The 230,686-nt window shown below is 46.0% G+C and carries 211 protein-coding genes, 1 rRNA gene, 2 pseudogenes and 1 riboswitch (1 of these 215 cut by a window edge); of the genes and pseudogenes, 110 read left to right on the top strand and 104 right to left on the bottom strand.

The window, feature by feature from the left end; all coding sequences use genetic code 11:
- Nucleotides 1–1,099: the 5' portion of a sodium:solute symporter gene (locus R8N46_RS01070; protein WP_318098217.1), read on the bottom strand. 443 nt of this gene lie to the left of the window's left edge; the window shows 1,099 of its 1,542 coding nt (coding positions 1–1,099); it begins with the start codon at nt 1,097–1,099; the stop codon falls past the left edge of the window.
- Nucleotides 1,100–1,438: 339 nt separating this feature from the next.
- Between R8N46_RS01070 and R8N46_RS01065 the strand changes: the two genes are divergently transcribed.
- The 3 genes from R8N46_RS01065 to R8N46_RS01055 all read left to right on the top strand — a co-directional run bounded on the left by R8N46_RS01065 (nt 1,439) and on the right by R8N46_RS01055 (nt 5,115).
- A complete protein-coding gene (locus tag R8N46_RS01065) occupies nt 1,439–2,734 on the top strand; it encodes an MFS transporter (protein WP_005374774.1) in 1,296 nt (431 codons plus the stop codon).
- A 101-nt stretch (nt 2,735–2,835) separates the two neighbouring features.
- On the top strand, nt 2,836–3,852 hold the full coding sequence (locus R8N46_RS01060; protein WP_005374772.1) for a nuclear transport factor 2 family protein: 1,017 nt from the start codon (nt 2,836–2,838) through the stop codon (nt 3,850–3,852).
- A gap of 177 nt (nt 3,853–4,029) precedes the next feature.
- Complete coding sequence (locus R8N46_RS01055) at nt 4,030–5,115, top strand: porin (RefSeq protein ID WP_009706550.1); 1,086 nt, start codon at nt 4,030–4,032, stop codon at nt 5,113–5,115.
- A gap of 69 nt (nt 5,116–5,184) precedes the next feature.
- Here R8N46_RS01055 and R8N46_RS01050 read toward each other — a convergent pair whose 3' ends face one another.
- From R8N46_RS01050 to hisD, 4 genes are all read right to left on the bottom strand, one after another.
- Nucleotides 5,185–5,898, bottom strand: a complete 714-nt coding sequence (locus R8N46_RS01050) for an alpha/beta fold hydrolase (protein WP_206970582.1) — start codon at nt 5,896–5,898, stop codon at nt 5,185–5,187.
- A gap of 1 nt (nt 5,899) precedes the next feature.
- Nucleotides 5,900–6,904, bottom strand: coding sequence for a cupin (locus R8N46_RS01045; RefSeq protein WP_005374765.1), 1,005 nt, complete (start codon nt 6,902–6,904; stop codon nt 5,900–5,902).
- 83 nt (nt 6,905–6,987) lie between these two features.
- Nucleotides 6,988–7,722, bottom strand: coding sequence for an SDR family NAD(P)-dependent oxidoreductase (locus R8N46_RS01040; RefSeq protein WP_025768659.1), 735 nt, complete (start codon nt 7,720–7,722; stop codon nt 6,988–6,990).
- A 1-nt stretch (nt 7,723) separates the two neighbouring features.
- Nucleotides 7,724–9,016, bottom strand: coding sequence for a histidinol dehydrogenase (gene hisD / locus R8N46_RS01035; RefSeq protein WP_005374756.1), 1,293 nt, complete (start codon nt 9,014–9,016; stop codon nt 7,724–7,726).
- A 289-nt stretch (nt 9,017–9,305) separates the two neighbouring features.
- Here hisD and R8N46_RS01030 point away from each other — a divergent pair, with 289 nt between their 5' ends.
- The 12 genes and pseudogenes from R8N46_RS01030 (at nt 9,306) to R8N46_RS00975 (ending at nt 22,503) form a co-directional block, all read left to right on the top strand.
- Nucleotides 9,306–10,055: an HpcH/HpaI aldolase family protein gene (locus R8N46_RS01030; protein ID WP_005374748.1), complete on the top strand. Its 750-nt coding sequence runs from the start codon at nt 9,306–9,308 to the stop codon at nt 10,053–10,055.
- Nucleotides 10,056–10,205: 150 nt separating this feature from the next.
- Nucleotides 10,206–11,162 (top strand): LacI family DNA-binding transcriptional regulator, encoded by a 957-nt coding sequence (locus tag R8N46_RS01025; RefSeq protein WP_025768661.1) that lies wholly within the window; start codon nt 10,206–10,208, stop codon nt 11,160–11,162.
- 268 nt (nt 11,163–11,430) lie between these two features.
- Nucleotides 11,431–12,426 (top strand): TRAP transporter substrate-binding protein, encoded by a 996-nt coding sequence (locus R8N46_RS01020; RefSeq protein ID WP_137282979.1) that lies wholly within the window; start codon nt 11,431–11,433, stop codon nt 12,424–12,426.
- 58 nt (nt 12,427–12,484) lie between these two features.
- Complete coding sequence (locus R8N46_RS01015) at nt 12,485–13,048, top strand: TRAP transporter small permease (protein ID WP_025768663.1); 564 nt, start codon at nt 12,485–12,487, stop codon at nt 13,046–13,048.
- A pseudogene (locus R8N46_RS01010) lies at nt 13,045–14,325 on the top strand (TRAP transporter large permease). The gene R8N46_RS01015 and the pseudogene R8N46_RS01010 overlap by 4 nt, the downstream one beginning before the upstream one ends.
- A 513-nt stretch (nt 14,326–14,838) precedes the next feature.
- Nucleotides 14,839–15,813, top strand: a complete 975-nt coding sequence (locus R8N46_RS01005) for an ester cyclase (RefSeq protein ID WP_213972093.1) — start codon at nt 14,839–14,841, stop codon at nt 15,811–15,813.
- A gap of 49 nt (nt 15,814–15,862) precedes the next feature.
- On the top strand, nt 15,863–16,858 hold the full coding sequence (locus R8N46_RS01000) for an ester cyclase (RefSeq protein WP_213972092.1): 996 nt from the start codon (nt 15,863–15,865) through the stop codon (nt 16,856–16,858).
- A complete protein-coding gene (locus tag R8N46_RS00995; protein WP_213972091.1) occupies nt 16,851–18,584 on the top strand; it encodes a sodium:solute symporter family transporter in 1,734 nt (577 codons plus the stop codon). The genes R8N46_RS01000 and R8N46_RS00995 overlap by 8 nt, the downstream gene beginning before the upstream one ends.
- 217 nt (nt 18,585–18,801) lie before the next feature.
- The gene (locus tag R8N46_RS00990) at nt 18,802–19,809 is read left to right on the top strand and encodes a LacI family DNA-binding transcriptional regulator (RefSeq protein ID WP_033906640.1); all 1,008 of its coding nucleotides are present in this window, start codon (nt 18,802–18,804) and stop codon (nt 19,807–19,809) included.
- A 146-nt stretch (nt 19,810–19,955) separates the two neighbouring features.
- Nucleotides 19,956–20,600: a recombinase family protein gene (locus tag R8N46_RS00985; RefSeq protein ID WP_213972089.1), complete on the top strand. Its 645-nt coding sequence runs from the start codon at nt 19,956–19,958 to the stop codon at nt 20,598–20,600.
- A complete protein-coding gene (locus tag R8N46_RS00980) occupies nt 20,597–21,781 on the top strand; it encodes a multidrug effflux MFS transporter (protein ID WP_115386853.1) in 1,185 nt (394 codons plus the stop codon). The genes R8N46_RS00985 and R8N46_RS00980 overlap by 4 nt, the downstream gene beginning before the upstream one ends.
- A 77-nt stretch (nt 21,782–21,858) precedes the next feature.
- The gene (locus tag R8N46_RS00975; RefSeq protein ID WP_115386854.1) at nt 21,859–22,503 is read left to right on the top strand and encodes an START domain-containing protein; all 645 of its coding nucleotides are present in this window, start codon (nt 21,859–21,861) and stop codon (nt 22,501–22,503) included.
- Nucleotides 22,504–22,583: 80 nt separating this feature from the next.
- On the opposite strand, the gene R8N46_RS00970 is transcribed toward R8N46_RS00975, so the two are convergent.
- Complete coding sequence (locus R8N46_RS00970; protein ID WP_181881329.1) at nt 22,584–24,338, bottom strand: hypothetical protein; 1,755 nt, start codon at nt 24,336–24,338, stop codon at nt 22,584–22,586.
- A gap of 427 nt (nt 24,339–24,765) precedes the next feature.
- Between R8N46_RS00970 and R8N46_RS00965 the strand changes: the two genes are divergently transcribed.
- Together R8N46_RS00965 and R8N46_RS00960 are read left to right on the top strand one after the other, a co-directional pair.
- Nucleotides 24,766–25,719 (top strand): M23 family metallopeptidase, encoded by a 954-nt coding sequence (locus R8N46_RS00965; RefSeq protein WP_053307982.1) that lies wholly within the window; start codon nt 24,766–24,768, stop codon nt 25,717–25,719.
- Nucleotides 25,623–26,075, top strand: coding sequence for a bactofilin family protein (locus R8N46_RS00960; protein WP_080659230.1), 453 nt, complete (start codon nt 25,623–25,625; stop codon nt 26,073–26,075). The genes R8N46_RS00965 and R8N46_RS00960 overlap by 97 nt, the downstream gene beginning before the upstream one ends.
- 88 nt (nt 26,076–26,163) lie before the next feature.
- On the opposite strand, the gene R8N46_RS00955 is transcribed toward R8N46_RS00960, so the two are convergent.
- Nucleotides 26,164–28,914: a M16 family metallopeptidase gene (locus R8N46_RS00955; protein WP_213910561.1), complete on the bottom strand. Its 2,751-nt coding sequence runs from the start codon at nt 28,912–28,914 to the stop codon at nt 26,164–26,166.
- Nucleotides 28,915–29,278: 364 nt separating this feature from the next.
- On the opposite strand from R8N46_RS00955, the gene R8N46_RS00950 reads away from it, so the two are divergent.
- Nucleotides 29,279–31,165: a methyl-accepting chemotaxis protein gene (locus tag R8N46_RS00950; protein WP_042522218.1), complete on the top strand. Its 1,887-nt coding sequence runs from the start codon at nt 29,279–29,281 to the stop codon at nt 31,163–31,165.
- A gap of 117 nt (nt 31,166–31,282) precedes the next feature.
- Here the strand turns inward: R8N46_RS00950 and fecE are convergent, their stop codons facing one another.
- From fecE to R8N46_RS00920, 6 genes are all read right to left on the bottom strand, one after another.
- A complete protein-coding gene (fecE, locus tag R8N46_RS00945; protein WP_054575393.1) occupies nt 31,283–32,047 on the bottom strand; it encodes a Fe(3+) dicitrate ABC transporter ATP-binding protein FecE in 765 nt (254 codons plus the stop codon).
- Nucleotides 32,048–32,049: 2 nt separating this feature from the next.
- A complete protein-coding gene (locus tag R8N46_RS00940) occupies nt 32,050–33,021 on the bottom strand; it encodes a FecCD family ABC transporter permease (RefSeq protein ID WP_213910562.1) in 972 nt (323 codons plus the stop codon).
- Nucleotides 33,018–33,977, bottom strand: coding sequence for a FecCD family ABC transporter permease (locus tag R8N46_RS00935; protein WP_370687806.1), 960 nt, complete (start codon nt 33,975–33,977; stop codon nt 33,018–33,020). The genes R8N46_RS00940 and R8N46_RS00935 overlap by 4 nt, the downstream gene beginning before the upstream one ends.
- Nucleotides 33,978–34,051: 74 nt before the next feature.
- Nucleotides 34,052–34,975 (bottom strand): Fe(3+) dicitrate ABC transporter substrate-binding protein FecB, encoded by a 924-nt coding sequence (locus R8N46_RS00930; protein WP_042522223.1) that lies wholly within the window; start codon nt 34,973–34,975, stop codon nt 34,052–34,054.
- Between the two features lie 101 nt (nt 34,976–35,076).
- On the bottom strand, nt 35,077–37,215 hold the full coding sequence (pvuA, locus tag R8N46_RS00925; protein ID WP_115386857.1) for a TonB-dependent siderophore vibrioferrin receptor PvuA: 2,139 nt from the start codon (nt 37,213–37,215) through the stop codon (nt 35,077–35,079).
- Between the two features lie 120 nt (nt 37,216–37,335).
- Nucleotides 37,336–39,372: a TonB-dependent receptor gene (locus R8N46_RS00920; RefSeq protein ID WP_115386858.1), complete on the bottom strand. Its 2,037-nt coding sequence runs from the start codon at nt 39,370–39,372 to the stop codon at nt 37,336–37,338.
- 250 nt (nt 39,373–39,622) lie between these two features.
- Here R8N46_RS00920 and R8N46_RS00915 point away from each other — a divergent pair, with 250 nt between their 5' ends.
- Genes R8N46_RS00915 through R8N46_RS00895 form a run of 5 tightly spaced genes read left to right on the top strand, consistent with a single transcriptional unit; the run spans nt 39,623 to nt 46,871 of the window.
- The gene (locus tag R8N46_RS00915; protein ID WP_005383468.1) at nt 39,623–40,834 is read left to right on the top strand and encodes an ATP-grasp domain-containing protein; all 1,212 of its coding nucleotides are present in this window, start codon (nt 39,623–39,625) and stop codon (nt 40,832–40,834) included.
- Complete coding sequence (locus tag R8N46_RS00910) at nt 40,831–42,663, top strand: IucA/IucC family protein (protein WP_104980231.1); 1,833 nt, start codon at nt 40,831–40,833, stop codon at nt 42,661–42,663. Before R8N46_RS00915 ends, R8N46_RS00910 begins: the two co-directional genes overlap by 4 nt.
- 6 nt (nt 42,664–42,669) lie before the next feature.
- Nucleotides 42,670–43,875 carry an MFS transporter gene (locus tag R8N46_RS00905; protein ID WP_115386859.1) on the top strand — a complete coding sequence of 402 codons (1,206 nt, stop codon included), beginning with the start codon at nt 42,670–42,672 and terminating at the stop codon, nt 43,873–43,875.
- Nucleotides 43,847–45,676, top strand: coding sequence for an IucA/IucC family protein (locus R8N46_RS00900; protein WP_115386860.1), 1,830 nt, complete (start codon nt 43,847–43,849; stop codon nt 45,674–45,676). Before R8N46_RS00905 ends, R8N46_RS00900 begins: the two co-directional genes overlap by 29 nt.
- A complete protein-coding gene (locus tag R8N46_RS00895; protein WP_213972088.1) occupies nt 45,669–46,871 on the top strand; it encodes a type III PLP-dependent enzyme in 1,203 nt (400 codons plus the stop codon). Before R8N46_RS00900 ends, R8N46_RS00895 begins: the two co-directional genes overlap by 8 nt.
- Nucleotides 46,872–46,945: 74 nt before the next feature.
- Here the strand turns inward: R8N46_RS00895 and R8N46_RS00890 are convergent, their stop codons facing one another.
- The 3 genes from R8N46_RS00890 to R8N46_RS00880 are packed head-to-tail and all read right to left on the bottom strand — an operon-like array spanning nt 46,946 to nt 50,320.
- Entirely contained in the window at nt 46,946–48,190 is a 1,245-nt protein-coding gene (locus R8N46_RS00890; protein WP_086047188.1) for an ABC transporter substrate-binding protein, read from the bottom strand.
- 2 nt (nt 48,191–48,192) lie between these two features.
- On the bottom strand, nt 48,193–49,623 hold the full coding sequence (locus tag R8N46_RS00885) for an ATP-binding protein (protein ID WP_025535909.1): 1,431 nt from the start codon (nt 49,621–49,623) through the stop codon (nt 48,193–48,195).
- Nucleotides 49,613–50,320, bottom strand: a complete 708-nt coding sequence (locus R8N46_RS00880) for a response regulator (RefSeq protein ID WP_017634509.1) — start codon at nt 50,318–50,320, stop codon at nt 49,613–49,615. Before R8N46_RS00880 ends, R8N46_RS00885 begins: the two co-directional genes overlap by 11 nt.
- A 265-nt stretch (nt 50,321–50,585) precedes the next feature.
- Between R8N46_RS00880 and ptsG the strand changes: the two genes are divergently transcribed.
- Nucleotides 50,586–52,028 (top strand): glucose-specific PTS transporter subunit IIBC, encoded by a 1,443-nt coding sequence (gene ptsG, locus R8N46_RS00875; protein WP_081886422.1) that lies wholly within the window; start codon nt 50,586–50,588, stop codon nt 52,026–52,028.
- Between the two features lie 95 nt (nt 52,029–52,123).
- Here ptsG and R8N46_RS00870 read toward each other — a convergent pair whose 3' ends face one another.
- Nucleotides 52,124–52,570 (bottom strand): DUF302 domain-containing protein, encoded by a 447-nt coding sequence (locus R8N46_RS00870; RefSeq protein WP_033906624.1) that lies wholly within the window; start codon nt 52,568–52,570, stop codon nt 52,124–52,126.
- Nucleotides 52,571–52,797: 227 nt separating this feature from the next.
- Between R8N46_RS00870 and R8N46_RS00865 the strand changes: the two genes are divergently transcribed.
- The 6 genes from R8N46_RS00865 (at nt 52,798) to R8N46_RS00840 (ending at nt 60,329) form a co-directional block, all read left to right on the top strand.
- A complete protein-coding gene (locus R8N46_RS00865; protein ID WP_064369561.1) occupies nt 52,798–54,789 on the top strand; it encodes a U32 family peptidase in 1,992 nt (663 codons plus the stop codon).
- 105 nt (nt 54,790–54,894) lie between these two features.
- On the top strand, nt 54,895–55,140 hold the full coding sequence (locus R8N46_RS00860; RefSeq protein ID WP_025768686.1) for a DUF3297 family protein: 246 nt from the start codon (nt 54,895–54,897) through the stop codon (nt 55,138–55,140).
- Between the two features lie 487 nt (nt 55,141–55,627).
- Nucleotides 55,628–56,338, top strand: a complete 711-nt coding sequence (locus R8N46_RS00855; RefSeq protein WP_115386863.1) for an ABC transporter ATP-binding protein — start codon at nt 55,628–55,630, stop codon at nt 56,336–56,338.
- The gene (locus R8N46_RS00850; RefSeq protein ID WP_115386864.1) at nt 56,325–58,850 is read left to right on the top strand and encodes an ABC transporter permease; all 2,526 of its coding nucleotides are present in this window, start codon (nt 56,325–56,327) and stop codon (nt 58,848–58,850) included. Before R8N46_RS00855 ends, R8N46_RS00850 begins: the two co-directional genes overlap by 14 nt.
- The gene (locus tag R8N46_RS00845; RefSeq protein ID WP_115386865.1) at nt 58,850–59,959 is read left to right on the top strand and encodes a lipocalin-like domain-containing protein; all 1,110 of its coding nucleotides are present in this window, start codon (nt 58,850–58,852) and stop codon (nt 59,957–59,959) included. Before R8N46_RS00850 ends, R8N46_RS00845 begins: the two co-directional genes overlap by 1 nt.
- Before the next feature lie 103 nt (nt 59,960–60,062).
- Nucleotides 60,063–60,329: a DUF2999 family protein gene (locus R8N46_RS00840; RefSeq protein ID WP_004746427.1), complete on the top strand. Its 267-nt coding sequence runs from the start codon at nt 60,063–60,065 to the stop codon at nt 60,327–60,329.
- Nucleotides 60,330–60,439: 110 nt separating this feature from the next.
- On the opposite strand, the gene R8N46_RS00835 is transcribed toward R8N46_RS00840, so the two are convergent.
- Both R8N46_RS00835 and R8N46_RS00830 read right to left on the bottom strand, forming a co-directional pair.
- Nucleotides 60,440–61,027, bottom strand: a complete 588-nt coding sequence (locus R8N46_RS00835) for a GNAT family N-acetyltransferase (protein WP_115386866.1) — start codon at nt 61,025–61,027, stop codon at nt 60,440–60,442.
- Between the two features lie 91 nt (nt 61,028–61,118).
- A complete protein-coding gene (locus tag R8N46_RS00830; protein ID WP_115386867.1) occupies nt 61,119–61,982 on the bottom strand; it encodes a helix-turn-helix domain-containing protein in 864 nt (287 codons plus the stop codon).
- 184 nt (nt 61,983–62,166) lie between these two features.
- Here R8N46_RS00830 and R8N46_RS00825 point away from each other — a divergent pair, with 184 nt between their 5' ends.
- Together R8N46_RS00825 and R8N46_RS00820 are read left to right on the top strand one after the other, a co-directional pair.
- On the top strand, nt 62,167–63,066 hold the full coding sequence (locus tag R8N46_RS00825) for an AraC family transcriptional regulator (RefSeq protein ID WP_115386868.1): 900 nt from the start codon (nt 62,167–62,169) through the stop codon (nt 63,064–63,066).
- A gap of 298 nt (nt 63,067–63,364) precedes the next feature.
- Entirely contained in the window at nt 63,365–64,462 is a 1,098-nt protein-coding gene (locus R8N46_RS00820; RefSeq protein WP_042522253.1) for a YdcF family protein, read from the top strand.
- Between the two features lie 53 nt (nt 64,463–64,515).
- On the opposite strand, the gene R8N46_RS00815 is transcribed toward R8N46_RS00820, so the two are convergent.
- The 3 genes from R8N46_RS00815 to R8N46_RS00805 all read right to left on the bottom strand — a co-directional run bounded on the left by R8N46_RS00815 (nt 64,516) and on the right by R8N46_RS00805 (nt 65,794).
- Entirely contained in the window at nt 64,516–64,851 is a 336-nt protein-coding gene (locus tag R8N46_RS00815) for a type II toxin-antitoxin system RelE/ParE family toxin (RefSeq protein WP_020195558.1), read from the bottom strand.
- A 13-nt stretch (nt 64,852–64,864) separates the two neighbouring features.
- Nucleotides 64,865–65,107 carry a type II toxin-antitoxin system Phd/YefM family antitoxin gene (locus R8N46_RS00810; protein ID WP_005383516.1) on the bottom strand — a complete coding sequence of 81 codons (243 nt, stop codon included), beginning with the start codon at nt 65,105–65,107 and terminating at the stop codon, nt 64,865–64,867.
- A 264-nt stretch (nt 65,108–65,371) separates the two neighbouring features.
- Nucleotides 65,372–65,794, bottom strand: coding sequence for an organic hydroperoxide resistance protein (locus R8N46_RS00805; RefSeq protein WP_064369558.1), 423 nt, complete (start codon nt 65,792–65,794; stop codon nt 65,372–65,374).
- 137 nt (nt 65,795–65,931) lie between these two features.
- Between R8N46_RS00805 and R8N46_RS00800 the strand changes: the two genes are divergently transcribed.
- From R8N46_RS00800 to ahpF, 3 genes are all read left to right on the top strand, one after another.
- Nucleotides 65,932–66,390, top strand: a complete 459-nt coding sequence (locus tag R8N46_RS00800) for a MarR family winged helix-turn-helix transcriptional regulator (RefSeq protein ID WP_064369557.1) — start codon at nt 65,932–65,934, stop codon at nt 66,388–66,390.
- A 305-nt stretch (nt 66,391–66,695) separates the two neighbouring features.
- A complete protein-coding gene (ahpC, locus tag R8N46_RS00795; RefSeq protein ID WP_005374632.1) occupies nt 66,696–67,253 on the top strand; it encodes an alkyl hydroperoxide reductase subunit C in 558 nt (185 codons plus the stop codon).
- A gap of 334 nt (nt 67,254–67,587) precedes the next feature.
- Nucleotides 67,588–69,156 carry an alkyl hydroperoxide reductase subunit F gene (gene ahpF / locus R8N46_RS00790; protein WP_005374617.1) on the top strand — a complete coding sequence of 523 codons (1,569 nt, stop codon included), beginning with the start codon at nt 67,588–67,590 and terminating at the stop codon, nt 69,154–69,156.
- A 250-nt stretch (nt 69,157–69,406) separates the two neighbouring features.
- Here ahpF and R8N46_RS00785 read toward each other — a convergent pair whose 3' ends face one another.
- Nucleotides 69,407–69,976 (bottom strand): hypothetical protein, encoded by a 570-nt coding sequence (locus R8N46_RS00785; protein WP_064369556.1) that lies wholly within the window; start codon nt 69,974–69,976, stop codon nt 69,407–69,409.
- Between the two features lie 229 nt (nt 69,977–70,205).
- Here R8N46_RS00785 and R8N46_RS00780 point away from each other — a divergent pair, with 229 nt between their 5' ends.
- Complete coding sequence (locus R8N46_RS00780; protein WP_005374615.1) at nt 70,206–70,625, top strand: VOC family protein; 420 nt, start codon at nt 70,206–70,208, stop codon at nt 70,623–70,625.
- A 77-nt stretch (nt 70,626–70,702) separates the two neighbouring features.
- Here the strand turns inward: R8N46_RS00780 and R8N46_RS00775 are convergent, their stop codons facing one another.
- Nucleotides 70,703–71,242, bottom strand: a complete 540-nt coding sequence (locus tag R8N46_RS00775; RefSeq protein WP_017634523.1) for a CAP domain-containing protein — start codon at nt 71,240–71,242, stop codon at nt 70,703–70,705.
- A gap of 128 nt (nt 71,243–71,370) precedes the next feature.
- Complete coding sequence (locus R8N46_RS00770; protein WP_115386869.1) at nt 71,371–72,327, bottom strand: LysR family transcriptional regulator; 957 nt, start codon at nt 72,325–72,327, stop codon at nt 71,371–71,373.
- A gap of 126 nt (nt 72,328–72,453) precedes the next feature.
- Here R8N46_RS00770 and R8N46_RS00765 point away from each other — a divergent pair, with 126 nt between their 5' ends.
- From R8N46_RS00765 to R8N46_RS00755, 3 genes are all read left to right on the top strand, one after another.
- Nucleotides 72,454–73,140, top strand: coding sequence for a DJ-1/PfpI family protein (locus R8N46_RS00765; RefSeq protein ID WP_005383525.1), 687 nt, complete (start codon nt 72,454–72,456; stop codon nt 73,138–73,140).
- Between the two features lie 120 nt (nt 73,141–73,260).
- Nucleotides 73,261–73,791, top strand: a complete 531-nt coding sequence (locus R8N46_RS00760) for a sigma-70 family RNA polymerase sigma factor (protein ID WP_255209459.1) — start codon at nt 73,261–73,263, stop codon at nt 73,789–73,791.
- A gap of 166 nt (nt 73,792–73,957) precedes the next feature.
- On the top strand, nt 73,958–74,653 hold the full coding sequence (locus tag R8N46_RS00755) for a VC0807 family protein (RefSeq protein ID WP_053303949.1): 696 nt from the start codon (nt 73,958–73,960) through the stop codon (nt 74,651–74,653).
- 73 nt (nt 74,654–74,726) lie between these two features.
- Here the strand turns inward: R8N46_RS00755 and R8N46_RS00750 are convergent, their stop codons facing one another.
- Together R8N46_RS00750 and R8N46_RS00745 are read right to left on the bottom strand one after the other, a co-directional pair.
- Complete coding sequence (locus tag R8N46_RS00750; RefSeq protein ID WP_213972086.1) at nt 74,727–75,719, bottom strand: zinc-dependent alcohol dehydrogenase family protein; 993 nt, start codon at nt 75,717–75,719, stop codon at nt 74,727–74,729.
- A gap of 88 nt (nt 75,720–75,807) precedes the next feature.
- Nucleotides 75,808–76,623, bottom strand: a complete 816-nt coding sequence (locus R8N46_RS00745; protein ID WP_054575376.1) for an AraC family transcriptional regulator — start codon at nt 76,621–76,623, stop codon at nt 75,808–75,810.
- A gap of 111 nt (nt 76,624–76,734) precedes the next feature.
- On the opposite strand from R8N46_RS00745, the gene R8N46_RS00740 reads away from it, so the two are divergent.
- Complete coding sequence (locus R8N46_RS00740) at nt 76,735–77,427, top strand: MOSC domain-containing protein (protein WP_054575375.1); 693 nt, start codon at nt 76,735–76,737, stop codon at nt 77,425–77,427.
- 66 nt (nt 77,428–77,493) lie between these two features.
- Here the strand turns inward: R8N46_RS00740 and R8N46_RS00735 are convergent, their stop codons facing one another.
- Both R8N46_RS00735 and R8N46_RS00730 read right to left on the bottom strand, forming a co-directional pair.
- Complete coding sequence (locus tag R8N46_RS00735) at nt 77,494–78,732, bottom strand: DEAD/DEAH box helicase (protein ID WP_054575374.1); 1,239 nt, start codon at nt 78,730–78,732, stop codon at nt 77,494–77,496.
- Between the two features lie 264 nt (nt 78,733–78,996).
- Nucleotides 78,997–79,998 carry an arginine deiminase-related protein gene (locus R8N46_RS00730; RefSeq protein WP_115386872.1) on the bottom strand — a complete coding sequence of 334 codons (1,002 nt, stop codon included), beginning with the start codon at nt 79,996–79,998 and terminating at the stop codon, nt 78,997–78,999.
- Nucleotides 79,999–80,402: 404 nt separating this feature from the next.
- On the opposite strand from R8N46_RS00730, the gene R8N46_RS00725 reads away from it, so the two are divergent.
- Both R8N46_RS00725 and R8N46_RS00720 read left to right on the top strand, forming a co-directional pair.
- Nucleotides 80,403–82,253: an ABC transporter ATP-binding protein gene (locus tag R8N46_RS00725; RefSeq protein WP_005374597.1), complete on the top strand. Its 1,851-nt coding sequence runs from the start codon at nt 80,403–80,405 to the stop codon at nt 82,251–82,253.
- A gap of 592 nt (nt 82,254–82,845) precedes the next feature.
- Nucleotides 82,846–83,553 (top strand): DUF445 domain-containing protein, encoded by a 708-nt coding sequence (locus R8N46_RS00720; protein ID WP_005374596.1) that lies wholly within the window; start codon nt 82,846–82,848, stop codon nt 83,551–83,553.
- 102 nt (nt 83,554–83,655) lie between these two features.
- Here R8N46_RS00720 and R8N46_RS00715 read toward each other — a convergent pair whose 3' ends face one another.
- Entirely contained in the window at nt 83,656–84,132 is a 477-nt protein-coding gene (locus R8N46_RS00715; protein WP_005374595.1) for an Lrp/AsnC family transcriptional regulator, read from the bottom strand.
- A gap of 292 nt (nt 84,133–84,424) precedes the next feature.
- A complete protein-coding gene (locus tag R8N46_RS00710; protein ID WP_005374593.1) occupies nt 84,425–84,673 on the bottom strand; it encodes a hypothetical protein in 249 nt (82 codons plus the stop codon).
- 358 nt (nt 84,674–85,031) lie between these two features.
- On the opposite strand from R8N46_RS00710, the pseudogene R8N46_RS00705 reads away from it, so the two are divergent.
- A pseudogene (locus tag R8N46_RS00705) lies at nt 85,032–85,307 on the top strand (GNAT family N-acetyltransferase); the annotation flags it as partial.
- A 5-nt stretch (nt 85,308–85,312) separates the two neighbouring features.
- The gene (locus R8N46_RS00700; RefSeq protein ID WP_064355019.1) at nt 85,313–85,747 is read left to right on the top strand and encodes a hypothetical protein; all 435 of its coding nucleotides are present in this window, start codon (nt 85,313–85,315) and stop codon (nt 85,745–85,747) included.
- Between the two features lie 91 nt (nt 85,748–85,838).
- Here R8N46_RS00700 and R8N46_RS00695 read toward each other — a convergent pair whose 3' ends face one another.
- Complete coding sequence (locus tag R8N46_RS00695) at nt 85,839–86,078, bottom strand: RNA recognition motif domain-containing protein (protein WP_005374587.1); 240 nt, start codon at nt 86,076–86,078, stop codon at nt 85,839–85,841.
- Between the two features lie 148 nt (nt 86,079–86,226).
- Between R8N46_RS00695 and R8N46_RS00690 the strand changes: the two genes are divergently transcribed.
- Entirely contained in the window at nt 86,227–86,760 is a 534-nt protein-coding gene (locus R8N46_RS00690; RefSeq protein ID WP_017820066.1) for a GNAT family N-acetyltransferase, read from the top strand.
- 124 nt (nt 86,761–86,884) lie between these two features.
- On the opposite strand, the gene putP is transcribed toward R8N46_RS00690, so the two are convergent.
- The 4 genes from putP to R8N46_RS00670 form a co-directional block, all read right to left on the bottom strand.
- Entirely contained in the window at nt 86,885–88,378 is a 1,494-nt protein-coding gene (gene putP, locus R8N46_RS00685; RefSeq protein WP_005374582.1) for a sodium/proline symporter PutP, read from the bottom strand.
- A gap of 136 nt (nt 88,379–88,514) precedes the next feature.
- Complete coding sequence (locus R8N46_RS00680; RefSeq protein WP_005392153.1) at nt 88,515–89,222, bottom strand: delta-1-pyrroline-5-carboxylate dehydrogenase; 708 nt, start codon at nt 89,220–89,222, stop codon at nt 88,515–88,517.
- Nucleotides 89,223–89,233: 11 nt separating this feature from the next.
- Nucleotides 89,234–92,365 carry a bifunctional proline dehydrogenase/L-glutamate gamma-semialdehyde dehydrogenase PutA gene (gene putA / locus R8N46_RS00675; RefSeq protein WP_158173300.1) on the bottom strand — a complete coding sequence of 1,044 codons (3,132 nt, stop codon included), beginning with the start codon at nt 92,363–92,365 and terminating at the stop codon, nt 89,234–89,236.
- Between the two features lie 405 nt (nt 92,366–92,770).
- Nucleotides 92,771–93,583 carry an AraC family transcriptional regulator gene (locus R8N46_RS00670; RefSeq protein ID WP_025768702.1) on the bottom strand — a complete coding sequence of 271 codons (813 nt, stop codon included), beginning with the start codon at nt 93,581–93,583 and terminating at the stop codon, nt 92,771–92,773.
- A 971-nt stretch (nt 93,584–94,554) separates the two neighbouring features.
- On the opposite strand from R8N46_RS00670, the gene R8N46_RS00665 reads away from it, so the two are divergent.
- Complete coding sequence (locus tag R8N46_RS00665) at nt 94,555–95,274, top strand: PAS domain-containing protein (RefSeq protein ID WP_017820063.1); 720 nt, start codon at nt 94,555–94,557, stop codon at nt 95,272–95,274.
- A gap of 73 nt (nt 95,275–95,347) precedes the next feature.
- Here the strand turns inward: R8N46_RS00665 and pdxH are convergent, their stop codons facing one another.
- The gene (pdxH, locus tag R8N46_RS00660; protein WP_005374570.1) at nt 95,348–95,983 is read right to left on the bottom strand and encodes a pyridoxamine 5'-phosphate oxidase; all 636 of its coding nucleotides are present in this window, start codon (nt 95,981–95,983) and stop codon (nt 95,348–95,350) included.
- A gap of 115 nt (nt 95,984–96,098) precedes the next feature.
- Between pdxH and R8N46_RS00655 the strand changes: the two genes are divergently transcribed.
- The 7 genes from R8N46_RS00655 to R8N46_RS00625 all read left to right on the top strand — a co-directional run bounded on the left by R8N46_RS00655 (nt 96,099) and on the right by R8N46_RS00625 (nt 106,687).
- The gene (locus R8N46_RS00655) at nt 96,099–97,973 is read left to right on the top strand and encodes a sensor histidine kinase (protein ID WP_017634535.1); all 1,875 of its coding nucleotides are present in this window, start codon (nt 96,099–96,101) and stop codon (nt 97,971–97,973) included.
- Complete coding sequence (locus R8N46_RS00650; RefSeq protein WP_005383565.1) at nt 97,966–99,189, top strand: sigma-54-dependent transcriptional regulator; 1,224 nt, start codon at nt 97,966–97,968, stop codon at nt 99,187–99,189. Before R8N46_RS00655 ends, R8N46_RS00650 begins: the two co-directional genes overlap by 8 nt.
- 173 nt (nt 99,190–99,362) lie before the next feature.
- On the top strand, nt 99,363–100,754 hold the full coding sequence (locus R8N46_RS00645) for an HlyD family type I secretion periplasmic adaptor subunit (RefSeq protein ID WP_005374562.1): 1,392 nt from the start codon (nt 99,363–99,365) through the stop codon (nt 100,752–100,754).
- A 114-nt stretch (nt 100,755–100,868) separates the two neighbouring features.
- Entirely contained in the window at nt 100,869–101,552 is a 684-nt protein-coding gene (locus R8N46_RS00640) for a transglutaminase-like cysteine peptidase (RefSeq protein ID WP_005374561.1), read from the top strand.
- A 5-nt stretch (nt 101,553–101,557) separates the two neighbouring features.
- Nucleotides 101,558–103,471: an EAL domain-containing protein gene (locus R8N46_RS00635; protein ID WP_005383568.1), complete on the top strand. Its 1,914-nt coding sequence runs from the start codon at nt 101,558–101,560 to the stop codon at nt 103,469–103,471.
- A gap of 15 nt (nt 103,472–103,486) precedes the next feature.
- Entirely contained in the window at nt 103,487–105,601 is a 2,115-nt protein-coding gene (locus R8N46_RS00630; RefSeq protein WP_005374556.1) for a type I secretion system permease/ATPase, read from the top strand.
- Nucleotides 105,602–106,093: 492 nt separating this feature from the next.
- Nucleotides 106,094–106,687, top strand: a complete 594-nt coding sequence (locus R8N46_RS00625; RefSeq protein ID WP_213972084.1) for a mechanosensitive ion channel family protein — start codon at nt 106,094–106,096, stop codon at nt 106,685–106,687.
- A gap of 300 nt (nt 106,688–106,987) precedes the next feature.
- Here R8N46_RS00625 and R8N46_RS00620 read toward each other — a convergent pair whose 3' ends face one another.
- Nucleotides 106,988–107,326 (bottom strand): hypothetical protein, encoded by a 339-nt coding sequence (locus R8N46_RS00620; RefSeq protein WP_025500824.1) that lies wholly within the window; start codon nt 107,324–107,326, stop codon nt 106,988–106,990.
- Between the two features lie 231 nt (nt 107,327–107,557).
- Between R8N46_RS00620 and R8N46_RS00615 the strand changes: the two genes are divergently transcribed.
- The gene (locus R8N46_RS00615; protein ID WP_115386877.1) at nt 107,558–108,142 is read left to right on the top strand and encodes a flavodoxin family protein; all 585 of its coding nucleotides are present in this window, start codon (nt 107,558–107,560) and stop codon (nt 108,140–108,142) included.
- 63 nt (nt 108,143–108,205) lie between these two features.
- On the opposite strand, the gene R8N46_RS00610 is transcribed toward R8N46_RS00615, so the two are convergent.
- On the bottom strand, nt 108,206–109,831 hold the full coding sequence (locus R8N46_RS00610) for an ABC transporter substrate-binding protein (RefSeq protein ID WP_115386878.1): 1,626 nt from the start codon (nt 109,829–109,831) through the stop codon (nt 108,206–108,208).
- A gap of 141 nt (nt 109,832–109,972) precedes the next feature.
- Here R8N46_RS00610 and mpaA point away from each other — a divergent pair, with 141 nt between their 5' ends.
- Nucleotides 109,973–110,683, top strand: coding sequence for a murein tripeptide amidase MpaA (mpaA, locus tag R8N46_RS00605; protein ID WP_115386879.1), 711 nt, complete (start codon nt 109,973–109,975; stop codon nt 110,681–110,683).
- Between the two features lie 19 nt (nt 110,684–110,702).
- Here mpaA and R8N46_RS00600 read toward each other — a convergent pair whose 3' ends face one another.
- The gene (locus tag R8N46_RS00600) at nt 110,703–111,554 is read right to left on the bottom strand and encodes an SIS domain-containing protein (RefSeq protein ID WP_213972083.1); all 852 of its coding nucleotides are present in this window, start codon (nt 111,552–111,554) and stop codon (nt 110,703–110,705) included.
- 242 nt (nt 111,555–111,796) lie between these two features.
- Between R8N46_RS00600 and murQ the strand changes: the two genes are divergently transcribed.
- From murQ to R8N46_RS00585, 3 genes are all read left to right on the top strand, one after another.
- Complete coding sequence (murQ, locus tag R8N46_RS00595; protein WP_053303963.1) at nt 111,797–112,699, top strand: N-acetylmuramic acid 6-phosphate etherase; 903 nt, start codon at nt 111,797–111,799, stop codon at nt 112,697–112,699.
- 28 nt (nt 112,700–112,727) lie between these two features.
- Entirely contained in the window at nt 112,728–114,182 is a 1,455-nt protein-coding gene (gene murP / locus R8N46_RS00590) for a PTS N-acetylmuramic acid transporter subunit IIBC (RefSeq protein WP_062730872.1), read from the top strand.
- 148 nt (nt 114,183–114,330) lie between these two features.
- The gene (locus R8N46_RS00585) at nt 114,331–115,386 is read left to right on the top strand and encodes a porin (RefSeq protein WP_213972082.1); all 1,056 of its coding nucleotides are present in this window, start codon (nt 114,331–114,333) and stop codon (nt 115,384–115,386) included.
- An 89-nt stretch (nt 115,387–115,475) separates the two neighbouring features.
- On the opposite strand, the gene R8N46_RS00580 is transcribed toward R8N46_RS00585, so the two are convergent.
- Nucleotides 115,476–116,141 carry a peptidase E gene (locus R8N46_RS00580; protein ID WP_130545317.1) on the bottom strand — a complete coding sequence of 222 codons (666 nt, stop codon included), beginning with the start codon at nt 116,139–116,141 and terminating at the stop codon, nt 115,476–115,478.
- 37 nt (nt 116,142–116,178) lie between these two features.
- Complete coding sequence (locus tag R8N46_RS00575; RefSeq protein WP_213972081.1) at nt 116,179–117,090, bottom strand: LysR family transcriptional regulator; 912 nt, start codon at nt 117,088–117,090, stop codon at nt 116,179–116,181.
- An 88-nt stretch (nt 117,091–117,178) separates the two neighbouring features.
- On the opposite strand from R8N46_RS00575, the gene catC reads away from it, so the two are divergent.
- A complete protein-coding gene (gene catC / locus R8N46_RS00570) occupies nt 117,179–117,838 on the top strand; it encodes a type C chloramphenicol O-acetyltransferase (protein ID WP_005383592.1) in 660 nt (219 codons plus the stop codon).
- Between the two features lie 56 nt (nt 117,839–117,894).
- On the opposite strand, the gene R8N46_RS00565 is transcribed toward catC, so the two are convergent.
- From R8N46_RS00565 to R8N46_RS00550, 4 genes are all read right to left on the bottom strand, one after another.
- Nucleotides 117,895–119,574, bottom strand: coding sequence for a DUF342 domain-containing protein (locus tag R8N46_RS00565; protein WP_213972080.1), 1,680 nt, complete (start codon nt 119,572–119,574; stop codon nt 117,895–117,897).
- Between the two features lie 251 nt (nt 119,575–119,825).
- Nucleotides 119,826–121,853, bottom strand: a complete 2,028-nt coding sequence (locus R8N46_RS00560) for a tRNA(Met) cytidine acetyltransferase TmcA (protein WP_213972079.1) — start codon at nt 121,851–121,853, stop codon at nt 119,826–119,828.
- A gap of 105 nt (nt 121,854–121,958) precedes the next feature.
- On the bottom strand, nt 121,959–122,933 hold the full coding sequence (locus R8N46_RS00555; protein WP_005374504.1) for a ParB/RepB/Spo0J family partition protein: 975 nt from the start codon (nt 122,931–122,933) through the stop codon (nt 121,959–121,961).
- 7 nt (nt 122,934–122,940) lie between these two features.
- A complete protein-coding gene (locus tag R8N46_RS00550) occupies nt 122,941–124,158 on the bottom strand; it encodes an AAA family ATPase (RefSeq protein WP_005374503.1) in 1,218 nt (405 codons plus the stop codon).
- A gap of 1,237 nt (nt 124,159–125,395) precedes the next feature.
- On the opposite strand from R8N46_RS00550, the gene R8N46_RS00545 reads away from it, so the two are divergent.
- Nucleotides 125,396–127,366 carry a replication initiator protein RctB domain-containing protein gene (locus R8N46_RS00545; RefSeq protein WP_017635223.1) on the top strand — a complete coding sequence of 657 codons (1,971 nt, stop codon included), beginning with the start codon at nt 125,396–125,398 and terminating at the stop codon, nt 127,364–127,366.
- A gap of 289 nt (nt 127,367–127,655) precedes the next feature.
- Here the strand turns inward: R8N46_RS00545 and R8N46_RS00540 are convergent, their stop codons facing one another.
- From R8N46_RS00540 to R8N46_RS00530, 3 genes are read right to left on the bottom strand one after another with little or no spacing between them, the layout of a single operon-like run.
- Nucleotides 127,656–128,123 (bottom strand): hypothetical protein, encoded by a 468-nt coding sequence (locus R8N46_RS00540; protein WP_047102478.1) that lies wholly within the window; start codon nt 128,121–128,123, stop codon nt 127,656–127,658.
- Nucleotides 128,123–129,055 carry an ATP-binding cassette domain-containing protein gene (locus tag R8N46_RS00535; protein ID WP_065275568.1) on the bottom strand — a complete coding sequence of 311 codons (933 nt, stop codon included), beginning with the start codon at nt 129,053–129,055 and terminating at the stop codon, nt 128,123–128,125. The genes R8N46_RS00540 and R8N46_RS00535 overlap by 1 nt, the downstream gene beginning before the upstream one ends.
- Before the next feature lie 2 nt (nt 129,056–129,057).
- Nucleotides 129,058–129,906, bottom strand: coding sequence for an ABC transporter ATP-binding protein (locus R8N46_RS00530; RefSeq protein WP_065275569.1), 849 nt, complete (start codon nt 129,904–129,906; stop codon nt 129,058–129,060).
- 361 nt (nt 129,907–130,267) lie between these two features.
- Between R8N46_RS00530 and R8N46_RS00525 the strand changes: the two genes are divergently transcribed.
- Nucleotides 130,268–130,465 (top strand): PA3496 family putative envelope integrity protein, encoded by a 198-nt coding sequence (locus R8N46_RS00525; RefSeq protein ID WP_005374493.1) that lies wholly within the window; start codon nt 130,268–130,270, stop codon nt 130,463–130,465.
- Between the two features lie 238 nt (nt 130,466–130,703).
- Nucleotides 130,704–131,765, top strand: coding sequence for a GTP cyclohydrolase II (gene ribA / locus R8N46_RS00520; protein ID WP_005374492.1), 1,062 nt, complete (start codon nt 130,704–130,706; stop codon nt 131,763–131,765).
- A 68-nt stretch (nt 131,766–131,833) separates the two neighbouring features.
- On the opposite strand, the gene R8N46_RS00515 is transcribed toward ribA, so the two are convergent.
- Entirely contained in the window at nt 131,834–132,589 is a 756-nt protein-coding gene (locus tag R8N46_RS00515; protein WP_005374490.1) for a substrate-binding periplasmic protein, read from the bottom strand.
- 68 nt (nt 132,590–132,657) lie between these two features.
- On the opposite strand from R8N46_RS00515, the gene R8N46_RS00510 reads away from it, so the two are divergent.
- The 3 genes from R8N46_RS00510 to R8N46_RS00500 all read left to right on the top strand — a co-directional run bounded on the left by R8N46_RS00510 (nt 132,658) and on the right by R8N46_RS00500 (nt 135,718).
- Nucleotides 132,658–134,556: an ATP-binding protein gene (locus R8N46_RS00510; protein WP_171342401.1), complete on the top strand. Its 1,899-nt coding sequence runs from the start codon at nt 132,658–132,660 to the stop codon at nt 134,554–134,556.
- Between the two features lie 100 nt (nt 134,557–134,656).
- Entirely contained in the window at nt 134,657–134,866 is a 210-nt protein-coding gene (locus R8N46_RS00505; RefSeq protein ID WP_005374484.1) for a DUF3283 family protein, read from the top strand.
- Between the two features lie 135 nt (nt 134,867–135,001).
- Complete coding sequence (locus tag R8N46_RS00500) at nt 135,002–135,718, top strand: YebC/PmpR family DNA-binding transcriptional regulator (RefSeq protein ID WP_005374482.1); 717 nt, start codon at nt 135,002–135,004, stop codon at nt 135,716–135,718.
- Nucleotides 135,719–135,791: 73 nt separating this feature from the next.
- Here the strand turns inward: R8N46_RS00500 and rodA are convergent, their stop codons facing one another.
- Nucleotides 135,792–136,874 (bottom strand): rod shape-determining protein RodA, encoded by a 1,083-nt coding sequence (gene rodA, locus R8N46_RS00495; RefSeq protein ID WP_065275570.1) that lies wholly within the window; start codon nt 136,872–136,874, stop codon nt 135,792–135,794.
- Between the two features lie 393 nt (nt 136,875–137,267).
- Between rodA and R8N46_RS00490 the strand changes: the two genes are divergently transcribed.
- The 8 genes from R8N46_RS00490 (at nt 137,268) to R8N46_RS00455 (ending at nt 144,604) form a co-directional block, all read left to right on the top strand.
- A complete protein-coding gene (locus R8N46_RS00490; protein ID WP_132936203.1) occupies nt 137,268–137,936 on the top strand; it encodes a hypothetical protein in 669 nt (222 codons plus the stop codon).
- 9 nt (nt 137,937–137,945) lie between these two features.
- Nucleotides 137,946–138,644, top strand: coding sequence for an ABC transporter ATP-binding protein (locus R8N46_RS00485; protein WP_115386886.1), 699 nt, complete (start codon nt 137,946–137,948; stop codon nt 138,642–138,644).
- Nucleotides 138,632–139,900: an ABC transporter permease gene (locus R8N46_RS00480; RefSeq protein ID WP_132936202.1), complete on the top strand. Its 1,269-nt coding sequence runs from the start codon at nt 138,632–138,634 to the stop codon at nt 139,898–139,900. Before R8N46_RS00485 ends, R8N46_RS00480 begins: the two co-directional genes overlap by 13 nt.
- Nucleotides 139,893–140,678: an outer membrane lipoprotein-sorting protein gene (locus R8N46_RS00475; RefSeq protein WP_005374475.1), complete on the top strand. Its 786-nt coding sequence runs from the start codon at nt 139,893–139,895 to the stop codon at nt 140,676–140,678. The genes R8N46_RS00480 and R8N46_RS00475 overlap by 8 nt, the downstream gene beginning before the upstream one ends.
- Nucleotides 140,679–140,723: 45 nt before the next feature.
- The gene (locus R8N46_RS00470) at nt 140,724–142,070 is read left to right on the top strand and encodes a hypothetical protein (protein ID WP_213972078.1); all 1,347 of its coding nucleotides are present in this window, start codon (nt 140,724–140,726) and stop codon (nt 142,068–142,070) included.
- Nucleotides 142,071–143,093, top strand: a complete 1,023-nt coding sequence (locus tag R8N46_RS00465; RefSeq protein WP_115386889.1) for a sensor histidine kinase — start codon at nt 142,071–142,073, stop codon at nt 143,091–143,093. It abuts the gene before it with no gap.
- Nucleotides 143,094–143,108: 15 nt separating this feature from the next.
- Nucleotides 143,109–143,900, top strand: a complete 792-nt coding sequence (locus R8N46_RS00460; RefSeq protein ID WP_053303980.1) for a LytR/AlgR family response regulator transcription factor — start codon at nt 143,109–143,111, stop codon at nt 143,898–143,900.
- A 68-nt stretch (nt 143,901–143,968) separates the two neighbouring features.
- Nucleotides 143,969–144,604, top strand: a complete 636-nt coding sequence (locus R8N46_RS00455; RefSeq protein ID WP_115386890.1) for a DUF2268 domain-containing putative Zn-dependent protease — start codon at nt 143,969–143,971, stop codon at nt 144,602–144,604.
- 117 nt (nt 144,605–144,721) lie between these two features.
- Here R8N46_RS00455 and R8N46_RS00450 read toward each other — a convergent pair whose 3' ends face one another.
- From R8N46_RS00450 to R8N46_RS00435, 4 genes are all read right to left on the bottom strand, one after another.
- On the bottom strand, nt 144,722–145,216 hold the full coding sequence (locus tag R8N46_RS00450) for a peptidylprolyl isomerase (protein WP_005448882.1): 495 nt from the start codon (nt 145,214–145,216) through the stop codon (nt 144,722–144,724).
- Between the two features lie 122 nt (nt 145,217–145,338).
- Entirely contained in the window at nt 145,339–147,000 is a 1,662-nt protein-coding gene (locus R8N46_RS00445) for a methyl-accepting chemotaxis protein (protein WP_025768726.1), read from the bottom strand.
- A 175-nt stretch (nt 147,001–147,175) separates the two neighbouring features.
- Nucleotides 147,176–147,562: a thiol-disulfide oxidoreductase DCC family protein gene (locus tag R8N46_RS00440; RefSeq protein ID WP_104980301.1), complete on the bottom strand. Its 387-nt coding sequence runs from the start codon at nt 147,560–147,562 to the stop codon at nt 147,176–147,178.
- Nucleotides 147,563–147,586: 24 nt separating this feature from the next.
- Nucleotides 147,587–148,381 (bottom strand): DUF4344 domain-containing metallopeptidase, encoded by a 795-nt coding sequence (locus R8N46_RS00435; protein WP_005383215.1) that lies wholly within the window; start codon nt 148,379–148,381, stop codon nt 147,587–147,589.
- Nucleotides 148,382–149,243: 862 nt separating this feature from the next.
- Between R8N46_RS00435 and gltS (R8N46_RS00430) the strand changes: the two genes are divergently transcribed.
- On the top strand, nt 149,244–150,479 hold the full coding sequence (gene gltS / locus R8N46_RS00430; protein ID WP_005392050.1) for a sodium/glutamate symporter: 1,236 nt from the start codon (nt 149,244–149,246) through the stop codon (nt 150,477–150,479).
- A gap of 99 nt (nt 150,480–150,578) precedes the next feature.
- Here gltS (R8N46_RS00430) and R8N46_RS00425 read toward each other — a convergent pair whose 3' ends face one another.
- Genes R8N46_RS00425 through R8N46_RS00415 form a run of 3 tightly spaced genes read right to left on the bottom strand, consistent with a single transcriptional unit; the run spans nt 150,579 to nt 152,634 of the window.
- Nucleotides 150,579–151,409: a hypothetical protein gene (locus R8N46_RS00425; protein WP_171342396.1), complete on the bottom strand. Its 831-nt coding sequence runs from the start codon at nt 151,407–151,409 to the stop codon at nt 150,579–150,581.
- Nucleotides 151,409–152,266: an ABC transporter ATP-binding protein gene (locus R8N46_RS00420; protein ID WP_005383221.1), complete on the bottom strand. Its 858-nt coding sequence runs from the start codon at nt 152,264–152,266 to the stop codon at nt 151,409–151,411. The genes R8N46_RS00425 and R8N46_RS00420 overlap by 1 nt, the downstream gene beginning before the upstream one ends.
- Entirely contained in the window at nt 152,263–152,634 is a 372-nt protein-coding gene (locus R8N46_RS00415; RefSeq protein ID WP_005374444.1) for a GntR family transcriptional regulator, read from the bottom strand. The genes R8N46_RS00420 and R8N46_RS00415 overlap by 4 nt, the downstream gene beginning before the upstream one ends.
- Before the next feature lie 413 nt (nt 152,635–153,047).
- On the opposite strand from R8N46_RS00415, the gene gltS (R8N46_RS00410) reads away from it, so the two are divergent.
- Nucleotides 153,048–154,274, top strand: coding sequence for a sodium/glutamate symporter (gene gltS, locus R8N46_RS00410; RefSeq protein WP_025768732.1), 1,227 nt, complete (start codon nt 153,048–153,050; stop codon nt 154,272–154,274).
- 154 nt (nt 154,275–154,428) lie between these two features.
- The gene (locus R8N46_RS00405; RefSeq protein ID WP_025768733.1) at nt 154,429–155,295 is read left to right on the top strand and encodes a hypothetical protein; all 867 of its coding nucleotides are present in this window, start codon (nt 154,429–154,431) and stop codon (nt 155,293–155,295) included.
- Nucleotides 155,296–155,386: 91 nt separating this feature from the next.
- Here the strand turns inward: R8N46_RS00405 and nagB are convergent, their stop codons facing one another.
- Nucleotides 155,387–156,187, bottom strand: coding sequence for a glucosamine-6-phosphate deaminase (gene nagB / locus R8N46_RS00400; RefSeq protein WP_005374441.1), 801 nt, complete (start codon nt 156,185–156,187; stop codon nt 155,387–155,389).
- A 374-nt stretch (nt 156,188–156,561) separates the two neighbouring features.
- Between nagB and R8N46_RS00395 the strand changes: the two genes are divergently transcribed.
- Nucleotides 156,562–156,813, top strand: a complete 252-nt coding sequence (locus R8N46_RS00395) for a DUF3081 domain-containing protein (RefSeq protein ID WP_005374440.1) — start codon at nt 156,562–156,564, stop codon at nt 156,811–156,813.
- 147 nt (nt 156,814–156,960) lie between these two features.
- Here the strand turns inward: R8N46_RS00395 and R8N46_RS00390 are convergent, their stop codons facing one another.
- Nucleotides 156,961–157,314: a DUF413 domain-containing protein gene (locus R8N46_RS00390; protein ID WP_005374439.1), complete on the bottom strand. Its 354-nt coding sequence runs from the start codon at nt 157,312–157,314 to the stop codon at nt 156,961–156,963.
- A 149-nt stretch (nt 157,315–157,463) separates the two neighbouring features.
- On the opposite strand from R8N46_RS00390, the gene R8N46_RS00385 reads away from it, so the two are divergent.
- Nucleotides 157,464–158,357, top strand: coding sequence for a LysR family transcriptional regulator (locus R8N46_RS00385; RefSeq protein WP_005374436.1), 894 nt, complete (start codon nt 157,464–157,466; stop codon nt 158,355–158,357).
- A gap of 81 nt (nt 158,358–158,438) precedes the next feature.
- On the opposite strand, the gene R8N46_RS00380 is transcribed toward R8N46_RS00385, so the two are convergent.
- From R8N46_RS00380 to R8N46_RS00370, 3 genes are all read right to left on the bottom strand, one after another.
- Nucleotides 158,439–159,134: a pirin family protein gene (locus R8N46_RS00380; RefSeq protein WP_005383228.1), complete on the bottom strand. Its 696-nt coding sequence runs from the start codon at nt 159,132–159,134 to the stop codon at nt 158,439–158,441.
- A gap of 9 nt (nt 159,135–159,143) precedes the next feature.
- Complete coding sequence (locus R8N46_RS00375) at nt 159,144–159,587, bottom strand: DoxX family protein (protein ID WP_005374434.1); 444 nt, start codon at nt 159,585–159,587, stop codon at nt 159,144–159,146.
- A 326-nt stretch (nt 159,588–159,913) separates the two neighbouring features.
- Nucleotides 159,914–160,117, bottom strand: a complete 204-nt coding sequence (locus R8N46_RS00370) for a hypothetical protein (RefSeq protein WP_017633816.1) — start codon at nt 160,115–160,117, stop codon at nt 159,914–159,916.
- 194 nt (nt 160,118–160,311) lie between these two features.
- Here R8N46_RS00370 and R8N46_RS00365 point away from each other — a divergent pair, with 194 nt between their 5' ends.
- From R8N46_RS00365 to R8N46_RS00355, 3 genes are all read left to right on the top strand, one after another.
- The gene (locus R8N46_RS00365) at nt 160,312–161,679 is read left to right on the top strand and encodes an AlkA N-terminal domain-containing protein (RefSeq protein ID WP_213969210.1); all 1,368 of its coding nucleotides are present in this window, start codon (nt 160,312–160,314) and stop codon (nt 161,677–161,679) included.
- Nucleotides 161,676–162,158: a methylated-DNA--[protein]-cysteine S-methyltransferase gene (locus R8N46_RS00360; protein WP_005374431.1), complete on the top strand. Its 483-nt coding sequence runs from the start codon at nt 161,676–161,678 to the stop codon at nt 162,156–162,158. The genes R8N46_RS00365 and R8N46_RS00360 overlap by 4 nt, the downstream gene beginning before the upstream one ends.
- A gap of 91 nt (nt 162,159–162,249) precedes the next feature.
- Nucleotides 162,250–163,068 (top strand): hypothetical protein, encoded by an 819-nt coding sequence (locus R8N46_RS00355; RefSeq protein WP_213969209.1) that lies wholly within the window; start codon nt 162,250–162,252, stop codon nt 163,066–163,068.
- A gap of 72 nt (nt 163,069–163,140) precedes the next feature.
- On the opposite strand, the gene R8N46_RS00350 is transcribed toward R8N46_RS00355, so the two are convergent.
- Nucleotides 163,141–163,749 (bottom strand): YitT family protein, encoded by a 609-nt coding sequence (locus R8N46_RS00350; protein WP_005374427.1) that lies wholly within the window; start codon nt 163,747–163,749, stop codon nt 163,141–163,143.
- Nucleotides 163,750–163,950: 201 nt separating this feature from the next.
- Here R8N46_RS00350 and R8N46_RS00345 point away from each other — a divergent pair, with 201 nt between their 5' ends.
- Entirely contained in the window at nt 163,951–164,346 is a 396-nt protein-coding gene (locus R8N46_RS00345; RefSeq protein ID WP_017821038.1) for a GFA family protein, read from the top strand.
- Nucleotides 164,347–164,383: 37 nt separating this feature from the next.
- Here the strand turns inward: R8N46_RS00345 and nhaD are convergent, their stop codons facing one another.
- Together nhaD and R8N46_RS00335 are read right to left on the bottom strand one after the other, a co-directional pair.
- Entirely contained in the window at nt 164,384–165,814 is a 1,431-nt protein-coding gene (gene nhaD, locus R8N46_RS00340) for a sodium:proton antiporter NhaD (protein ID WP_005374422.1), read from the bottom strand.
- Nucleotides 165,815–166,234: 420 nt separating this feature from the next.
- A complete protein-coding gene (locus R8N46_RS00335; RefSeq protein WP_213969208.1) occupies nt 166,235–167,260 on the bottom strand; it encodes an acyltransferase in 1,026 nt (341 codons plus the stop codon).
- A gap of 250 nt (nt 167,261–167,510) precedes the next feature.
- Here R8N46_RS00335 and R8N46_RS00330 point away from each other — a divergent pair, with 250 nt between their 5' ends.
- Entirely contained in the window at nt 167,511–168,101 is a 591-nt protein-coding gene (locus tag R8N46_RS00330) for a TetR/AcrR family transcriptional regulator (RefSeq protein WP_047102492.1), read from the top strand.
- Between the two features lie 128 nt (nt 168,102–168,229).
- Entirely contained in the window at nt 168,230–169,087 is an 858-nt protein-coding gene (locus R8N46_RS00325; protein WP_017633823.1) for an alpha/beta hydrolase, read from the top strand.
- A gap of 168 nt (nt 169,088–169,255) precedes the next feature.
- Here the strand turns inward: R8N46_RS00325 and R8N46_RS00320 are convergent, their stop codons facing one another.
- Together R8N46_RS00320 and R8N46_RS00315 are read right to left on the bottom strand one after the other, a co-directional pair.
- A complete protein-coding gene (locus R8N46_RS00320; protein ID WP_054865887.1) occupies nt 169,256–171,802 on the bottom strand; it encodes a glycosyl hydrolase family 18 protein in 2,547 nt (848 codons plus the stop codon).
- A gap of 369 nt (nt 171,803–172,171) precedes the next feature.
- Nucleotides 172,172–172,675 (bottom strand): DUF2850 domain-containing protein, encoded by a 504-nt coding sequence (locus R8N46_RS00315; protein ID WP_005374408.1) that lies wholly within the window; start codon nt 172,673–172,675, stop codon nt 172,172–172,174.
- 328 nt (nt 172,676–173,003) lie between these two features.
- On the opposite strand from R8N46_RS00315, the gene R8N46_RS00310 reads away from it, so the two are divergent.
- Nucleotides 173,004–173,288, top strand: a complete 285-nt coding sequence (locus R8N46_RS00310) for a pyrimidine/purine nucleoside phosphorylase (protein WP_005383244.1) — start codon at nt 173,004–173,006, stop codon at nt 173,286–173,288.
- Nucleotides 173,289–173,420: 132 nt separating this feature from the next.
- Nucleotides 173,421–173,702 (top strand): hypothetical protein, encoded by a 282-nt coding sequence (locus R8N46_RS00305; protein WP_033907216.1) that lies wholly within the window; start codon nt 173,421–173,423, stop codon nt 173,700–173,702.
- A gap of 3 nt (nt 173,703–173,705) precedes the next feature.
- On the opposite strand, the gene R8N46_RS00300 is transcribed toward R8N46_RS00305, so the two are convergent.
- Nucleotides 173,706–174,854: a GGDEF domain-containing protein gene (locus tag R8N46_RS00300; protein WP_033907215.1), complete on the bottom strand. Its 1,149-nt coding sequence runs from the start codon at nt 174,852–174,854 to the stop codon at nt 173,706–173,708.
- A 507-nt stretch (nt 174,855–175,361) separates the two neighbouring features.
- On the opposite strand from R8N46_RS00300, the gene R8N46_RS00295 reads away from it, so the two are divergent.
- A complete protein-coding gene (locus R8N46_RS00295; RefSeq protein ID WP_115386895.1) occupies nt 175,362–176,702 on the top strand; it encodes an MATE family efflux transporter in 1,341 nt (446 codons plus the stop codon).
- 97 nt (nt 176,703–176,799) lie between these two features.
- Here R8N46_RS00295 and R8N46_RS00290 read toward each other — a convergent pair whose 3' ends face one another.
- The 3 genes from R8N46_RS00290 to R8N46_RS00280 all read right to left on the bottom strand — a co-directional run bounded on the left by R8N46_RS00290 (nt 176,800) and on the right by R8N46_RS00280 (nt 180,077).
- Nucleotides 176,800–178,479: an RluA family pseudouridine synthase gene (locus R8N46_RS00290; RefSeq protein WP_318098233.1), complete on the bottom strand. Its 1,680-nt coding sequence runs from the start codon at nt 178,477–178,479 to the stop codon at nt 176,800–176,802.
- A gap of 117 nt (nt 178,480–178,596) precedes the next feature.
- The gene (locus R8N46_RS00285) at nt 178,597–179,217 is read right to left on the bottom strand and encodes a DsbA family protein (RefSeq protein ID WP_115386897.1); all 621 of its coding nucleotides are present in this window, start codon (nt 179,215–179,217) and stop codon (nt 178,597–178,599) included.
- Nucleotides 179,211–180,077, bottom strand: a complete 867-nt coding sequence (locus R8N46_RS00280; RefSeq protein ID WP_213867978.1) for an MBL fold metallo-hydrolase — start codon at nt 180,075–180,077, stop codon at nt 179,211–179,213. Before R8N46_RS00280 ends, R8N46_RS00285 begins: the two co-directional genes overlap by 7 nt.
- A gap of 126 nt (nt 180,078–180,203) precedes the next feature.
- Here R8N46_RS00280 and R8N46_RS00275 point away from each other — a divergent pair, with 126 nt between their 5' ends.
- Both R8N46_RS00275 and R8N46_RS00270 read left to right on the top strand, forming a co-directional pair.
- On the top strand, nt 180,204–181,091 hold the full coding sequence (locus R8N46_RS00275; RefSeq protein WP_213880274.1) for a LysR family transcriptional regulator: 888 nt from the start codon (nt 180,204–180,206) through the stop codon (nt 181,089–181,091).
- A gap of 94 nt (nt 181,092–181,185) precedes the next feature.
- Entirely contained in the window at nt 181,186–181,989 is an 804-nt protein-coding gene (locus R8N46_RS00270; protein ID WP_042522338.1) for a Cof-type HAD-IIB family hydrolase, read from the top strand.
- Nucleotides 181,990–182,098: 109 nt separating this feature from the next.
- Here R8N46_RS00270 and R8N46_RS00265 read toward each other — a convergent pair whose 3' ends face one another.
- From R8N46_RS00265 to R8N46_RS00245, 5 genes are all read right to left on the bottom strand, one after another.
- Nucleotides 182,099–182,488: a hypothetical protein gene (locus tag R8N46_RS00265; RefSeq protein ID WP_017633832.1), complete on the bottom strand. Its 390-nt coding sequence runs from the start codon at nt 182,486–182,488 to the stop codon at nt 182,099–182,101.
- Between the two features lie 24 nt (nt 182,489–182,512).
- Nucleotides 182,513–183,610, bottom strand: coding sequence for a GGDEF domain-containing protein (locus R8N46_RS00260; protein ID WP_005383270.1), 1,098 nt, complete (start codon nt 183,608–183,610; stop codon nt 182,513–182,515).
- 5 nt (nt 183,611–183,615) lie between these two features.
- Nucleotides 183,616–184,071, bottom strand: coding sequence for a hypothetical protein (locus tag R8N46_RS00255; RefSeq protein WP_005374384.1), 456 nt, complete (start codon nt 184,069–184,071; stop codon nt 183,616–183,618).
- Nucleotides 184,072–184,515: 444 nt separating this feature from the next.
- Nucleotides 184,516–185,355 (bottom strand): S-formylglutathione hydrolase, encoded by an 840-nt coding sequence (fghA, locus tag R8N46_RS00250; protein WP_005374382.1) that lies wholly within the window; start codon nt 185,353–185,355, stop codon nt 184,516–184,518.
- Nucleotides 185,356–185,417: 62 nt separating this feature from the next.
- Nucleotides 185,418–186,566 carry an S-(hydroxymethyl)glutathione dehydrogenase/class III alcohol dehydrogenase gene (locus tag R8N46_RS00245; protein ID WP_047102498.1) on the bottom strand — a complete coding sequence of 383 codons (1,149 nt, stop codon included), beginning with the start codon at nt 186,564–186,566 and terminating at the stop codon, nt 185,418–185,420.
- Nucleotides 186,567–186,859: 293 nt separating this feature from the next.
- On the opposite strand from R8N46_RS00245, the gene R8N46_RS00240 reads away from it, so the two are divergent.
- Together R8N46_RS00240 and R8N46_RS00235 are read left to right on the top strand one after the other, a co-directional pair.
- Nucleotides 186,860–187,666 carry an arylamine N-acetyltransferase family protein gene (locus tag R8N46_RS00240; RefSeq protein WP_213972075.1) on the top strand — a complete coding sequence of 269 codons (807 nt, stop codon included), beginning with the start codon at nt 186,860–186,862 and terminating at the stop codon, nt 187,664–187,666.
- 80 nt (nt 187,667–187,746) lie between these two features.
- On the top strand, nt 187,747–188,619 hold the full coding sequence (locus R8N46_RS00235) for a LysR family transcriptional regulator (protein ID WP_017633836.1): 873 nt from the start codon (nt 187,747–187,749) through the stop codon (nt 188,617–188,619).
- Nucleotides 188,620–188,718: 99 nt separating this feature from the next.
- Here the strand turns inward: R8N46_RS00235 and R8N46_RS00230 are convergent, their stop codons facing one another.
- Nucleotides 188,719–189,492: a siderophore-interacting protein gene (locus tag R8N46_RS00230; protein ID WP_213972074.1), complete on the bottom strand. Its 774-nt coding sequence runs from the start codon at nt 189,490–189,492 to the stop codon at nt 188,719–188,721.
- A gap of 179 nt (nt 189,493–189,671) precedes the next feature.
- On the bottom strand, nt 189,672–190,256 hold the full coding sequence (locus R8N46_RS00225; protein WP_053303997.1) for a LysE family translocator: 585 nt from the start codon (nt 190,254–190,256) through the stop codon (nt 189,672–189,674).
- A gap of 114 nt (nt 190,257–190,370) precedes the next feature.
- Between R8N46_RS00225 and R8N46_RS00220 the strand changes: the two genes are divergently transcribed.
- Together R8N46_RS00220 and R8N46_RS00215 are read left to right on the top strand one after the other, a co-directional pair.
- Complete coding sequence (locus R8N46_RS00220; protein ID WP_005482841.1) at nt 190,371–190,811, top strand: Lrp/AsnC family transcriptional regulator; 441 nt, start codon at nt 190,371–190,373, stop codon at nt 190,809–190,811.
- A gap of 214 nt (nt 190,812–191,025) precedes the next feature.
- Nucleotides 191,026–192,204, top strand: coding sequence for a lytic polysaccharide monooxygenase (locus R8N46_RS00215; RefSeq protein ID WP_115386901.1), 1,179 nt, complete (start codon nt 191,026–191,028; stop codon nt 192,202–192,204).
- Nucleotides 192,205–192,319: 115 nt separating this feature from the next.
- On the opposite strand, the gene R8N46_RS00210 is transcribed toward R8N46_RS00215, so the two are convergent.
- From R8N46_RS00210 to R8N46_RS00200, 3 genes are read right to left on the bottom strand one after another with little or no spacing between them, the layout of a single operon-like run.
- Nucleotides 192,320–192,940, bottom strand: coding sequence for an HAD-IB family hydrolase (locus R8N46_RS00210; RefSeq protein ID WP_115386902.1), 621 nt, complete (start codon nt 192,938–192,940; stop codon nt 192,320–192,322).
- A 38-nt stretch (nt 192,941–192,978) separates the two neighbouring features.
- Nucleotides 192,979–193,290 carry a cupin domain-containing protein gene (locus R8N46_RS00205; protein WP_005383281.1) on the bottom strand — a complete coding sequence of 104 codons (312 nt, stop codon included), beginning with the start codon at nt 193,288–193,290 and terminating at the stop codon, nt 192,979–192,981.
- Nucleotides 193,291–193,299: 9 nt separating this feature from the next.
- On the bottom strand, nt 193,300–193,950 hold the full coding sequence (locus R8N46_RS00200; RefSeq protein ID WP_005374358.1) for a Qnr family pentapeptide repeat protein: 651 nt from the start codon (nt 193,948–193,950) through the stop codon (nt 193,300–193,302).
- A 494-nt stretch (nt 193,951–194,444) separates the two neighbouring features.
- On the opposite strand from R8N46_RS00200, the gene ompW reads away from it, so the two are divergent.
- From ompW to R8N46_RS00185, 3 genes are all read left to right on the top strand, one after another.
- Nucleotides 194,445–195,089, top strand: coding sequence for an outer membrane protein OmpW (gene ompW / locus R8N46_RS00195; protein ID WP_005391962.1), 645 nt, complete (start codon nt 194,445–194,447; stop codon nt 195,087–195,089).
- 214 nt (nt 195,090–195,303) lie between these two features.
- Nucleotides 195,304–196,329, top strand: a complete 1,026-nt coding sequence (locus R8N46_RS00190) for an HlyD family secretion protein (protein WP_053303998.1) — start codon at nt 195,304–195,306, stop codon at nt 196,327–196,329.
- Nucleotides 196,326–197,816, top strand: coding sequence for an MDR family MFS transporter (locus R8N46_RS00185; RefSeq protein WP_017634371.1), 1,491 nt, complete (start codon nt 196,326–196,328; stop codon nt 197,814–197,816). Before R8N46_RS00190 ends, R8N46_RS00185 begins: the two co-directional genes overlap by 4 nt.
- Before the next feature lie 96 nt (nt 197,817–197,912).
- Here R8N46_RS00185 and R8N46_RS00180 read toward each other — a convergent pair whose 3' ends face one another.
- Complete coding sequence (locus R8N46_RS00180; RefSeq protein WP_005460845.1) at nt 197,913–198,158, bottom strand: Rho-binding antiterminator; 246 nt, start codon at nt 198,156–198,158, stop codon at nt 197,913–197,915.
- Nucleotides 198,159–198,338: 180 nt separating this feature from the next.
- On the opposite strand from R8N46_RS00180, the gene R8N46_RS00175 reads away from it, so the two are divergent.
- Nucleotides 198,339–199,475: an MBL fold metallo-hydrolase gene (locus R8N46_RS00175; RefSeq protein ID WP_054575252.1), complete on the top strand. Its 1,137-nt coding sequence runs from the start codon at nt 198,339–198,341 to the stop codon at nt 199,473–199,475.
- A 76-nt stretch (nt 199,476–199,551) separates the two neighbouring features.
- Here R8N46_RS00175 and R8N46_RS00170 read toward each other — a convergent pair whose 3' ends face one another.
- The 5 genes from R8N46_RS00170 to R8N46_RS00150 form a co-directional block, all read right to left on the bottom strand.
- On the bottom strand, nt 199,552–199,977 hold the full coding sequence (locus R8N46_RS00170) for a VOC family protein (RefSeq protein WP_017821017.1): 426 nt from the start codon (nt 199,975–199,977) through the stop codon (nt 199,552–199,554).
- A gap of 175 nt (nt 199,978–200,152) precedes the next feature.
- Nucleotides 200,153–200,638: a VOC family protein gene (locus R8N46_RS00165; RefSeq protein ID WP_005374344.1), complete on the bottom strand. Its 486-nt coding sequence runs from the start codon at nt 200,636–200,638 to the stop codon at nt 200,153–200,155.
- A gap of 139 nt (nt 200,639–200,777) precedes the next feature.
- Nucleotides 200,778–201,107, bottom strand: a complete 330-nt coding sequence (locus tag R8N46_RS00160; protein WP_033907198.1) for a DUF4144 domain-containing protein — start codon at nt 201,105–201,107, stop codon at nt 200,778–200,780.
- A 24-nt stretch (nt 201,108–201,131) separates the two neighbouring features.
- The gene (locus tag R8N46_RS00155; protein WP_017821016.1) at nt 201,132–201,668 is read right to left on the bottom strand and encodes a DUF924 family protein; all 537 of its coding nucleotides are present in this window, start codon (nt 201,666–201,668) and stop codon (nt 201,132–201,134) included.
- A 69-nt stretch (nt 201,669–201,737) separates the two neighbouring features.
- Nucleotides 201,738–203,585, bottom strand: a complete 1,848-nt coding sequence (locus tag R8N46_RS00150) for a M3 family metallopeptidase (protein ID WP_017821015.1) — start codon at nt 203,583–203,585, stop codon at nt 201,738–201,740.
- A 276-nt stretch (nt 203,586–203,861) separates the two neighbouring features.
- Here R8N46_RS00150 and R8N46_RS00145 point away from each other — a divergent pair, with 276 nt between their 5' ends.
- Nucleotides 203,862–204,224 (top strand): hypothetical protein, encoded by a 363-nt coding sequence (locus R8N46_RS00145; protein ID WP_318098234.1) that lies wholly within the window; start codon nt 203,862–203,864, stop codon nt 204,222–204,224.
- Between the two features lie 70 nt (nt 204,225–204,294).
- Here R8N46_RS00145 and R8N46_RS00140 read toward each other — a convergent pair whose 3' ends face one another.
- Complete coding sequence (locus R8N46_RS00140) at nt 204,295–204,468, bottom strand: hypothetical protein (RefSeq protein ID WP_005374332.1); 174 nt, start codon at nt 204,466–204,468, stop codon at nt 204,295–204,297.
- 234 nt (nt 204,469–204,702) lie between these two features.
- Between R8N46_RS00140 and R8N46_RS00135 the strand changes: the two genes are divergently transcribed.
- From R8N46_RS00135 to R8N46_RS00125, 3 genes are all read left to right on the top strand, one after another.
- Nucleotides 204,703–205,845 (top strand): sugar diacid recognition domain-containing protein, encoded by a 1,143-nt coding sequence (locus R8N46_RS00135; protein WP_017634363.1) that lies wholly within the window; start codon nt 204,703–204,705, stop codon nt 205,843–205,845.
- Nucleotides 205,846–206,003: 158 nt separating this feature from the next.
- Nucleotides 206,004–207,356: a GntP family permease gene (locus R8N46_RS00130; RefSeq protein WP_017634362.1), complete on the top strand. Its 1,353-nt coding sequence runs from the start codon at nt 206,004–206,006 to the stop codon at nt 207,354–207,356.
- Between the two features lie 16 nt (nt 207,357–207,372).
- On the top strand, nt 207,373–208,509 hold the full coding sequence (locus tag R8N46_RS00125) for a glycerate kinase (protein WP_017634361.1): 1,137 nt from the start codon (nt 207,373–207,375) through the stop codon (nt 208,507–208,509).
- Between the two features lie 95 nt (nt 208,510–208,604).
- On the opposite strand, the gene R8N46_RS00120 is transcribed toward R8N46_RS00125, so the two are convergent.
- Nucleotides 208,605–210,041 (bottom strand): PLP-dependent aminotransferase family protein, encoded by a 1,437-nt coding sequence (locus R8N46_RS00120; protein ID WP_213972073.1) that lies wholly within the window; start codon nt 210,039–210,041, stop codon nt 208,605–208,607.
- A gap of 92 nt (nt 210,042–210,133) precedes the next feature.
- Here R8N46_RS00120 and R8N46_RS00115 point away from each other — a divergent pair, with 92 nt between their 5' ends.
- The 3 genes from R8N46_RS00115 to R8N46_RS00105 all read left to right on the top strand — a co-directional run bounded on the left by R8N46_RS00115 (nt 210,134) and on the right by R8N46_RS00105 (nt 212,131).
- Nucleotides 210,134–211,033: a DMT family transporter gene (locus R8N46_RS00115; protein WP_170897421.1), complete on the top strand. Its 900-nt coding sequence runs from the start codon at nt 210,134–210,136 to the stop codon at nt 211,031–211,033.
- A gap of 66 nt (nt 211,034–211,099) precedes the next feature.
- Nucleotides 211,100–211,387, top strand: a complete 288-nt coding sequence (locus tag R8N46_RS00110; RefSeq protein WP_005374318.1) for a hypothetical protein — start codon at nt 211,100–211,102, stop codon at nt 211,385–211,387.
- A gap of 153 nt (nt 211,388–211,540) precedes the next feature.
- Nucleotides 211,541–212,131 carry a type II secretion system protein gene (locus R8N46_RS00105; protein WP_254901939.1) on the top strand — a complete coding sequence of 197 codons (591 nt, stop codon included), beginning with the start codon at nt 211,541–211,543 and terminating at the stop codon, nt 212,129–212,131.
- A 37-nt stretch (nt 212,132–212,168) separates the two neighbouring features.
- Here R8N46_RS00105 and R8N46_RS00100 read toward each other — a convergent pair whose 3' ends face one another.
- From R8N46_RS00100 to R8N46_RS00080, 5 genes are all read right to left on the bottom strand, one after another.
- Nucleotides 212,169–212,696 carry a GNAT family N-acetyltransferase gene (locus R8N46_RS00100; protein WP_047102510.1) on the bottom strand — a complete coding sequence of 176 codons (528 nt, stop codon included), beginning with the start codon at nt 212,694–212,696 and terminating at the stop codon, nt 212,169–212,171.
- 33 nt (nt 212,697–212,729) lie between these two features.
- The gene (locus R8N46_RS00095) at nt 212,730–213,197 is read right to left on the bottom strand and encodes an HAD family hydrolase (RefSeq protein WP_047102511.1); all 468 of its coding nucleotides are present in this window, start codon (nt 213,195–213,197) and stop codon (nt 212,730–212,732) included.
- A 118-nt stretch (nt 213,198–213,315) separates the two neighbouring features.
- A complete protein-coding gene (locus R8N46_RS00090; RefSeq protein WP_047102512.1) occupies nt 213,316–213,786 on the bottom strand; it encodes a GNAT family N-acetyltransferase in 471 nt (156 codons plus the stop codon).
- A 1-nt stretch (nt 213,787) separates the two neighbouring features.
- The gene (locus R8N46_RS00085) at nt 213,788–214,519 is read right to left on the bottom strand and encodes a glucose 1-dehydrogenase (RefSeq protein WP_017821007.1); all 732 of its coding nucleotides are present in this window, start codon (nt 214,517–214,519) and stop codon (nt 213,788–213,790) included.
- A gap of 9 nt (nt 214,520–214,528) precedes the next feature.
- A complete protein-coding gene (locus tag R8N46_RS00080; protein WP_005374306.1) occupies nt 214,529–215,044 on the bottom strand; it encodes a GNAT family N-acetyltransferase in 516 nt (171 codons plus the stop codon).
- A gap of 270 nt (nt 215,045–215,314) precedes the next feature.
- Between R8N46_RS00080 and R8N46_RS00075 the strand changes: the two genes are divergently transcribed.
- On the top strand, nt 215,315–216,409 hold the full coding sequence (locus tag R8N46_RS00075) for a NapC/NirT family cytochrome c (protein WP_005374302.1): 1,095 nt from the start codon (nt 215,315–215,317) through the stop codon (nt 216,407–216,409).
- 22 nt (nt 216,410–216,431) lie between these two features.
- On the top strand, nt 216,432–218,879 hold the full coding sequence (locus R8N46_RS00070; RefSeq protein WP_213972072.1) for a trimethylamine-N-oxide reductase 2: 2,448 nt from the start codon (nt 216,432–216,434) through the stop codon (nt 218,877–218,879).
- Nucleotides 218,880–218,949: 70 nt separating this feature from the next.
- Here the strand turns inward: R8N46_RS00070 and R8N46_RS00065 are convergent, their stop codons facing one another.
- From R8N46_RS00065 to thiD, 8 genes are all read right to left on the bottom strand, one after another.
- Entirely contained in the window at nt 218,950–219,675 is a 726-nt protein-coding gene (locus tag R8N46_RS00065) for a phosphatase PAP2 family protein (protein WP_213972071.1), read from the bottom strand.
- Between the two features lie 210 nt (nt 219,676–219,885).
- On the bottom strand, nt 219,886–220,500 hold the full coding sequence (thiE, locus tag R8N46_RS00060) for a thiamine phosphate synthase (protein WP_017634354.1): 615 nt from the start codon (nt 220,498–220,500) through the stop codon (nt 219,886–219,888).
- Between the two features lie 61 nt (nt 220,501–220,561).
- On the bottom strand, nt 220,562–221,353 hold the full coding sequence (gene thiM / locus R8N46_RS00055) for a hydroxyethylthiazole kinase (protein ID WP_318098235.1): 792 nt from the start codon (nt 221,351–221,353) through the stop codon (nt 220,562–220,564).
- 12 nt (nt 221,354–221,365) lie between these two features.
- Entirely contained in the window at nt 221,366–222,034 is a 669-nt protein-coding gene (tenA, locus tag R8N46_RS00050) for a thiaminase II (RefSeq protein ID WP_054575242.1), read from the bottom strand.
- 54 nt (nt 222,035–222,088) lie between these two features.
- Nucleotides 222,089–223,039, bottom strand: a complete 951-nt coding sequence (locus tag R8N46_RS00045; protein ID WP_213961338.1) for an ABC transporter substrate-binding protein — start codon at nt 223,037–223,039, stop codon at nt 222,089–222,091.
- Nucleotides 223,040–223,086: 47 nt separating this feature from the next.
- On the bottom strand, nt 223,087–223,887 hold the full coding sequence (locus R8N46_RS00040; protein WP_064354466.1) for an ABC transporter permease: 801 nt from the start codon (nt 223,885–223,887) through the stop codon (nt 223,087–223,089).
- Nucleotides 223,880–224,635 (bottom strand): ABC transporter ATP-binding protein, encoded by a 756-nt coding sequence (locus R8N46_RS00035; RefSeq protein WP_064354467.1) that lies wholly within the window; start codon nt 224,633–224,635, stop codon nt 223,880–223,882. The genes R8N46_RS00040 and R8N46_RS00035 overlap by 8 nt, the downstream gene beginning before the upstream one ends.
- Entirely contained in the window at nt 224,625–225,482 is an 858-nt protein-coding gene (gene thiD, locus R8N46_RS00030; protein WP_005383329.1) for a bifunctional hydroxymethylpyrimidine kinase/phosphomethylpyrimidine kinase, read from the bottom strand. The genes R8N46_RS00035 and thiD overlap by 11 nt, the downstream gene beginning before the upstream one ends.
- 97 nt (nt 225,483–225,579) lie before the next feature.
- Nucleotides 225,580–225,687, bottom strand: a riboswitch (TPP riboswitch).
- Between the two features lie 311 nt (nt 225,688–225,998).
- On the opposite strand from thiD, the gene R8N46_RS00025 reads away from it, so the two are divergent.
- On the top strand, nt 225,999–227,384 hold the full coding sequence (locus tag R8N46_RS00025) for a TldD/PmbA family protein (RefSeq protein WP_054575238.1): 1,386 nt from the start codon (nt 225,999–226,001) through the stop codon (nt 227,382–227,384).
- Nucleotides 227,384–228,727, top strand: a complete 1,344-nt coding sequence (locus tag R8N46_RS00020) for a TldD/PmbA family protein (protein ID WP_053304013.1) — start codon at nt 227,384–227,386, stop codon at nt 228,725–228,727. The genes R8N46_RS00025 and R8N46_RS00020 overlap by 1 nt, the downstream gene beginning before the upstream one ends.
- A 78-nt stretch (nt 228,728–228,805) precedes the next feature.
- On the opposite strand, the gene trmY is transcribed toward R8N46_RS00020, so the two are convergent.
- Nucleotides 228,806–229,405 (bottom strand): tRNA (pseudouridine(54)-N(1))-methyltransferase TrmY, encoded by a 600-nt coding sequence (gene trmY / locus R8N46_RS00015; RefSeq protein WP_213972070.1) that lies wholly within the window; start codon nt 229,403–229,405, stop codon nt 228,806–228,808.
- Between the two features lie 158 nt (nt 229,406–229,563).
- Between trmY and R8N46_RS00010 the strand changes: the two genes are divergently transcribed.
- Nucleotides 229,564–230,088 (top strand): DUF3087 domain-containing protein, encoded by a 525-nt coding sequence (locus R8N46_RS00010; RefSeq protein WP_033907183.1) that lies wholly within the window; start codon nt 229,564–229,566, stop codon nt 230,086–230,088.
- Nucleotides 230,089–230,611: 523 nt separating this feature from the next.
- A 16S ribosomal RNA gene (locus tag R8N46_RS00005) occupies nt 230,612–230,686 on the top strand; the annotation flags it as partial.

The raw sequence follows: 230,686 nt of genomic DNA, 5'->3' as shown, positions 1-230,686 counted from the left end.
AACTCATCTTTCTTGCGACTTTTTCGTAGTGCTCATCATCGGCACTCTTGCGAACGAAACGCTTGTAGATATCAAACGTTGCGACGGTCGCCATTGAGTTGTAGGTCGAGTCCAAGGTCGACATTGCGGCCGCTGCCAATGCGGAAATGATCAAACCAACCACAATTGGGTTAGTGTGGTTGAAAACGAAATCCAAAATCACTTCGTTACTGTTTTCAAACGATTGATCTTGATAGAAAACACTCAGAAGAACACCGAGTACCGCGAAGAATAAGTACACAAAAAACGCACCGTAACCACACAACAGCATTGACTTCTGCGCCGTCTTTTCACATCTCGTCGCTAACGTGCGTTGGATGATCAATTGGTTGGTGCCGTACACACTCAAATGCAAAAAACTCACGGCAACCACGCCAGCCCAGAGTGTGGTATATACGCCTAAATCAAAGTCTAAGTTGATGATATTCAGGTGATTACGAGAAAGGTAATCTGCCGCATTAATCTCTGTCATTAGAATGGCAAAGATAGCGATGCTGCCTGCTACCAATACTGCAGATTGCAACATATCGGTCCAGATAACCGTGGAAATTCCGCCCGCATAGGTATAGCAAGCGGTGAAAATACTAATGTAGATAATGGCTTCAGAAATACTGATAGGCAGAACTTGCACTAAGATCAGCGCCACGGCATACAAAATCACACCCGCAGAGATACATTGAACCACAATGAACACAATCGAGTTGATGGTTCTTGCATACACCCCAAAGCGGTGCTCAAGGTATTCATAAATCGAAGTCAAGCCCAGCTTATAGAAGACAGGCACAAAGAAAATGACGGTGAAAAAGATAACGATGGGATAGTTAAGGTGAATACTCATCGCTTCCATGCCAGAGCTATAAACCCAACCAGGCATCCCTACAAACGTCATCGCACTAATGTAAGTCGCAAGTATCGAAACACCCGCCGTAAACCAGCCAAATTGCTTTCCACCCGTAGAAAAGTCGCCACCATTGCTGTAGCGCTTATTCACTAAATAGCTGATTAATATGGTGATTAACACGTATAACGCAATCACCACAAAACTTGAGTACGTAACCATTTCAGGGTTTCCATAATTCTGGGTGCTAATTATTTGTGCTTGGATATTACTTTAAAAAAGCATATCTAAACGATAATCCCGCCATAACTGTGACTATAATCACCAATATAGACGGTTATATATTCAAAAATGCCAAAAAGACCGATTTAATGAGACTCCCATCACTAAAAACCACTAATTGGGTACGCATTCATTTTAAAATTGATATTGATCACGGATCTAATGACCTTAAAAAAACTATGATTCACCACGACACGAAATCGAAGATGATCCCAATAAGATCGTGTTCTTTAAGTTTGAATAGCAACAAATCCTAAGTGAAATAGAGGTTTATCGGTCATGAATGCCAAAAGACACATGAGCGAAGTTCCTATGATTCAAAGGGTAGCTGCCTATCTAGCGATACTGGTTGGTTACTTTTTCTATTGTTATAACTTTGTAATTATTGACTACGTACGCCCATACATCGTTGAAGCGTATGATGGTATTAGCCTGTCAGACACTGCCCAGTTCTATACATGGCAGTCGGTTGGTGCACTTATCGGTGCATTGAGCTGTGCTTGGTTCGCAACAAAATTTGGTAAGAAATCCACTCTTATTACCATCACAGCCCTAAACGGTGGCGCAACGATCATCAATATGATGTTCACCGACTACACAACATGGGCAGCAATGCGTTTCATCATTGGTTTGTCACTGGGTGGTTACTTCACCGTGGCAGTAAGCCTAATGATCGGCCTATTTACGCCAACGGTACGTGGTAAGTTGACGGCATTCGCGTCTTCTATGTTCTCTGTAGCACTGATGGTAATGGGTGCGTATGCAGCATTTATTGCAAGCATCGATGCACCATGGGAAAGCCTAATGCTTGTTGGTGGTATCCCACCATTGGCAGCCGCTGTGGTCATGATCTTTGTACTACCTAGCGACAGCAAAGTGATCGCTTACGGTGAAGAAGAGCAAGCAAAAGCAGAAGAATCAGATGCACCAGCGAAAAAAGGCTCTTGGGGCGAAATGCTAAGCAAGCCTTACCGTAAGATCACATTAACGTGTCTATTACTGGCTGGCCTTAACTTCTACGGTTTCCAATTCTTTGGTGGCTTCGTAACCACATACCTACGTGATGTACGTATGTTCGACGGTGCAACCATCGGTCTCATCTTCTCTATCTCAGCATTTGGTTCACTGTTTGGTGCGTGGTTCTGGGGTTGGGTAGCTGACAAGTTCGGTCGTAAGGTGAACGCATTTGGCTTCATCCTAGCGGGCATCATGGTTTCAATCTTCTTTGTTGCACCTGGCGACATGGTGATTGGCGGCCTAAACATGCTGGCTCTACTTGGTCTGATTTACAACTTCGGTCTGTCTTCTTCAGCGGTATGGGGTGGTTACTTCTCAGAACTGTTCCCAGCACACCTACGTAGCTACGGCGCAGCGCTATTCCACGGCGGTCGTATCCTCGGTATGTGGGCACCAATGGTACTTATCTTCATCCAAGAGCGTACCGACCTACAAACCGCAATGTGGGGTTCACCAATCGTATGGATCCTTGCTGGTCTTCTATGGCTATCACTGCCAGAGACACTAAAAGGCGGCGTGTTCGATAAGAGCAAAAAAGCCGAAGCAGCAAAAGCGTAACTGAATTTCAAAAACTCCGGCTGGCTCCCCGGCCGGATGAAAAAACTTAATTTCGAGTCCTGTTCCCAAAGCCGACTCGACAGCAAATAAGAGAGTTTATTATGTCTAAATATCAAGAAGCGAAACGCGTTGTACGTGAATACTTCAGCGCAATGGAAAACGCAACTCACGAGAACGTGGCAGAAGTACTAAAAGCACACACTTCAGAAGATTACCTATGGCGTGGTGTTTACCCATTCCGTGAACAACAAGGCGCTCAAGCAGCGGCTGACGTTTTCTGGGCTCCTTTGATGAAATCAATGACTCGCATGCAGCGTCGTCAAGACATCTTCATCGGTGGTGAGAACGAAGTAACATCAGGTGAAATCTGGGTAATGAGCATGGGTCACTTCATGGGTCTATTCGACGCTGAATACCTAGGCATGCGCCCAACTGGCAAAATCATGAACATCCGTTACGCAGAATTTAACTGTGTTGAAAACGGCAAGATCACTAAGACTGGCCTATTCCTAGACCTTCTAGGCGCGATGGACCAAGCGGGTTGTTACCCACTACCACCATCAACAGGTAAGCACTTCGTATACCCTGGTCCTCGTAACCACGACGGTCTACTGTTCGAAGACGCAGCACCAGAAGAAGGCGTAGCAACACTAGCACTAGTGAACAAGATGGTTGATGACTTATCTGCACTAAACGACAGCGGCGCTATGGGTTGCCCACCAGAAGTTCTTGAGAAGAGCTGGTCTAAAGACATGATCTGGTACGGTCCATGTGGTATCGGTGCGTCTTACACAATTCCTCGTTACCAACAGCAGCACCAATTGCCGTTCCGTAACAACCTGAAAGACAAGAAGTTTAACGGCCACGTATGTCGTTTCGCAGAAGGTAACTTCTCTTGTTTCTTCGGCTGGCCAAACCTATCTAACACGCCAATCGGTGGTTTCCTAGGTATGACAGGTGGTGAAGTACGTGCAGACATGCAAGTGGTTGACGTTTACTACCGTGACGGCGACAAGCTATCTGAGAACTGGGTACTGATCGACCTTCCTTACTGGCTAAAACAGCAAGGTCTAGACGTGTTCGAGCGTACTCAACAGATCCTAAACCCTTCTCTATAAGAAGTCCTAGGGGCGGATTGTCAACCCGCCTTTATGTTGCCTGAATCCCCTCTCGGTTCAGGTGACATGCTCCCAACTCGTGCCTCAAGGATGGGGCACAACCTCAAGATAGAACCCTTATTCAAAACGGGCATGAACGCACGGTGGCTTTCTGCGCCCTGAATAATGAGATTGATGATGAAAAAGTCGACCCTTTCTGCAGTGATTTTAGCAGCGCTTACTTCTAGCTCAGCCTTTGCTGCACACACTTTTGTTAATGACGCTGGCGACAGCCTAACCATCGATGGCCGTTTCGATCTTCGTTACCAAGACCGTGGCGGTGATGACAACGGCGAATGGAACAGCGGCAGCTCACGTTTCGGTTTGAAAGGCCAAATGGGTCTGGATAACGGCTGGACTGGTTTCGGTCACGCGGAATGGGGCTACAACTCTGGCGCGAACGGCGACAACATTTACGACCGCTTGCTATACGCAGGTGTTGATCACGAAAAATACGGCAAGATTGCTGCGGGTACTAAGCAGTGGTCTACCTTCTACGACGTAGCATGGTACACCGATTTAGGTCGTGTATTCGGTACTCGTGGCTCAGGTGTTTACAACCTAGCTGACTGGGGTATCGCATCCGGTGCTGGTCGTGCAGAAAACTCAATTACGTACCGTAATTCAATCAATGAAAAAGTGAGCTACGGCTTTACTTACCAAACCACGCGTGAAGATGTTGCTCTAGCAGGCAATGCGACAGCCTCACTGAAAAACGGCATGGGTGCGTCGATCACTTACAAACCCGTTGATGGCGTAACACTGGGTGCGGCTTACCATCAAAATGAAGTTGCTGATTTAGACGCAAGCGTGGTTGGCGTAGAAAACGGCGACAACATGCGCATCATGCTATTGGGCGCAAACTACAGCAACGGTGGCTTCTACGCAGGTGCGACTTTCCACGTTGGCGAAAACTGGGAAGCAGTGAGCCAAGGCGGTACGGACGTAATGTTCGATACCCTAGGTGGCGAAATCTACACTTACTACCACTTCGATAACGGCCTACGCCCAACGTTGAACTACAACTACATGGAAGATCGCGGTGACGAGACACAAGGCTACGAGCGTAACTTGCTGATTCCTGGTCTTGAATACCACTTCCAGAAGAACAAATTCCTAGTTTGGACTGAATACCAGTTCGACCTAGGTAAAGATCAGTACGATGGCAGCAAATTCGAAAACCGTGATGATCAATTCGCGGCAGGTATTCGCTACTACTTCTGATAATACTCATCGCTCACCACCTATACCCAAGTAACCTTAAGGTGGTGAGTGATGAAGTTCTTATCAACACTAAGCAAAGTTATCTTGAAGCCAAGTAGTCATCACTTCACTAATAATTAAAGGCTGCTCAAGCGTAGATAGATGCCCACACTCAGGGATAACATGAAGCGTGACGTTTGGCATGCATCGCTCCATAAGCAGATGATTGTCTAGCGGACAAAGCTTATCTTCTTTACCTGTTATCACCAACGTAGGAGCTTGAATGTCCGCCAATAAAGGTCGAGCATCCGGGCGAGTTGCTAACGCTTTAGCATGTGCTTCAAATGCCTCCAAACCTACATTGACCGCCATGCCTTCTATACGCTCAGTTAACGCTTTGTCTTGCAAACGGCTTGGATGAATCAGCACAGGCATCAGAGTGTCAGGCGTAATGCGTTCAAACTCACCATTTAATGCCTGACTAACCAGTGCATCACGCTTTTGTGTCACCTCTGGCTTTTCATCTGCTGCATTGGTATCCATGAGGATCAAGCCTTTGACTCTGTTTGGCGCTTGACGGTACACCTCAAAGGCAAGAATCCCACCCATTGATAGGCCACCCAAGACAAACTCCTGCGGTGCGTCTTGCAACACTTTCTGCGCCAGCTGTTCCATTGACGGCAATGAGGCCAGCGTCGGGCATGAAGGCTCAACCCAACTTGGCAACGCTCGGTTGACTTCCTCAAACAATGTGCCATCACAAAGTAGTCCGGGTAGCCAAACTAACGAGGTGGGTTGCGTCATTTTATTCTCCTGCCAGCGGCTTTGGTTGATCAGACCCAAGAATGCAATACGTCAAACTATTACCACGCAAGTTCGTCAGTGAATAAGACGCACCTTCTGGAACATTCAGCACATCACCGCGCGTTAAAACAACACTCGCTTGTTCGCCTTGATGCGTGAGGACCACTTCAGTATCGCCATCAAAGTTGATAAGCACTTGTTTTTCTTCTCGGCAGTGTTGAGGAATCGAGCCACCTTCAGAAAGCTCATAAGCCATGATGCTCACTTCATCTTCACTCTTTACTTGGAAGTCATAACTCGCCAAAGGATGACCCGTTAAGGCGTATTGTTTCACGTTGCTTCCGCCGAAATCGCCTTTGATTTCACGATAATCTTTTTGCAGAGCGACAAATGGCATCATCTCTTCTGCGGTGTAGGTATCGAAGGTCGCGAGCTCTTCTTCGGTAAGCAGCGGCATCAATTCTGATTCTTGTGGCACCGGGTCGCCATTAATGGTGTCCACGAGTGTGCCATCGGCTTTGAGGTATAAACCATAACCTTGACTGTCTTTAATAACGTTTGGATGCCAAATAACGCCGCCACCTGAATCGTCGCCGCCAAGTACCGAGAACATAAAGCCGTAATCGCGGCCAACCACTTCAAATCCACGGAAGAGATTGGTTGGAATCGAGATGACGTCACCGTGAGACAACACCGCCTCATGCTCTCCATCGTTCCCCCAATAAAAACGGAACTGACCTTTGAACACCAAGAAAAGCTCAGCGGTACGATGAGAGTGCAACGAATTTTTGATGCCCGGCGGTTGGCCTGCAGCACCAATATTAAAGCCCGCCGTATCGCGAATATGAACATGCTGACGACTGCTCTCTGCCACCCCAGCACCGATAATGCAAAAGTTATCTTTGAGATCACTGCCTGGCGTGCGCGCATCAATAAACGCACTCGTACCCGGAATCAGTTCCATGTAGCGGACCAGGTTATTATTCATTTTAGATTGTAGAGTCATTGTAAATCCTTGTTGTCCTTGTTTGGACCTAGCCTTTGAATTGTTAGTTACAAACCTAAAGTTAGTTACAAACCTAAAGTGTGTTACAGACCTAAAGGTCGCCCACCATCAACCGCGATGGTATTGCCTGTCGAGAAGGTCAGAAGATCTGCAGCGGCGTACACGGCTTGAGCGACTTCTTCATCATTGGCTAAACGCTTAAGCGGTGTGGATTGTTCTTGTTGATTACGCCATGCGTCATCCAAGCCTTTGACAAACTCAGTGTCGACAAGCCCTGGAGCAACAGCCAGAACTCGAACCTCGGGAGACAGAGCGCGAGCTAAAGAACGGGTCATGTTCTCCGCGGCAGATTTACTTGCACAGTAAGCAATGTTGCTCCCCATCGCAGTCTGTGCCGCGATAGAAGTAATGTTCACCACACAACCATTGGCTTGCTTAAGCCAAGGCTCAAACGCTCGAACCATGGCAAAAGGCGCACGGACGTTCACTTGGAAAATTTGGTCAAACAGCTGGTCATCTAAACTTTGCAAATCAGAGTGCGCGACGAATTTCGTCATCCCCGCACAGTTGACCAACAAATCCAGCTTGTCGCTTATTTCACTGACTTGATGTTTAAGCTGTTCAATCGCACTAGAATCTGCCACGTTCAATTTGAATGCTAGATGCTCGTTACGTGGCAGCGAGGAAAGCACATCCTCGGCCGCTTTCTGATTACTGTTGTAAGTCAGAATTACGCGATATCCCGATTCAGCTAGCTTGCGACAAATGGCGGCACCCAGTCCGCCACTGCCGCCTGTGACTAAGGCAAGTTTCGACATATTACGCCTCTTCCACTTTGCCTTTGTAACGGCGCACACGAATATCCGCTTGCTCTTTGTGGCCAGCAAAACCTTCGAGTGCACACAAGCGAGAGCAGTACTCACCGACTTTTAGCGACGCAGCTTCCGTTACACGCTGGTAAGTACAGGTCTTGATAAATTTACCTACCCAAAGACCACCGGTGTATCGCGCCGCTTTCTTCGTTGGCAGTGTATGGTTGGTACCAATACATTTATCGCCGTAAGAAACGTTGGTTTCACGACCTAGGAACAAGGCACCGTAGTTGGTCATGTTATCTAGGAAGTATTTAGGATCTTCCGTCATCACTTGCACGTGTTCAGAAGCGATATCGTCTGCCACTTCCACCATTTCTTCGTAGCTATCACACACAATAACTTGTCCGTAATCTGCCCACGCTTTACCCGCAACTTCAGCCGTTGGGAGAATGGTTAACTGACGTTCGATCTCTTTGATGGTTTCTTGCGCAAATGTTTCGCTATTGGTCAACAATACAGCGGGAGAGTTGTAACCATGCTCAGCCTGACCAAGCAAGTCTGCCGCAGCCAATTCCGGGTCACAGCCTTTCTCATCAGCAATGACCAAGGTTTCCGTTGGCCCTGCAAACAAATCGATACCGACGCGACCAAACAACTGACGTTTTGCCTCTGCCACAAATGCGTTACCCGGCCCTACAATCATATCGACCGGTGCAATAGTCTCCGTCCCCAGAGCCATTGCACCTACCGCCTGAACACCACCGAAGCAATAGATTTCATCCGCACCCGCCATTGCCATCGCAGCGACAATCGCCACATTCGGCTGGCCATTAAACGGTGGTGCACAAGCAATAACACGTTTTACGCCCGCGACTTTCGCCGTCAGTACACTCATGTGAGCGGATGCAACCAATGGGTATTTACCGCCAGGGATGTAACAACCCACGCTGTTGACTGGAATATTTTTATGCCCCAGTACCACACCAGGCATGGTTTCTACTTCGACGTCTTTCATTGAGTCACGTTGAATTTGAGCAAAGTTTCGAACTTGTTGCTGAGCGAACTCGATATCATGACGAGTCGATTCATCAAGCGCATCCACACAGGCTTGGATTTGCTCTTCTGACAGGCGGAATTGCTCCGGCGACCAGTTATCAAACTTTTCAGACAACTCACGTACAGCGCTATCACCTTTCGATTCAATATCAGCAAGAATGTTTTCAACAATCTGACGCACTTTTGCGTCGTTTGATGCTGATGCTTCTTCAGTGATTCCGTTTTTTAAAATGCGTGCCATTGGGTTTCTCCTTGAACATTGAGGCTGACGAACGGTTATTTTTATGCGTTTGGATACGAATGCAAAATCAGATTAAACACTTAATTAACATTTGACAAGTTAAGTCAACAAACCACAAAAATAATCCTTAAGCCTTTGTATTGATTAATTTAAACAAATAAAATCAAGTAATAAGCACCTTGATTGAGTTTAATTTTTAATCAAAAATGAGTTTTAGATCACATCATTTTTACTCATCATTTATATTTCTACATGTTAGTTTTTGCATACCTTTGCAAAGGAGAGAATTATGAGCAATTTTAAGCAACGTCTGACTAAAGAAACGCTATTAGGTACATTTGTTAAAACCCCTCATCCTCACATTATCGAGGTATTGGCACTGGCAGAGTTGCCTTTTGTGGTACTGGATGCAGAGCACGCACCTTTCGATCGTTCCTCGCTTGATCTGTGCATCATGGCGGCCAGAGCGAATGACCTCGCGTGCGTGGTACGAGTACAAGACAGCGCTCCTTCAACCATTTTGAACGCGCTTGACTGTGGCGCGGCGGGTGTACAAATTCCCCATGTTTGTACTGCTGAGCAAGCGACGCAACTGGCGAAAATCTGCCATTACGGCGAAGGTGGCCGAGGGTATGCTGGTTCCAGTCGAGCAGCGCAATACGCCACTAAGCCCATGGTTGAACACTTAAAAGACAGCCGTGCGAATACGATTGTCATTGCACAAATTGAAGACCCTCAAGGGGTTGAAAATGTTGAAGCGATTGCCAATGTTGAAGGAATTGATGCGCTCTTCATTGGCCAAGTTGATCTCACTGTCGCTTATGGTGCTGATAGCGTTCATGATGAGAAAGTCGCACAAGCAAGTATGCGAGTAATCGAAGCGGCCAGAGCCGCCAATAAACCTGTTGGCATGTTTGTCGCGACGGCTCAACAAGCTCGGGAATGGCGTGAACTCGGCGTTAGCTTCTTTTGTGTTGGGTCTGAACACAAAATGATCATTGATGGCTTCAAACAAGAGAGAAATGTGATGAATTCTTGAGTTTTCTCTGATATTTACGCCTTATCAATGTAATGCTCTAGACACAGAAATCCCCTAGCCCATACACTCAGCACGTATGAGAAGGTTCAATGGCCTTAAATAAGGAGTATCACCATTAAAGCGAAAGTAACTTCGATCGACGTCGCGAAGATGCTCGGCGTCTCTCAATCGACGGTATCTAGAGCATTCAGCCCGACTGCGAGTATTAGCGAGAAGAAACGCAAAATGGTGATGGATGCCGCAGCTAAGCTCGGATACACACCGAATGCCATCGCCCGAGGTCTGATTTCGAATCGTTCAGGCTTAGTGGCGATTGCGTTAGATAGCGAATCAAACCCAATGTACGACATGCAATCTCGTGCTTTGGCTGTCGAAATTCAAAAGCGAGGCGGACAAGTTGTGCTTTGCCCTATCGACAAGGACGACCTCGATCTCGCCATTTCACGCGCCATTGAATACCAAGTGGACGGACTCGTTATCGCCACCAGCCGTTTAACCTCACGCGCGTTTGCCCAATGCGAAAAGTTTGGCGTTCATTTAAGCTTGATTAACCGCTACGCCGAGGGTATTAATGCCAATAGCTCTGGTATTGATAACCGATTGGCGGGCCAACAAGCAGCCGAGTATTTAACGCAGAAAGGCGCAAAACAGTGTGCTTATATCAGTGGCGATGCTGGCTCCATGACCAGTGAAGAGCGTTGGCTGGGTTTCTCTTCAAAATTGCAAGAACTCGGCTCCCCGTCACCAACCTTTATCCAAGCCAAGTACAGCTTTGAAGCAGGCTTAGAAGCGGCGAAAGCGATCTTGTCGCACACTAGCAAACCCGATGCAATTTTTTGTGCAAACGACATCCTCGCCATGGGTGTGATGGATGGCTTGCGACAAGCCGGAGCAAAGATCCCCCAAGACTTCTCTGTGATGGGTGTAGATAACATTCCGATGTCTGCATGGCCGAGCTATGATTTGACCACCATTGCTCAACCAGTCGACAAAATTGTTAAACGAGCGGTTGAAGACTTGATGAATCGAATCAACGGCAACCTGGATGCAACTGGCGAATACCTTTTCGAGCAAGGCACCTTGATCGAACGTAGTAGCACCATTTAATAAATCCATTTTTATTCATTCTTCATAAAACAAAATGCCTTGCTTTCGAGTAAGGCATTTTCTGTGATCACGATTAAATTTTCACCAATCGTTATTTAATACCTCATCAATTCATCAATCTTGTTATTGACTTGTTACTTTAATGTTTTATTTTGGATTCGTATGCAAAATGGATATGAATTGCTCAACTAATTTATAAAAACATAAAAAGTTGTGTGACTTGCCAACGAATGCCCATGGCATGTCATACCAGAAACAAGGAAGAACGATGAAGAAAGCAATCCTTACTTCACTTACCGCACTGGGGCTTGCATTTAGCAGTATGAATACGTTTGCAACCAGTGTTATTCGTCTTGCTCATGACAGTCAAGAAACCTCTCCCGTACACAAAGCAATGCTCTATTTCGAACAAGAAGTGGAAGCTCGCTCAAACGGTGAGATAGAAGTTGAAATCTATCCGGCAAGACAACTAGGCGATGTGCGTGAGACGACTGAACTCGTACAGCAAGGCAACTTACAAATGACGTTTGGTGCGTCAGTTTTACTCTCTCCCTACGTCCCAGAGTTTAACGTGCTCGACGTGTTCTACCTTTTTGATAGCGAAGAGCAAGCACACAAAGCGCTCGACAGTGAGAAGATCGGACAACCATTGTTGAATGCTATGGAATCAAAAGGCTTTCATGGACTTGGCTTTATGGAGGTCGGCTTTCGTAGCGTGACCAACAACAAACAGCCAGTTGATAGTATTGAGGACCTGAAAGGGCTAAAGATTCGCTCGGCATCTAACCCCACTCAAATAAGCGCGTGGAAATCTATTGGTACTGCGCCAACACCTCTGTCTTGGGGAGAAATTTTCACCTCGTTACAACAAGGCCTGATTAACGCTCAAGAAAGTGCTATCTACTCTATTTATGCCGAACGTTTTTACGAGGCACAAAAGTATCTCTCTTTAACTAACCATATATACACCAACTACGTGTTGTTCATGAACAAATCGTTTTGGGATTCACTGCCGGCCGCACAACAAGCGCTGATCAGTGAAGTAAGCAAAGAAACCATCGCAAAACAGCGTGAGCTCGCCGCGCAGCAAAACCGAGAAGTAATCAAAGAGCTCGAAGCAAAAGGCATGACGGTTAACATCGTCCCAGACGAGGTACGCAGCATCATGAAAGAGAAAATGAATGCGGCCGTGTACCAGGACTTGCGCAGTAAAACGGGTAAAGACTTGTTTGACAACGTGATGGCCGAGATAGAACGCCTATAACTCCCACTCTTTTGCACGATCTGGCAACAGGTCGTGCTTTCTCGTTTTGGAGGTGAACATGAAGTGGTTTCGCTTACTAGACAAATACCTAGAACCAACCCTTATCGTTATCGCGATCTCAACGATGACAACTTTACTGTGCTTGCAAATCGCCCTACGCCTGTTCGATGCAACGATCGCGTGGGCTGAAGAGCTGGCTCGTTATTTATTCGTATGGGCGATGTACCTGAGCATCAGCTACTGTATCCGAGATGATCGACACATCCGCATTCGTGTGTTCATCGATAAACTTCCGGGCAATTGGACGCAATTCAGTTTGATTGTCTCTGATCTTATCTACCTTGCCTTTAGTGCAACTGTCGCCTGGTTTGGATTTAAGGTTATAAACCGCAGCCTGCAACTCGGTCAGATTGCACCCGCAATGGAAATTCCTATTGCGTGTTTGTATGCCTCTGTTTTAGTTTGCGCACTATTAAGCTGCGCGCGCCTAGTGACAAGCATTTATCAACGTGTGAACGCGTGCTCCACCAGCAATGAACGAGTTCGCTTTTCTCGCCAACGCTATCGCCATATCAAAGCAAAGTATCGTACTTCTAACCGACTATTGGAGTTTAACGCATGACGTCTGCACTTTTGTTTGGCAGCTTTGGTCTGCTTCTGCTCATTGGCGTTCCGGTCGGTATTGCTCTGGCGGCAGCCAGTATGGTCGCGATATTAAGCCTGCCATTCCTTAACATCGAGTTTTTAGTACAAGGCTTGGTGACAGGGCTCGACTCCTTCCCTCTCCTCGCCGTCGTTCTTTTTACCTTAGCAGGTAACCTTATGAGCCAATGAGGGATCTCAAAACGATTATTGCATGTGGCGGAGGTCTTCTTTGGCCACTTTACTGGCGGGCTTGGTATCGTCGCCATTGTGGCGTGCATGTTCTTCGCTTCCATCTCTGGTACGGGGTCTGCCACTGTTGCCGCTATCGGCCTGACGATGATTCCCTCGATGGTGAAGAAAGGCTACGACCGCAGCTTTGCCGGTGCCTTGATAGCCTCTTCCGGCGGAATTGGCGTCATTATTCCACCCTCTGTGGTGATGATCGTCTACGCGATCACTGCTGAAGTCTCCGTCACTAAGATGTTCATGGCGGGAATCATTCCTGGCTTGGTCGTCGGTATGGTATTGATCGGCTACTGTCTAATTGTCTCAAAAATGCGGGGCTACACCGGTAACGAGCACAGAGCGACTTGGGCAGAGCGTCTTGATGCGTTAAAAGAAGCCAGTTGGGCAATGCTACTACCCGTTATCATTCTCGGTGGCATCTATTCCGGAATCTTCACGCCTACCGAATCAGCCGCCATTGGTGTGCTCTATGGCTTGTTCTTTGGCATGTTTGTTTATAAAGAGCTCAAACCAGCGCAAGTTGTGAAAATCATTCTAGAGTCGTCACTGTTAGTTGGCGCTGTGCTCGTCATTGTGGGTGCGTCCGTGACGTTTGGCCGCATATTGACCCTAGAACGTCTGCCGACTGAAATTGCTCAGTTCATTCTATCGATTACCGAAAACAAACTTCTGATACTGCTTTGCATCAATGTCCTGTTGTTGCTCGTCGGTACCTTTATGGAAACGCTGGCAGCGATTGTTATTCTCACACCAATTCTGTTACCCATTACGTCAGCACTCGGCATGGACCCCGTTCATTTTGGTATCGTGATGATCGTGAACTTAGCCATTGGCTTTGTTACGCCTCCTCTGGGTGCTAACCTGTTTATGGCAAGTCAGGTAGGAAAAGTACCGATAGAGTCGCTCTCTAAAGCCATCATGGGTTGGATTGGTGCAATGATAGTGGCCTTGATGTTGATTACCTTCATCCCTGCCATCTCGCTATCATTACCTGCGCTTTTATCCTGATCGTTGCACTCATAGAGCGCTTATGACTGTTATAGCCACTAGATAAACACCTTTCTAGTGGCTTATTCGTTATCTACTTCCGATTTAATAAAAAAGCCTTTAAGCATTCGTATGCAAAAGGAAAATTTGAAAGATATAAGGATAATTGACACCAAAATAGCTGAATATTAGCGATAAAGTCTATTTGGGTGCCTTGATCTGCATGATTATCAGTTTTGGCTTAATCATTTGTTTCCATTCAAACAGATAAAAATAAATTAAGCGATTAAAAAACAATAAGATATTAGGAAATTCATACAAAAAACTTTGACCTCCTTTCTTATTAACACGTCTCGATAAGAGATAGCTTCCATCTCTCCTGTACTTTTTTAGTTTATTTTCCGCTCAATTGTTAAAAACCTGATCATCAGCACGCTATTTAAACAATCGAAAAACAATCCGTTGACAAAATGGCAACATGATATATTTTGAATACGTAATCAAAACATAATTATTCAATTACGGAGGTGATTTATGGCCATGGTTGGCTTCGATGAAAAGTGGCGTGATTTTCCCGACTACATTCTTGGTATCACAAAAGAGATTTGGGAAGACCGAGGTTTAAACACCTTAGAACACTACTACTCTCCCGACATTGTTGTGCGTACTCCACTCTCTATCGTTCAAGGAAACGAAGGGGTGATCAGTGCAACAATGGCGACACTGGCCGAGTTTCCCGATCGCACGCTATATGGCGAAGACGTCATTTGGTCAGGCTCCCCGGAACAAGGCATGCTTTCTTCTCATCGAATCATCTCTACTGCAACACACAGTGGCAACGGCTTCTATGGGCAAGCCTCGAACCGCAAACTTCGTTTCCGTATCATCGCGGATTGCCACGCCATCAATAACCAAATCAATGACGAATGGTTGGTTCGCGATCAAGCCGATATCGCGAAACAACTGGGCATGACGTCAGAAGCATTTGCACGCCAACAAATCGAATTTGAAGGTGGCGTGGAATCAAGCCCATTTCCGTTCACACCTGAAGTCGACATTCCTGGACCTTATTTGGGCGTAGGCAACGACAACGAATATGGTCAGCGATACGAAGCAATTCTCAGAAGCCTTATGAATGCCGAGTTCTCTATAGTACCGAAAGAGTACGACCGCGCTTGTATCGGCGAATACACTGGCGGTCAAAATGCCCTATCACACTCGGAAGTCGATCATTTTTGGATGGCACTTCGTGCGTCTTTCCCAAATGCTCAATTTACCGTTCACCATCGTATTGGCCGGGATGACGACATGATGTCACCACGCGCTGCAATTCGATGGTCTTTGCACGGTAAGCATGAGGGGTATGGGATGTTTGGTAAGCCTTCTGGGAAAGAGGTTTACATCATGGGGATCAGCCACGCTGAGTTTGGTCCTTGGGGTCTTCGTCGCGAATTCACTTTGTTTGACGAGACCGCAATCTGGAAGCAAATCCTGCTACAGCAAGGCTAACGGCTGACTAAACACTATTTATTAAAATCACAGACAGTAAGGAAGCAACATGTCACTCAACATCATCGAACAGTTCTACCAGAACTACTTCAAAGCCGCAGACATCGAGCAAAAACAGGCCGCTCTGCAAACTTTGAACCCTGACGTAAAATGGTGCGTGGCGCACCCTGTGAACGATCTTAATGGCCCAGATGCAACCCACGAATCTTTCCTCTCACCACTTGTGAATGCTTTGCCTGATGCCGAGCGCCGACCAATGATCGTAATGCACGGCGAATACGAAGGCCGCACTTGGTACAACTCTACCGGCTACTTTATCGGTACATTTGAACAATCACTGTTTGGCATCCCAGCAACAGGGAAAATACTCTACTTGCGTTACACCGAAATGGTGTGTGTGGAGAACGACCAAATCACCGAATCTTACATGATCCCAGACTTCATCGACGCGATGAATCAAGCAGGCTGCAACCCTCTTCGTAAAAGCTTAGGTCACGATGGCTTGGTTCCTTCTCCTGCAACTTCTGACGGTATTCAACAATCTGTTGTGTCTTTGGAAGAAAGTGAAAAGAGCGCCCAGCTGGTTGAAGATATGCTGTCTTGCTTGGGTCGTTTTGATGGCAAAGATCTTTTCTCGATGGATTTAGAAAACTACTGGCACAATGACTTCATGTGGTACGGCCCTGCTGGTATTGGTACTACGCGCGGTATCAAAGGTTTCCGTAACCACCATCAAGCGCCATTTGTATTTGCCTTCCCTGACCGAAGTGTCGATATTGAGGTCAATTTTTTGGCCAGAAATGACTACGTATCCACAGGTGGTTGGCCACATATGCATGGTACTCACACTGGTCACAGTGGCTGGCTCGGTCTTGCCCCAACCGGAAAACACATCGAACTTCGCGTTATGGACATTTGGCGACGCGAAGGCGATTTACTGAAGGAAAACTGGGTGGCGATCGACATCGTTCATATCCTGCTGCAACTTGGCTATGACGTGTTTGCACAAATGAAAGAACAGTTAGAAGGACCTAATTATGCATGAGTTTGGCGCACTTAACTGGAGCATCCTTGGTGGATACATAGCCCTAACGCTAGTATTGGGTGCGGTGATTGGTAAGCGAGTAACTTCAGCTAGCCAATTCGCTTTGGGTGATAAGAGCATCCCTTGGTGGGCGATCGGTATTTCTGTCGTTTGTACTTACGTGAGTGCCATGTCTTTCCTTGGCGGGCCAGCTTGGTCTTACAAAGAAGGTCTGTCGGTTATCGCGATTCACCTCAATTACCCGCTCGTTATCTTCTTCATTGTGGCTGTGTTTATGCCGTTTTTCTACAACAACGGTTTAACCTCTATCTACGAGTATCAAGAACGACGCTTCGGTAAAGCTTCACGACTGACTTTGTCGTTTATCTTCCTTATCAAACAAGCATTGAGCTCGGCAGCTGTACTCTACGCGACAGCAATGATTTTAGAGTTCATTACTGGTATCGACGTGATGTACTGCATCATGATAGTCACTGCAATCGCCCTTATCTACACCGTAATGGGCGGTATCGCGGCCGTCATTTGGACCGATGTGATTCAAGCAGTGATCTTGTTTATTGGCGCGTTCATCATCATCGAAGCCGTTTGGAATGGCATGCCTGCTCCAATGACGGAGGTCATGGCAGAACTCAAAGCAAAAGGAATGACCGATGCCCTACAGACAAGTTTTAACCTAAGCCAAGTAACGACGGTATGGGCTGGCGTTATCGCAATGACGATGTTCCACACCACCGTGTATGGCGGTAACCAGATGATGGTACAACGTTGTATGGCCGCTAAAAGCATGGGCGATGCGAAAAAGGCAATGCTGATGATGGGCTACGTGGCCTTCTTTATTTACTTTGTCTTTATCTTGCTTGGCGTACTGTTCAACGCTTATTACGACGGTAAAGAGTTTGAAAACGGCAACACCATCATTCTTCATTATGCTAGTGAATATGGAATGCCAGGCTTGATGGGCATCATTGCCGCTGCGATTCTGGCGGCAAGTATGTCGAGTCTCGATTCCGCCTTTAACTCAATGGCGACCGTTTCTGTGGCTGACTTTTACAAACGCTTCTACAAGCAAAACGAGTCGGAAGAGCACTACTTAAAGGTATCGCGTTTCTTCACGGTGGCGTGGGCGATTTTGGTCATCATTCCAGCGATCATGTTTGCCACCAGCACAGGCTCGGTACTGGAAGTGCTGAGTAAGGCAGGCTCTTACTTTGTCGGTGCGAGCTTCTGTATGTTCGTCCTTGGTTTCTACTCAAAACACATTACGGAAAAAGGCTTGTTAATTGGCGTTGCTGCTAGCTTCTTGGTGATTTGGTATGTAGCCGTTGCGACCGATATTGCGTGGCCTTGGTATTGCGTGATTGGAGTCCTTGTGAATGCCGTTGTCGCTTACATTGCTAGCCTTCTCCTGACGGGTAAACAAGATGAAATGCATCTTTACACAGTGAAAGGCCAGCAAGCGGAATATGCTCGTCTAAATAAACCAATCAAGGAAGATGGTTGGTATGTCGTTCCCGGCAAAATCGATGCTCCATGTTATGGCTTACTAGTGATGTTTGTATTCTCGATCGTGATGCTTTGGGGGATAAACGCGTTTACCGACAACGCTCCTATGCTGATTAACTTTATGCGTGGCTGCTCTATTCTTGTCGCTACCGCTTGCATCGGATACATGGGGTATTCACTCATCTCCCCGAAACGTAAAGTTGCAGTCAAACAAGCAAATTAATCTTCTTTACGTAGATACTGTACGTCCAACAAACGGACAGTATCTACGCACTAGATCTAGTGCTAGCTCAAAGCAAACCAAATGGGTTAACCCACATTTTGCTTTTTAATACTCCAAAGTCATTATTCTACTTAGGATACCCCGTCAGAACATTTATGAATACGTACCTATTTATGCTAGTCTTATGACCTCAATTACTGGCAACTAAGTTTTATTCATGAAATCAATTAAACACGTAGTCACATCAAAAGATGTGGCAAAGATGGCAGGCGTCTCTCAATCTACTGTATCGCGCGTGTTTGTTCCGGGTAGCTCAGTATCCGAAAAGACCAAGCAAAAAGTCTTTGAAGCGGCTAAAGCCCTTAACTACCGCCCTAACGCCTTTGCACGTAGCCTGACCACAAACGAATCGAAATTGATAGGTTTGGTGTTTCCTGATGCGGATTACCCTATCCATATGAAAACACTGCAATTAATTTCCAGTGAGTTACAGAAAAAAGGTTATTCTGCCGTATTGATTCCATGGCAAGTGGATGAAGAAGAGGGCCACTCAATCCCAAATATCTTCCAGTATCGCGTCGATGGTGTCATTGCTGCTTCCGCAACCTTCAATAAGTCCCTTTATGAAGAATGTGAAGAGTTTAATATCCCAATTGTTCAATACGCACGAGTTGTTGAAGGTACTAGGAGTAGCTACGTTATCAGTGACAACTACGAAGCAGGCCAACAAGCTGCGCAACTTCTGCACAAAAGTGGCGTGAAGAACGCGGTTTATTTGACGGGAGAAGTGCCAACCTTTACGAATGACGAACGTCAAAGCGGCTTCTGCTCTGAATTTGAAGACCTAACCGGCAAGACGCCACGCATCATTGAAGCCAGCTATGACTACGCGAGCTCACTTGATAAAGTCCGTGCCATACTGGCAGACAAAAATCGGCCTGAAGCGGTGTTCTGTGCAACCGATAACCTTGCTATGGCGATCATGGATATCGCCCGTATAGAATGCGGGTTGAGCATTCCTCAGGACTTACAAGTCATTGGCTTTGATAATATTCCTCAGACAGAATGGTTAAGCTATCAATTAACCACATTCCGCCAGGATTTCCGTCGCCTCGCTCGCGAGTGCGTGAAGATCATTGTTGATCAAATTAATACGAAAAACGGAAGCCTAGTAAAAATGATGGTGCCAGTGAAGTTAATCGAGCGACAGACAACAAAAGCTTAAATAGCTATAGCCAGCCATTCGGTTGGCTTTTTTATGTGCCTCTGAATTCCAAACGGCTCATTTAGTGTTGTAAGCATTAATGGACCCATGTATATTTATGAGCTATTACACTATATGAACCAAAAGAAAAGAGGCTCATAATCCTTATGACCACGTATCTTTACACTCGCTATTCGCCAAAAAATCGAGCTTACCAAGAGCACCTTAATACTCTAAAAGCTTTTGCGCCCGAAGCTCAGCACTTTGAGGATAAGGTTCGTGGTTGCATGCCTCCAACCGAGAGAGAGGCATTCTTACGACTGCTCGATTCCGTCAGAGCTGGGGATACGATTGTGCTCTGGTGGCTGACCGCATTTGGTCGCGACTTTAGTCAAGCATTGAACACAATAAAAATGCTACTCGATAAAGGGGTAACATTGAAAACCGTATGTGAATCAATAACTTTTGAGCCAGATTCTGTTCAAACTCAAACACTACTCACAGTGTTATCTGGATATGGGAAAGTGCAGACTGAACATCGCCTGTTTGCCGCAGAGCAAGGGCGACAGGCCATTAAAGAGCAGCCAGAATTATGGAAACAGAAGTTTCGCGGCCGCCCCGCAAACAAAACCAAACACCAACAGATCGCAACGTTACTGCTAGAAGGCTACACATTGCAAAACGTGGCAGAGCAATGCAAAGTCAGTCTATCGACTGTGAAGCGGGTCAAAGCAAAGCTAAATGAAGTGGATGACGAAGGCGGCTTAAGATCACGACGCCAAAAAGGTTGTTTGAATGGAGACCAGTCATGAGTCGCCCAATCAACTTTCATACTATACTACTCGCCTGTCTTATTATTAGCGTTGGCCAGTTGAGCATGGGGCTAGTCATGCCCTCTTTGCCATGGATAGCAAAAGACTTTTCCATCTCCCTCGACCAAGCTCAACTACTTGTGAGTATTTATTTGCTCGGCTTTGGCCCCTCTCAATTTATCTACGGGCCAGTGTCAGATGCTTTAGGACGAAAAAGAGTATTACTTACCGGTTTACTCATCGCGATGTCTGGTCTGCTGATGATTATTTTCTTCAGTGACACGTTTACAGGGATGGTGATGGGGCGCTTTTTACAAGGGTTAGGTACAGGATGCTGCGCGGTACTCGCGAGAGCGTCGACTCGAGATAGATTTAGCGGGGATGAACTCCCAGTGGCAATGTCTTACATCGCCATGGCGGCTTCAATCACGCCACTTATTGCACCTGTAATTGGCGGCTTTATCAACTTCCACTTCGGTTGGAGTATGGTGTTTATTTCTCTGTTGGGCTATGTCTCGCTGGCCTGGGTAATCATCGCCTTTAAGTTCACAGAAACCATCGCAAAACGTTCTGTCATTCCGTCATCCCGAAAAATGTTGCTCCAATACAAGAGCTTACTTACATCTCGTTACTTTATGAGTTTCGCCAGTATCAGTTGGTTAAACTTCAGCTTAATGATTACGACAGTCTCTGTGATGCCATTTATCATGCAAGATCAAATTGGCATGACCTCCGCTCAATACGCGATGTGGGCGCTCATTCCCGCTTTGGGTATGTTATGTGGTACCACGATTTGTAACCGAGTAAGGCCAATTATTGGCAATAAAAAAATGCTGCTTTGCACCCCATTTCTTCACCTCGCTGCCGCAATATGGTTATTTTTCTGCCCTGTTGAGCCTCTATTTCTGATGCTAGGACAGCTATTAATGATCTTGGGTAATGGTATTGCCCTACCTTGTGCACAAGCGATGGTAATGCAACCTTATAAAAAGCAAGCAGGTGCCGCAGCGGCAATGTCTGGTGGTGGACAAATGGTCGTCTCCTCATTGGTCAGCTTAACTCTGGTGCAGCTTGGATTGAGTCAAGCATGGCATCTAGCGATCGTTATCGTAATATTTGCATCGCTTACCTTCACCAACATTCAACGTGGCTTCAGTGCAGAGCAACCTTCAGAACAATAACAAAAAACATACTATTGTCCTTATAGCTACAACAAATCGTATAAACTTAAATTTAGGAAAAGTTGGCGGATACTAACATGATGTTGTATTTAAGAATTGGCGCCTTAACACTCGCCACATTGATATCCGCTGGTACTGACGCGAGCGCCAACGAGAACTGGCAGTTCGAGCGTGACAAGAATGGAATCACAATTTACTCCCGAGAACATAGTGACGGTTTAGTTGAGATCCGTGCTCGGATGTTCACACCCACCAGCTATGGTGCATTTTTAACGCTACTGGAAGACAGTGACAATATCCCGAACTGGATTGACAATGCCAGTCATAGCCGGGTTTTAAATCAGATATCGGCCACCGAGAACATCGTTTACACCCAGTTTAAAGCACCATGGCCTGCCAAAAATCGGGATATGGTCACCTACTCAAAGTACTGGGTCGATGAGCTGGGATTCACGATAGAAATCAAAAGCGCACCTGACTCATATCTTGCTGAACAAAATGGTTATGTTCGAATTCGCTCGGTTGATGCGACTTGGGAGTTACAAAAACTCACAAACGATACAACACTCGTGGAATACAAGGCGTTTGCTGACCCCGGAGGTCTATTGCCAAACTGGCTGATCAACAAACTCTCAAAAGAAAGTGCATGGGCGACATTTAGTAATTTAAGAAAAGAGTTACCTGAATATCAACAATACTCTCATCCTCAAATAGATGAGTAAGCGTCGCTCTTCCCACTCGCTTTTTAATACGGTACATAATAACAAAAGGCGGCATATGCCGCCTTTTTCTACTCAATGTGTTACTGTTGTGCAACCGTTACAGGTTTAGTTGCACCACGGTAATCAAACTCAAAACCAATACCTTGGTCTGTCACGTCCATCGTCATACCACCAACAAGCTCGCCTTGTAAGCTTTTGACAACATCATCCGGAACCGGCTCCCCAGTGATTGACGACGCACTCTCTAGCACTTCCAAAATACGCTCTGAATCAAAATCAAAGCTGAACAAGCCATTTGGAGAAAGTGATTGCGCCATCACTTCTTTGCTTGCTTCCGCAGCACTATCACCACTGTAAAGAGTGAAATGGTTTTCGTTTAGACGAGCAAACACGTCCACCTTCATGCCAGTATGCATTTCTAATAGGTCACTGACATTAACAGGTTGGTTATCCGGTTGAATTTGCAATTGAGCAAGTTCAGGAACGAACATTTGCGCAGTTTGAATAAGCATCATTGGATCATTGGCAGAAAGAGACAACATACCATCTAGCTGGCTAAATACTTCACCATGCTGAGCATTAGTATCTACTTTGATATCAAACATTTGCAGGCTTAACCCTTTAAGGCCGTTAACCATGCCTGACCCCATGCTTACAGCGGCTGCTGGATTCTGGCCGCCCATCTCTTGCTGCATTTGTGTCAATAAAGAGCATTGATATTGAGGCTGGGTCAAGTCAGCCCAAATCTGACCAATCGATGGCGCTAGCGTATTAATGTCTAAACCAAGCGCCATACTAAAGAAACTCTTATCACTTTTAGACTCTGCCAATACACCACGAATCGACTTGAGCGCATCTAGAATCACTTTATTGTTGGACTCAACAACAAAAGAACCTTTAATGAACGCCTGATCGCCTTTCATCTTGTATTCTGCAAACGCGACGGACTGAGGCCAGTTTTCTGCAACTTGAGTAAGCTCAGTATGGCAGGCTGGTGAACGCATTTCCTCAATAGTTGGTTCAGGATCTATTGCATCCAACGTGCTGATTTGACGAGCAAACATATTGCCATCTTTCGTCGTCAAACCTTTAATCACTTCGCGATGATCAAAGTAACCAAAAGAGTTGTTGTTTTCACCGTATTTGGCTTGCAACGCCTCAAGGCGTCCACTGTCAGCAATATTTTGACTTGGTGCTTCAAGCCCTAATGCCATTTTAATCGGGTTTTGAACGCCCAGTTGCGGAACATCAACCGTTAACGTAAGCACGTTATCAACCACGGCTACAACCAAGCCAATACCGTCCTGCGGGTCAATTGAATCAGTCATCTCGTAACGACGATACTCGACGTCACCAAGCTTAACCAACTCATGCTTAGCGCCGCTCATCTGCTCTTCATGATCCAGTGTTTTCCATAACGCGGCAGGGTCTTCAATATCCACTTTGTACACCGGTACCATACCAATTGTGTACAACACAGGATTAATGTTTTCCCCGGTGCCCAAATAAGCTTTTAATGTTTCTGGCGACGCAGCACTCTCTAGGTATCCATCGAATAAGTTAACTGCAAACTGCTGTTGTGGAGACAGTGGTTCATCGGCAAAAAGTTCTGCAATCGAGCCTTGATTCGCCGTACCGAATGCGTTCATGTATTTATAATGGTTAAAAGGTTCTGTCTGATACGTCACCATAAGTGAATCTGCAGGAACTTGCGTTAACAGTGAGCCTGCATCACTCGCGGTAGTATTGTTTTGGTACAGGTAGCCAGCGCCCCCTGCTGCTGCGACCACTGCTGTAGCCAATAGTAGTTTTTTCACGACCAACTCCGTTGTCATAGTTATGTGTTCCTAAACGAAATGTAACGCTTAGGTTTAAAGCCAATGAATAGTGCTTTATATCAACCGCTATCATAAACAAGTTATCGATGTAATGAATGTCGGTTTGATAAATTATCCAACATTTATAAGGCAAACCGTGAAGTAAGTTGAATTGCGTGCGGATGCTATTGGCAATATTCACAATCCAATTTCTCGGATAACCGCCTTAAAAATCATAATATTCAGTTAAATGAAGCGATTTGGAGTAATTACGACCAAAATCAGCAGAATATTAAATCTTTATTGAGTCTTTTATCTAATATCTGAAAACGCCTCACGACCTGACACTTCTTTCCAATTTGCCTCTGGCGGTCCCTACTCGTTTTCCTTACATTCCTACTAACTCAGTGACGAGACGTATACCAAATACGAGCAATAGAAGACGATGAAAGACCAGTTGACGATCTCTATATCAACTATCAATGGCTCAAGACATTGGTACTTCAGTAAAAGGATGCAACGCAACATAAAAACGTTTTTCGTTTTTTTTGTTGTTGCTCTGGCCGCGACCGTAATCTTAATTCATCACTTGTACACTCGCGTTGATAATGCAGCGTTAAAACAAGCTGAATTGACAGAGCATTCACGCACCATGGGTGAAGAGCTCAGCACACTGAAAACACTTAAATCAGAGCTAGAAAATGACCTTTCAGAACGGGAAGAACGGGTACAACTTGTTTCGGAACGTTTGGGTGAATTAGAGAAAGTGCTTGGGGTTGGAGAACATACCTCGACAAATAACTTGGATGCTAGGCTCGATGCGGCGGCGATAACCTCAAACGTTCGCATGGTGTTATTAAACCAAATACCAAGTGGCTCTCCAGTCGGCAAGGTACGGCTATCTTCCGGATTCGGTAAGCGTATCCATCCGGTGACAAAAGTTGCCAAGATGCATCGTGGGCTCGATTTTGCCGTAAATATCGGCACCAAAATTTATGCCCCTGCCGATGGGGTAGTGGAAGTCACCCGCCGCAGTAATAAAGGCTCTGGTAACTTCCTCAGGCTGCAACATTCTTTCGGTTTTTCGAGTTCTTATTCGCACTTGAAAGCGTTCAAAGTAAAAAGTGGTCAGTTCGTCAAAAAAGGGCAGCTGATTGCAATTTCCGGCAACAGTGGGCTCTCTTCTGGCCCTCACCTGCATTACGAGGTGCGATTTGTTGGGCGAGCACTGAATCCGAAACCATTTGTCGATTGGAGCCTTAATGATTTCGAAGACATTTTTACTAAGGAGCGAAGAATACGATGGGAATCTTTAATCAAAACAGTGGAACAACGAGTAGCTCAGCAGCTTCAACTCTCATCGCCAAAGGCTGTTCTCTTAGCGGAGAACTCAAAGTAGAAAACGATGTCCAGATTGATGGCATCGTCGATGGTCAAATTAACGTGGAAGGCACTCTCGTTGTCGCAGAAAGCGGGCGAGTAAACGGTGAAATCTACGCTAAACAGCTGATCATTAACGGCATGATGGACGGAAACTGTCACGCAGAACACATTCAAGTGCTTGCCAAGGGACGCGTAAGCGGTAGGATCTGGAGCAATAACCTCAGCATTGAACCTGGTGGCAAATTCTTTGGTGAAGCAGCCGAATTACCTGAAAAGGAAGTGGTAACGTTAAAGGGTAAGGCTCAAGACAGTGCAAACACAAAAGAAAACAACACCAACAATGAAAAGCGACTTGCGCGTAAATCAGCATAAAACGCTCTGATTAAAGTGCTTAAAAAAGACGGCTTTCACGCCGTCTTTTTTATTACTATTGCCACGATTTTCGTCAGAAACTACGTGATTATTCGGCCGGATTTAAAACCATCACCGAGCGTTTTGCTTGTGGACCAAAAGCTGATTTTGCATGCGCTTTCACTTCATCTAACGTCACACTCTTAGCCACTTTCTCAACGTCAAGCAACACATCGACGCCGTAATCATGCACCAAATAACGAGTATATGCCCATGATCTCTGTGCTGGATTGTCATCCAATCCTTGCATCGCGACTGCCAGTTGTTTCGCGGCCGTATCCACTTCTTTTTGGGTAATATTTGACGCTAAACCATCAAACACTTTGCCCAGTTTACTCTCTAAAAGTGCCACCTCTTCGGGCTCGACTTGAGACTCCAAGAGCCAATCAGAGATGGGTTCGCGATCTTGTGTCATGGTGTAAATGCTCGGGCTGTAATCAAGGCTAGACTCTTCTCGCACAATATCCAAAACACGTGCATTACTAATACGTTGCAAAATATCTTCGATAACCGTGTCTCTTGCCGTACGTTGGTAATCGCTCGTATTAGTCAAACGCATTACATACAACGATGAAGGTTCATGCCCATCCGCAACCACAGTTCGCTCCGGTACTTCCGGGTTAAACGCAACGTGATAATCAATCGAACGACTCGGTTTCATTTCGATAGAGGCCACATACTTACGCAAAAGTGGTGTAATTTCTTCCGGCTCTACGTTTGCAACAATAACCATCTTAAAGCCATCATTGGTTTTGAAAAGTTGCTCATGCACCGCTAGTATCTGCTCGGAAGTCACTTGTTCAACATCATCACTGGACACTATACGATGACGACTCCCCGGCAAATAAGAATTGCCGTTTGCTTTTTGAATCAGTTTGCCCATCGGTGATTCAAAAAAAGCGCCGCTCTGCTGTTTAAACTCTTGCTTCGCTGCCGCCATCTGGCGCTCGTCGACTTTAATCTCCGTCGCTAGGTTGTATAGTCCATTCAAAGCATCAGTTAGGTGCGTATTTGGCGCCGTAATTTGCGCTCCGTGACTGGTCGCATCAAGCATCGCGCCAAGCGCAATGTTGTTTTTGCGTAAGTAGCTATCTAGCTCTGAACCAGAAAATGCCCCTAACCCACTGCGTATTGCCGTTGTTGCTGCGATTTCATAAGCGGCATACAACGTCGGATCAACAGCGGCTTTACCACCTTGGCTCGCATAGTAAATATACGCTCGACCACCCGCTTTAGTATCTTTTTGGAACCACACTTCGACACCGTTTGATAGCGTATAGACTTGAAAACCACCCGCTTCCTGACGCATGCTCGTGATGCTGCCTTCCTGGGTAGGCTTTAAGAATCCATCCACTTTGTCATACATCTCTAACGGTTTTTCGCCAGTTTGAAGATAGGCACTGTTTAGAGCGGCAAATACACCATTGAACTGTTCTGACGTTTCGCTTTTCCCCAAACCAATAAAAAAGCTTGGCTGCTGAGATAACAAAGCCGTCAATTGTGTGTTAATGCTCTCTAAATTCTCGTTGTTGATGAATTCTGCCAAACTCTGGGCATAATTCTCTTTTGATTGGCTGACACTGTCTTGTCCAATTTGAAAAACACGTGCTTCTGCGTAACTGTTTGGCTTACGCTGACTCCAATCTGAATCAATATTTGCAAGTTCACCTTGCCAATTTGACATAACGCTATCTAACTCGGATTGAGTCGCACCATAATCTCTCAACGACGCCAAGGTACGAATGAAAGTCTGGTGCATTTGTTCGCGGCGATCTGGTGCAAACGAAATCCCTGCCGACATCATACGCTGATAGTTAGAGTAATAGGGCTCTGCATAAGCGTATTGAAAAGGTTCAGCGGCATCACTGAGTACACGGATCAAACGCTGTTGAATGAGTTGTGTTGCGACTTCATCACGCCACACTTCATGTTGTTGCTCAATCGTCGTGCCGCCACTTAGACCACGCTCAATCACTAAATGAAGACTGGGTGATTCCATCGTGTTACTTGGCAAGATTCTGTTTTCGTTGTTCACTCGAATATCACGGCGCTTCTCTATTACCGTATCCGAGGTACTTTCCCAGTTCGAGAACTTGCTTTTGATAATCTTGGACAGTGAATCTACGTCGATATTACCAGTCACAATCAACTCGGCATTTTGTGGCTGGTACCATTTGTCGTAAAACGCCTTTAACTTACTCGAGGAAGCGTTTTGAATCGCTTCGCGAGTACCAATTGGGTCATGCTCACCATACATAGTGCCTTCAATCGAGGCTTGGTAAGCATGCATAGAAAAGGACTTATCATCCGGATTAGCACGTCGCCATTCCCCAAGAATCACCCCTTTTTCTTTCTCTACTTGCTCAGGAGCAAACTCAAGTCCGTTACCGATATCTCTCATCCACTTCAGGGCATCTTCTAGCTTCGTATTATTCGCAAGGTCAAGCTGGTAAGACGTTTGCTGATAACTGGTAAAAGCGTTGATATCAGCGCCAAAGCTACCACCAGATTGCTCGAAAAGTTTGACAACGTCGTTACCGGTAAAATGTTCACTACCATTAAACGCCATATGCTCAACAAAGTGAGCGTAACCCTTTTGAGAAGATGTTTCTTGGAATGAGCCGATATTCACCACCAAACGGACCGAGACTTCTTGGTCTTCTGTTGGATAAAGATGGTATTTCATACCGTTCGATAACTGGTCCACGTGCCAGTTGGCGTCAGGTTGAATCGGCGTCGACTGTTGTATCAGAGCACACCCTGACACTAATAACGCGGGGACTAACAATATACTGCGCATAACGATTGCCCATAACAATGATTAAGCTAATCAATATATATCCGGTGCTATAACCTTCACATTTTTAATGGATTATCAAATACGCAAATGTGATAAAGATCACCATTTGTTGAAATTAATTCTCATTTACAAAAATCGACAAATCCTTACTTTACAAATACATAAAAAATATCGTTCCAAATCCTTTTGCTTATTTGATGTAAAACTCAAATTCGCGACATGGAGTCAGTATTTATTTTGAGCAATAAAATATAATTATTGAACAGATTCGAATCTGACTTTCTGCTGCATATTCAACAGCGCAGAGAGCACTGATGAGAATAAAAACACAACAACTATTATTCAAAGATCTATTATTCGCTTTATGTTCAAAAATCTATCATTAAAAAACAAACTGGCAATCTCTGCCAGTGCCGCCATCATTCTCGGGGGAGTGCTGGTAGAGGGGCTGTCTTTTCGAGATTCATTAAACAGGCTCGATGTCGAAGTCGCACAGCGACTAGAAAGCACTAGCGCATCTTACAATCAATACGTAAAGGACTGGCTACTCTCTAAAGAGCGCGCACTGACTTCACTCTCTTCTGATTCAGAGAAACGTTCTCTGGTTACACATTTGAAACAAGTCCGAGACTCTGGCGCGTTCGATAACGTTTTCCTCGCTTACCCGGACGGGTCACAAGACAACGCTAATGGGGTGGTTTTGCCACCAGGTAATAACGATCCTCGTAAGTGGGGCTGGTACACCAATGCAATCGCCAACCCATCGAAAGTCTTTATGGATAACCCGACCGTTGCTGCTGCAACTGGTGCGAATGTGGTGTCGCTCGGTAAAGCCCTGCAATTGCATGGTCAAACCGTCGTTCTGGGTGCTGACGTAGAGATCGGTGATATCCTGAACAGTCTGAACCAAGTGATCCTACCGGGTGAAGGTTATATGTTTATTGCCAATGAACAGGGCAATATTTTCACTCATAACAACGGTAAACTGCTGAATCAACCGGTTAGCAAGCTAGGCCTCAACAACAACGACATTACGTCAGCTGCACGTTCAGGTACAGAGCGTCGCGTCTCTATTAACGGCACCGAATATGTGATTTACGCGCGCCACATAGAGGGTACCAAGCTCACAACAGTGACGGTGTTAGATCAAAACTCGTTGGTTGCCCCACTCTACGATGCTGTTTGGGATCAGATCATCGCAACCACCATCGTCGTCGTTATCTGTGTAGCTTTGTTTAATCTGCTATGTAGCATCTTGTTCCGTCCGCTCTACAACGTTTCGAATGCGCTCGCACAAATCGCAAACGGCAGCGGCGACCTAACTCAACGCATCAAAGTAGAAAACCGTGACGAAGTTGGTGAGCTGGCTGAAAACTTCAACCAGTTCGTTGAAAGTTTGCAGCAACTTATTGGTCACATTCGTCACCAAGCGGAAGAACTGAGCCAACAATCGGAGCTGAGCACGAATCGCGCGAATCAATCGGTTTCCGATCTGAACCATCAGCAACAAGAAATCACTATGGTGGCGACCGCTGTGACTGAAATGGCATCGGCAACGCAAGAGATTGCAGCACATGCAGAGCAGACGGCTAAAGCCGCTCAAGACTCTTCAGCAAGCACACAAAACGGTCATGAGTTGGTGATCAACTCCAAATCGTCCATCAATAATTTGTCTTCTGAAGTCAACCAAGCGAGCGTTGTCATCGGTGAGCTCAACCAGCACGCGCAAGACATCTCAACCGTGCTATCAACGATTCGAGACATCGCAGAGCAAACCAACTTACTGGCTCTGAATGCGGCGATTGAAGCGGCGCGTGCAGGTGAACAAGGTCGCGGTTTTGCCGTTGTTGCAGACGAGGTTCGCGTGCTATCACAACGCACACACACCTCAACCGAAGAGATTCGCTCGACGATCGAGACCTTGCAGCAAACCACACAACGCGCAGTGGCCATCATGGATACAAGCTCTCAGCTCGCGCAAGGTTCGGTGGAAGATGCTGATCGCGCAGCACTGGCTCTGGATGAAATCAACGCGGCCGTTGCGCTGATCAGCGATATGGCAACGCAAATCGCGACCGCCGCCGAAGAGCAAACGCACGTAACCAATGAAATCACGCAAAACGTCACGTCCATTAAAGATGTGACCGATCACTTGGTAGTTGGTGCCGAAGAATCGATGAATCAATCTGCTGAGCTGAAATCGCAAGCTGAGGATCTCAACTCGAAAGTAGCAACATTTAAACTGGCTTAAACGCCACATTAAGGACGCTCTTAAAAACAACAAACCCCGCTAGCGACTTTGTTACTAGCGGGGTTTGTTTTTATGGATCGACGTTTTTATTGCAGATAGCTTTCGAAAGACGTAAACCTACACCGCCACACACATCGGCGTGCCTGAGATTGGGTCGTTAAATACTCTCGCTTGTAAATCAAACACCGATGCCAACATACCCTCTGTCAGTACCTCTTGCGGTGTTCCCTGCGTGACTAACTGACCTTTTTCCAACACCACCAAATGATCGCAGTAACGGCACGCTTGGTTTAGATCGTGCAGCACTACGACCACTGTTTTGCCTTTGTCGTTCATCTGCCTCATGAGTTTCATCAGCTCAACTTGGTGAGAGAGATCCAAGTAAGTGGTTGGCTCATCAAGCATCACTACGTCGGTATCTTGCGCCATTACCATCGCAATCCACGCCCTTTGCCTTTGACCGCCAGACAGCGATTCAACTGGCTTGTCAGCAAACTCAATCACGCCAGTATCTTGCATTGCTTGCTCGACTAAGGTCTTGTCTTGTTGACTTAACCGGCCCCAATGAGAGAGATAAGGCGAGCGGCCATATTCGACCAGTTTTCTGACGGTAATACCTTCAGGACTGACAAGAATCTGCGGCAGCAAAGACAACGAACGCGCCAAGCGTTTATCACCGTAGCTGCTTAGTGGTTTGTCGTCATACAACACTTGGCCAGAAGCGGGTTTATTGATGCGTACCAAGGTTTTTAATAGTGTCGATTTACCGCAACCATTTGGACCAACTAGTGCGGTAATTTTACCTTGAGGAATCGACAAAGAGAGATCTGGAATGATGGTCTGTTTGCCGTACGCGACGGATAAGTTCTGCGTTCGTAACATGCTTACCAACCTCTATAACGATACAAAAGAAAAATGAAATATGGTGCGCCAATAACAGATGTCAGCACTCCCGCTGGTAGCTCAATTGGTGGCTGTAAGCCTCTCGCTAAACCATCGGCGCTAATCACCAACAAAGCGCCAAGGGTTGCAGCGGCTGGAATCAACAACTTGTGGTTGTGGCCAAACAGCAAACGCGCAAGATGCGGCGCAAGCAGGCCAACAAAGCTGATCGTGCCTGCCACAGACACACTGATACTCGCCAATAGCACGGCAGCAATCAACGCAAGAATTTGGATCTGTCTTGGTTTCGTGCCAAGTGTAGTGGCGCTTTCTTCTCCCAGTCCCATAACATCTAGCCGCCAAGCCAGCCAAAACGCCAATGGTAGTAGCAGCAATAGAGCACTCCAAATAAACGGCACTTGTTGCCAATTTCGTCCCCACAAACTGCCGGTTAGCCATACCATCGCCGTGTTGATTTCGATAGGGTGCACAATCAGAAGAAAATCGATACCGCTGGCTAAAAATGCGCTGACAGCAACACCAATCAGCGCCAAACGTGCTGGTGTTGGTTTCGACCAGTAAGCCAGCACAGCAATAAAGCCAGCAGCAAGCAAGCCTCCCGCCATGGCGACCATCGGCAACATTGCCACTGGCGCATTCGGATACAGCACCAAACAAGCGGTAGCGGCCAGTCCTGCTCCGGCGCTTATCCCCATTAAATCTGGTGAGGCAAGTGGATTACGGATGACGCCTTGAACTAAAACGCCTGACAGCCCCAACCCAGCGCCCACGCCAATGGCGAGCAACATTCTCGGTAATCGATATTGGTGAATCACAAAGTCCGAGTCAGAGAAAGAAAACAGTAATGCAAAAACCTGTTGAGCCGACATGTTCGCCGCACCAACAAACAGCGTGAGAGAAGACGCAATCAGCAACAATCCAACTAATGCAAACAGTTTGGTTTGATTCATCATGATGATTTCCTCATTGCAATCGCGATAAAGCATGGTGTGCCCAACAGCGCGGTAATCACGCCCACTGGCGTTTCAGCCGGAAAAGCAATCGCTCGTGATAAAGCATCTGACCACGTCACCAATGCCGCGCCACACAAGGCGGAAACCGGAATGAGAATGTGATAGTTGTGACCAACAATCGGGCGTACCAAGTGCGGCACTAACAACCCGACAAAGCCAATTGGCCCAGCAATCGCTACGCTAGTTCCTGCCAACAGCACAACCGCTAAACCACTGATAAATCGCGTAAGACGAATGTTACCACCTAGCCCAACAGCAACTTCGTCCCCCAACGCGAGTAAATTTAAGTTTCGCGCTAAGCCCATGGCGAGCACCAAACCTAAAGTCGCAAAAGGCCACAGTTGCTGCCACTGTTCAGAATCTACCGCGGAGAGTGAACCCGTTAACCAATGCAACACGCTGTAAGCCATGTCATCCGCCAAAATTACCGACGCACGAGTTAACCCTATCAGCAGTGCACTGATGGCAATGCCCGCTAGCACTAAACGCAATGGGTGAGAACGCGCGGAAAAAAAACCGCCCAACAACATGACCGCACCACCACTTAGTAGCGCGCCGAGTACTGCGTTGATGATTGGGTTCAATTGACTAAAGAATGGTACGCCGATGGACGCCAAGGCCATAAAACAAGCCGCACCAGCATTAATGCCGAGAATGGATGGCGACGCCAAAGGGTTACGAGTTAATCCTTGCATCAGCACTCCGGATACCGCAAGCGAAGCGCCAATTAATAACCCAGCATAGGCACGAGGCGCACGCAGCGTCGCGAGGATTTGATGCAGCATATTGCCCTCATCAAACGCAAACCAATAGCTTGTCAGATCATTAACGCTCAAAGAAAAGTTGGACCAGCCAATCATTGAGGCTGCATAGCCTGAGAGCGTACACAACGCCATAGCACAGACAAACAAGCTCGCTTTCCAATGCGATTTGCTAACCGAAGACGCGCTTTCCGAGCTTATCGCCGCACTCATGAGCGCTCCAATAACGCTTCAAGATTGCGGGCAATTTCTTCCGCAGCCAACATGCCGCGATTTAACGACCACAGTTCAGGAGAGACCTCAACAAGTTGCTGTTTTTTCGCAGCGGTTAGCAGCTTAAATAATGGGTTTTTGCGCCACTCATCCACAATATTTGGTTGAGAGTAAAGTCCAACTAACAACCAATCAGGGTTGGTTTTTAGTAAAAGTTCAAAACTGGTTGGGATATACGCTTTTTGCTCAGATGGAGCCAGCGGGCTTTGGATGCCCAGCGTACTCAAAACGCCCCCAGCGTAAGAAACCGGGCTATGCAGCCACATCCCTTTGTCAGAAACCACACCAAACTGAATGGTTTCTTGTGTTGCAAAATGCTGTTTGAACTCCGCCATTGTCTGTTTGTGCTGCTCAATTCGTTGTGTCATTTTCGCTTGTTTGCCAATTGCCACGCCGATTTTGTGTGCGGATTCGAGATTTTCTTGATATGTCTCACCACGGCTTTTTAACAGCAAAGTTGGCGCAATTCGCTGCAAATCTTGATAAATCGCGCGATGACGTTCTGCATCAGCAATGATCAAATCCGGCTTGAGCACCGCAATCGCCTCTAAACTCGGTTGCGAGCGCATGCCGACCGATTGCCAAGGACCAACCTTGGCACGAACAGCAGGAATGACTCGTGTGGCATCGTTGTCATCGGCGACGCCTACAGGTGAGACATCGACTGCCGCTAATGCATCGACAAACGAAAATTCTAAAACCACAATACGTTGAGGTATCGCTTCTAGCTCAAAAGTGCCTTGCTCATCTTGCACGCTGCGCGCCTGAGAAAATGCGCTAAATGACATCAAAGCTGAGCTCAACAGCATCAGCAAAACGGTTGAAAAGTGTTTGATCGTAAATTGTTTTTTATTTTTCATCTTGCTTTTTTCCAGTGCTAAGAGTTTTCCATTACCTAAGATCGGCAAAGTCGCCAAGGTAAATTGGCGACTTTTCTTTTCAAACTCGGTGAACGAAACGCTTAAAACTGATAGTTCAGATCCAGTGTGTAAGAGCGTCCCGGAGCTGGGTACCGACCAACTGGGCTTGTATCAATCCCGCGGAAGTAATACTCCTCGTCAAACAAGTTGTTCACCGCAACATTCATGCGTAACTTGCCTTTGTCGTCTTTGTATAAATCCGTCCCCAAGTTGAAATTCCACACCATGTAAGATGGTACTTTACCCGTTGCGCCAGTTGCATCTTCGGCACTGGTGTTGGCGTTATCGGTATACGAATCACTAAAGTAGAAGCCCGATAGCGTGGTGTCCATGCCGTAAAATGCGTAGGTTGCATCCCAACCAAGCTGATGCTTAGAGGTGTAAGGCAGTTGATTACCTTTATTCGTGCCTTCTTCTTCAAGCGTAGCGTCTAGATAGTTGTAGCTTGCGCCTAAACTCAGTGCAGGTAGTGCTTCAGGCACGTAACGAGCAGAAAGCTCTATGCCTTGGTGAAGTGTTTTTCCGATGTTATCGAAGGTCTGCGTTGAGCTTTGCCATTGCAATTGATCTTCAAAGTCGATGCGATAAAGTGCAGCGTTAAAGCTGGTCGCATCTTGGGTGTAACGCGCGCCGACTTCGTAGTTCCAAGCCAGTTCGCTACCTTCTTCACCCAAACCTCGGATGTAGGCAATTTGTGGCGCACGAAGTGATTTTTGCGCGTTCGCATACGTCACCCACTGGTCAGTTAAGTTGTATGCCACCGTCAAACCTGGCAACCATTCCGTCACGGTGTTGTCTGCCGTTTGTTTTTTACCACGATCGGTAAACGTCATTCGAACCGACTCAACACGCAACCCAGGCGTTACCTTCAATGTATCATTGAACAAACCAATTTCGTTGCTAACGTATCCAGCAAACGCGTCCGTATCTAGATGCCAATCACGCGGAACGCTGGTTGCACCACCGGCGATTGGAGTCTGAGTGAGTTTGTAGTCAATGTCTTCATTAACATAACGGGTACCCACGATCCAGTTTTGAGTAACGGATTTACCTTCGCCAAAGTACATCGCCATTTTTGGCTCTATACCATACACGGTAAATTCACGTGGAGAGGTACGAACGTCCGTCGCTGGCAGAGCCGGATCCGCCCAATGGCCACCCGCGCTGTTAAAGCCCCACTTGAAAAGACGCTCTGACTTATGGCCAAACGTTAGCACTTCTAGCTCGGCACTGTCGGCAAATGGCAAATCGTGAATGTACTTAACACTCCAGCGCGTCGACTTACCTTCATAATCATCGTAAGGACGTTTCGATTGGTGACGATCTTGCTCGTAATCTTGTGGCGAAAGTGCGCCCGGCATTTGCGTTTCAGCATCGTAACGTTGCAGGAATGCTTGAATCTCTTGAGTGTCACTCAGTAGCCACTGTGCTTTGGCTTGGAAGTTCTTCACGTCCGTATCGGAATGTTCACGGAAGCTTTCACCTTTTAGGAAGTTACCTTCCAACTGTAGTGCAAATGTGTCGCTTAACCAGCCGCCCGTGCGTAGGTAAAAATCATTCAGCGGCGCATCACCGCCATCAAACACGGTAAGGCGGTTACTGATTTCAGTTTGCCACGTGTGTGGAATCGGTTTGGTCACTAAGTTGATCACACCACCGACGTTGTTTGGGCCGTACTGTACTGCGGCACCACCGCGTACAATGTCAATACGATCAAGCATCGACAGTGTTGCTGGGAAGATAGACTGACCAGTGTGACCATATGGCGCAAGTGTTAGCGGTACACCATCCATCAAGAACTGAGCATGACCACTACGGCTTGCTTTCAAACCACGTACGGAAATGTTAGGCAATACGCCCGTTCCGCTTTCATCCTGAACTTTAATACCCGGCACGCGCTGTAGCGCGTTATCAATCGAGCCTGCGGCGGTTTTCTCGATTTGATCGCGGGTAATGACGGTACGAGCACCTGGGTACTCTTTGACGTCTTCAATTTCAGATTTACCAATCACGCTACCAGTGACAACGACGGTTTCCATCGTGGTAGTTTGTTCTTTTTTAGCAGGAGCAGCAACCGCGCTCATGGATGTGGCAGAAGCGATTGCAATCGCAAGCACACTGTAAGTGGTAGACAAACCAGCACGTACACGCACTTTACCATCCAAATTCTGGTAAGACATTAAGATCTCCTTTGCGAGAAATTGAGCCTCGGGCAGAATACATCCCGTAGGCTCTAGGGGCTAAACATCCTCAATATGAGGAAAAAATCGGCTAACAGGCGCTAACTACGCACAAAAAGCCTAGAACTGATATCCGTAGCTGAGCATGAACTCGGCTGGTGCGCCGTAGCCAATCTGGTTTAAGCCAGACGTGCCGTTTGTTGCGCCAAGAATGTATTTCTCATCCAAAATGTTGTAAGCGTTCGCTTGGATTTTGTGACGACCAGTGGTGTACGCCGCCATCAAATCCACCGTTGTGTAATCGCCAAGTGCGACGGCTTCGTCGTTACCTGCGTAACGGTCGCCCACGTACTTCACACCACCGCCTAAACGCCAGTTGTCATCCAATTGGTAAGTGCTCCAAAGAGAGAACAAGTGGTCTGATACATCGTTAGGCTTTTTGCCTGTGGCTTTGTCTTCCGCATCTAAGTAGCTGTAACCAACAGAGATGTCCCACTGTTTGGTGATTTGGCCGCGAGCCTCTAATTCAATGCCTTGGTGACGCACTTCAATTTTATCGATCACATCGCCGTCCACGTTAGTTTGTGGTTGCTCTTGATCAATCTGGAACAGTGCCGCATTCAACATTAATGCGTTATCCAAAAGGTACGCTTTCGCACCCACCTCTTTTAAGTCGGTGTGGAAGAATTCCGCCAATTTTGGATTGATGTAGATACCAGCGTACGGTAACTGCCAAGAGCGCGCTAAACTGGCGTATACGGATGTGTCGGAATTGATGCGGTATACCAAACCAGCACGGTAGCTGACTTTGTCATCATCCAACTTTTCCTTATCTGAGCCCGCTTTTTGTTGTTCGAGCTCCATCGAGTCGTAACGCACGTTACCGATCAAAGAAAGGTCGCCCCACGTATAGACGTCTTGCACATACAAACCTGTCGTGGTGGTGGTATTGTCACGAAATGGCTTAAAGCCCGGATCAGGCGTTGGACCAACGACTGGGTCGTATATATTTTGCGGAGGAAGCGTTTTGTCACTTGCCAACGTTAGGTCGATATCGATCTGGTTGAAATCTGCACCCACCATCAATTGATTGTCCCTGGTTTCCCAAACCAACTCAGATTGTAAAGTGGTCGTAGTACGTGGATCGTAACCAAAGTTGTTGACGGTTTGAGACACTTCATTACCCGTCACTTTGCCCTGACGCGTGCCTTTTTGCTCAAGTTCGATATGGTTGAACGCCGCTCGGTTGTTCCATACCCATTGATCATTCAGACGCCATTCGTAATCCACCGCAATACGGAGACTGTCTGACTCCTGATAGTCGTTTGTGCCGCCAAAGTAAGTGCTTACTGGCAAATCAACTGGCTTGCCATTTTTTGATGGCACACCACGATATGGCACTAATTCTTGATGGGCGTATTCCACGTCAACATCAATGGTGTGACCATCCGCTGGTAACACACGAATGGTCGGTGCAATGAAGAAATCGTTTGAATCAACATGATCAACGTACGAGTCGGCTTGACGGTATTCCAAGTTAATACGCCCGTTGACCTTATCTGTAAACGCCATTGAGCTATCGACCTGACCAACATATTGGTTGTTGCTGCCTACACTACCGTTTACGTGAGTAAAATTCTCACCGTTAGCGCGTTTCGTCACCAAGTTGATGATGCCCCCAGCCGAACCACGGCCATACAAAGCACCCGCAGGGCCTTTCACAATTTCAACGCGTTCAACGTTCGCTAAGCTGCGGTAAGACTGCAACGTACCGTCATCTCGCAAGCCATCACGGTACATATCGTTGAGTGAATCAAAACCACGGATCATGAACTGATCGCGGCTGCCTTCGCCCAAGGTGTTATTGACCCCGGCTACCCCATCTAGCGCATCCACTAAACGCACCGCGCCTCGGTCTTGCATTTCTGTTTTCGTTACTACGGATACCGCTTGTGGCACATCAAGCCATTCCACATCGGTTTTGGTGCCTGATTGAGGCATGTGTTCAGCATAACCTTCGTACTGATGACCGAAGACTTGAATCGTTTCAGTTGCTGATGGGGTTGAGTTCGTCTCTTCTGAAGCCACTGCGCTTGGTGCTACTAATGAAGAACCAATCGCGACCGCCAAGGGGGTCAGGGTCAATAATTTATTCATTCCATAATTCCGTTTAGTTGTTATAAAGCCAACGGATGGAAATAAGAACAAATATTATTTCTATTTGCAATATTAATTTTATGCTCTATATTTATTTACCCTAAAAACACAACTAACAACAAAAAAAACCAAATATCATAACAATAAATACTAAAACTTCTGCCCTCCGTCTCGAGAGAGGCACATTGGAAGACGACCGTGAGCGACTTTATCAACGTTAGAAGAAAATGTTAGAAAATTAGGAAAGCTCATGAAATCTACGATGATTATCGTAAGTCATGTCGTTAACGATGCAGTCACTCACGGCTTTGTGCCTGCAGCTAAAGCGATGGACCTTCACGTCGTTCTTATCACCGACCATAAGCTCAGCCATTTAGAGTTGGCGAGTCATGATAGTCACTTTAATCCGGATACCATTCTAGAATGTGATGTCTTCAACCCATTAGAACTCATCGAAACCATCACGGAGCATGAATTAAAGCCAGACGCTATTTTCAGCAATAGTGATCACTTACAAACTTCCACCGCCATCTGCGCGCAATTTTTTGGCCTCCCATCCAAAGATTGGTCTGTCACGTTAAAGGCCAAAAACAAACACTTAACTCGACAAGTGTTAAATGAAAAATCCTTACCCAACACACAAAGCTGTTTGCTGCATCGCCATTCGAATGTGGCATTAGGCATGGCCTTCCCTGTCGTAGCAAAACCCAAAGAAGGCGTGGCAAGTTTAGATGTACAGCGCTGTGACTCCCAAAGCGAGCTCGATGCTTACTGCGAGGCGTTTTGGCAAAAGCACCCAAACGCCGCCATTCTGGTGGAGCAGTTTCTTCAAGGACCGTTGGTTACGCTCGAAACTTTAGGAGACGGTAACCAACTTATCGCCGTGGGCGGTTTTGATGTGTCGCTCTCTGAGCCACCTTACTTTATCGAAACCGCCGCAGACTGGAACGGACCAAACGGCATTGCTCACCGAGAAGCTTGCTTGGCTCAACTGAAAGCGTTCGGCGTTGGTTTTGGAGTTTGCCACAGCGAATTTATTATTACGGAAAATGGCCCGGTTCTGGTGGAAATTAACTACCGCAGTATTGGAGATGGCCGCGAATTCTTGCTCAACAATCTCGCTCCCTTCGGTTGGTTTAGCACGATTTTGGGTCTGCATCTGGGTCGAAGATTGGACGGCGATTACCAAATTCATGGGTCAGCGCACGTGCACTACGTAGTTGCGGAACACAGTGGTGTGATTGACGGAGGTTCGACGTCGTTCATCCAACACGATGACGATATCATCACCCAGCAACAGGTACTAAAAACCGCTGGAGAACACTTCCAACAGAGTTATTCCAATAAGGATTATCTCGCCCGAATTTCGATTGTCTCACCATCAGGGCGAAACCTCGACCAAGCGCTGCAGAACGCGCTTAGCAATTTCGATCTAGCTCCGACTCGTGAGGTGGCAGCATGAATGACAACGCTTTGTATCTAACGCAACGATTGATCGACACTTGCTTACGCGAAGACATGTTTGGCATTTTGTCGAAGGCCAAGTTCAGTAGAGACGCGCCAAAAGGGGTAATTGTTCCTCAAGACGAGCAAGTCTGGCTGATATTTGCCAACTCTGATTTCACGTTGTATTTACCTGTTGCGCCAACGTATTACATGCAGCACTGGCGCTACGGTCACGCCAATGACGAAACACCACCAGGTTGGTGGGTGGAGAAAAATGGCCAAATCGAGCATCAACAGCATTACAAAGAGTGGATTGCGCTACTAACGACACTGGCGCATGAGAGCTCTCACGAGTTGCTGGCGGGATACCTTCAAGAACTGGAATGTGCAGAGAAACACAAAGCGCTGTGTGACCAAGCGTTTCATCATCACGCAGACCACATTTCTCAACCAATATCCGAGCTTGGTTCTTGGCATCAAAAACTGCTGCTAGCCGACCAGATCGCTTCTTACCTTGACCACCCGTACTATCCAACTGCGCGGGCGAAGTTTGGCCTGAGCGATGAAGACCTTGCTAAGTACGCGCCCGAGTTCGCACAAAGCTTTGCTCTGCATTGGATTGCGATTGAAAAATCACTGGTAACATTAACCAGCGGACAACCTGATTGCTGGCCAACCATGGAGCAAGTGGGGCTTCCTGCTGATTTTGCACTGAGCCACGTTCTGTTCCCTGCACACCCGCTCACCCTGCGATCTTTAGAAGCCTTACCCGAAGGTGTGATAGAAGCGCCTTTAACGTATCTAGACGTGACGCCGACGCTTTCCGTTCGTACTGTGGTCGTCAACGAGGCACCGCACATTCACATCAAGGTTCCGCTGATCATGCGATCGCTAGGCACGAAAAATATTCGCTTAATCAAGCCTTCAACACTGTATGACGGCCACTGGTTTGAACGCCTACTCAGCCACCTTGAACAAACGGACGCCGATTTAAACAGTCGCTTGTTCCATTGCAACGAAAAACACGGTGGACACGTCGGCGATGATAAAACCTTCGCGTACATCGTACGTGAGTACCCACTTACTCATTGCGAAGACAAAGCGTTAGTTCCGGTTGCAGCACTAGCAAGCCCAATGCCTGACGACCGCTTGTTCTTAGAACATTTGGCAGAACATTACTATCAACAAGATACGCTGGCGTGGTTCCAAGATTACGTCGATCTATTATGCCAAGTGCACCTCACCTTGTGGCTTCGTTATGGCATCGCATTGGAGTCCAACCAGCAAAACGCCATCATTGCATTTGATCAACAGGGCAAAATGACGCTCGCGATGAAAGACAACGACGCGGCGCGAATTTGGCCTGAACGCTTCAACTTCGCAACGGAGCATGCCGCCCAAAAACACGGAACAGGAACAACTCCCGTGGATTGTGATGAACTGCTCGACCAACGCATCAAAGTCGACAATGAATTGGCGCTCGGTCAGATGTTTACCACCATCACATTACAATTGGATATCGCAGCGATTGTAGAAGCCATGGCAGCGAAGGGCATTGCCTCTTCAGCATCGCTTTACGCCATCGTGGCCAAAAGCATTGCAGAGCAACTCAACCGATTGGAAGGCGAAGGGTTAGAGACAAAACTGGCACGCGAGTTACTGCAAGAAGCACCTGATTTGTACGCCAAATACTTGTTGAGCTCTGGCAGTTTGCTCTCGAAAGAAGCCTCCGGCGCGAGTGACATCAATAAGTTCTATGGTTTGTCGGCTCCGAACTTCTTGCTGCTTTCTAGCGAAGAAGCGCAACGCGCCTACTTAGAAGCCATCAAAAAAAGCGTACGTTAAACGATTATGACCAAACTCATCTACAGCGTGTTGTTGTGCCACTTTATCGCTGCGTTTGCCGCGTTAGGTATGCCGCTATTTCTACCCGTCGTGTTGCCAACGTTAGGCGCAAGCGTTGATGCAGACTGGGCTGGGGTATTGTTTATCCTACCCACGTTTTGTACTGCGTTGGCGGCGCGATTTTGGGGCAACTTTGCTGATCGCTACGGTCGCCGCCGCTCACTCTTGCGCGCGCAACTTGGCCTTGCAGCAGGGTTTGCGCTGTGCGGCTTTGCAGACAACCTCGCCATGTTTGTGTTTGGTCTTATTGTTCAAGGAACCTTTGGCGGCACCATGGCCGCCTCGAACAGCTACTTATCTAGTCAAATTAAAGAAGCCAAAACACTCGGCAAGTCACTCAATAAAACCCAACTATCTGCTCGTTTGGCGCTGATCGTTGCGCCCATTGGGCTCGGCTGGATCTTGTCCGAAACCAACCCACTCAACGCGTACCTGTGGTTATGCGTTTTGCCTTTAATTGCTATGGGCATCACGTTTACACTGCCAGCGGATAAACCCGCCGACCAAAACCTCGAAAAGCCAAACTCAGAACCTCAGCAAGAAAAACCGGTTGCACAGAAAAACGCAATGCATGCCATTCGTTGGATCTTCTTTGCTCAATTTGGGTTTGCGTTTTCTATGGTGATGACCTTTCCTTATTTCTCGCCGTTTGTGCAGCAATATGGCATCACTAACCACGCATGGATCGGTTTTTTGTACGCACTGCCGCATGGCGTCTATCTGTTGCTGGCAGGCAAAATCCACGTGTTGTCAGATGGGCTGAATCGCCATCAACCGCTGCGCACGTTGTGGCTCGGATTTGCATTGCTTGCCGTGAGCTCTGCTTTGCATTTGATTGCGTCCGAAACCGCACTCATTGCTGCGAGAATTATCTTTGGCATCGCGATGGTGTGTTGTTATCACGGATTGCATCAGCATCTTGCGAGCAATCTGGATCGCAAACTCAGTGGCAAAGTATTTTCTCGCTTTGATGCCATGTCCAAATGGGGTGGCGTGGCGGCGGGATTTTGCGCTTCTTTCATTTCTAGCTTGGGGCTACTTGAGGTTCCTTTCCTACTTTCTGCGATAGTCAGCGTAATCACCTTGATCGCGCTGGTTCTCCATTCAAAATTTGGAAATCAACATGTTACAAACTCAATCCTCTCAGACTAGCGAGTTGCGCGCGCATGATGTGCAGCTCAATCGGGAGAAGGCCCAACTCAACACAATAATGGGTGTTCTTAATTGTTACTTACGTGAATTTGCGCTACCGAATCAACAAGTGGAATGGCACTACCAATCGACATCGCTACCCCAAACGTTAAAACGCAACTATTCCGCCAAGCAGCGGGTAGCCGTTCATCTTTCTCAACAAAATGGCGTGCTGGTTTTGCCGATTCACTACGCGAGCAAACTGGGCAAAATCAAATTGGCAGAACTGCCGTGGGCGAAAATGCCGGGATCTGGTTGGGCGAAATTGGATGCCACGCAAACTCTTACGCTTTTGCTTAACTATCTCAAGCAGGTGTTGGCGATCCCGTTTAACCATGAGCTGATCGAACAACTAGAAAATAGCGTGCTGGTTACCGAGCAGTTTCTCAACGTCGCGCCCAAATCGCATCACAACGAGTTTATCGCTTCGGAACAGTCTCTGATTTGGGGGCATACTTTCCATCCGACCCCGAAAAGTCGTTCGGGCGTCACCATGGATGATCTCTTGGCGTTTTCTCCAGAAGTCGGCGCGCAAGTCCCGTTGTACTGGTTTGAAGTGGATACGTCCTTACTTGATGTGCTGAGTTCTGACGGAGACGCTAACCCTGCGCAGCGCATGCTACAACAGCTCGCGCCACAACACACCACCAGCAATGAGAAGACCCTCTACCCTTGCCATCCTTGGGAAAGCTACACCATTTTGAGCAACCCAAGCGTGAAGCGTGCCATTGAGCAAGGCAAGATCACGCCACTGGGTTTAGGTGGTGAACAGATGCAGCCGACCTCTTCAGTTCGTACCCTCTACCACCCAGATATGGACTGGTTTGCGAAATTCTCCATCAACGTACGATTAACCAATTGCGTGCGCAAAAACGCGTGGTACGAACTCGACAGCGCCGTGCAGCTCACGTCGATTCTCAAACCGATTCGAGAAAACGAACAGCTGCACAACCCTGTATTTAAAGTGATGACAGAGCCTTACGCCACCACATTAAATCTAGAAAGTGTCGCTGAGCGTAATTGGGATGACAACACCAAAGCGCGCGAATCGTTTGGGATTTTGTATCGCGAAAATTTCTCGCTGAGCGAAGTCGACATCTTAAAACCAACCCTCGCTGGCGCTCTGTTTGCTTACGACAAAAACGGCAACAGTTGCATTGCTCAACGCCTTAAAAACAAAGCGCGTACTACGCAAAATCGCTATTCCGACATCGCGACACTGTGGTTTGAACGCTATTTGCATTGCCTAATTCCGGGCGTGTTTAATTACTACTTCAAACACGGGGTGGCGTTTGAGCCGCATTTGCAAAACACCTTGATTGGCTTTGAGCAAGAGATGCCGTGTTGTGTTTGGATTCGTGATTTGGAAGGCACCAAGTTACTGCCGGAGTTTTGGCCAGCAGAAACATTAACTGACTTGTCTGAACGCGCGCGACAATCGGTTTACTACAGTCGCGAACAAGGCTGGAATCGCATCGGATACTGCACCTTTATCAACAATATCAGCGAAGCGATTTTCTTCATCGCAGAAGGTGACGAGCCACTAGAGCAAACGCTATGGAATGCGGTGCAAAGTGCCATTGTGCGTTGGCAATCAGTGAATGGAAAACAGCCGGAACTAGAAGCGTTGCTGAATGGCGGTCACTTCCCGAGCAAAAATAATTTCACCACGCGTTTGATGCAAAAAGCCGATAAGGAGTCGGGCTATACCCAAGTCGCCACGCCTTGGCAGCAACACGAAAAAGGAGCGCAACATGTCTAATTCCCTCTCTCTACCGACACTCGTTTGCCAACAAGTTCACACGCTCGCACAGCAGCAAAATCAACCCTTGTGCGCGTACGTGTATGACCTAAACGCCTTAGAAGAACACATCAAACAACTGCGTCACGTTTTGCCGAAAAATGTCGAGCTATTTTACGCAGCCAAAGCCAATCCATCAGGCCCTGTTCTCAAAACACTCGCGCCGTATGTCGATGGTTTTGAAGCGGCATCTGGCGGGGAGCTGGCACACCTCCACCAGCAACAACTCGATAAGCCATTGATCTTCGGTGGCCCAGGAAAAATGCAAAGTGAATTGCAACAAGCGATTGAGCTTGATGTCGATGCAATTCATGTCGAAAGCCTCACCGAGCTGCAACGCATTGGTGCGCTAACCGAGCGCCTCAACTGCCCTGCTTCGATCTTTTTGCGTATGAACATTGATATTGGCGACATCACGCTCAGCAAGTTGGCGATGGGCGGCAAGCCGACTCCTTTTGGTTTGGACGAGTCCGAACTGAGTAATGCTTTGATGTTGCTGCGCGATTTCCCGCAAGTGTCACTGAAAGGTTTCCATTTTCACTTGATGTCGCATCAGCTCGATGTTGAGCGTCACTTAGCGTTAATGCAGCGCTATTTCCAAGTCGTAAAAGCGTGGCAACAGGAGTTCGAACTCGGTGAGCTAATGATCAACTTGGGCGGCGGCATGGGCATCAACTACCAAAACCCTGAGCAACACTTTCCGTGGATGGAGTTTTGCGACAAGTTGGAATTCCTCATCGCTAAAGAGCAAGTTCAAGATTGGACACTGCGTTTTGAATGCGGACGGTTCATCACAGCGGCATGCGGTTATTACGTGATGGAAGTGCTGGATATTAAGCAAAATCTTGGCGAAAACTTTGTCATCGCACGCGGAGGAACTCACCACTTCCGCACGCCAGCAGCGCAGAGCCATGATCATCCATTCGTCATCCTGAAAAACGAGCAACACCACGAAATTTCTCACCCAATTCAGCATACACAAGCGACCTTTGTCGGCCAGCTTTGTACGCCTAAAGATGTGCTGGCACGCAATCAACACGTCGCCCACGTCGATATTGGTGATTATGTTGTGTTTACCTTAGCGGGCGCCTATGCGTGGAACATCTCCCATCAAAACTTCTTGATGCATGAACCGCCGATCTTCCACTATTTTTAAACGGCATACTTCGCTTTACTCAAGCCCCAATCATTGGGGCTTTTTTATTCCATCTCGGCACAAATTCATTGCCATTAACCGCTTTGCGAAATAGCAATAATGCGTTTTATCAGCTCGTCGGGTTCCATTTTGGGATTGCGGTAAAAACGGAAGATTTCCGAGTTTATCGCTTGCTGAGCAACCGGATTGACCGCCATCGAATCAATCATACTCGGCACAGCGAGGTTGTGTTTCACGCCGTAGTGAAAGTCTTGATATGACTGGACCTGACACGGATTAAAATCGCTGATGTTGATATCGGTGCGTACCGGAATCGAGCCTTTTACCTTATTGAACTTAGCTTGAAACTCGACGTCTGCCAGTGCGCTTGCGGTTTGCTGAGCCGCCTCGGCAGAAAACGACTTGCTCGACATAAACACCAAGCTGTCCATGTTGTAGAGGAATACACCATCGCTGTCCGGCGTTGGGTAACAGCCGACCTCTTGCGGGACTGAGACTTGATTGGCGAGCAGCTCACCTAAAATCCAATCTCCACCGATTTGAAACAGTGCTTGACCGTCGGCTAACGCTTGGGTCGCCGTATCCCACTTACTGTCAGGTAATTGGTTGTCGATCAACAAGCTCAGGCGACGAAATTGCGTCAGCGCTTGGCGCAGTTTTTCGCTGTCGATGCTGTCTCGCTCAAGCTTAACCATTGCATTGGTGTAGAACTCAACGCCGCCAGTGGAGATCACTAAGTTCTCGAAAAGTTGGGCGACTTGCCACGGCTGCTCACCGACTGCGATCGGTACAATGCCATTGTGCTTAGCAAGTTCCATGGCAGCGAACATCTCTTGCCAATTTTTCGGCGCGGAAAGATTCAGTTGTTTAAGCAGCTTGTGGTTGACCCACAACCAGTTCAAGCGGTGCAGCGTAAGTGGCAGGGCGATATAGCCGTTTTGTGTTTTATTGATTTCGATAGATAGCGGGTAGAGCACCTCGTCCCAGCGCTGCTCATCCGCTACCGCGTTGACGTTGTGCAAAATACCGATGGCATCCCACGCCTTAATACTTGGCCCTTCGATTTGCGCGAAGCTCGGTGGGTTGCCCGCCAGCGCGCGAGCTTGCAGTACCGTCATCGCGCTGTCGCCACCACCGCCTAGCACCGGGCTTTGCAGCAGCTCAATATCGTGCCGTTTTAGCTGAGCTTTGAGTGTTTGCAGCGCTTGCTGTTCGCCGTCAGAAGTCCACCAATGTAAAAACTCTACCCCTTGTGGCGACTCAGCGTGAGCGACGCAAGGGGCGAGCAACAGTGGGAACAAGAATGCCAGTTTGTTCATAGTCAGTCTCTCGGGAAAGTCAGCGTGGCGCAGAGGCCGCCAAACTGAGAATGGCTCAGCAACAAGTTGCCGCCATGAGCCTTTGCAATACTCTGTGAAATGGTTAACCCCAGCCCACTGCCTTCTTTATCGTTGCTAGCGCGGAAGTATGGCTGGCAGAGCTTTTCAAGTAATAAATCGTCAACACCGTCACCGTGGTCTTCAATTTCAATCTGGATCGACTCTGGGCTTTCACTCAGCGTAATGTCCGCTTGATGGCCGTATTTGAGCGCGTTATCGACCAGATTCTGAATGCAGCGCTTAATCGCTAACGGTTTACCAGCAAAGTGGGTGCGGATTTCGCCGTGGATGCGAATTGTGTCCGGCGCATCGGCGATATTGGAGGAAATGTGCTGAATCAGTTGGGTGAAATTGATCGGCTCGATTTCCTCGTGGATATCGGTCTCTTTAATGCATTGCAATGCGCCTTTGACCATCAAATCTAGGTCGTTACTCAGGCGGATAAAGCGTTCTCGGTCGGCGTCGTCATCCAGCATTTCCGCTCGCAGTTTTAGGCAGGCAATCGGCGTTTTCAGATCGTGGGAGATGGCGCTGAACAACATTTCACGGTCTTTAATATGGCTGTCGATGCGTCGATTCATCTTGTTAAACGCACGTACCGCCGCTTTCAGTTCGTTACTGCCGCGCTCAGAGACTTCGGGCACGTCTAATCGGCTCGACATCAGGGTTGCGGCTTTTGCCAGCTCTCGAATGGGTTGAATTTCTTTACGAACGATAAACCAGGTACACAGCAACAGCATTAGCGCGGACAGTAATAGCGTGAGCCATTGGCGCAGCTCAAAATAGTTAGTCTCTAGGTTGATGTAAGGCGCGGGTAGCACCGCCGCGAGATAAAACCATTCGTTCTGTGCGACTTCGACCTGCATCACCAGAATAGGCGGATTGAGGTCACCAAACGAAAGCGAATAATGCGCCCACAATAACGGCAGTTCGTCGATAGGTAGCTCGTTGTTGAACACTTTGAGTTTGTCGCGCTGGGTGAACTCCACCTCGATATTAGGAATGCCGCTCAGCTCGCTTTCTAATACCTCGCGAACTTGGTTGATGACCAACGTTTTGCGTTCGCTTTCTGGCAGTGGGTCGACGTCAATCTGGTGATTGTTGAGTGAGACGAAAAAGCGCGTGCCGCCCATGTTGCGCAGTTGATTGAGCACCAAGTGGCGATATTCAGAAGGGAGGGTTTGAAAGAAAGCGATGGTGGAAGAAGCGCTCAGTGCTAAGCTTTTGACTGTGGTGGTCAGGCCCTCTTTATCGCGTTCGCTGGCGTGTTGATACCAGATAATCCCGGATAATACCTGCGCCAGAATGATCACCAGCAACAGGAACACACTGGTGCGAACGACCAGTGATCCCGTCCAGCGTTTAATTCTCATAGTGCACGTCCGTGGTCAGCATGTAGCCTTTGTTACGCACCGTTAGGAGCAGCGAACGGTCTTTATCTTCAAGGTGATGACGCAAGCGGCTGATCTGCACGTCAATGCCGCGTTCAAACGGGTCGGCATCGCGTCCCCAGATCTCGCGCGCAATGTCATCGCGAGACAATATTGATTGCGCGTGGTTGACGAACAAACCGAGCAGCGACAAATCCGCGCCACTCAGTTGCTTGACCTCGCGGCTAGCAATGTGGGTCAGTTGCCGGGTTACGGTATCCAACAACCAATCGTCAAAACGCACTTTACGCGTCAGTTTGCTATTGGCGGTCGATTGGCTGCGTCTCAGAATGGTTTTGATGCGCGCGAGCAGTTCACGCGGGCTGAATGATTTGGTGATGTAGTCGTCAGCGCCCATTTCTAGCCCTGCGACTCGGTCGGCTTCTTCAGTGACGGCGGTCAGCATGATGATCGGGATATCGGAGTTTTTGCGCAGTTTCTGGCACAGGGTAAAGCCATCTTCACCGGGCATCATAATATCGAGGATGATCAAATCAGGATGGTGATCGTTGAGCAGTTGCCACATCACGCCGCCGTTTTCCGCGCAAAGCACTTCAAACCCTGCGCGGCCAAGGTAATCCGACAACGCTTCGCGAAGGTCGAGGTTGTCATCGACGACCAGTATCTGCTTGTTTTCCATCCTACTTTCCCTGTGTCCGTCCCTGTGCCTGCCCCTGAGTTTGGCGCTGGCCAATATGATGCATTCTTAAACGCCCATGCACAATCGAGCCGATTGCAATTTTCACTTCTCGGTGTAAGAGATTTGTAAGCGGCCACTTACAAACTGATTGCCTTTTGTAACCTTAGGCGCCGCCTTGCTCGCTATGATCATCCTGACCTTACGTGAAACAACATGACCTGAAGGAATCAGGTCCTACAACACTGGCATTCGTCAGGAGGAAACCATGTTTGCAAGTATATTTGGACAACTACAAAAAATAGGGCGGTCGTTGATGCTGCCTGTGGCGGTGTTACCGGTGGCTGGCTTGATGCTGGGTATTGGTAACGCGGGTTTTGCGTTTATTCCAGACGCGGTCAACAAAGTGATGCTCGCCGCCGGTGAAGGCGTGTTCGGCAACATGCAGTTGATGTTTGCGGTCGGTGTGGCGCTCGGGTTATCAAAAGGCAATGACGGTGCGGCTGCGCTCGCAGGCTTAGTTGGCCTAATTATTATGAACGCATCGCTCGGTATCGTGACTGGCCTGCGCGGCCTAGAAACTGACGCCACGATCATGGGCGTTGAGACGCTGCAAACCGGGGTGTTTGGCGGCATCTTTATCGGTGCGGTGGCGGCAATCATGTACAACCGCTTCTACAACATCAAACTGCCGGAATATTTGGGCTTCTTCGCGGGTAAGCGATTTGTGCCCATTGTCACCGGTCTATCGGCGATCGTCGTTGGTGCGATTCTCGCGTTTGCATGGCCACCTGTCGGACAACTTCTTGATGCATTCTCTCATTGGGCAGCGTACCAAAACCCTGTACTCGCGTGGGCGGTTTACGGCGCGGGCGAACGTTCACTACTCCCGGTTGGTTTGCACCACATCTGGAATGCGCCGTTCTTCTTTGAAGTCGGCAGCTATGTAGACCCAGAAACCGGCAAAGAGTTTACCGGTGAGCTCACTCGCTTCTTCGCGGGCGATAAAACCGCAGGTTATCTGTCTGGTGGCTTTATGTACTCCATGTGGGCGCTACCAGCAGCGGCATTGGCGATTTACCACTGCGCGTCTCCTGAGCGTAAGAAAATCGTCGGCGGTTTGATGATGTCTGCGGCGTTGACCTCTTGGTTAACTGGTATCACAGAGCCAATCGAATTTACCTTCCTATTCGTCGCGCCAGTGCTGTACGTGATCCATATTTTCCTAACTGGTATTGCGTTTGCGATCACCGCATTTTTGGAAATCAAACACAGTACTGACTTTGCGCACGGCGCGATCCAGTTCTTCCTTTACTACCCAATGTCGAGCAACGCGTGGATGTTCATCATCATCGGTCCAATCTGGGCGACGCTCTACTACGGCTTGTTCCGCTTCCTAATTGTGAAGTTGGATCTGAAAACGCCGGGTCGTGAAACCGACATTGCAGAAGTGAAGATTACCGGAGAGCCTGATGAAATTGCGGTGGATGTAGTAGCTGCATTGGGCGGCAAAGCCAATATTAAGTCAGTCGATGCGTGTATCACTCGTCTGCGTGTCTCGGTGAAAGACATCGCTAACGTTGATGTTGCTAAGCTAAAAGCACTTGGCGCGCGAGATGTGTTAGTGATTGGCGACAGTTTACAAGCGATTTTCGGCACGCAGTCTGACTCAATTAAGTCAAAAGTGCACAGCGTACTCGCCACCTCCTGATCTTACCTCCCCCAATCTAGGTAAGATTTGCCAACCTCCTTGTGAGGTTGGCTTTTTCGTTTTCGGAGTAAAAAAAGCGAAGCCAATAACCAGCCCTACTTCGCCGCCGCGTTGGTTAAATTGCCCAGCACGCCGCTGATTTTGTTCAATGCCTCGTCACAGCCTTCAATATGATGGCGCTGCTTTAAATAAATAGGATCGTTATAAGCTAACCACGTTTTGCCTTCATCATCTTCATACACCAACACTTTTTGGGGTAAATCGAGCGCCACTTCCTGCGCACAGATCATCAGTGGCGTGCCTACTTTAGGGTTTCCAAACACGATAACTTCGGTTGGTCGCAACGTCATATCGACTTTCGTGGCATTCTCTTGATGGTTAATGCGCGCAAAGACGTTCAACCCTTTTTCTTGCGCGATAGCGACAAATTTATCCGCCGTATTTTTTGCTGAATGCGTGCTCGCAACGGTTACCACACCCTCCCCAGCCAATGCACTCAATGACGTCAACGCCACGACCAACCCAATGATTACTTTTTTCATTTGTCGTCCCTTCCTCTCTCTGAGTCGAAAACTAGATATAGAAAAACCAAGTGTAGGAAAACTATAGAAGTCAAATTCCGCTATCGCGAATTGCACTCTACCCACTCAAGAGTCGACCGTGTAACACGGATTAATTGATTCAGATTAATAAAGCGTTAACTAGCTGAGCATCAAAAGCGTGAAATACGTAACATTTGCAGCCTATTTTAGTAAGAAAGAGAAAAGTAGTGACACGCGATCAATTTGAGTTATTAGCACCCGGTGGTGATTTAGATTCCATCAAAGCCGCCATTGCCGCTGGCGCCGATGCAATTTACTGTGGGCTCGACCGCTTCAATGCTCGTAACCGAGCGACCAACCTCACTTTAGATAACTTAAATGGCGTGTTAACGTTGGCCCATCAGCACAGCTGTAAGATTTTCCTAACGTTGAATGTGCTGATTTTAGAAAGTGAAATTCCAGCGATTGTTCGCTTGCTCAGCCAACTGAACACCACCAAAATCGATGGCGTGATCGTACAAGATCTCGGTCTGGCCTACATTCTCAAACATCACTTTCCCGATTTGGATGTGCACGCTTCAACGCAACTGAACACGCATAACGAAGGCCAAATCCTCTTTCTCAACCAGCTCACCGCAAGCCGAGTAAACTTATCTCGCGAACTTAACATCAGTGAGATAAAACATCTGGCGCAATTTGGTCGCGAGCACAACGTAATGATGGAAGTGTTTGTCCACGGCTCATACTGCATCGGATTCTCCGGAATTTGCTACATCAGTTCCGCTCGCAATGGCGCATCAGGTAACCGTGGACGCTGTAGCCAACCTTGTCGCGAACAGTACGAAACGACCAAAACAGGCAACAACTACCCACTCAATATGAAAGACAACTCCGCCTTTGGGGACTTGGAAGCGCTTGCTGATGCGGGTGTGTATTCGTTGAAAGTGGAAGGCCGCATTAAGAAATCCCACTACGTGTACACCGTGGTCGATAACTGGCGTAAACAGATTGATCGCTTGTGCGAGGGTTTGGAACTCTCTGAAGACACCACAGAGTTATACACAGTGTTCAACCGTGATTTCTCCAACGCATTTTTGCAAGGTGATTTCGGCAAGGCGATGTACATCGACAACCCGCGCGACCATGCTGTAAAGCATTTTTCGAAGGTTTACCAATGCCAGTCTGCTGATGATGTACAAGCGGTGAAAAAGAAACTCTACGATGACAAAACCGCGATCATTGAGAAAGTGGCAGAGCAAACTAAGTCGTTCGATGTCACTTCAACACAAGTATCCGGCAGCAGCTTGAAAGGGTCGATTGATGTGCCAACTCTGCCAACGTTACCTCAACCAGAACCTCGCCAAGGTGCGCCAAAATTATCGGTTCTGATCTCGTCAGCACAAGAAGCCATGCTGTGCGAATACCACGACGTTGATGTTTACTATCAATTGCCAATGGGATTGTCTGGTGAACTGAGCGCGATGATTGAATTGTTCCAAGCCAACCCAATGCTCAAACCTTGGTTCCCAGCCATTTTGATTGGCGAAGACTACCACGCCGCGCGCGTATTTTTGGAAACCATCCAACCTGAGTTGTTGATCACCAACAACTCAGGTGTCGGCATGATCGCAAAAGAGCTCGGCTTAGGCTGGGTGGCAGGCCCACAACTGAACACGGTGAACTCATACGCGTTTAAATGCCTTCAAGACGAGTTCGCGGCAAGTGGCGCGTTTGTTTCTAACGAGCTGAATATGAAGCAGGTGCGTCACATAAAGCGTCCGAAAAACATGCGCAGCTTCTACAGCATTTATCACCCGAACACTCTACTCACGAGCCGCCAATGTTTGTTTCAACAAACCGAAGGATGCCGTAAGGTGAAGGTCAACAAAAGTTGTTTGAAACGCTGTGATAAACGCACGTCTATCATCAACTTAAAAGACAATCCTTACTTGGTGCAAAAACAAAAAGGCAGCCACAATTCAATCTACAGCGAGCACAACATCTTAAACCTGCAAGTGCTGCACGATCTGCCGCAATTGTTTACCGATGTGTTGATCGATCTGTGTGATATCCAGACCGAAACAAAAGTCTCAGCAAGCAAACCTGAGTTGATTGACGCGTTCTTAGCTCTACTTGAAGATCACAGTGAACAAGCCGTCCAAACGCTGAATGCCATGATTCAACCAACAGCCAACGCGCAGTATTTAAAGGGGTTATAGGCGGTACTTGAAAGTTAAACAACGCATCCACTCTCAACATATCTTGAACACATACAGTGCACTGACTACAATAGCGCACTTTTTACGGAATTTAGGTCACACAAAATGACAGACACAGCTAAACCAGCTCTACCAGATCGCCTAGCGGGTAACCCACGTAGCCCATTCTTCATCAAAGAATGCTTCGAGCACCAAATCGGTATTCGTATCAACGGCCAAGAGCGCACAGACGTAGAAGAATACTGCGTGAGCGAAGGTTGGGTGAAAATTGCTTCTCCTAAAGCAAAAGACCGTTTCGGTAACCCAATGCTAATCAAACTTAAAGGCGAAGTTGAAGCGTACTACGTGTAAGCTGACCACGCTGAATATCTTTGAAAGCTCGAGTTTGACTCGGGCTTTTTTAATGCCTGTCATATCCCTTCCTCATTTAATCTCTTCCCTCTTATTTTCAGTACAAAGTAGGGTCTGTTTATCTTTCGAGATTAAGTTTTGTTCGAGATAAAATCGTTTTAGGCGAGGCAAGGAGTGTGTAGCCTAGCATTCTAAGTAAATACTCCTTAACAAAGCATAGAACGATTTTAGCCGAACCCTTTGGGCAGCGTTTGTTGGTCATTTCTCCTGCGTTATCAGCTTTTTCATGTAGGCTAACTACACATCAAAGCTTCTGCCTTGCACAAACACCCAACAATTCGCTGCAAAAATCAGCTCGAAAGGTCAACAGACCCTAAACTCGATGTAAATCGCTGTTTTTATCTGATTGTTGTCTAAAGTTTCTAGAGACATAACTGCAATAGTGATTGCCAAAAGAAACGACACCTTTTGAATACAGGGAGAGGAAATGGAAAGCCCACTTGTCACACTCAAACACGCCAGCAAAAGCTTTGTTGATGGCAAAGAGACACATCGCGTGTTGGAAGGCGTCGACTTTACGTTGAACACAGGAGCGAGTGTTGCGCTGACAGGCGCAAGTGGCAGCGGCAAAAGTACCTTACTCAATGTCATCGCTGGCTTTGAGCCACTTTCCGAAGGTGAGTTGTGGTTAGATGGTGATAACACGGCGGCTTGGAAAGACCCGCAATGGAGCCGATTTCGACACCAAAAACTCGGTGTTATTTTTCAGCAATTCAACCTATTAACGCCGCTCAACGTGCAGCAAAACATCGCCTTCCCTCTACATTTGAATCAACAAAAATGGAATGACTGGTGCGATTATTTGGTCGAGACTCTAGGCATCATCCAACTGCTTGATAGACATGTTTCTGCCCTTTCCGGTGGTCAACAACAACGAGTCGCTATCGCACGCGCATTGGCACACAAACCTAAGCTTCTACTCGCCGATGAACCCACAGGTAACCTCGACCAAAAAGCGGGGTTAGAAGTGATGAAGCTACTCAGTGAAATCACCACCCAAGGCAATACGGCAGTGCTGTTAGTCACCCACAGTCCTGACTGCGCGGAGTTTATGAAAACACGGCTGCGATTGGATAATAGTCAGCTACAGAACAGTCATCAAGTAAACAAACATGAGCTTCGCCATGAAGCAAGCTAAGCCATCAAATATCAGATTCACTCATACTCGACTCGCCCTGAATCTGTTTGTAGCGCACTATCGGCAGGCGCCACTGCAAGCCGCCGCGATTCTGATCGGTATCGTGCTGGCTGTGACCTTGTTTGTTGCGGTGCAAGCCATCAACCTCAATGCCAAGCGCAGTTATGCAGAATCTACCGAGCAGCTTAGCGCACAAGCTCAGAACTTAATTATTCCACCAGCAGGGCAAAACTATCTGCCCGAATCGCTCTACTTCACCCTTAGACAAAACGGACTCAGTGCAACGCTACCTGTAATCGAAGGGCGAGTGAGAGATGAACAAGGTCGACGTTGGTCAGTACAAGGTAGTGAGTTGATTGCCGCCATCTCTTCGCGTTCTCGGTATTCTGCAAACGGAAAGTCATCAGAAAACCAACAAAACGTGTCTTTGTTCGACAGTGCTTTACCTTTACCTGAGCTTTTGGCGGGTAAGCCAATCGTGATGATGAGCCAATCTCAACATCAAAACTTAGGGGAGGTACAAACCCTAGCTCTGGACGACATTCCAACCCAAGTGGTGGTGCTACCCGACGAATGGCAGTTAGGTAGCCGAATGTTGATGGACATTGGCTTTGCCCAGCAACTGCTCAATAAACAAGGACAGCTCAGTTACATTGCGGTTTTCCATTCGGGTGATAAAGGGAATAAAGACACGCAAGCAAATTGGCAAAGCATCATTGGCGAGCAAGGACAATGGATTTCCAATAACCAAAGTACAGACCTTGGCTCACTGACCGACAGCTTTCACCTCAACCTCACCGCAATGAGCTTACTCGCGTTTTTAGTCGGGCTGTTCATCGCTTACAACGGCGTAAAGTACAGCTTGCTTAAACGCAATCGGCTGTTAGTGCAAATTCAACAAGCGGGTGTTGCGCCGAGCATTGTGTTCTCTGCGCTGTTAGTTGAACTCACTATTCTCGTTACCATCGGCGCTTCCCTCGGTTTTGTATTGGGCATGCAGCTTAGTCACTGGTTACATCCGACCGTGGCACTGACTCTAGAACAACTTTATGGCGCGACACTGCTGCCCGGCACTTGGCAGTGGCAATGGTGGGCGCAAGCCCTGCTACTCACGTTAACCGCAACCCTATTGGCATGTTGGCAGCACTTTAAACAGCGAGTGCGCCAGCCGCTTTCCTCTCATGGCGGATTTTATCAAGCGCCGGAAGCCTCTAACGAAAACCAATTGTTCGTGATAGGTGCTGCGTTGACGGCTCTCGCACTCGCAGGGTTATGGCTGAGTGAGCATCACCGCTTCACCATGGCGTGGCTCGGCGTGCTTGTGGTGTCGATTCCTTTGTACCTACCCAAAACACTCAGCGTGTTAGCCAATTGGTGTGAAAAACGCACCGCTTCAGGTTTGATGCAGTATCTGTTTGCAGAGCTGCGCGAGCTGATTTCTCCGCTTTCTCTCGCCATGATGGCACTGCTACTCGCCGTTACAGCCAATATGGGCATGAATACGCTAGTTGGCAGCTTTGAATCCACCCTAAAACAGTGGTTAGAACAAAGGCTACACGCCGACATTTACGTCAGCCCTGCGCAAGGGGAAATCGCAGATGTAGAGCGTGCATTAGGACAGTTCGACAAGGTTGAGACCGTCTACAAGCAATACTACGTCGACGATAACCTACAAGGCTTACCGATTTTGCTTGGCACCAAAGACAAAGACACCTTAGAGCAAACAATGGTGTTCAAATCGCGTTTGGAGAACTTCTGGTCACGCTTTTACCAAGGTGAGTTGGTCGCTATCAGTGAACCAACCGCGGTCAAACTGGGTTTATCTCTGGGTAGCGAGCTCACGCTTGATGCCGTTCCAAATAAGAACCTGCTTGTGGGTGCGATATTCCACGATTACGGCTCACCCAATGGTGAAGTGTTATTAGCACCAAAGCTATGGCAAGAGAGCGGATTTACCGACCTGCCGACAAGCCTTGGCATAAAAGTCTCGGGGGACCCACAAATCGTCTACGAGCAACTGCGCGATCAATTGAATCTACATCCAAGTCAGCTCTACGATCAGGCGCAAATCAAATCCATCGCTTTGGATATATTCTCGCAGACCTTCGCCATTACGCGCGCGCTCAACGGCGTGACGTTGATGGTCGCGGTGATTGGTTTGTTCAGTGCTTGCTTCATGTTGCTCGACGCACGCAAAGCCGCCATTGCAAGGCTGTACGCACTTGGTGTTAGTCGTCGTAAATTAATGACCATGGTGGTCGGACAGATCGTCGCTTTGGTCAGTTTTACTCTGGTTATCGCCCTGCCCCTCGGAGCAATGGTGGGTTATGTGCTGACAGACATCGTCACCTTACGCGCTTTTGGTTGGAGCTTAAATTATCAGTGGAATTGGAGTGATGCGCTCAGTATTGCGGCGATCACCATCTTGGTGGCGGTGATTGCAACCTTGATTCCGCTGTGGCGATTGGTCAGCAAGCCTGTCGTATCCAGTTTGCAAAGCGAGGTGTTGTGATGGTTCGATTGGCAAGCAAGCTTACTCTACTCATAAGCAGTTTATTCCTGTTCGGTTGTGAAGATGCCCAACAAAAAAATATGGGCACGTTGCTGGGAAGCGGAGATACGCAAAGCGAGAGCAACCTATTCACTCCCGTAGAAAAAGGGATTGAACTCACCTTCCCGGCAGACCATCAAGCACACCCGGATTTTCGTCATGAATGGTGGTACTTAACCGCTAACTTAATTGATGAAGATGGCAACCCACTTGGCGTTCAATGGACACAATTTCGCTTTGCTGCTGCGCCACCAACGGGCGAAGATGACGTGAAGAAAACCGAATGGCAAGCTCAACAAATCTACATGGCGCACAGCGCAGTCACGACCGCGGACAAACACTACGCCGATGAAAAATGGTCACGCGCTCAAGCGTCCTTAGCCGGCGTCGATAGCTCTCCATTTCGTGTTTACCTCGATGATTGGCAGTGGACCTCTTCAACCAACGACCTCTTCCCTGCCACATTGAATGCAAACTCCAAACAGTTTGGCTATTCGCTGACGCTTACCAGCACTGCGCCTTATCAAAAGCAAGGCGAGCAAGGTTACAGTACCAAAAGTGGCGATGGTCAGGTGGCTTCGTATTACTACAGCCAACCGTTTATTGATGTCTCCGGTGAAGTCACGATCGATGGCAAAACCCATCAAGTATCCGGCAAAGGCTGGATAGATCGAGAGTGGAGCTCGCAATTCTTACTCGACTCACAACAAGGCTGGGACTGGTTTGCTCTGAGGTTGAGTGACAAAACCAGCTTGGTGGTGTTCCAGTTGCGGGATTCCAAAACCGGACAAGCTAGTTACGCCAGCGCAAAGCTGATGCAGCAAGATGGCTCTGGCATCGCCATTTCTCAAAAAGACATTCGCTTAATAGCAACCAAGCAAACAGAAATCCAAGGGCGAAAGTATCCAACCCAGTGGCAAGTGTCGATTCCAAATCAGCAAATTGAGCTTACCGTTTCTGCTCTCAACCCGAACGCGAAAATGCCGCTTTCGGTACCTTATTGGGAAGGCCCAGTACGTATTGAGGGCTCTCATTCTGGGACTGGTTACATGGAGCTAACGGGGTATTGAAATGTTGAGCGGGAGCCCCAATTATTCAGCTAGTACAAACACCGGTAACCGAGTGATACACTGCACCTCAGTGTCATCCAATGAATGATTGAAAGGAAATATGATGAACCCAATTATCGCCTTGCTGAAAGAGAACAACATCAGCGATGAGCAAATCAACGAGATTTTTCAGACTCTGACGCAAAACCCTCTAGCGGCAATGGCAACAATCAGCCAACTAGGTTTGCCACAAGACAAGCTACAAATGCTGATGGCGCAAGTGATGCAAAACCCTGCGCTAATCAAAGAAGCCGTAGACGAGTTGGGATTGGATTTCTCAAAGGTTGAAGAAGCAAAAGAGAAGCTTCAAAGCCAAAACCAAGGCAACTAAGTCTTAGCCATTTAGCGCTGAATATAGAAAAGGCCGTTAACCCGAGCATGTGGGTTAACGGCCTTTTTTGTTCGCTACGTTGTTGTTAGCTAATTTTTGTCGGTTAATGATCAGCGATTTAAAGACGCGAATTGTTCTGCGGTCATGCCGTAGTAAAGCTTGTCGTCAAAGCCTTGCTCTAGTTTGTAGTAGTTTTTCTGACGGCCTTCTTGAGTAAAACCATTTTTCTCTAACGTCTTGTAAGAGCCAGCATTAGAAGCGTAGCAATCCGCACTGACTTTATGGGCGTTTAGCTCAGTAAAGCCAATCTCGGTCATCATTTGACAAGCGCGAGTCGCAACGCCTTTGCCCCATGCGCAAGTAGGTAATTGATAACCCACTTCGTAGTTGCCAGTTAAGAACATCACCGCGGTCACTGCACACATTCCCATGTACTGGCCTTGTTGGTCGCGAATCACGAACGTTGGGCTATCTGGCCAAACACCGTCTTTGAGCGCTTGTGCCGTATTTTCAATAATAGGGCCAAAGAAACCCTCATACAGGCTGTTGTCAGCAGGTGCGAAGAACAGATACTGATTGACCTTATCGTCGTTCAACATCTCGATAATATCTTGTAGATCAGAGCCTTGAATCAGTTGGATAGTCAACGATTCGTTAAATGGGATGGCTTCGCCTTGTTTTAGTTTTTGATATGACATGTGTTACCTCGTTATCTGCTGAAAATAGTAGCCCAGCGGATAAGAGAAAAATTGGATTTTTGCGACAACTTTCGGGCTGATTAGCAATGTATTACGACTCAAAGTCGCCATAGATATCGATGGTTAAGTCACGCTTTTTCAAGTACTTGCTCGGTGTTTTCCTTAGCTGCTGTTTGAGGGTTCGAATCAAATGCGATTGGTCACTGAAACCAAATTGTTGGGAGAAGCTCGCCCAATCAATCGCCTCTTGTTGCTTGTAGAGGGTCAAAATCATCTGCTCCAGACGTGCCATTTGTTGATACTGCTTAACGCTCAGCCCCACCACTTGCTTGAAACTGCGCTCAAGTGTTCTTCGAGAACAGGCGCACTGTTTGGCTATCTCATCAATATCCATCGCTAGCTCAGGTGAGCGTAATGCTTGAGCGTCCATCACGGATACTGCTTTTTGCGATGCCAAAAACGGTTTGGTACGGCAAGGTTCGATATCTAACGCATCTAGATGTTGTTTGATGTAGTTCAGCAAACATTGCGGTGAATCTTGCAACTCTAGCAGCCATAACCCTTGTTGAAAGCGCACATCAAACGCCGTGTTGAGCCAATCAAACCATTCGCATTGGTTAATTGCGCTAACTTGGGATACATCACTAAAAAGTGACTCAATGGCATACAAACCCTCTGGACGAAAGGTGATACCAATACGCTTGATGGGAGCCGTATCTTCCAACAGCAGCAAGTGTTCGTTAGCCGTTAATAAATGGCAGCCTTTGCCAGTAAGCTTAGTGTCTCCCGTGTCGTAGCTGTAGCCTTGCTCTGGTGGCGTAAAGAGTAAATGAGCTCGCGGGTTTGGAATAAGGTGCGGCTTGGGGTCAATGACTTCACCCTCTGGTACTTCCAAGTACCACACTTGATGAATGAGCCATTCGTACTCTGGCAGAGTGTGTTTCCAAGCTATCATGATTGTCCTAGCGGTTAGTAAAGATAATAAGCGCAACGTTTTTGCTTAAACATCTGTTAGTTGAGTGTGACTGATTGACGCGCATCTCGCCACGCATTTCTCACCCTGCTCCCTTGCAAGCTTGTTGGATTGCGGTAGGCTTTGAGCAGAGAAAACAAGCTGAACAGAACAAGGAAATACCCCGATGCGCGTCGACTACCACCAACGACTGGTTCCTGTGATTCGTTATTTAGAACAAAACTTTAATGAACCACTCAACCTGCCAGAAGTGGCCGCGCTGGCAAACCTTTCTCCTTATCACTTTCATCGCACCTTCAAAGCCGTGCAAGGCGAGACATTGGCCGATTTCATTCGACGTTTACGTTTAGAAGCCGCCGCCGATGACTTATTCAAATCCAAGCAACCGGTATTAAACATTGCCCTAGAGTACGGATTTGCTAGCTCACAGAGCTTAGCCAAAGCCTTCAAACAACATTATGGCGTCACACCTACAGCCTTTCGTGACTGCGAAAACTACCAGCAATTTTCTGAATTAGCACGAAACAGCAAGATTGGACACACGTTGCGCAAGAATGGAAACGAAGTAACACCAAGCGATTCATATACTGGCTCTGAACTCACCAAATGGAGCATGACAATGGAAACGCAAAACTTTGAAAAAGCAAAACTGGCTTACATTCGCGTAAACGGCCCTTACGGCCAAGGCTATGAAGAGCCGTCAGGTCGCCTGTATCAATGGGCAGGAATGAAAGGTTTGGCAGGCAATACCTGCATCTTCATCTACCATGACAACCCAGAAATCACGCCAGACGAGAAGTGCCGTACTGACATCTGTCTAATGGTGCCAGAAGATACCGAAGTTCCGAAAGGTATTGAGCTGCAAGACTTCCCCGGCGGTCAGTATGCGGTGATGCGCCAGCACATTACTGACCCGAGCCAATACTCAAAAGCGTGGGATGATGTCATGAGCAAAGTGATTGAATCCGGTATTGAGAACGACGATCGTCCTTGCTTTGAGCTTTACCACAGCTTTGACCCACAAACGCACCATGCAGACGTTAGCTTCTGCACTGCCATCAAATAAACCAAAAGCCTGCATCGTTGCAGGCTTTTTCATTTCTTACTCTGGTTGCTTAAATCCGTTCTTCCAAACGCTGTTTATCTTTTAATCCAATTACTTAGAACACGAACGAATACCTCAGTATTTTCGTGATCCTACTTCGCGTTTTGACCACGCGCGTTCATTCGCTCGGCTGAGTTGGGATTCATTTCACAGATTATTCATGAAGCGAACCTAGACTGAAAAAATTCTATCGACCCCGTTCGACCTACAACGCTAGGCACAATAAAAACTAGGTACTACAGCACCTCTAGGACATTCCATGAAGAAGAACTTACTTGCCATTGCTCTTGGTAGCGTAATTGCGCTGACTGCTGCCCCATACTCTATCGCGGCTAACGATGCTGCTATCCAATCTTCCGCCGATTACTCACAGATCGTCACCAAACGTCAGGTTGTCGACCAACTGCTGAATGACGCGGTACAGGCATTCAAATCCCCTGCGCGTATCTCGCATGCGGGTTTTACCGCCAAAATGCCGAGCAACATGGAGATTGTTACCGACCGCTTACTAGAAGCATACAAACTTGAGCCGTACCGCACTGATCTACTGATTTCTGCAGCAAACGCGCAGATCTATAACAAGAATGCAGACCGCGCGATTGAACTGTTTGAACAAGCCCTTTCTGTCGCACCAGACGATGTGGATTTGCACGCCTACTTAGCGGTATGGCAACGCTTTGAGGGCAACCAAGCAGAATCAGCGAAACACATGGCGACACTCACTAAACTCAATGCAGGTAAAGCCGCAGACATCCAACGCATCTTCGACACCGTAGACCGCGTACTTGCAACGCCACTAAAAGAGAAAGCCGATAAAGGCAAACTGGATGACAAAGGCGCTATAGTCACGTTGGGATACGCGCTGAACCCAGATGGTTCAATGCACCAAATCTTGGTTGAGCGTCTGGAAACCACGCTAGCAATGGCGAAAGCAAACCCAGACGCGTTGATCGTGTTGACGGGGGGTGTACCGAAGAACCACAAAACCGAAGGCAAATTAATGGCAGATTGGCTGATTGAAAAAGGCATCAGCAAAGATCGCATCATTGAAGAAAACTACGCCACCAGCACGGTAGGTAACGCCCTATTCAGCAGCTACGCATTGGCACGTCATAACATCAAGCACGCGACCATCATCAGCTCAGCGAGCCATGTGCGCCGTGGTCAAACCTTGTTTGAAATCGCAAGCTGGCAAACTGGCCCGCAAGACATCACTTTTGACACAGTGAGCTATCCAGACAAGCCACTGAAAGACTTAGCCAAAGCCAGCGATGGCGAATTGCTTGGTATCTACCGCGATGCACTGCGTACCTACGGTATGTGGAGCTACCGCTCTTACCCGCTAGAGTCGCGTTAATACACTAGAGCCAGAAAGCAAAAGAGACCGCGTTAATGCGGTCTCTCATAGAATCATTTGAACATGATGCAGTGGTCAATCAATGCGTTTTGTAGGTTTTGTTTGTCACTCAGAATCACTAGAGCATAGATAGTATTTTTGTCACCAATTCGGTAAAGCAGCTTGAATCCATCAAAGCTAAATTGCCGGATGTCGTAAACACCGATTGTTGTCAGTTCATAACAAGGGGGATAGATAGACGGGTTATTCAAAACGTTGTGTTCAAACCTCTGCTGAACCGCAATTAATCTATCAATCACATCGTTGCGAGCGCTCCAGTTCGATAAATAGTTAATACTCTGAATAGCCGTATTTTCAAAGGTTTGTGTATAGAGAACTTTTGCTTCCATGCTCGTATCAAACTCAATCTTTGAGTGCTGCTAACGTGCTCTTCATATCTTCTGATGACTTTACACGTTCATTCGCAACATCATTTTGAGCAAAGCTAACAAACTTCATTAAAGCAATGGCTTCATCACGCTTCTGACGTTCTTCATAAGACTCAACGACATAAATAGGCTTACCATTTTGCGTAATCGTCATTGGCTCATCCAGTTCAAGCTTCGCAGCATTCTTTTTTAGATAACTTACCGTTTCAGTGCTCATCACATGACTCCTATCGGCAACCTCGCTGGTGTAACAACAAGCGAATCCAGCCGAACTATACTGCAGGTTTGACCGAAATATTTGAATCAATAGAAAGTGCTAATCACATTCTATTTTTCGTTTAGATTTTGACCTAATCTTGCCAACTATACCTGTGCATTTCGAACAAACCAAATTAAGTTTGAATTTAGACTCCTACTTCAAATATAGAAAAAGCCTGCGTACTTGCAGGCTTTCTTGTCTTTGTGCAGTGATAAGAACCGCTTAAATTGCTTCGCCGTTTACCGTTACTACCACATCAATGTTGCCACGAACTGCGTTTGAGTATGGGCAAACTTGGTGTGCAATGCGCGTTAGTTCTAGCGCTTGTTCTTGTGGCATGTCTAGCTCTACGGCTAGGCTCACTGTTAGTGCAAAGCCGCCGTTATCGTTCGGACCGATGCCCACTTCTGCCGTTACAGGAGCGCTTTTCAGGTTTACTTTACCTTCACGTGCTACGTGCAAAATCGCGTTAGAAAAACACGCTGAATAGCCCGCTGCAAAAAGCTGTTCTGGGTTAGTTGCTGCGCCTGTGCCGCCCATTTCCTTCGGGTATGACAGCTCTAGATCGAGAAGACCGTCATCTGTTTTTACTTGACCATTACGACCAGCCAAAGCGGTAGCTTGAGTTTTGTATAGAGTAGTCATGCGAGTGTCCTTCTCAATTTAAGTTGCGCACAATTTAATTGCTTGCAATCTTATATCGAAGTAAAGATCGTTTGCAACTATATTGTGCACAATTTATTTTATGACTCTCTTTCTCTATGAGCAGGTAGGCAGCGCCAATGAGCCAGTGTTACACCGACAACACCATGACCAACGACGATAAACTCTTACTCGAAAACCAAGTTTGCTTCCCGCTCTACAGCGCAGCAAATGCAGTGATCCGAGCGTACCGCCCGTTGTTGGACGAGCTTGATCTGACTTATTCGCAGTACTTAGTGATGATGGTGCTGTGGGAGAAAGACGGTGCCAGCGTAAAAGAATTGGGGTCACAACTGCATTTGGACTCAGGCACACTCACACCGCTGCTTAAACGCTTAGAAGCAAAAGGCTATGTAGAGCGTGGTCGCAGTGAAACCGATGAGCGCGTTCGCGTACTCAACCTAACAGAGCAAGGTCGTGCCCTTAAAGAGCAAGCTAAGTCGGTGCCAAACGCCATGATGTGTAAAATCACCTTAGAGCTAGATGAAATGATCATGCTGAAGAAGTTGTGTGGCAAAGTGCTCGACAACCTGAGCTAACAAGATAGAAGCATCCGCTTCACCACTTCCTATTAGAAAGAGCCTGCCGAGATGCAGGCTCTTTCGATCTTGTTCAGAACATCCACTTAAGGTCATCATCAGTATTCTCTATTGCTAATCCGCCTTCATCTTCAATAAAACCTATCAATGCAAACCCACTTACATCGGATATGCCTATCAAGTGAAATAGGAAATGGCTATCAATAGGATAGTTACAAGCGATTTTCCTTAAACACACTCCGATGAGAATATACTTTCCGAAAGCAACAACAGCTCAGCTTAAAACATTCAAAGGAAAGTAAATTATGATTAATACTCAAATCAAACCATTTGCAGCTACAGCGTACAAAAACGGCGAATTCGTTGAAGTAACAGAACAAGACGTCCTAGGTAAATGGGCAGTATTCTTCTTCTACCCAGCAGACTTTACGTTTGTATGTCCAACAGAACTGGGCGACCTAGCAGACCACTACGAAGAGCTACAAAAACGTGGCGTAGAAGTTTACTCAGTATCAACTGACACACACTTCACTCACAAAGCATGGCACGACAGCTCAGACACAATCGGTAAGATTCAGTACTACATGCTTGGCGACCAAACAGGCAACATCACAAACAACTTCGGTGTGATGCGTGAAGGTCAAGGTCTTGCAGACCGTGCAACGTTCCTAATCGACCCAGAAGGTACTATCCAAGCAATGGAAATCACTGCTGAAGGTATCGGTCGTGACGCAGAAGACCTACTACGCAAAGTGAAAGCAGCTCAATACGTAGCAGCGCACCCAGGCGAAGTTTGCCCAGCTAAATGGAAAGAAGGTGAAGAGACACTAGCTCCATCACTAGACCTAGTTGGCAAAATCTAAGCCACTGAAATTTAAGTTCTAATCAGTTCCGATTTCCTTTTTCTGATTAGAACTGAATTAGAGAGCACTTCAGGTTAGATACCTTGACGACCTTCTGCCTGATTTGCTCTCTCCCCCTCAGGTTTTATCTACAGTAACCACTTTTTATTACCTATCTGAATAAGTAGGTGTGCAGTAATTGCGTAGAAAAAATCGTTTAGAACCAGGCATAGATTTTCGATAGCTAGTTACTCTAACTACAAAATCTATAACGCAGTTATCAACGATTTTAGCTAGCAACAATGAACAAATACTTGTTTTGATTGGTAACTATTTAATTAAGGTAGTAACAACTATGTTAGACCAAGCGATCCAACAACAACTCAAACAATATCTGGCTAATGTAAAAGAAGAAGTTCGTTTAGTGGTTAGTCTAGATGAAAGCAAAGCATCGAATGACATTTTGTCTCTAGCGAACCAAATCGCAGAGATGAGCGACCTAATCACCGTTGAACGTGACGACAACGCAAGCGCACGTAAACCAGTGATGGCGGTAACTAACCCAGCTAAAGGCACAGCACTACGCTTTGCAGGCTTGCCAATGGGTCACGAATTTACCTCTCTAGTATTGGCACTGCTTCACTCTGGCGGTCACCCAATCAAACTAGAACCAGAAGTGATTGAGCAAATCGCAGCACTAGACAAAGATCTAGACGTAGAAATCTTCATTTCACTGTCGTGTCAAAACTGTCCGGACGTGGTTCAAGCGTTCAACATGATGGCGGCGATCAACCCGAAAGTAAAAGCAACCATGATCGACGGTGGTTTGTTCCAAGATGAAGTGAAACAACGCGACATCATGGCAGTACCAAGTGTATTCGTGAACGGTGAGCTATTCGGTCAAGGCCGTATGTCTCTGACTGAAATCCTAAACAAAGTGGATGACGGCGCGAGCGAGAAAGCGGCGAAAGCACTAAGCGAAAAAGACCCATACGACGTGCTTGTTGTCGGCGGTGGCCCTGGTGGTAGCGCAGCTGCTCTTTATGCTGCTCGTAAAGGTATTCGCACTGGTGTTGTTGCTAAACGCTTTGGTGGTCAGGTTATGGACACCATGGCAATTGAGAACTTCATTTCGGTAAAACGTACTGAAGGTCCAAAACTGGCAACTGACCTAGCAGAACACCTAAAAGAATACGATGTAGACGTCGTGACTGAGCAACAAGCTGAGAAGCTAATGGGTGCAGCACACACAGAAGATGGTTTGATTCACATCCAACTTGAAAGCGGCGCAACGCTGAAGAGTAAGAGTGTCATCTTAAGCCCAGGTGCACGCTGGCGTGAAATGAACGTTCCGGGAGAGCAAGAGTACCGCAACAAAGGTGTCGCGTACTGCCCACATTGTGACGGTCCACTGTTCAAAGGCAAGAAAACTGCGGTTATCGGCGGTGGTAACTCAGGCATCGAAGCAGCTATCGACCTTGCTGGTATCGTAGAACACGTAACGGTTCTTGAATTCGCAGACGTACTTCGCGCAGACCAAGTGCTTATCGACAAAGCGAACTCACTACCAAACGTAGACATCATCACGATGGCGCAAACAACAGAAGTGGTGGGTGACGGTACTCGCGTAACAAGCTTGAAGTACAAAGACCGCAACACAGACGAAATCAAAGAGATTGAACTGTCAGGTATCTTTGTTCAAATCGGTCTAGTACCAAACACAGAATGGCTAAAAGATTCAGAAGTAGCCCTATCTGAGCGCGGTGAGATTGAAGTCGGTAGCCGTGGCGATACTAGCCTAGAAGGTGTGTTCGCAGCGGGTGACGCAACAACCGTTCCTTACAAACAGATCATCATTGCGATGGGTGAAGGTGCAAAAGCAAGCTTAGGCGCATTTGACTACCTAATCCGTAAGCAAGGTTAATCTCCAAATTTCTTGGACACAAAGCGCACGGTGCTGTGTTTTCTTCCCCGGAAAACCAATCGGGGCACCGTGACAGCGATGAGTAACAAGAAATAAAATCAAAAAACTAGAAGCCCAAAGACTTTGCCAGCAGGTACTAACTGCTGGCTTTTTTGGTTTTTTTTTTGGGGGGGGGGGAACAAATTATTACTAGAAATAACAGAGTAAAATAAAGCTGCCGAAATACACTTAGGGTGAAACATTGCGGGCTTTAACTCGTTTCTACTGCTTCAAATATCAGACCTTTTAGCTGACAACGATGGTAAATTTCATACAAACCACCTAATTCATCATTGCAGTAAACACCGCTTCCGTTATTTTCAATCCTGAACAAGCCTCCGGATTTGATTGATTTAATACTCAACACTAATTTTTTAAACCGCTTTACACGACTTGGCTTACCATTAGCTCTTACATTTAACACAGTGCGATCCTTATCAATGGCATCGCAAGTTTTGAGTATGTTTATGGCATACCAACGCTCGCCAGCGACGCGTAATGGCAAAAACTCACAACTGGAATCAAGAGCTTCGTTTATTTGATTATATGCGGACTCAGAACAAGCAAACTCGCCTGCACGCCAGATTGCAAAATCAGGTTTTGTTGTAAGCATGTGGTTATCACTCACCCACTCCAAATCAATAATCATCCAAGTATCAGCGACACGCTCACCACATAACTCCCGCAAATCGCCATCCGAGTATTGTATAGAAATCTCTAGTTGAGTTTCTTGTAAAAAAGGGAAATTCTCAACATCATGATTAAGTGTAAAAACTTTCATCTTTTGCTTACTTAAATCAAACGGTTAACTGGAAGTCCCCATCATGTAACATCTTTCCAATCTTGCACAAGGTTTCAATGATTTCTGTGTGAGCCAACTCTTCAGTGTCAGCTGCCTGACCTTTATAAATGGCGTCTACAAATAAAATCAAAAAAGCCCTTTACCTCAACTTTACTTGAGGTTTTAGCATATTCATCGTTGGCTAGAAAATGACAAAAAGGAGCACATCATGATCCAACTAGAACATATTAACTTAGTCGTGAAAGATATCCCTGAAATGCTGAAGTTTTACCAAACTGCATTTCCACATTGGTACGTGCGTGATGAAGGTAAAGGCGAATGGAGTGGCAAACCAAGAAACTGGCTACATTTTGGCGACGAGTATCAATACATAGCCATGAGTGACCATGGCGAAGGAGAAAACCGCGAGTTGAGCGGGCACCAAGTTGGGCTAGCGCATTTTGCTTATGTGACCAACAACGTCGATGCAATCATCAAAAGACTAACCGATGCAGGTTATCCGATTGCCCAACCTGGTGCTGATGAACCTTACCGCAAAAATGTGTATTTTGTTGACCCTGCCGGTTTTGAGATTGAATTTGTTGAATACCTGGCGGATGACCCAAAACTTCGTAACCTGACAAGCTAAAAGAGATGTAAATAATAAAACGCCAGCAGATAGTGACTGCTGGCGTTTTATTTTATCTATCAGGCTTCTTTATCGCATTAGCGCTGTTTGGCAAAAACCTGAGTCCAGTAATATCCGTAGCGTGCAGAGTGATTTTCGACAAGCGACGCGCCCATCTGATCAAAATCCGCACTCATGATATTAAGGCAGTGACCTTCACTCGATAACCAAGCATTAATGACGGCGTTAATGCTGCTTTGCCCTACGGCGACATTCTCACCAATGGCGCTCCAAGCATAACCCGTTGCGTTAACTCGATCTGACATTTTGCTGCCATCAGAGCCTGTGTGGCTCATGAAATCGCTGTTCGCCATATCGCTTGAATGTCGATAAGCGGCGCTTTCCAAATCGTAGCTCCAAGTCAGGGCCCCAACAGGTGGCATGGTGGTTGCGCCACACTGTTGTGTAGTAGAGCGGGCGCTGTTGACCGCTGCAAGCATCTGCTCGGCAAATGTGCCTTGTGACGATGTGGAACCTGTGTTTTGTGAGCCGCTTTCTGCTGGGGCTGACGACTCCCCGTCGCCGCCACATGCGCTGAGAAGTAGGGCCAAAGCAGGCACTAAGATCTTAGTTGGCATTGTCTTTCCTTTATGAGTGACGAAGAGCAAACTGCGCTTTTCGATAATAACGCCCAATAAACTAACAAAAACCAATAAAAGCGCCATATAGCTTAGGGGGGTTTTAACCAAAGACTCACATGAAGTTTTCAATCGCCTTGGTTCGGTCGATAAATCGGCAACGTTTCAGCCCAAGTATGGAATGGCGTTTCATCCATATCCTGTATTGCTTGAGTGATAAAATCGATGAACACCCTAACTCGTGCAGGCACATATTCCCGGTTGGCATAGAGAAGATACACGCCATTTCCTGCTTGGCGCATGCTCGGAAATATCGGCACTAAACGCCCCGATTTAAGCCAGTCTCTCGCGATAAAATGAGGGATCTGAGTTAATCCTAAGCCTTCTGCGCAAAGCTCTGCCATGGATTCACCGTCATTTACAATATAGTTTCTTTCGGGGTCATATTCACTCGCACCGTCTGGTTCTGGCATCCGAATCGGCAACAGTTTCCCCGTTTGTTTAAAACGAAAACGAACCCAAGAATGGTCATTGAATACATCCGGGCCACTCGGAACACCATGGCGCGCTAAGTAATCCTGACTGGCACAAATGATAAAATCGATAGGGCTCAGCTGACGCACAATCAATTGACTATCGTGAACGACACCAGAGCGAATCGACACATCAATACCTTGCTCAATAATATCAACGTAGGCGTCATCGTAATGAATATCGATAGTGATGTTAGGGTAGCGGCGACAAAACTCTTTTAATAAAGGACGAATATAGAGGCGACCGTACGAGACTGGCACATTAATCTTAAGCTGCCCTAAAAGCGCATCATTGTGACTTTTTAATGAATCCTCACATGCCGCCAGCTCCTCCAGTACAAACCTAGCAGTATTTGCGTACCTACGACCAGCTTCTGTCAGGCGGCTCTGTCGCGTAGAACGTTGAAAAAGCTGTATACCCAAATCGCTTTCAAGACGATGTATGGCTTTACTCACGGTCGAAGGGTCAGTGCCATACACTTTGGCAGCCGCAGCAAAACTACCGCCATCTAAAGTGGCAATAAAAAATCGTAGGGACCGTATCTTATCCATATAACCAATGAACTCTATTCATGAATTTTATTCACTTTAGTAAAGACCAAGTGGCTCTTCAATCACTAATCAGCCTAAATATAATGAACCTCAATAACTTGATGCTCTGTTAACGAGGAAAAAACCATGGGTAAAAACGGATTGAAGAATGCACTACAACTATTGATAGCGACACTAGTCCTATTCTTTGGGATGCTTCAAACAGCACATGCCGCAGATAAACGAATTGGTATTCTGGTTTACGATGGCGTACTGACCTCTGATGTTACTGCGCCTTTAGAGGTTTTTGGCGTCGCAAGTCGTCTCACTTGGTTTAGTGATTATGACGTGCTCACCATTTCCGTCTCCGATCAGAAAACCATCACCACTGAAGAAGGATTAAAAATTGGTGTGGATGCTTGGATTGGTGATCTGCCGGAACTCGACGTATTGGTTTTAACATCCAGCTATGACATGGATGCACTAATCGAAAATAAAGATCTCATTCACTTTATTAAAACTACCTCAAAAGCGGCAGATTGGATGGCAAGTAATTGCTCTGGCGCGTATTTGTTAGCCGAAGCTGGCCTTTTAAACGGCAAAAAAGCAACAACTTGGGCCGGAGGTGAAAACGGCTTTCAAAGAGATTACCCAGCAGTCAAAGTACAAGTCGACCAGAATTTTGTCATTGATGATGGCGTTATCACTTCGAACGGTAGCCTAGTTAGCTATCAAGCTGCTCTTAAGCTACTTCACCTTATGACTTCAGAGTCTAAAGCTCAGGAAGTCGCAGATGCCATCCAGTACTCACGCTTTTCCAACCAACCATTTTAAGCGTGTAAGAAAGAAATCAGAGTCACCCTTCGATATTTGGAAGGTTAACTCTTCGAATTTGTCTTCCTAATCGAACAACCCTTTTTATCACTGTAAAAGCGATAAAAAGGGTTGTCGTTCATCTGGCAGACACAACGTGCTCTCCAAACTTTTTATCTTAATGCTATGGAAAAACATAAACGTTACGAAGCACTGACGAAAGATCGATACCAAGAGATCTACCGTCTCGCGTATTGGTTATGCAAAGATCACCACCTTGCTCAAGATTTAGCGCAAGAAACCTTTCTGAAAGCGTGGCGATTCTTTGATAAATTAAATGACCCCAACGCCGCGAAGTCTTGGCTCATTACTATTTTGCGTCGTGAGAATGCTCGGCGCTTTGATAGAAAACAGTACGATTTTGTCGACATTGATGAGTGTGCAATACAGACAAAAACCTACCCTGGCAGTGACTACGACATGGCCCAAGATTGGCTTCAAAAACAAATGATGATTCTCGAACCCAAATACCGAGAGCCGTTGCTCTTGAGCTTAGTGGCTGGGTTGAATCATGATGAAATTGCCCAAGCCTTGAGGCTCAACCACAACACAGTGGCGACTCGATTATTCAGAGCGCGTAATCAGATCATCGCACAGAAGGAGAGTCATTAAGACACAAAAAGTAGTCAACCATGTAAACTAACTGGCTATGCTCCGGTCTATTTCATAAGTCGTTACACAACTCGACGCTTTAACGCTTTACATCAAGCGCGACTAGATGAACACTTCTTGTCAAAGTACAATAACAGCCGACATAGAGTAGAGTCAGTAAAACATTATGAGTAACACGACGGCGAAAAAGCCGAATCCCTTATTTGAAATCCTTTTCAACGTATTTATCCCTTCCTTCATTTTGATGAAGTTTAGTGGCGATGAGCATCTAGGGACAGCAATGGCGCTGGTTGTCGCTTTGCTATTTCCTATCATTTATGGCGGTATGGACCTTGTCCGTAACAAGAAATTTAACTTTATTTCTGCTCTGGGCTTTATCAGTGTTCTACTAACTGGTGGCATCGGCTTGTTAGAGCTTGATACACGCTGGTTAGCACTAAAAGAAGCCCTGATTCCTGGCCTGATCGGTTTAGCGGTTTTGGGTTCAACGTTTACCCGCTACCCGCTGATGCAGAAGTTAGTACTGAATGACACAGTGTTGAACCTCGCGTTGATTAACCAACGTTTAAAAGAAAATGATAAAACCGATGCGTTCGAACGTTGCCTTATGTCTTCTAACTACCTGTTTGCAAGTACTTTTGCGTTCTCATCTGCAATGAACTACTTCCTTGCGACTTGGATTGTGACTAGCCCTTCTGGTACTGCTGCCTTTAACGAAGAGTTAGGCAAAATGACGCTGTACAGTTACCCAATGATTGCCATCCCAAGTATGTTGATGATGTTCGGTATTTTTTATTACATTTGGCGTCAAGTACGTGCGATGACATCGCTCGAAACAGAGCAAATCTTCCATCTAAAATAGCCCTATCATTACAAATAAACCCATAAAAAAGGGAGGATTTTATCCTCCCTTTTCTCAACAGACTCACTGTAAATCATAGCGTCAAAATGATTTTACCTGACACTGCTGACGAGCGTCGCTCAACCATTTCAATCGCTGTTTGAAAGTCCTCTAACGACAGATCATATGCAACGTTTAACTTTATGTCGCTGCTAATAAAGTGTTCTAACATTTCAGCGAACACCGTCTTTCTCCCGCCTTTACCTACCGATTCTTCCCAATACCGCAAAAAGAATGTACTAAAGTCGATGTTGTTGGCCTTCATCGATTCAAAAAACTCAGGCGTATAAGGCGTTAACGACAATGTTCCGTAGTTGATGTATTGGCCGTTTTCTTTCAAGGTACGAATGAGATCCGTGCCAGCCTCACCGCCTATCGCATCCAAAGCGACCGTTGGTTGTGGCAGTTGGCGCGTTTGCAGCTGCGCGTGTAAGTCTTGTTTTGCGTCCAACACTGGAATCGTATCGTACGGATACTTTTCTGGCTTTGAAGTCACAGCAATCAGTGTAAAACCCAGTGAGTGAGCAAGCTGGGCGAATATCTTACCGATCGCTGACCCTGCCGCATTGATGATCACCACATCATCTTTGTTCAACTTAGCCACTTTAGTGGTGATCACCCACGCGGTTAGCGCGTTGATGTACAACTGGCAGGCATAGCCGTTATCCAAACTTTCAGGTAACGGAAAAAGATTCTCGGGCGAAGCATCGATGTAGTATTGCCAAGTCCCACTCATCGCCACCAACACTTTTTGCCCAACTTGAAAGCCAGTTTGACCAACAGCACTGACTTCCACCACACGCCCAACCGCTTCAAACCCCGGCACGCGAGGTGGTACGTGAACGCGGCGGTATTGCCCAACACCATGAATGGAAAGCAAGTCACTTGGGTTAATATTGGTGGCTTCCAGTCGCACCCGAACCTTGCCCTGAGCAAGCGGTTTGAGGGGCTCTTTTTCCAACGACAGCGACGTTTTGGGTTGACCAAAACAGAATTGATTCACTCGAGTATTTATCGTTGGTGCCATTGTTATTCATACCATGTAATTGAAATTCAAGAAGGAAGTTTCGTAACTTCTACTCAAAAGCATTAAGTGAAGTCGAAACTCTGTACTTCTACCTGCGCGATGCGCCGTTCACTCTAAACTGTTGTGGCGTCATATCAAAATAGGCTTTAAATGCTTTGATGTAGGATGAGTCGTTTTGATAACCCACTAGGTCTGCAATGGCTTGGATTGACAACGATTCATCTAACAAAGAAAGCGAGTAAATTAGCCGAATTTGTTGCCGCCAAAGTAGAAATGAAGTGTTGAATTCCTTGGCGAACAGCCGTGATAAAGTACGCTCAGACGCCCCAATTTTCTCCCCCCACTCTTTTAGCGAACAGCTCAACGCTGGCTCGTCAGTCAGTCGCTCGAAAATCAGTTTTAGTCGTCTGTCTTGTGGCAGCAATAACTGAAATGTCTGCACGTTGCGTTTCAAAATTTGATCATGCAGCACCGCCAGCAAATGCAGCACTTCTTCGTGGCTTGTCTCACCTTCACACTGTCTGCGGATCTCTTGTAAAAGCTCATTTAAAAACGACGTTAAAGCAATGGTTCTCACTTGTGGCTCGTACGTTGCGCCAAACTCAGGGTTGAGGTAAATACCAACAAATATCGTGTTGCTTAGAGCAATCGACTCGTGTTGAACACCCGCAGGAACAAATAACGCAGAGGTGTGCGGAACCAAATGCTGATAATGCTCCGTTTGTGTTTGCAATAACCCTTTGATAGGAAAGATGATTTGATGCCAAGTGTGTTGATGCAGCGCATCAATGTAACCTTTTGGCATGTCGATGGTTTTCACCAAAACAGGAGAATGGGGATTCGCGTCCATCATCTTATTGGAGGTGACGACGCCTGACTTCGAATCAATTTGGCGAGTTAGCATTGTTAGTTGTCTTTTCATCCCTACACCGACACAAGTTTACTAGGCTATCATGCTCCGCATCGCGAATGAAGGTAAACACTTTATCTCTCATTCAAATAATAAGGAGGTTACATGAAGAAAATCGGCGTCGTAAAAGCAGTGCTAGCAGGGAAAACCGTCCCTTATGCTCATGGTGCGCAAAGCGCAATCAACAAACAAGTGCTGCCTGAGCGCCAGCATGCAACAGAGCTCGGTTTTATCAGTGATGAGCAAGGTGATCCGCGCTTTCATGGTGGCATTCAAAAAGCGCTTCATATTTACCCAAGCGAACACTACCCAATCTGGCAACAAGAATTAGGCGAAAGACCAATTTTCCAATCCGCCGGCGGCTTTGGCGAAAACATCAGCTCCGAAAGCGTCACCGAATCCACGATTTGCTTGAAAGATAAAATTCGCATCGGCTCAACACTACTGGAAGTGTCGCAAGGTCGCATGCCTTGTTGGAAACTTAACGTACGCTTTGACCAACACGACATGGCGAGAAGACTGCAAGATACGCTTCGAACAGGCTGGTATTTCCGAGTGCTGGAAGAAGGCGATATCGGTGCAGGTGACGAGATTATTCTGTGCGAAAGACCTTATCCAGAATGGCCATTGGCTCGTATCATGGGTGCGGTTTTCACTGGCTGTTTAGATAGAAAAGAACTCACTAAGCTGTCTGAGCTGCCGTTAGTCGAGTCTTGGGGCAAGCTGGTCGAGCGCCGCCTAGAAACCGGCGAAGTTGAAGATTGGGAAATGCGCTTGGTTGGCCCAACTGTGAGTTAACACCCCAAAGTAAAATTTTAAGCCACGCTCTGAACCAACTATGCCGCCAGAGCGTGTTTTTTTGGTTTACTTCGCACTCGGGGCTGGGCGTTTCGACTTACCTTGGAACTGCTTAATGCTCTTCTTAGCATGAGTTCGGCGGTTGGCTTTTTTATCGCGTGGCGCGCGTTTGCTCTCGCCAGTTGATGGCTTATCCGTTACTGGAAAACCAACCAGATCTTGCACTAGCAATGCACGTTGAGTCAGGTGACGAATCGCGTTTAGTGCGTCCATTTCACCATGACAAACCAATGACACCGCCACACCTTGTTCGCCTGCGCGAGCGGTACGTCCTACTCGGTGAACATAAGTTTCTGCATGCATTGGCAGTTCAAAGTTGATCACTACAGGTAATTGCTCAATGTGAATGCCGCGCGCTAGTAGATCAGTGGCAATCAACACCTGAATTTGCCCAGATTTAAACTGCGCCAGTGCTTCTTCTCGCTCTGCTTGGCTCTTGTCACCATGCAGTGCATTGGTTGAGATGCCCGCTTTGTTTAGCTTTTTCGCTAAGCCATCAGCATTCTCTTTCGCACCAATAAAGACTAACGCCTGAGTCCACGCGTTTTTTTGAATCAGTTCAATCAATGCCTTGGTTTTACTGCCTTTATTGACCATGTACAACGTTTCAACGATGTCTTGATTCGTGCTGTTTTCTTGATGCGCTGCAACTTGCTTTGGTGCCTGCATAAGCAGCTTCGCTTTACCCTTCAAATCATCTGAAAACGTCGCCGAGAACATTGCGGTTTGACGCTGGTTTGAAATCAGCCCCGCAATATTTTGCACGTCAGGCCAAAAGCCCATATCCAACAGACGATCGGCCTCATCCAACACTAGGTAATGGATATTGCTTAAGTCTAAACCGTTGTTTGCCAGATCAACCAAACGACCTGTCGTCGCGACAAGGATATGAGGATTTGTCGCTAGCGCCTGCTGTTGTTGCTCTTTATCAACGCCGCCACACAAACACACTGCGTTGAGTTCAAGAACTTGACCAACTTGGTTAATTGCTTCACTCACTTGCATTGCCAGCTCACGAGTTGGCACAAGAATCAGCGCTTTTTGCTCTGGATTGACACCCAGCTTTTCCAACAAAGGCAAACCATAAGCAAGGGTTTTGCCGCTGCCTGTATTTGCCAAAGCCAATAGATCTTGACCAGCCAACAGCTCAGGAATGGCCAACGCTTGAATATCGGTCGGTTTCTTGAAGTCTTTTGGCAGTGCGTGAATCAGCTCAGAACTCAATGAGAGAGTAGAAAATGGCATTAGCGAAACCTTGTACTTTTGGTTAAAGAGGCAATAAAAACAATGAAGATGCGGTAAAACGCAGGCGCGGACTTTACCACAATCTGTTAGGTGAACCATCCTATTTTAGGCGCTTAAACCAAGCGGCGCCGATGCAAATCTTCAGAAAACAAAAAAGCGCAAAAAAGCCGTTAGTCTGTACTGCCACAGAGCTAACGGCTAAAAACCCTTGAAGAGAACGCTTCGTCAGCCTTTCACTGCGGCTGAAAAGAAATGTGCAGTTTATTAAAGCACAGCTTTACGATTCGGTAAGAACACTTCACCCAACATGCAACGAACCGAACCACCACCAATAGATTCTATGGTAGAAACGTCGAATGGCAGCAATTTACCGTGCGTTGCCAATTGCTTTCTTTGTGCAGGTGAGAATGCATCGTACGCCGATTGCGACATCGCAATCACCTTGTCGCCGTTGATCGTTTCTAGTTGCAGAATGTTACCGCAGAACTGGTTCATCTGATCAAGCGAAATTGAGATGACTTGCTTGTCTTTGGCGAGTGACCTCATTACAAAACGACGCTCAAATTCTGGGATCACTTCGTCACAAATCACGCAAAACTGTTCGCCAACCGCCATCATCACATTGGTGTGATAAATCGGCGCACCAGACGGCAAACGAGTTTGGAAAGAAATCACTCGTTCATAGCCAATACGATCGGCGTAATCTTCTAAAACCAGACGATCACAACGTTGTGAGAGTGCGGCGTAGACCGTTTTATTTAGGTGGTCAAACACCATCACACCCGTGCTTTCTAAATACGCTTGCTCGTCAAGATATTCAGTTAGACTGCTGCGTCGATGAACTTCTCGCCCTGCTTGCGCTAGTGCTGCCACAAGCGCATCGGGACGTACTTCTTTTTGACGGTTTTCACAGGCCATTGGAAAGGTGTACAACGTGCCATCTGGCGTAGTGCTAAACCAATTGTTTGGAAATACCGCGTCTGGCGTCGCAACATCTGAAGTTGGATAATCAAACTCAACAACTTGAACGCCCTCTTGACGCAGCGTTGCAACCATACTCGCGAACTCGGCCATTACTCGACGTGAGACTTCTTCTTGGCTGAGTGACACTTTATGTTGGAACTCATTATCTTGTGCGGTTTCTTCATTAAAACGAAACTCTTTCGGTGGCACCATCACTACGCAGTTTGCGGTTTGGCGCTGAGCACTTTGCGTGCTTTCTTCTTTCCCATTAGCAAATTGGGTCACTGATTCGTGTAATAGCATCCAATATATTCCTTATCACTAGAATGAGGAGATTGTAAATTTATTGTTAACTTCAGTTTTGCTGTTTTGACAATTAATTTAATTGCACAAAAGTGTTTTTTGCTGCATTAAGTTTATTTTTCCCTAAATTTTATTGTCACTTTGCAGGTTTAAGATTTTATGGCACCGTGATGAACATGATAAGAATTCATCATAAGAATCAGAACCATAGACAATCACACTCATAACCAACTAGTTACATTTAAGACACAATCGGTTAGACTATTTTTTCGCCCCTCTCGTCAATCGGTCTGCTTTATCGAGGAGCAGGCAAGAAACTCTCATACACGCGGTTTCGTCCAAAGCAGCGTGAATCGATGGATTTAGCCACCCCATATGGCATTGTTTTAACTTTAGGATGAGTTATGTTTAAACGATTTGAAGGCTTTACAGAGCCGTTCCCCAAATCTACACCGGATCAGCCTCCTTCAGGGATGTTCGCTTTTCTGCGTTATTACACTCGTGGTTATGAAAAGCCTTTGATCATCATGTCTTTGATGGCCACAATTGTGGCTGTTGTTGAGGTAATGTTGTTTGGCGCCATGGGACAATTGGTTGATTGGTTGTCTACCAGCAATCCAGAAACGTTCTTACAAGACAACAAATCGGATTTGATTTTCTACGGAGCCTTATTGCTGGTTGTCATGCCTATATTGGTGATCTTGTACTCGTTGCTCGTTCATCAAACGTTATTGGGCAACTACCCAATGTCTATCCGCTGGCTTGCACACCGGTATTTGCTCAATCAAAGCTTGAACTTCTATCAAGATGATTTTGCAGGCCGAGTCGCAACGAAAGTCATGCAAACCTCATTAGCTGTGCGCGAAACCGTAATGAAAGCTATGGATGTGTTTGTTTACGTTACGGTTTACTTCACCAGCATGATCATTATGTTAGCGACGGCAGACTGGCGTTTGATGATCCCAATGATCGTCTGGTTACTCGCTTACATCGCTATCCAAATCTATTTTGTCCCTAAGCTCAAAGACGTCGCTTCAGCGCAGGCCGATGCACGTTCGACAATGACAGGGCGCATCGTCGACAGTTATACCAATATTCAAACCGTCAAACTGTTTTCTCATAGCCAGCGCGAAACCCAATATGCCGAGCAAGGCATGAAAGGATTTTTAAATACGGTCTATCGTCAAATGCGCCTAGTGACCGGCTTCGACGTCGCTGTAGAGATCTCAAACTATATTTTGGTATTTTCCGTTGCTGCTTTATCGATTTACCTGTGGTTGGATAGTGCCATTAGCGTTGGCGCGATTGCGATTGCTGTTAGTCTTGCATTGCGCGTAAACGGTATGTCGATGTGGATAATGTGGGAAGTTGGCGCCCTCTTTGAAAACATGGGAACCGTTGTCGATGGAATGAAAACGCTCTCTAAGCCTATTGATATTAAAGATAAACCAGGTGCAAAAGACTTGGTTGTCACTGAAGGAGGCATTCACTTTGATAACGTCAGCTTCCATTACGGTGAGAACAAAGGCGTGATTAGCCATCTCGACCTCAACATCAAACCAGGAGAGAAAGTAGGCTTGGTCGGGCGCTCCGGCGCCGGAAAATCGACTTTGGTGAACTTGTTACTTCGCTTCCACGATGTCGAAGACGGCAGCATTAAGATCGATGGACAGAACATCTCAGAAGTCACACAAGACTCTTTGCGCTCAAAGATCGGTATGGTGACCCAAGATACTTCTCTGTTACACCGTTCAATTCGAGACAATATTTTGTATGGCAATCCAGATGCGACAGAAGAAGATTTGCTGAAAGCCACTAAGCAAGCGCATGCCCATGAGTTTATCGAAACTCTGACCGACCCATTTGGTAATGTCGGATACGATGCGCAAGTTGGTGAACGTGGTGTAAAACTGTCTGGAGGCCAACGTCAGCGTATCGCAATATCTCGTGTGCTACTCAAAGACGCACCATTGCTGGTACTGGATGAAGCAACATCGGCTCTGGATTCAGAAGTCGAAGCAGCGATTCAGGAAAGCTTGAATGAATTAATGCAAGGGAAAACAGTTATTGCTATCGCTCACCGATTATCGACCATCGCACAAATGGATCGCCTCATCGTGCTAGATAAAGGCAGCATCGTTGAACAAGGTTCTCATCAAGAACTCATTGCGAATAACGGCATTTACGCCCAGCTTTGGGCGCATCAAACTGGCGGATTTATCGCTGAAGAACTAGACAATCAACACGCTTCTTAACGAGTGATAAGCTCAATAAAAACGGCGCTTTAAGCGCCGTTTTTTATTTAAATCCATGGCTAGATGCTCATATAGCCATTGTGGTTTCTCATATATGAAACACTCTCCATGATAAAGCTCACACTTTTTCTGCTAATATACCGCCTCGTTGCGTATCCATTGCAATGAACACAATACAGAGTATTGAGCCGTCTTCATTTGTCATTTCACTTTTTGAGAAACAGCTATACTCAATAGATGGCTTAGTTATTATATTAACAATAAGGTAATTAGCTTATGTGTAAATGTGGTTCAATGCAGATCGTACAACTCAAACCAAGTTGGGCTGACAAGCTATTTGGCTACTCAGAAAGATGGAAATGCCAACTTTGTTGTAAGATCTACCGCATCTAAAATTAAAAATAGAATCTTAGTTTTTCTAAGAAAAAGCAGTGGCCCGACAATGATTGTCGGGTTTTGTTTTTCTGAGCATTCATTTTTTGTCCCTTCTCTACAAGATTACTCATCACGGCAAAACCTAGCATCTTAATGTGACTTAGGTATAGAATCAGGCCCACTTATTCTTTCCGATATTCATATATAACTGGTCACTATGAACAAAAGTTTGCTAACGAATGTCCTCGCTATCGCTTTGATGGCTGGAGGTCATCAATTACAAAACGACTATCTTTGGTATGCAGGGCTGTTTGCGTTCTCAGGCGCCATCACCAACTGGCTTGCCATCCATATGCTGTTTGAGAAAGTGCCTGGATTATACGGTTCTGGCGTGATCCCCGCGCGATTTGAAGAGTTTAAACTGGCTATCAAAAACTTAATGATGGAACAGTTTTTTACTGAAGCGAACATTGACCGATTCTTGAATAAAGAAATGGCGGGCGGTGTGAACATCGATCTTCAACCAGTAATTGAGAAAGTAGATTTAAATCCAGCATTTGATTCCCTAGTGGAAGTAATTGAAGGCTCTCAATTTGGCGGCATGCTAGCGATGTTTGGCGGCTCGGAAGCGCTACAACCCATGCGCCAACCTTTCGTCGAAAAGATGCAAGAATCCATCATTGAGTTGAGCAAGAGCGATAACATCAAAGAAGCACTGAAAGAGCAATTCGAATCTCCTGCAATGATGGATGAGATAAAGCAGAACATTGAAGGTATCATCGATCAACGTTTAAGCGAATTAACACCGGCATTAGTTAAAGAAATGGTGCAAAAGATGATCAAAGAACACCTTGGCTGGCTAGTCGTTTGGGGCGGTGTTTTTGGTGGTTTAATTGGCGTTATCAGCACCTTTATCGGGGCATAATCGCTCACCGATTTATTAAAAAGGAGCTTCGGCTCCTTTTTTTATCTTGAAAAAATAATACGCCAAGTCACGCTCAATAAGGAGGCTCAACACATGCCTCGCCTAACCAAGGAGCTCGGGATTAACACCAAATCCCGTTTTATGTTCTTCTATGACCACTTCACTACGAGTTTGAATCACGCCCGGAAGCGTGCCTAACTTGCTCGACATAAACTCCTGATACGCTTTCATGCTCTTAACACGAACTTTTATCATGGTATCGAAATCTCCAGAGAGCGAGTAGCACTCTTCAATTTCAGGCATCAATTCCACCGCTTTCGCAAACTTTTCAAAAATAGAAAAACTGGTTTGGTCTAAACGAATATGGATGAATACTTGCACATCCAGCCCCAACTTTTCCGCATTCAACTCTGCATGGTAACCATTGATATACCCTTCTTTTTCTAGCCGCTTTACACGGTCAGAACATGGAGAAGTCGTTAAGTTAATCAGCTTTGCTAGTTCTACAACTGGAATTCTGCCTCTCGAATGAAGCACTCTCAAAATATGTAAATCAATCCGGTCCAATTGATAACTCATTAACCCACTTCCTTGTAACCACTTAGAAAGCATCACATTAATCGTTGCTCAAACAATTGCAAACCATCAAATGTACAGCATGTGAAATTCAGCAGAGAATAACCAGAAAACAACGAAGGAGGGAAAGAGCTATGATTATTGCCGCTCACTTAGTAACCGTGATATGAAGAGAAAAAGCAACCTAGCGGCTCCCGTGGAGTCGCAAATTTGAAAGCGCATGACACGCCTGTATAGATATGTCGTTCGGGCAACGCCGCCCTATTTAGCCATTAATCATGGCTATCACTCAGAGTTAGAGTGCGGCCGATGTATGCCGTGTAGGATGTGGAACAACCTCTCCAATTGCACGATGATTACAACAACGGCAGTAGTATTGAGGCTCCATCTCGTAATAATGTTCACCTGATACAAATTTCGCCATCAGCTGTGTAAAACTCACCATTTTGCCTGTTAACGAGTCAACAGACTGAGGCTCGCAACGCTTCATAATCACTTTATGTTGCGTTGATTTTCTACAAGCTGCGCAATATATATCCGGCATTTCTCTTCTCCCTACTTTTTCGTCCTACTGACAATTGACATATTTTGTTCAAAATAATTCCACAATTAAAAAGCTCCTTTAATTTTTTGTGCCCTATCTTCAAAAAATTGAACGAAAGTATCAAAAAACTGAGACATTGGTCAGACCTCAACTTTTGTACCATCAATATGAGCAAACGTGCTTATGTGTGTAATAATACGACACATTACACATAAGCAATTGTTCGGGCTTATTATTTAGTAAGGCGCATGACAACTTTACAGCTGGCTAGATCAAGCTTTCGAGACGCCTTGTTATCTTGATTTACCCCGCAAACCAGTTGCTAGCAGCTATAGCCGTCTCATCAAGGAAGAAATGCATGACGATACAACCGATTCTCACTACCGAAAGACTCGTCCTCCGGCCATTCAATATCGATGACTGCCAACAAGTGGCTTTACTCGCTGGAGATAAGCGAATTGCTGACATGACAGCAAACATCCCTCATCCTTATGAGCGACCGATGGCGCAAGCATGGATAGATAGGCACGATCCGATGTATCAGCAGCATCAAGGCGTGGCGTACGCTATTACCTTGCGAAACACTGAGGAGTTACTTGGTGCGGTGAGTTTACCGCGTATAGAAGAGGGATATGTCGGATGATCATCCATGAAACTTCACAAAATCTGCCCAAGAACAACCCTTTCTTGCTAGGAACTGTATTGTTGTCGCTGTTCTATTTTTCCTACCTAGCAGACAAGATCGTCGAGTTTGGACTCGTAGCACTCACAATAATAGGATTGAAACTGCTCTCAACGTACTTCACGCGCCGCGCGTTCAATCCTAAAACGCTAGATATCGATGCAAGCACCAACACCTTGAAGTACCGCCAGGGCTCAACGGTTTACTTCCGTCTACCTCTTGATGACATTGTCAAAGTCCAAATACAGAAAGAGTTCTTCTCTAGCAAAAGCTTGATGCTCTACACAGTCAACGACGCTTACCAAGTGCCGAATTCAAACAATTTCGATTCTCTACAGTTAAAGGATTTAATGAAACAACTTGAAGAGAGAATTGATGATCAATCTCGCTAAAACGAAAAGAGAAGACATTCTAGAATGTTGCCAATTTGGTCTCTAAATAGAAAGACAAAAAAGCCAGCAATAACGCTGGCTTTTCTCTGTATTAGTCTTGTGCGACTTTCACGCGAATTTTGCTTTTTTCTACGTTCGTCAAATTCAGTGCTTCAAGAGCAGAAATGGCTTCTGCTTCGTCCGGCATGATGACAAAACCGAAGCCTTTCGACAAACCCGTGTCTTGATCAAGCACTAGCGAACACAGTTCTACTTTGCCGTACGCTGAGAATAATTTGCGGATATCTTGCTCGGTCATGTGACGAGCCAAGTTTCTTACTAAAAGTTTCATAATGAACCTAGTTGGTTTGATAACGGTTCGATTCTCTCAGTTTCTCTCTGGCAAACCAAGTGAATAATATGACGGCGTTGACTAGATCATTCTAAGTACATCTGTTTAAATGATTTTCCGTTCATTTTTCACCCATAGGAGAGTCGGCATGGAAACGAAACGTCTCAAACTCATCCCTGCTTGTTTAGAACGAGCCGAAGAGGCGCATCAAGCTGTCGTTCGCAGCCAAAAGACTCTCGAAGTCTATCTGCCGTGGGTGCCTCATGTGCTGACATTAGAAGCGATGATAGAAGGGACAGAGAAAGCCATCGCAAACTTTGAAAACTTCGAAGAAGAGCTGCGTTACTACATCATTGAAAAGGAAAGCGATCGCTTACTGGGTGCGGTCGGCTTGATGATTCGAGATCCCGACGTACCATCCTTTGAGATAGGTTATTGGTTAGATAATGCTGCCGTTGGCAATGGTTATGTTGCCGAGGCTGTGCTCGAAGTTGAGCGCTATGCGTTTGATGACTTGGGCGCCAAGAGAATCGCAATTCATGCTGATAGCACCAACCAAAAGAGCCGGGCTGTAGCCGAGCGCTGTGGTTATGAGTTCGAAGGAGAGCTCAGAAACGAACGTCTGACTACATCGGGAGAGCTGAGCAACACCGTTATTTACGCCAAAATTCGTCGCGACTAACACTCCAATCTAACCGAGCAATGCTAAGCTTTGATCTCAAGCTACCACCATTAACGTTAATTAAGTTTCAGATAAAACAAAGCCCGCTAAAATAGCGGGCTTTGTGTTCATATACGGGAAGTTACTAGTCTAGTTCAACCAGTTTTTTCTCGAACGACTGGTGTTGGTCTAACACGTCTTGCGCAGCACCACCCGTTGCTTTACTTACCACAATGATGGCAAGCGTAGAGAAGATGATGCCCGGTACGATTTCGTACACATCAAACCAACCGCCTGTTAGCTGCTTCCAAACTACGATAGTGATACCACCAACAAGAATACCTGCTAACGCGCCATTACGGTTCATACCGCTCCAGTAAAGGCTAAGTACAACCGCAGGACCAAATGCCGCACCAAAACCAGCCCAAGCGTAAGATACAAGACCAAGTACTGAGCTATCAGGCGTCATCGCTAGGAATAGCGCAACAAGCGAAATAACGATAACACCGATACGACCAATCATTACGATTTCTTCAGAAGACGCTTCTGGCTTGAATACTTGCTTGTAGAAATCTTCTGCAAGCGCTGAAGATGAAACAAGGAGCTGTGAGTCAGCGGTACTCATTACCGCCGCTAGGATTGCTGCTAACAACATACCCGCAACGACAGGGTGGAATACTGCGTTAACCAATAGCATGAAGATCTTCTCGCCGTCTTCTAGTTGAGTACCCGGATGACCCGTAACCCAAACCAGACCAACAAGACCAACAAGCATTGCACCAACCATAGATAGTGCCGTCCAAATCACTGCGATACGACGTGCAGTTGTTAGATCTTTGTTTGAACGAGACGCTTTAAAACGCGCTAGGATGTGTGGCTGACCAAAGTAACCAAGGCCCCACGCCGCTAGAGAGATAATGGCAATCGCAGACAATGGTTCGCCTTTCGCGTCATTCCATAGCGTTGCAAGTTCTGGGTTGATGTCATGTAGATCAGAACTTAGCTGACCTAAACCACCGTCCATTACCGCTATAGGAACAATCATTAGCGCAGCCGCCATTAGCAGACCTTGCACTAAGTCAGTCCAAGATACCGCTAGGAAACCACCGAATAGTGTGTAAGAAACGACACACACCGTACCGATGATAACAGCGTAGGTGTAATCTAGACCGAATACCGTCTCAAACAGTTTGCCCCCTGCGACCAAACCTGAGCTGGTGTAGAAAAGGAAAAATAGAAGAATGAAAAACGCAGAGATTGTCTGAATCAGTTTCGACTTATCGTTGAAGCGACGTGACAGGAACTCTGGCAACGTTAGCGCGTCAGTTTGGATACTGTAGGTACGGAGGCGTTTTGCACTGATGAGCCAGTTTGCCCATGTACCAAGAAGTAGACCGCCGGCTAACCAGAAGGCCTCGATACCCGCAGCGTACGCATAGCCAGGCAAGCCTAGCAGCAACCAACCACTCATGTCTGAAGCACCTGCAGATAATGCAGCAGGCCACGGACCTAGGCTACGGCCACCTAGGAAGTAGTCAGATGAATTGGAAGTCCTCTTATACGCGTAAACGCCAATAGCAACCATAATCAGTAAATACGCCACAAAAGTGGACGTGATAGCAAAGCTATTTTCTATCATTAGATAGTCCTCGTTATAATTATTTCCTTCCTTGCCTGCCCTGATATTTTACCGTCTCAGCAATACATCAGAGTATAAAAAACCAATCTGGACCGGCTCTCAGTCCAGTTACTCCAGATTGGCATTACAAGTCAGGTTAGTGAGTTTCGTTCCCCAACTCGAGTAGAGTTGCGTTACCACCCACCGCGGTAATATTTATCGTTCGAGTGCGCTCAGTAATGAAGCGCAACGAGAGATGAGGATCATGAGCCAATTTCGGTGACTCTAAATCCGTTTCAGAAACTAAGCCGACGATTGCACCGTCACGCTTAGCTAGTTGAAGATTGAGCGCATGCTCAATCTGTGAACGCCCAACATAACCCACACTACGTACATCGCTCTCAAGCAACGGGGCAGACGCATCGTACGCAACAACCTGGACTAAGTTAGATGGGAAGTTTGCCAACGCTACAGCTTGCTTAACCAATTGGTTTAGCTCTGCATTGTCACTGCAAACGACCACACTGTTGCCTGCAATTAAGGCACAGGTGATCATCGCAAAAGCACTGTATAACGCATTATCAGCAGGCTCGATGTTGTTTTCACAAATCACCAAAGCCACACCGCGTCCTGCGGCATACAGTTCGTTAGTTTCCCCTGTAGGGCCAACTAACTGGTGAGTTTCTGCAAGAAGAGCTGATGCTTGTTGCAAGTGGTAAGAAACCACTTTGGCAACGGTAGACTGCTGCCCTTCTAGTGCAGATTTAAATGCCAGAACATGCTCGCATTTGTAATCAAAATCAGTCAGATTCCACTGCTCCCACGCAGAGAATGCATCTTTAAAATAGGTGATCTGATGAACCATAATGCGACTCCTTATGCGTTTTCTGCTTGAGCAAGAAGATGTTGAGTAAATCGGAATAGGTAGTGTGGACCACCAGCTTTCGGGCCAGTACCTGACAAGCCTTGACCACCAAACGGCTGTACACCAACCACAGCACCAACTTGGTCTCGGTTGATGTAGCAGTTACCTACTCGAGCATGCTTCTCAATCCAACGGTACGTGGTTTCGTTACGGCTATGGATACCCATCGTCAAGCCAAAACCCGTTTTGTTGATCTGCGCAACCACGTTCGGTAATTCAGACGCTTTAAAGCGAACAATGTGCAAGATTGGACCAAATTGTTCTTCTTTCAGCACATCGATGCCCGAGATTTCAAACGCACTTGGTGAGACAAAGTCACCATGCTGGCACGATTCATCCAGCTGTAGCTGAGCGACTTTAGTCTGTGTTTTGCTCATTTGCTCAAGGTGAGCGAGGAGTTTTTGTTTAGCATTGCTGTCGATAACCGGACCAACATCTGTTTTGTGTAGGTAAGGTAAACCAACATGCAGTTCATTCATCGCACCCTGAATCAGGTTGATCATACGGTCTGCTACATCTTCTTGTACAAATAGAACACGAAGGGCAGAACAACGCTGACCAGCAGATGCAAACGCCGAACGAATCACATCACGCACCACCTGCTCTGGCAATGCAGTACTGTCCACAATCATTGCGTTTTGGCCACCTGTTTCCGCAATAAACGGAACCGGTTTCGCGCTGCGCTCCGCAAGCGTAACGTTAATGCGTTGCGCCGTTGCCGTTGAGCCCGTGAATGCCACACCAGCAATAGCATCATGAGAAGTCAGTGCATGACCAATCTCAGCGCCGCGACCAGTAAGTAACTGAATCACACCTGCAGGGAAACCAGCATCCAGCATTAGTTCAATAGCGCGAGCGGCAATTAAGCTTGTTTGCTCAGCAGGTTTTGCAACCACTGTGTTACCCGCAATCAGTGCTGCCGTCACCTGACCAAGGAAGATAGCCAACGGGAAGTTCCAAGGGCTGATACACACAAACACACCAAGACCTTCACGGCTAGAAATGCGTTTCACACCATCAAAGCCTTCTAGCTCAAATGGCTGTAGGTTTTGCGCTTGTTTCGCGTAATAACGACAGAAATCCACCGCTTCACGAACTTCATCAATGCTATCGTGAATCGTTTTACCCGCTTCTTTGTGACAAATCGCCACCAGCTCAGCCAGGTTTTCTTCCATTAAGTCAGCAAGCTTTTCTAAACAAGCCGCTTTTTGCTCAACAGGAACGGTTTTCCAATCAGAGAAAGCAGTTTGCGCCGCATCAATTGCAGCGGAAACGTGATCAAGAGTTGCAAATGCCACTTTGCCGACTTCAATTCGGCGATCGTATGGTGCGGTGATGATCTCAGCCGCATTTTCCTTGATCATGCTTTCGGCAAAGCGTTCACCATTGATCATCGGGCCTGCAACCCACTGGTTGTCCATGAAGCTTTCGACCTGAGCTTCAAATGGCTTCGCTTCACTGTCGATGTCGATGTTGACGCCATATGAGTTCTTACGCTCAGGGAAAATGTCGGCAGGCAATGGAATTTTGTCGTTGTGTAGCGTGTCAAAACCCGTCAACACATCCACAGGGTGATGGGTCAACTCATAAATCGGACAACGCGCATCAACTAGACGGTGTACAAACGAGCTGTTCGCACCATTTTCAAGCAAACGACGAACCAAGTACGGAAGAAGATCAGCATGGCTACCGACAGGAGCATAAATACGTACTGGCTGACCGTACATTTTCATAACATGGTTATACAGTGAATCACCCATACCATGCAGGCGCTGGAACTCGTATTCTTTGTGCTCCGCCATGACAGCAATTGCCGTCACCGTGTGAGCATTGTGGCTTGCAAATTGTGGGTAGATATTACCGCGAACACCTTCGCTAAGTAGGAAACGAGCACAAGCTAGGTATGCAACGTCCGTCGCTTCTTTGCGAGTGTATACTGGGTAATTTGCATAACCCGCTTGTTGAGACCACTTGATTTCGCTGTCCCAGTACGCGCCTTTAACCAAACGCAGAGGAATAACGTCACCTTGTTCTTTTGCGAGTGCATTTAGCCACACCAAGACTGGTAGCGCACGTTTTGAGTAGGCTTGAATAACCAAACCAAACTTGCCCCAACCCTTCACAAGATCGCTACGGTATACTTTCTCAAATAGCTTCAGGGAAAGCTCAAGGCGATCCGCTTCTTCTGCATCGATTGTGATTGCAACGTCGACTTCAATTGCACGTTTCAATAGCTGCATTAGTGAGTCATACAACTCTGTCATTACACGTTCTTCATTTGCGACTTCGTAGCGCGGGTGTAATGCAGAAAGCTTGATGGAAATCGAAGGCGCAGGGCTGGTGTCGTTACCGTAAGTCTCGCGACCCACCGCTTCGATCGCCATTAGGTAATCTTTGAAGTACTTGTTCGCGTCCGCTGTAGTTAACGCCGCCTCACCCAACATATCAAACGAGTAGGTGAAACCTTTGTCGCGCATTGGACGACCGTTCTTCTGCGCTTCTTCGATCGTACGACCACGAACAAACTGGTGACCCATGATCTTCATTGCCTGATACATGGCTTTACGAATCACAGGCTCAGAGAATTTATTTACCAGACGGTTTACAGCCTGACCTGGGCTCTGGGTGCCTTGCTCACCAAGACCAACCACTTTACCTGTTAGCATGAGGCCCCATGTTGATGCGTTAACAAACACAGAGTCAGAGTTTTTCAGGTGAGATTTCCAGTCTGCGACACTCAACTTATCTTTAATCAAAGAATCTGCTGTCGCGGCATCTGGGATGCGCATTAATGCTTCTGCAAGACACATCAGCAAGATACCTTCTTGAGTATCTAAGCTGTATTCCAGCAATAAAGCATCAATCATCTGGATTGACTTCTTATCGGCACGAATGGCTTCGATAAGGTGGGTAGTTTGGGTAGTGATCGCCGATTTTTCATCCTCTGTCGGCGTCGCTAGTGGCAATAGTTGCTCTAGCCATTGAGACTCGTCCACCATATATAATGGCGAGATCAGTGACCACAACTTATCAAGCGGCTGCCCGATAAATTCCGGTGTCAACACGTTCGTAGCTGTAAACATGTGTGTTCCTCAATCTCACTCCTCGAAAACCGCTTCGAGGATTATCAATGGCTGGCAGTGTATTTTGAGGCCGATAAGAATACTTGTCAAAAACTACGACATTTTTGCCAAAAACTCGCTTTTATAACAAAACATCCACATAGTCACATTCAAATAGGTAATATTTTGTGTTGTAAATTTTAATTTTTTCATTGCATTCACAACAAAATATTAAGAATATCAATAAGATTTTTGTGAAGAGCTCGTTCTAAGAGAAAATGTAGGATCAAGTGGCATATCAGCCACTGCAAAGAACAGAGAATTTAAAAAAACGAGTGATAGGTCACGTGAATAAAACATAAAAAAACCACGCATAGTGCATGGCTTTATTCTAATTGATGATTATTTGACCTAAAAAACGCGTTGTTATCCAACTTGTTTTTTATAACGGGAAGGTGATATTCCCTGTAAGCGAGTAAAAGTATGAGTAAAAGTACTCTGGCTTGAGAAGCCAGTAAACTCGGCAATTTGCCCTAAAGAAAGGTGCCCTTGCTCGATTAATTCACGAGCCATGTCGATTCGCTTTCCGAGAACATATTGATGAGGTGTAATCCCCATCTGCTCTTTAAACAAGCAATGGAACTGACTTTCCCCAAGAAACACTCGCCCGGCCAATTGAGCCACACTAATCTTATGACTCAGGTGCTGCTCAATGTAACGATCTATCGCCTCCAAATCAAAGCGCGACTCTTTTCGACTGGTCTCAAATGCCGAGATATGGCGCTGCATTAACGCAATCACAGTGTCGTTACACGCACGACTTAACAGCAGGTCATCCGGATGGTTTCGCATTTCCTGAACCAACATCTGTATCAGCTTCTGAATTTGACTATCTAACTGGAAGTAGACATGGTCTCTCTCCAGGTTATTGATTTTTTGAAGCATTTCAGGATCATCATTTGTCGGTTTGGGCATATTCAGCACCAAAATATCCGATTGATTGATGACGCCACCGAAAGCATGATCAGAGCATGCGGTAACCACACAACCTTGACCAGGGCCGACAAGATTACCTCGCCCGCGCACTTCAAATTCGGCTTGCCCTTTTAAACCAATCACGATCTGCGTATAAGAATGATCGTGGCAATCCATATAAGACGGAAGTGTGATCAGCTCCGCCGGCTTTGGCAGCATAATCTCTTGATATGAAAGGATTTTTTGATTATCTGAATCACTCATTTTAAACAGTCGTCTTTACACGGTCAGCTTACGTCTTCGCATCATATACCTTCTTTGTTGGGTTGCAACTTTTACCCAACTCAATCGACAAGATCAAATCAGCATGATCAAGTTCATTTACATGATCATAGTTCCGGAACGATGATCATGCGAGGTTAATTTACGGTCAGTGAGCAACCAATTTTATTAACAAAAACGGATAGATAGGCAACACCTTACGTATGCATAATCAATCAATGTAAAGATCCTTATTACCGAACAATCCGTTATTTTGTAAAACATCGTGCTCCATATTAGATAAGTCGCCCCTGAAACGGATCGAAACCCACTCTTAAGCTTAATATAGAGGGATTTCCCCCCTTACTAATATGCCTCTGATTCAATACATTAGTTATCGAGCTTTAAGATGCATACGATCTAAAGCTCTCGGTATCTCATTGATACCTCTAACTTACTTAGCAGACCCTCGCTAGGTAATTTAGAACCTCTTCTACACGTCGACAAGATTATATCTTGTGTTGCCAGCCCGTCTTCAGGCTGGCTTTTTTTTCGCTTCTCAACAATGAAAACAATGGCATAAGCTGATATCATAGCGTTTGTCTCACTGTCCCTCTCATATGCTTAGGTGCTGCTCTTTCGCTCACAAGTGATATGAACGTCAACCACATTACAACTGAGTTGTAGGAAGCATGATCAAGGACGATACGAGTTGTAAGCCGAACATTGGCGGACATCCGTGAGCGCACATATCTGTAATGAAACAGACCATTTTCCCAATTAAACTCTTCGTTCCATTTCGTCGTTGTCTATGACTACCTGACGAAAACATCGAACACCACGAATTTAATTGGATTGAGCGCCAATCAACGAACGTGTTCTAGCAACGTAACTGCCTACTTGGCAACATCAATACGAGCCATGTAACACGGACGTCTCTGTATTGGTAAAAGCAGTATGTAGTGAGTCCTTTTGTGAATATTTCAGTCGATACCATAGAACAATCCCTCCTTAAACAGCTACCAGGTTGTTGGGGATGCAAAGATAAAGATTCGGTATTCCTATACGTAAACCAGGAATACGCAGAACTGTTAGGGCACACGTCGCCCGAGGAGTGCTTGGGTAAAACTGATTTTGATATGGCCAGCCCAACCACTGAATGCGCGCAAGAATTTCAACGCCAAGATAAACACGTTCTCGAAACTGGCGAGTCACTAAAAATTCTGGATATCCACCCTTATCCAGATGGCCGCTGGCGAGCACATATATTTACTAAAACACCGTGGCGAGATGACAAAGGCGACATCGTAGGCACCATTTTCTACGGAAGGGAACTCACCGACACCGCCGTGATTGAAGTCGGGTATTGGGTTTGTCGTGCAATCAGTACCAACCCAAATCAACAATCCATCTTTCGTTTTTCTGACTTACAACCAAAACCAGAGAAGCTCACATGCCGCGAGCAAGAAACGCTTTTCCTCTTGCTCTATGGCAAAAAGCCTCAATTTATCTCTCAGGTCATGGGCATATCAACAAAAACCGTTGAAGGTCACGTCGCACGCTTACGTAATAAGTTTGCAGCGAACAGCAAGAACGAGCTAATAGATAAAGCAATGGAAGCAGGCTACGGCTCTGTTGTACCCAAAACGCTGCTTAAGCATCAATTATCGGTTGTGTTGAATGGAGAGCGATAATTCGCATCGCTTCTACCTACAAAAACACCGCCCCAATTCGGCGGTGTTTGTTTATTCATGAGGGACCATAAGCCTATGGCGCTAAACGATCAATGTCCCAACTTCCATCATGCTGGGAGAAAAGAAAACGATCGTGAAGGCGATGTTCGCCACCTTGCCAAAATTCGATGCTCTTTGGTTTTACGCGAAAGCCACCCCAAAAGGTTGGTACTGGTATTTCACCCTTAGCAAACTTCTGTTTTAGCTCTAAAAACTTACCTTCCAACACACCTCTGGCAGAAATACGGCTACTTTGTTTGCTCGCGATTGCGGCCAACTGGCTCTCTTTAGGACGAGAAGTAAAGTATTTCATATTCTCTACGGCGGTAAGCTTTTCAGCCACACCAGTAATATGAACTTGGCGCTCTAACGGATGCCAAGGGAAGTGCAAACTAATATTGCTGTTATGCTCTAGCTGCTGGGCCTTGCGACTGCCTAGGTTGGTGTAAAACACAAAACCATCTTTGTCGACGTTTTTCAATAGAACAATGCGTTGAAACGGCATGCCATTTTCATCAACCGTTGCAACTGTCATCGCAGTCGGGTCCGTTAAACCCGCTTCAACTGCTTGCTCTAGCCACAGATTAAATTGATCAATAGGATCAGCTTTCAAATCTTTACGACGCAGCCCACCTTTGGTGTACTCACGACGAATATCAGCAAGTTCCATCTTTACTCCTTCACTCGTTTTTGTCGATTGTGCTCCCGATACTGAGGAAATACAAGGACATCATTGTGCTTGTTATCGTTGCCGCTCACAGCATCACAGTGCGTCATTTGATACCATGACACAAAAAACCAGTGAGCCGATCGTGAACTTACTCAACCCCAAAGCCCTACGTCATTTTTTACTGCTACTGTGTGCCGTCGGCATTTCAGGGCTTGCGCTTACTCATCATTACGCAACTCAATACCAACATGATCAATGGCAACAAAAGCTAGAGAGACAAGCCGCGCAAGTGTCACAAGAAGTGGACTACGAACTGGCAAAGTTTGAACAGATACCAAACCTATTAAGTCACGACCCAAGACTACTCAAAGCAGTAGAGCGCGGAACGCCCTCTCAAGAGCTCAACCTACTGTTATCAGATTGGTTGAAGCAAAGTTTGGCCGATACGATTTACGTTCATGACCGCACCGGGTTAGTCATAGCCTCAAGTAACTTTCAGCAAGAAGATACGTTTGTTGGCTCTAGCTTTAGCTATCGCCCCTATTTTAAAAATGCGCGACGCGGTGAGCCCGCTCAATATGTTGGATTAGGCGTGCGCTCGAATAAACGTGGGTACTTCTTCTCATCTCCGCTGTGGGTAAATGAGGAAGTCGTTGGCGTGATCACAGTAAAAGTGAATTTGGAGCAATTAGAACAGCGCCTTTCGCAAACCACGACTGACGTACTCATTACAGATAAACACAATGTCGTGTTTATGAGCAATTTACCAGACTGGCGCTATCGTGCACTTTTCCCACTGTCATCGAGTGCAATAAATGAACTTACCGAAACGCGTCAATATGGCGATACCTTACCCGAATATTTTGGTGAGTTAACGGCACACAGTGGTGTCACGGAGTTTGATGACAATCAATTGCTTCTATCACCGAATTACCTCGCATACGCAACACACTTATTGGATAAAGGGTTTCGCGTCGTTGCCTTAATTAACCACAACAGCGTTCTTGCCGCCGTTTTACAGGCCGATATCGTCTTCCTGATCTTATATGCGCTCATTGCTCTAATTGCGTTAGCGTGGTTCCAAACCCTAGTTAACAAAGCACGCCTTGCCCATCTCAATGTGAGCCTAGAAGAAAAAGTAGTGCAACGGACACTAGTTCTGAGTGAAGCCAACCAAAAACTACAACAGACCATCCGCCAATATGAGCAAAGCCAACAAGAGCTTAAACAAACACAACAAGAACTGACGCAAGCCGCGAAATTGGCACTGTTGGGCGAGCTATCAGCCAGTATTAATCATGAGATAAATCAGCCACTTTCCGCACTAAGAACCTATACCGAAAACTCGCAGCGTTTGTTGGCAATGGAAAAATACCCAATGGTCGCTGACAATTTGGGTAAAATGCTGACACTCAATGACACCATTTCGGAAGTCATTGCCCGCTTAAAAGTCTTTACTCGGAAAGCCACGCACGATTCACACAATGAAATCTCAGTACTGCACGACGCGGTACATACTGCCACCAGCATTTTGAGCAACAAGCTTATTAAGCAAGGAGTAACACTAAAAGTTCCGGCCATCGACTATGATGTGAAGCTGGCCATTCACAGCGTTGAATTAGAACAAGTGCTGATAAACCTCTTCCACAACGCCGCACAAGCGATGGAAAACCACTGTATCGATCCGCAAATATCCATTGCTGTTCAGTGTCATGATGACAGTTGCGACATTCTTGTTTCCGATAACGGACCAGGGATGTCAGACGAAGCCCTAGCAAAAGTGTTCGACCCATTTTTTACGACTAAGCCGGAGGGTCTTGGATTAGGTTTAACAATCTCCAAGCGGATTATAGAGAGCTATCACGGCTCCCTCTGTGCCTATAAACATCAGAACACAGAACAACAAGCAGGAGGGATGACCTTTATCGTGACGCTACCAATAGTCAATCAGAATAAACGTACCCCAGAAGTGGAAAACGACCATGAATAACCCAGTTTTCTTTGTTGATGACGAACCACACATTCGTGATGCCGTGTCTCAAGCCCTGCTGATTGAAGGGATAGACGTCACCTGCTTACCAAACGCAGTAGAAGCCTTACGCGTAATCGACTCAAATACGCCTGCGATTATCATTACCGATATCCATATGCCCGTGATGGATGGCTTGGAGTTTATGCGAACTTTGCGAAGCAAAAACGATCACTTTCAATTCATCGTACTTACTGGACATGGAGATGTGAAAACCGCGGTAGATGCGATGAAAAGCGGCGCGTACGACTTTCTAGAAAAACCGTTTTCAACGGAACAGCTCATGAAATCGCTCAACAATGCCAGCGATAAACTGAACTTGTTGCAAGAAAACATCTGGCTTAAGAAAGAGCTCGACATGCAAACTCATGTTGGTCCGAAAATGATTGGTCACAGTAAGGCCATGGTTAGTATTCGTCGCGCCTTGATCAGTGCGCCCACAAGCCAGCCGCTCATTTTTGTAGGTCAAGATGGTACGGGTCGGCGACTCGCTGCACAATTTGCCCACGACATACATGCAACACCGGATAGTGAGCTAATCGCCGCTTCTGGTGAAGACCTCTATGAGCTTTCATTAGAAGCGCTCGACAAAGCCATACACCGCTTAAGTGAAGGAAAACGCCACTGCAGTTTGTACTTACATAGCGCAGAGCATGTATCATTTGAGCAATGGGAATACTTATTCAAGCACCCAAAACTTGAGCGTGTTTTTGGCGCGACCACCCAAGCCGAGCCACCTCTAAAATCCCTGGCGACTCTAATTCACTTACCGACGCTCGATGAAAGAAAGGAAGATATAGGGCCTTTATACAAGCACTTTGTGCGCCACACAGCGAGTCGATATCAGTTACAGCCGCCACATATCAGCCTAGAAGAGGTCAAACACCTCACCAGTCTCGAATGGCCAGAAAACGTTAAGCAGCTACGCCAATTTGCTGAACTTCGTGCCCTCAAGCCAGATACTTTTAGAATGGAAGATTGGAACAGTGAGAAAAGTCTTGAAATTCAGAGTATGACTCAGCGCACAGAATACTTTGAATATTGCTTGTTATTCGATGCATTGCAAAGACATCGCGGCAGACTCAAAGAGGTTCAACTAGAATTACAGGTATCACGCAAAACCTTGTACGACAAACTAAAAAAACATCAGTTGGATAAAGCCAAGTTCAAGGCGTAATAGCTATACTCCGGCGCTAATTATGCTTTTGTTTGATTTAGAAAGTGTAAGAAAGCTCATTTGAAGAGAGAATAACCCTCTTCTCATATTTTATTAGCCGAGCATGCTGACATGATCGGTTAATAATAATAAGATCAAAAAGATAATCCGTAATTATATAAGCAGGGACTGTGATGAGCCGAGATAACTACAACAAACTCAACGATGAAGAGTTGGATTTTGTTGATGACAAAACTGCAGCATTGCTCCTCAATACCCCCAACAGCGCGCGTTTTATGCTCTGGGTTATGGTGCTATTTTTCATTGCAGCAATAGGTTGGGCATCTTGGGCTGAAATCGACAAAGTCACGGTTGGTCAAGGTAAAGTGATTCCCTCCTCACAGATACAAGTAGTCCAAAACTTAGAAGGTGGCTTAGTCAAAGAAATCTTGGTCAAAGAAGGTCAGTTGGTTGAAAAAGGCCAACAGTTACTGCTTATCGATGACACCCGCTTTCGCTCAGATTTTCGTGAACGTGAGCAACAAGTTGCCAACCTTACCGCATCTGTGCTGCAACTATCCGCTTCTATTAACAGTGTTGCCGTTAATCGTGATTTTGAAACGGAAAACTGGCGTCAAAGTGTACTACTTGATTACGGTAAACTGACCTTCCCACCAACCTTGGAAGAGACTCGACCTCAACTCACACAGCGTCAAAAAGCAGAATATCGCGAAGATCTAGATAATTTACGCAACCAACTTTCTGTTATTGACCAACAAGTGCAGCAAAAGCAGCAGGACTTGGTAGAGATCCAAGCACGAGTAAGGAACTTGCGTCAAAGCTACCAATACGCGAAAAAAGAACTCGATATCACCAAACCTTTGGCAGACGAGGGCGTTGTTCCTCGTATTGAACTGCTCAAATTACAGCGCCAAGTCAACGATACCCGTCGTGAAATGACGTCCAGTGAGCTCAAGATTCCCGTATTGCAATCAGCGATTCGAGAATCCATGCTCAACCGTATTGATGTTGCACTCAAATTCCGCTCTGAACAGCAAGAGAAACTCAACAGCGCCCAAGACCAGTTATCTGCCTTGGTTGAATCAGCGGTGGGCTTGGAAGATAGAGTAAACCGAACGGTTGTGAATTCGCCAGTAACAGGCAAAATCAAAACACTGAACATCAATACTGTCGGTGGTGTTATCCAACCTGGTATGGATATCGTCGAGATCGTACCAACAGAAGACACACTATTGGTAGAAGCGAAAATTGCGCCAAAAGACATCGCATTTTTACGCCCAGATCTTCATGCTATCGTGAAATTTACAGCTTACGACTTCACAAAGTACGGCGGTTTAGAGGGTGAGTTGGAACATATCAGCGCGGATACCACTCAAGATGAAGAAGGCAACAGCTTCTACATTGTTCGTGTACGCACCGAAAAAACAAACTTTGGTCAAGATGCAGATTTACCAATCATTCCAGGAATGACAGCATCGGTCGATATCATCACAGGGAAGCGAACCGTTTTGGAATATCTACTTAAACCGATTTTAAGTGCCAAAACGAACGCCTTGAAGGAGTAAACCACATTAAGATACTCGCGATAGGGAGTATTGAGCGATAAGTGATTAAATAAAAAGCACTTATTTCTCACTGACGAACTCTCTAGAAGAGTATACTTGTGATACGAGTCGAATATGCGATCCAATTTGCAGCGTAAAGTTACATTATTAATCAGCTTAAGTTGTTTGTCGTTCCAACTTGGTGCGCTGAACAGTAAAGAACAACGATGGGTCAATACGGTCACAGCGGTGTACGGCGAACGTGCGGGATTGCGCGTAAATACATGGCGAAAGAACCTCGACTTATTTAAACAATTAGAGACTCATGAACAGCTCGCTGGCGTTAACGACTTTTTTAATCAGCTGTATTTCGTTGACGACATAAAACTGTGGGGAAAGACAGATTATTGGGCTACGCCACTCGAATTTTTAGGGAGTAACGCAGGAGACTGTGAAGATTTCACTATTGCTAAGTACTTCTCTTTACTCGAGCTAGGAATACCAGATTCAAAGATGCGGTTAATATACGTAAAAGCCATCGAACTGAATCAGTTTCACATGGTATTAGCTTACTACCCTACCCCAAGTTCTGAGCCGCTCATTCTCGATAATATCAATCCTGACATTGTCCGAGCCTCTAAGCGTAGCGACTTGCTACCGATATACAGTTTTAATGGTACAAACCTGTGGTTGATGAAGTCATCTGCTAGCACTGGAGAGCTGGCAGGGAAAGCATCACGGTTGAGCCTTTGGAATGACTTACGCTCGCGCGAACGTAAGTTGCAGTTAAATAAACCTAAAATTAACTATGACGAGTGAGAAACATGACCCTATATAAGAAGCTTGTGGTGGGGATGGTTACGGTCTTTATACTCTTGTTGGCATCAGTATTCGTAATCCAATTCAACACGACTCGAGACAGCTTGGAGCAACAGCAACGTTCAGAGGTCAACAACACTATTAACACCGTAGGTTTGGCACTGGCTCCTTACCTAAAGGACAAAGATAAAGTCGCGGTTGAGTCCGTGATTAATGCTCTATTTGACGGCAGCACCTACTCCGTTGTTCGTCTTACAGCATTAGATTCTGACTACCAGATCGTGCGTACTTACCCAGTTAAACCAAGTACGGTGCCACAATGGTTTATCGACATGAATCTATTTAAAGCGATTCACGATAAGCGTGTTGTGACCAGTGGTTGGATGCAGCTCGCCGAAGTAGAAATCATTAGCCACCCAGGCGCAGCTTACGAGCAGCTCTGGCAAGGTTTTATTGGCTTGCTGTCTGTATTCAGTGTTATTTTTCTAGCTGGTTTAGTGGCAATTTCATACATCCTACGTCGCTCGCTAAAACCATTAACGGCCATCGTAAATAAAATGCATGAAATCGCGAATAACCAATTTGGTGAACCGCTTGCTCGTCCAAGAACCAAAGATCTTATCGCGGTGGTAGATGGCATTAACATGATGTCTGCTCAAATCGAGCTATCATTCAAAGAGCAAGCCAAAGAGGCTCAACGTCTGCGTGCTCAAGCTTACCTCGATCCTATATCTAAATTGGGTAACCGCTCATTCTACATCAACCAAATTGACCAATGGCTTGCAGAGCAAACGCAAGGGGGTATCGCGCTACTCCATGCTGAATACATTGGGGACATTTACGAGACCAAAGATTACCAACGCGCAGATGCCCACGTTAAAGAACTGTCTCAACGTTTGAAAAACACCATTGATGTTCCGGGTGCCACTATTGCTCGCTTATCTAGTGATGAGTTCGGCTTGCTTTTCCCTCATATGGATGAGAGCGAGTTACGCATTTTATCGGACAGCATCGTCAATTGTGTGAACGGCCTAAATACTGACCCAACAGGCTTAGCAAAACCTAAAGCGTCACTAGGGGTTGCACACAGCAAAGATCAGAAAACGCGCTCTGAAATCCTCTCGATGGTGGACAACGCACTATCGAAAGCCAAAGCGCAACCAGACAAGCCATACGGCTTCATTGGCAGTGATACACCTTCTAGTTTGATGGGTAAACAGCAATGGAAAGCGTTGGTTGAAGAAGCCATTCATAGTGATTGGGTTAAATTCCGTTTCCAAGCTGCGAAAAACACATGGGGTAAAGTATTCCACAACGAAGTATTTTCAAGCATCGAAAAAGATGGTGAAACGTATCGTGCGAATCAATACCTATTCGCACTAGAACAGTTAGACGCCACCAACATCTTTGACCAGTATGTCATTGAATCAATGATTAAGATGCTAGAAAGTGGTGAACTTAATGACCCAGTCGCGATTAACATCGCGCAAAGCAGCTTATCTCAACCATCGTTTATTCGCTGGACAACTAGCATGCTGGAAAAACACGCCAAAGTGGCCTCTAAGCTACACTTTGAAATTCCAGAGGAATGCTTTATCGATCAGCCTCACCACACAGCACTGTTATGTAATGCCATTCGCCAATCAGGTGCTGAGTTCGGCGTAGATAACTACGGACGTAACTTCCAATCTTTGGAATACATCCAAGAGTTCCGCCCGAACTATGTGAAGCTCGATTACCTATTCACACACAACTTGCACGACGAAAAACAGAAATTCACGCTAACGTCGATCTCTCGTACTGCCCACAACCTTGGTATTACGACTATCGCATCGCGTATCGAAACTCAAATCCAGTTGGACTTCCTCACTGAACATTTTGTTGAGGTATTCCAAGGATTCATCGTCGACAAGGAATAAAAAGGTTTATCAACGATGAAAGACCCTTTACTGAATTCGCTCATCTACGTTAGCCGTTACTATGGGTTAGCTAACTCGCCAGAAGCGCTAGTCAACGGACTACCGCTATCTGACGGTAAACTGACCCCATTTTTGCTACCAAGAGCAGCGGAAAGGGCCGGATTGGTTGCCAAGGAAAACCGCGCAGAGCTGGAGAGCATCTCTAGCCTAATTCTGCCGGCAATCTTAGTTCTTAAAGGCGGTGACTCTTGCGTTCTCAACAGCATCAATATGGAGAAACGCGAGGCCGAAGTCACCACCCTAGAAAGTGGAATGGTGCCGATCTCTATTCCATTAGAAGACCTACTTGAGCAATACACTGGTCGGTACTTTTTAGTTAAAAAGCAATTCCGTTTCGATGAGCGCTCTCCCGAAGTGCTCAAAACCAACGAAGGCCACTGGTTCTGGTCAACCTTGTGGCAGTCAAAACGCATCTACCGTGATGTTTTAATCGCATCACTTCTCATCAACCTCTTTGCGGTTGCCGCTCCGCTATTCACTCGCTTGGTGTACGACAAAGTGGTTCCGAATCTTGCGTTTGAAACCCTATGGGTACTAGCAAGTGGCATCTTTGTCGTGTTCCTGTTTGACTTCATTCTCAAGTCGCTGAGAAATTACTTCATTGATGTGGCGGGCAAGAAGTCTGACATTCTGATTTCATCCAAACTGTTCAGCAAAGTGATGGGGATTAGAATGGAATCGAAGCCGCCTTCGGTCGGTGCCTTCGCTCGCCATTTACAAGAATTCGAATCTATTCGAGAGTTTTTTACTTCAGCGACCGTCAGTGCTCTCATTGATTTGCCTTTTGCCATTCTGTTCTTAGTGATTATATGGCTAATGGCTGGCGATCTTGTGTATGTACCGATGGTGGGCGTGGTCATTTTGATTATTCACTCGCTACTGATACAAGGGCCGCTGCGTCGCTCCATAGAGGAGGGTTCACGCCTAGCATCGCAAAAATATGCCAATTTGATAGAGAGCCTGGCTGGGTTAGAAACCGTAAAAATGCTCAGTGCGCAAAGCCAATTCCAATACCGCTGGGAAGAGGCAGTTGCGCACATGGCGAACTGGAATATAAAAAGCCGCCGAATTACGGATAGCATTCAAAACGCGGCAGGTTTTGTGCAGCAAAGTAGTAACGTAGGGATGATCATCCTAGGCGTTTACTTAATTGCAGAAGGCGACTTAACCATGGGCGGTTTGATTGCCGCAACCATGCTTAGCGGCCGCGCGATTGGTCCTTTGGTTCAGTTATCCTTACTCTCTACGCGCTACAACCAAGCGAAATCTTCTATGACAATTATCAATCAAGTCATGGAAATGCCGGATGAACAAGAAGAAGGTAAACGTTACATTCACCGCCCAATAGTACAAGGCAAAATTGAACTTGAACGCGTGACCTTCCACTACCCAGATTCACCGGTGGCGTCGATTCGAGATTTGAGCTTGACCATTAACCCAGGCGAAAAAGTAGCGATCATAGGCCGTATCGGTTCGGGTAAAACCACGTTAGAGCGTCTCATCATGGGCTTGTATCAGCCGACGGAAGGTCATGTTCGCATTGATGATACCGACATCGCACAGCTGCATCATGTCGACATTCGCCGTAATATTGGTTGTGTGCCGCAAGATTCGAATCTGTTCTTTGGTTCTATCCGCGACAACATTACGCTAGGTCGCCCATTAACCGATGACCGTGACGTACTAGACGCAGCGAATCGTGCCGGTGTTACTGCGTTTACGCAATCTGACCCAGCGGGCTTAGAACGCCAAGTTGGTGAAGGTGGTGCAATGCTTTCGGGGGGTCAACGTCAAGCAGTCACGATCGCTCGTGCATTTTTGGGTCGTCCTCCTGTTCTACTCATGGATGAACCAACCAGTGCGATGGATAATCGCTCAGAGATGCACATTAAACATCAATTAGCACAGTTGAAACCTAGTGAAACGCTGATTCTGATTACGCACAAAACGTCTATGCTCGACATCGTTGATCGCGTAATTGTGATGGAGAAAGGCAGCATCATCGCAGATGGCCCTAAAGCGCAAGTGCTGAACGATTTGAAACAAGGCAAAGTGCGTGCGGTTAGCTAGCCTGAATTCACATTGATAAAAGCAAAGGCCCCGTTTAACTTGTGTTTAACGGGGCTTATTTTATTGGGAGCCCGAGATAATTAAGTTCTTCAAGCGCGACCCAAACGAGTACAAGGCCAACAATCACGAATAAAATCATAATCGCCTTTTCATCTTCTTCCATTTTTCAACGCCCTAAAAGCTATTTCAATTAATACACCTTAGGTTATCAGGACAAAAGTCATATTCAGCTCGTTTATGAGGAACTAGCGTCATAGAATGTCGGATATGGGATACAGCTCAAAGAATGCTCTCTTCAAAATCACGTCAGCTTTGATTGAATATAAGTAATGAAGCCAAAGAGTTCGTAATGCTCACTAAGTCTTTGATTAACTTATATAGTACTCTGTGGTACCTCAACACAGAGACAAATGGTGTAAAGAAAAATTGTGATTACTTACAGCAAAAAATCAGCTATAAAAGCCGCTTTCTAGATATCGTCGAGATGAAGAAATGAATGATTGGATCCAATTTGAGCAAGTGAGCCAGTATTTCACTACGGGCTCCCTCGGTTACAAACTATTGATGGGCATTTTTGTCCTGATCGCGTATCACATCCTGAAGAGGATTGTAAATAGAGCCATCCTAAATTTGGCAACAACGAAAGGTGTAAAAAAGGCTCGTTTGAGTTTTATTCAGCGCTGTTTCAATGTCGCGCTGCTATTTTTGACCGCCTCTATTTTTGCCATTATCACAGGTATTGGCTATGGCGATGTGTCTTTGTTCCTATCGTCCATTTTTGCCGTATTAGGTGTGGCGTTTATTGCGCAGTGGTCAATTCTGAGCAACATCACTGCCAGCTTTTTGATCTTTTTTGTCTTCCCGTACCGAGTGGGTGACCGAATTAAAGTCGTAGACAAAGATGAAGACATCTGCGGTGAGATTCAAGAAATCAGCATGTTTCACGTGTTAATTAAGCACGACAACGGAAACTTAATCACTTACCCAAACAACCAGATTTTGCAAAAAGCAGTGCTAAAGCTGGCAAAAAACAAGCCAGAGCCAAGTAAAGCAAAATCACGGATTTATACTCGCAGAAAGAAATAACCCACTAAAAAGCCGATGTATCTACATCGGCTTTTTAGTATCACTTGGTGGTCACAAATAACCCAAAGTTAATGGCGAAAAACAGTGAAGAGACAAAACGTATAAGCTGAAGGTCACCACTGTATTCTTTCATGATAAAAGCATGACACATCGCCGAAACCAAAAGCGCCACTTCAACCAAAGGAAGCTTCTTATTTACGAACCTTAAATAAATACAAAAAATAGAGATGGTGCAAGCAAAGAAAAAATCGTCACTAGTTCCATCTTCCTTAAAATACAAGGACATGGTTTTAGTTAAGCTTATATTTTTAGCTTCATTATGAGCCAACCACTAATATTTAGCGAGATAAGGGCATAAAAGAGGTAAAAAACAAGACTGACCGAAACAAAAAGTAGTGCATGCACTTTTTCTTCTAAGCTCTCTGGATGAACATTCATATCCACATCAAACACACCCGCTATAAAGTGTGCAAATACCGTGGAAGAGGCTGTAGAAAGGCCTCCTACCATAATGATAATAATCCCTCGCCTTAAGAAACGATGAAATGTACTTTTCCCGCCTTGGATCAGGTCTGAGTTTACATATTTTAATCTATTTTTCCGCCTATTACTCATCACTAGTATCGGTACCTTTATCATTGTTTCCAAGAGAGTTTTCTACATCTTTAAGATCTTCCTTTAACGCTTTTATACACGATATTCATCGTCGTTGCATTCACTGTAGTTATGCCGTCGACTTACCCTATAAGAAAGCTCTTTAGATACCAATTCGTACTTTATCTATCTCAAATCTCTTCTTGACCTCAACTTAGCTTGAGGTTTTAGCCTTAGTCGCACGATTAAAAATCAACAATGAAAAAAGGAACCATTGTGTCCAAAATTGCGATTATTTATTTCTCTAAAACCGACGTTACTGGTCAGCTTGCTCGCGCGATTGCCGCAGGCCTTGAACAACAAGGCATTAAGCAGCAAGATGAATGTGAAATCCTCTCTCACCGAATTGAAGGTAGTGAGATTATTGAGGGACGTTTTGTGAACCCTAAACTAATGGATGAACTTGCTGAGTGTGATGCGATTATCTTTGGCTCACCGACCTATATGGGCGGTGTAGCAGCGCAGTTTAAAGCATTTGCAGATGCAAGCAGTGAATCTTGGTATTACCAAAAATGGGCGAGCAAAATCGCGGCAGGCTTTACCAGTGGTGGGGCAATGAATGGCGACCAATCTTGCACATTACAATATCTACAAACGCTCGCTAACCAACACGGCATGATGTGGGTCGGGTTGGATAAGATCAGCAATTCTGGGGAGCAAAGCCTGAATCGTTATGGTGTACAAGGTGGTATTGTTGCACAAGGTGGTGAAGGTGGTCAGTTGCATGCTTCTGATGTTGCAACGGCGGAGTATCTTGGCAAACGAGTCGCTATGCTCGTGAATAAGCTCTCCACTCGCTAACAATAAAAAGAAGCCCCGTAAGATACATCTTCGGGGCTTCATATTTATCGCTTGTTTTGAGCGCTACTTCTTGATGTAGAGGTCTTTCGAGTAGATACGACCTTCTACGTTGTTCTTGGCAAAACCGCCAACCGTAGGACGAACCAAACGCGCTTGCATGTAGTAGTAAATCGGTGCGATTGGCATATCCGCCGCCAACAATTGCTCGGCTTGATCATAGAAACCTTGGCGTGCTTTCTCATTGGTTGCAGCCAATGCACTGTTCATCGCGTTGTCGTACGCTTCACTGCTGTAACGTGCAAAGTTACCCGAAGAACCTGAGCGAAGTAAGCTCAGGAAAGTAGACGCTTCATTGTAATCACCGCACCAGGAAGCACGCATCACATCGAAATTGCCTTGTTTACGCGCCACTAAGTACGACTTCCACTCTTGGTTTTCTAACTCCACGTTTGCACCGAGATTTTTTTGTAGCATCGACGCTATCGCAACCGCGATCGATTTGTTTGCCTCACTGGTGTTGTACAGCAATTTAAAATCGAGCGGCTTGTCTTTGCTGTAACCCGCTTCTTTTAACAACTGACGCGCTTTCTCGTCACGTTGTTGCTGACTCCACTTACTATACTCAGGGGGCGTCGCATCAAAACCGGCAGTGTACTGATGCGCAAAGGTATACGCAGGAAGGTTGCCCACTTGCGTGACACCATTCGTAATCACATCACGCATGATGGAGTACGACACCGCTTGACGCACTCGCGCATCATCAAATGGCGGACGAGTGGTATTGAACGCGTAGTAATACGTGCACAGTAATGGCACCACCGTGTAAGCCTGCTTGTAATCTTGTTTAAGCTTCTGCGCCATATGAGTCGGCACATCGGACGTGATATCCAACTCTCCTGCCGCATAACGATTGATCGACGCGTTTTGGTTTTCAAACGGAATGTAAGTCACTCTGTTTAGATGCGTATCTGCGCTGTCCCAGTAACTTGGACTCTTAACCAGTTCAATGCGCTCATTCACGACCCACTTATCCAATGTGAATGCACCGTTGCTAACAAATTGGTCTGGATCGCTCCACGGCTTGTCGCGGTTTTCCACTGTCGCTTGATGCACTGGCATCATGGACGTGTGCCCAGTCATAGCAACAAAGTACGGCACTTGACTGTCCAACTCAAAACGTAGGGTGTATTTATCCACTGCCTTGATGCCGAGATCGTCCAAAGGCTTTTTGCCCTCTGCTACATCGGTGATGTTTTTGATCTTGGTGAGTTTGAGATACCAAACATTTGGAGAAGCGGTTTTCGGATCTACCGCTCGGCGCAGTGAATAGACAAAATCATCCGCTGTCACAGGCTCGCCATTCGACCATTTCGCGTCTTTGCGCAAGTGAAAAGTAAAGGTTTGGTTGTCGTTGGTTTCCCATGATTCTGCCACACCGGGAATAATGTTTCCGTCACGATCTTGAATCACAAGCCCTTCAAATAAGTCACGAATCACATGCATTTCTGGCAGACCTTCGGCTTTCGCTGGATCAAGCGTCGCCGCCTCTGCGTCATTCGCACGTACTAAATGCTGTTCTGCGGCGAGTTGAACGCCGTTAGGTAAGGTATCCGCAACGACAGATGCAGAAAGAAAAGGGGTGAATAAAGAGGAAATCAGCAACGCCGTTGAATGTTTTTTAAAATCCATATCGTTTTTCGTTCTCCTAACGCGTCTTGTGAAGCAAGCGCCACAATTAACATTTCAACCGTTGACGAGTTTAAACGGTTCGGTTTAGCTAGGTGTAATTAGCTTAGATATTGATATTACTTCATCAATCAGGAGATTACGGTGAGTCTAATTCCAAGAACGGAAAGAGCGGCATTTTTAATTCGGCCAACAACATACGGTCATTCCGTGCTTGGTGCGCCATTACTGTATTTTCCGGCACAAGTCGAAAGTGCTTCGCGAGGTTTGATTTTGGCAGGCACTCACGGGGATGAGACAGCCTCGATTGCAGGTTTGTCCTGTGCGCTAAGAAGCTTGCCAGCTAAAAACTTACGACATGATGTGATTCTGTCAATGAATCCTGACGGCAACCAGCTAGGCACACGTGCAAATGCAAACCAAGTGGATCTCAATCGCGCGTTTCCAACCCCAAATTGGACTGAGCATGGCACCGTGTATCGATGGAGCTCTCACACACCCGTTCGAGACGTAAAGGTGAAAACAGGCTCTAAAAACCAGCTAGAGCCAGAAGTTGGCGCATTAATTAACTTGATTGAACTGCGCAGGCCAAAGTTTGTAGTGTCGTTTCACGAACCGCTTGCGTTTGTAGATGATCCCAAACATTCCAACCTTGCCAAATGGCTCCACGAGCAGTTTCAGCTGCCAATCGTGGACGATGTCGACTACGAAACACCCGGCTCATTCGGCACTTGGTGTAGTGAACGTGATTTACCTTGCATCACGTTGGAGTTACCGGCAATTTCTGCCGATCTCACCATTGAAAAGCATCTATCCGCTTTTATTGCTTTACTGATGCACGATCCGGATCTTTAGTCCGCTGTTGGTTAAGCGATCATGTGAGGATCTGTTTGATGTCGGTACTGATATCGCTGATCAACTGACGTGCACTTTCGTCTCTTTGCTGAACCAAGATGATAAACAGCAAATCGGTGATCACGTTTTGCGCGGTGCGCGAAGCAATGGATGAGCTGCGATGTTCCGTTTCATTGGCAATCGTATCAAACGTAATATCGGCAATACCACGCAAGCGGCTTCTCCCAGGAGCAGATAACGCAATCACCTTCGCGCCCTGCTCTTTTGCCGCTTCTGCCGCGACGAGAATTTCTTTGCGCTCACCCGAAAACGAGATTGCGATCTGAACATCTTCTGGAGAGAGCGTGCGGGCAACAGCAATCTGCACGTGGCTGTCTTGTTCAGAAAGCGCCGTAATACCAAGTTTAAGCAGTTTAAAGCTTAAATCCTTCGCGGTCAGTGCAGAGCCCCCAATCCCGACCACTTGCACTCGACGCGCTTCACTCAACCATTTCACCGCTTGGTGACACGCTTCGTAAGACAGCGTATTGGTAGTTTGAAACATAGCGTCGGTTTTCGCTTTCACCAGTTTCTGTGAAATAACCGCAATGGGGTCGTCAGCCAAAATATCACTGTGCAGCGGTGTCGACTGCGTCGCATGCTTACGGCCAATCTCTTCATTCAGAGCTAACTTAAACTCGCTGTAACCTTTAAAGCCGATACGCTGAGTAAATTTCACAATGCTCGATTGACTCACTTTTACTTGCGCCGCAAGTTCTTGGCTAGTGAGCAGCGCCGCCTTTTCTGCGTTTTCAACAATCCAATCGCCAACCAAACGACCACTTTGCGAAAGCTGAGTACGCCTCGCGACTATCCTATTGATAACTGACACAACAAAAACCTCAAAAATTTTAAATAAATTATTCCAAAACAGAAATAATAGGCGTTTGATTTAACCCCCTGATTATTCTAACCAAGACAGTTAATCCCGGATGTAATAGACGTATATTTTCTCTCATTATTCCAAATTTCTCCTGCATAAAGAATAACCTCAAGTGTGATTTTTATCACCAAACCTGAATATTTTATTCCATAAAATCGCCCTCAGATTGAACATTACGAAGAGTGCAAAACATGAAGATTGATTTAAGCAGATTGGTGACAGAAAGCCGTAACCCAGCCAGTGCCGAGATCGATACGCTTTCGACCATCGAGATGCTGCAAGTCATTAATGAAGAGGATCAAAAAGTCCCGCTCGCGGTAAAAGCGGTGCTACCACAAATTGCAGAGACAGTTGACGCAATTACCCAAGCTTTTGCAAATGGTGGCCGTTTAATTTACATGGGAGCTGGTACGTCAGGTCGCTTAGGCATTCTTGATGCAAGCGAGTGTCCTCCTACCTACGGCACGCATCCAGATATGGTGATTGGCTTAATTGCTGGTGGACATCAAGCGATTTTAAAAGCGGTAGAAAACGCAGAAGACAACGCGAAAATGGGTCAAGACGACTTAAAAGCACTTCACCTCACCAAGCATGACGTGGTTGTAGGCATTGCAGCGAGTGGCCGTACACCTTATGTACTAGGTGGTTTGGACTACGCTAAATCCATCGGAGCCACGACCGCATCTATCGCCTGTAATCCAGAATGTGCCATGGCAGAAGCGGCCGACATCGCGATTCTGCCGATAGTTGGCGCAGAGGTTGTCACTGGATCTTCTCGCATGAAAGCCGGCACCGCACAAAAACTGGTGCTAAACATGCTCACGACAGGCGCAATGATTCGTAGCGGTAAGGTATTTGGCAACTTAATGGTGGATGTAGAAGCCACTAACGCCAAGCTCATCCAACGCCAAACCAACATTGTTGTGGAAGCAACCGGCGCATCAAAAGAAGAAGCAGAGCGAGCATTAAAGGCCTGCGGTCGCCACTGCAAAACCGCCATCTTAATGATTTTGGCCGATTTGGATGCCGAACAAGCCAAATCACGCCTCGCCGCGCACAACGGCTTTATTCGCGCAGCACTAAATAATAACTAAATAATCCGAGTTCTGAAGGATAGACCCTATGGCAAAAATAACTTCAAACACAGTATCGCAGTTGCTGTCCGCAGTGGGTGGCAGTAACAACGTAAGCAAATGTGGTAACTGTATGACGCGTTTGCGTTTATCGCTCGCCAACAATGGCTTGGCTGATCAATCAGTTATCAAGCAAATTCCCGGCGTAATGGGTGTGGTGGAAAGCGATGAGCAGTTTCAGATCATTCTCGGTCCCGGAAAAGCTCAACAAGCGGCTGAGATGATGAATCAATTGATCGACAGCTTAACCTCTGGTGACAGTGAAGAAGCAGATATGCCGCAACAAGATCTTTCTGCCGTCGCAGCCGAGCAGAAAAAACAGATGAAGAGTAAGCAAACCAGTGCGGTTCAGCGTTTTTTAAGCAAGTTTGCCACTATCTTTACGCCGTTGATCCCAGGCTTTATTGCCGCTGGTTTGTTGCTAGGTTTTGCGACGTTATTGGAGCAGATGTTTGTTCTTGACCAGACACCAAGCCAGTTTATGTTGGATTTGATCGCCTACATGAAAGTCTTTGGTAAGGGTCTGTTTGCTTTCTTAAGTATTCTGATTGGTTACAACGCGCAGCAAGCGTTTGGCGGCTCTGGTGTTAATGGTGCCATTCTCGCCTCTTTGTTTGTGCTGGGTTACAACCCAGAGGCTACATCCGGCATTTACTCTGGCATGAACGAGTTTTTCGGCTTTGCGATTGATCCGCGCGGCAACATTATCGGCGTACTTTTGGCGGCGATCATCGGTGCGCAAGTCGAGCGTAAAGTCCGTCAATACATGCCTGATGATCTGGACATGATCTTAACGTCCGTTATTACTCTATTGATCATGGGTGCGGTAACCTTCTTGATCATCATGCCGATCGGCGGCGAGCTGTTTAAAGGGATGTCTTGGTTGTTCCTCAACTTAAACGATAACCCATTAGGCGCTGCAATCTTGGCAGGTTTGTTCTTAATTTCTGTGGTATTTGGCATCCACCAGGGTTTTGTTCCAGTGTACTTCGCATTGATGGAAGCACAGGGTTTTAACTCGCTGTTTCCTATCTTGGCGATGGCTGGTGGCGGTCAGGTTGGCGCGTCAATGGCGCTGTATTTCAAAGCCAAAAAAGACGCTCTACTACGCACTCAAGTTAAAGGCGCCATTATTCCGGGTCTTCTAGGCATTGGCGAACCATTGATTTACGGCGTGACATTACCACGCGTAAAACCATTCGTTACCGCTTGTATTGGTGGTGCTGCAGGCGGCTTCTTTATCGGTTTAGTTTCTTACCTTGGCTTGCCAGTTGGTCTTAATACGGTGTTTGGCCCGTCCGGTATCGTGGCGATTCCTCTCATGACATCTGAAAATGGCATCTTCCCGGGCATGATGGTGTTTGTTGCCGGCCTGCTTATCTCTTACATCGTCGGCTTCCTCGCGACTTACTTCTTTGGCTGCAAAGACGTCGATTTAAGCTAAATCATTCTTCCCCTATAGGAATGGACTAGCTCGCGCCCTTGGCAAACAAGGGCGCACCCTCTCTCTACTTCACGACAATTTTTCTTATTCCGTTACTCGGAAGGGGCTTTGTCGTACCTAAAACAATAGAAATGAAAGGTCGTTAATCATGAAAAAGCACATTTTGACTCTACTTCTCCCAACATTGATGGCATCAAACGCAATGGCAGCGCAGCTGTATCAAGCGGAAGATGGGTCAGTTTTAAATATTTACTCTCGTCTTGGTTTCAATGTCACCAGTAAAAATGATGAGCACGGCGATGCAAATGGCGAGTTTGATGGCCGTATTGGTTTAAACGGTTCACAAACCATCAACGAGTACGCGTCGATCATCGGCCAAGCGCAATACCAAGTGGGTGCCGCTGAATACGCAAACCAAGTAAACGACAAACCGTCTCTGACCGCACGTTATGTATGGGCGGGTATTGATGCGAAAGATTATGGTCGCATTACTGGTGGTCGCGTGGCATCTGGGTTGATTATGTTTACCGACATTGGTGATGTGTTCGCCTCTTCCGATGTTTCTATGGCGCGCCAAGCGAATAAAGTCGACAAAACCGCAACGCAAGTTTTCCGTCAAGATGGCACGCTGCAATACCAAAACAGCCTAGGTAATGTCGATTTTTCTGTCGCGTACATTTTAGGAAACAACACTTCTGAGCTCGAATACGGTTACAACACTGCACTGCGTTATACGCTAGACATGGGGAATTTGGGTACCTTGGCACCAGTGATAGCGATGCAGAAGAATAAAGGTGATGCACGTGAAAGCAACGACACCGATTACACATTCTGGGGCGCAGGTACGCGTTACTACCTAGGTGATTTGATGTTGGGTGCGTTGTACTCGGAAGATGAACTAGAGGGCTATTACTCACAAACCAGTACCGACAAAGTGATGGAACTAACGGCGGTTTACAGTGTAAATGACAAATGGGTACTGCGTGCTGGTTATCGTTCTTTAGAAAACAGTGATGGTGACGAGCTAGAGCTGAAAGATACAACGCTAGAAGTGCAATACAAACTGACGCCTCGTTCTTCTATCTACACAAACTACGTTGATCGTAACGGCTCGCGTGGCTACAGCAATGGACAAGAAGTCTCGTTTGGCGGTGCGCACGCAGACGAAAGCTACTACCACTTAGGTCTACGTTACGAGCTGTAAGCACGATACCTAATGTAAGTTAGCTGAATCCATGAGCTTCTTCTGTGTCCGGTCAGTAGTTATTGCCTTTAATGCTGATTTGAAGAAGCTCACCCTCGCCATATGTTTTCTTCGTTACCTGTTTTAACAAACACGCCTGCATCAGGGAAGCTGGTGACAGTAGCTAACAATTTTCCATCAACAAAGTGCAATGCCGCATAATCGTGAATGCCATAACAAGTGATGCTCGGTTGAGAACGAGCAAAGGCTTGGAAAACCTCGAACTTCTCACCTACATGAGAAAAATGCGCCGCAGCCAAACCGTCAATAAATCCAAGACAACGCATAACTTGGTATGCTTCGGGATCACTGTCTGTCACCGCAAACTCAAACCAACAAATTGCACCTGCGCTCATGCCACAAATGATGATGCCTTGTTCATAACACTGCTTGAGTATTCTATCGATTCCCCATTCGCGCCAAATGGCCAACATCGAACGCGTATTACCGCCACCGACGTAAATGATGTCTTGTTCAAATAGCGTTTCTTTCCAACCAGCTTCAAACTTAAACAGCGGAAAATGGGTCACGTTTTCACTAAGCTTCGCATCGTAAAAACGTTCAATCACTTCATCGGCATCTCCCGTGGCTGTAGGTAGAAAACAAATGTTTGGATTCTCCTTACCAGACAAAGACAAAATGTATTGATCGAGCGGGCTCGGATTCTCTCCCATCATCCAGCCCCCACCGCCAATCGCAATACAGTGTTTTCGCATTCCTTTGCTTCCTCAATTGTTGCTAAGTTTGTTGTCGCTATTCTCCGACAGAATATATGTTCCTAAAGTGATCAATGAACGCTCGCGTTCTTCTTGGTAAGTGCTCACGTTTTGGGTAAAGCAGATAAAGCGGCAAAATCGCATCCGTTTGCCATTCTGGCAGCAAACTCACGAGTTGTTCTTTTTGTGCAGGGTCGAGTTTAGCCAGTGCAAATTCATCTAACATGGCTACACCACAGCCAGTCAAAGTAGCATCCAACATGGACTGGACAAGATTAAAACTCAGCGTACTTTCTAACTCAATGCTGCACTGCTGTTGAGTTTGCTTATGCGTAAACGTCCACTTGTCTAACACCAAGTCACGACTTTTATAAAGGATGTGCTCTAAGTCACCAAGCTCCTCTGGCGTACTTACCTTTGGTTTATCAGCTAAATACGAGCGATGAGCGATCGGTTTACAGTGTAAAGTGCGTAGCTGATGGCCGACGTATCCCTCTGGGGGAGTATCGGTAAAGTAGAATGCGATATCAAACCCAGCCTCAATCAAGTCGAGAGGTGTCTCTGTGAAGATCACTTCAACACTCACTTGTGGATGTTGCAATCGAAACTCGATCAATGTTTGGCTGAGTAACGCAGCTCCGAAAGAAGCGGACGCCGCTATTCTCAATTTTCCCGATACGATCTCGTTTACCATGACTTGCTCATTGATCTGCTCAGCGCCTTCGAGCAGTTGCTTTACCTGCTGATAAAACCGCAAACCATCGTAGGTCAAATTAAACTGGCGCGTAGTTCGCTGAATAAGCTGCACCGACAATATGTCTTCAAGCTGTTTAAGTTGCCGACTTACATGCGCATTCGAACAATTCAGTCGCTTTGCTGCACCAGCAATACTTCGTTCCTCACACAAAGCGACGTAAAGTGGTACGTAGCTGAGCCATTTTATTTCCATACAGTAATTCTGAATCTCTAAAATCAAACTACTGGAAATAATAGAAAGCCTCTAAACTCTGTACAACCTAAATTTGAAAGGATGAGTTATGAGTGTTTTCGACACGTGGTTAAAAGGTCAAGTCATTAAAGATCACATCACTAATCCCAATATCATCGTTGGCGATTACAGCTATTACTCGGGCTTCTATCATCAAAAAAGCTTCGAAGAGCAAGCGGTACGCTACTTGTTGGGTGACCCCGTCACACTTCAAGAATGGCAAAGTAGAGAACCCGATAGCATCGACAAATTAATCATTGGCAAGTTTTGTTCCATCGCTTCTGGAGCCACCTTCATGATGGCAGGAAACCAAGGTCATCGCATTGACTGGATTTCGACCTTCCCCTTCTCTCCTGAAGACTTTGGAGAAGGCGTACAAGACGGTTTCGAGCGTGCCGGAGATACAGTGGTGGGGAACGATGTTTGGATTGGCAGCGAGGCGATGATCATGCCCGGAGTAAACATCGGTGATGGAGCCGTCATCGGAGCACGCACCGTAGTGACGAAAGACGTGCAACCTTATTCGGTAGTGGTTGGAAACAACCAAGTCGTACGTCAACGATTCAGCGATAAAGAGATTGAAACTCTACTCAATATCCAATGGTGGAACTGGCCAATAGAACACATTAAACAAGCAATGAAAGTAATGTGTAGCAGCCAAGTCGGTGCGCTTGCGGACTACTATCAAGAGCACATTGTCGATTTGTAGATAAACAAAAGCCCACACATCTTGTTGCGACGTGTGGGCTCAGTGAGTAAGAAAGCTTAAACCGCAGCGACGTCCTCTTCTTCCAAGTTCGCCGAGACTTTAATTTCGTATTGATTGAAACGGAACGAACAACCGCCATGAGTGCGCTTTGTCGTTACCTGCTCGTCGCCAAACTGCACCGTCACGCGTGTGAAGACACGCTCTTTGGCTTCGACAATATTTTCTTCTAACGCGACTTCAAAGTCGTGTTCCGTTTGTTCTAGCTTTTGCTTTATCGCTTCAAGCTGCTCGTTGTTTTGTGTTTTCATCACAGCAATCTGAGCTTGTTCTTCGTCGGTACGTTCGGCTTTAGGACGTTTCTTAAATTCGAGCTCTTTACGAATCACATCCATCGTTCCTTCTTGAGCGTGTTTGTATTGATCTTTGAGCTCTGCTAATCGCTCCTTAAATGCAGAATAGCGTGCGAACGCTTCTACCTTAGTGGCGGTGTCGCCTTCTACGCCCAATTGTAAGCACACCACTTTGCCACCGACTTTTGCATCTCCGCCGCTGAGCGTGCCGTTCCTACCGTTCGCATCTAGCACCGTCAGATTGCGCCCACAAACAATATCGTTATTCATGCTGTGCACCGCCAACTCAATATTTTCGCCGGCTTGCAAATCACAATATTGGGCGTAGCTGGCACGAATCGAACCTTTGGCTTTGACGTGACAACTCTTTGGCTGGCCATCACTCATGGTGTGGCCAATGATCCCTTTACCAACTTGGATGTCGTCTTGCGCTTGTACGTCAGCCGATTCAATGAAGCCGCCTACAGTAATAGAGCCCGTCGCTTTAACAATCATGCCAGATTCAATGTTGCCACCGATAATCACATTCCCTTTGAATTTCACGTGGCCTGTATTCACGCCAACGCTATTGAGGCAGAGTGCGTTATCAACTTCGATGGTTTTGTCTTTAATCAGAGGCGTACCGGATACCGATGCAATCAATAGGTTTGGGTCTTGCTTGCTTATCTCAGTGCCTTTGCCCGGCTTCATTGGGCTGTCTTTTCCGGCTTGCGGAGGAATCACTCGCCCTTGAACAGTAAAACCAGGCGTGCCTTTGGTCGCAGGCGTGCGGCGCATCACCTCATCGCCTACGCCAACCGCGATAGTTTCACCGAGATTACGTAAATCAATTTTGTCGCTAGCAGATTGGCCGTCTTTGGGTTTGAGGATGCGTTTGGTGATGTCTTTAACAAGAGGAGTAAAAAGAGCGTCTTTGCCTTTGATAGGTTGCTTACCAACCGCTACAGGTTGAGAAAAAGTTTCGCCAGGTTTGAGCTGAGTGCTGACAACCAACACTTTCTTCAAAGCCAGTTTGTTGATGCCTTTCGAAACTCGCGCTTGAGCAAGAGCTTGAACAATCTCGGGGCCACGTAAACCTCGGCCTCCGTACGCACCGACAACGTTCATACTGGCGAGCATGTCATTATTCGACAATTCGACCTCAACTTGTGCGTTGCGTTTTTCTGCAATGACGATGCCTTCGTAAGCTTCAGCTTTACGTTCTTTGGCGCAGTTAATGAACCTAACGACTTCCCCCTCTACAATAAACATCTTTTCAGCGTTCATTGCGACGAGCTGCTCGTTTAATTCATTTTGATTTAGCTCACCACCGAGATCCACTTCACCCGGAAGACGGGCTATCACCTTGATCTTATCTTCAGATAACTCAAGACACAGCTTCCACATACCCTTACCACTTTGCTTCCCATCAACACTTTCAGTCTAACCAAATCCGTTTTCTGAACAAACCTCGCATTTCTTATTATAGGGCTCACGTCACTAAAGAAAGTAATCCATCAATAACGGTTAAACAGGATATTAAGAGAAAACTCGATTTAGCCTAAGGCTCAATCAAAATACACGCTGAAACAAAAAGGAGCTGGATTTACAGTGTAAAATCAGCTCCCAATAATTTCATTTACAGTGTAAATTTCCCTTTATTGTTTACAGTGTAAATCGCTCCAAATGTGTCTTACTTCGTCCCTTAACTGCTGCTCAACTTGCCTTCTTCCAGGTAAACCAAATTGCTGAGCACATTCAGTCCAACTACGGTTAAGAAAAAGCTTACTAATCATCAAGTCGGAAGCAGAGTTCAAACCTAAATTAAGTAACCACTGTTGAAGCCACACAGACACAGACTCATAACTGTTACCACCATCAGCATAACATTCAATTAGTAATAACTTAGCGGGATGAAGTGGACTCATTCCCAAAGGTTGCGACAATAGAGCTCGAAAAATAGGGGCTTCTAATTTTGGATAGACGTCAGCCACATTGTTAGACAACATTTCTTCAAATAGCGCCTGAGATTGGTCGACCCAAGCCGTCTGTTGGGAATCACAAGGTTTGACCATCAAGACTGAATAACAACCGCTAGCAGCATCGCGCATTGACCCTAAGCGAATTGTACGGAAGTTCGATTGTCGCCAGAAATAGAGCAACTCTTCCGTCGCACCAAAACTCGTGGATAAGTAGGCAATGTGTTTAGCAGCCATTTGCTCAAGTTGCTGCAGAATTTTTTGACCAATGCCTTTGCCTTGCAATGCTGGATGAACCGCAATTCTCATGACTCGCAGCGTCGATAGATTCGCGACATTCGGGAATCCTAGGTGGTTTGCAATCGTAATTGGGGCTAAGTGTCCTTTAGGACGACGCTTACCAAGCTGGATTTCTTCAATCAATTCATCGTCAAGGCCCCCCTCTTCGATCGCTAATATCACCCCCACAACCGCATTATCTTGCTTAGCAAAATAGAGCTGACTGTTGTCGTCTTGCAAAAGGTGAATCAAATCATTCGGCGAGGTCTGATAATGAGCATTCACCAAAAGAGCGAAGCACTCACGCAGCAAACTAGGCTGCGATATCAAATGGTTCTTATCGGCTTTAGAAAGGGAAATTGAGTCGACCTGTTTAAGTTGATGGTGCGTTAACTCCGCATCCAACAAAAACGCGTCATAGAGCCATGATTCAAGCGCATCATTCATGCTCCAGCGGATGGGCTGTGTCATGTGCCATGTTTTCATTCCCGAGCGCTGTTTCTGAAGCCAATCAACAAATTTAATCGTAAAGCCCCGGCCACAACCTTCATAACCATGAACAGTCGTAGAAAAAACGAGTCGATGATAATGTTCGGTAATGCTTTTGAGCATAGGAACTGGAATTGCAGCCGCTTCATCGACAAGTAACAAATCACATTCAGGTCTGCTCGATAGAAGTTCGTCAGGAGCAATGAATTGAATGGCTCCCTGCCCTGATTCTAATCTGTCCTTCCTAATACGCTGCGCATTTGGAAGTAGCCGCAAAGCATGTTGGTAAACAGGCTCAACGGCTTTTATAGATGGTGCGGTAATTAAGATTCTAAGTGGCTTCTGCTGTAATAAGCTCGCACACGCAATGCCGAGGGCACTTGTTTTTCCACGTCCACGATCAGCGGTCAAAATTAATGGTCGCTTTCGATGTCCTGTCACCACCTTTTCAATTAGAGAAATGGCATGTTCTTGTTCCGTGTAGTGGCTTTCTTTTTCTGCTTGCTTGATGTCTGGAGCCGTTGGCAATGGTTTGTCTTGCTCAATAACAACGAGCTTCTCCCATTGTTTGTGCATCCATTGCTGAGCAAAATTCGCATTTTGTCGCAGCTCAGTAATGACAATAAGAAAACCGCCGCCAACCAATGAGCCAAGCGCGGCGGTAAAACTATTGGCGTCAAAGCCATTTCGAGCATCAAACAATAGAACGTCACACTCTCTGCCTAGCAACATGTGCCCTTGTTTAGACGAAACACTGGATACGTTTTTCAAACCAAAATCACCAACAGAAAACCAACGTTGATGGCGCTGCGTTTTATGGAACTCTGACATCAACGCATTTTGCCAAGAAGCCTCGCCTTGAATGACAATACCAATCCTTTGGAAAGATTGGTGAGCTTGATGTTGAAGTGATGAAAGGAAATCAGATTGTGTCTGCATTTTGTCTATCCAACGTTGAACTGACGCAATGGTATCACATCTTTAATTTGACGCTTCTCAGATATAAAAAAACCGCCCGGAGGCGGTTGATTCAATCATCATTTGTTATTGCAGTTTGGTTTGTACAAACGCAAGAATCTCTTCCATTAAGCTGTCGTCAACTTTCTTCAAGTTCAACGCCAGGCTGCTACCTTTTCGGCTATAGCTTGCTCGACCTTTAACTAAGTCGACTTTTTCCGTCTTCTTACCAGGTTTTGCTGGTGCAAGTTCAGTAATCCAATTTTCGATGCTTTCCGTGACTTCTTTTGTCAGACGAGCAACGCCTTGAGCTGTGCTTCGCTGCCATAAAAACCCTTCGCTAGAGCGACATTTATCTAACAGCTCTTGCTGCTGCTCTGGCGTCAGCGTTGAAAACTGTTTGTGCAGTTTCACGATAGTTGGACGACCGAGATCGCCAACATTCGGATACGCTTGAAGCAGTTCTAACGGTAATGCTGCGGCTTTTAAAGCGCCACTTACCAACGCTTCACTGCACTGGAACATTTTTGCCAATGCTTTCTGATCTTCAGCTTCACCACTATCAAGCTTAGCCTGCATCTCTTTCCCTTTTTCATATAAAGAGAGCGGCTTGTGAGCATTTGCCACATCAGACAAAAACTTAGCATGGTCAGTATTAATGTTGTCAGCAACATAAACCAAAAAGTCTTGTTCAGCGAGGATACAAGACATGCGACGACGGCTACCATCTAAAACTTCGATCTTGCCATCTTCAGTTCTACGACCCACAGCTGGATATTGTTGGCCACGCTCTTTGAGTGTGACTAAAACATCAGATAAAGCATGTTCGTTTAAGAACGATTGCTCACGAGCGTTATCAACAAATACTGTTGTTTCTGTCGCAACTTTATTTGCAGGAATACGCACAAGTTCAAACTGAACAATATTTTCACCTGCAACTGCTAGTTCAATCGTTTGAGCTTTCTCTTTTGCCGCAGTTTGCGCCTCTTGCGGAGTCACAACACGACGCTTATTCGTTTTGCCAAATAATTTCGCGTTTAATTCAGACGTTTTCAAAGCCATTTACTTATTACCCCTGATTCAATGACGGCCAATTAGAGTGCAGCACACGCTCTAATTCCAGTGCGCTTTTATGAACAGCGTCTTGCGCGGTAGCTAGTGTCTTCTTACCGCCTTCAAAATCGCTTACTGTCAGATCAAATACTGTGCTGTAGGTATCGGCACAGGTTTCAAACGCACGGCTACGAGGAATAGTAGCCATCATAACTTGGTCACCTAGAAGATAGTTCATTTCAGTTAAAACAGAAACTTGCTTCTTATTGTCGTCCTCAAACATGGTTGGCATCAAGCGAACAAACTCAAGACCATTCCAGTCCTCCGGGAACATTTCATATACCGTAGGCAAATGCTGGAAGAAGTTTACTGTTGAAGCCCAATCCAGACGCTTAGCCGCACAAGGAATTAGCAAGGCATTTGATGCATACATAGCATTCCATACTAATGGGTCAACGTGTGGACCGGTATCAATCATAATGATATCGAAGTCATCAGCAATTTTATCAATCAGTTGCTCTTTCAGCAGACGGACGATATCGAGTGATGGGTCTTCAGATAGCGTTTGCCATGCTTCCGCATTAAACATCGCGTCTTCTGGAAACGCTGAAATCGACTTTAAGTTCGGATATTGCGTTGGCAGCAATACGTTTTTACGTAAAAATTCACTGTCAATTTCCACACCATCAGGCACGTTACCCAACATAATGTCTACCGCAGAATAGATATTATCATGCTCTGCCATGCTGATTTGCGGGTTGAGGAATAAACGTAGCGAGCCTTGTGGGTCTAAGTCGATTAAACAAATACGGTATCGTTTATCCAAATTTAGCGCTAAACATGCCGCTAAATGAACCGCGGTCATTGATTTACCTGTACCGCCCTTTTGGTTCTGCACATTAATAATCCAAGGTTTGTTACCTGAATTCTTTTTACGCTCATGAAATTTAGGCACTTCAGCCGCATCCATGAGCATGTGTGCTTCTTCTAACGTAATTGAATAATGATTCGCGTTGTTTTTAGTAAATTGATGCCCAGCGGCTTCCATTTTACCAATCGCGTCGTCGAGCTTACGGCGAGTTAGACCAGAACGGGTTTCCATCATCGCTTTCGACATTGGTGGGAAGTAGTTATCGCTTCGCTCTTCTAAAACAATTTCAATACGGTCAGCTTGAACCTGCTGAGTCAGCTCCGCTAACTCAAGAAGGTTTTCAATCGTTTTTTCTCTTTTCATGCCAAATTCCGTTGGAAGGATTTATAATTGCAATTGTACAGCAGTAAAGACCAAAAACAACAAAAAGGTGCACGAACATTTTGAATTACCATCACATAAAAAAACACCCAAATCGACGCTTTTATGATTTATGGTCAAAAAGATAACTATTTCTAATCAAATAATCTTCTCATAAGTGGACACCTAAACTTAAAAATAAAAAGTGTTACAGCGTCACTAATTTACAATGTAAATCAATTTTCTACCGGAACGATTATAATCTTAAGCTAAATTACGGGTTATGTTAGACCAACCTAATTTAAACGATAAATAGTAAGTAATATCGGAACAATAAAGACCTGAACACCTTGATCATGTCTCCGAGCAAAATAGGGCAGTTCCAGCGAAACATCTATGGAAGTATGATCAAGGCATGCTTATGATCATGCTTCCGTGTTAATAAGCAAATCCGAAAGCATGATCATGGAAAAATAGAGCAGAGTACGGTGTAAACACGCAAATAAAATAAGATCCATTAATCGGAAATATGATCAAGCCTTAGAATCTCTCGGAAGCATGAGTTTTCTTCTCTGATTTACGGTTGAGTGCAGACAGAACGGGGGATTGAGCAGAAATTGACGTTATAGAAGCCGGAACAATGAAATTGCTCAAGTTGCTATGATAAATCACGCTCTCATGATCATGCTTCCTGTAAATAAGCAGAGACTAGGATTTACTTCTAAATATGAGCGACTTGAATGTATTTTAATCAGATGAGTGATATCTCATCAATATGGGCGCCAGAACGATAGATATATTGGCTCTTGATCATCGATCCGAGTATAAATAACATCACCAATGCACAATATAATCATCGTGAAGATCATTATTAAATACTGCATCTGTGGATAACCTGTAAAAACATCATGATCATCGTTTCAAGACTCTTTTGATCATCTTTTCATAACCTTAATGATCATGCTTACGAATAAATATGATCATGCTTTCAGGTTATTGTTGATCATACTTTCAGACTTCTTATGATCATAGTTCCGAAACACATGGAAATAATAGTCTTATAGAACAAAAGCTTAGCGAGAAATTTCAAGCCAGATCATTAGATCATATAATCAATTAAGATCAGATTAATCAAAAAGATCAGTTATTTAAAAACAATCTTTTTTCTTTATTTATGATCTGTTTTTCTTTATTCTTCGGAACCATAGCACAACTACGGCTAGTGTGATCTGGATCTAAAATGACGGCTGATGAAAAAATTCTGATTAAAGCACCGAGAAGCCACAAAGATGGCCATCTTTTTGAGGTACATGAATCCTCTGCGGATTGGGTAGAGCAGTACCAACATTTCAAAGGGGTGACCAAAAGCATCTTAGAGTTGCTTAATCTGATCTCATTACGAGGCTTCAGCAGCAAGGATGGTTTGGTTTCAACCACAGAGATTGTGGAAGCAACAGATGGGCAACTCACACGTGCAGCCCTGCAACAACGTTTGCGCGCGGCAGTAAATATTGGTTTATTTACTCAAACTCCAGTGCGTTTTGAAGAGGGACTTGCTGGTAAAACGATGCTACATAAATTTGTGAATCCCAATCAGCTTATATCTGTGTTGGGAGCAACAAGTCTCGTTACCGACAAAGTTCGTCAGAACGAAAAACAAAAACGTTCGAAAGCATTGGCTCAGACTCAAGTAAACAAACGTTTGTTGAATGAGCACGGGTTAAACACACCTCCCACGATGAAAGATGAAGCCGATCAATTTGTTGTATCTCCAACAAATTGGGCTGGGATCATTGACCAAGCACTTGCGCCACCAAGAACTCGAAAAAGTTATCAGAAATCCATGGTGTCGATCTCTGGCACTAAAGCCGTTATTGAGACGCGATCATCCAAAAATATCATGACTGTGGATGATCTCATGACCCTGTTCGCTCTCTTCACGTTAACGGTTCAGTATCATGATCATCACAAAGATCAGTATCAGCTTGATGCGGCTCACGTACCAAACAAAACGCCGCTATACATCACTGATATTTTGTCGCTCAGAGGCAAAAAAGACAGTGGCCCAGCTCGTGATTCCATTCGCGATAGCATTGATCGCATTGAATTCACTGATTTTCAGCTCCATGAACTTACGGGACGTTGGCTAAGTGAAAACATGCCAGAGGGCTTCAAAAGTGATCGTTTTCGTTTTCTTGCTCGAACCATCACGGCCTCTGAAGAGGCACCTGTGGAGGGAAGCGATGGTGAAATTCGTATCAAGCCAAACTTATATATTTTAGTTTGGGAACCTTCGTTTTATGAAGAGCTGTTAACGCGCGATTATTTCTTCTTGTTTCCGCCAGAGATCTTGAAACAACATACTTTGGTGTTTCAACTGTACTCTTTCTTCCGTAGTCGCATGGTTCGTCGTCACACGGATTGCATGCTACTGAGTGAGTTAAACCAGAAACTTGCACGTAACATTGAATGGCGACGTTTCTCCATGGATCTGATCCGAGAACTAAAGCGTTTGTCTGATGGAAAAGGGAATGATGATCTATTCGTCGTTAATTTGTGGGGTTATCACCTGACGATCGAAACCATGATCGAAAATGACAAAGTGATGGACTACCAGATCGACATCAAATGTGATGTCGAAGAGGTCTTACGTTATTCACGAGCGCGAACGACCAACGCAGGAAAGCGTAACATGGCGCCTACGCTGCCAAACCCACTTCGTAATGAGATGGTAACCCGACAACAGCTTGAGGAGCTCTCAGGCATCATAGACGGCGAATTTGAGCCCATTCAACGCAAAGCACCGTCTCCAAGAGGAAATTTAGGGCGACGCGTGAAGCAAAGAAAACATTTGGTAGAGATCAATGCTGATGAGATCACCATTACTCTATCTAAATATACCTCACCAGAGGCTCTAGAACGCAGTATAACGGCTTTGTCTGCGATGACAGGGCACTCGTACGCCTCAATCAAAGAAGAGTGCTCAGATTACATAGAGAAGCTCGATTGGCTAAGGGTAGGGGATGAGCCGATTCCTTATGAGACATTAAGTAAAACCGTCGAGCTGTTTAACACCCAGAACGATGTTAAGCATCTTACCATCGAACGCTTGATTGCGGGGTTAGCGGTGCGTCGGAAAGTTTGTCGTCAAATCTTCGATGGTCACATGGATGAAATGGTATTTCGTGCCTTGGATGAAATGGCGATTTAAAAGTGTCGCTTGATGTGTATCAAGCTATAGGTGTGATGTATCGGTTTGAAATGTAACAATGTCTTTCGATGATAAAAAACAGACTTAACTCTTACAAACCACTGACATTAGAAGCCAAGCCTAATACTACTATTTATCCCGAATAGACAACCTTTTGTCCTTTCTGATGATTAATAGATTGGCTCATATTGTTACATTCATTCTGAATAGACTTCGCGAGTTTCTCCTCAGGAAACTCGCTTTTTTTTGCCTAAAATTCCGCTAATTAAGCCTTGATCATTTTTCCGGACTAATGAGGTAAACCTTGATCATGCTTCTTGGGTTCATTCCAATGTAATGAACGCATCAACGCAACATGTGATTCGATTAAGCTATGGGCTTGTTCCTGCCACTTGTTTTGATCACACTGCTGATTACAAAACTCTAACGCCACAACGGTGAGATGCTGAAGTCGTCTCAAACACCAATCTTTGATCAGAATATCAGTCGAGACTTGGCATGCTGCTTGTTCAAGCTTTGCACTCGTATAAAGCAAGGTTTGATATGCTTTCTGAGGGTCTTGGTAGCTTGCATGTTGAAACACGCGTAAACATCCATCCAACCAGCAAGCAATCGCTTTACTTTGAAGATCACTCAATTCGGGTCCAAACACGTCATCAGGCACCTGATATAAGATCGTTTCCAATTTTTCTACTTGATCATGTTTCCGCTGTTCGTACCACATGGCGATTTGATCTTGCCAAGTACTCAAATCCATTACGCTGCCTCAGTCCATTGTTTTACATAGTGATTTGGCCCTATTTGATCAAATTCGTCGACAATTATGCTGCTACGTTGACGAATTTCATCGGCATCTATCGAATAGTTTGGCTCATTTTTCACTAAGTTACCAAAAGGTAAGTCAGGATCAGGAACGGCAGAAATCAACAGCTTAGTATAAGGATGCTGCGGATTCTTAAGTATTGAATGAGTGTCGCCCCATTCAACGATTTGCCCTTTGTACATTACTGCGGTTTCTTCCGCGATGTAGTGCGCAGTCGCCAGATCATGTGTGATGTATAAAAAACCAATTCCCAGTTCTTGCTTCATTCGTTGCATTAAATTCAACACTCCCAAGCGAATAGAAACATCCAGCATAGACGTAGGCTCATCCGCAAGAATGATTTGCGAACCTACCGCTAAAGCCCTTGCTAAGTTTACTCGCTGACGTTGCCCACCACTGAGTTCGTGAGGGAACTTATTCAATGTCTCTTCAGGTAGTTCCACCAGCTTTAGAAGCTCTTCCAAGCGGGCTGGGATGTCGCGCTCGTTTTTGACTTGTTTATGAATTTTTAAAGGACGTGTTAGGTGATGGCGAATGGTATGAGTTGGATTGAGAGAGCCAAACGGATCTTGAAACACCATTTGTACTTTACTGCGATATTCTTGTAGAGCCGATCGTGACGTGATCTCATTTATGTCAGTGCCATTGAAAAGGATCTCGCCTTCCGTTGCAGGATAGACTTTGGTTATTAAACGAGCGCAAGTACTCTTACCGCAGCCTGACTCTCCAACCAAAGCCAAGGTTTTTCCTGCGTACAGATCAAAAGTCACTCCTTTAAGCGCACGAAAGGTTTCCTCTTTCGCTAAACCACCGCCTACTTTGAATTCTTTAATCACATTTTTCATTTGGATGATAGGCTGGCTCATGGTTACGCTCCTTGTAACTCTGGTTGTTTGTGGACGTCATGGATGTTTGGGAAAGAAGCCCAAAGCTTTTGCGTGTAGGGGTGTTGAGGATGATTGCGTATATAGTATGCTCGATTGACTTCGACGATTTCTCCGTGACGCATGATTGCAATTCGATCACATAGTTGGCTCATGAGTGCCAGGTCATGAGTGATAAAGAGGACTGAAAAACCGAACTCATCTCTAAGCTGATAAATTTGCTGTAAAATTTCTCTCTGTACCACTACATCTAATGCTGTTGTGGGTTCATCCATAATGATCAGTTTTGGATTTAGAGACAAAGCAATGGCTATCACCAACCGCTGACGCATTCCTCCTGAAAATTGATGAGGATATTCTGCTAAGCGTTCTCGAGGAATATTGACCAAGTCCAACAACTTTTCTGCTCTATCTTTTGCTTGAGCGTTAGTGAGGCCTTGATGGTGTCGTAACACATCTGCAAATTGCTCTTGTATCGTTAAGACAGGGTTGAGTGAGTTCATCGCGCTCTGGAACACCATGGCGATTTCACTCCACCTTAGAGCGGTCAGTTCAGAGTCTGAGATACTAAGGATATCTTTGCCATCAAACCATATTTTACCGCCAGAAATGAACGCTGGCGGCTTATGAAGACGATTTATTGAGAATGCGATTGTGCTTTTACCACATCCAGATTCACCGGCAAGACCAAATACTTCGCCTTTGCCGATATCAAAGCTGACGGACTTTACCGCATTAAAATCACCATTATCAGTGATGTAATCGACGCACAAATCTCGGATCTGGATGACCGGGTCATTGTGGTATGCATGACTTAAGTTAATACCATCCATATAAACACCTTATCAATCTAAAAGATAATTATTATCATTATCAGGTGTGGCGGTTTTTAGAAAGTATCAAGCTATGAATCAGTGAAGTGACTCGAAAGTTAGGTTAAACAGGAAGTGGTGTAATGCGTCGTTGATAAAACTAAAGAAGAGCAGAATTGAGAGCTAGATCAGCACACTTTTCGTAGGGGAAATTACTCAAATTTAATCGTAAATTTGTCCCTTGGCAAAACTTAAATGATGAATCTATTAAGGAGTTAACGAAAGGGCGGGAGGGGTCACATTTCCCTACAGTTTTTCTTACCACCTTGTTCCGGTTTTGCTATAGATTACGCATCGAAAACATGGTGTGTTCGGAGGAAATATGTCCATTAATTCTATCGACCATGACGAGATGACCAACATCGCTCACAAATGGGAATTACCTGATGAGGAAACCGTTGTGAAGCCAGAGAAAACAGTGAAATCAGCAGAAGCCAGAAGACGCATTGAAGCGTTACGTGAGATCCGTGAAAGTGGGTTGACCATTGAAGAAGCAAGGGAGCTTGGCTTGATACACTGATCGCCTCAGGTTGGTTTAGCAACCCATAGGGTAGTCGACGGACTGCCCTTTTTATTTTTTCACTCTATTACTCTCTTATTCAAAACCTCCATTTACCTGTCTTGCGCCTCAAAAGCACGAGTTTCACACTCACGTCCCGTCCCGAAGAAGTTTGACAATCTGACCTTGTGTTACTAGATATATCAGTAGCGATATGCTTTTTGTTGATTATCGCAACCACAAAGCAAGGAGCGCAAGTATGGTTGATCAAATCCTTTTTTATGAGCCCGATGAGCCCCACGGTTTTCTCTCAAATTTTTGCCATGCCCCAGTCAATATATCCTCCCAAACTTGGCCCACCAGTGAACATTATTACCAAGCCCAAAAGTTTCTCGATGCTCAGTTGCAAAGTAAAATTCAGCACGCAAGCACCCCTGATGAAGCGTTTGCTTTAAGCCGTAAATACGAACACTTTGTCAGAAGCGATTGGGACGATATAAAGTTGGCTGTTATGGCTTTCATCGTTAGGGAAAAGTTTCTACAAAATCCACCATTAGCGCAGCAATTAATGAGAACGGGTAACGCTTGCCTAACAGAGCATTCTCATAAAGATGCCTTTTGGGGAGACGGGGGAGATGGTAAAGGAGAAAATCATCTAGGAGAGATTCTGATGAATGTGCGGGCAGAGCTGAGACATGTTGAGCCTTACAATCTCGTGAAGTTTATCGATAAAGCCAAATTGCCCACCCAGTGGGGCACATTTATGATGTACGGCTTTATTGAAGCCGCGACAAATAAAGAGCATCTTGCTCTGGTCTATGGTGAGCCAACAAAAAGTGCAGCTCCACTTATTCGGTTGCATTCGGAGTGTCTTACCGGAGATGCTCTATTTAGCACGCGTTGTGACTGTGGTTTTCAGCTTAATAGAGCGCTACAAAACATCGTCAAAGAGGGATGTGGCGTGCTGCTTTATTTACGTCAAGAAGGGCGTGGAATCGGCTTGATTAATAAAATTCGTGCCTATCACTTACAAGATGATGGCGCAGATACCGTGGAAGCAAATGAGCGTTTAGGTTTTGCCGCTGATATGCGTGATTACGCGTTCTGTAAAGGAATGCTAGAGCATTTGGGGATTGACGCTGTGCGTCTAATGACGAATAACCCACGCAAGCTCGCCGCCTTAAAAGCGGTTGATATTAACGTCATTGAACGAGTGCCATTACAAGAAGGGAATAACCCAAGTAATCAACATTACCTGCAAACCAAGGCGAGTAAATTGGGGCACATGTTTGATCCTAAGTTTGTTAACCACATTAAGTAAGTGCTACAGATTTCCCAGAAACAAAAACGCCAACGTATCATCGTTGGAGTTTTTGTTAATGAGTTGATTCATTGATACTTTTGAATGATTTCATCAATTTCCCCTGAGGCTTTTAATTCAACGAGTCGTGTATTGATGTAATTTTGAGTTTCTGGTTGCATTTGAGGTGAAAAAGCTAGGTAGATTGAGTAGTCAGGAATAACCGAGCTGAAAGGCTGTATCTGAAAATTCTCTAACGGCAAATTGAGTCGCTTTAAGTTGTAAAGGACTCGGGATTCCATCTCGACAAAAGCTGTATCTCCAGGGGTTCGGCTTATCACTCGGTATGCGGCGTTGTAGTCTTTCACACGCATTTCATTGACACTGCCATTTTCAAAGAACGGTGTTAAATTTGGATAATCAAACCCCAGCAGTAATACAATAGAACGACCATGCATCGTATCCATATTTTTGAATTCTAAAGGCTTCTCGCTACTCGACACCAGTACATGTTTTACAGTGTAAATGGGCTCCTCAGATAAATTTTCCGATTGCACCTTGCCCCAGTTCGGGCTGCCATAAGTTAACCAGTTTGGCTCAGCGCCTTCTTCCAATATGGAAATCATACGTTTAAATGGATAAGTATGATAATTCACTTGGTAATCCGACTCCGCGAAGATAGCGCTGACGATATCGGTCACAATTCCGGAGTGCATTTGTCCCTGTTGTTCAATTTGAAATGGTCGAGCTTGTTCAGCAATGACGTAATAGTTCACTTGATTTGCGGTCACATGAGAACTTACAACAATTAAGCTAAAAGCCAATCTAAGTAGAAGTCTTTTCATCGTATCCTCGATTATTATTTGTGCGTAGCTATATTTAGAGTAGCGCAAGTTTATCGGAGCGGTTTCATATGGATGAAAAAGAGCGATCTCAACGTCGTTTTAGTATCGGCAACCAACTTATGTTGGCGGTATTAACGTTGAGTTTAATCTTTACGGTCATCATTTCTACAGTGAGCTTATATCGAGTTTTTCACGAAGATTTAGCCCATTTAGATGTTGAATTAAAGCAGGTTGAGTCTAGCTATTTATCGAGCTTTTCTGCGAGTTTGTGGGTAGAGGATAGGGAGCTGTTGCTGACACAAGCTCAAGGTGCAATGCGTATGCCCTCGGTGGACTACTTACGTATTGCTAGTGAAGACGAAGTTATCATTGAATTAGGTTCGGCGCTTTCTGAGGATGTTGTCGAGAGAAGCTGGCCGATGCAGTATCGGGTCGGCGATAAAACGTATGATCTCGCGATATTAACGGTTCAATCGGATCTTAGCGCGATATATGAAGATCTTTGGCAGCAGTTCTTTTTTCTACTTACGACAGAAGCGATCAAAATTCTTGTCCTCATCATTGGTGTTCTTTGGGTGGCGTTTCGCTTGTTGGTCAATCCGTTACAATTGCTGTCTGGTGCGGTGAGCGATTTTCGTGGCGGTACAGTGCCGAGTAAAGTGACTCTCCCTAAACGATGGTGCTTTGATGAAGTGAGTGTTTTGGCAGAGAAATACAACCGAAGTGTTGAGAAAGTGAAAGAGCACCAGACTGAGTTAGAGGCTGAACGCGATAGGGCTGAAGTCGCTAATCGTAAAAAAAGTGAGTTTCTTGCCACTATGAGCCATGAGATCCGCACACCGATGAATGGCATTATTGGTGTGTCGTCGTTGCTCAATGACACCGACCTCGATCCCCAGCAAAAAGAGTTTGTAGAGATCATTGACAGTTCTTCTCACTCACTAATGACGATAATCGACGACATTTTGGACTTCTCTAAAGTTGAAGCTGGCAAAGTAGAGCTGGAATACACGAGCTATGATCTTCGCGAGCTACTTGACGATGTCATCAGTTTACATAGTGTCAAAGCCAAGCAGAAAAACTTACAGCTGCTCAGCGATATTGATCCTCACTTGCCAATGGAAGTGCAAGGTGATGCCACACGATTGAAACAAGTTCTGAACAATTTGTTGAGCAACGCGATTAAATTTACCGAGCGCGGCCATGTGAAGCTTCTTGTAGCGTTATCTCGACTTGATGGAGAGACCGCTCATATCCGGTTTCGAGTTGTGGATTCTGGTATTGGTATTGCGAAAGAGCACCAACAAGCAATCTTCGAACGCTTCCAACAAGCTGATGGTAGTACCACCAGAAAGTATGGTGGGACAGGGCTTGGTTTGGCGATAGCTGCACAGTTGGTTAACTTGATGGGAGGGGAAATACAACTAACAAGTGAGCTTGGGCTGGGAAGCTGTTTTGAATTTTCGATTCCTGTTGCTGTAATAAATGCGCAATCGACCTATACCGACCAACTTAATGTATTAGATTTCCGGAAAGCGGAAGACAACGAAATCAGCCCTCAAGATAATGATAAACCTTGGGTACTGGTTGTTGAAGATACCATCGTCAATCAGAAGGTAGTTCGCATCATGTTAGAAAAACTGGGTGTGCGAGTGAGTGTCGCCAACCATGGCGAAGAAGCATTGCAGCTGTGTGATCAGCAGCCTTTCGATTTGATTTTTATGGACTGCCAAATGCCTGTGATGGATGGGTTTATTGCTACGGAACGAATTCGAAAAATGGGAAAGTGGGGGAAACACGTTCCAATTATTGCGCTAAGTGCCAATGTCATTAAAGAGGATCAGCAACATTGCTTCGATGTTGGGATGAACGAGTTCGTGGCTAAACCCGTTACCAAGACTCGATTACAACAAATATTCGAACAGCATTTACCAAAAGCACTGAAAATCAGCGCTGTGCCTAAATAGTTAACTTGAAATCGATCAAGTTAAGTGCGTTTCTATTCTGTAATTGTAACTCTGTGTGATATAGTGCCCGGCTAGTATTTAAAGTACCTTGAGGCTGTGAATGTCGTTTAATCTATCCCTATTGCCGCCTGACGAAAAAAACAAAATCGAACTGGATAAGCAGGCGTCGTTTTTGGTTTGGAAGCTCAGAGAGGCCAAATCTGGTCCTGAAGCAATAGAAGAACAGTTGTCCAAGATTAACGATGCTGATGAAAAGGCGTTTTTCCAGCAATCGGTCGAAAAGTACAAACGAGTAATGGGTGTCGCTTAACGCGAACCGTGGCAATGGTTCAATCCAATGCGACGAATGAGGTAACCTCCCTATTCCTTTGCTAAGCGAAATTGAAAAGGTTTCGCTTTTTGCTAAAATCCTTCGCATTAAATTTGAATTTAGAGAGACATCCCGATGGGAAGAAGTTTTGAAGTGCGCAAAGCCTCTATGGCGAAAACTGCAGGCGCGAAAATTAAAGTTTATTCCAAATACGGTAAAGAAATTTACATGTGCGCGAAAAACGGTGGTGGTGATCCAGACATGAACTTGTCTTTGAAGCACCTGATCGCAAAAGCGAAAAAAGACCAAGTTCCTGCGCACGTTATCGATAAAGCGATCGACAAAGCGAACGGTGGCGGTGGTGAAGACTACACTCCAGCACGTTACGAAGGCTTCGGTCCTGGCGGTACTAGCGTTATCGTTGACTGTCTAACAGACAACGGCAACCGTACTTTCCAAGATGTACGCCAATGCTTTGTGAAAGTCGGTGCGAAAATTGGTGTTGAGGGCTCGGTTTCTCACATGTTCGATCACCAAGCGGTATTTCAGTTCAAAGGCGACGATGATGAAATCATCCTAGAAACGCTAATGATGGAAGACGTAGACGTTACTGACGTTGAGCTAGAAGACGGTGTTATCACTGTATTCGCACCTCACACTGAATTCTTCAAAACAAAAACTGCGCTTAACGGTGCATTCCCAGATCTAACGATCGATGTTGAAGAAATCACATTCGTTCCGCAAACTCATACGCCTGTATCGGGTGAAGATGCTGAGAAGTTCCAGAAATTCCTAGATCTTCTAGATGACTGTGATGATGTTCAGCAGGTTTACCACAACGCAGAGCTGTAATTAATTCGCTCATATCGTTGTAAAAAGGCTTCCCTGAGGAAGCCTTTTTTTGATCGCTTTTTCTCAAGCAGAGCTATGCGTTACGATATTTGGAATAACACAGCGACATGATTACACCAAAACAGATACCTTGAGTTAGCATCGCCGTGCCGCCATAGCTAAAGAAGGGAAGTGGGCTACCCATTACTGGCAACAAGCCACTCACCATGCCCGTATTGATAAAAGCATACAGAAAAAAGCTCATCGCTAATGCGCCACTTACCAGCCGACTAAAAAAGTGGTCAGACTGACATGCAAGCAACATAACGCGTGCAGTGATAAACAAGTACAATGCGAGTAAGACTAAACTGCCAACAAAGCCCCATTCTTCTGCATAGGTCGAAAAAATAAAGTCCGTATGACTTTCTGGAATAAACCCAAGTGTTCCCTGCGTTGCATTCATCCAACCTTTACCTTTCATACCGCCTGAGCCAATCGCAATCAAAGATTGTATGATTTGGTAGCCCGAACCCAGTGGATCGGACTCAGGGTGCAAGAACTGTGTTACACGGCTCTTTTGATAGGTTTCCATAACGAAGAACCATAAAATAGGTGCTAACGTTAAAATGCTCGCAATAAACCCGCAGATTATTTTCCAGCTCATGCCAGCCAAAAACAAAACGAACAATGCATAAATGATGGTAAAAACTGCACCGTCTAAATCCGGTTGTAGCGCGATTAACCCGGCAGGAATCATTGTAATAAGTAAGCAAAACGCAATTTTCCGACTGTCTGGTCGACCTCCTTCAATATGCAGCATCCAGGCGATCATGATTGGAATGGAAAGTTTGATTAGCTCAGACGGTTGAAAGCGGAAGAAGCCGATATCGAGCCAACGTTGAGAGCCATTGGTGCTATCACCAAATAAAGCGACAGCAAGTAGCAGCGCAACCGCAATAATGTAGAGATATGGAGCTGAGCGTTGATAGCTGGACGCTGGAATCGAGGACATGACCAAGATACAAACTAATGTCAGTCCGCAGCGCGCCAAATGTTTGAAGAGCATCGCCTCATTAAAGCTACTGGCACTCCAGAGAGTGAGCGAACTTAACAGCATGATCGGAATGATCGCCATGAGTAGTGGCAAATCAACTCTTGGGAAATAACGCTTATTCATTTTCAACGACCTAATAACGCACCTATTTTGAGTGCGAAAACAACTAAAACTCGAAGAGTTCAAACTATTCCGATGCTAAGAATCTCGATTTGGAAACAACAGACACCATGCAAAGGTGTGTAAGAAAGGAGAGTGCGACACTGTCTGTTATGGGTAGCTGTGGGATGGATAAATACACTAGCCTCAGATTTTAAGCCAGTGTTTTTATTGTGACTGCCGTAAAAATGTAGAGTTACGAATGAGCGGAATTGTATTTTCTGTTTAAGTGAATGTCATTCATCCTCTCTCAATACCATTCACTCCGCATAACTGCCATTGGTCGCATGTAAAAGCAGCGTGCGATCTTCTCCCTTAATCTGAAACCATCAAATCACGTTCAACTAAGGACAGTACATGATGGTTTCTCAATCTCGCTCAATCAAAGCTCTTAAACTGGCAAGTACGTTTATCGCCGCATTTGCACTCAGCAGCAATCTGGCTCTGGCTAACCCAAGCGAGCGCACACTCAGTCAATTCAACCAAGCGGCGCAGGGTGACTCTGGTTTAGTTGATACCGTTTACGGCGAATTATCCAAACAACTCGAAGAGCAAGGCGCAACGCCAGTGACCTTGGTGTATTTAGGCAGTGCAGAGACGTTGCAAGGTCGTGAGGCGTTTATGCCTTGGAACAAGATGAAGTTCACCGAGCGCGGTCTTGCCACAATCCAAAAAGGTTTGGATCTAATGGCGAATCAGCCAGTACCACTGCAAGAACAACAGCGCTTACAAGGCTTGCCGGAATATCAATTAGCCACCGCCATGGCAGCCACTACCTTTACTTCTCTGCCAGATATGTTCAATCACTTTGAGCGTGGCTACGAGCTGTACCTTTCTCTGCTCGATGAACCGAGTTTTAGCCAACAACCTTTCGCGGCTACTTCGTGGATTTATCGCTACGCCATTGAAGCGGCACTGCGCGCTGAAGATGTTCAACAAGCCAAAATATGGTTAGCGCAAATGGAGAAGTTGGGCGACAGCAATCTAGAAACGCAAACCGCGAAAGCGTTGCTAGCGAAATATTAGGGAGGCGTCATGATTGTTTTTAATCAACTTAGCCGCGATTACGCCCTTGGCAGCCAAACGGTGCGTGCATTACGAGACGTTTCTGGTGAAGTGTTTTCCGGCGAAATGGTGGCATTGTGCGGACCGTCTGGCTCAGGCAAAAGCACCTTACTTAACGTGCTTGGCATGCTGGATACTCAATACCAAGGTCAGGTGACATTTGCAGGCAGCCCATACCCAACCGGACAAATGCAGGCGGCGAAAATGCGTCGTGAAAAGCTTGGTTTTGTATTTCAAAAATTCAATCTTGTCCCCGTGATGACGGCGTTGGAGAACGTGGCGTATCCGTTACACCTCAACGGTTTTTCAAAAGCAGAACAAACCGAGCTCGCTACACAAATGCTAGAACACGTTGGCTTGGGTGAGTTTATTCATCACATGCCCGATAGCCTATCTGGCGGTCAGCAGCAACGCGTGGCAATTGCTCGTGCGTTAGTGCACAAACCAGCGTTGGTGATTGCTGATGAGCCAACAGCAAGTCTTGATAGCCAAACTGCCAACAAGGTCATCGACATTATGAAAGGGCTTGGACACGAGCTAGGCACCACTTTTATCGTCGCCACTCACGACCCTCGCATGGCATCCCGCTGCGATCGAACCATTGAATTGGTGGATGGCAAAATTACCCAAACGCACGCAAGTGTGGAGGAGGTTTCATGGGCAAGCTAATTCCTGTTTCGGTTCGCCTTGCTTGGTTGAATCTGCAACGCAATCGCCGTCGCAGTTTATTGTCGATGCTGATCATTGCCATTGCCGTGTTTGCGTTAACCAGTGCGGGCGGTTTTGGTCTGTACACCTATGACAGTTTGAAAGAGTCGACAGCGCGTGACACGGGGCACCTGACGTTAACCACACCGGGTTACTTTGCCAAAGAAGAAGAGATGCCGCTGAGTAACGGTTTAACTCATGCGGACGACATCACCAAGCAATTGATTGGATTGAATGAAGTGCGAGGCGTGCAGCCGCGAGTTGAATTCAGCGGTTTAATTTCCAACGGCAACAAGTCATCGATCTTTATCGGCATTGGTGTTAACGAGCGCGAATTCGATATGAAAGGGCCGTTTTTAGACGTGCGTGAAGGGCAGACGCTGTCCAACATTCATGCATCGCGTTATGACCCTGCAGAGCCAGAAGTGATGCTTGGCGTTGATTTGGCGAACAACCTAAGTGTGCACGTTGGCGATTGGATTACCTTGCTGGCGACCACTACCGACGGCGCATTGAACGCGTATGACTTCAAAGTTCGTGGTATCTATTCAACTGGCGTGCCTGAGCTTGATAAACGCCAACTGTACGTGCATATCAACAGCGCGCAATCGCTGCTCGGTTCAGACAAAGTCAGTGCGTTATCTGTCTTCCTGTTCGACACCAGTTTAACTAACCAAGTCGAGCAACAAGTGGCTTCGGTTCTGAGTAAGCAAAAGCAGAACTTTGGCGACCAAGATATTGAGATTACGCCTTGGCAAGAGCGCGCGTTCTTCTATCTCAAAGTGAAAGATTTGTACGACCGCATCTTCGGCATCATGGGCGCAGTAATGGCGTTGGTGGTCTTTGTCGCGCTGTTTAACACCATGACCATGTCGGTCACCGAGCGCACCCGTGAAATTGGTACCTTGTCAGCACTTGGTAGCTACCCTCGCGAAATCATTGCTGGGTTTTTGCGCGAAGCAGGGTTGCTTGCGGTTATTGGCAGCTTAATTGGCGCTTTGTTTACTGGGTTAGTTACCGTCTTACTGATGGTCGTGGATGTGCAAATGCCGCCACCGCCAGGACGCACAGAAGGTTACCCATTAACGATTTACTTCTCTTGGGAGCTGGTGGCTGTCGCAGGATTCGCAGTATTGATGATCTGTTTGGTTGCGGCGTTTTTCTCGGCACGCAAAGGGGTGAACAAGCCAATTACGGAGGCACTTATTTATGTTTAATTTCAAATCACTATTACCAATTGCATTGCTGACGGTAACTGGCGTTGCAAGCATCAATGCCAGTGCGAATGAAACAGCGCTAGATGCACAGCAAGTTGCGCAATTGATTGAAAAAGCGGACAGCTACCGCTTGCAAGATGATTCCTCCAAAGTAGTGTCACTGGTGCGCTTATATCAAGACCAAGAGTTAGATAAAACCCGCCTTTACCACGTGTACACGCGTCCAAATCGTGAATCGCTGGTGGTGTTCAAATCAGCGGTTGAAGCCGGGCAAAAGATGCTGATGATGGGCGACAACTACTGGCTGCAAATGCCAAAGAGCCGCCGTCCGATTCGCATTACGCCAATGCAAAAGCTGCTTGGTGAAGCGTCTATCGGCGACATCTCAACCCTGACGTGGAGCCAAGATTATCAAGGTGAATGGAAAGCGACAGAAACTGTCTCGGTGAACGGAGAGAGTGTCGCGGCTTATCATCTTGCTTTAACCGCGAAAACCAAAGGGGCGAGTTATCAGAAGATCGACTTATGGTTGTCTGAGCAAGATGCATTTCCAATCAAAGCCGATCTCTACTTGCGCTCTGGCAAACTCGCCAAGCAAGCGCAATATGGGCGTGCAACTGACAACGGTGAAGACTACGTCAGTGAGATGACCTTGCTTGATAGCATTCAGCCGAGCAAAAAGACCGTTATCGAGTACCAAGAAATCGTGCCTTGGCAGCTGGATAACAAGTTCTACAACCCAAGTTATTTGCCTAAAGCCAATACGACTCAGCTTTAGCCGGAGCTTTGCAAATAGAAGCATGAAAACGAGCAAGGAAGTCACATGAAACCGCGCCAGCCTAACCTTAACAAAAGCACCAGTTTGTTGATTGCTGCGTCGTTGTGTGTGGGCGCAGCAGCCCCAGTTTTTGCCAATGATGAGCTGAGTTTTGAGTGGGATTGGGCTGTCAGTTACGAAACTGCCAAGCAGCGTGACAGCGCATTTATGCAGGCGCAGGGCAGTTCTCGTGATTCACTGAATGCACTGTTGGATGTGCAGGTGAATTATCAAAACTTTAGTGGCTTGTTTGCTCTGTACAGCCAAGGGTTGTACCTCAACCAACAAGGAGAGAGTGAGTGGTTGAGTGAAGCTGATAACCAACTACTGATTCGAGAGCTTGCTTGGCTAGGAGAGTGGCAAGTCGGTGACACTACACTTGATGTGAGTTTGGGTAAGTTGCGCGTGGATTGGGGCGTGGGTTATGGCTACCGACCTTTGGACCTGTTTAAGCCTTATCGACAAAACTCGGTTGGCTTAGTCGCAGAAGAGGGGGCGGGCGTGTTTTCACTTTCACACTACGATATGGCCGGCGAGTGGACAGTTATTGCGACGGATTCAAGCTGGGGGCAACAAGATCAAAGTGCACTTGATCAAGCCGCAGAGCAGCAAGGTGTTGGTATTCGTCGTTATGCGCTGGTGGGTGATACCGAGTATCAACTTATTGGTTATTACGATGATGTGCGCCGAGGTTTACTCGGAGCCAGTGCCATTGCGGTGTGGGATGAATCCATCGCCATGCACGGTTCCATGCTGTGGCAAAAGCAAAGTGTTGGCTATCAGTTTCAGCAGGATGATCTTTACCGACCCGTTTCAGTTGAGGAGCAGGGCAGTGCATTCCAAGCCTTAATTGGATTGAACTGGGCAAACCAAGCTGGACACAACGTGATTGCTGAATATTGGTACGACAGCCGAGCATGGTCGAAAAGCGAATGGCAGCAAGCAATAGAGCGCGGCGAATTACTCTCTCAGATCCCTGATCCTAACAACTCTCTATTGGCTAGCAGCGCTCTACTTGCGACAAGCTACGCCCAAGGGTTTCAGCATGCCAATATCGTTCAGCATAGCCTAATGCTGCACTGGAGTTGGGATTTGGAAGCATGGGCTGCATGGAACGGCAAAGCGGATATGGGCTGGTTAAGTGATGTAACCCCTACGTTGGATGTGATGCTGTCGCCACAAGATGGTGGTGTGATCGTCACGCAGTGGCTTAACTACCAATGGATTGATACCGGCGATCAAAGTGTAGAAGTGGAAGTTGCCGCACGCTTTTTAACCGGAGACGACCAATCTGCTTACGCACAAATCAATGATAAGCATATGATTGTATTTAACATCAAAGGGAAATTCTAAATGTGTTCAGCAAAATCAGTGGTGAAAAGTGGATGGCCGCGTAGCTTATTAGTGACCACGGCATTTTGTCTCTTTATCGCAGCAATGACGCTCTCGGTTTGGGGCGGTCCATTTTACATTCATGTGGCGGTTAGCTTTGGATTTGGCTATTCGGCTATCTTCTTCTCATGGTTGATTGACCGTTTATTTCCAACCATCCCACGTATGATAGAAGTGGTGTGTTCGCTTGTTGCCTGTTTATTGTTTGGGGTGATTAATGCGCAATTTTGGCTCGGAGAGTATTTTGGTATCTCCGATATGATCCCTGTTGGCTTAATGGGATTACTGTTTAGCGGTATGTGTTATTTCTATTTTTACTCGCGTGAGAAAGAGGCGGTTGCTCAACGAGAGTTGGAAGCCATCAAGCGCGAGAAAGCAGAGCAAGATCGTGCGCTCTTGCTGAGTCAGCTTAAGCAGATGCAAAGCCAGATTGAACCGCATTTTCTATTCAATACCTTGGCGAATATCAGCGCGCTCATGTCGCAAGATGTCGATAAAGCCAAGCTGATGCTAGAACAGTTGACCGCGCTGCTGCGAGCAACGCTAAAAAGCTCACGCGAAGAACACACCACCATAGACAATGAAACGGCGTTACTTGAGGCTTACTTAAGCATCCAACAAACCCGTTTGGGTGACCGACTCAGCTACAAGATTGAGGTTGAAGAGGGACTAGGCAGAACTGAGTTACCGCCGATGATGCTCCAACCTTTAATCGAAAACGCCATCATCCATGGTATTGAACCGAAGCGAGAAGGTGGCGAAGTCAGCTTACTCATTAAGCGCGAACAACAGAACTTGAAGATTGAAGTCAGAGACACAGGTGTTGGCTTGAATCACGTGAGTGGGCACATGGGGTCTGGCGTGGGTCTAAGTAATCTCAAGCAGCGAGTTGAAGCTTTGTTCGCAGGTCAAGGAGAGGTTTCTATCAGTGAGTCTGCTCAGGGTGGCGTTTGTGTTCGCTTGCGCTGGCCAATGGAATCGTAATCAAGGAAGAAAGGAATGAATACAGGGTTTACTGCCATTATTGCTGATGATGAACCGTTATTGAGGCGTCATCTTGATAAAAGCCTAGCTGAAGTGTGGCCAGAGCTAGAGGTGATAGCCAAAGTCGCCGATGGTGAACAAGCGTTGCAAGCCATTGAGCAAAGTCAACCTGATATTGCGTTTCTCGATATTCGTATGCCAGTTTTGGATGGTATGACATTAGCGCAAAAACTCAATCAACTCGCCAATCCACCTTTGATTGTGTTTGTCACAGCGTACGATGATTACGCCATCAAAGCTTTTGAGCAAAATGCCGCCGATTATTTGCTCAAGCCTATCTCGGATGAGCGCCTCCTGACGACGTGTGAAAGAGTGAAAGCACGCCTTGCTAAGCGAGAGCAAGAAAGCAGTAATGTGCAGATGAGCAGCCTGTTAGAGCAGTTGCAGCAATTATCCGCGCCACAAACGCCGCAATATCTTCAGTGGATCAAAGCGACGCAAGGGGAAGACATTCATCTGATCGCCACGTCTGATGTGTTGTATTTCAAAGCGGAAGAAAAATACGTTTCTGTGTATGCCCAACAAGGACAAGGCAAAGTGCAGGAGTATTTGATTCGCACATCGTTGAAAGAGTTGATAGGGCAGCTTAACCCAGAACAGTTCTGGCAAGTACACCGTTCAAGCGTTGTGCAAGTGTGCAAAATTAGCAAAGTAAACAAAGACTTTGCTGGAAGAATGTTTGTTCACGTTGGAGAAACTAAGCTTCCGGTGAGTCGTGCATCTCAAAGTTTGTTCAAAGGGATGTAATCGCTAGAACTGCTCACTCTTTACACTGTAAACTCGCTGCTCTTAACCCACATTATCAAGGAAGATAAATGAGTTATCGCGTAACCCTGTTAAATGCGACGGGAGAACTGTCTCCAATCTCTGAGTATTTGCATCAGAAACTTGATGATCTGAGCTCACAACTTTCTAGTTACTTTGATTTGAGTAACATTGACCTCACCATTAGCCCGTTTGATCGCAATGACGTACCGCAGACGGGGATTGGTGGCTATTGCTTAAGTGCCTATCGTGTAGAGATTCTGCTTGATACTCAACGTACTGATATTAAAAACGTTATTGAGAAAGAACTAGCTGCGGTGTTAGCGCATGAGTTGCATCACCTGTTCCGTATGCGAGCGGGAGAAAGTGGCGTTGCACTTGGTGATGTACTAATTATGGAAGGGTTAGCTTGTCACTTCGAACGTAAGGTGAATGGCGGCGTCACTCCGAGTTTGTTTGAGCAAATCAAAGATCAAGATTGGCGCCCTTTCTACGCTGAGATGAAAGACAAGCTGACCAGCCTAGATTACAACTTCGATGCTTACTTTCTTGGCAGCGATGAAAGCCGCTGGCCGAAATACATGGGGTATTGGGTTGGGTACAACCTTGTTGTTGAATATCTGGCTGATTTTCAAGGCTCCGAGCTTGATTTAGTCGGAGCAAAAGCCGAGCTTTTCTATCAATAACTCTGGCACAAGCCAAACTAATCGGCTGAGTCATAAAAACAAAAAGCGCCTACGTCATCAGACGTTAGGCGCTTTCTTCGTTTTATAGCGACGGTTTCTCCGAAGAGGCGAATGGGCTTATTCGCTGACTGTCACTTTCTCAATAATGATTGGATCGCATGGCACATCATCGTGACCAAGTTTAGAGGTCGTTTTCACTTTCGCGATGCGGTTTACGACATCCATACCCGCGGTCACTTTACCAAACACGGCGTAGCCCCAGCCTAGGTTGGTAGTAGCGGTGTGGTCTAGGAAATCATTGTCTTCCAAGTTAATGAAGAACTGTGCCGTTGCAGAGTGCGGTGCATCGGTACGCGCCATTGCGATAGTGCCAACAAGGTTCTTTAGACCACGGTTTGCTTCGTTCGCGATAGGGGCGCGTGTTGGCTTTTCTGCCATGTCTTCGGTGTGACCGCCACCTTGGATCATAAAGCCGTCGATAACGCGGTGGAAAATGGTGCCGTTGTAGAAGCCATCTTCACAGTATTTTTTGAAGTTCTTTGAGCTAACTGGTGCTCGTTCTAGGTTCAGTTCAATCTCGATGTCACCGAAATTGGTGGTCATAATAATCATCTGGTTTTGCCCTTGTGGGTGCTTAGTTTGCGGCATTATAGCTAAGTCGTATGAGGATAGCAGAAATAAAAACAGCGACGTTTTGGCGTCGCTGTTTGAATGGTGAGTGGGTGAGGAAAGCGTTAAACCGTAAAGCGACCGACCAAGTCGTACAGCTCGTTAGCTTTGTGGTTTAGGTTGCCACTACCTGCGCGGTTTTGATTCGCAAGGTGCGCCGATTGGCTGCTTTGTTGAGAGATCACTTCAATACGTTGTGAAATCTCTTGCCCAACTTGGCTTTGCTCTTCAGTTGCCGTTGCGATAAGCGTGTTCATGTCCATGATGTTAGCAATTGCGGCTTGGATTTCTTGCAGTGCGGCAGAGGCTGCTCGTGCTTCCTCAACCGTTGCTTCACCACGCGCTTGGCTTGAGCCCATGGCTTTCACTGCCGCATCCGAGCCAGACTTCAATTGCTCAATCATTTGGTGAATTTCGCCTGTGCTGTCTTGAGTGCGACTCGCCAGTTTACGAACCTCATCGGCAACGACTGCGAAGCCGCGACCTTGTTCGCCTGCACGGGCTGCTTCAATGGCTGCGTTCAGTGCCAATAGGTTAGTTTGCTCGGCTATATCCTGAATCACTTCCAGAGAAGAAGAAATGTTTTTTACGTCGCTCTCTAAACGAGAAATCACCGTGCTGGCTTCCGACACCTCTAGCGCGAGTGCTTCGACAGAGTTCGCTGCTGAATCAACAATGTGTTTTGCTTGTTGTGAGTTTTCATCGGCGTCTCTGGCTGATTGCGCTGCTTGGTTAGCGTTGTTTGAAATCTCGTGCGCCGTTGCTGTCATCTCGGTCATTGCCGCAGCGACTTGTTCGGTCTCTTCACGTTGACCAGAAGCTAATTCATCCACTTGCGATGCACGCTGTGACATCTCGTTGGTCTCTGAAACCACTTCTTGTCCTACGTGGCTAACGCTCTTAATGATGCCTTGCAGGCTTTCAACGAAGATATTGAAGTTACGGCTAAGTTGGGTGAACTCCGGCACGCTCGATTCTTCCATGCGCGCGGTTAAATCTGCATCGCCTTGCGCGAAAGAGTGAATTGAAGCATCAAACTGCTCAATAGGCTTCATGATGCTGCGGTTAACAAACACGGCAAAGACTGCAACTATCGCTGTAATCGAGGCACAAAACAGGGCTATCGCAGTTAGTGTGGTGTTGAGATCTTCGTGTGCGGCTTTTTCCATGTCTGCCACAATGGCGTCGATATCGTCCGTGTAGAAACCCGTTCCCAACATCAAGTCCCATTCAGGAATAAAGACTGAGTAGCTCAGTTTCGGTAGTGCTTCACTCTGACCGAGTTTCGGGAAGTAATAAGTCGTGAACTCACCAGTTTTGGCATTTTTTAGCAAATCCTGAATCAGGTAATTGCCTTTCTTGTCCTGCAAGTTATAGAAGTTTTCCCCGATGCCTTTGGTGTTTTTACCCACCACGACGCGAACGCCTTTTGAATCATAACCAAAGATGTAGCCGGATTGACCAAACTCTAGTTGTTTCAAGATAGGCAGAGCCTCTTCCAGTGGGGCATTTTGTGCGAGTAGCGGCTCGACAGCGGAACGCGCCATTTGTACGTAACTTTTGAGTTCGGCTTTTTTCATCTCCATCATTCGACTTCGAGTTTGCTCAATCTCGTGCTCGTTGTAGGCCGTGGTTTGTACGTAGGTGAACCACATCATGCCTATTGCCATAGTTAGAATTGGAATTATTGAAAGGATATATAGTCGTTTTCTGATCGTCAGATTCATAGAGACGTCCTTCTCTCGGCGCAGCGTTACAAGTGACAAGCTGAATAAGCTTGCCTGATAAAAGTGTTAATACTTATTGTTGTAATGCTTAGAGATTAACCGAGTTACTCAATCAGAAGTACTGGAAATTTGTAAATCTAGACGAAGGTCGTAGCATTTTTAAGCGGGATCACAATTAACGTGAACACGACCCACTATTGCAACGAGAAGTCCCCGTTAACCAATATGAGACGCGATACCTATTCTTTGCGAATTTCAGGTAAAGCCAGTCAGCAACAGGTTTAACGAGGCGCCAACGCAGTGGAGCGTAGAGCCAACCGCGACCAACTAATTGCCACGCACGATGAGTCACGTCCAACCCAAGCAGAAGCTCCCCCTTTTCGTTGAGGGCGTGCAAAATGGTGTCGGCTTGTTCAGGATCGATCTGAGGATAATCTGCGAATGCATCACTATAGATATCGACGGTTTTGATTTGCTGCTTGGCATCGCGTTGTTTTAGCGCCTTCATCTCTTTGGCACAAAGCGGGCAGGTTCCGTCATAAAATATGGTGAGTTTTGTCATTGCGGTTTTCTTGTTTGAGATTTTCTAATCGCTTTTACGTGGCGAATTTTCTTTTGGTTCATTGTTTTGCAAGTAATGCAGCCAATTGTCGCGAATGTTGCCGTAATTGAATTGGCAGAACTCTTTGCGATCACGCAGGTAGTCTTTTTCTACTTCATCGAGTAAGGCTTTGTATTGCTCAGGATCACTACCGTACACCAGACATAACGTTGAAAAGTAACGCTGCAAATCAAAGCTGTGTTCGTCAATGTACTCGCCAAAATCGTAGTAGTCCGGTCTGTCGTCGGATTCGAATGCGAACATGTCGGCGGCGCTAATGGCCATATCTGCGCCATCTTCTAGGAAGTCAATCATTAAAATAGTGGCAAAATTATCGACCGCATCTTCTTCTTTTCCGAGAACAGGGATGCTTTGATCTTCGATGTAAGCATGTCCAGCTTCATGAAGTAAAGTGTGCAATAACGTATCTAGCGCCCCTGTTTTTGGGGATTTTCCGAAGCGTTCTTCATACTGATTATTGGAGAAGTAATTGAGCGACTCCAAATAAAAAGTGTAAGGAACGTATATTGTGTGTGTATCAGGGTCATACATTGGACCATCTTCTCCGCCGTAAACCAGCGTGAGAGCTTTATCAAATGGAAAGTAGGCCTGAGATAGCTCAGCAAAGATGGTGTTTACATCGCTGCTTTGAATCGATTGTTGGGCGATTTTTTCATGAGTTGTCTCTACGGGAGAATATTGAATACGAATGTTTTCAGCTGCTGTAGCTGATGAGACGACGCTGAGTAATAGCGCAGCGCAAAGCGAATGAATGTTCATGTGGGACTCTTGTTATTGAATAACTTGTATAAAAAATTATACATGTTTTTGCCTGATGCATAGTTGGGGTTGTACTCATTAGCCAAAGTCGGGACGTCGGTCTCGAAAAGCAATCATGATAACATCGCATATTTCGGCTGCTTGGTTGTCTAGGGCGTTTATCAAGACCTCTTGGATAAGAACGGCGGTGAAGTTATTAGCTATGCATCGTATTCTAAGAAGCTTACTGAGTAACTGTGCTTCGATCTTTATCTGTAAAAATGATAATAGGCAGTTAATCATTGCAAGGTTTAACCATGGGGTTGGTGAATGTCACTGAATTGAAGAAAATTATCAGCGATATGTTATAATCCTGCTCCGTTGTAACGAAAACGTTTGTTGCAGCCTGAGAGTTTCCTTGGATTCGGCTCGTTTATACACCATGAGCCAGAGTTGAAAAGCTACGACAGGAACAGGCAAACCCAATTGTTTTGAACGCGCTCTCGGCGTTTAGCGGTTACAACGGGAAGGAACTTTGTTTGATAGTAATTGACACATTCTGTTTAAGTAAGGGAGCCCGAAGTGGTTCAGAAAGTGTCACCCAGAATTTACTCACAACACGACACCCCAAGCGATAACGCACAGGTATTGCGAGGGGCCATTTGAAGGAGCTGTATCAGCTCCTTTCACATTTAAGGGCTTGCTAACAGCGTAAAAACTGACACATCGCTTAAGGAGCGCCCCTTAAACTAGCCTAAGGCGCATCTACACCAACTTTTTGAGTATTTTCGAAACAATAAAGCGAGAAAATTTGCTATTGAACGAAGGTTAAACTAACACTCATTCATTACGGAGAATGAAGAGAACAATAATAAGAGGCGATATGAATCATTTAATATCTGTAGGTGCACTGGAGTCCTTCTTGGTCGCAATCAGTGTGCTTTTCCTGGGGCATTTTATTAATGCTAAGCTACCGATTTTAAAGAAATTCAACATACCTGAGCCGATTGTAGGTGGTCTTATTGTGGCCTGCATGATTACTGCTCTTCATTTCAACGGCATCGACTTAGAGTTCGACTTGCCATTACAAAATACGTTTATGTTAATGTTTTTTGCGACGGTTGGTTTGGCCGCAAATTACACTCAGTTGATGAAAGGAGGTGCGAAGGTTTTTATCTTCTTAGCTGTCGCATCGTTTTACATCATCATACAAAACGGCGTTGGCGTTTCACTCGCGGCGGCGCTCGGTTTAGATCCTTTGATGGGGTTAATTGCTGGCTCGATTACTCTGTCAGGTGGTCATGGTACAGGTGCTGCGTGGTCACAAACCTTTCAAGACGTGTATGGATTGGATAACGTCTTAGAAATTGCAATGGCATCAGCGACTTTTGGTTTGATCATCGGCGGTATCATTGGTAGCCCTGTAGCGCAGCGCCTCGTAGAAAAAAACAGCATTGAATCGGAGTATGGTCGTGGTGGTCGAGATGCCAAAACTCACGAAAAATTCCCTGAGTTGGTGACCTACAACGAATATGAAGAAGATAAAGTAACGGCGAAAAAAGTGGTTGAGAAACTCTTCTTCCTACTGATCTGTGTTACTGGGGCGAAGTATGTTGAGCAATGGGTTAGCACGTATGAAATCTCATGGTTGATGATTCCAGACTTTGTATATGCGCTGTTCATTGGTGTGATCATCACGAACTTCTTGGAGGTGACCAAGCTTCGTAAGTTAGATGCAGAAACCGTCGATATGCTCGGTACCGTTTCTTTGTCATTGTTCTTGGCGATGGCATTAATGAGCTTGAAGTTATGGAATATCTTTGACTTAGCGATTCCATTCTTGGTCATTTTAGCTGTGCAGTCTGTGGTCTTAGCTATCTTCACTTACTACGTTACGTTCAAAGTGATGGGAAGCAACTATGACGCTGCGGTTATTGCGGGTGGTCACTGTGGTTTTGGCTTGGGGGCAACCCCAACAGCCGTGATGAACATGGGCTCTATCGTTAACCGATTTGGCCCGTCGCCGCAGGCATTTATGGTGGTGCCAATTGTGGGGGCTTTCTTTATCGACATCGTCAACTTAATTATCTTGCAAGGCTACATTTCATTCCTTGGTTAAAGTTAAGTGGATGAGCTCCTAGAGGCGAAATAAAACGGTCACAACACTGGTTGTGACCGTTTTTTTATGACTTGGTTTGGTCGTTTATTGAATGAAGCATTATTGGATAGTTCGGCTGAACTTGAGGCTAGCTGTCCAACCAAGAATACCAATGAAGGCGTAAATGCCAACGTTTAACCAACCCGCTTGAGGAATGGCATTGAATGGGTTTGGTGTAATAATGGCGTGCAGCGGGAGGTAAAGCACTTCGGAGAAAAACTGATCTAGCCCGTAGAAACCAAAAAGTGCGATAGGCATCCAACGCAGCGCATAAATGGCGATAAACAAAATGACCAGTGGTGAGTTCACTTTTTGTGAAATAGCCATCGCAGTTAATGCCAGCGGTAACAGCAGAATACCGGTGAACAACATTCTGATTAAAAACTCTCCCCAATGCAGCAGCACGTAACCTAACGAGGCTTGGCGGTACAATAAAGCCAATTGGTGATCAGTAGAGATGTTCAGCAACCACAACATTAAATTTGCAGCGAGTACGAGCACCGAGCAGACAAGCGGAATCACCAATAAGCCAAATCCTAGCTTCACTAAATGGGTTTTTATGTCACTGACAGGCATACTGCGCCAAAACATAATGCTGCCTTCCGCCCGTTCTTTGCGTAGCGTTCTTGGGAAGTACTGAACGGCTAACAAGATAGACAGCAGCCCTGCTCCTCCGGAAATCAACATATTGACGTCATCACCAAGCTCTTTGTGAATGTCACTGACATCGCCACCAAAGCTCATTTGGAAAAACATATTGTGTTGTAGAGTATCGTTACTCATTAAACTCACAAAGAGAATAACTCCACACGCCAACACAAACAGTGGAATACGTAAAACAAGAGGGTTTTCTAACCACTCTTTTTGCAACATCGCGACAACTGAACGCATTACGCTGCCTCCTTCTGCAATGCTAAAAATAGATCCGCTAACTTCACCCCATGGATGGAACCCATTGTTTCTGCTTGTTGGGCATACTGGGCTTTGAGTAACCATTTCGTTGAACCGAGGCCTTTTTGTGACGAGAGTGGGTTCATCGCTTCAATTTGTGTGCGGTGCTCGTCGTTGGCTTCAAGAATGAAATAGTCTTCACTGATACTGTCCATCGAGGTTTGCAGAACGGGGCGACCATGCTTAAGAATCAGAACATCTGTCAGCAAGTGCTCAATCTCTGATACTTCATGACTGGCGATGATCAACACGCGCTCGCCGTCGTGAAACCATTCCAATAAGTGACGATAAAACGTCTCGCGATACACGAGATCTAACCCGAGTGTCGGTTCATCCAATATGAGGATTTGGGTGTTGGTCGCGATCACAATCGCGAGGTGTAATTGCACCTTCATCCCTTTGGATAAAGATTTGATGCGCGCACGAGGTTTGATGTCCGTTTGACGAAGTAGCGTATCTGCTTGGGCGCGATTGAACCCTGGATGCACGCCCTCGGTATAGTTAAGCAGTTGAGCAACGGTCATCCAATCTGGCAGAACGTTGACATCCGAGATGTAGGATAAGCTCTGCATTATCTTGTCGCGTTGCATAATAGGTTCAAATCCGTTGATACGAATAGTGCCCTGATATTCATGTGCACCGAGTAGGGCATTAATAAGCGTTGATTTACCTGCGCCATTATGGCCGAGTAAGCCAAGTACTTGTCCTGCATGTAGGTCGAAACTCACTTCATGCAGTGCTTCTCCTTGTTGCTGATATTGCTTGGAGACGTTGTTTACACTGACTAATGCGCTCATTGGTCACCTTTCAAGTGTGGTTTTAGTTGTTGAATGAATTCGTCGAGTGACATATCCAGACGCTGTATTGTGTCGGCTATCTGCGGAATTTGTTGCTGAAGAAAACGTGCCTTCTCGTCTGCGAGTAATTTGAGCTTTGCTCCTGAAGCGACAAACATACCTTGACCGCGTTTTTTCTCCACTAGCCCGTCATCAACAAGCAATTGATAGCCTTTCATAACGGTGAGGTGGTTAATTTTCATATCTGCAGAGATGCTACGGACGGAGGGCAGAGCATCGCCTTCTTGCCAGACACCTTGCAGTATTTGCTGCGTGATCTGGTCTGCCAACTGTCGAAATATCGGTTGGCGATCATGCCAATTAGTCATGAGTGAATCTCTTGGTTGAGATGGTGTTATATATATGTATAACACCTAGTGCATTAGAGAGAAAGTAATAATTTAAAACCTAGTGTATCCGCCTGTCTCATTCGCTCTAAATATCCACCTATGTGGTCGTTGTTTTGAGGTTTTGTTTTATATGGAAATTAATTGCTTCTCATAAGTTGAGAAGTGTTGTTTTTCTCTTCCCATCAATACACTTATCACCTGTTCTAAATGAATATTCTCACTGAATGATAATTAGCATAATTTTAGGTCTGCCTATTTCTTACTTGATGAGAACTGATGGTCAAAGAGGCCTAGAAAACAAAAGTTTCGAGAGGCAATCTGACTGGCTTAGGCACCTATCTCACGTTGAGCGCGTGCTCAATGAATGAGAAAGAGTAGAGTAAAGAGGTCTCATGAATCAGGTAATATCTATCGGCCCACAGGAGTCGTTCCTCGTCGCAATTTGCGTGTTGTTTTTAGGGCAGTTCATCAATACCAAGTTACCAACCTTAAAAAAATTTAATATTCCAGAGCCAATTGTTGGTGGTCTAGTGGTCGCTTGCGTCATCACGACGATGCACTTAAACGGTGTGGATGTTTCCTTTGATTTACCACTGCAAAACGTCTTTATGCTGATGTTTTTTGCAACCGTTGGCTTAGCGGCAAATTACACCCAACTGATTAAAGGCGGTGCGAAGGTTTTCATCTTCCTAGTTGTGGCATCGGTCTACATTCTTATCCAAAATGCGGTCGGCGTGTCCTTAGCAACAGCGTTGGGGTTAGATCCACTCATGGGGTTGATCGCCGGATCCATTACGCTTTCTGGCGGACATGGAACTGGAGCTGCGTGGTCGCAAACTTTTCAAGAAATGTATGGTTTGCATAATGTTCTAGAGGTGGCAATGGCTTCTGCTACATTTGGCTTGGTGATGGGAGGGATTATTGGCAGCCCTGTTGCACAAAAGCTACTAAACAAACACAACTTGGAATCGGAATACGGACGCACCAATCAAAGTCATCAGAGTTTCCCTGAACTGGTGACGTACAACGAACATGAGGAAGATCGTGTCACAGCGAAAAGAGTCGTTGAAAGCTTGTCCATCATTCTACTTTGCGTGACAGGCGCGAAGTATCTCGAGAGTTGGGTAAGCAGTTTTGACATCAAGTGGTTAATGATTCCCGATTTTGTTTATGCGCTGTTTATTGGTGTTGTTATCACTAACATCATGGAAGTGACGAAGGCGCGCAAGGTTGATTTAGAAACCGTTGATATTCTTGGCACGGTTGCACTATCTCTATTTCTTGCCATGGCCTTGATGAGTTTGAAATTGTGGAATATTTTCGATCTTGCGATCCCATTCCTTATTATTCTTGCTATTCAGTCGGCAGTGTTGGCGATGTTCACTTACTACGTAACATTCCGCATGATGGGAGGCAACTACGATGCGGCGGTGATCGCTAGCGGACACTGCGGTTTTGGGTTAGGTGCTACACCGACTGCAGTCATGAATATGGGCTCCATCGTGAGTCGATATGGTCCATCACCACAAGCATTTATGGTGGTTCCAATTGTCGGTGCATTCTTCATCGACATTGTGAATTTAGTGATTTTGCAAGGATGCATCGCTTTTATTAAATAACATTCGCTTTTTTACCGAAATAACAAAGCCAGCACCTATACGCTGGCTTTGCTATTTGTAACACGAAATCTTGTTTGCCTGACTTCAAGCCGTGAAATCAATGCGTTACTATGACGACATAGTGTTCAATTTTGCAGCAGCATGAGGTACCCACATGTCTGAAAAAATATCGACGTCGGCATTAGCGAAAATGCGCAAGGTAGAAGCTAAGCTGCTGTTTGCCGATCTCAAACGTGCAGGCTACATCGTTCGCCAAGATGAAAAGTGGATTTTGACCGAAGAAGGGGCAAAGTTTGGCGGTGAGTATGTGGATCACCCTAAATTTGGCCAGTTCATCGTCTGGCCGACCAACTTACATATTGAGCTGACTCCCAGCTCAGGGAAAACATTGAGCGCGACACAACTGGGTGAAAAGCTGAAATTGAATGCGAAGCGCATGAACCAGCTTTTGAGTGAACTGGGTTGGTTGACCAAATCCGAAGAGGGATGGAGTGTCACAGAAGCTGGTGTGCGCGCTGGTGGGCAGCAAAGAACCGATAAAGAAACACAAAATACCTTTGTCGTATGGCACGATGTGGTGCTGCGTAACAAGCGTCTTAAGCAGTCTGTCATTGAGTTTTTAGGGCAAGACGCGGAGTCACATTCTACGGATAAATCGTACTCAAGCTTTCGCCAAAAATTTGAAGCCAAGCACCGAACATTAGATGGGCATTACGTACGCTCTAAGGGTGAGTTGCTCATTGACAACTGGCTGTACTTGGCTGGTGTAGTGCACGCTTATGAGCGTCAGCTGCCGATTGACCAAGATGTCACTAGCGATTTTTACTTACCAGGCGGTAAAGTCTATTTGCAATTTTGGGGAAGTGACGATGGGGAGATGGCTCAGGCCGACCGTGAGACCATTCGTACTGTTTATAAGCAGCATCATTTCAACCTTATCGAAGTCGAACCGAGTGAACTAGACAAGTTGGATGAAGTGCTTCCTAAGCGTCTTCGTCAGTTTGGTATTAAAGCTTATTAACGACTTAAGCCCCGCTGTTCAGATAAGAAAAAACCCGTGTTCAACACGGGTTTTGTATTTTTAGTGTGTTTCTAGGCTGCCATCCTATGGGTTAAAAGCCTTTGATGTTTTCTGCTTCTAGCTCAGAGAAGTACTTCACTGTCTTCACTTTCAGTTCTTGTTGAGCTGGTTCGTCGCATACGATCACCGCTTTAGGGTGAAGCTGAAGTGCAGAAACTGTCCATAGATGGTTTACACAACCTTCCACGGCTGCTTCAAGTGCCTGAGCTTTGTTATGACCAGTGACCAAGATCATCACTTCTTCTGAGTCTAGAAGCGTACCAACACCGATAGTCAGCGCGTATTTAGGCACTTGGTTGATATCGCCGTCAAAGAAGCGAGAGTTCGCAATGCGAGTGTCTTCAGTGAGGGTCTTGATGCGAGTACGAGAAGAAAGAGATGACGCTGGCTCGTTGAACGCGATGTGACCGTCGTTACCCACGCCGCCCATGAACAGGTTGATCTTGCCGTAAGACTTAATTTTGTCTTCGTAACGCTTACATTCTGCGTCGTGATCGTCTGTGTTACCGTTCAGTAGGTTGATGTTTTCTTCTTGAATATCAATGTGATTAAAGAAGTTGTTGTACATGAACGAGCGGTAAGATTCTGGGTGATCCGCAGGGATGCCAATGTACTCATCCATGTTAAAAGTCACGACGTTTTTGAAGCTGACTTCGCCGGCTTGGTAAAGCTCGATTAGGGCTTTGTAGGTTGCTAGAGGAGTGCCACCAGTTGGTAGACCCAGAACGAATGGACGCTCAGCAGTAGGTTTAAAGTCGTTGATACGCTTAGCGATATGCGCAGCTGCCCACTTACCTACTTGTGCTGCTCGAGTTAACGGGATAAGTCTCATTTTGTGCCCCTAGTTATTGGAATTGACGATGTACTGAAACATTAATTCGCATTATAAAATAAGTAATGGCGAACTGCTATTGTTTTAGGTCAAAATTTTGCTTTTTCTTTAACCAATGTTGGTTTTGTCGACGATTTTTATATCTAAATGCTTTTATAAGACGATTTTTTACAAAGAAATTGCATTATGAAACTGACGAATCAATAGATAAAATTTATGATCTAAATTAAGTTCTGCCTTCGCACTTAACCTTGTTTTTTAACAACCTACAGAGTGCGAAATCGCACACGAACTTCAAATATTATGGGTTAGATATGGCATGGCGCTCATTCTTTAACCATAATTGAAATGTGTAAACCAGTGAGGAATTCGGTATGAAAAATGAGTTAGATCCGAGCAAAGTACTACAGGCTTACGAATGTGTGATGAACAACGGTACGCCAACCGAATTTGGTAAAATGTATGAAGGTGTAGAAGCGTTTTCTGACTACGATGGGTACAACGTTTTCTTGAGAGGGAATGGTGTTGAGCTAAAAATTGGCTTCCACAACACCTATCACTTGGAATATGACCAAGAGCATTTGAAAGAGAGCTTTCTGAAAAAGATTGCGACGCTCGCCAAGTAAACGGTCATCACCCAAATATTAAAAAAGCCCTTGGGAGAATGCCCCCTTGGGCTTTAGGAGAAGAAATGAGCTTGTCTTGCTCGCTCAGTAAAGTCAAACGAGCTTTCGCCTACTGCTAGAAAAAGGCGAGAACTAGGTTATTGGTTATTAATCGTCTTCAACCAAACTCTCTTCAATGTATTCTTCTGTGGCGTCAGGCTTGTTACGACCATTTAGCGTATGGAAGCGCTTGCGACCACGAGCAAGTTGGGTGTACTTTAGCCACGTACGCTCAAGTTTTGTTTTTGCTTTGCCCGGGTTTTCTAACACCTTGATGAAGTGTTTCTCTTCGCTGTTTTCAGGTGTTAATTCGCCTGACTCTAAGCCAAGCATTGTATCCCCATAAATTGTTAGGATTTCCTCTTCTGAAAGAGTAAAATCGCCAGACTTTGCAAAGCCGCGTGGGAATTTTACGTTATCGTAAAAACGTTTTTTGCCATGACGGAATTCAGTGTCAGACATGTCAACAGCCTCTGTAACCGTTATTGATGAATGTAGTGAACTTACGGCAAAAATTAGGCTTAAATCTAACAAAAGAAAAACAAAACTTTTTTGTCGTCATGATTTTAATTAGTTGTTAATCTGGTTTTATATTAACCAGGAGATGGTTTATGGATGTAAAAGTCTTTCGAACATTTTTAGAGCTGGCAAGAGTTCGTCACTTCGGACGTGCTGCTGAGAACCTTTATATTACCCAAGCCGCTGTGAGCGCACGTATCAAACAATTGGAAAGTTACTTCGATACGCAATTGTTTATTCGTGATCGAAATAACATAAAGTTGACCTCTGCAGGTGAGCGCTTAATCAGCTATGCCGAGGTAATGGTCACTACATTGCAACAAGCGAAGCTAGAATTATCGCTTGAAGATGGCAAAGCGCTGCAACTAACGTTAGGTGGCACGCCAAACATTTGGGACGCTTATTTACAGAATTGTTTAAGTGTCGTCACAGATTCGTTTGGTGGTTATGGCTTCATGGCAGAAGTGATGGGACGTGAGATGCTCAGTCGTAGCTTGCTAGAGCGCACGTTAGATATGGCATTTGCGTTCGATCAGATCAAAGCTGATGAGCTTAACTGTAAAAAAGTGGCAGATGTTGTTCTCGTTCTGGTATCAACTGAGAAAGATTCTTTAGACACCGTTTTCGAAAACAAATATGTGTACGTTGACTGGGGGACGCGTTTCTCCTCAGAGCATTCTGAACGTCACCCTAAGATTCCGGCTCCATATTTACGCACTTCAACAGCGCGTATCGCATTGGACTTTATTTTAGAGAAGGGTGGAGCCGCGTACTTACCAATCTCTCTCGTGGAGCCATTTATCGCTAATGGGCAGCTTCACAAGGTGTCTGGAGTAGAAGATTGGTGTCGCCCTATCTATTTGAGCTATCGTAAAGCTAGCTCGTCTGTAGACGCGATTAAGCAAGTGGAAGAAATTGTCAAAGAGATCGATCCACTGACCGCTTACAGTTTTCAGCAAATTGGTTCTGGCACTTCCGACGAATAGCGTTGAATGAAAAGTCAGAAAAACGAAAAAGCCGCCTTGAGAAATCAAGGCGGCTTTGTTTTTATCTCGATGAATCGATAGTTATGGTAAGTCAAACAACAGGGCTGTTGTGCTTTCGTTTGATGTATTGCGCAAAACAACCTTACTTTGGTGTTCAATCTTCGCGCCGTCGCCAGCCGTCAAAGTGGTATTGTCGACACTAAGGCTGCCTGTCACTTGATGGATGAATAGATTTCGGCCCGACTCAATCTCAAAGTTTAGTTCGCTACTTGGCTCAAGAATTAACTGATGCAAAGTCGCATCTTGCTTAATAAGTAGCGTGCCGTTTTCTCCAGTTGGAGTTGCGATAGTCGTTAACCCAGGATTGCGCCCAAAATCTTTTTGCTGATAACCTGGTTTGGTTCCAAATGTGTTCGGTTGAATCCAAATCTGTAGAAACCGCAGCGTATCTTGGTTCGACGCATTGTACTCACTGTGGTAAATCCCTTTCCCTGCCGACATGAGTTGGAATTCACCTGCAGGTAGTGTTTTGACGTTACCTTCACTGTCTTTGTGTGCGATAACACCTTCCAACACATAGCTGATGATCTCCATATCACGGTGGCCATGTGTATCAAAACCCGCGCCAGGCTTGACTACATCGTCATTAATGACTCTCAGCTCAGAAAAGCCCATATGTTGAGGATCGTAGTAGCTACCAAAAGAAAACGTATGTTTGCTATCAAGCCAGCCAAAGTTTGCTCGACCTCGGTCTGCTGCATGTCTTACCGTAATCATAAGGCCTCCTTAAGAGAGCTTTTTGTTTAAAAAGTTATCTAACGCTGCTTTACCTGCGCCAGAGAACGCCAGAGAAACGCTCGCTGCCAGTAATGCCAAGCCAAACTCGTAACCGTTGTTTGCCATGAACAGGCCATTCTCAAAGTGGACAGAGAATATCGCTACCACCATCGTGAACGCCAAAGCAACCGCTGCTGGTCGAGTTAGCAGACCAAGTAAAATGAACAAGCCGCCAAAGAACTCTGCGCTGCCCGCAAGTAACGCCATGAGTACGCCAGGACCTAAACCGATAGATGCCATCCACTGACCTGTGCCTTCTAGGCCGTAGCCACCAAACCAGCCAAATAGTTTTTGTGCGCCGTGCGCCATAAAGATAATGCCGATTGGAACGCGAAGTGATAGTGCGCTGTAACCTGCGTTTGATGTGGTAATTTTCTGTAATAGTGCTTTCATGATTCTGTCCTCTGACTTTTTTCAATGAGTGGGAAGCGTGTGCTCCCGTGCTGTTGAGAACAGTTTAGGTAGAGGCGAACATAAAAATAACGGGAGGATTTTGATAAACTCGTTCTAAAAAATTGAATGATTGGTTTTTATTTATTTAAATCAATGTCTTGATTTTTATATTCGGGTGTTTATTTGCCGATTATTGTCTGTTTTAAATCAAGGTCTGTCATTATTTTCGATAAACATTTTTGCTGTTAAACAAAAAAAAGAGCACATGTACTGTGCTCTATTGCTTTCGCTTTTAACAAGGGAGAAAGGTGTGTTAAAGAAAACCGTCAGAGGTTCATTAAGCTCTCTAATGACTCCTCTACATTGTTGTAGTGATAAGTTCGAATATTACGTCCATCCGTCGCATTAATCTGAATTTCTGAGATCTCGTTATCTGAGTCTCGTTCGATAATTCCAATAGAATGATCTACGGATTTACTGGTAATAACCTTTTGGTTTCTTAATACAATTACGCAAGTATGTAAGTCCATGCCAATTCCCTTTAGCCGACGTTGTTGTGATGTTCTGGATCTAACTTTAGTGTACAAAAGCGCTAATGCCAATAAATCTCAATATTGAGTTCCGAAAATGGCTAATTATGGGCGCTTAAGCAAGCTACAATAACACTATATTGAACGATGCCTATGAACAATAAATGACAAAAGGCATGAGCAAGGAAAGCACTATGTTTATTCACCCCCATACCTCACTGACCTTTGAGCAGTGTCACAAGGCGCGAGTCGCGCGAGACAGTCGTTTTGATGGGCGATTTTATGTGGCGGTAAAAACAACGGGAATCTTTTGTCGTCCGATTTGCCCGGCAAATTTGCCTAAAGAAGAAAATGTTGAGTATTTCGCTGATAAGACGCAAGCCCTTCAAGCAGGGTACCGTCCGTGTTTACGCTGTCGACCTGATAGCGCTCCTGGATCTTGGGCATGGAAAGGTGTCGAGACGACCTTTCAACGAGCGATTTCGTTAATTGATAGAGGGGAGTTGCATCACCATTCGGTGTCTGAGTTGGCTGAGCGTGTTGGGATTTCTGACCGTTACTTACGTATGTTATTTGAGCAGTATCTAGGAATGTCACCCAAGCAGTATGCGCAATATCAGCAACTAATGTTCGCCAAACAGTTGCTTCACTCCAGCTCTATGTCGGTCACCGACGTGGGGTTTGCGTCAGGTTTTAACAGTACGCGCCGCTTTAACGATGCTTTTCAAAAGTTTCTCAAACTAACGCCTTCTCAAGTACGCCGTAAAGAGTTTGATGGTGCGGGTTGCAATCGAATTGCCTTACCTTATCGAGGTGAGTTGAATTGGTCGCACATGTTGGACTTCTATCGTTTGCGAGCGGTTGAGGGGGTTGAGCTGGTGAGTGATGAGAGTTATCAGCGCAACGTTTTTTTGGATGACAGCAAAGCCTGGTTTAAAGCGACAAAAGGTGAAGGATACTTAGAACTGGCGTTTGAAATTGAAGACGTAACGAAGCTGCAAAACTTGGTGTCTGACATTCGTCGTATGTTCGATCTTGACGCTGATATTTGTACTGTTGAGCAGCATTTGGAGTATGTCGCGCCTGGGCTCGTGTCGAGTAAAGGTATTCGTATTCCTGGTGTATGGAATGCATGGGAAGCAGGGGCTAGAGCGATTTTAGGCCAGCAAGTGTCGGTTAAAGCTGCGATTGGTCAACTTAACTTATTGGTGGCCACACTTAGTGGTGAGTCAGAAAAACGTTTTTTCCCGACTCCCAGTGATATTGCAAACGCCGACGTGAGCTTTTTGCGCATGCCGCAAAGTCGTAAAGAGACGCTAGTGCGCTTCGCCCAGTTTATGCAGGACAACTCAGAAGCTGACCCCCAGCAGTGGCTAACTTTGAAAGGCATTGGACCTTGGACCGTCAGTTATGCTCAACTGCGAGGGCAATCTCAACCCGATTGCTTTCTAGATAAAGACTTAGTGGTGAAAAAGGCGATGCAGCGTTACCCATCACTGAATACGCACACAGCGGCCCCTTGGGGAAGCTACGCGACGTTTCACTTATGGAATCAATCATGAAAACATTTTATACCGAAATGCCGAGTCCACTAGGAACGGTGACTATCCAATCGAACGCTGAGGGCTTACTTGGCATTTGGTTTGAAACATGCACCACTAAGCCGAGTGAGCTGGGGGTGCGAGACGAGCAGCATCCGGTCTTGCGCCAAGCTGTCACCCAACTGGATGAATACTTTGCTGGTCTGCGCAACGAATTCGACTTGCCCCTTGCTGCGACAGGCACTGATTTTCAAAATCAAGTTTGGCAGGCACTAACGACCATTCCATATGGGGAAACGTGGAGCTATCAAGATCTCGCGAATGCGATAGGTAACCCTAAAGCTGTGCGTGCTGTTGGGTTAGCAAACGGGAAGAATCCGATTTCTATCGTGGTACCTTGTCATCGCGTTATTGGCAAAAGCGGAAAACTGACTGGGTATGCAGGTGGAGTGGAGCGCAAGCAACGTTTGCTCGCGCTGGAGCAAGGTACACCGCTTTAAGTGAGGCGATTCTCGTATTGGGATTAAGCGTGCTACACAGGGGTAACGATAGTGTAGAGTTTCATAATCGTTATACGAATAGAAGAAGGACATGCCTTTCAAAACGGATTTTGATGCCTTCATGAGAGAGTGTTGGCAGCATCACGAGGAAAATCCCGAACAAGTTTATGCTAAGCTAGAAACGGCTCTGAGCGAGGTGGAAGACGTTACCCAAATCGAGCGAATATTCGCATTGATGCTGCATACCGCTATTGGGCATCTCCAGTGCCCAGAACAGTTTCTTACTTGTTTAGAGCACTTTGATGAACGCAAGGTTGCCGAGAGTTTGGCATTTCAACGCAGTATTGCCGTTGCGCGCTATTTCGTAGATGGCACTGACAATATGGAATTATTGGAAGAGCAAGAACAACGCCGAGTTTACGCTTTGATTTCGAATGAACTTTCTGCACTTGTTCAGCTTGAACTGGCGAGTCAATGGTTGGTGAAGGCAGCGTTAGGAATGACGCCGAACGATGCAGAAGGGCCATTAGCGCGCGCTATCGCGATCACTGCGAACAACTTAGCATGTCAGTACGAAGCGCTGGCTGAGCGCACGTGCATGGAAAAATCGAAGATGTTAGAAGCAGCGACACTCGCGCTAGACTATTGGAAAGTGGCAGGGGGGTGGATGCAAGAAGAGCGCGCAGAGTATCGCTTAGCGATGAGCTTGCTTAAAGCGGATAAACCGCAAGAAGCCAAAGTGCATGCTGAGCGCTGTGAGGCTATTTGTCAGCAAAATGGTAGCGACGCGTTTGAGCTGTTCCACGCACATGACTTGTTGATGCAAGTACACTTCCATCTTAGCCAGAAATATAAAGCTAAATTGGATGAAGAGATGCAGCAGCACTGCAAAACGAGCTCGTTGACGTGATCTTAGCGTTGAATGAAAAAAGCCCCGAGCGACTGGCTGAGGGCTTTAGGGTTGTTGACTATGCAGCGATGATTATGCTGCTTGCGCTTTTGCTTGGTATCGTCCTGGTTTATGGTTCATCGCCAAAATCAAGTTCGTTGCGATGGCACCTAGAACAGATAGAGCGATAAGGTGCACATCTACAATGAACAGTGACATCACCACGATGGCACAATCTAACGCCATTTGAACTTTACCCGCTCGAACTCCAAAACGTTCCTGAAGGTACAACGCTAGAATGTTAAAGCCACCCAAACTCATTTTGTGACGGAAAATTACCAACATACCGATTCCAATCAGCCCACCACCCAAAAGTGCCGCATAGAAAGGTTCGATTCGTGAAATCTCAATCACATGATGCAGATGATCGACCGCAAAAGAGACAATCGAAACCGCAATAAAGGTATTGATAGTGAAGCGCCAACCCATGCGCATCACAGATAAAATATAAAAAGGGAGGTTAAGAGCGAAAAATATCTGACCAAAACTGAAGTCACTCACTTTGGTTAGGAAGATCGCCAAACCAGCCGTACCGCCAGTGAGCAATCCTACTTTGCTAAAAAATATCACCCCAAGTGACACCAACGCACTGCCGAGCGTCAGAGCCAAGAGGTTCTCTCTTAGGCTATGATCTTTGTCCATAAATTAATTTCCTTGGTTTAAAAACCGCGCCGGAGATAACACGTCTCACGGACGCGATAGACAATCGCCAAAATAGCAACTAACAAATCGGCCAATAAAATGTCGCGAAAAGTGATGGATGTCGAGTTTTTGGACGAGATTATGATGATATTAACCTGTTTAACATAATGTACACAGATAGAAAAACAACAAGGAAAAGTTATGATTAAGAAAGTTGGCAACACCCAAATCAACACATTACATCGACTGAGTTGTCACTGTGGAAAAGTTGAGCTGGAACTGGCGTTACCCAATGGTATTGAGAAGCCGAGACGGTGTGACTGTTCTATGTGTCGACGTCGTGGCGCGATTGTAGCATCTGTACCTTTGAACGGTATTCGTATTGTGCAAGGCGAAGACGTCTTGAAGCAGTATCAATTTAATACACACACTGCGAAGCACTTTTTCTGTGGCGAGTGCGGTATTTATACGCACCATCAGCGTCGTTCTGACCCGAGTGAGTATGGCTATAATGTCGGCTGCTTAGAGGGCGTCAACCCATATGAGTTGGGAGCGATTGAAGTGATGGATGGCGTTAACCATCCATCCGACCGCTAGGTTGTGTTGCAAGTTAAGTACCTGATTGTCGGTGCTTTTAAGTAAATAAACCGCTATTCATCCACAAGTGTACCGCAATACTGGCGGCATAACCCAAGGCGATGACGGGAGCCCACTTTAGGTGGCCAAAGAAGGTGTATTGTCCACGCGCGGCTCCCATTAAAGCGACGCCTGCCGCGGATCCGATGGAAAGCAAACTGCCCCCGACACCTGCGGTTAATGTGACCAGTAGCCAGTTGCCCATCGACATGCTTGGTTCCATGGTCAGTACAGCAAACATAACCGGAATGTTATCGACGATTGCAGATAGGACACCAACCATTACGTTTGCCCAGACTGGGTTCCATTGCGTGTACATGACGTTTGAAACCAGTTCGAGGTAGCCAAGTAAACTTAAACCGCCAACACACATCACAACACCGTAGAAGAACAACAAGGTGTCCCATTCGGCTCGAGACACACGATGAAACACATCAAACGGAACCACTGAGCCTAAGCGCTTCAATGCCTGATCATCGCCATTGGCAATTGCCATAGCTGCTTTTTTTGCGAGTGAGTGTTTGAGAGTTTGGCGCAAAAAATATCCGAAAAACTGTAAGTACGCCAAGCCCATCATCATGCCCATAACGGGTGGGAAATGCAGCACAGCATGGAAAGAGACTGCGGTGGCAATCGTCAGAATGAATAATGCGACAATACGCCTTGCCCCGCGTTTTAGCTCAACGTGTTGGTGAATCGTATTCGGTTTTGTGTTTGGAACAAACAGTGACATCAAAAACGCGGGAACCAAGTAGTTCACCAATGACGGTACAAACAACGGAATGAACTCAGCAAAGCTGACATGACCGGCCTGCCACACCATCAGGGTTGTAATATCCCCAAATGGGCTGAATGCACCGCCAGCGTTGGCTGCGATAACAATGTTGATACAAGCAAGATTGACGAACTTAGGATTATCACCAGAGACTTTCATCACTACAGCGCACATCAAAAGGGCTGTAGTTAAGTTATCGGCAATCGGTGAAATGACAAAAGCGAGAAACCCCGTCAGCCAGAACAACTTTTTGAATCCAAAACCTTTACCAACCATCCACGCCTGTAAGGCATCGAAGAGTTTGCGTTCTTCCATTGCGTTGATGTAAGTCATCGCCACGAGCAAAAACAGCAGCAACTCGGCATATTCCAACAAGTTGTGTTCTAGTGCGGATTTGGCGATTTCAGGCTGGTTGTGCTGAGCAAAGGTGTAGCCAATCAGAATCCAAATTAACCCTGCAGCGAGCAGCACTGGCTTGGATTTTCTCATTTTCAGATACTCTTCCAACATAACCAGTATGTAAGCGATCGAAAAGATAATCAGAGCCGCGTAACCGACACCAGAATTAACAAGATTCAGTTCATTGGTTGATGCAGCAAAGGTGGCGCTAGAGAACAACAAACAGCAGAAAGCCACAATTGGATAGATTGGCATAGACATTTCTCCTTTGTCTGGTTGGAGAAATATTAGCCACAAATGAATGAGTTAGTTGTGAGAGAGCTCGAATTAACAGTAGGAGTTAGGAAATGATAGTGTGCGCCACTATTTTCTGAGTGACGCAATGCTTGCTGCGCCGAATAAAACCGCAGCGGCATATAAACCGTAAGTTAACCAGTGACTAATCTCTAAAAAAGGAACGAGTCCTTGACCTGCCCACATACAGCCTCCGTTTAATGAGCAATGTTGTAATAGTCGAGCCAATTTAAAGGAAATGAACAATGTTTTTTGTGAGTGAAAGCAAATTCTGAAGGATTAGAAAGTCAAAAATTGGTCAGTGAGAGAGAAATCTCATTTTTAACTGGCTAGCTCTAACCCTTTTGAGTTAAAGCTAGCTATATCTAGAGCTGAATGCATTTAGCGTAGGAGCCATTTTTTCAACGGTGAAGCGTCAATTGCTTTCACAAGCAGTATGGTTGCAACAATCGTTGCAGGATAAATAAACACATCTTTCGCGAGGTGTTGCAGCCCGATAAATTCAGCGACATTCATCATGACAATTATGATAAGCAGATGGCTAACATATATCCCTAACACGCTAGGAGATAGTTTGAAGACCCAAGGCATGCCGCCAAAATGAGGGTGAGCCAAAAGCCACATAAAGACACCTACAGCCCAGATAACGGTACCGAATAGGAAGTCGTGCGAGTTGAAAGCGATGTCATGTTGCATCAGCCAGTAAGCTTCACCAAAATGCAGTGCCATGCCAAGAATGATGCATCGAACCGTATTGTTTCGCGACCACCGCCACTGCGCTTCTCGTGCGAAATAACCCAGAACAACTAGCAACGTGCTGAAAAAAGGCCCATTACGAGTAAAGAAAGGCGCTGGCAGGTCGGTAATGGTCGCGTAACTGCCAGCAAAGACCCCGTATATGTATAGCAATACTGCAGTTGGCAGTATCAGTTGCACCATATTGATATGCACGAGAAAGGCAATTAACGCTACGGCAATGACCAGAGCCGGAATAAACCACAGATGAACGAGTCCGCCTTCGATGAGTGAATTGATCGGGGTTGACATTAAGTACCCCCAATAACCTTGCCTTTCTGCGAGATACCCTGCCTCAGCGACCGTCTGCCATTGGAATGGCATCAGTAAACTGATCATGCTCCAAATGAGCCAAACCTTCATTAACGGTTTGGCGTAGTTCTTAAGAGTATCGATAGGTGAATGACTCAACTTCGGCTGGATTAGATAACCCGAGATGAGAAAGAACAGCGGAACAGCAAAACGAGCCAGTTGGTTGAGCATATAGCCAACCCATGGTATCCCATCCCACTGCCAGTACGTCAGTGCCATCTGGCAATGCAAACCCACAATCGCAAGCATTGCAATGATACGTGCAAACTCTAAGCTGGCTATTTTTTGTTTCTTTGCCATTACATTGTTTACCTAAATAAAAAACTTAGGTGAAAATAGCAGGTTGTTGTTGAAGTAATACGTGAAAAAGTCAACAGACTTGCGCTTACATTGAAGCTGTTTCGAAAATTAAGACTTACTTCAAACTTCTTAATTATTAACCTATTAACGCAATCAATACCTGATTCGTGAGTCGAAAATAGCACTGAATAATGGTTAGACCGGTTAACTCGAGATTGCAAAAAAGAACGATCGTGCTAATAATAAGATTATGCAAAAAGGAAAAGTGACAAAAGAGTTTATTCTGCAGCGGGCTTTTGAGATCGCCAGCGAAGACGGATTAGAAAGTCTTACGATTGGAGAGTTAGCCAAGCAATGCGGTATGTCGAAAAGTGGTCTGTTTGCCCACTTTAATTCGAAGTTGAATTTACAGCTATCGGTGCTTGATCACGCCAATAAAGTGTTCGCTGATCGGGTTATTGAGCCTGCTCGAGAACTCGGGGATGGCAATATCGAGCGTAAAATTAGAGGGTTGCTCGACTCTTGGATGACTTGGAATCACGCATTCCAAGGAAGTTGTATGTTTCTTGACGCTTGGAATGATACGGCAGATAAAGATTGCCCGCTTCAGGCCGGACTGCGTAAATCCATAGACACTTGGCTGAGCTATTTGGAGATCCAAATAACGAAAGGCAAAGAGAAGCAAGAATTTGCAGCAGACTTAGATACACGCCAAGCAACGTTTGATTTGTACGGTCTCTATTTGAGTGCGCATGTTTTTTACTCAATTAAAGGTGAGCAAGAAAGCTTGCGTCTGTTTTGGCAAGGGATCGACAACTTATTTTCTCGCTGGAAAGGCTAATATCGGTTATTCGCTTCCCAGATTCGTAGACATAAAATCACAAAGAGCGGCTGAGTTCGCTCTTTCTTATCAGCGTAAAAAGCACGACCGTTCTATTTTGTGCAAAGCTGATAGTTAAGGACATGATTATGAGTGAAAAAATTTACTTTAATACATCGCAACGTTTCAGTATTAAGCGCAGTTTGGTGAACATTAGTACTCGGTTACACCATACACTGGCCCCGTCACATGCAAAGAAGACCGCGCGCAAGCTTCTTCTGACACCTGCTCGTACGCAACCTAAAAATATTGAGCCTCAAGGACTTATCAAAGGTGAAATTAAAGGGCATGCAGGCATCATCAAAACCTATACTTTGGGCTCTGGACCTATTTGGGTGCTAACTCATGGTTGGTCTGGAACGGCAAGTCAGTTTTATCCACTGATGGAACATATTGCGTCGAAAGGGTTTACTGCTTTGGCGTACGATCATCCGGCACATGGTGAGAGTGAGGGGCAGTATGGGCACATTCCGGGGTTTGTCAGAGGATTAGAAGATGTGTTGGATACGGTCGAGGATATTGTTGGCCTAGTTGGGCACAGCATGGGCACCGCTTCTGCTCTTGAGTGTAGGCACAGTAAATTAGAAAACAAGCCTTTGCTGCTTATTGCTCCGGTATTAAATTACGTAGAGAACTTATTCGGTAGCATTGCGCGTTCCGGTTACTCGATGAAGCTTTTTAATGCTGTGGTTTCAGAAGTTGAAGACCAATTTGGTTATCCGTTACAGTCCATTGATCCGATGAAGCGTTTGTCTGAGCGTCCGTCTCACACCATTATTATTCATGATGAGCAAGACAAGTTCACCAAATACAGTGTCTCGGCAAAAGCGGCTGAAGAGATTAAAAACGTTGAGTTAGTGACAACACAAGGTCAGGGGCATGGTCGAGTGATGAAGTGTGAGCAAGTCTTCAGTAGTTTTGACCGTTTGCTCGATAGTGCTTGGTAACCCTTACTTTTACTGATTGACTCGCTCCGTTTTGCGCTAATTCGATTTGAAAGTAACACCTCAGATTTTTTCGTCTCTGGTGTTGCTCTCCTCGTTAAGAGGTTAAATCCAAAAAGGACAGCCGAAGCTGTCCTTTGTTTATTTAGCAGAAAGTCTGCAAGGCTGAAATTAGTTACAGTTAGCTACGCCAACTTCTTTCCAAACGCCCCATTCGCCAGATTGGCTAGGATCGTCACCCTGAGTCCACCATTTCGCTTCCCACGTTTTACCTGCGTGAGTCACTTGGTTACCACCTGTGTACACTGCGCTCGCATCCCATGCGTTGTCACAAGTACCAGGGTTCGGATCGGTTGTGTGCTGTGCAACAACCACTGTCGCGCTTGCCGATGAAGACGCTTTACCGTCGCTCACACTTACAGTGAAGCTTAAGCTTGTGTCTTGCGGGTATTCCGCAGCAGTGAACGTGACTTTGGAGCCTTCAACCGTTGCATTCAGACCTTGAGGTAGAGTCCAGTTGAATGTCAGGGTATCGTTGTCTGCATCGCTAGACGCAGATGCATCTACAACCACAACGTCACCAGCGTTTGCTGTTGCTGGAGCAACAACTTGCGCTATTGGTGCGCTGTTCACTGGGTCAACAACACCTGCTGGTTTCACTGTTACTACAACGAGGTCAGATGCCGTTGCACCTTCGTTATCAGACACCGTCAGCTTGAAAGTTAATTGCTCTTCAACAGTAACTTCTGCTGCATCAAAGCTTGCTTTCGCTGAGTTTGCACCTGTTAGTGCCACTGCTGTGCCAGATACTTGTTCCCAAGCGTAGCTTGCGATGGTGCCGTCAGAGTCTTTTGACAGGCTGCCATCTAGAACCACATTTGCAGGACCTGTTACCGATTGATCTGCGCCAGCGGCTGCGGTTGGCTTACGGTTTGGTTGAGGAACCACACCACCAGCCATACCTTCGTGCATCGCGTTTAGAATGTCACCGTTATCCGCGTCAATTTCCCAAGAGAATAGACCAGCAAGACCAAGAGACTTCGCGTAGCTACCTTTTGCTAGCACTGAACGGTGGTCATCAAATGTGATCAACTCGCCCGTAGTACGGTTCCATACCCATGGTGCTTCTGCTTGTGCATCGTAGCCGTACTCGAAGCCGTTAATACCAGTGTTGTTTGCACCTAGCATGAATGACTTAATGCCTTTGTAGTCAATTACGCCATCTTCCCAAACACCTTGCGCTGTGCTGCCCTTCAGTTTACCTGTAGCAGTACCTGTCATTGGGTCGTTTGGATCGGTTAGCGTATCTGGAGTTACGCCTTCCCAGCCACGACCGTACATTGCTGTACCAAGTACTAGCTTGTTCGCAGGAACGCCTTGAGCAAGAAGAAGTTGGATGCCGTTATCTGCTGTGTAAGCAGGACCTTTGTACGGTTCGCCGTTCTCATCAACGCCACTACCGTCACACTGACCAGGACGCATGAATGAACCACAGTAAAGCGCAGTCTGGTGACCAGGAACGTTGTTCCAGCCGCCGTAGAAGTCGTAAGTCATTGCGAAGATGTAATCCATGTACTGAACCGCATCTGCGTAGTCTACGTCTTCAATCTTGTCGTAACCGACACCGATAGCGGACGTTAGCTCGTAAGTACGGCCTGTCTCAGCTTCTAATTCATCAAGCATTACGCGCAGTTCACGCATCAGTGCGATGTATGCTGGGCCATCGTTTACAGGGTCGCCCTTATCGGCTGCTGCACCGCCGCCGCCAGGGAATTCCCAGTCGATATCAACACCATCGTAGAATTTCCAAGTTTTCAGGAACTTCTTAACTGATGCGACGAATGTGTCTCGGTTTTTCTTGTCCACGAAATCGAAGAATGGGTCAGACAGTGTCCAACCACCGATCGATGGGATGATTTTTAGATCAGGGTTACGTTGTTTCAATGCCATTAGCATTGCGTAGTTACCCTTGATAGGCGTGCTGTATTCATGACCAGCTTGTGGGAAGCTCTTCTGATAAGCAGCCCAAGGGTCATGGATAACGACTTCATAATCAGGCACACCTGTACAAGCAGTTTGTAGCGCGTTGAAACTGTTGCCGCCAACAGACTTCACAGACTCATTTGGGCCACAAATTGGGATAAAACCGTAAAGGATGTGAGTCAAGTTGTCGACCGGCATATTATCGACTGTGTAGTCACGGCCATAGATGCCCCATTCAACAAAATACGTACCCATCACGACGCTTGGATCGGTATTGTAGGTTTTGTTGTTTGGATCAACATTCATCGTTAGTGGCTTCAGGTGAGAACCATCGGTATCTGCAATTGTGATTTCAGCTGGTGCGCTTTTCGCACAACCTGTCGCATCACATGCTTCGATTTCCATTTGGTATAAGCCACCTTGGCCGTATTCAAACGAAGCTGTCGTTTGGCTACCAGTGATAGGGCCGCTTGCTACTTTTACACCATCAAAATAGACGTTGTAAGTGTCACCAGGTGTGCCACTCCACTGGTTAAATTTAACAGTAATCTTCGCTTGCTCATGGTATTTCACCATGTCGTAGTAGCCTGACGTGGTTTCCATCGCGAGTTCAATTTTAGAAAACTGAAGGTTGTTGGAACCGTACATATCGATACTTGGTGCGGTTGGAGCCGCAACTGCAGCGCCTGATAGCGCTAAAGCAACTCCAGCTGCACATAGGTTAAATCGAATCATAACTTCTCTCTCAATCCTTGGATTCATGTTCTACCTAGAACATAGGCTGCTCTTGCACCAGATAAGATGATTGGATTTACTCCACGTGCAAAAGCATCACACTCAGCATTTCAGAGAGTTTTTTTTCGTCAAAAAAAATTAAGACGGTTTTCGAGGCACTTGAGAGAACTTAACTAAAACTCGCACTCTGTTACACAGAAAGTGTCAGACTGAGTCAATAATTTATAAAATCTCAGCAGAAACTAAAATTATTGTTTACTCAGTAACGAGTTAGTTAAATGCGATGAAGGCCTTATTTTGTTGTTTATTAAGGTTTTGTTTCATTGATATAGAAAGAGAATTGAAAGGAAAAATAGCCGTGAAGACGTATTAGTCACGGCTGAAGTGTTCACTCAACGCGGCGCGACGTTTAGAGGCTGCACCGGTTTCTGAGCCCTGAACGGTATGCTCAAATCCTTTACGAATGAATCGCTGATCTGGAATAAGAGGCTCAATACGGCGTATTTGAGGTGAAAGATGAGAGCCCGAGATCTGATACGCTGTCTTTCCTAATCCGGTATTCAACGTGATGACCTTGCCATCGAATTCAAATTCCGTCGTAATAAGTCGATGGTTTCGGTATACCCCATCTTCAGTGAAAACGAGACGTTCTGTTTGGTAGGGTGGCGCGCCAATCTCAATCCATTCGCCGTACACCTTTTCCGGATCAATGTGGTCTTGATAGGAGAGGTGGATTTGATAGCCAAAAAACGTCAACAGACCCATCCCGAAGCAGACAAATGTACTCTTGAGGATTTTGGATTGGTGGCGAGCCAAAAATGAAAGTTTTGGTTCTTGTCGTGCTTTTCGCCTTCGGCGAGTCGAGTCCGTCATAGATCTAATTTTCTCCACTTTTTTAACATGGTGGAAACCTTCCTTTTTAAAAACAAACAATCCCGCCATTGAGACGACGAAACTATGATCTAATGTCCACTTTTACATTCAGATACACATCTTATTGATGGTTTTGTTGTTTGCTCACATTCATTACTTCGCAGGTTTTCTTGCTCGGTTTAGGTCGCCTGATTAATCCTCGCGAAAAAAGGTTCTCGCTCAGTAGCAAAGGATGTGCGTTATTACGTTGAGTTTAATGGCTTTCAAAGCTTGAGTAACGGAAAGAAACAAGGTAAAAAAGAGCGGACTTTTGATAAGGAAACCAATAATGAATATTAAGGAAAATAGCTATTTTGCTGGTAGTGTAAAATCACTAGGCTTTAACCAGAAAGATCAGGATGTTAGCGTTGGTGTGATGCTTCCTGGTGAGTACACGTTTGGTACTCAAGCACCAGAGCGTATGACGGTTGTAAAAGGTGCGCTTGTGGTCAAGCGTGTTGGCGAGAGCGATTGGACGACTTATCAAAGTGGTGAGTTTTTTGAAGTGGAAGGTAATTCTTCATTTGAGCTTCAAGTGAAAGAAGCGACTGCGTATTTATGTGAGTACTTCTAGCGTTCATTTGTTGCTCGTCATAAAACCACCTTCGGGTGGTTTTTTCGTCTATGTGCTTCACTTATAACGCATCTTTTTGGTTATTTGGGTATATACTTAATAAAAATGTACCCATCGACCAGGGAGGAAGTGATGGCAGTACAACGCAAGCATTCTGATCTCCCTCCTCGTTACGAGGATAAAGATCTCACCAATGAGCAAAGACAGCGCTTTACCGAAGTTGCCAACGCCGCTCATAAGAGACGTGAATTTTATCGACGTGCTCTAGGAAAGAGCTTAATGGGCAAAATGAAGGGCCGTGCGTTTAAAGATCACCCCACTCGTCAGCAAGGCAAGCCGAACAGAACGTTGCAAGTAGTGTGGTTAATCGTATTTCTCGTTGTGGGGCTTTGGGTGATGCATGTGTTCGCTTAGTCATTAGCAAGCTTCTGGTACCGCTGGTGCATCAGATGTTGACTGTTCTTCCGTATTGCAGTGCTCATAAAAGGCGTACTGGTTTTTACCAGTATGTTTAGCTGCGTACATTGCTTTATCTGCACATCGAGTCAATTCAGACAAATCCTTTGCATCTTGCTTATAGATAGCAGCACCTACACTCATTGTTAACTCGTTAATCATATCGTAGCTTCGGTAACCTGTCGGAAACAGATGCACGATCCGTTTTAGGATGCTGTCGAGGTCACCTTTACTTTTTACATCGTAAAGCATGATTACAAATTCATCGCCCGCAAATCGAGCGATGGAGTAGTCGTGTTTATCGGTTTTTCTGTCTTTGTTGCGAATGTTATTTTTTAATCGAGTTGCGAAGGCTTGAAGTACTTGGTCACCAATATCGTGCCCGTAGGTGTCGTTGATGTGCTTGAAGTTATCGATATCGAGAAAAACCAATGCGGTGATGCTGTCATCAGATGAGTGCTTGATTTCATCGAGCTTTGCGCGCGCCCAAGTCTCAAAGCTCCAGCGATTGGCAAGCCCAGTGAGCTGGTCAAAATATGCTAACTCCTCAATCCCCTCACGATACAGTGTTTGAATGTAATTGAGGACTTTCGTGTAGTAATACGAGAACGTGTGACACACAAACGCGGTCGCTATCAGGGTCAGCATCAATCTCCGCTCTATGATTTCTGTGGCTGTTGGCAGTCGATCTAAAAAAGCGACCCCAAAAAAGATCAGTAAAATGTAGGTGCCACTGAACAACAGACCGACCTTAAACTCATTAATTAACACCAGAGTGGCGACAATAGGATATAGCCATAACATTTTGCCTGACGGAGCGTCGTTATACAGAAGTAACAATAACCCTTCGAACATTAAGACAGCACTTAGCCATAAGTCGGCGTATTGATGGTGCCGCTGGACTTTTATTACATAACTGATTGCTAAGCATGCCAAGGCACACAAAGCATGGAAAAAGCTTAAACCCCAGTTATTCTCAAGTGATTGAGCAATGGAACCATAAGTTAAACAGGCAGCGGCGATACTGGAGCATAAAAAGACAATTTTCTTTTTTCTTGTTGAGCGGATGTCCGCCATTTCTTCTAAGCGCGCCCCAGCCAATGTCGACATTACGTATCCTTGCTTAATTAACGTGTACGCTTATTCTAGGCGGTATTTTCGCGATAAATAGAACAACAAAGTTTCCAAATGTGATATCAGTCATTTTTAGTGCAAAGCCATCAGTGTGATTTGGTGCGAGTGTTCAAAGAGGAATGGTGGCGCATGCAGGTTTTCATGAAGGTTCTTCATGGCTCTATATGGTTGGACTGATAATTCAAAGTAATGTATCTAGTTAGACATATTTCTATTGATTATCCTGATTCTGTTCGGTGCTCGTTGATTGAGAGTATTGTTCACCAATCTCTGCTCTACGTATCGTCAAGGCATATGTCGTTTCGAAAATGCATTAGAAATATTTTTCCGACACAGGGCGAAATATTGTTGTCGTTATGACCAATATGCGACTAGAATCCGCGCTAAATCACAACCTCATATCGAGCTTCGTTCGAGTCACTATTTTTAAACTACTTCACAAATATTGTGAGGCAGTTTTTAGTTGTAGGAAAGGTTACAAGCATGCCTAAAAGCCAAAACATCAACCAACGAATGTCCATCGTGGCATTAGCTTGGCCAATTCTTGTCGAAATTTTGCTACGGACGGCTTTAGGAACCAGTGACGTGTTCATGCTGAGTGGCTACTCAGACAAAGCCGTATCCGCTGTTGGTGTGATCACGCAGATTACCTTCTTTTTAATCATCGTTTCGACCTTTGTCAGCAGCGGAACGGGGATTTTGATTGCCCAATACAATGGCGCTGGACGCGAGCAAGAGTCAGTGAGCGTTGGTGTTGCGAGTATTGCGTTGTCTGTGCTCGTCGGTGTGCTATTGAGTGTGATTGCCGTGCTTGGTGCGATATATCTACTCCCGTATTACGGCTTGGAAGCGCAAGTTGAGCAGTACGCTCATGAATATCTGCTGATAAGTGGTGCGATGACGTTCAACGTTACGATAGGTATAGTCTTTACGACCATTCTGCGTAGCCATGGCTATTCACGCTCCCCAATGGTGGTGAACTTGATCTCGGGTGTGTTCAACATCATTGGTAACTATATTGCGCTTTACCAGCCATTCGGTTTACCTGTGTATGGTGTGCAAGGTGTAGCAATAGCAACCGTCGTCAGCCAAGTCATCGGTACGTTAATGTTATGGTTTATTCTCGCTCGCAGCAGCATTGAACTACCGATGTCGACCATGAAACAAGTGCCCGCAGAGATTTACAAAAAGATCTTAAAAATCGGCGGCATGAACGCGGGTGAGGTGCTGTCTTACAACGTGGCGCAAATCTGCATTGTATACTTTGTGGTGCAAATGGGGACGGCATCGTTGGCGGCTTTCACTTATGCGCAAAACATTGCCCGTTTCTCGTTTGCTTTCGCGCTGGCAATTGGTCAGGCTGCGCAAATTCAGACCGGTTACTACATCGGTAAAGGTTGGGTGAGTAGCATTTTAAAACGCGTACAAATCTACTTCTTAGTGGGATTTGTGGCATCAACGGCGGCAACCACACTGATTTACCTGTTTAGAGAAGAGATTCTACGCGTATTTACCGATCAACCGGAAATACTCGCATTGGCAGGTTCGTTAGTCATGGGCTCAATTTTGCTCGAGGCCGGACGTGTGTTTAACCTGATTTTTATCGCGGGGCTCAAAGGCGCGGGTGACATCAAGTTCCCAGTGCAAATGGGGATTTTGAGTATGTGGGGACTAGGCGTGCTTTTCTCTTACATCTTTGGCATCCACTTGGGTTATGGCGTTTTAGGGGCTTGGATGGCAATCGCACTCGATGAATGGGTACGTGGTATCATCATGGCAAGACGTTGGCGCTCTCAGGTGTGGACCAAGTTTAAGGTGAGCTAACGGTTTTCGGTATTGCGCATCACGCCTATTCTGTTGTTAGAAACCAAAAAAGGCACTGTTAGTCAGTGCCTTTTTGTTATTTAAAATCGGGAAGACGTTAGAATTCGCACTCAGCTTTGAACACCATGCGCTCTTTGCTGTATGGATGATCCAGCTCTAGCATCTCAGCATGCAGGTGTAAGCGGTTGGCTTTTTCGCCGTATAAACCATCACCAACCATCGGCATGTTTAACCCCATGTGATGAGCACTGTGTACACGTAGTTGGTGAGTACGCCCGGTTTTCGGATACATGTATACCTTGCTGCGCCCATCTTTGACTTCAATCAGTTGCCAGTAGGTTTCTGCATGTTTCCCGTGTTCAAAACACACCAGTTGACGTGGGCGGTCGTCAGGGTCACCACGCATTGGCAGTGAGATTTCCCCTTCAGGCTCGTTTAATACGCCTTCGAGCATTGCCATATAACGTTTTTTTACGCCGCGAGCCATAAACTGTTTTTGCAGACTTTTGTTCGCGCGCTTGGTTAAGGCAAACACCAAAATGCCAGAGGTCGCCATGTCGAGGCGATGAATCACAAACGGCCCTTCCACATCAGGGTACATCGCTTGTAGGCGCGTATAAGCAGAGTCCTTGATAGTTTTACCAGGCACTGAAAGTAAGCCCGAGGGCTTGTTGACGACGACCATAGCGTCGTCTTGGTAGATTATCTCCAGCTCTTTGTCTTCTGCCCAATTCTCCGCTAATGGGTTGGGTTCGACGTTCAGCCCTTGCATCATATGGCCTAAAATCGGCTGACATTTGCTGTTGCACGATGGGTAGAATTTTTTGTGTTGGCGAACTTCAGACTTTGGCGACACACCCCACCAAAATTCTGCCAGCGCCAGCGGTTTGAATTCGTGTTTAAACGCGTATTGAAGCAGTTTTGGCGCAGCACATTCCCCCGCACCTGCTGGTGGGACTGGGTTTGAGGTGTCCGCAAAAATGTCCACCAAGTCGCGTGCTTCGCCATGGTTGTTTAGAAAGCGGTATTGTTTATGCAGTTTGTGCTGCAAAGCGTTGGAGAGTGTCTTGCGCTGCTCTTTCAGATGAGCAAGTTGCTGCTCTAACTCGGCCAATCGCGCTTCTTTGATTGCAAGCTTTTCATCCCACGCTTGCTTTAAGTATTTGAGAACGTTTTTCTCGGCGACACTTTGTTTACCCAACTCATCCAACAAGATTTTGAGGTCATCGGCATTGAGCGTTTGCTCGCCCTGTTGGCGCTGTCGCTTGCGTGCTGCTCGGCCATCAATCATCACTTGGCGTTGTGTTTGCTCCTCTTGCTGATAAGCGGCTCGGTCGGCTTGTATTTGCGCTTTAAGATCCGCTAATTCCGGATTCGCGGCACAGGTTTTGTACTCCGCATTGGCGGCGTTGATGGCATCCGTTTCTGCGCGGAAGAAGCCTTCATCGGTCAGCATGTCATACACAGGAGGGACAAACCCTGGAATCAAGTTTTGGTCAGCAATTTTGCCAGAAAACGCACTTAAAAATCCGAGTTCGCCTTGAGGGTTTTCTACCAGCAATACGCCAAACATTTTGCCTCGCCCCGTTTCTTCATTAACCAAACCAAAATCGTGTTCGAAGTCGGTTTGCGCTAATAAGTGCTGTTGCAATTGCTTTGCGGCCATAACGCAAAGAGGATGCGGCGTGTAGTAGAACGGAAACGTAAACTGCGTTGGCAATTCATAGCCAGAAATATCAGCAGTAAAACGAGTAAAACAATGTTCAGGCGAGCGCATGGTGGGTATCCGCGAGAGTAAAAAATCGAGCGAGGATTGTACCTGTTTGAGTCAGGATTGCCATGTCGGTGTTGGCACTCGCTCTTGGATTAAGAACAAGAGCGAGTGGGGAAGAGCTTATCGCAGTTTTTGTAATGCAAGCTTCCACTGTGCCGGTTTGTCGTAGTAGGCCGAGTGCGGCAAGGTCAAGTACTCGCCATTTACTTCTGCAATCAGGGTTGGATAACCACCAACGTGTAACTGTCGCATCAATTGTCGGCTAGAGCGAATTCTCTCATCTAGTTCGGCTTCGCTTAACGCCATGTTTTGCTCCCACGCATCACTTGCTAAACCTAGCGATTCTGCAATGGCTTTGAGCGTCGATGCTTCATTCACTTTTAACCCGAGCTGATAATGCGCAGATTGGATGGTCTTTAGCATGTGCCATGGATTCAGCCCCATTTTCTCCGCACTCAAGATCGCTTGTGTGGGTAGATAAGAATCAAGAACAAACGCATCTTCGCTTTTCACGCGTTGTAGATATGCTTCACCAAACGTTGCTCCGGTTTCGGTTGCGATACGAGCGTCACTGTTGATGATGTGCTGACGAAATTCAGGCTCAATTGCGCGCTTCTCAATCATGCCGCCGGGATGAAGCTCCACCTTAAATTGAGAGGTGTCCATCAAGGCTTCGATGAGTGGTGATGCCCCGTAGCACCAACCACACATGGGATCGAAGAAGTAATGCACGGTTACCATGACATTTCACCAGTATGCACTTTCGCACCGATTTCTAGCGCGATTGGCAATTGAGCTTCTGGGTATTTCGCTGACATGGTGTCAATGAGTTGAGCGCTGTTATTGCTGTGTTTTTTCGCTTGCTGAAAATCCTGCAAGTATTGTTGCGAGTAGCGAATGGTGTCTGCGTTCAGCTTTGTGCCTGCTTTCATGTGACCAGGAATGACCACTTGAGGTTTAAGCGCAAGCATCTCGCTAAGTTGCTGCTCCCAAGCATTGATGGCGGTTTGGTCTGCGGCATCTGCCATCCACAAATGTACGTTTGAGTACACGGCTACGTTACCTAGAATCGCTTTGTTATCTGGAATCCATAGGTAAGGGCGGTGTGCTGATGTGCCATGGTTACCACGGATTTCAATCTTATGACCTTCTAGCTCTAATGATGCTTTATCGTACGCGACAGGGATCACTGGTTTTACCGGTGCGTTTGCACCAAGCTTTGGTCCCCAGTACGCCAGCTTTCCAGCCAACTTCTCTTTAATAATTTTTTGAACCGCAGGCGTTGTGATGATCTGCGCATCAGGGAACTGTTGGTGTAAGGCCTCTGCGCCAAAGTAGTAATCTGGGTCCGCTTGGCTGATAAAAATGGTTTTAAGTGTTTTGCCTGAGTCCAGCACTTTAGCGGCAATGCGCATCGCGTCAGCTTTGGTGAATCCAGTGTCGATAACCATGGCGTCAGTCTCACCGTATACCAAGGTTGAGTTAACGTGGAAGCTGTTACCGTCGGCGTTGTAAACCTCAAAAGTAAGGGGAGAGTGGTTTGCCGCTAGAACAGGGCTTGCCATTAAAATGGATGCAGTAATCAAAGTGAATTTTTTCATAATAAGCTCCTAAAGAATTTGGGGCCAAGCGACGATGGCTTGGGAACGGGAGCTATATTAGGAAATTGATACGCTCGGAAAAATACACAATAATGTGCATCACTATTTCTTATTTCGAGCAAATGTATGGATAGAGTAACGGCAGCAAGAGTATTTGTAGATGTGGTGTATTCTGGCAGTTTTACCGCGACCGCAGAGCGGTTAGACATGTCTCGGCCAATGGTAACTCGTTATGTAGAGGCGATGGAGAACTGGCTGCAAACTCGTTTGTTACACCGCACCACGCGCAAGGTGTCCCTCACCACCGCAGGGGAGCGCAGCTTGCCTCAGATTGAGCGCTGGTTAAAACAGGCCGATACATTAACGTCGAACATTGCCGTTGATGGTGAGCTGTCCGGAAAAATCCGTCTTGCGTCTAGTACTTCATTTGGATTCTCACAGTTGATCCCCGTAGTAAACAGTTTTATGCAAAAGCACCCCAAAGTGTATATCGACATAGATCTGCAAGATTCAGTGAGTGATCTAACCGAACAACGCATCGATCTGGCGATCCGAATTGCGTCAGATCCCGATCCTTCTTTGATTGGTAAGCCGATTGCGGTGTGCGAATCGGTGTTGGTAGCATCACCGCAATATTTACAAACTCACCACGCGATCGCGCATCCGCGAGATTTATCTTCACACGACTGTTTGGGATACAAAAACTTTGAGCGTCACGTGTGGCATTTGTCTCAGGGCGACCAGTTCGAATCGGTGGGAATTGAGTGTCGCCTAACCAGCAATGAGGCCACGGCGTTATTGCATGGCGCTTTACAAGGCATGGGTATTTCGATGTTGCCAACTTATTTGAGCAATATCTATCTCAAATCGGGTCAGCTTGAGTCGGTGTTGCCGGATTGGAAGCCAAATGATCTCAACATTTACGCGCTGTATTCATCACGTAAACACTTGTCTCCTGCGGTGAGAGCTTTCATCGATCACAGTGAAGATTACTTTAAACAGCACCCTTGGTGAATGCGAAAAGCGTCGTCATCCCGACTTGAGATTCATACAAGATCCTGTACCTTACATGGATATATTTTCGCAGCATCATTTAGAGTTTTCGTTAATGTCACAAGTTTGCATCAAATTTATTGCTTCCGATATGGATGGCACATTGCTTGACCAGTACGGTCGTTTGGATCCAGAGTTTTTCGATCTGTTTTTGCAACTGGAAGAGCAAGGCATTTTGTTCTCCGCTGCGTCTGGTCGTCAGTATTACAGCCTACGAGACACGTTCGCGCCAATCAAAGACAGACTGTTGTATGTGGCTGAAAACGGCACCTTGGTGATGTACCAAGACAAAGAGCTCTACAGTTGTACCATTCCTAAAGCGGAAGTGTTGGAGATTGTGAAAGCGGCTCGTGAGATTGACGGGGCGAACATCGTATTGTGTGGCAAGCGCTCGGCGTACATCGAAACGCATGATCAGCAATCGCTGGAAGAATTTCAAAAGTACTACCACCGCTGTGAATATGTGCCGGATTTGCTTGAGGTCGAAGACGAGTTTATTAAGGTAGCAATTTGTCACTTTGACGGTTCGGAAGAGCTCCTGTTTCCGACCATGAACGCGAAGTTTGGCGCAACGCATAAAGTCGTGGTGAGTGCAAAAATCTGGCTGGATGTGATGAATGCCGAGGCCTCTAAAGGTGCGGCCATTCAGCATCTTCAAGAGACGATGAATTTTACTCCGGCAGAAACCATGACGTTTGGTGATTACCTCAATGACCTCGAAATGCTGCAAGTCAGTGAGCATTCGTACGCGGTTGCCAACGCGCACGAAGAGATTAAGAAAATTGCTCGTTATTCTGCGCCAAGCAACCAAGAGGCTGGGGTACTCAAAGTGATTAAAGAGAAAGTGTTAGCGAAGTAACGCTCATTTATTCGATGTTATTTTCTTCTTCACGTAAAAAGCCCCGCAGTGTATGCGGGGCTTCGTTTTTTTTGTGTGTGTGGTGGGAGGGGGTAGTAATGTTCCCGTTTTAGCGTACGTACTTGGCGGTTGCGCTGACTAAAAAGTGTTGCAATTTCCCGTCTGATTTTGGCACCCACAAGTCGTTATGATAATGGTAAATACGGCCATTGATGGTCACAGACAAGGTATTATCACCCGTTTGCTCCATGCGAATAAACTGATCCGAAGTGACCAAAAACGGCTCTTGCTCTTCAATGCTCTGGCCCGTTGCCAATACGAAGTAGCCGAATCGGTTGCCAGCATCCGGATCGGTTGAGTAGATTCGATGTCCAACGAGGCTGTAGTCGTCGTTGAGTGCCTGCTCAAGCGTTTTTTGCCCGATGGTTTCGTGCGATGGAATAAATACCCAAGCCAACACACCTGCCGCAATGACTGCCAGTAGAAGCAGTACTTGCATGAACTTTCTCATCATATATACCGTTTAACGTTGAAATTTCATTTTGTACATGCGCTTATCCGCTATGCTGATAAGAAAGTCAACATTGTCACTGTCTTTAGGGTATTGCGCTAAGCCCATGCTTGTTGAAAGTGTTGAGACTTTATCGGAGTTTAATATTTGTGCATCAAAGACGGTATTTATCTGCTCACGTACGTTCTCTTCATTGAGATGTTCACCTTCAAGGATAACCGCGAACTCATCTCCTCCCATGCGATAAACAGTAAAATCATTGAGTGCCATAGAATTAAGCCGCCTAGCGATTTCCCGCAGTACAGTGTCGCCAACTTGGTGTCCGTGTGTGTCGTTGACTTCTTTAAAACCATTTAAATCTAGAATCCAGAGAGAAAAGGGCCTTTTTTCTTGAGTAAATTTGTTTAGGGTTATGAATAGTGCATTGCGGTTCCCTAGGTTCGTCAAAGGGTCGCTGAGCGCCAATTTTCTATGAAAATGGGATTCACGATAAAAGAAATAAGTTAGAGAGATAATCGACAAAACGAACGTCGCAAACAACATATATTGTGCTTGCATTAAGCGCTGGGTTTGACCTTTTTGTGCTTCATAAGCTTTACTGCTTAGGCGGAAGTTTTGATTAACGAAGTCTATTAAGCCTAAATATAGTGTTTGAGTTGAACGATAAAATGCAGCAGCAGCTTGGCTGTCACCTGTTCTAGCTTCTACTAGTTGTTTTTCTAGCTCTTTGAACTCTTCAAAAAGATTAATGAAGTAAAGGTGCATGTTGTTCCGAGAAAAGAACTTATTGGCTTTCGTGCTACTGGTCAATAAGTCAAAGCGACTCCACGCTAACTCGTATTGAAGCTCTGCACCATCAATATTCAATACGTTTTCATCTAACCGTCTGGCCTCGCCGACAAGTTCTGATAGTTCTTTGGAGAGTTGGAATAAAAACCAAGTCGCTTGTTTTTGTTCGTTATTAAAATTTTGTGAGAGTGAACGTGTTTGCTGTAAAAGCACGACATTCGCGAGAAGCAAAGAAACGGCAAACACCACCAGCAGCATTTTGCTGGTGGTAGAATATTGCAATATTCTTTGTTTCTTAGAATAGGGTTCTGATAACTTCATTCTTATTATTTTTCTTTTATTTCATTTACTTGCCATACCATTTGCGCATGATATTTATTGTAGTTTAGCTCTGGATAGAGATTGAGTGGATATATCACCCAGAAAGGGCCTTTATTCCTGACTTTTATGTAATTCTGATCTTGTTGATAAGCCAGTATTGGTTGATATCGAAGAATATCTTGTCGGGACAATGTCGAGTGATAGTCGTTTAAGCTGCTGATATCAACCTGCTCTGGTACCTTTCCATAGACGTGTGTAAGAAGCGTGCTGAGTTTAACGCCTAAAAACTCTGACGAGGCAGGAAGCCAAGGCAATGTCATCGTGTAGCTAGTGGTAGGTAAAGCTTGGATCTCTTCCAGTTCCAGTATGACACTAGGCTGCTGGCTACTACTAAATACGATCGTATTTGCAGACAAGAATGGCGCAACAAAAAACAGACCTAGCGCGACTATCTTTTTCATCATATGCCCTTTTGAGTTTTATTCTTTTTTCTTAGCTAGGACAAAGGTGCTAGCGGTAATTTATTTATAATTATAGAGCCAACCGGATGAGATTTTATAATACGTTATGTTTCAAAAATAACTGTCGGTTTACGTCACGTCAAGGTTATTAAGTTGCTTCTTAATTAAAAGCTCAGAGTATTGGGATGATGGTAGAGTTTCGTAATGATTTCGCGGTATTTAATTGGTTTTTAGTGCAACTTTGTGTCATTTTTAATAAAGATACTGTGTCGGAAATGAGAATTTAATAAGGCGAGAAATGGATGTCGAATTTGTTCTTAAGTTACATTATTTTACATATTTAAATCATCGATATTCAGATATGTATTTGTTAGTACGTAAAGAAAATAAAGTCACCTAGTTTTGGTGACTTTATTTTTTATTTCATGAGCTTACTTAAATTAACTATGCAAACAAATATTTTGCATGGAAGTTGAGGTGCTCTTCAATAAAGCTTGAGATGAAGTAATAGCTATGGTCATAGCCTGGTTGCATTCTCAAGGTTAGGTTTGAATCGTGTATTTTTGCCGCAGCAATCAGCGCTTCCGGTCTAAGCTGCTCATTTAAGAAGCCATCAGCATCACCTTGATCAACCAAAATTGGTAATGGTGATTGTTGTTGTTTTAGAAGTTCACTTGCATCGTATTGCTTCCAGCTTTCAAGCTCCTTGCCTAAGTAAGCAGTAAAGGCTTTTTGTCCCCAAGGGCATTGCATTGGGTTACTGATTGGACTGAACGCTGAAATAGAACGGTACTGTTCTGAATTTTTCAGACCAATGGTGAGCGCTCCGTGGCCGCCCATACTGTGACCGGAAATTGACTTCACGTCAGAGACTGGGAAGTTACTTTCGATGATCGCAGGCAACTCCTCAGTCACATAGTCGTACATACAGTAATGCAGTGACCAAGGTGCTTGCGTCGCATTAAGGTAAAAGCCAGCTCCTTTTCCTAGGTCATAGCTTTCGTCGTCAGCGATACCTTCGCCTCTCGGACTTGTGTCTGGTGCAATGATCGCAATGCCAAGCTCGGCCGCCATACGAAATGCGCCCGCTTTCTGCATAAAGTTCTCATCGGTACACGTTAAACCAGAGAGCCAGTATAGCGCGGGTACGGGATTTGATTTCGTTGCGTTAGGTGGCAAGAATATCGCGAAGCGCATGGTGCAGTTTAGGGCATTGGATTCGTGTGTATATTGCTTGTGCCAACCGCCAAACACTTTGGCTTGGCTTACATTTTCAATGGTCATGAATAAACTCTCTAATTAGCAGAAGGAATTCAGGCTCCCCAAAAGGAGAGCCTGAGGCAGCATTATTGATCCATATGGATAACTGTTCGGATGCTCTTACCTTCATGCATCAGATCAAACGCTTTGTTGACGTTGGCTAATCCCATTGTGTGGGTAATGAACTCCTGTAAGCCGAATTCACCAGCCATGTAACGGTTTACGATTTCTGGAAGCTCAGAGCGACCTTTAACGCCACCGAAAGCGCTGCCACGCCATACACGACCAGTTACCAGTTGGAATGGACGAGTTGAGATCTCTTGACCTGCACCAGCAACACCAATGATGACTGACTCACCCCAACCTTTGTGACAGCACTCAAGTGCTTGGCGCATCACGTTTACGTTACCGATACATTCGAATGAGTAGTCAACACCACCGTCTGTCATTTCAACAATCACTTCTTGAATTGGCTTGTCGAATTTTTGTGGGTTGATGCAATCAGTTGCACCAAGTTGTTTCGCTAGGTCGAATTTGCTTTCGTTGATGTCTACACCGATGATGCGGCTGGCACCAGCCATGCGAGCACCGATGATTGCAGAAAGACCGATACCGCCGAGACCAAAGATTGCCACTGTGTCGCCTTTTTCAACTTTAGCTGTGTTTAATACCGCACCCATACCAGTGGTTACGCCACAACCTAGAAGACAAACTTCTTCAAGTGGTGCTTCTTTGTTTACTTTCGCTAGTGAGATTTCTGGAAGAACCGTGTACTCAGAGAAAGTAGAACAACCCATGTAGTGGAAGATAGTTTCGCCGTTGATAGAGAATCGGCTTGTGCCATCTGGCATTAGGCCTTTACCTTGCGTTTCACGAACGGCCTGACATAGGTTCGTTTTGCCAGATTTACAGAACTTACACTCACCACATTCAGCAGTGTAAAGTGGGATAACGTGGTCGCCAACTTCAACGCTTGTTACGCCTTCGCCAACCATTTCAACGATACCGCCACCTTCGTGACCAAGGATTGAAGGGAAGATACCTTCTGGATCGTCACCTGATAGTGTGAATGCGTCAGTGTGACAAACACCAGTTGCTACGATGCGTACTAGCACTTCGCCGGCTTTTGGAAGTTGTACATCCACTTCTTCCATTTTAAGCGGCTCACCTGCAGCCCAAGCGACCATTGCTTTTGATTTTATGTGAGTTTGACCAGGTTTGATTTCAAGCGACATTGGATGTTTCCTTTATATTTTCAGTATATGGAGTGACGTAATAAGCGTAGTTAAGGTTTGCTTACCGCGCTTCGTCGTTTTGTTGGTGCTCATTTTAGGTGTTTCAGTAAAAATGATAATCCGTCCATTTTGAAAATGATTTTTACATATGCGTAATAATGATAAGGTGAGCGTGTAAAAAGAGTGCGATGCCTCCTTAAAGCGGAAGGGAAATGGAAAAGGTGATTGACCTGAAGTTAGATAGAGGGGCTAAAGTAGAAAACTGTCAAACCATCAGCTAAGTAAGAGTGATTATGAATAAGACGGATCTGAGTGCCTATTTAACCAAGCTAGGCTTGCCTAGTGAATTGCCCGCCGATTTGGAGTCATTGCACAGAATTCACGTGGCGCAGCATCGTTGCCTGCCGTTTGAGAATTTTGACATCGCATTGCAGCGAGGCGTCTCTGTTGAGATTGAAGATATTACTCAAAAAACCGTGTACCACTCTCGCGGTGGTTACTGCTTTGAATTAAATGGTTTAATGCTTGATGTGCTCAACACTCTTGGGTTTGAAGCGCGAAGTTTGCTAGGGCGTGTACATGTGTCTGGTACACCAACAGGTCGTAGTCATCAAATCACGTTAGTGACGTTCGAGGAACAAACATGGATTATTGATGTGGGCTTTGGCTCCAATACCCCTCGAGCGCCATTGCCGTTTATCCTTGACCAAGTGATTCAGACGGATTTACAAACCTTCCGTTTTGTCAAAGATGCTCAGTTTGGTTATTTCCTCCAAGTGCTTTCAACCGATGGAACGGACACGTGGAACAATCTATACAGCTTTGACCTAGAGTTTGTGTTTGCTGGTGACATTGCATGTAGCAACTTCTTTACCTCGACTTCGCCTAATTCGCGTTTTACTAGCGCAAGAGTCGCTGCTAGAGCGACAGAAAGTGGGTTGGTGACGCTGCTTAACTACACACTCAGATGCACCAATCATGAAGAGCTAACAGAAATAGAGCTAGAGCCAGGTCAAACCTACCTGGATGCGTTGAAAGAATATTTTGGCATTGAGCTTGATGCGCAATACGACGAACTTCGTCCGTTACCTGACGCGTAAAGTTTTCCCGTTTTCAAAGCGTAGCGCGACGAGAACAATGTAATCACTATTTGTCTAGAAGAGGTCGACAGGAATACAGCATGGCGAATTGGGAAGGAGTCAGCGAGTTTGTTGCCGTAGCGGAAACTAACAGCTTTACAGCTGCCGCGGCTAAACTGAAAACGTCAGTGGCACAAATCAGTCGCCGCGTATCGGCACTTGAAGAGCGTCTTGCGGTTAAGTTACTGCATCGCACGACGCGAAAAGTTTCTCTGTCTGAAGCTGGACAGCTTTATTATCAGCAGTGCAAACATTTGGTCGAAGGGCTAGAACTAGCTGAGCTTGCTGTAACGCAAATGCAGACCGAACCGCGAGGTTTGCTGCGTGTGACGGCGCCTGTGACCTATGGGGAAATGAACCTCGCACCGCTCTTGCATCAGTTTTTGGAGAAATACCCGCGTGTGGACCTCGATTTAGTTCTGACCAATCAAAAACTGGATTTGATAGAGCAAGGGGTAGACGTGGCGATTCGTCTTGGCCGCCTGCAAGATTCCAGCATGATCGCAAAGCGTCTTTCGTCGCGTCAAAATTACGTGTGTGCTAGCCCTATGTATTTGGAGCGATTTGGCGAGCCTCACACATTATCCGAACTGGCTCGACATCAGTGCCTAGTTGGTTCGGTCGATTATTGGCATTTTAAGGAAAATAAACGCGATAAGTCTTTGCGCGTATCGGGGAGGATTAAATGCAATAGTGGTTTTGCGCTAATGGGCGCCGCCAAACGTGGTTTGGGTTTAGTGCAGTTGCCGGACTATTACGTTCAAGAAGCCCTAGATAACGGTGAGCTAGTCGAGGTGCTGACCGATTACCGAGACGACCGTGAAGGCATTTGGGCACTGTATCCACAAAGCCGAAATTTATCGCCCAAAGTGAGGTTGTTGATCGACTTTTTAGCGCAGGAACTAGCGGATTAGAGTTTTCATGAACTTTAATACAACTGAAGTTGCTAAAACGCCCAGTGATGCCGGGCGTTTTTATTAGGATGAGAGCTGGAATCGAAAAGACATGAATCACTATTGGTTGGATTCCGCGTCTTCACGTTTAATCACTTTGTGCCCATCTTCAGACACGCCTTTTTTCCAATAGCTGCTGATGTAGATATTCTCGCGATCGACTTCTTTTTCGTTGCGGAAATATTGGCGCAGCGCACGCATTGAATCGAACTCACACGCACACCATACCGAAGCGTTACCATCTAACCACTCGAGTTCGCGAACGCTATCAGCCAAGGTTTGCTGTTCGGTTAGCCAAATCAACTCCATACCGGCTGGCGTGTTTAGGGGTTGAATGTCGGCTGGAGACATCACGCTGATCACAGCGTAGCCTTTGGCCTCTTCTGGCAGCGTACGAATTTTCGCAGAAAGTGCTGGAAGTGCTGTCATATCGGCAGCCATGAAGAACCAATCCGCCTCAGTATTTAAGTTGGAGATGCTACCTGGCCCAACAATGCTGATCGTGTCGCCTTTTTGCGCGGCCATTGCCCAACGCGCTGCAAATCCGCATTGCAGATCTTGCGTTACGTGTCGGACGAAATCCACTTCGATTGTACTGGTTTCTGGATGAAAGCGTCGAATAGTGTAGGTGCGCATGATTGGTCGGTCGTCTTCTGGCAGGATGCTCAGATCCGCGCCGCCCATATCGTTAAACAGTAATTTGATGTAACTGCCTTCGCAGTCACGAGGAAAGTGGCTCAGCGCCTCACCTTGCAAGGTAATGCGCTGCATGTTTGGAGTGATGGTTTCTGTGTCTGTGACAACAAGCGTTTTAGGTTGAGGCTTCTTTTTCATTGTTACTTTACTCGATAATTATTCTCTTTCTCATTTAAAGATTATCAAGTTCCCTAACAAGAGGGTAGCGTCTTTAAACAAATTTACACTGTGAATTAACGCCAAAGCCTCAAGAAAAATATTACCTCTATCCTTTCTCTAACCACGTAAAGTGAGTCGTTTTTTAACCATAAATGGACTTATATCATTGGAATCGTAGACAAAAGCAACAGCGCAGCCATGCTGTAGTTGAACCCCTTAACGCGTTTATCGGTGGTCAACCAACGCTGCAATTGCATACCTGCCGCCGTCCAAAATGTCACCGATGGCAAGTTGGCTAAACAGAAGATACCGGCGATAAAAGTCAGTTCGAGCCAAGAACCGCCACTGGTGTATACCGTAATGGCCGTCAACGCCATCGACCAACCTTTTGGGTTCACCCATTGGAATGCAACAGCCCCTAAAAAAGACATCGGGCGAAAATCGTGTTTTGCTTCGGTTTTGTCGCTGGTTGCGATTTTGTACGTCAAGTACAGCAAATAACTCAAGCTCAATACTTTTAAAATGGAGTGTGTAATTGGATATGCGTGGAACAGGCTCATCAAGCCAATGCCCACCAAAATTAGCATGGCACCAAAGCCAAAGGTAATGCCCAACATATGTGGGATAGTGCGTTTAAAGCCGACATTTGCCCCTGAGGTCATCAACATAATGTTATTGGGACCCGGCGTAAAAGTGGAGACAAAAGCGAACAACGCCAAAGCGCCCAGTTGATGATATTCCATAGATTGTTCCTTGAATCAGTTCTCGATAAGTTGAGAACAACTATAAGTAGAACTGAGGTCAATATTGTGCTTTTATTTGATGATTAGAAACTAAATAAGCAATGAAACATCATCATGGATAGATTTGACGAAAGAATATTGCAAGTGCTCAAGCGAGACGGAAGAATCTCCAATGTGGAGCTGTCGGAACGCGTTGGTTTATCTCCGTCTGCAACCTTACGCCGAGTGCAAGATTTAGAGCGTAAAGGCGTGATCAAAGGCTACCGAGCGGTACTGGATAATCAGCAACTTGGCGTGGGTTTTGTCGCTTATGTGTCGATTGGTTTGGCCTCGCACTCTAAGCAGGCGCAGCTGGGTTTCGAAGAGCATGTGCGTTTTGTAAACGAGGTGGTGGAATGTCACAACATCACTGGCGCGAATGAGTATTTGCTGCGTGTGGAAACGCAAGATCTCGCCGCTTATAAAGCGTTTCACGCTGATGTGTTGGGTGAGTGCGAACACGTCAAGTCGATCACAACCATGGTGGTGATGGACACACCAAAAGACGAGCGCTAGCCAAACGAGAGTGACAGTTTTTGTGGCACACGAATTTGAAGTGACTCGAAAGAGTCAGTCGAGTATGAGAATGGTTCACAACAAATGCTGGAAAGCAGATGGCACTCTTACAATTTCCATATTTATTCTCACCTTCTAAATAATCCCATCCTGCTAGTTTTGCTTAAACCGCTTGTGTTTCAGAGCGGCGAGTCAGCAAAATTAAGGATGAACGATGAAATCACATGTAACACTTCCTCTTTTGAGCTTAAGCGCTGTTGCCGCATTGAGCTCATTTAACGTCAACGCCCATGGCTGGGTGGAGTTTCCAAGTGCTCGTCAAAATACGTGTTATTTAGACGGTGGCTTTTGGACCAACGAGATCCCTAACCAAGCGTGTAAAGCGGCTTTTGATGAATCTGGCGCGTATCCGTTTGTGCAGCGTAGCGAAATTGCAGCAAACGTACCAAATTACCGAGATATGGAGCATGTGAAAGCCGTGGTTCGCGACGGTGAGCTATGTTCTGCTGGCGATACAGCTAAGAAAGGCTTGAACATTCCTTCTCCAAACTGGCAGCGCACCAATGTTACGCCAGATGCAAATAACCAGATTGAATTGGTGTTTTACGGCAAAGCGCCGCACAACCCATCGTACTGGGAATTCTATCTCACCAAGCCAACTTATGATGATTCAAAACCTCTTACTTGGAGTGATTTAGAGCTGATCGACACCGCAGGTGATGTGTATGTTGATGCGGAAAAACGCTACCGTATTCACGTGACTTTCCCTGCTGATCGTTCCGGCGATGCGGTACTTTACACTCGTTGGCAGCGTATTGATGTCGCTGGGGAAGGTTTCTACAACTGTAGTGACATTACGTTAAACGGAACGGGCACGACGCCACCGACTGACCCTGTTGATCCAACCGAACCGGGCAATAATCTGACATCTCTAGGCTACTTTGTTCAGCAAGGTTTCGGACCAGTAGAAGCGGGTGACACCATCCGTTTTCGTACGTTTAATGCGACAGGCAATGAAATTGTCGATATTTCACTACCAATCAGTGCGAACAATACGGCGACTTGGGCGGCAGAAATAGCAGATCAATTTAACGCGCAGCAAACGGGCGATTGGTATGTGGGCATTTGGCATCAAGAGATGAGCCACTACATGTTCGATAGTAACAACGTGAATGCGAACCAAGTATTAGCGCCAAGTGCAGACTTCAGTTATGCGTTGTCACTGATCAAAGCGGATGTAACGCCACCAGTTGAACCAACCAACTTGTGGGACAAGACGGCCGTATACAACCAAGGTGATGTGGTGACGCACAACGGCAAAGAATGGACTGCCCAGTGGTGGACGTCTGGTGAGGAACCAGGCACAACAGGCCAATGGGGTGTATGGCGTTAAGCCAGTTATTCGGGCTCTGAACAATAAAACCCTTCTCATGTGAGAAGGGTTTGTTTTTTAGCCTAAAACGACCACTTTGGTCGAGTGGTTGTCTTGAAAATCAGAGCACATATCGTTATTCGCTTGCTCTCCACTCGCTCCAGTTGAGCATCGCGTAGTCTGCCAGTTTTAGCATCGGAATGTCTTCGTGTGTATCACCGTAGGCATAAACAGACGCAAACTCGTCGAGCGAAAACGCCGCTTTCACGCGTGAGACTTTTCTTTCTAAACTGCAATCACCTTGCTTGTAAAAGCCACTCAGTTTTGGCTGTTCTGAGATCAGTTCACTGCACAGCAAGTGGTAACCGTTCGCCTCACACCAAGGCTTGAGATACGCATTGAGTGATGCCGACACCACCACAATGGTATCGCCTCTGTGTTGATGCCACGCCAACCTTTCCGTCGCTTCTGGCCGTAAGTACAGCGGGATCACTTCATGGGCAAACTGAGCGCCAATCGCTTCAATTTGCTGCGTTTCTTTCCCTGAAAATGCAATAAAACTGCTGAGCGGACGCATAACACGAGCGGGTAACACTCCGAGTTTGTACAGCGCATAAAATGGCATGATAGCGACCTTTCCTACTCGTTTGCGCAGGCCATAAGCAGAATAGTGGAGGAAAAGGCTAAACATATCCTCTCGGGTGATGGTGCCATCAAAATCAAACAGTGCCAGTGACGGCTTAGTAGTATCGAGCAAACTCAGCGCCTATTTTTGGGTTTAAGATCGTTTTGTGTTTATTGATAAAACACCGCCAACCAGATGGTTTCTTGCGTTGGGTCAGTCCAGCTCACTTTGTGTTTGGTATGAGCTGGAATCGTAACGTGATCGCCTGCCTCAAGTCGTTGCACTACACCTGATTCAAAAGTCAGCTCTCCAGCTCCTTTAAGAACCAAGACCCATTCATGTTCTTCTTGATCGTACCAGCCACTTTCGGGCGAGGTTTGCCCCGTTGAGACAATGCGTTCTATACGCAGGTTTTTGTGGGTCAGCAGGTCTTCGAACACTTCCTCGTCGAGGTTATTCGGTAAGTCTTTAAACAGGTTCATGGCCTTTCCTTAGAGAATGATCAATCCAAAAGGCGCAAGCAATTGCTCTTGTTGCCAATCACAAATTTTAACACCAAACAGAGAAACGCGGCGAACATCCAGCCCGTCTAGTTCGACATGAGTCAGATCACATTGCTCAACGTTAAAGGTTCCCCATTGTTCTGGCGAGAATTCGCAGCGAGATAAATCCGAGCCTTTGAGAGTTGCCCCTGCGAGGTTCGCACCGTTCCAACGGTTTTCAAAGAGGTCACATTTTTCTAGTAACACTCGTTCGAAGTTACAGTAGGTGAGGTTGCAGCCAGTAATAAAAGCAGAACAGAAAAACATGGTGTTACTGACGCGATTAGCAAAGTTCGCACCTTGGAAGTTTGCCCCTTTGAGATCGCACTTACGCAGCTCCAAGCCCATACAATTTGCGCCGTTAAACAGGCTCATCGCCAACATACAGTTCGTAAAGCTGGCGTCTTTTAAGTTCGCGAAGCGAAAACTACACCCTTCTAGCGCTTTGGATTCGATAAAGCGACAGTCGATGAACTTAGCATCGCGCAGATCGGCATGGTCGAAACAGCACATATAAAAGTGGCAGTTTTTAAAGGTGGCATTCTGAAAATCGTGATGAGAAAAGTTTTCTCGTTCAAAAATGAGGTCGGTTTTTAACATGTCTTCTCCTTAGCTGCGAGCAGACTAGCACTCCAAGTGACTGATTTTCCATAAAAATAACTTCTTGTATTTCAGTGTTTTACAAACCCCTCAAATCGCGATTTTAAGGGGTCAAACGAGCTTTTTAAGTGGTTTTTTTTTGAAAATAGAAGAAGTAGAGGACGAAAAAAGTTTTTACTGGCTACGAGCCTTAACGAGAGGATTCGCATTTATGGGTATGCATGGCAACTCACACGCACAGTTTGCATTACAGAATTGTATCCCATTTGCATAATTTGTTGATCAATATGGCGTTTCTCCATACAAAAAACCTATATTTTTCACAAATTGATTTCCATCAAAATAGTAGGGTTTCTATGTGCTAGATTGCGCACAGCTCAAAAAGATATAGATACCCGTGTGCTTCAAGGCGCTGAGTTTACTTGAAATCTCAGATCAGTTAGCAGGCACCCCTTTGGGTACGACATAACGAAGCCCTACGAAAGGAAATAAAAATGAAAAAAACAATCTGCAGTCTAGCAGTGGTTGCTGCACTCGTGTCACCAAGTGTTTTCGCTCATAAACAAGGTGACTTCGTTCTTCGTGTTGGTGCGGCGTCTGTCGTTCCAAACGACAGCAGCGATAAGATTCTTGGTTCTCAAGAAGAATTGAAAGTGGATTCAAATACGCAGCTTGGTTTGACGTTTGGCTACATGTTTACAGACAACATCAGTTTAGAGCTTCTAGCAGCAACACCATTCAGCCACGATATTTCAACAGACTTGTTAGGTCTTGGTGATATCGCGGACACCAAACACCTTCCACCAACGCTTATGGTGCAGTACTACTTTGGCGAGCCACAAAGTAAGTTCCGTCCATACGTGGGTGCAGGTCTCAACTACACCATGTTCTTTGATGAGGGCTTCAATAGCACGGGTAAAGGCGCTGGTCTTTCAGATCTTAAGTTGGATGACTCATTCGGTCTAGCAGCGAATATTGGTGTGGACTACATGATCAACGATCAATGGTTCCTCAACGCTGCTGCGTGGTACGCAAACATTGAAACAGAAGCAACTTACAAAGCAGGTGGAGCGAAGCAAAAAACCGACGTCAAAATTAACCCTTGGGTATTTATGATCAGCGGCGGTTACAAGTTCTAAGAAAAACCAGTAGTTACACGCACATTACTATTATTGGCATGACTTTGGGGGCGGTTACGGGGACTGCCCCTCTTTTTTATCCTCGTTCTGATTGCACATCATTTACTCCACTTAGCAACATGCAAAATTGGATCTTTACCTTGCAGATCATTTTATTGTCGGAAGATCGAAAAGTCCTACACTGATCACATAATTGAACAAGTGGACAATATAAATGAGCGACGACATCGCAAAGCATTCTTCTTCCAGATCTAAGCTGGTAAAAACTCTTTTCTTTACTCTCTGTGTTATCGCATTTGGTGCGATGTATTGGTCTTGGCAGTATTCAGACAGTCACCCAAGCACGGAAGATGCCTACGTTAGGGCAAAAATTTTGTCGGTAGCGCCTCAGGTAAAAGGCCAAGTGGTTTCTGTGGATGTCAAAGACTTCCAATCTATTAACAAAGGTGACCTACTGCTGAAGATAGATTCACGCCCATATTTGTTGGCAGTGAAGCAAGCAAAAGCGGCATACCAATTGGCGGTCCAGCAACATGACGTTGCCGATAAGCAGGTAACTGAAGCTGTTGCGGGCTTAGATGCGGCGCGCTCTAACCTGACAGAAGCGCAAGTAGAGTACAAACGTACGGATTCCTTGGTGAAACGCAAACTGGCGTCGGACCAAGATTTAGATACGGCAAAAAACAAACTAGCCAATGCCCAAGCGAGCCTGGAGCAAGCGCGCGCGACGGTAGAAAAAGCCATTGCGAACCGTGGTGAAGAAGGCGCAGAGGCTGCGGTTGTTCAACAAGCGGCAGCACAGTTAGCGCAAGCAGAGCTGAACTTGAGCTACACCGACATTACGTCACCAGTGGATGGCATTGCCGGTGAGATCAATACGCACGTAGGCTCGGTCGTTAGCGTGGGTCAAACGTTGTTCCCTGTGATTTTAAAAGACAGCTATTGGGTACGCGCGAACTTTAAAGAAACAGATCTTACTCACATCAAACCTGGTATGCATGCGGATGTGGTGATTGATATGTACCCAGACGTGGTGTGGAAAGCAACGGTAGAACAACTATCGCCTGCGAGTGGTACATCGTTCTCCTTGATGCCACCAGAAAACGCAACGGGTAACTGGGTTAAAATCAAACAGCGTTTCCCTGTACGTTTGGCATTAGAAGTACCTGCCGATGCGCCGCAACTTCGCGTGGGTGCGAGCTCAGAAGTCACCATAGATTTGCAAAGTAGCGTGCAATGAGCCATCAAATTACGGCAGACAAACGGGGGATTGCCACCGTCGCCGTGATGCTTTCTGCCATCATGGTGTTAATCGATATGACCGTTGCGAACGTGTCGCTATCGCACATGATGGGCGCGTTGGGCGCAACGGCAGACCAAATTACTTGGGTGCTGACGGGTTACAGCATGGCGGAAGCGATCTTCATTCCGATGACCAGTTTCTGGGTGTCGCGCTTTGGTGAACGCAAAGTCATGCTGGTTGCCGTGGTCGGTTTTGTGATTGCCAGTGCGCTTTGTGGGCAAGCACAGTCTCTTGAAGAGATGGTGCTATTTCGCATTATCCAAGGCGCTTTCGGCGCGTCGGTGATTCCATTGGCGCAGTCGACGTTAGTGCAGATTTATCCGTATGAGCAAAAAGGCAAAGCGATGGCAATTTTCTCCATCGGCATTTTGCTTGGTCCTATTTTGGGCCCAGTTGTGGGTGGTGTGATCACCGACAACATTAACTGGCGCTGGATTTTTTACATCAACTTGCCATTCGGTTTGATCTGTACCTCTTTGATTTATCGCTATATCCACATCGACAACAAATCCAAACCTAACTTTGACTGGTGGATCATCGGTTACATGGCGTTAGGTGTGGGCGCGTTGCAGTTTGTGTTGGATAAAGGGAATGAAGAAGACTGGCTCGACTCACGCATGATTCAGACGGCGATATTGCTCGCAGTAATGGGATTGGTGATGTGGATCTATCGCAGTTGGAAAACCAAAAGTCCAATAGCGCCATTGTGGCTGCTGAAAGACCGAAACCTTATGGTCTCGTCATTGATGATTGCCGTGGTGTCGATGGCGATGTTTGGCCTGACGACTCAACAACCAATGCTGTTGGAAAGCTTGCTGGATTATCCGGTCTCAACCACTGGTTTATTAATGGCACCGCGTGGGTTGGCGTCAGCGGCGATGTTGATTTTGGTGATTAAGCTCAATCCGCAATTCGATCCCAGAATCAAAATAGTCTTTGGCTTAAGCTGCATCGGGATTGGTAGTTATTTGATGACGCAATACTCACTGCAGATCGATACATTTTGGATTGTGATGCCGAGTATGATTCAGGGGATGGGGCTTGGTTTAACCTTCTCGACGCTATCCACCTTGGCGTATTTAACGATTCCGAAAGAGCAATCTGTTGCGGCGGCGAGTATTTACAATCTGTTCCGTACCATTGGTAGCTCGTTTGGTATTTCTATCGCCACCACGTTCCAATATCGTGATAGTCAGCAGCAATGGCATGCGCTGGGAGAGGGTATTAATCCTTATAATCCTAACTTGCATGACTGGGCGGCCAATCAGGGGCTTTCTATTACCGATCCGGTTGCGTTAGACCAATACCAACAGATGTTGCAGCAGCAATCGCAAATGGTCGCGTTTGTGCACACCTTCCAGCTTGTGGGAGTGATGTTCGTGATCATGATGCCGATGCTGGTTTTCATCCGGTCGCGTGAATAACAACAAGTTCAGGTGAACCGTGTAAGAGAACGCCTCTCAAGTTGTGACAGCTTGAGAGGCGTTTTTTATTGGACGGCGTCAGTGAAAGAAGGACGTTTACTCAAACGTCACTTCGTCAAAATGCGGATTGGCTTTGAGCGCGCGCATTGCGACTAATTGTTCAGTCGGGAAGGCGGTGTGCTCACCATCCATATCTAAAAACAAGCACTCTTGTCGCTGCATGTCGTAGCCTGTGTCGAACGCGTTGCCCTGATGAGTTTCACCATTTTTTAGTGTGATCTCGATAGGGAGCTTAAACATACAGGCGATTTCAATAAAATCGTATTGGCTGCAAGTCACCATAGTTTTCTCCTTTCAAACCGACGCTGTATTCAGAAGGTTTGAGAACCGTATCCTTAAATAGAAGACGTTTGATTGAAACTGAATCTTCATCTTACACCTCATTTTGGTCACGAAATAGACATACACGCACGTTTTAATAAACCTACTGTTGAGCGTTCGCAAGTGAGACAAAACTACAATATGTCTGAGACGATACTTAAGCGCACATACCTAACGAGTGAACAAAAGACACAAAAGCCAAGTTCACTGATTCCGCCTCAAACCTACCATGCGCAGTTGGCGCACCGTGTTCACCACTCGCCTCAATTTGAAAACGGCCGCGTTAAAAACGAGATGCCAAATGTCCCTAGTCCGCAATCATTCTGGCAGGTGTGTTGGAGTTATCTTGGTGGTAGAACGCCGTTGAGTCCTAACGAACATCTGCCACATTCCCCAATTCAACCCACGCAGTTTGCGCAGCGAAGTGAATCGATGCGCGTTACTTGGCTGGGCCATTCCACCATGCTGGTGGAGGTCGATGGCATTCGAATTCTGACCGATCCGTTATTTGATTACGCTTCTCCGTTCATCGCAAAAGCGTGGTTTGAACGCAATATTCCCAATACCCATGCCAGAGATCGTTTGCCGATTCCTGAAATTATTGTGATTTCGCACGATCATTACGACCATTTAGAAGCATCGACCATACGTTTTTACGCCGATAAACCCGTGACGTTTTATGTACCCTTAGGGGTTGGCAAGCATCTGATAAAGTGGGGCGTTTACGCAGACAACATCGTGGAATTCGATTGGTGGGATAGCGTGCACTATGCTGGAATCGAACTGATTTGTACGCCTGCTAACCATAATTCGGGTCGTACTTATTTCGATAAAAACGCGACCCTGTGGGCTTCTTGGGTCATCAAAGGCAAAGAAGAGACGCTCTATTTTAGTGGCGATTCAGCTTACGATTCGCACTTTTCCGAGATCGCACAGCGATGTGGACCAATCGACATTGCCTGTTTGGAAGTAGCTGCCGATGTGAAAGGCCAAGGTTATCCGGTCGAAAACTGGGGGCACATGCAGGCTCATCATACCGTGCAAGCGTTTCGCGATTTAAATGCGAAAAAACTGCTGCCAGTACATTGGGCTACATACGAGCTGTTTACTCACCGCTGGGACGAACCGATTTTAGATTTGCTTGCCCATTGTCAAAAAGAACATATAACGCTGCTGACGCCAATGCCGGGGGAGAGTTTTTACGTTCATAAAAAACAGATAAATAAACAATGGTGGCGAGAAAAAGAAACAGGTGAGCCAGCTAGAATTTTGACTTAATAATATGTTCTTACTTCAATAATTATTTTAGAAGTTAACCTTGTTATTTTCAGAATATAACAAGGTTTTTACTCGCTTACTCATCAATCACTTGAGGTTTTAACTCGACGACATTTCCTTCCGGATCATGAATATAGAGTGAGCGACCGAATCCTTGTGCTCCGTAGCGTTTCGCAAACTCTTCGGTTTCAATGCCGTTCGAACGCAGATATTCCAGTAATTCATCCTCGGAAAAAGGCGCCAATTGCAGGCAAAAATGGTCAATATTACGACCATTTTGAACTGGTGGCTTACCGCCGAGTTGGCCTAATTCGCTGTCTACCGTCACCACATCAATCAATGCGTTACCTGCCCTAAGTTGAGTTAAACCAAGTTCCGTTACTTCGCGTTCGACAGGGCAGCCCAAAATGTCTCGATAGAAATGCAACATAGCATCGAGGTTACAGGTCCTTAAAACAACATGATCAAGCGCTTTGATGGCGATTGGATTTTTGGTGGGCATACTTCACTCCTTTTTGCATTGTGTTGAGGTAAGTATAAAGTGACCTTAAAAGTGGTGAGAGAAATGATCAAATTCCAGATGTTTTTTTGCTAGAGCGAGTGCAGAAACACTGCAACTCAAAGCAAACAAAAAAAGGCTAGCGTATTGCTAGCCTTTTGGAATATGGATGGGGCTATTACTCGTAATCAGAAGCGTAAGTTTCTTCGTAAGTGTGTGAGTAAAGCTCGAATAGGTTGCCGAATGGGTCTTCTAGGTAAACCATTTTCGCAGGCTTATTATCGTCTTCTGGGTGGTAACGCATGATGTCCATGCGAACTTTGCCACCTAGTGCTTCGGTGCGTTTGATAGCACCTTCAAAATCGTCTGTCTGCAAACAGAAATGGAAGATACCGATGCGAGAAAAATCCACTTCATGGCGCTCTTGACGCTCTTTCATTTCGAATAACTCAAGGCCGATGCCATCACTTGTCACAAGGTGCGCAATGTTGAAGCCTTTAAAGCCTTCCCCAAAGACCGCAATACACATTCTGCCAATTGCCGTTTCGCGTTCTTCAATCACTTTCGTGTTGCCCATAACGACTTTTAGACCTAGCGCTTGCGTGTAAAACTCAACCGCTTTGTCCATATCTCCGACCATAATACCGACATGATTCATTTTCATTTGTTTGCTCCCAACATGTGTGTTTGAACGTTGTCTTGTTTCGATGTGGGAGAGTATATGGCGTGATGTTGATTACATGAAATTATCATAAATTATAAAAATGATAATTTTATTTAATGCTATGCGTGTTGGGATTGAGTTAGTGAGCTAAGGCCTCAACAGCTTGCCTCACCGAGGTGAAATGAATCTTGATAATGCACCGTTGCGCGAGGCTGAATTCATGCGATTGGATTAATGACGTAACCTCTTCTACGGACAGCGTTCGTTCTTTTGGGTGTAAAAGAGTGGTGTTCGAACCATTGTTTTTCAATTCGAACGTGTTGCCATTTGAGTCAATAACGTAATCATCTTGCCCAAAAATGAGGGCTTCGCATTCAGAGTCTAAGTCGGACTGGGAATGCGTATAGATCAGCTCATCGTCGCCGTCTAGTTTTAGCAAGCATGGCCAACATACTGCGTGGTCTCTCATGGTTAACTCATTATTCATTGTTATTTAGAAACTTGACCCAGGTTGTTGCAAAAACGCTAACTCTTCGGGAGTGCTCTTTCTTCCCAATATCGCATTGCGATGAGGATAGCGCCCAAACTGGTCGATGATGGCTTTGTGTTTTAGCTCAAAATCGTAGTTATTTTCAAGCCCTGATGCGCGAAACAATTTTTCAGCTTGGACATGAATGAGGCGAGATTCGCTGTGCATAAACGGCATGTACAAAAAGCTTAGCTGCTCAGGCGCTAATTCTTTGTCGTAACCTAACCGAATTGCCTCTTGAGCCAATGCTAATGCGAGTGGGTCTTGTGCAAACGCTTTTGGGGTGTTGCGATACACATTACGTGAAAACTGGTCGAGGACGATGATTTCGGCCAATCGTCCTTGTGCGCTGTTACGCCAATTAAACAGTTCACAACGAGCGGCTTGTTCTAATACCGAGGCAAATCGCGATGCAATACACTTGTCCAGTTCTGGGTTGTTTTCAAACCAATTTTGGGGCGATAGCTCCTCGAACCAAAATTTGATGACTTCTTGGTACATGGATCTTCCTTCTTATTGCATTAGCTAAAGAATAAAAAGCCAGAAGGCGAGCTCCTGGCTTTCTGCGTGTTATCGACCGTAAGCCTCTACGATGTAACGTTCAAAATCGTCACACATTTGTTCGTCAGAGATGGCGTTGCTTGCCAGCTCTTTACTGCCGTCGACGACTTTAATCGCGGCGTTCAGTGAAGCGACTGATGCTCGCTCTCGCGTCGCAAGTGAGTCGATTTTCTTCTGCTGCACTTCCCATGCCTGTTCTGGCGACAGGTTACACACGTCTGCAAGGTATTTGGCATTGAAGCCTTCGCCAGTCAGGCTGACAATGGTTTCGTTGTGCGACAAGTGATTGCCTGCGTGCCAGTAGTGTTTTGCCAGCAGTGGGCCAATTTCTGGGTTATCCGTCAGGTAACCAAACTTCTCAAGGAAGTATGCACGGGTCTGATACACCGCCATGTGCGCGAGTAGATAACCTTGATACGCACAAGCCGCTTCGTCGGATAGCAAATGTGGAATCGCCATCAGTGGGCGAGGGCTGCATTCCAAACCAAGGATCTGTTTTTCACAATCGCGAGCGAGCTTAGTGATGCGCTCTGGCGTTAACTCGTCATCGCTCAATTGATACAACGCGCGCTCAAAATATGGCACAACCAAGATGCTACGTTCTTCATAAGCTTTGAATGGCTGACGGCTGTTGATCATTGCTTGAATAATCTCATCAGGCACAGAATTCCCTTCATCATCCAGTGCGTACTGTTTTAGCCAATCGGCATCGGTTAACAGGCTATCACAGAACATCGACTGAGTTTCTGCATAAGCCATTGACGTCGGCGCAAACTCCTGCGAGAAACAAGGCGCGTTCATTTTTACGTTCGCAAAGTGTGCTGCGTGGCCGCCTTCGTGGAACAGCGTGTTAATGCCATCGTAGCCGCTGCCCACTTGGTCTGGTTTGGCATTACTGGTGAAGTTCACCTGCGCTGCGACCCACTCGCCTTGATTATAGAAAGAAGGAATAGGGCCGTGGCAGAACCCATTCGGGTACTTACCTTTGCGATCTAGTAAATCCAGCGTTAGCGTCGCACCAGAGTAATCAATATTTAGGCGACCAAATGATTCTACCCAGCGTCTCAGAGATTTTGAGAACGGCACGTATGGGTCAAGGTCACGCATAACGTCACCCGCGAATGAGTAAACAAAGTTGTAGCCTGCTAGTGCGCTTGCGCCTTTCTCTTTCGCCAAGTTTTCTAAGCTGTTTAGATGCGCATCTCGCGTGCGTTGTTCGAAATCTTCCAAAATCTCGAATAGCTGTTCAGAGCTCATCTTTTCCGTTTTTTGCACGGAGTAATCAAAGAAAGTCGCATAACCGAGTGAGCGAGCGAACTGGTTGCGCAGTTTGATCAGCTCTATAAAGCCGTTTTGCAGTAGCCATTGTTCAAGGTTCAGCAACGCTTGATGAGCCGATTGGCGAACTTCTTCATGATTGCTGGTGCGAATGGTTGAGCTTAATACGGGTAGTGAACCTTCTACTTGCTCGCCGTTCTCATCGGTAAATGTTTGTACGTGGTTCTGTTTTTTCTCGAAGAGCTCAGCTTCAAAGGCAATGAGCTGATTTTTCAACGCTTGTGCTTTTTCGCCCTCGATAGCGTGAGATTCAAACATCGCCAGCCAACCAGATAGACCCGTAATGGTTTGTTGTTTCTCTTGTGGGTCGGTAATTGAGTCCGCGGCTTCAAGCTGTTGTTTGATGGCAGTAATTTGCTCGGCGTTGCTTAAAAAGCTTGTCCATGCCGTTTGTGCTTGCGTCGAGCCATCATGGTCATCGCTGATCCCCATGTAAGTTTCCCAAAAGAAATCTTCTTTGGTGCGGTGAATCGCAAGGTAACGTTGATTGAGGTCGTTGAGGTAATCCGTTGCGGTCATTTTGATCCTTCAAATGGTTTCGTTATGTAGACAGTTGATTATTGCACGCTTGGTCGCGAGAAAGGAACGCTAATCTCATTTGTCGATTTTGCATCGCGTAAAGGTGATTTTACTATTTGTTTACATTTGGGTGAGTTAATAGGAGTTATGAGCTTGCAGTGTTAAGACTGGTATGGAGTTTACAGTTTATTAAGTAATTAATCTGCGGTGCGCTATCGATGATCCTTATCAGGTGTAATAAGATTTCCATATCGTGGCGATACAGTTGGAAACGATATGATAAATAAGACAAAAGTTACGTTATTGGCGGTAGGTACGATTTTAGTTGGATGTTCCACAGTCGCGCCACCAAGAAATGATGCGGTTGAAAGCATTCAACAAAAGTGTTCTGTGATTTTAAGCAATGATGTTGCGGGCGACCAGCGCTGGCAGACGTACAACGGCTTGCTTGTAGAATATGCCGTGCATGGCGTTAAGAGTCAGGCGCAACTGGAACGTTTTGAAGCGTTTGTGCAGAGAGTGCAAGATGATGAGTCTGGACAGTTAGTTACTGAGTTGATTGAGGTCACCGACTGGGGATGCTCAAACGACAACTATCTTGAAGAGATGAGCTTGTTTATTCAAGAAGTTCAGAAGTAAAAAACCGAGCGTTAAGTCGCTCGGCTTTTCTGTTTGTGGAACGCTTTTGTACGCTGGTTAGTCAGGACGTTTACTCCTCTGGATACTCGCCCATACCTTGCGTTTTACCTTCCGCTTTCCAATGCTCTCCAGGGGCAAATGCTTCATCGCATAAATCTACGGTGTAGCCCATTTCTGTGATTTCCTTCAAAGTGAGGTTATCAGCAATATTTGCAACTTCCCCCGATTTATTCCGTAACTCCATGTTGATCTCTCCTCTGTAGGTAGACGAGTGGCATCAATGCACAGTGAAGAATGCATTGGTAACCTTTGTTCTAAGTATATAACCCTCTGCTAAAAATGAAGGTTTAATCCACTTTTTAAATATGGGTAATTGGATAATGCTTTGAGCTGCTTCCGTTATTTAGAACCGCAGCATCGCGATAGTTTGCCATTTGTGATTTATTGAGTGATTAAACGGTCAATTTGGAAACTCGAAATGGTGATTCTCGACCACGCTTTAGCACAACAAATTGTTGATCGAACCATGTCCATCATTGGTCACAATGTGAATGTGATGAACTCGGCAGGCATCATCATTGGCAGTGGCGACCATAAACGTGTTGGGCAAGTGCATGATGGCGCGGTACTGGCGCTGAATCATGGCGATTCGCTAGAGCTTAATGAGCAGCAATGTTTGACGTTGCAGGGTGTCAAACCCGGTATCAATATGTTGTTGAAATTACATGGTGACGTGGTCGGTATTGTTGGCGTCACAGGCGAGCCGGAGAAAATCCGAGATTTTGCAAAACTGGTTAAAATGACCGCTGAACTGACAATCGAGCAAGCCGCGCTGGTGGAAAAATTTCAGTGGGACAGACGTCATCGCGAAGAGTTTATTCTGGCTTGGATCAATGGGAAATTGACCGATGAAGAGCTGAAAGATTGGGCGATGCGTCTTTCTATCGATGTTACTCAACCACGGGTGGCAACGGTGATTGAAGTCTCGACGCCGTCCGCCTCGAAAAGCATGAAGAGTGTGCGCAATATTGTTGAGCTGCTTGAATACCCAGAGCGTAACAACCTAGTTGCGATTGTCTCAGTGAATGAAATTGTGGTGTTGAAACCGTGTCATTCCGCCAAGCAGTGGGATAGCCAAGTTGAAAGTGAGCGCATTGATAAGTTGATGTCGCGTTTAAGCGATCACGATTCGCATACGTTTCACATTGCGCTAGGGCAGCTGTTTAATGAGCCTAAAGATGTCGCGTTGTCATACCAAAGCGCGAAGCAGGTATTAGCCATTGGCAAGCAGTTCTACCCAGAGAAACGTAAGTACCTGTTCGATGAACTTCGTTTGCCTGTTTTGTTAGCGCCGTTGGCGGATATTTGGCAAGGTGAACAAATTATTGATGGCGTGAAACGGTTGAAAGAGAAAGACAAATCTGGGCAATTACTGAAAACCCTAGATGCGTTGTTTGAATGCAATGGCAATGTAACAGAATGCTCTAAAATGCTGTTTATTCACCGGAACACTCTGCGCTATCGGTTAGAGAAAATCACCGAGATAACAGGGCTACCAACTACCAATTTTGTGGGGTTAGCGGAGCTTTATATTGCGACTCGGCTCTCAAAAATGGCGTGATATTGTGCATTTGCACAATACGCGTCATTTTTTGACCACATCATTTGTCACTCCGCCTAAAGGAATTCGAAAGCAAACGATTAATAATTCATGCGTCCCTACATGTTGAGTGAGCCAACACGGACTCGTTCAGCAAAATAAGAATAAATGGAGTTATCATGAACCTTATATTAATCCTGCTCGGGGTGATCGCATTTATTGTGCTCACGACCACCAAATTCAAATTACATCCCTTTTTAGCGCTGATCATCGCGGCGTTCCTTGCGGCATTTGCTTACGGCTTACCGGCAGATAGCATTGCCAAAACCATTGCTTCTGGCTTTGGCGGCATCCTTGGTTACATTGGTTTGGTTATCGTTTTAGGTACCATCATCGGTGTTATTTTGGAAAAAAGTGGTGCAGCGATCACTATGGCCGATACGGTCATCAAAGTGTTGGGTGAGCGTTTCCCAACATTGACCATGAGTATCATCGGTTACATCGTTTCTGTTCCGGTATTTTGTGATTCAGGCTTTGTCATTCTGAACTCGCTCAAAGAATCACTCGCGAAGCGTTTAAAAACTTCAAGCGTTGCGATGAGTGTGGCGTTGGCAACTGGCCTATACGCAACGCACACGTTTGTGCCGCCAACTCCTGGACCGATTGCCGCTGCGGGTAACTTAGGCCTGGAATCTAACCTTGGTTTAGTGATTGGTGTGGGTGTGTTTGTTGCAGCGGTTGCGGCGTTAGCGGGGATGTTGTGGGCGAACCGATTCCAACATGTTGAACCAGATGGCATTGAAGCCGCAGAAGAAATTCAGCAAGACTGGCAAGCACTCAAAGCGTCTTACGGCAAATTGCCAACGGCGAGCCAAGCATTCGCTCCTATTTTTGTTCCAATCTTATTGATCTGTTTTGGCTCTATCGCGAAATTCCCAAGCCTACCGCTGGGCGAAGGTTTTGTGTTTGATGTTCTGACTTTCTTAGGACAGCCACTAACGGCATTGGTGATTGGCCTGTTCCTTTCTGTTCGCCTACTCAAGTCAGACAACAAGATTGAAGAATTTGGCGAGCGAATCAGCCAAGGTATTACGGCTGCTGCGCCTATTCTTTTGATTACCGGTGCTGGTGGCGCATTTGGCGCGGTATTAAAAGCCACGCCGCTAGGTGAATACTTAGGTACGACGCTATCGGCGCTGGGCGTGGGTATTTTCATGCCATTTATCGTTGCGGCTGCGCTAAAGTCGGCGCAAGGTTCATCAACGGTTGCATTGGTGACCACATCGGCTTTGGTTGCGCCTATGCTTACGCAATTGGGGCTCGATTCAGAAATGGGCCGCGTATTAACGGTGATGGCGATCGGTGCTGGTGCGATGACGGTTTCTCATGCAAACGACAGTTTCTTCTGGGTAGTTTCGCAGTTTAGCCGCATGTCGGTGGGCTTAGCGTACCGCGCGCAAACCATGGCTACGCTCGTTCAAGGTGTCACGGCAATGGCATTGGTGTACATTTTGAGCCTCGTTCTCTTATAAGTCTCTGGAAATACGTATGAAAGTGGTAATTGCACCTGATTCATTTAAAGAAAGCTTAACCGCCAAACAAGTGAGCGAGGCGATCAAAACGGGTCTTGCTCGCGTATGGCATGATGCTGAGTTTGTTACGGTTCCGGTCGCAGACGGTGGCGAAGGCACGGTTCAATCTTTGATAGATGCAACTCAAGGCGAACAAGTCTTCACAACAGTGACTGCGCCATTAGGGAATGATGTTGAAGCGTTTTATGGCATCCTCGGCGACGGCGAAACTGCGGTTATTGAAATGGCGGAGGCCAGTGGGCTACACCTTGTGCCGAGTGACGCTCGCGACCCAAAACTGACCAGTAGCATTGGTACCGGACAGCTGATCAAACACGCGCTAGACAGAGGCATTCAACGTTTAATCATTGGTTTGGGCGGCAGCGCTACCAATGATGGTGGCGTGGGCATGTTGACCGCGTTGGGGGTGGCGTTTCTTGATGACTCTGGTCATGCAATTACCCCAAATGGAGGCGGGTTAGCGGCGCTTGCGTCCATCGATATTTCTGGTCTTGACCCTCGTTTAGCAACTTGCGAAGTGTTGGTAGCGTGCGATGTTGATAACCCACTCTGTGGTGACAAAGGCGCGTCGGCTATCTTTGGCCCTCAAAAGGGAGCGACCGTATCAGACGTCACTCAGCTCGATAACGCATTGCGCAAGTTTGGCGAGTTGACGGAACAAGCGACGGGTAAGCATGTACTGACTCGTGAAGGGGCGGGTGCTGCTGGTGGTATGGGCGCGGCCTTGCTCGGGTACACGCCAGCACGTTTGCAACCAGGAATTGAGATTGTGCTTGAAACGGTCAAACTTGCTCAGCATGTTGAGGATGCGGATATCGTATTTACAGGCGAGGGTCGAATCGATCATCAAACCGCACATGGCAAAACGCCGATGGGCGTTGCTCAGGTGGCCAAGCAGTGTAATTTACCAGTCATTGCATTAGCAGGCTGTGTGGGCGACAACTATCAGGCGGTTTATGAGTGCGGTATTGATGCGGTGTTTGCTTGTGTACCAAGGGCGATGAGCTTACCTGAGGCCATGAAAGAGGCCGACGTCAACGTTGCTAATTTAGCCGAAAACGTCGCGAGAATGTGGCAAATTAAGTCGCACTGAAAGCGATGACGATATGAAAAACTCCACCTTTGCGTGGAGTTTTTTGTTGTTACCTGTTTGCGTGTGTCGGCATAAGTTCATTTAGTAAGAGCGAGTTAACAGGCATGCTTTGCTATCAATTTTGCCAGTGTTTGCATCGCGTGACTCCAATCGGTTTCATGACCAAAGTTTGCCACGCTGAGGCGTACGCAATGCCGATATTGCCCTTGAGTGCCAAATACGGTGCCGGGAAGTAGGCTGATTCTGTGCTTATTGCATGCTTGATACAACGCATAGCTGTCCGTGTCTTCGGGCAGTCGCAACCAAAGCAAGAACGAACCTTGCACGGCGTTGATCTGGTATCGATTTTTTAGAGGTTCGTATTCATCCAAGTATTGATGAAGCATCTGGATAAATCGGCGCATGTTGTTTTGATAAACCCGACCCATTCGCGCAGTATGCGTTCGATACTTGCCTGACGTTAGAAACGTTGCCACGGCGGATTGCATCAGGTTCAAACTGCCCATGTTCTCACACAGTAGATATTGCTCAATCTGATCTCGATATCGCCCCGCCAACATCCAACCAATTCTCAAACGCGAATCGAGCGTTTTGGATAACGAATTCACGTAAATTACGCGTTGCTTGTCATCGAGCAATCTCAAGCTTGGTAACGGCTTGTCATAGCTTAACCCGCCAAACACATCGTCTTCGATAATAGGAATATTGCCAGATGCCAAGAGCAATCGCTGGCGCTTTTCTAGCGGCATCATGGCACCAGTTGGATTGGTGAAGTTTGGCGTTACGATGATCGCTTTTATGTCCCATGTCGCCATTGCTTTTGCTAAGGCTTCGGGGCACATACCGTCGCGTGGGCAACTCGGAATTTCCACCACTTTGAGGCCGAGTGATTCTAGCATCAATAAGTTGCCAAAATAGCAAGGGGACTCCACCGCGACGATATCGCCTTTTTGTGTCGTTGCGCGCAGCGCTAGGCTAATGGCTTGTTGCGCGCCGTGCGTCACCATGATCTCATCCAACTTGGCTGGCGTGCCCAAATCTTGTGTGATTTTCGCCAGTTGTTTGATTAAGAGGTGATCACCGGGTGGTAATTGGTAATGGCTCGGTACATGCGTTTGCTGGCGGCTGTGGCGGCCGATCTCGGCGTACAAGCTTTTGATCGCGGGGGAGTCAATGTTTGGGTGGGCAGAACCGGTAGGCAAACGCTCTTGGTATTCAGGATAAGTAAGGATTTCTTTGCAGATCGAGAGCAAATCCACGCGAGTCGGATCCGGAATTGAGCGAGAGGTCGGCAAGGCGACTTTAACTCGATAACCCGATTTGGGAACCGAGTAAACCAAGTTTTGTGCTTCCAGCTCTTGATACGCACGAATCACGGTATTTTTACTGACGTTTAATTCTTGGCTCAACGAGCGAATGGAGGGCAGTCGATCATCCGCCTGATAAACGCCATCATTAATGGCTTGTTTGAGGTGTTTTTCCACCACGAGGTACTTATTCCCTTCACTGCTTCTCAATAAATCTGTACCCATAAAAACACTTCCATCTGTCACTTTTTGAAAACACTGTACCTAATTACATTAGCAGTATCTCAAAACATAAAACAAGCGTGAGTGAGGCGATCATGTTAATCCGAGCCATCCCTTTTGTATTTGTCATCCTTTGGGCTTCTGGATTCGTTGGTGCGCGTTTTGGTTTGCAATATGCCGAGCCAGCGACACTACTTTCTATCCGTATGGCATTCAATGTCTTATTGTTTTTGGTTCTTGTGGCGGTATTGCGTAGAAGGTTGCCGACAGGAAAAGATTTTTGGCACAGCTGTGTGGTTGGTGCGTTGATCCACGGTTTCTATCTGGGCGGTACTTACTTCGCTATCGCCTTGGGTATGCCTGCTGGGTTGAGTTCGTTGTTGGTGGGTATTCAACCGATTTTAACCGCGGCTTTGCTGGTGGCGTTTGTTCGTGAGGAGTTTAAGCCCTCGCAATGGCTGGGTTTGGCTCTTGGTTTTGTCGGTATCGCTATGGTGTTGATGGGCAAAATGGAGTGGCAATCCGAGCAGCATAAAGTGCTGGCTATTGGTTTGTGTTTATTGGCTTTGGTTGGTATCACGCTAGGGACGCTTTATCAGAAAAAACATTGCCAACAAGTGGATATGGTGGGTGGTGCGACGGTGCAATATTTGGCCGCGCTCATCATGTTTCTGCCCGTTGCGATGCAGTTTGAAACCATGCAAGTGCAGTGGGAACTGGAGTTTATTTTGACTGTGTTGTGGTTGGTCGTCGTGCTCTCTTGTGTAGCTATTCTACTGCTGCTGTACATGGTTAAGAACGGTGCTGCATCGAGCGTAGCTTCTGTATTCTACCTGGTGCCGCCAACGACGGCGATTCAGGCTTGGCTCGCGTTTGGAGAGTCATTTGATTGGATGGGGATTTTTGGTTTCGTACTGGCAGCTACGGCGGTGTATTTGGTGGTTAAAAAGCCGGATCTGACGATAAAGAAATCGATTCAAACAGAATATACCTAAATTGGGTAGGGACATTTTCGTACCAGTGGGTACAATCTGCTTCATCTTAATCCGTGGAGCAGAATGATGAAGGTAAAGCCAGATCGAATGACCGCCATGCGTAGCATCATCGAGCAAGTAAAAGCGGAACTACCAATTTATGAACCAGAAACGTTTGTATGTGGACCAGAAGGGCAGTGCATTGGCTGTCCGAAGAAATTGTTGGAAATGGTCGATTCAGAAGTCACTTATTGGGAGTCAGCCATGGAGCGCGGCATTGTTCCGCAGTTCGATGAGATTCGTCGTTTTGGCAAAATGTGCACGAATGTTCGTCGTGGTCTGGTGCGAAATAATGTGCCTTTACTCAGTAACTAGAGAGTAAAAGTCGTCTAATATCTGACACATAGCGTCGTTTTGTTACACTGCTCTTTGGGTGCTGTTCTCAAGTTTGCGTGGTGTTTGTCTCTTCTTACCCTTTGGGTCTTTAATCGTAAAAAATTGGCGATATATTGGCTCGGTCTCACATGGATGTGGGGCTATTGTCTTGGGCTAGTTGAGATAAGAAACGTGAAATCAAAGGGATTTACGCTGATGGAAATCACCATAGTGCTTACCACTTTGGCTTTCATCGCATTAGCTGCTTTACCAGTACTACTCGATATTCATCGCCAAGCATACGCTGCGATGCTGCACAGTTCTCAGTCTTCTTTGGGTACGGCTCTCAAATTCTTTCATGCTCAAGCTGTGATTGATAACGCTTACGGCCAAGAGCACGTTCACTACATTGACCGACATGTCAAAACACGCAAAGGCATGCCAGAAGCGAGTGCCGATAGTATTCGAGCTTTGTTAGAAATCGATCTACCAGCCAGAGGTTATTCGAAAATTGACGTGCCGTGCAAAGGCAGTGATTTTTGCATCATCGGTCAGCAGCACCCAAACAGTGCTCATTTTGTCGCTATTCCTGATTATCAGTTCTTAGATAAATCGGGTGTTGATCGCGTGGTGTACATTTGGCCGCAAGGTTACACACTGGCAGAAGAAGCATGCTATTTCTACTACGTGAATCAAGCCTCTAACGATTCAATTGTTCGAGGGCATGTGACGCAAGGGTGTTAACCCCGAATAAGTGTTGCGAACAACGGTTATCGTGACTCTACAAATCTGGGCTTTTCGAACGGCTTTGCGCTTTATACAATATCATTTTTTGACTCATCAAGACTTTACCATTTGGCAAGGTCACTTCCCCAAGTTCTCCCTGATGTTCAAATCCAAACCGTTCATACAAAGCAATCGCTGGTGTGTTGGTTGTGTATACGTAGAGTGCGATTTGGTCGTAACCAAATTCCCAACCACGTGCGATCGCGACTGCCAATAGTTTCCGCCCCAATCCTTTGCCTCGGTAGTTTTTGTCGATGTGAATACCAAGAATACCGACGCGAAGGCGTTGCCCTCTTTCGTAACCGCACATCTCAGCTGGGTAGATTTCAACACTACCGATAAGTTTTTGGCGGTCAAACGCGACAAACTGAGGGATGGACTCGTTTTCCACACGTTGCAGGATTCTGCGAAGCGTTGCGTTATCGGGTGCCGGAGAAATCAAAAATTCCCCTTCGGAGTACACTCGATTCCACAGCGCGGTGAAGCGCGCGATATCGCTCACCTTGATGGATCTGATTTGCATTCATCTTCCTTGATTAGTGCAGGTTAGTAACGGTTAGGGGATAAGCTCAGATAAACAACGAATTTGGTTAGGAATGGCTTCGGCTGGTGCATCAGCGCCCGTTGGGTTAAACCAAATTGTGTTTACGCCCGCTTTCATCGCAGGGTAAATATCTTTGTGAGGTAAATCGCCAACCATGGTTATTCCACTTACGTTAACCCCTAACTGTTTTGCGATGGCGAGATAAAACTCAGGTTGGTTTTTAGCGATACCGAGGTTGGCAAAACAAAAATAGCCATTTAAGTATTGGTCTAAGTCGACGCGAACAAATGCACGCTGAATCTCTTCCATGTTGGAATCAGATGCACTGGTCGCAATGTAGATGGGATGATTTTGGGAAAGTATTGCCAGTGTTTCTCTGGCTTGAGGAACTGCTTCTACGTGTTCCCAATCGCACATTTTTCCTTGTGCGTGAGGGAAATCTACCATCAAGGTGTTCCCCCAATCGAAAAGATAAATCATGTTCGAATCTCCTTATCCGCACATCATATCGTCTTTTTCTAAAATCAGGGGGTAAATTGCATCGATAAATGCGATTTAGGTGGGTTTAGTCGTGAAAAGCGCTTAATTGTCGTTATCGTTACAAATGTTTCAGCATAATGCGTGAGTTAGTTTTAAAACCTTGATTATCGTAAAAGCGCTGTGCTGGCTGATTGAATTCCATCACTTCCAATCGAACTTGTGTGGCATTGGCATCGCGCGCCCATTGCTCACAGGCTTGGAGCAGTTGGCGGCCGATTCCTTGCTGCTTTTGCGCTTCATCGACAACAATTGTTCCCACGCGACAAATTGGGTCTTTGATCAGAAAACTGATGGTGTCGTTTTGGGTGATCATCGCGGTTAAGAAGCCGAGAATTTGCTGTTCGCGTTCGGCAATCAAAAAGAGTCGCTCTTTGTTCTCTAGTGCTTGTGCAAGAAATTCACGGTCAGCTTCTGAAGGCGCAACAAAGGCTTCTGGCGCATTCGCAAAATGCAGTGAATTAATTTGAAAATTAAGCTGAAAAATTCCGTCTAAATCATCGGGAATCGCTTGTCGGATATGGACTTGCATTCTATCTGCCCCCTGCAATATCGATAAATGATCCTGTGACATAAGAGGCTTCGTCACTTAATAGCCAAGCGATCGCATTTGCCACTTCTTCTACCGTGCCACCGCGTTTAAGAGGAATTTGAGGGCTGAGTCTATCTACTCGGTTTGGTTCTCCGCCGTCGGCATGCATATCAGTGTAAATGAAACCAGGTCGAACGCCATTGACGCGAATATTGCGCTCTGCCAACTCTAGCGAGAGCCCTTTAGTTAAGGTATCCATCGCGCCTTTTGATGTGGCGTAATCGACATACTCAAATGGCGCGCCTGAGCGCGACGCTCCAGAGGAGACATTCACAATTGCACCGCCTGCACTGAATCGCCTCGCCGCTTCTCGACAGCAGAGAAAACAGCTATTCACATTGGTGTTCATTACTTTCTGAAAGCGTTCCAAGCTGATTTCTGACAAAGGCGATTGAGTAAATAGGATGCCAACGTTGTTGACCAAGTGCGTCACTGCACCAAATTCACGTTCTGTTTCATCAAACAAGGAGAGCACTTGCTTCTCATCGGCTACGTCTGCGGCGATGGCAATCGCTTTTCCACCGTTTGCTTGTATTTCTGCCACAACTTGGTCGGCGGCCTCTTGCTGAGTGCGGTAATTAACGCAAACGCGATAGCCTTGCTCGGCCAGCTTTTTTGCCGCTGCGGCTCCAATGCCTCGGCTTGCGCCGGTAATGATGACTACTTTATTCAAAATACGTCCTTATTTATGTAGTGAGTAGATTTTATCGGCGTAGGGTTTGCCACCAATTTGGTATGCGTCTGGAATGACCTCAATGAGTTCGAAACCACATTTTATCAGGACACGCTCTGATGCAATATTGCCTTCAGTGACCGTCGCGGAAAAGTGGTTGATGTTATGTGTCGAGGTTGCCCAGTATAGAAGCGCTTGAAGAGTTTCTGTTCCAAACTGTTGGCCATGAAATTCCGGCAAAAGTAAGTAACCTACCTCTGCCTTACCGTTTTCAATAGCAAAGCCAGTGATGCCGATGGGTTGTTCAGATTGCTTATCGAGTATTACAAGGCAAAGCCAATGCTGGCAATTTGGGGTCCATGGTAATAATCGCGAAGCAAATTTTTCTCTTATTTCTGTTTCGCTGGGACGATCGAAACAGAGCGCAATAACCTCTTGTTCGGAAAGTAATCGTTGAAAGAGTTCCCAGTCACTGGCTTTGATGGGTCTTAATTGGCTTCTGTGCGTCTCGATGTAAACTGACATGCGTGTCCTTACTGCATCAATGTGGAGATTCAGTCTCTCATCCTCTTATCTGTTTAATCAAATAGTTGCATTCATAAAAGTGATTTATGTGGTGAATAGTTGGCTGGTTAATGGATTATTGCCATATATTCATCTTTGAGATGCAAATAACAAAATTTCATACTTGAGGCATACAGAGCAACACGGAAATGATGTGGATCAAGAGAGGACTACCCATAAAGTAGTAATTTGCGACCTATAATTACATTTTATTTGGAAGTGTTGCTAATTATGTCAATAAAAAAACGATATGTTGCACTGCTGGTTGCTGCCGGCATTGGTGTGGGCTGGTTAACTTTGGGGGGGAGTGCGGCAGTAATGCATTACACCTCAGATACTGAATTTTGTCTCTCGTGCCACTCTATGGAAACCCCTTACAAAGAGTACCAAGGCTCAGTGCACTTCAGTAATGCGAAAGGCATTCGCGCGGAATGTTCTGACTGTCATATTCCTCAAGAACCAATGGATTACCTGATCACCAAAATTCGCGCGTCGAAAGACATCTACCATGAATTTGTGACAGGTAAGATCGACACGCCAGAGAAATATGAAGCACATCGTAAAGATATGGCTGAAACGGTATGGGCTCAGTTCCGTGAAAATGATTCAGCGACGTGTCGTTCGTGTCATGATTTCGATGCAATGGAAGAGTTTGAGCAATCACGTGATGCGGCGAAGATGCACGCTTACGCGAAAGCAAACGATCAAACGTGTATCGATTGTCATAAAGGTGTGGCGCACTTTGCACCAGAAGCAGAGCTAGACAGCAAGGCATTTGAAACGTTGATGAGCTTCACCACAAAAACATCACCTAATGCCAAGGTTGTTTACCCTGTGACTGAAATCGCAATGGGTGAGATGGGTAAAATTAACCCAACGACGAAGTTGGAAGTAATCAGCTCTGAAGGCGACAACCGCACTGTTAAGTTGAACGCATTCCAAATGAAAGGCGCAGAGCAAGTGCTTTACATGGGAGAAGGTCAACGTGCCATCGTTGCAACGCTAACAGAGCAAGGCCAACAAGCGCTTGAAACTGGTGAATTTGAGGCAGATGTTTACGGCAACGAATGGCGCGCGGTTTCTCTAACTGGCGCTATTGATTCTCCAGTTGTTGACACGCTTGAACCAGTATGGTCATACGCAGAAGAGTTGGACAACGTTTACTGTGCAACTTGTCACGCGAAAATTCCTTCAAATCACTTCACAGTGAATGCATGGGGACCGGTAGCGAAAAGTATGGGTGATCGAACTGATATTTCAGCCGAGAACCTAGAAATTCTAACCAAGTTCTTCCAGCACCACGCGAAAGATGTGGTTGGTCACTAACGATAAATAGAAGGATAAGATTATGACTAATATGACCCGTCGCGGATTTCTAAAAGGCACTGGTATGGCGGCTGGTGCAATGGCATTCACTTCATTTGCACCTATGTCTGTTGCTTCTTCTAATGCTCGCGGCAAAGGCATTCTAACGGCGGGCCGCATGGGCCCAATGCTGTGTGAAGTGCAAGACGGTAAGCTGGTTTCAACCACGAACGCATTGCCACAAACGGTACCAAACAGCCTACAAAGCACCGGTCCTGACCAAGTGCACACTAAAGCGCGTGTTAAGTACCCAATGGTTCGCAAAGGTTACTTGGCAAACCCATCAGCTCCCGAAGGAGTTCGTGGCAGCGATGAATTTGTACGGGTGTCTTGGGATGAAGCTTACAAGCTGATACACGAGCAGCACATGCGCATTCGTAAAGAATATGGCCCGGCTTCTGTGTTTGCTGGTTCTTACGGCTGGCGTTCAAGTGGCGTGCTGCACAAAGCACAAACCTTGCTGCAACGTTACATGAGCATGGCGGGTGGCTATTCAGGCCACTTGGGTGACTACTCAACGGGTGCTGCGCAGGTCATCATGCCGCACGTTGTGGGCTCTATCGAAGTATACGAGCAGCAAACCACGTACCCAGTGGTACTAGAGTACAGCGATGTGGTTGTGCTTTGGGGCTTAAACCCGATCAACACTCTAAAAATCGCGTGGAGCTCAACAGACTGTGCTGGTCTTGAGTTCTTCCATCAGTTGAAAAAGTCAGGCAAGACGGTTATCGCTATTGACCCTATTCGTTCTGAAACCATCGAGTTCTTTGGTGAGAATGCGGAGTGGATTGCTCCTCACCCAATGACCGACGTGGCAATGATGATGGGTATCGCACACACCTTAGTGAAACAAGGTAAGCACGATAAAGCCTTCCTCGATAAATACACCGCAGGTTACGACAAGTTTGAAGCGTACCTGATGGGCGAAGAAGACGGCGTAGAAAAATCAGCAGAATGGGCATCAAAAATCTGTGGCGTACCTGCGAAGCAACTTGAGTTACTGGCTGATATCTTCAGTAAAAACCGCACCATGCTGATGGCGGGTTGGGGCATGCAGCGCCAACAATACGGTGAGCAGCGTCACTGGATGCTGGTTACACTGGCAACGATGTTGGGTCAAATCGGTTTACCGGGCGGTGGTTTTGGTTTCTCTTATCACTACTCAAACGGTGGTAACCCTGCTCGTGATGCTGGCGTACTTCCTGCGATTTCGGCATCACTGGGTGGTGGCTCTTCTGCGGGTAACGACTGGGCGGTGTCTGGCGCGGTGCAAAGCTTCCCTGTGGCGCGTATTGTCGAGGCGTTGGAAAACCCAGGTCAATCCTACCATCATAACGGTCATGAACTGACGTTCCCGGACATCAAGATGATTTGGTGGGCAGGTGGTGCGAACTTTACTCACCACCAAGACACCAACCGTCTGATCAAAGCGTGGCAAAAGCCTGAGCTGATCGTGATTTCAGAGCCTTACTGGACGGCGGCTGCGAAGCACGCGGACATTGTTCTGCCAATCACCACATCGTTCGAGCGTAACGACTTAACGATGACGGGTGACTACAGTAACCAACACTTGGTGCCAATGAAGCAAGTGGTTGAGCCGCAAGGTGAAGCGCGTAATGACTTCGATGTATTCGCGGACATGGCCGAGATGCTAGCTCCGGGTGGCCGTGACGTATACACCGAAGGCAAAACTGAAATGGAATGGCTGTACGGCTTCTACAAGGCGGCGCAACAAGGTGGCCGTGGCTCTCGCGTAGCAATGCCGAACTTCAGCAAGTTCTGGGAAGATAACCAACTGATCGAGATGAAGTGGAACGAGAAGAACGCACAGTTTGTTCGTTACGCAGATTTCCGTGAAGACCCGATCATGAATCCACTCGGTACACCAAGTGGTAAGATCGAAATCTTCTCGAAAACCATTGAAGGTTATCAGTTGGAAGACTGTCCTCCACACCCAACGTGGATGGCACCAACCGAGTACACTGGCAATGCAAAAGACGGCGAGTTGCAGCTAATGACCGCGCACGCAGCGCATCGTCTACACAGCCAGTTTAACTACGCGAAGATTCGCGAAGAGTACGCAATTGCAAACCGTGAACCTATTTGGATTCACCCTGAAGATGCGAAAGCGCGTGGTATTAAAACGGGCGATTTAGTTCGTGCGTTTAACAACCGTGGCCAAGTATTGGTTGGTGCAGAAGTGACTGACCGAATCAAGCAAGGTTCAGTGTGTATTCATGAAGGCGGCTGGCCGGATCTGGATCCGAAAACCGGCATTTGTAAGAACGGCGGTTGTAACGTGTTAACGTTGGATATTCCGACCTCTCGACTTGCAAACGGCTGTGCGGCGAACTCGGCGCTGGTTCGTATTGAAAAATACACTGGCCCAGAATTAGAACTAACAGCGTTTGAACCACCAAGAAATGGTTAGAAAAAAGTAGCGTTTTAAAGCAAGAAGCCAGCGAATCGCTGGCTTCTTTTTTATCTAGTAATCGTTCACATTAGCGCGAAGCGAGAGAAACAAATGGCATCTGTTTCTTAATTTGAAATGTCGGGAGTAAAGTAAATACAATCGCGACAAACAAGACTGAGCCTATTAAATCTTCAGGGCGATGCATCCCCAGCCATAAGCGGCTATATGCGACGCTCATTCCCCACATCCATAATGACAGTGCAGAGATATAGCACTTGTTCTGTAAGAACAACCCGCCAAAGAAAGCCAAACAAATCGAAACGAAAATCGTATGGCCGGATGGGAAAGAATAGTCTTTCTCGCCTTGCCAATGGCGCGTTCGCCAATCACTGACGTGTTCAGAAATCTGGTTAATTACGTTGGCTTGCTGCTTTGTATCCAACTGATAAAACGCGTCTGGGTGCTCAATCAATTGTTCTGCTGCGAGCAATTCCGTGTAGGGACGCGGGCTTTCTGTCATCAGTTTTAGCCCCGTTTTGCTGGCAAAACCAATCACCAGTAACAACCCTAACATTGAGAGTTTTTGTATCCACTCAATGCGACTTGGTTTAAAGCGAAATAAAGAAAGCAGTAGCAGTGTTAACGTAATTAAAAAGCCTTTGCTACCAGCAGAATCTGTGAGCAAAGTAAAAGTAATACCCAGACTTTCCGGCATCTGTGAAGTGAGATTGTGATAAGAGCCAAACAGCGACATTGGGATGATGCCAAGAACAAACAAGGCGAGCATCATCAATCCATATTTTTTGGTTTTCATTGAGAGCGTTTTGTTTTTATTGAGGGTTATTCAACCACGTGAAAATAAGGGGCTTATCTTACGTTATCTGGCGTGAAAAACTTATCAACGCTCTGTCAATTCGAGCGTGAAAGTGACATTGCAGCTCTTCGTTGTGAAAGGAGAGGTTGTTGAAAGTACTGAAAGGCAAACGCGCTCATCCATAAGCGCTTTGTTCAGGCGTGAGCAAGGTTAGCTCATCAACCCTAATAAATATTCCGATGCGGCTTTTGGATCTTCTGCGTGGAAAATCGCTGAAACCAAAGCTAAGCCATGAACACCAGTGGCGCTGAGTTGCGGAATGTTACTTTCGTTAATGCCGCCAATGGCAACAATCGGCAGTGAAGTCGTCTCTAACGCCATCTTCAAGCCATCAATACCCCAGAACTTCTTGGTGTTGGTTTTGGTCGGCGTCGCGAAGATTGCGCTCAAGCCGATGTAATCAATCGGAAGAGAGTCCGCTTCTGCAAGCTGCTCTTCATTTTCGATGGATAAGCCGAGGATTTTGTTTGGTCCAATCAACTCACGAGCGATAGTTGCGGGCATGTCTGATTGCCCGAGGTGAACCCCATCGGCATCAACTGCCAGTGCAACATCAACGCGGTCATTGATGATCAAAGGCACATTGGTATCTTTAAGGATGTCTTTCACGGCTTGAGCACGTTCGATAAACGCACGCACATCGCCGTGTTTTTCGCGGACTTGTACCATGGTCACGCCACCTTCCACGGCTTTTCTCACAACACGCTTTAGTGTGGCTAAATCTTGTTGGTCATCGGTGACCAAATATAAACGATAGGCGTTCATTTTGTTTCCTTTGGGCCTCTCATCTACAGGGAGTGAGAGGCCGGTATTTGTTAGAGAAAGCTTAACTCACTTGGAGTTTTAGGCGTTTTGCCAGTGTTTCTTCATCCAGTTGGTAAAGCTCATCCAACAGGTTCATTTGCAGACTGCCTGGCCCTCGCGCTTGCTCAGCCGCAATTTCACCCACAACGCCCAGTACCGCCGCGGCAGCAAGTCCGGAGTGATCACCAACAGCAGCGAAAGCACCCGTCAGTGCCGTTAGTGTGCAGCCCATTCCGGTTACGTATGGCATCATCTCGTGACCGTTGTTTAGCTGCACAGTTTGCTCTTTCGTGATGATGTAATCAGTCTCGCCAGAAATCACCACACTTGCACCATACTCTGAAACTAAGAAGTTCGCTGCGCCAAGTGCTGCGTCGCTGCTGTCTAACGCATCGACGCCTTTGCTTTGTGCTTGTTCGCCAGCGAGACCGATGATTTCTGAGGCGTTACCACGAATGATCAACTTGTCGGCAAGGCGTACGATCTCACGTGATGTCTCGGTACGTAGTGAGCTTGCTCCGCAACCGACAGGGTCGAGTACAACGATTTTACCGTTGGCATTGGCTTGCTCTACGGCATAGCTCATGCGCGGTGTCCAAACGCTGTCTAGGGTACCGATGTTGATAACCAGTGCGCCAGCGAACGACATCATCTCTGCCATCTCTTGTTTGGAGTGCGCCATGATTGGAGAAGCGCCGATAGCCAATAGCGCGTTTGCCGTGTTGTTCATCACCACGTAGTTAGTGATGTTGACGACTAATGGCTTTTGCTGGCGTACTGCGGTTAATGCTTGGGTGATTTGTTCAATTAACATGAGACTCTCCGATTAATCTTGCTGAGCATTCAGACCTTGTTGCCAGAATGCTACTTCCATACGCGTTGCAGTTTTGAATACCTGAATCAGGTTTTGACCACGCTGGCTATTGATGTCGATTTCCGCCAATAACTGGTTAAAGTGTTCTGCACCTTTTGCGACACCAGATTGGAACTCCTCACCACCGTAGAGATTAATCCAACTTGCGTATGGATTGCCTTCGATTACTGTCTTTTCATCTTCAATCAGCATCTTACCGATAACGGCATAACCGATAGAGCATGGCGCTAGTGCCGCGTATAGATCAACAAGATCGCCCGTCATGCCAGCATCCAATACATAACGGGTGTAAGCTACTGTGCCGAAATCTTCTGGCTCGTTTTCTAAGTTGGATTCCGTCAGTCCCCATTGCTCACAGTAAGTCACGTGGTGGGCGATTTCAGAATCTAGCAATGCATGTACGCTTGGTAGGGCACGGCGCATGTCATCCAAAGTACGCGCTTTGTAGATCGCTAATGCGTAAGCTCGTGCGTACTGTTTTAGGAAAAGAAAATCCTGTTTTAGGTAATGTAGAAAACAAGGCTGAGCCAGAGTGCCTTGCGCCAATTGCTGCACGAAAGCATGCTCAGTGTATTCTTGCCAATCTTGGTGGCAAGCGTCGATCAAATCTTGGTATTTCATTATGGGTATCTCGTTATCAAAAGACCCTAGGCTTAGATCCTAAGGCCAGTAGAATTAGTCAAAGCTCGGTACGTAATCTTTCGCTTTTGGCAGTGTTTCGATGATGTTTTGTGAATACATGAACTCGGCATAATCATCGTAGCGTTTCAGATCTACTGCAGATGGACGAAGAGCGAAACGAGTTAGTGTGTCATTCCAAGCGCGCTGGTTAAGCTCGTTGTTGAGGGTGTCTGGTGAATAAGCCACAAACTCTTTCCAAGATTCTTTTGGATGGTTAACGATGTAAGTGGTCGCTTGCTCTAGTGCTTTGTTGAATGCCTTGATGGCTTCTTTGTCGTAGTTTTTTGCATTGGCTACGAAGACTAACTCGTCATACGCTGGCACGCCGTGTTCTTCAGGGAAGAAGGCCTTAGCTTTATAACCTTCTAGTGCCAGTTGGTTGGTTTCGAAGTTACGTAGACCGCCCCAAATCGCATCCACCTTGCCAGACGCAAGAGACGAAGACAGCGCCCAACCTACGTTGATGATTTGTACGTCAGAAAACTTCACGTTTTCTTGCGCTAGCATGGTGCCGATTGTCGCTTCTTCGTTGCCTGCGATCGCAATACCGATCTTCTTGCCTTTTAAGTCGCCAAGGTTTTCATTCTTACCGTTGTCCAACACCATCAACGTGTTGAGTGGCGTAGCAATCAAAGTCGCAGAGCGGATTAGTGGCAAACCAGCCGCGACATCGATGGTTAGGCTTGGTTGGTAAGAAATCGCCATGTCGACTTTACCCGCCGCGACCAACTTAGGTGGCGTGCTTGGATCTGCCGGCTCCTGAATGTTGACCTTCAAACCTTGCTCTTTGAAGTAACCACGCTCTTTGGCAATCACGATAGGACCATGGTTTGGATTGACGAACCAATCCAACATCAGTGTCATCTCTTTTTCAGCGGCAAGAACGTTGGTTGATACCACTGAAGCGAGTAGAGCAGCAGCGCTCATAAGTTTGTTTTTATTCACGGGGTTCTTCCTTTTCTTTCCCAATTTTCTTTGGTTATTTTCTGTAATTATTTGCTTTCCCAAGGGATGGCTTTTTTCAATAACTTATCGGTGATGAAGTAGAGTGAGATAGACAGTACGGCGAGGATAAACAGCGCCGCAAACATCTCGTCAATGATCATGCGAGCGTTGGCTTGGAGCATCAGATAACCCAAGCCTTCGCTTGAACCTACCCACTCACCGACCACTGCTCCAATTGGCGCAATAACGACGGCAACACGAATACCTGAGGCTAAAGTTGGTAGTGCGGCTGGCAATTGAATATGACGAAGTAGCTGCCATTTAAACGCGCCCATGGTCTTGGCAAGGTCGAGGTAACCTGTTGGCGTATTGCGCAAGCCGTCATAGCAACATGTCGTGACGGGGAAAAAGATGATGATCGCCGCCATGACTACTTTTGATGCAATGCCGTAACCCAGCCAAAGCATGAGCACTGGCGCGATGGCGAACACAGGGATCGCTTGGCTAGCAATCAGAATAGGCAATAACCAACGCTTCAGCGGCTCGAACATCAGCATTTGCAATGCGAACAGCAAACCCATCGATAATCCAAGCGCCAAGCCAAATAAGATCTCTTGCGCGGTAACCCAAGTATGTTTGAGCAGGACATCGTAACGAGTGACCAATCTATCCAGCACTTCAATTGGTGAAGGTAAGATGAAGCTTGGCATGTCGAATATCACCACGACCAACTGCCACAATCCCAAGATCACCGCTGTGCTGATAACTAAGCGCAGAGCCGGATGGGTCACGCGTTCTTTTTTACTAATACGTGCCGAAACGGAGTTGTACTGAGTCATATCACTCATAGTCTTTCTCCAATTGATCCAAAATCGCTTGTTGAAGCGCGGCGCACTCTCCATCGAGAACTCGGGGCGGCTTGGAGTCTGGAACGACCAAGTGCTGAGCTTGCGCAGGTGTGCCTTGCAACACATAGAGTTGGTGAGCTAATCGCACCGCTTCTTGTGGGTCGTGGGTAATCAGAACAACCGTCTTATCTTTCAGCAATTCGGCAGACAAGGTTTGCAACTTATGACGAGTAACCGCGTCCAGTGCAGAGAAAGGCTCATCCATCAGAACTAGAGGCTTGTCTTGCATCAGAGTGCGAGCAAGGGCAACACGTTGTCTCATGCCGCCAGAGAGCTGAGCTGGCTTAGCATCCGCGTAATCGGCGAGTCCCACTTGGCTTAGTAAAATCAGTGCACGTTGTCTATTTTTCTCTGGTGCTTGCTCTTGAGAAAATCGAGAACTGAGGCAGACGTTGTCTAACACATTCAACCACGGTAGCAATAAATCCTGCTGAGCCATGTAAGCGATACGGTCATGCAGTGCAGCGCCATCCGTTGTGATGAGTTCGCCATGCCAGTCAACTTGGTCATCCAGCAGGCCAGCTAAGTAACGCAATATTGTGGTTTTCCCGCAGCCACTTCGTCCGAGTAATACCGTCCATTTACCGACGGGAATGGTCATGTTCATTCCTGCTAAAGTCGGTGTTTGGCTATCTTTGTATCGCAGACTAGCATCGGAAAGCTGAATGCCAATCGCGTTAGCGAACATAAGTATGACCCGCAAAAAAGTGGTTCACAGGGCCATGGCCTTTACCTACATCCAATTCATCAGCGTGTGCGATAGCTTGGCTGATGTACTGCTTACCCAGGTGCACCGCTTTGTGTAGGTTGTTGCCTTGGCCAAGATAAGACGCGATAGCAGAAGACAGCGTGCAGCCTGTGCCATGAGTGTTTTTGGTTGGAAAGCGTTTAGCGCTGATTAACTCGGCACTGTCTTGCATGATAAGCAGATCGTTGCTGTTTTCATTTTCTTCAAGGTGACCGCCTTTGAGCAGAATAGCTTTGGCGCCAAGCGCACGAAGGTCGGTAATCATATCGTTCATTTCAGATTCTGATTGAGGCATTGGCTTACCCGTCAATGCTGCGCCTTCGGGTAGGTTAGGGGTAATGATGTCTGCGAGCGGAATCAATTCTTCTTTTAAAGTGCTGATTGCCGACTGTTCCAGTAATAGATCACCGCTAGTGGCCACCATTACAGGGTCAATCACGAGGTGTTTTGGCTGGTATTGCTTAATTTTGTCTGCAACGACTTTGATGATGTTGGAATCGGCCAGCATGCCCACTTTGACTGCAACGATGTTGAGGTCGGTAAATACTGCATCAAGTTGGCTCTCTACATGGTCGAGAGGAATGGGGAAAATCGCAGAAACGCCTTGGGTATTTTGCGAAGTAATCGCCGTGATTACCGAGCAAGCAAAACTGCCGGTTGCGGACATCGCTTTGATGTCGGCTTGAATACCTGCACCGCCACCACTGTCTGAGCCCGCGATGGTCAATACGATAGGGGTAGGCAAGGCTGGCGTGTGATGTGAATGAGGTTGTGATTGCTGCGTCATGGTCGCTCCTACTACAAGACGTATAGGAACTGACTTTGACCGTTGCAGATAGATCGATTTTTCGATCGCTATCGCTTACCTAAGAGGGGCGACGAAAGGCAAAGTGTGCATAGTTCCCTACGTCAGTGCTAACTGAATCAGGTTCAACGGGTCTCGAATTTCGATCTCAGCCAACACTTGTCGTGTGGCCCCCCGACTATTTCGTTCGGATGATAGCAGGACCATTGCGGAAGGGATACGTTTTTTGAGCGTAATTATAATGAGTATTCAATTATGCGAGGTGAGTGATAAAGTAAGCACCTAAATGGTTTGCTGTGTGGAATTTACTAGTGCAACGCTCTGGTGAATGAGCAGAACCTGAAATATTTAATAAATAATCGTGGTCTCGTTAAGCAAGGATTAGCACAAAACAAGGTTAAAAAACTGTTAAAATTTAACGTGTTGCCAATTTAACTTTGTTGAACTTTTTCACAGTTAATTAGGAAGGCTAAGACGATCATCGAGCAAGGAGACTTCATGCTTAATTCTGTAACAGCGAAGTCAGTGATCGATCATGCACTCTTTTTGGGGGCTGATTTCGCTGAACTATTCGTTGAACATCACCAAACCAACACTGTCCAGATCGCATCTGGTGAAGTGGATAAGGTTAACTCGGGTATCGATTTTGGTATCGGTATTCGTCTTTTTTTCGGTCATAAGGTGCTTTACGGTTACACCAACAGCACAGATGAAGCCGAACTAAAGCGCGTAACCTCGCTGCTTGCTGCAAAAGACAAGCGTGAGCAAATCGCGTCAGCGGGTTCTTTGAATTTGAACCGCTACCCAATCCAACATGGTTGCCGCATGTCGCTAAGTAAGGATGCTAACCTAGATTCAAAAATCGCGTTTCTATTGAAAGTTGACCAAGCCGCACGTGCTGAGAGTGAGCATATCAGCCAGTTTATTGGCAGCGTTCTTCAGCGCGAGCAACAAGTGTCTATCTTCAACTCAGAAGGTCTACACGTTGACGATACTCGCCACTACATTCGTGTTGCTGGTAACACTGTCGCGCAAAAAGGTAATGAGCAGTCTTCTGGTATGGAAGGTCCTGGCGCTCTTGCTGGTTGGGAATTCAGTGAACAGCTTGATGCCAAAGAGCTAGGTCAAACTATCGCGCAGCAAGCGTTAGTAAAACTTGGCGCGGATGCTTGTCCATCGGGTGAAATGCCGGTGGTGATTGGTAACGGCTTTGGCGGCGTTATCTTCCATGAAGCATGTGGTCACTTGCTAGAAACCACTTCAGTTGCGAAGAAAGCATCAGTCTTCCACGACAAGATGGGCGAAATGGTTGCTCACACCGCAGTGAATGCAGTCGATGATGGCACCATGACCAACGAATGGGGCTCGATTCACATTGATGATGAAGGTATGAAGACTCAGCGCACTCAACTGATCAAAGACGGTAAGCTAACCAGCTTCATGGTCGATAAAATGGGTGGCATGAAGACAGGTTATGAGCCTACGGGTTCTGGTCGTCGTCAAAACTACAAGTTCGCACCAACCTCGCGCATGCGTAACACCTTTATCGAAGAGGGCGAGCATTCACTTAATGACATGCTGGCAGGCATCGAACGTGGTATCTATGCGAAGAAGATGGGCGGTGGCTCTGTTCAACCGGGTACGGGGGAGTTTAACTTTGCTGTTCGTGAAGCCTACCTCATTGAAAATGGCAAAATCACCAAGCCTCTGAAAACAGCAACGCTGATCAGCACGGGTCCAAAAGTGTTGAAAGAAATCAGCATGGTCGGCAAAGACATGGCGCTTGCGCCGGGCATGTGTGGTTCCGTGAGTGGTTCAGTACCAACAACTGTCGGTCAGCCAACGCTGAAAGTAGATAACATTCTGGTAGGAGGCGGTAACTAATGAGCCAAGAACAACAACTTCTTAATGCGGTTGATTACGTCCTATCAGAAGCAAAACGCCAAGGTGCAGAAGCGGACGTCATTGTAAACCGTAACAGTAGCTTTTCTTTGAAAGCGAACCAAGGAAAGCTGGATGAGTACAAAGTAAGCTCAAGCCAAGTTCTGGGTGTTCGTGTTGTGAAAGATGCGCGTGTTGCAACAAGCTATTCTGAGTCGTTAGAGCAACCAAGCTTGGATTTGATGCTGACCAACGCACTGCAAAGCGCTCGCTTTTCCAAGCAAGATGAACATCAGACGATTAGTTGCGTGAACAGTCAAATCGCGACTGATGTTGCTGAGATTGCGCAAGAAGATACAACTTCTGTTGACGAAAAAATCGAACTGTCTCTCGCTCTTGAGCAAGGCGTAGTGGCTCTGCCTCACGCCTCTAGCGCACCTTACAATGGTTACAGCGATGGCGAAACACAACTGATCATTGCCAATACTCAAGGCACATTGTGTCAACACTTCGAGCGCTCGTTCACTTGTTACGCGTATACCTTGTTTGAAAAAGACGGCAAACAGTCAATGGCGGGTAGAATGTCACTGGGTCGCCGTTTTGATGAGTTGAATCCAGCTTACTGTATCGAGGGTGGCTACAACCTTGCTCGCGATCTTCTTGAAGGCGCACCGGTTGCGACGGGTAACTACCCTGCTATCTTCCACATCAATGCGCTAGCAAGTTTATTCGGTGCTTTCGGCAGTGCTTTCTCTGGCGTAAGCGCGATGAAAGGCATTACGCCACTGGGTGACAAGCTTGGTCAACGTGTTGCGAGTGATTTAATTACCTTTACTGATACGGCTTACATGCCAAATGGTATGGCAATCGCGAGTTTTGATAGTGAAGGCTTCGCTACTCAAGATAATGTCATGATTGCTAATGGTGAGTTGAAAACCTTGCTACACAACAGCCAGACCGCAAGTTACTTGGGCGCAGTCTCGACAGCAAGTGCCGCTCGCGGTGCAAAATCGAGCCTAGACGTATCAGCGAATCACAAAGTGATTGCGACAGGCAACAGCAGTGCGTCAGAAGTAAAAGCGGGTGAGTACCTAGAGTTAGTCGAGCTTCAAGGTGTCCATTCTGGTGCGGATGCAGTGAGTGGTGATTTCTCATTTGGTGCGAGTGGCTTCTTGTGCCGTGATGGAGAGCGCGTTCAACCAGTTCGTGGGATCACGGTAGCGGGTAACTTCTACAAGATGCTGCAAGAAGTTGAGGCAGTGGGTGATACTCAGTTAATTAACGATAGCCGAACTTTCTTCTCGCCAGACGTTCGTTTTGCTCGTTTGAGCATTGGTGGTAAGTAAACTTAGCATCCCTATAGAAACAAAAAAGAGGACTCAATGGAGTCCTCTTTCATTACCTAGCAACGTGTGCGCGAATAACTAGAATTCGCGTATGTCCAACTCATTGTGGATCAATACCACACACTGAGAAGCGAAAAGCATCTTAGGACCTAAGCTGATCTTCTCTGTGCCAAGGCGCTTTAAGCTGTTAGAAGACTTTTTCGGCATCGGTATATGGTCAGTTAGCAAGAAACATGGATTTTCACCAATTTCTGCATCACGAACAAATTCGCCTTTCTTGTCCAGCATATATAGTTGGTGATCTTCTGCCAGTTCTTGTACTAGGCGTTCAAAGCTCACTGTACGAACGGTAATACCAGGTTCGACTTCACGAAGTTGCTCTTTACCCATACCAACCGAAGCATCCAAAGCGCGAGCCACTGCTGCAATCAAGGTTGACTCATGGAAGCCGCCAATGTTGGTGATGTCGTTGGAGCGAATAGTAATGGTGCGTGAGAAATCTTTTGTGCTTTCTAAAACCAAGTGAACAACCACATCTTCACGGTGTGATTGAGCAACGAACATCGTGTTCATCATGGTATGAGCAAGAATCTCTGTATGCGCTTCATTACCAACACCTTCTAACAGTGCTTTGCTGGTGGTTGGCGCCGCGCGAGCTCGTAAAACAAAAGAGCGCATGAATTTAGCCTCTATATAGGAAGAGTGAATGCGCGGAAGTATATACCCAAGCAGGGAAGGGATGCGAGTTTAATAGCAAATGTGAACTTACTTACAAAGCTTCGATTGTCGTGCGGAGTGCGCTGGTTAAAATAGAGGTAACCTGTTAGGAGCGGTATATGGAAATCAAACAGATAAATAAAGACATTTATAAAAAGAAAGTAAACCTTGTGATTGGCGGTTTTGTTGCGTTGCTCGCCATCTCCTCTCTTGCCTTTAGTACCTTGTTGATTGTTTTGTTTGGCAACACTGAAGTCGTACCAGAACAATCAACGGGCAATTTCCATTGGAATTTGATTGGTGTCGTTCTCGCAGTTGCAACTTCCCTCTCTTTATTGAATCAAATTAAAACTCGACCATACATGGAAGAAGTGCTGTACGTTTGGAAACTCAAGCAGCTGCACAACAAGATCTTTCGTAAACTAAAAAGCATTAAAGCAGCCGCGAACAATGGCGATGTAAAAGCGCTGACGATCCTTAAGTTCTACTATACGACTCAAAGTCAGGTGTTTGAGCTAGACAACAACACACTGACGATGAGCAGTGTAAATAAAGAATTGGAGGCTATCGAGCAAATCGAAGCGGCGCAATCAATGAGTCTCGATATCACAGGCTTTGAAGAGTCTTGGCTAGACACATATTGATTGCCTATTTGCTACTTGAAGTTAACAACTGAGTGCTAAAATTAAGCGTTTGAGTGAGATTTAATCATTCGACGCTTTTTTTTGATTTTTTTTCTGAAAAGGGGTTGCCAAGAAAAATCATCTCCCTATAATGCGCCTCCGTTGTCAGGGCAAAGCGGAAACGCAAAAGCGGTTGGCAAGAAGGCGAAAGAAAACTTCTAAAAATTAATTTAAAAAAGTGTTTGACACTGAAAATTAATTCCTTAGAATACGCCTCCGCTTCGATAGCAAAGCTTACGAAGCAAGCTCTTTAACAATATAGACCTATCAATCTGTGTGGGCACTCGTTGATGATAATCCAATTAGAAGCTTAGGCTTCAAATTAGGTTTCAATGAAACGAAGTGACCAATCAAGTCTTCGGACTTGGCACAGTCAATTCATTATCGTTCTGTTGGAACGATAATAGCTTTAAAATTACATTAGTAGTTTTGAAGTCAGTATTCATTGAGCCTCTCCCTATTTATTTAGGGAATCAAAAACTTTAAATTGAAGAGTTTGATCATGGCTCAGATTGAACGCTGGCGGCAGGCCTAACACATGCAAGTCGAGCGGAAACGA

The organism is Vibrio sp. 1874 (assembly GCF_033344395.1).
Lineage (GTDB): Bacteria > Pseudomonadota > Gammaproteobacteria > Enterobacterales > Vibrionaceae > Vibrio > Vibrio alginolyticus.
The sequence above is the reverse complement of the archived record's forward strand: the minus strand, read 5'-3'. Positions and strand labels throughout refer to the sequence as shown.

Excerpts from the sequence above, each read along its gene's own strand:
- R8N46_RS00490 (WP_132936203.1), top strand. The coding sequence starts at position 137,268 with ATGATGGTTTCTCAATCTCGCTCAATCAAAGCTCTTAAACTGGCAAGT.
- R8N46_RS00225 (WP_053303997.1), bottom strand. The coding sequence starts at position 190,256 with ATGGAATATCATCAACTGGGCGCTTTGGCGTTGTTCGCTTTTGTCTCC.
- ahpF (WP_005374617.1), top strand. The coding sequence starts at position 67,588 with ATGTTAGACCAAGCGATCCAACAACAACTCAAACAATATCTGGCTAAT.
- pdxH (WP_005374570.1), bottom strand. The coding sequence starts at position 95,983 with ATGGAACTTGCTGATATTCGTCGTGAGTACACCAAAGGTGGGCTGCGT.
- R8N46_RS00565 (WP_213972080.1), bottom strand. The coding sequence starts at position 119,574 with ATGTGGAAGCTGTGTCTTGAGTTATCTGAAGATAAGATCAAGGTGATA.
- R8N46_RS00655 (WP_017634535.1), top strand. The coding sequence starts at position 96,099 with ATGACACAAAAAACCAGTGAGCCGATCGTGAACTTACTCAACCCCAAA.
- R8N46_RS00205 (WP_005383281.1), bottom strand. The coding sequence starts at position 193,290 with ATGAACCTGTTTAAAGACTTACCGAATAACCTCGACGAGGAAGTGTTC.
- R8N46_RS00355 (WP_213969209.1), top strand. The coding sequence starts at position 162,250 with ATGCCTTTCAAAACGGATTTTGATGCCTTCATGAGAGAGTGTTGGCAG.
- R8N46_RS00800 (WP_064369557.1), top strand. The coding sequence starts at position 65,932 with ATGAGCCAGTGTTACACCGACAACACCATGACCAACGACGATAAACTC.
- R8N46_RS00510 (WP_171342401.1), top strand. The coding sequence starts at position 132,658 with ATGGATGAAAAAGAGCGATCTCAACGTCGTTTTAGTATCGGCAACCAA.
- R8N46_RS00830 (WP_115386867.1), bottom strand. The coding sequence starts at position 61,982 with ATGATAGCTTGGAAACACACTCTGCCAGAGTACGAATGGCTCATTCAT.
- R8N46_RS00740 (WP_054575375.1), top strand. The coding sequence starts at position 76,735 with ATGAAGAAAATCGGCGTCGTAAAAGCAGTGCTAGCAGGGAAAACCGTC.
- R8N46_RS00885 (WP_025535909.1), bottom strand. The coding sequence starts at position 49,623 with ATGAGAATTAAACGCTGGACGGGATCACTGGTCGTTCGCACCAGTGTG.
- R8N46_RS00100 (WP_047102510.1), bottom strand. The coding sequence starts at position 212,696 with ATGCAAATCAGATCCATCAAGGTGAGCGATATCGCGCGCTTCACCGCG.
- R8N46_RS00725 (WP_005374597.1), top strand. The coding sequence starts at position 80,403 with ATGTTTAAACGATTTGAAGGCTTTACAGAGCCGTTCCCCAAATCTACA.
- R8N46_RS00285 (WP_115386897.1), bottom strand. The coding sequence starts at position 179,217 with ATGGTAACCGTGCATTACTTCTTCGATCCCATGTGTGGTTGGTGCTAC.
- R8N46_RS01025 (WP_025768661.1), top strand. The coding sequence starts at position 10,206 with ATGCTCGGCGTCTCTCAATCGACGGTATCTAGAGCATTCAGCCCGACT.
- R8N46_RS00500 (WP_005374482.1), top strand. The coding sequence starts at position 135,002 with ATGGGAAGAAGTTTTGAAGTGCGCAAAGCCTCTATGGCGAAAACTGCA.
- R8N46_RS00245 (WP_047102498.1), bottom strand. The coding sequence starts at position 186,566 with ATGTCGCTTGAAATCAAACCTGGTCAAACTCACATAAAATCAAAAGCA.
- R8N46_RS00835 (WP_115386866.1), bottom strand. The coding sequence starts at position 61,027 with ATGTCATATCAAAAACTAAAACAAGGCGAAGCCATCCCATTTAACGAA.
- R8N46_RS00110 (WP_005374318.1), top strand. The coding sequence starts at position 211,100 with ATGAAGGTAAAGCCAGATCGAATGACCGCCATGCGTAGCATCATCGAG.
- R8N46_RS00135 (WP_017634363.1), top strand. The coding sequence starts at position 204,703 with ATGGTGATTCTCGACCACGCTTTAGCACAACAAATTGTTGATCGAACC.
- R8N46_RS00975 (WP_115386854.1), top strand. The coding sequence starts at position 21,859 with ATGATGTTGTATTTAAGAATTGGCGCCTTAACACTCGCCACATTGATA.
- R8N46_RS00300 (WP_033907215.1), bottom strand. The coding sequence starts at position 174,854 with ATGTCGACATTGGCTGGGGCGCGCTTAGAAGAAATGGCGGACATCCGC.
- catC (WP_005383592.1), top strand. The coding sequence starts at position 117,179 with ATGAGTGTTTTCGACACGTGGTTAAAAGGTCAAGTCATTAAAGATCAC.
- R8N46_RS00525 (WP_005374493.1), top strand. The coding sequence starts at position 130,268 with ATGTCCATTAATTCTATCGACCATGACGAGATGACCAACATCGCTCAC.
- fecE (WP_054575393.1), bottom strand. The coding sequence starts at position 32,047 with ATGTTACGAACGCAGAACTTATCCGTCGCGTACGGCAAACAGACCATC.
- R8N46_RS00990 (WP_033906640.1), top strand. The coding sequence starts at position 18,802 with ATGAAATCAATTAAACACGTAGTCACATCAAAAGATGTGGCAAAGATG.
- R8N46_RS00630 (WP_005374556.1), top strand. The coding sequence starts at position 103,487 with ATGAAAGACCCTTTACTGAATTCGCTCATCTACGTTAGCCGTTACTAT.
- R8N46_RS00780 (WP_005374615.1), top strand. The coding sequence starts at position 70,206 with ATGATCCAACTAGAACATATTAACTTAGTCGTGAAAGATATCCCTGAA.
- R8N46_RS00155 (WP_017821016.1), bottom strand. The coding sequence starts at position 201,668 with ATGTACCAAGAAGTCATCAAATTTTGGTTCGAGGAGCTATCGCCCCAA.
- R8N46_RS00950 (WP_042522218.1), top strand. The coding sequence starts at position 29,279 with ATGTTCAAAAATCTATCATTAAAAAACAAACTGGCAATCTCTGCCAGT.
- R8N46_RS00445 (WP_025768726.1), bottom strand. The coding sequence starts at position 147,000 with ATGAATCTGACGATCAGAAAACGACTATATATCCTTTCAATAATTCCA.
- R8N46_RS00095 (WP_047102511.1), bottom strand. The coding sequence starts at position 213,197 with ATGATTTATCTTTTCGATTGGGGGAACACCTTGATGGTAGATTTCCCT.
- R8N46_RS00550 (WP_005374503.1), bottom strand. The coding sequence starts at position 124,158 with ATGAAAAGAGAAAAAACGATTGAAAACCTTCTTGAGTTAGCGGAGCTG.
- R8N46_RS00710 (WP_005374593.1), bottom strand. The coding sequence starts at position 84,673 with ATGCCGGATATATATTGCGCAGCTTGTAGAAAATCAACGCAACATAAA.
- nhaD (WP_005374422.1), bottom strand. The coding sequence starts at position 165,814 with ATGCCAATCTATCCAATTGTGGCTTTCTGCTGTTTGTTGTTCTCTAGC.
- R8N46_RS00115 (WP_170897421.1), top strand. The coding sequence starts at position 210,134 with ATGTTAATCCGAGCCATCCCTTTTGTATTTGTCATCCTTTGGGCTTCT.
- R8N46_RS00070 (WP_213972072.1), top strand. The coding sequence starts at position 216,432 with ATGACTAATATGACCCGTCGCGGATTTCTAAAAGGCACTGGTATGGCG.
- R8N46_RS00995 (WP_213972091.1), top strand. The coding sequence starts at position 16,851 with ATGCATGAGTTTGGCGCACTTAACTGGAGCATCCTTGGTGGATACATA.
- R8N46_RS00645 (WP_005374562.1), top strand. The coding sequence starts at position 99,363 with ATGAGCCGAGATAACTACAACAAACTCAACGATGAAGAGTTGGATTTT.
- R8N46_RS01040 (WP_025768659.1), bottom strand. The coding sequence starts at position 7,722 with ATGTCGAAACTTGCCTTAGTCACAGGCGGCAGTGGCGGACTGGGTGCC.
- R8N46_RS00440 (WP_104980301.1), bottom strand. The coding sequence starts at position 147,562 with ATGACAAAACTCACCATATTTTATGACGGAACCTGCCCGCTTTGTGCC.
- R8N46_RS00985 (WP_213972089.1), top strand. The coding sequence starts at position 19,956 with ATGACCACGTATCTTTACACTCGCTATTCGCCAAAAAATCGAGCTTAC.
- R8N46_RS00555 (WP_005374504.1), bottom strand. The coding sequence starts at position 122,933 with ATGGCTTTGAAAACGTCTGAATTAAACGCGAAATTATTTGGCAAAACG.
- R8N46_RS00690 (WP_017820066.1), top strand. The coding sequence starts at position 86,227 with ATGGAAACGAAACGTCTCAAACTCATCCCTGCTTGTTTAGAACGAGCC.
- R8N46_RS00310 (WP_005383244.1), top strand. The coding sequence starts at position 173,004 with ATGAATATTAAGGAAAATAGCTATTTTGCTGGTAGTGTAAAATCACTA.
- R8N46_RS00785 (WP_064369556.1), bottom strand. The coding sequence starts at position 69,976 with ATGAAAGTTTTTACACTTAATCATGATGTTGAGAATTTCCCTTTTTTA.
- R8N46_RS00270 (WP_042522338.1), top strand. The coding sequence starts at position 181,186 with ATGTCACAAGTTTGCATCAAATTTATTGCTTCCGATATGGATGGCACA.
- R8N46_RS00930 (WP_042522223.1), bottom strand. The coding sequence starts at position 34,975 with ATGAAAAATAAAAAACAATTTACGATCAAACACTTTTCAACCGTTTTG.
- gltS (WP_025768732.1), top strand. The coding sequence starts at position 153,048 with ATGAATCAGGTAATATCTATCGGCCCACAGGAGTCGTTCCTCGTCGCA.
- R8N46_RS00465 (WP_115386889.1), top strand. The coding sequence starts at position 142,071 with ATGTGTTCAGCAAAATCAGTGGTGAAAAGTGGATGGCCGCGTAGCTTA.
- R8N46_RS00325 (WP_017633823.1), top strand. The coding sequence starts at position 168,230 with ATGAGTGAAAAAATTTACTTTAATACATCGCAACGTTTCAGTATTAAG.
- R8N46_RS01005 (WP_213972093.1), top strand. The coding sequence starts at position 14,839 with ATGGCCATGGTTGGCTTCGATGAAAAGTGGCGTGATTTTCCCGACTAC.
- R8N46_RS00825 (WP_115386868.1), top strand. The coding sequence starts at position 62,167 with ATGCGCGTCGACTACCACCAACGACTGGTTCCTGTGATTCGTTATTTA.
- R8N46_RS00680 (WP_005392153.1), bottom strand. The coding sequence starts at position 89,222 with ATGGTTCATCAGATCACCTATTTTAAAGATGCATTCTCTGCGTGGGAG.
- R8N46_RS00040 (WP_064354466.1), bottom strand. The coding sequence starts at position 223,887 with ATGAGTGATATGACTCAGTACAACTCCGTTTCGGCACGTATTAGTAAA.
- R8N46_RS00260 (WP_005383270.1), bottom strand. The coding sequence starts at position 183,610 with ATGAAGTTATCAGAACCCTATTCTAAGAAACAAAGAATATTGCAATAT.
- R8N46_RS00730 (WP_115386872.1), bottom strand. The coding sequence starts at position 79,998 with ATGCTATTACACGAATCAGTGACCCAATTTGCTAATGGGAAAGAAGAA.
- R8N46_RS00700 (WP_064355019.1), top strand. The coding sequence starts at position 85,313 with ATGATCATCCATGAAACTTCACAAAATCTGCCCAAGAACAACCCTTTC.
- ompW (WP_005391962.1), top strand. The coding sequence starts at position 194,445 with ATGAAAAAAACAATCTGCAGTCTAGCAGTGGTTGCTGCACTCGTGTCA.
- R8N46_RS00840 (WP_004746427.1), top strand. The coding sequence starts at position 60,063 with ATGAACCCAATTATCGCCTTGCTGAAAGAGAACAACATCAGCGATGAG.
- R8N46_RS00415 (WP_005374444.1), bottom strand. The coding sequence starts at position 152,634 with ATGACTAATTGGCATGATCGCCAACCGATATTTCGACAGTTGGCAGAC.
- putP (WP_005374582.1), bottom strand. The coding sequence starts at position 88,378 with ATGATAGAAAATAGCTTTGCTATCACGTCCACTTTTGTGGCGTATTTA.
- R8N46_RS00940 (WP_213910562.1), bottom strand. The coding sequence starts at position 33,021 with ATGATGAATCAAACCAAACTGTTTGCATTAGTTGGATTGTTGCTGATT.
- R8N46_RS00880 (WP_017634509.1), bottom strand. The coding sequence starts at position 50,320 with ATGGAAAACAAGCAGATACTGGTCGTCGATGACAACCTCGACCTTCGC.
- R8N46_RS01065 (WP_005374774.1), top strand. The coding sequence starts at position 1,439 with ATGAATGCCAAAAGACACATGAGCGAAGTTCCTATGATTCAAAGGGTA.
- R8N46_RS00330 (WP_047102492.1), top strand. The coding sequence starts at position 167,511 with ATGCAAAAAGGAAAAGTGACAAAAGAGTTTATTCTGCAGCGGGCTTTT.
- R8N46_RS00920 (WP_115386858.1), bottom strand. The coding sequence starts at position 39,372 with ATGAATAAATTATTGACCCTGACCCCCTTGGCGGTCGCGATTGGTTCT.
- R8N46_RS00375 (WP_005374434.1), bottom strand. The coding sequence starts at position 159,587 with ATGAAAGCACTATTACAGAAAATTACCACATCAAACGCAGGTTACAGC.
- R8N46_RS00435 (WP_005383215.1), bottom strand. The coding sequence starts at position 148,381 with ATGAACATTCATTCGCTTTGCGCTGCGCTATTACTCAGCGTCGTCTCA.
- R8N46_RS00775 (WP_017634523.1), bottom strand. The coding sequence starts at position 71,242 with ATGCCAACTAAGATCTTAGTGCCTGCTTTGGCCCTACTTCTCAGCGCA.
- R8N46_RS00240 (WP_213972075.1), top strand. The coding sequence starts at position 186,860 with ATGAATAAGACGGATCTGAGTGCCTATTTAACCAAGCTAGGCTTGCCT.
- R8N46_RS01045 (WP_005374765.1), bottom strand. The coding sequence starts at position 6,904 with ATGACTCTACAATCTAAAATGAATAATAACCTGGTCCGCTACATGGAA.
- R8N46_RS00540 (WP_047102478.1), bottom strand. The coding sequence starts at position 128,123 with ATGGATTTGAGTACTTGGCAAGATCAAATCGCCATGTGGTACGAACAG.
- R8N46_RS00230 (WP_213972074.1), bottom strand. The coding sequence starts at position 189,492 with ATGAAAAAGAAGCCTCAACCTAAAACGCTTGTTGTCACAGACACAGAA.
- R8N46_RS00530 (WP_065275569.1), bottom strand. The coding sequence starts at position 129,906 with ATGGATGGTATTAACTTAAGTCATGCATACCACAATGACCCGGTCATC.
- R8N46_RS00125 (WP_017634361.1), top strand. The coding sequence starts at position 207,373 with ATGAAAGTGGTAATTGCACCTGATTCATTTAAAGAAAGCTTAACCGCC.
- trmY (WP_213972070.1), bottom strand. The coding sequence starts at position 229,405 with ATGCGCTCTTTTGTTTTACGAGCTCGCGCGGCGCCAACCACCAGCAAA.
- R8N46_RS00305 (WP_033907216.1), top strand. The coding sequence starts at position 173,421 with ATGGCAGTACAACGCAAGCATTCTGATCTCCCTCCTCGTTACGAGGAT.
- R8N46_RS00350 (WP_005374427.1), bottom strand. The coding sequence starts at position 163,749 with ATGGACAAAGATCATAGCCTAAGAGAGAACCTCTTGGCTCTGACGCTC.
- thiM (WP_318098235.1), bottom strand. The coding sequence starts at position 221,353 with ATGTTAATTGAACAAATCACCCAAGCATTAACCGCAGTACGCCAGCAA.
- R8N46_RS00545 (WP_017635223.1), top strand. The coding sequence starts at position 125,396 with ATGACGGCTGATGAAAAAATTCTGATTAAAGCACCGAGAAGCCACAAA.
- R8N46_RS00505 (WP_005374484.1), top strand. The coding sequence starts at position 134,657 with ATGTCGTTTAATCTATCCCTATTGCCGCCTGACGAAAAAAACAAAATC.
- R8N46_RS00640 (WP_005374561.1), top strand. The coding sequence starts at position 100,869 with ATGCGATCCAATTTGCAGCGTAAAGTTACATTATTAATCAGCTTAAGT.
- R8N46_RS00360 (WP_005374431.1), top strand. The coding sequence starts at position 161,676 with ATGAAAACATTTTATACCGAAATGCCGAGTCCACTAGGAACGGTGACT.
- R8N46_RS00140 (WP_005374332.1), bottom strand. The coding sequence starts at position 204,468 with ATGGAGTTACGGAATAAATCGGGGGAAGTTGCAAATATTGCTGATAAC.
- R8N46_RS00890 (WP_086047188.1), bottom strand. The coding sequence starts at position 48,190 with ATGAACAAACTGGCATTCTTGTTCCCACTGTTGCTCGCCCCTTGCGTC.
- R8N46_RS00180 (WP_005460845.1), bottom strand. The coding sequence starts at position 198,158 with ATGGTGACTTGCAGCCAATACGATTTTATTGAAATCGCCTGTATGTTT.
- R8N46_RS00735 (WP_054575374.1), bottom strand. The coding sequence starts at position 78,732 with ATGCCATTTTCTACTCTCTCATTGAGTTCTGAGCTGATTCACGCACTG.
- R8N46_RS00765 (WP_005383525.1), top strand. The coding sequence starts at position 72,454 with ATGGGTAAAAACGGATTGAAGAATGCACTACAACTATTGATAGCGACA.
- hisD (WP_005374756.1), bottom strand. The coding sequence starts at position 9,016 with ATGGCACGCATTTTAAAAAACGGAATCACTGAAGAAGCATCAGCATCA.
- R8N46_RS00175 (WP_054575252.1), top strand. The coding sequence starts at position 198,339 with ATGTCTGAGACGATACTTAAGCGCACATACCTAACGAGTGAACAAAAG.
- R8N46_RS00075 (WP_005374302.1), top strand. The coding sequence starts at position 215,315 with ATGTCAATAAAAAAACGATATGTTGCACTGCTGGTTGCTGCCGGCATT.
- thiD (WP_005383329.1), bottom strand. The coding sequence starts at position 225,482 with ATGACGCAGCAATCACAACCTCATTCACATCACACGCCAGCCTTGCCT.
- R8N46_RS00390 (WP_005374439.1), bottom strand. The coding sequence starts at position 157,314 with ATGTCTGACACTGAATTCCGTCATGGCAAAAAACGTTTTTACGATAAC.
- R8N46_RS00295 (WP_115386895.1), top strand. The coding sequence starts at position 175,362 with ATGCCTAAAAGCCAAAACATCAACCAACGAATGTCCATCGTGGCATTA.
- R8N46_RS00130 (WP_017634362.1), top strand. The coding sequence starts at position 206,004 with ATGAACCTTATATTAATCCTGCTCGGGGTGATCGCATTTATTGTGCTC.
- R8N46_RS00935 (WP_370687806.1), bottom strand. The coding sequence starts at position 33,977 with ATGGCGTTGTGTACGCTCTCAGGCTATGCAGCCTCAATGATTGGCTGG.
- R8N46_RS00315 (WP_005374408.1), bottom strand. The coding sequence starts at position 172,675 with ATGACGGACTCGACTCGCCGAAGGCGAAAAGCACGACAAGAACCAAAA.
- putA (WP_158173300.1), bottom strand. The coding sequence starts at position 92,365 with ATGTTTACAGCTACGAACGTGTTGACACCGGAATTTATCGGGCAGCCG.
- R8N46_RS00910 (WP_104980231.1), top strand. The coding sequence starts at position 40,831 with ATGAATGACAACGCTTTGTATCTAACGCAACGATTGATCGACACTTGC.
- R8N46_RS00190 (WP_053303998.1), top strand. The coding sequence starts at position 195,304 with ATGAGCGACGACATCGCAAAGCATTCTTCTTCCAGATCTAAGCTGGTA.
- R8N46_RS01050 (WP_206970582.1), bottom strand. The coding sequence starts at position 5,898 with ATGACGCAACCCACCTCGTTAGTTTGGCTACCCGGACTACTTTGTGAT.
- R8N46_RS00265 (WP_017633832.1), bottom strand. The coding sequence starts at position 182,488 with ATGCAAGTACTGCTTCTACTGGCAGTCATTGCGGCAGGTGTGTTGGCT.
- R8N46_RS00635 (WP_005383568.1), top strand. The coding sequence starts at position 101,558 with ATGACCCTATATAAGAAGCTTGTGGTGGGGATGGTTACGGTCTTTATA.
- R8N46_RS00105 (WP_254901939.1), top strand. The coding sequence starts at position 211,541 with ATGTGGGGCTATTGTCTTGGGCTAGTTGAGATAAGAAACGTGAAATCA.
- R8N46_RS00850 (WP_115386864.1), top strand. The coding sequence starts at position 56,325 with ATGAAGCAAGCTAAGCCATCAAATATCAGATTCACTCATACTCGACTC.
- R8N46_RS00870 (WP_033906624.1), bottom strand. The coding sequence starts at position 52,570 with ATGAAAAAAGTAATCATTGGGTTGGTCGTGGCGTTGACGTCATTGAGT.
- R8N46_RS00955 (WP_213910561.1), bottom strand. The coding sequence starts at position 28,914 with ATGCGCAGTATATTGTTAGTCCCCGCGTTATTAGTGTCAGGGTGTGCT.
- R8N46_RS00745 (WP_054575376.1), bottom strand. The coding sequence starts at position 76,623 with ATGCTAACTCGCCAAATTGATTCGAAGTCAGGCGTCGTCACCTCCAAT.
- R8N46_RS00455 (WP_115386890.1), top strand. The coding sequence starts at position 143,969 with ATGAGTTATCGCGTAACCCTGTTAAATGCGACGGGAGAACTGTCTCCA.
- R8N46_RS00750 (WP_213972086.1), bottom strand. The coding sequence starts at position 75,719 with ATGGCACCAACGATAAATACTCGAGTGAATCAATTCTGTTTTGGTCAA.
- R8N46_RS00280 (WP_213867978.1), bottom strand. The coding sequence starts at position 180,077 with ATGAAAAAATTCACTTTGATTACTGCATCCATTTTAATGGCAAGCCCT.
- R8N46_RS00720 (WP_005374596.1), top strand. The coding sequence starts at position 82,846 with ATGAACAAAAGTTTGCTAACGAATGTCCTCGCTATCGCTTTGATGGCT.
- nagB (WP_005374441.1), bottom strand. The coding sequence starts at position 156,187 with ATGAGACTTATCCCGTTAACTCGAGCAGCACAAGTAGGTAAGTGGGCA.
- R8N46_RS00480 (WP_132936202.1), top strand. The coding sequence starts at position 138,632 with ATGGGCAAGCTAATTCCTGTTTCGGTTCGCCTTGCTTGGTTGAATCTG.
- R8N46_RS00460 (WP_053303980.1), top strand. The coding sequence starts at position 143,109 with ATGAATACAGGGTTTACTGCCATTATTGCTGATGATGAACCGTTATTG.
- R8N46_RS00815 (WP_020195558.1), bottom strand. The coding sequence starts at position 64,851 with ATGGAAGCAAAAGTTCTCTATACACAAACCTTTGAAAATACGGCTATT.
- R8N46_RS00035 (WP_064354467.1), bottom strand. The coding sequence starts at position 224,635 with ATGTTCGCTAACGCGATTGGCATTCAGCTTTCCGATGCTAGTCTGCGA.
- R8N46_RS00255 (WP_005374384.1), bottom strand. The coding sequence starts at position 184,071 with ATGAAAAAGATAGTCGCGCTAGGTCTGTTTTTTGTTGCGCCATTCTTG.
- R8N46_RS00365 (WP_213969210.1), top strand. The coding sequence starts at position 160,312 with ATGTTTATTCACCCCCATACCTCACTGACCTTTGAGCAGTGTCACAAG.
- thiE (WP_017634354.1), bottom strand. The coding sequence starts at position 220,500 with ATGAACGCCTATCGTTTATATTTGGTCACCGATGACCAACAAGATTTA.
- R8N46_RS01015 (WP_025768663.1), top strand. The coding sequence starts at position 12,485 with ATGAAGTGGTTTCGCTTACTAGACAAATACCTAGAACCAACCCTTATC.
- R8N46_RS00160 (WP_033907198.1), bottom strand. The coding sequence starts at position 201,107 with ATGAGAGACCACGCAGTATGTTGGCCATGCTTGCTAAAACTAGACGGC.
- R8N46_RS00405 (WP_025768733.1), top strand. The coding sequence starts at position 154,429 with ATGTCTGAAAAAATATCGACGTCGGCATTAGCGAAAATGCGCAAGGTA.
- R8N46_RS00805 (WP_064369558.1), bottom strand. The coding sequence starts at position 65,794 with ATGACTACTCTATACAAAACTCAAGCTACCGCTTTGGCTGGTCGTAAT.
- R8N46_RS00575 (WP_213972081.1), bottom strand. The coding sequence starts at position 117,090 with ATGGAAATAAAATGGCTCAGCTACGTACCACTTTACGTCGCTTTGTGT.
- murQ (WP_053303963.1), top strand. The coding sequence starts at position 111,797 with ATGAAGATTGATTTAAGCAGATTGGTGACAGAAAGCCGTAACCCAGCC.
- R8N46_RS00090 (WP_047102512.1), bottom strand. The coding sequence starts at position 213,786 with ATGCAAGTCCATATCCGACAAGCGATTCCCGATGATTTAGACGGAATT.
- R8N46_RS00165 (WP_005374344.1), bottom strand. The coding sequence starts at position 200,638 with ATGAAAATGAATCATGTCGGTATTATGGTCGGAGATATGGACAAAGCG.
- R8N46_RS00695 (WP_005374587.1), bottom strand. The coding sequence starts at position 86,078 with ATGAAACTTTTAGTAAGAAACTTGGCTCGTCACATGACCGAGCAAGAT.
- R8N46_RS00905 (WP_115386859.1), top strand. The coding sequence starts at position 42,670 with ATGACCAAACTCATCTACAGCGTGTTGTTGTGCCACTTTATCGCTGCG.
- R8N46_RS00485 (WP_115386886.1), top strand. The coding sequence starts at position 137,946 with ATGATTGTTTTTAATCAACTTAGCCGCGATTACGCCCTTGGCAGCCAA.
- gltS (WP_005392050.1), top strand. The coding sequence starts at position 149,244 with ATGAATCATTTAATATCTGTAGGTGCACTGGAGTCCTTCTTGGTCGCA.
- R8N46_RS00150 (WP_017821015.1), bottom strand. The coding sequence starts at position 203,585 with ATGACCGCAACGGATTACCTCAACGACCTCAATCAACGTTACCTTGCG.
- R8N46_RS00610 (WP_115386878.1), bottom strand. The coding sequence starts at position 109,831 with ATGGATTTTAAAAAACATTCAACGGCGTTGCTGATTTCCTCTTTATTC.
- R8N46_RS01055 (WP_009706550.1), top strand. The coding sequence starts at position 4,030 with ATGAAAAAGTCGACCCTTTCTGCAGTGATTTTAGCAGCGCTTACTTCT.
- R8N46_RS00120 (WP_213972073.1), bottom strand. The coding sequence starts at position 210,041 with ATGGGTACAGATTTATTGAGAAGCAGTGAAGGGAATAAGTACCTCGTG.
- R8N46_RS00560 (WP_213972079.1), bottom strand. The coding sequence starts at position 121,853 with ATGCAGACACAATCTGATTTCCTTTCATCACTTCAACATCAAGCTCAC.
- R8N46_RS00200 (WP_005374358.1), bottom strand. The coding sequence starts at position 193,950 with ATGTTAAAAACCGACCTCATTTTTGAACGAGAAAACTTTTCTCATCAC.
- R8N46_RS00915 (WP_005383468.1), top strand. The coding sequence starts at position 39,623 with ATGAAATCTACGATGATTATCGTAAGTCATGTCGTTAACGATGCAGTC.
- R8N46_RS00970 (WP_181881329.1), bottom strand. The coding sequence starts at position 24,338 with ATGACAACGGAGTTGGTCGTGAAAAAACTACTATTGGCTACAGCAGTG.
- R8N46_RS00145 (WP_318098234.1), top strand. The coding sequence starts at position 203,862 with ATGATAAATAAGACAAAAGTTACGTTATTGGCGGTAGGTACGATTTTA.
- R8N46_RS00235 (WP_017633836.1), top strand. The coding sequence starts at position 187,747 with ATGGCGAATTGGGAAGGAGTCAGCGAGTTTGTTGCCGTAGCGGAAACT.
- R8N46_RS00170 (WP_017821017.1), bottom strand. The coding sequence starts at position 199,977 with ATGCCCACCAAAAATCCAATCGCCATCAAAGCGCTTGATCATGTTGTT.
- R8N46_RS00385 (WP_005374436.1), top strand. The coding sequence starts at position 157,464 with ATGGATGTAAAAGTCTTTCGAACATTTTTAGAGCTGGCAAGAGTTCGT.
- ribA (WP_005374492.1), top strand. The coding sequence starts at position 130,704 with ATGGTTGATCAAATCCTTTTTTATGAGCCCGATGAGCCCCACGGTTTT.
- R8N46_RS00335 (WP_213969208.1), bottom strand. The coding sequence starts at position 167,260 with ATGGCAAAGAAACAAAAAATAGCCAGCTTAGAGTTTGCACGTATCATT.
- R8N46_RS00585 (WP_213972082.1), top strand. The coding sequence starts at position 114,331 with ATGAAAAAGCACATTTTGACTCTACTTCTCCCAACATTGATGGCATCA.
- R8N46_RS00450 (WP_005448882.1), bottom strand. The coding sequence starts at position 145,216 with ATGATTATTATGACCACCAATTTCGGTGACATCGAGATTGAACTGAAC.
- R8N46_RS00900 (WP_115386860.1), top strand. The coding sequence starts at position 43,847 with ATGTTACAAACTCAATCCTCTCAGACTAGCGAGTTGCGCGCGCATGAT.
- R8N46_RS00320 (WP_054865887.1), bottom strand. The coding sequence starts at position 171,802 with ATGATTCGATTTAACCTATGTGCAGCTGGAGTTGCTTTAGCGCTATCA.
- R8N46_RS00855 (WP_115386863.1), top strand. The coding sequence starts at position 55,628 with ATGGAAAGCCCACTTGTCACACTCAAACACGCCAGCAAAAGCTTTGTT.
- R8N46_RS00080 (WP_005374306.1), bottom strand. The coding sequence starts at position 215,044 with ATGTCAGTTTACATCGAGACGCACAGAAGCCAATTAAGACCCATCAAA.
- R8N46_RS00025 (WP_054575238.1), top strand. The coding sequence starts at position 225,999 with ATGCTTAATTCTGTAACAGCGAAGTCAGTGATCGATCATGCACTCTTT.
- R8N46_RS00275 (WP_213880274.1), top strand. The coding sequence starts at position 180,204 with ATGGATAGAGTAACGGCAGCAAGAGTATTTGTAGATGTGGTGTATTCT.
- R8N46_RS00425 (WP_171342396.1), bottom strand. The coding sequence starts at position 151,409 with ATGCGTTCAGTTGTCGCGATGTTGCAAAAAGAGTGGTTAGAAAACCCT.
- rodA (WP_065275570.1), bottom strand. The coding sequence starts at position 136,874 with ATGAATAAGCGTTATTTCCCAAGAGTTGATTTGCCACTACTCATGGCG.
- R8N46_RS00755 (WP_053303949.1), top strand. The coding sequence starts at position 73,958 with ATGAGTAACACGACGGCGAAAAAGCCGAATCCCTTATTTGAAATCCTT.
- R8N46_RS00215 (WP_115386901.1), top strand. The coding sequence starts at position 191,026 with ATGAAATCACATGTAACACTTCCTCTTTTGAGCTTAAGCGCTGTTGCC.
- pvuA (WP_115386857.1), bottom strand. The coding sequence starts at position 37,215 with ATGTCTTACCAGAATTTGGATGGTAAAGTGCGTGTACGTGCTGGTTTG.
- R8N46_RS01020 (WP_137282979.1), top strand. The coding sequence starts at position 11,431 with ATGAAGAAAGCAATCCTTACTTCACTTACCGCACTGGGGCTTGCATTT.
- R8N46_RS00620 (WP_025500824.1), bottom strand. The coding sequence starts at position 107,326 with ATGATAAAGGTACCGATACTAGTGATGAGTAATAGGCGGAAAAATAGA.
- R8N46_RS00965 (WP_053307982.1), top strand. The coding sequence starts at position 24,766 with ATGAAAGACCAGTTGACGATCTCTATATCAACTATCAATGGCTCAAGA.
- R8N46_RS00010 (WP_033907183.1), top strand. The coding sequence starts at position 229,564 with ATGGAAATCAAACAGATAAATAAAGACATTTATAAAAAGAAAGTAAAC.
- fghA (WP_005374382.1), bottom strand. The coding sequence starts at position 185,355 with ATGACCATTGAAAATGTAAGCCAAGCCAAAGTGTTTGGCGGTTGGCAC.
- R8N46_RS00290 (WP_318098233.1), bottom strand. The coding sequence starts at position 178,479 with ATGCGCTCGCCTGAACATTGTTTTACTCGTTTTACTGCTGATATTTCT.
- R8N46_RS00065 (WP_213972071.1), bottom strand. The coding sequence starts at position 219,675 with ATGAAAACCAAAAAATATGGATTGATGATGCTCGCCTTGTTTGTTCTT.
- ahpC (WP_005374632.1), top strand. The coding sequence starts at position 66,696 with ATGATTAATACTCAAATCAAACCATTTGCAGCTACAGCGTACAAAAAC.
- R8N46_RS00475 (WP_005374475.1), top strand. The coding sequence starts at position 139,893 with ATGTTTAATTTCAAATCACTATTACCAATTGCATTGCTGACGGTAACT.
- R8N46_RS00980 (WP_115386853.1), top strand. The coding sequence starts at position 20,597 with ATGAGTCGCCCAATCAACTTTCATACTATACTACTCGCCTGTCTTATT.
- R8N46_RS00470 (WP_213972078.1), top strand. The coding sequence starts at position 140,724 with ATGAAACCGCGCCAGCCTAACCTTAACAAAAGCACCAGTTTGTTGATT.
- tenA (WP_054575242.1), bottom strand. The coding sequence starts at position 222,034 with ATGAAATACCAAGATTTGATCGACGCTTGCCACCAAGATTGGCAAGAA.
- R8N46_RS00580 (WP_130545317.1), bottom strand. The coding sequence starts at position 116,141 with ATGCGAAAACACTGTATTGCGATTGGCGGTGGGGGCTGGATGATGGGA.
- R8N46_RS00395 (WP_005374440.1), top strand. The coding sequence starts at position 156,562 with ATGAAAAATGAGTTAGATCCGAGCAAAGTACTACAGGCTTACGAATGT.
- R8N46_RS00535 (WP_065275568.1), bottom strand. The coding sequence starts at position 129,055 with ATGAGCCAGCCTATCATCCAAATGAAAAATGTGATTAAAGAATTCAAA.
- R8N46_RS00895 (WP_213972088.1), top strand. The coding sequence starts at position 45,669 with ATGTCTAATTCCCTCTCTCTACCGACACTCGTTTGCCAACAAGTTCAC.
- R8N46_RS00650 (WP_005383565.1), top strand. The coding sequence starts at position 97,966 with ATGAATAACCCAGTTTTCTTTGTTGATGACGAACCACACATTCGTGAT.
- R8N46_RS00770 (WP_115386869.1), bottom strand. The coding sequence starts at position 72,327 with ATGGATAAGATACGGTCCCTACGATTTTTTATTGCCACTTTAGATGGC.
- murP (WP_062730872.1), top strand. The coding sequence starts at position 112,728 with ATGGCAAAAATAACTTCAAACACAGTATCGCAGTTGCTGTCCGCAGTG.
- R8N46_RS00220 (WP_005482841.1), top strand. The coding sequence starts at position 190,371 with ATGGATAGATTTGACGAAAGAATATTGCAAGTGCTCAAGCGAGACGGA.
- R8N46_RS00670 (WP_025768702.1), bottom strand. The coding sequence starts at position 93,583 with ATGAGTGATTCAGATAATCAAAAAATCCTTTCATATCAAGAGATTATG.
- R8N46_RS00810 (WP_005383516.1), bottom strand. The coding sequence starts at position 65,107 with ATGAGCACTGAAACGGTAAGTTATCTAAAAAAGAATGCTGCGAAGCTT.
- R8N46_RS00960 (WP_080659230.1), top strand. The coding sequence starts at position 25,623 with ATGGGAATCTTTAATCAAAACAGTGGAACAACGAGTAGCTCAGCAGCT.
- R8N46_RS00860 (WP_025768686.1), top strand. The coding sequence starts at position 54,895 with ATGACAGACACAGCTAAACCAGCTCTACCAGATCGCCTAGCGGGTAAC.
- R8N46_RS00020 (WP_053304013.1), top strand. The coding sequence starts at position 227,384 with ATGAGCCAAGAACAACAACTTCTTAATGCGGTTGATTACGTCCTATCA.
- R8N46_RS01060 (WP_005374772.1), top strand. The coding sequence starts at position 2,836 with ATGTCTAAATATCAAGAAGCGAAACGCGTTGTACGTGAATACTTCAGC.
- R8N46_RS01000 (WP_213972092.1), top strand. The coding sequence starts at position 15,863 with ATGTCACTCAACATCATCGAACAGTTCTACCAGAACTACTTCAAAGCC.
- R8N46_RS00420 (WP_005383221.1), bottom strand. The coding sequence starts at position 152,266 with ATGAGCGCATTAGTCAGTGTAAACAACGTCTCCAAGCAATATCAGCAA.
- R8N46_RS00185 (WP_017634371.1), top strand. The coding sequence starts at position 196,326 with ATGAGCCATCAAATTACGGCAGACAAACGGGGGATTGCCACCGTCGCC.
- R8N46_RS00380 (WP_005383228.1), bottom strand. The coding sequence starts at position 159,134 with ATGATTACGGTAAGACATGCAGCAGACCGAGGTCGAGCAAACTTTGGC.
- R8N46_RS00625 (WP_213972084.1), top strand. The coding sequence starts at position 106,094 with ATGAATGATTGGATCCAATTTGAGCAAGTGAGCCAGTATTTCACTACG.
- R8N46_RS00370 (WP_017633816.1), bottom strand. The coding sequence starts at position 160,117 with ATGGACTTACATACTTGCGTAATTGTATTAAGAAACCAAAAGGTTATT.
- R8N46_RS00715 (WP_005374595.1), bottom strand. The coding sequence starts at position 84,132 with ATGAGTTATCAATTGGACCGGATTGATTTACATATTTTGAGAGTGCTT.
- R8N46_RS00345 (WP_017821038.1), top strand. The coding sequence starts at position 163,951 with ATGATTAAGAAAGTTGGCAACACCCAAATCAACACATTACATCGACTG.
- R8N46_RS01030 (WP_005374748.1), top strand. The coding sequence starts at position 9,306 with ATGAGCAATTTTAAGCAACGTCTGACTAAAGAAACGCTATTAGGTACA.
- R8N46_RS00820 (WP_042522253.1), top strand. The coding sequence starts at position 63,365 with ATGAAGAAGAACTTACTTGCCATTGCTCTTGGTAGCGTAATTGCGCTG.
- R8N46_RS00515 (WP_005374490.1), bottom strand. The coding sequence starts at position 132,589 with ATGAAAAGACTTCTACTTAGATTGGCTTTTAGCTTAATTGTTGTAAGT.
- R8N46_RS00845 (WP_115386865.1), top strand. The coding sequence starts at position 58,850 with ATGGTTCGATTGGCAAGCAAGCTTACTCTACTCATAAGCAGTTTATTC.
- ptsG (WP_081886422.1), top strand. The coding sequence starts at position 50,586 with ATGTTTGCAAGTATATTTGGACAACTACAAAAAATAGGGCGGTCGTTG.